Below are 173513 nucleotides of genomic sequence, written 5' to 3'. Positions count from 1 at the left end.
GCTTTCGCAATTCCGCGCCTATCGCGCTTTCCTGCTCAAACTCGAAGCTTTATCCGCCTCAGTCCTGGAGGACTTTAGTGGCTTTCGCTCTAATCACCAATTCGGGAAACCCGCGGTGTTTATCGCTTCAACCGTCCCACTCATGACCTTACCGGCCTGGCCGAACCAGACCCGAGTCTCTGTCGCCGATCCGAAGATCAACATCTAGAACACCCTGGCTCGAGCGATGCTCGAAGAGTGGAGGTGGCCGCTCCGGGGCCGGAAGCCCGCCCGAAGACTCGCGCTTGCTTCCCGCCGCACCCTGGCGACTCGGAGAACACTACACACACCCTGACGCCGTTTCAAATCGCCAGGGCAACTTTTTTCGTGCGGTGTTCCGGCCCCACTCTAGACCCCGGGGCAAGCCCCCGTCTCTCGTTCGCCGCACGAGGCCCCGGGCGCCCTGGCGGCCCCTCCTCAGGCAGGCGTGAACAGCTCGACCGGGTTGCCGGCCGGATCCTCGACCACGGCCTGAGCGCCACCCCGGCCGTCGATCCGGCTGGTGCGTACGCGCGCTCCGGCATCACTCAGGCGCCGGAGCTCCTGGTCGACGTCGGACACCTCGAGCTGGATGCGGTTCCAGCCACCGGGGCTGGGGATCTTGCCGTCGTCGGCCGGCTGCCCGGCGCCCCCTGCGCCAGGGCTGTTGAGCATGAGCCTGAGCCCATGGCCCTCGAGCAGGGCGAATCCGCCGGCCTTGGGTCCGACGTCCTCGAACCCGAGCTCGCGGTAGAACGCGACGGCGGCAGGGATGTCATCGACGATGTAGCGGAATCCGGGAACCATCTGTCTCTCCTTTCTGCAACACTGCTGTTGCATAGTAGGCTCGTGACATGGCTTCTCGTCAAGGGCGAACGGATCCTCGGGTGGTGCGCAGCCGAGAGAAGGTGCTCGAAGCGGCGCTCGCCGAGCTCGCCGAGCGCGGGTACGGCGGATTCAGCATCGACGGTGTGGCAACAAGAGCCGGAGTCGCCCGCAGCACCATCTACCGGCTGGGCCACGACCGGCTCAGTCTGGTCGCAGCGGCGATGGAGACGCTCAACGTGCAGCCTCGTCCGGAGGCCGGTGGGCAGGACCCGCGAGCCGACGTGGTCGCGATCGTCACCCATCTCGCCGCTGCCATGCAGTCGTCACTGATGTCCGACTGCCTTCCCGCGGTGCTCGACGGTGCCGAACGCGACGCCGAGCTCCGGGAGCTGCATCATCGCTACAGCGCGCAGCGACGTACGCGGCTGATCGATGCTCTCACCCGGCTGCGCGATTCCGGTCAGGCTGTCGGCGATCCGGAACGAGCGGCGGAGGCACTCGCGGGCGCTGTGTTCTACCGGCGGCTGATGACGCCGGAGCCGCTGCGTACGGACGAGGTCGAGGGATTGGTGGCGACGGTTCTCGGGGAGCGGTGATCGGCCGGAGGGATCAGCCGACGCCGACGTGCTGGTAGTCGAGGTCGATCAGGGCGATGGCACGGTCGCCGTACGCGTCGACCTCGCGGGGATAAGGAGCGCCGGTGTAGCGGGTGGAGATCTCGTCGATGATCTCCCAGCGGCTCTCGTCCTCGACCCAGCCGACGACGCGGCCGCGGAGGATCACCGGCATGTAGTCGTTCTCCGCCGGCGCCAGGGAGAGCGCGATGCGCGGGTCGGTGTGGAGATTCCGGTATTTGCGGCCGCGGTTGCCGGTGAGGAAGACGACGTGGTCGCCGTGGGTGCCGATCCAGACCGGCGAGGTGCGCGGCGCACCGTCGGGTCCGATGGTGGCGACGTGAGCGAGGTTGGTGGCTTCGAGGAACGGGCGTACGGCGGAGTCGATCATCGGATGTTCTCCCAGCTGTGGCGAACGGATGCGTCGGAGTTTCCTGAAGAGACTCTGCGACCGTAACACCTGGCGTTCCTTCAGGGAACCCCGAATGCTAGATTTCGGATCATGCAGCGTACGAACTTCGGCGACATGGCCTGCTCGATCGCGCGCACGCTGGACGTGATCGGGGAGCCGTGGTCGCCGCTCGTGCTGCGCGACATCTGGGTGGGCATGAACCGCTTCGACCAGATCCAGGCGGACCTCGGGATCTCGAGGAAGGTGCTCACCGAGCGGCTCGGGCACCTGGTCGAGCGCGGGGTGCTGGAGCGACGGGCGTACGACAACCGGCCGCGTTACGAATACGTCCTCACCGAGAAGGGGCGCGAGCTGGTCGACGTCCTGATGGTGATGGCCGGGTGGGGCGACAAGTGGCTCGCGGGCGAGGCCGGGCCGCCCGTGCTCTACCGGCATCACGCCTGCGGGGAGATCGGCCGGGTCGATCTGCGGTGCGCCCACTGCGGGGAGCCCATGCACGCCGGCGACATCGAGGTGCTGGCCGGGCCGGGGGCTGCGCCGGAGCCGGTTTCAGCGGGGTAGCGGGCCGGTGTAAGCCTGCCGCGCCGACTCCACGGCGGGCATGTTGGCCTCGGACCAGGTGCCGACGGCGGCGAACACCGCTTGCAGGCTGCGGCCGAGGTCGGTGATGTCGTATTCCACGCGGGGTGGGACCTCGGCGTAGCAGCGGCGCTCGACGAGGCCGTCGCGCTCGAGCTGGCGCAGACGCTGGGTCAGTACCTTCGACGAGATCGTGCCGAGCCGACGCTCCAGCTCCACGAAGCGCTGGGTGCCGTATTCGTGCAAGGCCCACAGGATCGGTGTCGTCCACCGGCTGAAGATCAGCTCGACCGCCGGCGCGATCGGGCATGCCTCCACGGGCTCTTCGGTGCTCGGGTGCCAGGTCATCTCGCTCCAATACTTACCTTGGGGAACCCACTGTATCGAGGGATCTAACGTCATCGGCACCAAGTTCTCACCCCATGAATGGAGACCTCGATGATCGTCATCACCGGAGCGACCGGAAACGTCGGACAGCCCCTCGTCGAGCTGCTGGCCGAGGCCGGGCACACCGTCACCGCCGTCTCGCGCGGGACGTCGGCGCCGCTGCCGACGCGGCCTGGAGTCACCACCGCGGTCGCTGACCTCTCCGACGTCGCGACCCTGGTCCCGGCCCTGGAAAGCGCCGAGGCGCTCTTCCTGCTGGTCAGCGGCGCCGGCGCTCACGTCGACGGCCCGGCACTGATGAAGCATGCAGAGGCAGCAGGCGTACGCCGGGTCGTGCTGCAGTCGTCACAGGCGGTCGGCACCCGGCCGGGAGCGGTGTCGCACGCGCCGCTCGTCGAGCTCGAGGAGGCGGTGCGGAGCTCGGGGATGGAGTGGACGATCCTGCGTCCGGGCGGCTTCGCGAGCAACGCGCTCGCGTGGGTGCCGATGATCAAGGAGATGGGTGCCGTCCATGCTCCGTACGCGGACGTAGCCCTTCCCGCCGTCGACCCGCTCGACATCGCTGAGGTCGCCGCAGCGGTTCTGACCGAGGACGGTCACGCCGGACGGACCTACGAGATCACCGGGCCGGTCGCGACCACGCCCCGGGAGCGGGTCGCAGCGATCGCTGCCGCGACCGGCCGGCCGATCGAGCTCGTCGAGCTGACTCCCGAGGAAGCTCATCGCCAGATGTCGACGTTCATGCCGCCGGTGGTCGTCGAAGGGACCCTCGCCATCCTCGGGCAGCCGACCGACGCCGAGCGCGCGGTCAGCCCGCACGTCAAGGAGGTCCTGGGTCGGCCCGCCCGTAGGTTCGAGGAGTGGGCGCGGCGGTTCGCCGCTGCGTACGCCTGAGGTCAGAGGCCTCAGGCGGCGCCCAGCTCCTTCAGCTCGGCGCCGTCGATGCGGTGGACCTCCCACTCGTCCTGCGGGACCGAGCCGAGGGAGCGGTAGAAGGCGATCGACGGCGCGTTCCACTTGAGCACCCACCACTCCAGGCGCCGCCAGTCGTTCTCGACGCAGATCTCGGCGAGGCGGGAGAGCAGCGCCTTGCCGGCTCCGGCACCACGCCGCTCCGGGTCGACGAAGAGGTCCTCGAGCCAGATGCCGTTGCGGCCGGTCCAGGTGGAGAAGGTGACGTACCAGACCGCCATGCCGATGACGACGCCATCGTTCTCCGCGATCAGGCAGTGGGTGGTCGCGGTGCCCGACTCGGGGAAGAGCGCCGCGGTGAAGTCGGCCTCGGTGGCCTCGACGGCGTCGGGCTCCTTCTCGTAGACGGCCAGGGCGTGGACGAGGCGGAGGATCTCGGGTACGTCGGCGGGCACTGCATCGCGGATGGTGACGGTCACGGTGCCGATCCTAAGGCTACTGACGAGTTGGAGAACGCGCGTTCTAGCGAGACGAAAACGCAATCGCGGTGCAACAAAGGCTTCCTACGTTTCGGGGCGTCCCCAACAGATTGGAACCCCCACATGACGCAGACCCAGTCACGTCGGAACTTCCTGCGCAACGTCGGCCTCGCCGGTGGCGCGGGTGTCATGTTGCACGGCATGGGTGCTCTCGGGCTCACCTCGGCTCACGCCGCGGAGACTCCCGCCTTCACTCCTCCCAAGCCATCCGATCTCGCCCGCGCCGGCCGCAAGTCGGTCGTCATCCTCGGCGGTGGCATCGCCGGGCTCGCCGCCGCGTACGAGCTGTTGAAGGGTGGCTACCGGGTCACCGTGCTCGAGGGACGCGACCGGCCGGGCGGTCGCAACTTCACCGTGCGCGGCGGGACCCGGGTGACCGACCTGAACGGCGTCACCCAGGTCGCCGGGTTCTCACGGGGCGAGTACATGAACGCAGGCCCGGGGCGGCTTCCGCAGAGCCACATCACGCTCGACTACTGCAAGGAGCTGGGCGTCCCGATCGAGGCCTTCACCAACCAGAACGCCAACGCGCTGCTCTACTACCCGGGCGACCACGGCATCGGGGCGGTCCAGATGCGGCAGGCGAAGGCCGACACGTACGGCTATGTCTCCGAGCTGCTCGCGAAGGCGACCGACAAGGGCGCGCTGGACGCGGAGCTGACCGCCGAGGACAAGGAGGCGCTGATCGCGTTCCTGAGGAGCTTCGGTGACCTCGGTTCCAAGGCGGAGGGATACGCCTACACCGGCTCCAGCCGTGCCGGCTACACCGTCGAGCCAGGTGCGGGTCAGGAGTCCGGCACCGAGGTGGCGCCGCACGCGATGAGCGCAGTCCTGGCATCCGGCCTGGGGCAGTACTTCTCCTTCGAGTTCGGCTACGACCAGGCGATGATGATGTATCAGCCGGTCGGCGGGATGGACGCGATCCCGTACGCCTTCGCCAAGGCCATCGGGGCGGGGAACATCCGCTACGGCGCCGAGGTGGTCGAGTGGAAAAACACCTCGACCGGTGTCTCCGTGGCCTACAAGGCTCGTGGGAAGACCCAGCTGATCGAGGCGGACTTCGCGATCAACTGCATGCCGCCGCACATCGCCGCCAAGATCCCGCACAACCTCGGCGCCGACATCACCGCGAGCCTGAAGTCCTTCGGGCCGTCGAACGCGGGGAAGATCGGGATCGAGTACGACCGGCGCTGGTGGGAGGAGGACTTCCGGATCTACGGCGGGATCACCAACACCCGCCTCGACCTGCGCAACATGTGGCATCCGTCGTACGGGTTCCACGGGGACAAGGGCACCATGATCGGCTACTACAACACCGGCAGCGCGGCGGACGCCTATGGCGTGCTCACGCCCGCCCAGCGGCTCACGCGCGCGGTGGACCGGGGCAAGGAGATCTTCGGGGACGTCTACGGCGAGGGCATCACCGCCTCCTACAGCCAGGACTGGAAGACGCAGAAGTTCTCCGAGGGAGCCTGGGCCTACTCGACGACGGCGGACACCGATCCGCTCTACACACGCCTGTTGGACGCCACCGGCAACACCTACTTCGCCGGGGACCACCTCAGTCACGCGGTCGCCTGGCAGCACGGTGCGATCACCGCCGCCCGCGCCGCCGTCGAGAAGCTGCACGCGCGGGTGACGGCATGATGTCGCCGCGTACGAAGGTGGTGGCCGTGGTCGGGCTGACCGCGGCACTGGTCGCTCCGACGGCAGCGGTCGCGGGAAGCAAGTGGGAGCCTGCTTTTCATGGGCAGAGTCCGCCACGTGGCGGGGAGACGATCTCGGTGCTGCCCGCGGGGCAGGACAACCCGTCGATCGCCAACGGGGTCGCGATCGGGCCGGAGGCCGCGATCTACAAGACCAGTGGGCTCGGACCGTCGCGGCTGAACACCGGGGCGAGCGGGGAGCTGGCCTATATCGACACCGAGGTCTTCGCCGGAGGCCAGCTGCCGGCGGGCGTGACCATCACCGAGGCCCAGGGGATCAACGTGCTGCGCCGGATCGGGGAGAACCTCGAGGCGGCGGGACTCTCCTACGACGACGTGATCACGATGCGCGTCTTCCTGCAGAACCCCGCGGGCGAGGCGAAGATGGACTTCGCCGGCTGGAACCGGGCCTACCGGCAGTTCTTCGCCAACACGTCGGTCTCGACCGGCGAGGCGATCCCGGTGCCGTTGGGATCCGCCGCACCCGCGGCTCCGATGGTGGTGAACCCGGCCCGACCGTCCCGGTTCGCGCTCGAGATCGAGAACCTGCCTGTGGACGGGTGGCTCGTGGAGGTCGAGGTGGATGCGGCCTATCCGGTGAAGAAGAGATAGGTCGCCGGAGACGAGACCGCCCTCCCCGAGTGCTGCTCGGGGAGGGCGGTCTCTTGTCAGCTCAGACGGTGGTCAGAGCTTGGCAAGCTTGGAGAAGGGGCTGGCGATGCGCACCAGTCGGGGACCGAAGTCGACAGTGACTGCGGCCGTTTCTTTGTTGACGACCCGACCCAGGCCGAAGGAGTCGTGGGAGACCAGGTCTCCGGACTCGAACTGCTCAATGACCGGCTCGGGATCTGCCTTGAAAGGACTCGCGGCGAAGTGTCGCCGCCGGGGGGTTGAGGTAGTCATCTCTTCGAGTATGTGGCCTGGGACACCGATAAGGGAATGCACAGGTTGGTCACAATGGCCCATCAGGACAGTTCCTCAGGCGCGCGCGTAGTCCGACTGGTCGAAGCTGGCGCTGCGTCGGTAGTGGGCCGAGATGCTCGGCCAGTTGGTGGTGATCCGGCCGTTCGTCTCGCGATACCAGGAGGTGCACCTGCTCCAGACGCTGTCGGCCAGCCGGCCCTGGATCCGGGCGTCGTAGGCCTCCTCGACCTCCGCCCGCACCTCGAGCGGGCCGGCGACGGCGACGTGGTCGGCGTACCGACCCAGGTAGCGGGCCTGGGTCTCCAAGAAGTAGATGATCGAGCCGCCGCCGGTGTTGGTGTTGGGGCCGTACATGATCAGCAGGTTCGGGAATCCGGGGACGGTCATGCCGTGGTAGGCGTGGGCGCCGTCCTTCCAGTGGGTGTGCAGGTCGCGGCCCTGCGTGCCGGTGATCGTCATCGGGGCGAGGAAGTCGGTGGCCTTGAACCCGGTGCCCCAGATGATCACGTCGACCTCGTGGTGCCTTCCGTCGGCGGTCGTCACCCCGGTCGAGGTGATCTCGGTGATGTCGTCGGTGATCAGGTCGACGTCGGGCTGGGCGAGCGCCGGCAGGTAGTCGTCGGCGAAGAGGACGCGCTTGCAACCGAACGGGTAGTCGGGCCAGACCTTCTCGAAGAGCCCCGGCTTCGCCGCGGTCTGCGCCTTCATGTGGCGCCTCGACCAGGCCCGCATCACCGCGCTGAGCGGCTTGATGTGGAAGGTCGTGGTCAGCCACTCGGCCTGGGTCCAGATCTTCGCCCGGTCGAGGAGCTGCGGGACCGGGTGTGCCGGGTCGGCGCGCTCGAAGTCCTTGCGCGGGACGATGTAGGGCGCCGAGCGCTGGAAGACGAGCACCTGGGCCGCTTCCTTCCGGATCTCCGGCACGAACTGGATCGCGCTCGCTCCGGTGCCGATCACCGCGACCCGCTTCCCGTCGAGCCTGAGGTCGTGGTCCCACTCGGCCGAGTGGAAGGCCTCGCCCCGGAAGGTGTCGGCGCCCGGGATGGCCGGGATCGACGGCCGGGAGAGCTGGCCGACTGCAGGGACGAACAGGTCGACCGTCTCCGTCTCCCCCGTGCTGAGGCCGAGCTGCCAGGTCTTCGACTCCTCGTCCCAGCGGGCGGAGGTCACCTCGGTGTGGAAGCGGATGTGGCGGCGTACGTCGTATTTGTCGACGACCTGGTGGATGTAGTCGAGGATCGCGGGCTGGCGGGCGAACTTGTGGGGCCAGTGCCGGTTGGGCTCGAACGAGTAGGAGTAGAGGCTGGAAGGTACGTCGCAGGCCGCTCCCGGGTAGGTGTTCTCCCGCCAGACGCCGCCGACGTCACCGGCCTTCTCGAAAACCACGATGTCGTCGTGGCCGCGCTTCTTGAGCTCGATCGTGGCGGCCAGACCGCCGAAGCCGGTGCCGATGACTGCGATGCGCAAGGGATCCTCCGAGGGGCCGGGAGCGACGGTGTGACCTGGACCATACCGGGAGAATGTGAGCCGCGGCGCCCCTGGACCGAACAGCAAGAAGTGAGACACCCGCTCGTCAATGCTTATTAGGTTGGGCTAACCTAAGAAGCATGATCGTCTGCCAGTGCCGAGTCGTCACCGACCGTGACGTCGATGCTGCGCTAGCCGACGGGGCTCGTACGGTCAGCGCGATCTGCCGCTCGACGGGCGCCGCTCAGGACTGCGGATCGTGCATCTTCTCGGTGAAGAAGCTGGTCACCCGGCATCTCGAGCACGAGTGCTCGCACCTCGAGGCGGACGGCGCCGCGAGCTGACCTCGACGCAACCGGTCGCAAACTGAGTCTGTCCTCACTCCCGGGGTGGCGTGCGAGTATCGGGAAAGATCCCGTTCCCGGAGGTACGTCATGCAGCCAGTCGATCCGCGCGTCGTCGAGCTCCTCAACGAGGCGCTCACATTCGAGCTCACCGTCACCAACACCTACTTCCTGCACGCCAGGATGCTGGACAACTGGGGACTGCCGAAGCTCGGCAAGGTCTTCTACGACCTGTCCATCGACGAGATGCGCGACGCCGACGACCTGATCAACCGGATCCTCATGTTCGACGGCCACCCCAACGTGCAGCGGCTCAACGCGATCCAGGTCGGCGAGACCGCCGAGGAGATGCTGACCCTCGCGCTCGCCAGCGAGCGAGCCGCGGTCGCCCAGTTCAACGCCGGCGGCGAGGAGTGCCACCAGCTCGGCGATCACGGCACTGCTGCGGTCTTCGAAGAGATGGTTCGTGACGAGGAGAAGCACGCCGACTGGTTCGAGGCACAGCTCGACGCCATCGAACGCGTCGGCCTCCAGGCCTACCTGGCTCAGCACGTGGGTGCGGGCGAGGGACCCGGCTGAGCAACCCGGGCCCGTCGTCCCTCGGTGTCAGGCGGGCACCACGTCGTCGATGCAGAGGATGTTGTCCTCGCTGTCCTTGAACCAGGCGGCATGGCCGGCCCCGCCCATCCCTGCGACGTCACCGTCCCAGGTCACGCCGGGCATGTCGAAGTGCTCGAAGCTGATGCCCTTGGCGCCCAGGTCGTCGACCTCCTTGCGGACGTCAGCCACGTGGAACTGGGCGATCGTGTGCCCGGCCTTGCCCGCCTGGTCCGTCTCGTAGAGATGGAAGGACGTCCCACCGGACGTCGTGTAGACCAGCCCGCCCGGGTTCTCGTCGACCGGCTCGAGGCCGAGCTTGTCGGCGTAGAAACGGCGCGCCCGCTCGAGGTCGGCGGCCGGGATGTTCGCCATCACCGTGCTGTCGGTCAGCATCACGGCCTCCTTCAGGCGCTCTCGAACCAGGGGTGGCGCAGGTCATAGAAGGTGGCGTCCTTCATGGCGTAGTCGAGCTCGCGGCGTACGTCCTCCGGAGGCTCGATCTGCTCACCCTTGCGCGCCGCGGCCTCGCTGGTGAACGCGACGGTGTCGATGAAGCTGCCGTCGGCCTCGATCGCGAGAGTGCCGCCGAGGATGTCCGGGCGCGCCTCGTGCAGTGCGGTCGTGTCGGTCATCATCGCCTTGAGCCGGCTCGGGTCGTCGACGCGGCCACGGATGATCTGCACGAAGCCGGCGTCGTCGGAGCCGCCGTCGAAGAGCAGGGTGACGTCGTCGCAGTCGTGGAACTCCATCGGCCCGTCCATCACCTCGGCCATCTTGGCGGCCCACTCGCCCTGCTCGGGACGGTCCGAGTTGGCCATCGCGGCTTCGCGGGACTCGAAGCGGACCACCCCGATGAGCTGGTCGTCGTCGGTGAACCCATAGGTGCCCCCGAGCCAGCCGGTCGCTCCCGGAGCCAGGTCGCGACGCCACTCGTCGAGCAAACGGTGGGCCTCCTCCTGCCGGGTGCAGGGGCCCTGAATCATCTGGATGAACATTGCTGCCTCCTCGGTCGTCGGTGTGCCAACGGACCGGTCGAGGCAGATCCCGGGCCCCGGCCGGGCCCACTCGCAACGTACGTCCGACCGGGTTCCGGGCGCATACCCCAAACGGGGCTTTTTCGGAGAACTCCGTGAAACGACGCCGTCAGTCGACCTCGACCCAGTCGAGGGTGCGGTCGACGGCCTTGCGCCAGCCGGCGTACCCGGCCTCGCGCTGCTCCTCGCTCCAGGCCGGCTGCCAGCGCTTGGACTCGTTCCAGTTCTGGCGGAGCTCGTCGGTGTCCTTCCAGAACCCGACGGCCAGCCCGGCGGCATAGGCGGCGCCGAGCGCGGTCGTCTCGGCGACCACCGGGCGGCTGACCTCGACGCCGAGGACGTCGGCCTGGATCTGCATGCACAGCTCGTTGACCGTGACGCCGCCATCGACCTTGAGCACCTCGAGACGTACGCCGGAGTCCTTCTCCATCGCGTCGGCGACGTCGCGGCTCTGGTAGCAGATCGACTCCAGGGTCGCCCGGGCGATGTGTCCGGAGGTGTTGAACCGGGAGAGGCCGACGATCACGCCGCGGGCGTCGGAGCGCCAGTAGGGCGCGAAGAGACCGGAGAAGGCGGGGACGAAGTAAACCCCACCGTTGTCCTCGACCTCCTTGGCGAGCGTCTCGGACTGGGCGGCGTTGCTGATCACCCGGAGCTGGTCGCGCAGCCACTGCACCGCGGAGCCGGTGACCGCGATCGATCCCTCGAGCGCATAGGTGGGCGGCTGGTCGCCGAACTGGTAGCAGACCGTGGTGAGGAGGCCGTTCTCGGAGCGGACGAGCTCCTGGCCGGTGTTGAGGAGGAGGAAGTTGCCGGTGCCGTAGGTGTTCTTGGCCTCGCCGGCGTCCAGGCAGACCTGGCCGACCATCGCCGCCTGCTGGTCGCCCAGGATGCCGGTGATCGGGATCTCCCCCTTGAGGGGGCCGTTCGCGAGCGTGGTGCCGTAGGCCTTCGGCTCGGAGGAGGGCCGGATCTCGGGGAGCATCTGCCGTGGGATGTCGAAGAAGCCGAGCAGCTCGTCGTCCCAGTCCAGGGTCTCGAGGTTCATCAGCATGGTGCGGCTGGCGTTGGTGACGTCGGTGACGTGGACGCCGCCGTGGGGACCACCGGTCAGGTTCCAGACGACCCAGCTGTCGGTGGTGCCGAAGATGGCGTCGCCGTTCTCCGCGGCCTCGCGGACGCCGTCGACGTTCTCCAGGATCCACTGGATCTTGCCGCCGGAGAAGTAGGTCGCCGGCGGGAGGCCCGCCTTGCGGCGGATGATGTCGCCTCGCCCGTCCTTGTCGAGCGCCGAGGCGATCCGGTCCGTGCGGGTGTCCTGCCAGACGATCGCGTTGTAGTAGGGCCGCCCGGTCTTCTTGTTCCACACGACCGTGGTCTCGCGCTGGTTGGTGACCCCGAGGGCGGCGATGTCGGTGTGGGTGAGCTTCTTCTTGTTGAGCGCCGTCTGGATCACCGAACTGGTGCGCTCCCAGATCTCCACCGGGTTGTGCTCCACCCAGCCCGCCTTCGGCATGATCTGCTCGTGCTCCAGCTGGTGGCGGGTCACCTCGTTGCCGCCGTGGTCGAAGATCATGCAGCGGGTGCTGGTGGTGCCTTGGTCGACGGCTGCGACGTAGTCGGGCATGTCGGTCCTCTCCGGTGTGCGGGCTCCCTTGCCTTGGGTTCGTTCCTACCGTCTTCGAGGTTCGGAAGACCAGCACGACCGGCCGTACCCGACTATTCGTCCGCCGACTCGGCGAGATCCTTGAGGGCGCGGAGGCGGGTGTCCCAGGCGTTGCCGATGCGGTCGAGCTCGTGGGCGAGGGCGTTGAGACGGGAGCCGAGGGCGGCGTAGACGATCTCGCGGCCGCGGCGCTCGGAGGTGACGAGGCCGGCCTCGGAGAGTACGTCGAGATGCTTGACGATCGCCTGGCGGCTGACGGGAAGCACCCGGGCCAGGGCGGAGGCGGACATGGCCTCCTGCCCCAGCCGGGTGAGGATGTCCCAGCGGGTCTGGTCTCCCAGGGCCGCGCACATCTCGGGGAGAGTGGGGGTCGCGGTCACGCGCGCGCCTCGACGTACGTCTTCGCGGCCTCGAGCTCCATGGCCCAGCCTCCGTCGTTGCCCTCGCGCTCCTTGAGCCAGACCGCGGGGTCCTCGGACAGGGTCGAGAAGCCGCTCTCCAGGACCTCGAGAGTGACGCCGCCCGCATGGTTGTCCTTGATCCAGAACTCCACCAGGGTGCCCTCGGTGATGTCGCGGTAGGGGGTGCCGAGCCAACGGAACGCGGCGTAGCGCGGCTCGTCGAGCTCGACCGTCCGGAACCGGAAGTCGCCCATCGTCGGGTCGGTGACCACGGTGATCTCGGTGCCGTCGTCGGCGGTCTCGACGCGGGTGACCTGGTTGTCGAGAACTGTGCCGTCGTTGATGTACCACCCCGGGCGGGTGATCAGGGACCAGACCTTCTCGGCGCTGGCGGCGATGTCGATCCGGCGGTTGATGCTGTCGAGCTCGGCGAGCTCTTCGGTGGTGTGAACCATGAGTCCTCCTCGGTAGCTGACTTGCAACCTCAGTGTTGCATTTCAGTCCGCTACTTGCAACCGTTTGATTGCAGGTTGGTTCGAGGCTGCGTACGCCTGCTACTTCTCGATCCGCTCGAGCTTCGTCCAGCCGGTGTAGCCGCGCTTCTCGACCAGGCGCATCAGGTCGCGGGCGACGGGGACCTGCTCGACGAACATCGAGTCGAGCAGGGCGACGAGCTCGGGAGGCATCGACGTGTCGTCCTCGACGTAGGCGGCCCAGTCCTCGGGCGAGATCGTCTCGAGCTGGGAGACGATCCGGTCGGCGATGGCCTCCAGGCGAGGGTCTCCGGGCTCCCAGTCGAGGAGCTCCTCCATCTGCTTGTAGGTCTCGACGACGGAGGGGTCTTCGAGCTGGCCGACCTTGCTGCGGATGAAGGCCTCCATGCTCTGCGGCTGCTGGGCGGCGACGAGGATCCAGGCGTCGCGCTCGCCCTCGATGATCCGCTCCGGGATGCCGAGCTCGCGCAGCCGCTCCAGGTAGGAGACCGCCTCGGGCGGGAGCGCGAGGCCGTCACCGTGGGCGAGGCGGGCGATCCGTTCGCGGTGGCTCTGCCGCTCGCGGATCTCGAGACGGAGACGCTTGTCGATCTCGGCGACCGCCTTCTTGAAATCGTCGTCGCCGGCGGCCAGCAGCTCCTTGACACGGGAGAGCGGGACGCCGGCGTCGGCGAGGATGCGGATCTTGATCAGGTCGACAACAGCAGCGGCGTCGTAGCGTCGGTATCCCGAGTGGTCGCGCTCCGGCTCCACCAGCAGCCCTTTGGCGTGGTAGTGGCGAACGGCCCTGACGGTGACACCGGCGTACGACGCCAGCTGGCTGATCGTGAGCATCCCCGAATAGTGGCGGGAACGCCCGGGTTTGTCGCGGGGTTTAGGAGAACTTGCGGCGGTAGGCGGCGGTGGCCAGGACGTAGGCGACGACCAGGAGGCCGATGCACCAGGCCAGGGCGATCCACAGCTCGTTGCCCGGGTCCTCCCCGGCGAAGATCGCCCGGATGGTGTCGACGATCGAGGTGACCGGCTGGTGCTCGGCGAAGGCCTGCACGGGACCGGGCATGGTGTCGGTCGGGACGAATGCCGAGCTGAGGAACGGCAGGAAGATCAGCGGGTAGGAGAACGCGCTGGCCCCCTCGACCGTGCCGGCGGTCAGACCCGGGATCACCGCGAGCCAGGTGAGCGCGAGGGTGAACAGGGCCAGGATCCCGATGACCGAGAGCCAGTCGAGCACGCTCGCACCGGTGCGGAAGCCCATCAGCAGGGCGACGAGCACCACCACGACCAGGGAGATCATGTTGGCCACCACCGAGGTGATCACGTGACCCCACAGCACCGCGGACCGGGCGATCGGCATCGACTGGAACCGGTCGAACATGCCGCTGTTCTTGTCCTGGAACAGACGGTAGGCGGTGTAGGCGATGCCCGAGGCGATGGTGATCAACAGGATGCCGGGTAGCTGATAGCTGACATAGCTCTCATGGGACCCGGTGTCGATCGCGCCGCCGAAGACGTACACGAACATCAGCATCATGGCGATCGGCGTGATCGCGGTGGTGACGATGGTGTCGGGGCTGCGGCCGATGTGTCGCAGGGAACGGCCGGCCAGGACGGCGGTGTCGCCGAAGAATCGGGTGGTCATCTCATGACTCCTTCACGGTGGTGGTGCCGGCGGACGTGCCGTTGGACGTGCTGGTGATGGCGAGGAAGATCTCCTCGAGGGTCGGCTGCTTCTCGACGTACTCCTTCTTGGCGGGCGGGAACATCGCCTTGAGCTCGGCGAGGGTGCCGTTGGCGATGATGCGGCCCTCGTGGAGGATCGCGATCCGGTCGGCGAGCTGCTCGGCCTCTTCGAGGTACTGCGTGGTGAGCAGGACCGTCGTGCCGTTGTCGGCGAGCTCCTTGACCGCCTGCCACACCTCGATCCGGGCCTCCGGGTCGAGACCGGTGGTCGGCTCGTCGAGGAAGATCACCGGCGGGTTGCCGATGAGGCTCATCGCGATGTCGACGCGGCGGCGCATGCCACCGGAGTACGTCGCGACCTTGCGGTTGCCGGCCTCGGTGAGCGAGAACCGGGCGAGGAGATCATCGGCGACCGCGCCCGGGTTCGGCTGACGGAGCAGCTTGGCGACCAGGATGAGGTTCTCCCGGCCGGTCAGGATCTCGTCGACGGCGGCGAACTGGCCGGTGAGGCTGATCGAGCTGCGTACGTCCTGGGCCTGGGTCTGGACGTCGAAGCCGTTGACGCTCGCCGTGCCGCCGTCCGCCTTGAGAAGCGTCGTCAGGATCTTCACGGTCGTGGTCTTGCCGGCGCCGTTGGAGCCGAGGAGGGCGAAGATGCTGCCGCTCTCGACGGTCATGTCGACGCCTTGGAGGACGTGTACGTCGCCGTAGGACTTGGTCAGTCCGGCGATCTGGATGGCTGGTGTCGGGTTCATGTCGAATAGCGTCGAGGGTTGACGCTGGGTCAAGGTCAAGGATTGGTTCTGACCTTTTTTTCGACGGGCCCGATCCAGGCTCAGCCCTTCTGCAGGCGGCGCCACCCACCGGCGCGGTTGTTGGCGACGATCGCGCGCAGCAGCTCGGTCAGCGCGGGGCGGTCGATCGGGTCGTCGCGGTAGATCTGGATGGCTCGTCCGGTGGCGTTGCCGTGCCCCTGGTTGATGATCCCGGCGGGGTCGGGGACGGTCGGGTCGTAGAGGAACAGGTTGACGTGGTCCTTCGTGGCGAGGAGAGCGCACACGTTGCCCTGCAGCACGAAATAGGGCTGGACCGTGCGCTTGATCGTCTCCTCGATCTCCGGGTCGGCGTCGTGGATGATCTCGCGCAGCTCGGCGCAGATCTCGCGCTGCCAGTCGGGCAGGCCGTCGAGATAGCTGTCGACGCCGGCATGGGTGCGGATGGCCATGCTCGCAATGTACGCCCGGCCCGCAGGCACTCGGCAAGGCAAATACACATGTCGATAAATCATCCCTTTGACTTCAAGTACTTGAAGTTCCTAGCGTCTCAGGTGTGACTGCATCGACGACTCGGACCTACACGATCCGGGAGGTGGCGGCGCTGACCGGGCTGCCGGCCAGCACGCTGCGCTACTACGAGACGATCGGGCTGATCGAGCCGGTCAGCCGCGGCGCCAGCAGCGGGCACCGGGTCTACGACGAGTCCGACATGGACCGGCTGACCGGCGTCGCCTGCCTGGCCGCGATCGGCCTCTCGATCGACGACATGCGGGCGTACGTCGCCAACAGCCGTCTCGGCAGCGACGGTGCCCGCGAGCAGATCGAGATGCTCACCGAGCACTCGGCACGCCTCGCCCGGGAGGCCGAGTACCTCGAGCTGCGCCGGACGTACGTCGGTCTCAAGACCGACTACTGGCGTGCCGTCGAAGCCGGTGACCAAGCCCGCGCCGAGGAGATCGGCGAGCAGGCACACGCACTGGCCGAGCGGATCCGTAGCCGCGAGAGCCAGTGACCCACCCATCATCTCGACCCAGGAGAACCTCCATGCGCGTCAACGCGTACGCAGCCCCTGCCGCCGGCGAGCCGCTGGCTCCGACCACCATCGAGCGCCGCGCGGTCGGTGAGAACGACGTCCTCATCGCGATCGAGTACGCCGGCATCTGCCACTCCGACATCCACACCGTCAACGGCGACTGGGGCCCGCAGCCGTTCCCGGTCGTCCCGGGCCACGAGATCGTCGGCCGCGTCACCGAGGTCGGCTCCGCGGTCACCGACCACAAGGTCGGCGACCGGGTCGGCGTCGGCTGCTTCGTGAACTCGTGCCGCGAGTGCGACAACTGCCGCAACGGCGACGAGCAGCACTGCTCGACGCCCGGCGGCGGGGTCGGGACGTACGCCGCGAAGGACCGCGACGGCTCGTTCACCCAGGGCGGCTACTCCACCCACGTCGTCGTCAACGCCCACTTCGCGCTGAAGGTGCCGGAGGGCATGGACCCCGCGGCCGCGACGCCGCTGCTGTGCGCCGGCATCACCACGTACGCACCTCTGAAGAAGTGGGGTGCCGGCCCGGGCAAGAGGGTCGCGATCGTCGGCCTCGGCGGGCTGGGCCACATGGGTGTCAAGATCGCCCACGCGATGGGCGCCGAGGTCACCGTGCTCTCGCAGTCGCTGAAGAAGCAGGAGGACGGGCTCCGGCTCGGCGCCGACCACTACTACGCCACCTCGGACCCGGCGACCTTCTCGACCCTGAAGAACAGCTTCGACCTGATCGTGAACACGGTCAGCGCCGAGATCCCCGTCGACGACTACCTCGGGCTGCTCGACGTGGACGGCACCCTGGTCAACGTCGGCGCCCCACCGGCGCCGCTGAGCGTCAACGTGTTCTCGCTGCTCACCAACCGGCGCAACTTCGCCGGCTCGATGATCGGCGGCATCGCGCTGACCCAGGAGATGCTCGACTTCTGCGCCGAGCACGGCATCGGCTCCGAGATCGAGGTGATCTCCGCGGACCAGATCAACGAGGCGTACGCCCGGGTTCTGGCCTCCGACGTGCGCTACCGCTTCGTGATCGACACGGCCACGCTGGCCTGATCGTCGCGAGTGGGCGAAAGTGGCCGCCGGAACCGGGTCTGGTGCGCCACTTTCGCCCAGTTTCGCGGCGAGCCGGGTCAGGCCCAGTGCACGGGACGGGCGAGGCCCTGGGGCAGCTTGGTCTCGGCGTCGCCGCGCATGGCGTTGACCTGCGGCTGGCCGAGGAAGAGTGCTCGGGACAGGTCCGCGCCGACGACAGCGGCGTCTCGAAGATCGGCGCCGAGCAGGTCGGCGTCGGTCAGGTCCACGTGACGCAGATCGGCCGCCATCAGGAGAGCACCCCGGAGATCGGCGCGGCGCAGGTCCCGGCGCCGCAGATCCTTGCCCACCAGGTCGTTGCCGCTCAGCGATGCGCCGGCGGGGCGGCGTACCTCTGCGCTCACCTGGCGCAGCGCGTTCCCGACGACTGCGCGGAGCGCGGGGACATCGGTCGCGAGGACCTGCTCAGGGGTGCCGGCGGACGCGGCAGAGACCAGGCCGGTCACCTCCGCGAGGTCGGCGGCGGTGCCGCGGGACGCGGCCTCCTCGAGCAGCGCCAGCATCTCGTGCAGCTGCCGCATCACGCCGAACACGTCGAACATCTCCTGCCGGGACGCGGGCTCGGTGCGCCAGTCGGTGCCGCCGAACGTCACCTGGGTGACCTGCTGGCCGGCGCCGAAGCACTCGAACACGGTGCACCCGGCATAGCCGCGATCCCGCAGCCGGTCATGGATGCCGCACCCGAAGTCGTCACCGAGATGACGGCACGGGTCGCCGGCGGCCTTGTCCACCGGAAAGTCCGCGGAGCGCGTGAAGGACAGCGCTACGCAGCACAGGCCGGCGCAGCGGGAGCAGTCGGACCGGTAGGTGCTCATCGGAGGCAGGGTACGCCGCGGGGCCGCCTCTCCTCGTCATCGCGGTCGCAGCTCGCCCCAGGGTCTCGACAGCTTCAGCAGCCGGCGTCGTCGAGCGCCTTGGCCGCCAGCTGCCGGCCGAGCTCGATCATCTCGGTGGCCCGATGGAAATCGAGCGTGCGGGCCGCGTCGACCGGCACGGTGATCAGGACGTCGGGCGGCAGCCCCGCCAGCCGGTAGCGCGCGATCATCTCCTGCATCGCATCCCACGACAGCGTCATCACGTCGGCGACGCGCAGGTCGGGCTGCGCGCGGTTCGACTCCGCCCGCGCCGTGGTCATCTCGCCGCCGACGCCCAGCTTGCCGCGGAGCCGCCGGAAGACCGTCGTGCCGTCATCGTCGGCGGTGACGTCGGCGGAGTTCTCGACCACCGGCGAGTTCGTTCCGCGCTGGGTGCGCCGGCCCTGCAGCGAGACTGCGATGGTCAGGTCGGCCGGCGTGGCGGCGGTCGGAGCCATCGGCAGCGGGTTGAGCAGGCCGCCGTCGACGAGCACCCGGCCGTTCCACATCACCGGGAGGAAGACGCCGGGGATGCCGATCGAGGCCCGGATCGCCTTGACCAGCGGGCCCCGCTGGAACCACACCTCACGGTGCGACTCCAGATCGGTGGCGACCGCAGTGAACGGGATCGGCAGATCCTCGATGAGCTGCTCGCCCAGGAGGGTCTCCAGCTCCGCGACGACGCCGTCGGCATTGAACGCACCGCCCGCCCGCCACTTCGGGTCGAGCAGTCGCAGCACGTCGATCTGACGCAGCGCCGCCGCCCAGCCCGCGAAGTCCTCGTCCTTGCCCGCCGCGACCAGGCCGCCGACCAACGCCCCCATCGAGGTGCCCGCGACCGCCACGATCTCGTGCCCCCGCGCCCGCAGCTCCTGGACGACACCCAGGTGGGCGTAGCCCCGTGCACCGCCTGCCCCCAGGGCGAGAGCGACCCGCTTGCCATTCATCGCCATGCTTCCATGATCACCGATACACCCGCGTCAGCCCCGCACGTCGACTAGGGCATGTCTGGCAAATCCACGCCCGCTACGCGACGTTTCGCATCCGATCTGGCTGCGTTGCCGCCACTCGAAAGCCGTCAGGATGTCTTCGCGGCGGGCGCCTTGCCAGATCGGCCCGAAACGCCGCTCGCGGCCGCCGTGTCTTCACCAGACATGCCCTAACGTGCCGGATATGAGCATCCCGGTAGCGCTGTCCGATCTCGCCGCCACGCTCGAGCGCTTCGGCAGCGGGTTCCTGCTGACCACCGCCGGCGAGCGGATCAAGGTCGTGGTCGTGGACCCGGTCGTCGAAGGCTCGGCGCTGCGGATCTCCGATCCCGGCCGCGGCACGCGCGCGAACCTCGCCACCAACCCGGCCCTCACCTTGACGTACGCACCGCTCACGCCGCGCGACCACGCACTGATCGTCGACGGAACCGGTCGCGTGGAGGGACCGGACGTCCTGGTGACGCCGACCGGTGCAGTGCTGCACCGACCGGCGTCGCACGCCTCAGGGCCGGTCCCCGAGGAAGGCTGCGGCCAGGACTGCCGTCCGGTCTGACGACGTCCGTAGGCTCGACCCATGGAGACCTCGACCACCGTGCTCGTCACCGGCGCGACCGGGTTCATCGGTCGACGACTGGTCGCGGAGCTGACCGGACGCGGCGCCAAGGTACGAGCGCTGACCCGGAGGCCGGACGACTACGACGGCCCCGGGGAACCGGTGGGAGCCGACGTGAACGACCCGGCCTCGCTACCGGCCGCGCTCGAGGGCGCCGACGTCGCGGTCTATCTGGTGCACTCGCTCGACCACGACGACTTCGAGGAGCGTGACGCCCGGGCCGCCCGCGCCTTCGGCGCCGCCGCGGCGCGGGCCGGGGTGCGTCAGATCATCTACCTCGGCGGGCTCGGTGCCGACGACGAGGACCTCTCGCCCCACCTGCGCTCTCGACGCGAGGTCGAGGGGCTGCTCGCCGAGGCCGGCGTCCCGGTCACGGTCCTGCGGGCGGCGATCGTCGTCGGGCACGGCGGCGTCTCCTGGGAGCTGACCCGGCAGCTGGTCAAGCGACTCCCCGCCATGGTGGTCCCGAAGTGGACGGCAACGCGGACTCAGCCCATCGCCGTCGACGACGTGATCCGCTACCTGGCGGGTGTCATCGACAACCAGGACGCCATCGGCGAGGTCCTCGAGATCGGCGGACCGGAAGCGATGACCTACCTCGACATGCTGAGGGTCGCCTCGGAGATCACCAACGGACGGACGATCCCGGTCGTGCCCGTCCCGGTGCTGACCCCGCGGCTGTCGTCCTACTGGCTGGCCCTGGTGACCGACATCGACGTGACCACCGGGCGCAACCTGATCGACTCGATGAGCACCGAGGTCGTGGTCCGGGACCGTCGCATCCTCGAGGTCGTGCCGGGCGATCCGCTCCCCTACCGAGAGGCGGTGCGCCGCGCGCTCGCCGAGCGGCTCGCCGACGGCATGTCGGTCTGAGGGACGTACGCCGGGCTCACCCGAAGAGCAGCGGCAGCGCCAGGAGCATCGACAGCGACCACGTGCAGTGGGTGAGGATCGGGGCGAGGACACCACCGGACGCGCGTCGCTGGAGACCGACCACGACGCCGAGCAGGATCGCCGCGAACGCAAGCATCACGTTGCCGGTCGCGAGCGTCGCGATGACGTACGCGACCGTCGTCCAGACGACCGCGTGCCGTGGGAGGGCCGCATAGACGGCCCCGCGGAAGAACAACTCCTCCGCCACCCCGTTGACCGCCGTCACCACGACGAGGATCGGTAGCGAGCCCTGGTCGGCGAAGTCGGTCACCGACCGCACCTGCTGGTCCAGCCAGGGGATCTCGCGTACGACCAGGCCACCGACGACGAAGATCGCCGCCAGTCCCAGGCCCAGCAGGATCGGGGACAGCACCGGACGGACCAGCCGTTGCTCCCCCGGCTCACCCCGAGCGCCGATCCGGCCCAGATGCAACGGTCCCGACGCGAAGGCGCCGATCGTCCACACACCTGCCAGGGCGAAGGTCGCCGGATAGAACCAGACGCTGCCGGGATCGATACGCAGCGAGACCCCGAGCACGACCGCGCCGAGCAGGCCGAACGCCACCGTGACGAGACGGCGACGGCGCAGGGCAGCCTCGCTCGGACGGTCGTCGCGTGGGACGACGTCCCACAACGACCGGCGCACCCAGCGGCGCACGGCACCCTCCCTCCGATGACGACTGCCTTCGCGTCCAACCTACGGGCCGTCCCGTCGAACCGGCGGCCGACCGGGCCACCCTCGGGCGGGTTTGCTCGCCCGAGGGCGAGGATCCATAGTGCGGACCATGGTGAAGCAGATCAACCGGTTGGCATGGGTGACCGCACGCGAGGCGCGCGGTCGCGACGAGGACGAGCAGCTTGCTCTGACAGCGCTGGCCGAGGCCGGCGTCACCGTCGACGTGGTCGACTGGGACGACCAGGACGTCGACTGGGCAGCGTACGACCGGGTGGTGCTCCGCTCGACCTGGGACTATCCGGAACGGCTGGCCGAGTTCCTGGCCTGGGTCGACGAGGTCGCGCAGCTCACCGAGCTGGTCAACCCACCCGCCCTCGTGCGGTGGAGCCTCGACAAGAGGTATCTGGCCGAGCTCGACGCCGCCGGAGTGCCGATCACGCCCACGGTCTTCGTCGCGCCTGGCACCCAGGCGGACCTCCCGGACGAGGAGTTCCTGGTGAAGCCGGCGGTCGGTGCCGGAAGCCGTGAGGTCGTCGCCTACGGGGCCGAGGATCACGCCGCCGCTGCGGCTCACATCGCGCGCCTGCACGCCGCGGGCAACGTGGCGCTGGTCCAGCCCTTCTTGAAGTCGGTGCCGGTGGACGGCGAATGGCCGATGGTCTTCTTCGAGGGCCGGTTGAGCCACGCCGCGAGCAAGCGGGTCGAGCTGCCGCAGGCCGGCGCCGTCGACAACCTCTTCGCGGTCGAGACCACCGCCGCCCACACCGCCTCGGCGGAGCAGATCGAGGCGGCACAGGCAGCCATGGACCTGGTCGTCGAACGGCTCGGCACCCCGACGTACGCCCGGGTCGACCTGGTCCGCGACAACGACGGCTCCTACTGCGTGCTCGAGCTCGAGCTCGTCGAGCCCTCGCTCTTCCTGCCCGAGGCCGAGCCGGGGGCGGCCGACCGCCTGGCGGCCGCCCTGACGCGTACGGTCTGACCGGTCTGGCCGGTCAGATGATCGCGACGGCGTTGGCCGGGGAACCGGTCGCGCCGGTGATGTTGAGCGGCTTGACGCTGAGGAAAGCCTCCCACCGCTGCAGCTGATCCATGCGGTGGGCCAGCGGGCCGAGGCGCCACAGCTCGCCGAGCGGCATACCGAGCTTGGCCAGGAACTCCTGGTGCATCATGCCGCGATCGTTGGGAGCCGACTGGAGGAAGGGAGAGTCGGGTACGGGCGGCAGGCACTCGACCGCGAACGTGTCCGCGGCGAGCAGGGCCAGGCCGTTGTCCCAGGCCCAGTCGAGGACCTCCTGGCTCTGCGCGATGCCGGTGGCGCGGCCGAGAGCCTGCTGAGCCAGCTTCTGCTCGATGGTGAGACCGAGGAACCATTCGCACCATCCCGTGTGGAGCATGACGATGTCACCTGGTCGAAGCTCGACGGCCTGCGCAGTGAGCGCCTGGTCGATGTAGTCGAAGGGGATCGGCTCGCCCGCCTCGTGGTCGAGCACCTCCTCGCGCCGGGCGAGGAGTCCGGCGATGTCGACCAGGACGCCCCGGGTGACGATCGGCCGGTCGGCCCAGACCTGGATGCCGATCTCCTCGGTCCCGGGGACGACCTGCTCATCAGCGATGCCCGCGTAGAACCCGACGTCGTCCGCGCGCCGGTGGCGCAGGCCGTCGATCTGGCTGGAGGACTGGAGATAGAAGCTGTTGAGGCAGTCGTCGCGGTGCGCCGGGTGGTTGGCGTAGATGACGTGCTCGACCGGCTTCCCAGCAGTGGACATCCCGGGGGTGAACGCGTCGATCGGATAGTCCAACCCGAACGTCTCGCCGAGCTGGACCAGGCCCGCCGCGGCGACGACTGCCTGCTCGTCCGCGAACGACGGGGTCCCTCGCCAGGGATCGTCGAAGAGCTCCCAGGATGTGCCCCGAAGCGGTCCGGGCCTGTCGTGGAGCTCTGCCCGGCTCGGGCGGTCGTGCGTGGTCATCGGGTCGCTCCGGACTGAGCGAGAGGGTCGGATTGAGGGGGAATCGGGTGGGCCATACTCGGTCACTTTCTCGGGGCTTCCGTCAGTGTCTCGCGCTTTACCCTGGCGGGTACTGATCAGGAACGAAGAAGCGTACTGAGCATCGGTGTCCTTAGGCTCGTCTCAACAGACCTGCTCAGGAAGGAAAGACCGATGGCGAAGAGCACCACGTTCACCGAGGAAGAGAAGGCCGCCATGAAGGAGGCCGCCGCAGAGCGCAGGACGGCCGCCAAGCGTGGCACCGGCAGCAAGAAGGCGGAGGCCGATCTCGCGGACTGCCTCGAGAAGATCGAGGCGATGGACGACAACGACCGCGCGATCGGCGAGGCGCTCCACCGGATCGTGACCACGCACGCGCCCGACCTGGCCCCGAAGACCTGGTACGGCATGCCCGCCTACGCCAACTCCGACGGCAAGGTCGTGGTGTTCTACAAGTGCGCCGGGAAGTTCAAGATGCGCTACGCCGAGGTCGGCTTCCAGGAGTGGGCCAACCTCGACGACGGCGACATCTGGCCGACCGTCTTCGCGGTGACCGTGATGAACCCGGCCGTCGAGGAGCGCCTGACCGAGCTGGTGACGCGAGCGGCGAGCTAGAGCCCGAGCGCCCCGGCAAGCCGCTCCACCAGGAACCGGCTCGCCCGGCCGAGGGCCGCATCGGCCTCGTCGAGCGACCCGGCCTGGTTCTGGAAGACGTGCGGAAGGTCGGCGCCGACCTCGAGGGTCACCTCGACGTCCGCCTCCGCGGCCCTGGCAGCGAGCCTCACGGAGTCATCCAGGAGCACCTCGCGGGACCCGACCTGGATCAGGAGCGGCGGCAGCCCGGTGAGGTCCGCGAGCGCCGGGCTGGCCAACGGGTCGACGGGATCGGCACCGCCCAGATATCGGTCGGCGAACCACTCGAGCGCGGTGCGGTCGAAGAGCGGGTCCGCGTCCCGCTTGGTCTCGACCGTCGCGCCGGACAGCGTCAGGTCTGTCCACGGCGAGAACACGACCGCTGCCGCCGGCTGCGGGAGGCCGGCCGCCCTCGCGGCCAGCAGCGTCGCCATCGTCAGGCCGCCGCCCGCGGAGTCGCCGGCCAGCACGAGCCGATGCGGCTCGATGCCGCTCTCGAGCAGTCCCCGGTACGCCGCGAGCCCGTCCTCCACCGCCGCCGGGTAGGGCGCCTCCGGAGCGAGGCGGTAGTCGATCGCGACCGCACGGAGGCCGGCACGGGCGGCCAGCCCGTCGGCCAGCGGCGCGCCGGTGCGGGCCGAACCGAGGACGTACCCGCCGCCGTGGAGGTAGAGGAGCGTCCCCCCGGTGGCCGCGGGATACAGCTCCAGGGCCGGGATCCCGCCGATCGCGACCGGCCTGGCCCCGGACTCGTCGGGCAGCGGCCGGGTCTGACCGGCGTCGAAGCCGGCACGGGCCTCCTCGACGGTCACCGACGGATCGAACGGGAAGTCACGGATGGCGGCGTCCAGTGCGTCGCGCTGCTGCTTGCTCACGGTGAGGCCTCCTGCATGGGACGATGTTGTATCGAAGGGAAGTAGATTCCTTTCGATATAATTCCCTGGAAGCAGGTTTTCGTCATGACCGACGGCTGGCAGCTCTTCTCCGACCTCGTCCGCGCCGAGACGCGGCTCTTCAACCAGCTGGACGCGAGGGTGCGTACCGGGCACGACGGCCTCACCCTCGGGCAGTTCCAGATGCTCGAGCTGATCGCGACGACTCCCGACTGCCGCGTATCCGACATCGTGGCGTCGATGGACATCGGTGTCGGCACGGCGAGCAAGGCCGTCGACCGGCTGGAGGCGGCGGGCCTGTGTCGGCGGGCATCGAACCCCCACGACCGGCGGTCCTCGATCCTGGCGCTGACACCAGACGGTGAGCGCGCCTTCGCCGCGGCGACGCCAACCGTCGACGCAGTGATCGCCGAGCGCGTGCAGGGGATCGCGGCCGACGACCTGGCTACGACCGCGCGGGTCCTGAGCCGGCTCCGGACGGTGCTGGAGGAGCTGTCGCGGTGAGCGACCCCGACCGGTCTTCTACCGGCGGCGACGGAATCTGGGGCGCCGAGCCCGCCGCGGCCCAGCCGATGGAGCGGCCTCGCGGGCCTTGGCCGCTCGCGTCGCCCGGCGCTCCGCCCATGCGGCGACCGTGGCATCGGGGTCACGCGGCATGGTGATCAACGGCGGCCCTGTCGGCAGCTCGTAGCGGGCCCGGATCACGCGCGCATTGAAGTCGTCGATCTCCCGGCGTACGGACCTCTCGTCCGTCAGCTGGTCGAGGCGCTCGTCCAGCGCGGCATCGTCCTTGCGGAGCTGGATGGAGGAGGGCAGCAGCGCGATGTGCTCGCGCTGAATGAGACTGCGGATCCACCACTCCGGGTCGTGCTGGTCCGGCAGGTCGATCGGCTCGCCGGCGCCCGGCAGATCGTCGAACTCGCCGCGCGCGATCGCCTTCCGGACCTGGAGATCGGCGAGCAGGGCGATCGCGACGGAGTCGTCGATCGCGAAGGCGTAGGGGTCATGGGGCGCCGCACTGGACATCTGCCCTCCTTCGTCCACCTCGATGCAAGTCACCTGTATTATGTCACGCGTATTGAAACCAGGACGAGAGGCCGAGCGATGCCGAAGCAGGTCGACCACCGCGAGCGACGCGAAGCGATCGCACACGCACTGTGGCGGGTCGTCGAGCACCAGGGCTGGCCGCGAGCGACCATGCGCGAGGTCGCCCGCGAGGCGGGTGTCTCGCTCGGGCAGCTCCAGCACTACTTCTCCTCCCGCACCGCGATGCTGACCTTCGCGATGGAGTTCGCCGCCGACCAGACCTCCGACCGGGTCGCACGTGGCCTGAACGGGCTCCGTCAGCCTCCGCATCCGCGGGAGGTGCTGCGGGTCGTGCTCACCGAGATGCTCCCCCTGCATGCCGATGCCCGCGCCACCAGCCGGATGAACGCGGCGTACGTCCTCGAGGCCCTGCACGACCCCGACCTGCGCGAGGTGGCACGTGTCGGGCTCCGCGAGGGACGGGATCTCGTCGAGAGCCTCGTTCGACAGGCCATCGCCGATGGTCAGATCCCGTCGGACCGCAACCCGTCGATCGAGACCGACCTCATCCTCTCGCTGACCGGCTTCACGCCCCTCCTCGAGCTCGGCGTGATCGAGCCCCGGGCCGCACTCGCTGCCGTCGACCAGCATCTGGATCGGCTCTTCGGGTCCGTTCCCTGACCCATGGCGCCGGGCCGCCGTCCTCCTGGGTACAGATCTCGTGAGACCGCTGCTCGCGGCTGTGGCTGGCAGCGCGTCCGTCACGAAGAGCGCCGGCTGCCCTAGCATCGTCGCAATGGCAGACAACTGGCTGAACGAGACGCGCGACTCGTACGACACCGACGGCGCCGGCTACGCCGAGAAGGTGCAGGGTCTGCTCGACGAGCATCCTCATCTGCGTGCGAGCCTGACGGTGTTCGCCGAGTCGGTGGGCGGCGCAGGTGGCGGGCCGGTCGCGGATGTGGGCTGCGGACCCGGGTACATCACCCGGCACCTTCAAGACCTCGGGGTCGATGCCTTCGGGATCGACCTCTCGCCCGAGATGATCGCCATCGCGCGGCGCGACCATCCAGATCTCGGGTTCGAGGTCGGCTCGATGACGGATCTCCCGCTCCTCGACCGTTCGGTCGGCGGCGTACTCGCCTTCTGGTCCGTCATCCACATTCCCGACGTCGCCGTGCCCGGCGTGTTCGGGGAGTTCCGGCGCGTGCTCCGCCCCGGCGGCCCGTTGCTCGTCGGATTCCACGTCGGCGACGAGACTCGACATTCGACCATCGGCTACACCGGGCGCCCGATCAGCGTCGACAGTCATCGACGGCGGCCCGAGCAGGTCTCCCGCTGGCTGCGGGAGGCCGGTTTCACGATCGACGCAGAACTCCTCATCCGGCCCGACGAGGAGATCCCGGGAGCGGTCGTCTTCGCTCGGGCCCCACAGGCGTGAGCGGCGCCGGCGAGCCGTCAGACACGCTCACGCGTCACACGATCCACGGTGGCGCGACGGCCTCCCCGCCACCCTGAGTCGCCTTGCCGCTCGCCGGCCCGGACACGATGAAGGTCACCCCGGTGTCGGTGTGAACCCTCCGCGAGATGCCGGCGGGTACGACCAGGGTGTCGCCAACCGCCAAGGTGATGGGCTCGGTGTCCACGACGATCGTCGTCGCGCCTTCGAGCACGTGCCAGACCTGCTCGACGTCGAAGGAGTGCAGCGGTCCGCTCTGCCCCGGGCGCATCGCGGTCCGCCACAGGCTCAGCGTTCCAGTGCCTCCCTGTGTCGGCGAGGCGAGGGTCGTCATCGCCGCATTCGGCGTCTCGGTGTGGCGGGCGTCGGACTGAGCGATCTTGCTGGCAGGCATGGCTGCTCCTGATTTAGACAACATGGTTGTCTAAACCGTAGGCAGCGCACGCGATATCGTCAACCAGGTTGTCGACAGAAAGGAGCGGGCGATGAGTGAACCCGGATGGAGGGTCGTACTCCTGCTGGCCGGCGCGTTCCGCCAAGGCGTCGACGCGCTCCACGACGAGCTGGCCGAGCAGGGCTACCCCGGCGCGCGGCCGCTTCACGGCTTCGCGCTCCAGGCCGTCGGAGACGAGGGATGCACCATCAATCAGCTCGGCCAACGCCTCGGCGTCTCGAAACAGGCCGCCGCCAAGACCGCGACCGTCCTCGAGGAGGCAGGGTATGTCACCCGCGAGCCGGTCCCCGGCGACAGAAGGGCAGTCCTGCTGCGGCGCACGCGTCACGCCGACGAGTTCCTAGGGGCGAGCGCGGCCGGCTTCGAGCGCGTCATCGACCGCTGGCGGCGCCAGCTCGGCCCCGAGCGCTTCGACACGATGGTCGAGGCACTCGCCGAGGTGGCCGACGACAGGCCGATCGGCGACCTTCCAGGCTGGATGACACAGCACCCACGCAAAGCCTGACCGTCACATTTCAAATCTACTTGCGAAAGTTTCACAACTGCTTGACGAAGTTCGTCGGCGGGCCCTAATTTCAGGTGTGACTCACGTCATATCTCTCGCGGAGGCCCCCATGATCCACGTCCCCCCGTCCAGAGCCGTGCTCGGCTCACTCGTCGGCCTGTCAGCTGTGGCCGCGCTACTCGGCGGCTCTCCCGCCACCGCTGCAGCTGCGGATCTACCACCGCAGGAACCGGGCGTCACCCTGCGCACCTACGACATGAGCCGCCCGATCCAGGAGCTGTGCACGCTGCGCGGCGGCCAGACACCCAACGTCGACAAGCTCACCTCGCTCATCGACTACGACTCGCCCGCCGACTTCGGCCTGGCCGACCGGTTCATCTCGCACGCGCTGGCCAACCTGCGGATCGATGCCGCCGGGACGTACGAGTTCCGGTTGATCAGCGACGACGGCTCCCGGCTGGTCATCGACGGCTCGGAGGTCATCGACCACGACGGGCTGCACGGAGAGACCGCCAAGGACGGCTCCGTGTCGCTCAGCGAGGGCATGCACGACCTGCGTGTGGAGCACTTCGAGGACGGTGGCGGCGAGGTGCTGCGCCTGCAGTGGCGCCCGCCGGGCGCCGGCGACTTCTCGCTGGTGCCCACCGACGTCCTGAGCACCGAAGCAGGCGTGGTGCGGGTGACCGCGCCGGGCACGAAGTACTGCGAGGGACAGGACGACACCGCCGGTGACGGGATGCAGCTGGACAGCGTCCACCCCGGGTACGACCTGACCGACCTGCGACCGGACGGCTTCGAGCCGATGGTGTCCGCGCTGGACTGGGCGAAGGACGGTCGGCTCGCCGTGGTGACCTCGGGGTCGGTGAGCCCGGCAGGCTGGGTCGAGGACCCCGAGCCCGGTGAGATCTTCCTCCTCAGCAACCCCGACACCGCCACCGGGCCCGACGACGTCACGGTGGAGAAGGTCGCGACCGACCTGTTCAACCCGATGGGCGTGGCGATCATCGACGACTCGATCTTCGTCTCCGAGCGCGACCAGCTCACCGAGTTGACCGACCCCGACGGCGACGGTTTCTACGACAAGCACCGGAAGGTGGCGGAGTGGCCCTTCGGCGAGAACTTCCACGAGTTCGCCTTCGGCCTGCTCCACGACGAGGAGAGCTTCTACGTCAACCTGTCCGTCGCGATCAACAACGGAGGCGCCACCACCGACCCGCAGCCGGCACGCAACCGCGGCACCACGCTGAAGATCGATCGCGACACCGGTGAGGTCACCTATCTCGCCGGCGGGCTGCGCACGCCGAACGGGATGATGCGCGGACCCGACGGCGACCTGTTCGTGATGGACAACCAGGGTGCCTGGCTGCCGAGCTCGAAGCTGGTGCACGTCAAGCCGGGACGGTTCTTCAACCACTACACCAACCCGTCCGGGCCGTTCGACGACCAGCCGGTCACCGGCCCCGCCCTGTGGGTGCCGCAGAACGAGATCGGCAACTCCCCCAGCAGCCCCATGATGCTGGAGAAGGGTGCGTACGCCGGTCAGATGATCTTCGGCGACGTCACCTACGGCGGCCTGCAGCGCGGGTTCCTGGAGAAGGTCGAGGGTGAGTACCAGGGCGCGGTCTTCCGTTGGTCCGCCGGTCTCGAGGCGGGCGTGAACCGCACCCTGCTCGGCCCGGACGGGTCGATCTACGTCGGCGGCATCGGCGAGGCGGGCAACTGGAGCGAGCCGGGCAAACTCCGCTACGGCCTGCAGCGGATGAGTCCCACCGACGGCAAGGCGTTCGACATGCACCAGATGCGCGCCACCAGCAAGGGCTTCGAGATCCGCTACACCCAGCCGCTGTCGCAGGAGACGATCGACAAGATCGCCGAGGACCCGAACGCCGCCTTCCGGATGACCCACTGGCGCTACGCGCCGCGGCCGACTTATGGCGGGCCGAAGATCGACGAGCGTCCGCTGTTCGTCTCGGGCGCCCAGGTCTCGGCCGACCGCACCTCGGTGAAGCTCACCGTGGACGGCCTGGAGGAGGGCCGGGTCGTGCACTTGCGCTCGCCGCGGCCGTTCACCGGCGCGAACGGTGAAGAGCTGTGGAACACCGAGGCCTGGTACACGCTCAACTCGATCCCCGGCTATGAGTCGCCGGCCGACCGCAACTACCTCGAGGCCGAGCAGGCGACCCTGCGCGGCAGCGCCAACGTCGCCGTCGAGCACAACGGCTACTCCGGCTCCGGGTTCGTGGACGGCTTCGGCAACGTCGGCGCCTCGGTGACCTTCGACGCGGAGGTCGATCGCGCCGGGACGTACCCGGTCCGGTTGCGCTACGCCAACGGCCCCGACCCCGCGCCCGGCACCAAGCGGGTCTCGGTCTACCTCAACGGCACCGAGGTCGCGCCGTGGGCGCTGGAGTCCACGGGCGACTGGCAGACCTGGGCCACGGTCACCCGGCCGATGCGCCTGAAGGCCGGGGTCAACCGGATCACGCTCAGCTACGACCAGGGCGATGACGGGAACGTGAACTTCGACGTTCTCAAGGTCGGCGGCGGCGACGACATCTGCTCACCGAAGCGGCCCGCCGCGGGCTACACCTCGCTGTTCGACGGGACCCTGACCTCCCTGGCCTCGTGGCGGATGGCCGGTGCGGGCTCCTTCGGCCGGCAGGACGACTGCTCGCTGCGTACGACCAACGGCATGGGCCTGCTGTGGTACGCCGAGCAGGAGTTCAGCGACTACAGCCTCAAGCTCGACTGGAAGCTGCTGCGCGACGACAACGGCGGCGTCTTCATCGGCTTCCCCGACCCCGGCAACGACCCGTGGGTCGCGGTCAACCAGGGCTATGAGGTCCAGATCGACGCCAGCGACGCCCCGGACCGCACGACCGGTGCCATCTACACCTTCCAGGGTGCTGACGCCGACGCGGTCGCTGCTTCTCTCAAGCCGGTCGGTTCGTGGAACTCCTACGACATCCGCGTCGAAGGCTCTCGCGTCCGGATCTTCCTCAACGGGACCCTGGTGAACGACTTCACCAGCACCGATCCCGCTCGGGACCTGGCCGGATTCGTCGGCATGCAGAACCACGGCGGGGGTGAGACCGTCGACTATCGCAATGTCCAGGTGAAGGAGCTCACCGACTGACCCGTTGTCGGGCAGCGTGCCGCACCGGCGTCCCGTCGACTCACGACGGGGCGCCGGTGCGGTGTACGACCCACACGTTCGGCTCGACATAGGTGGCGACACCGTGGTCGAGGTCGCAGTGCACCGGAGCCAGGGCGCCCGGCACCAGCACCGGGCCGTTCTTGTCGAACGGCAGCCCGGTCCAGCTCCGCCAATCCGTCAGGGTGCCGGGGATGACCATCGACCGAGCAGCCACCCGCTCGATGTAGCCGCCGGCCCGTACGTGGACCCGCAGCCACGGGTCGACAGGGAGACCGTCCTCGCGGACCCGGGTCACATACGTCGACATCGGCTCGTCGGCGTCGGTCTTGCCGTTCGGTCGTACGGGCGCCAGAAGCTCAGCGAAGCCGTGCCGGGCGGCGTTGTCGCGCATCGCGCCGAGCATCTGGGCCGAGAGGCCCCTCCCCTGGTGATCGGGGTGAACGGCGATCTCGACCGCGGAGATCGCATCGGGCTCCTGACCTCGGATGTTCGCCAGCAGGCCCTCCCGGATGACGAAGTCCCACCCGTTGTCCGGCAGCTCCTCGCGGTTGCCGCGCACGAAGGGGACCGAGTAGCCGCACGCGACGACCTGGCCGGTCTCGTCCTGGGCAACCAGGACGAACGGGCTGAACCGCGTCTCGACGTTGCCGTAGTAGAGGCCACCGATCGGATCCTGGCGCATGAACTCCGGCCAGGAGCTGGGCATGTCCCACATCGCCTCGGCGAGATCTGGTCGGTCGGCGAGCACAGAGATGGTGAGCGACATGCGGTCATCGTTGCCGACGCAGCGGGACACCGGCGACGGGTTTTCTGACCGGTGTCCATCGGTGACCCGGCCGGCTCCCGGCGGCACGGGTCAGGCCCTTGTCACCGGGAATCCCGACCATGAAGAATCCGGTGCACCCGGCACCGTCGGGCCTGACTCGGAAGGACTCCCGATGATTCGACGTACGGCACTCACCATCGCTGCGGCTGCACTCCTGACCACCGCGCTCACCACCGGCGCTGCCGGCATCACGTCCCCCGCCACCGCGTACGCAGCACCGCACTGCGGCACCGTCGCCGAGCCGCAGCTCCGGGTCGAGCACACGCGTCTCGACGACCCCGTGGTCACCGACCTGCTGGCCCGGTCGGGCTTCGACCGGACCGGCACCGCGCTTCGCGCATCTCTGTGTGCCGCTGACAGCAGCCGGGAAGCGATCGGCGCCGCTCGTGCCGCTGGGCGAGCGTTGTGGGCCCGGGCGGTCGACGTGGCACAGGGACGCGTCGACGCCGGCGGGCTCCCGGCGAGCGACGACCGACCGCTCTACTGGGCGCGCCTGCTCGGCCAGGCGGAGATCGCGGCGGTCGAGCCGGGGTTCCCCAGCTGGTCCGAGGATGCCCGAGCCAAGGTGCTCCGGGCGTTCGAGACGGCGTCGCGAGGTGTCGACACCACTGCTTTCGCCGCTACCGAACACCGTGATCAGCGGGTTCTGGTGTCCGGTTTCGACCCCTTCACACTGGACCGCAACATCCGCCAGTCGAACCCGTCCGGAGCGTCCGCGCTCGCCATGGACGGGCGGGTCCTCGAGACGGCCGACGGGCCCGTCGAGATCCAGGCCGTCGTGTTCCCGGTGCTGTGGGATCCGTTCGCCGAGGGCATCGTCGAGCGGGCGTTCATGCCCCACCTGATCCCGGGCAAGCGGGATGTCGACACCGCGATCACGATCAGCCAGGGCCGCGCCGGGAAGTTCGACCTCGAGTACTGGAACGGCGCCAACCGCGGCGGGTTCGGTGACAACGACCGGATCAGCCGAACCGGCATGATCCCGATCCCGTCCGAGGTGCCGCACGAGGAGCAGCAGCCTCAGTGGACGCGTACGTCGCTCCCGACCGAGGCGATGCAGAGCTCGGTCAGCGGGGCTTTCCCCATCAACATCAACCACGTCATCACCGAGATCCCCGCCGGTGGGACGGCCCCCGTCACGCGCGAGGACCCGACCCCCGGCTCGACCGCCGTCTCAGGCGCGGGTGGTGACTACCTGTCCAACGAGTCGGCGTACCGGACCACCGCTCTGCGCGACGCGCTCGGGATCAGGACCAAGCAGGGTCACATCCACGTTCCGGTGCTGAGCGGTGATGCCTCCGGCGAGCCGCTTCCCGACATGCGCGGCGACATCGTGGCCGAGACGATCGACCTGGTCGTCGCCGCGGCCACGAACTGAGGTTCGGTAGCCGCAGCCCCAGCCTCAGCTGGTCAGTGAGCCATGTCGACGAAGCGGCTGTAGTGGCCCTGGAAGGCGACGACGAGGTCGCGGGTGGGGCCGTTACGGTGCTTGGCGATGATCACGTCGGCCTCGCCGGGGCGGGTCGACTCCTTCTCGTAGACATCGTCACGATGGAGGAGGACGACCATGTCCGCATCTTGTTCGAGCGACCCTGATTCGCGGAGGTCGGAGACCGCCGGGCGCTTGTCGGCGCGCTGCTCGGAACCACGGTTGAGCTGGGACAACGCGATGATCGGGACCTCGAGCTCCTTGGCCAGCAGCTTGATCTGGCGGGAGAACTCGGAGACCTCGAGCTGACGGGACTCGACCTTCTTGCCGGAGCTCATCAGCTGGAGGTAGTCGATGACGATGAGCCGGAGGTCGTGACGCTGCTTCAGGCGTCGGGCCTTGCTCCTGATCTCCATCATCGTCATGTTGGGACTGTCGTCGATGAACATCGGCGCGCTGGAGACCTCACCCATCTTGCGGGCGAGCTTGTTCCAGTCGTCGTCGGACATGTTGCCGTTGCGGATGTGGTTGAGCGGCACCTTGGCCTCCGCGGAGAGGAGACGCATGGTGATCTCGGAGCGGCTCATCTCCAGGCTGAAGAAGACGCTGGTCAGGTTGTTGTGGATCGAGGCCGCGCGGCAGAAGTCGAGGGCGAGCGTCGACTTCCCCATCGCAGGACGCGCCGCGACGATGATCATCTGACCGGAGTGGAAACCGTTGGTCAGCTCGTCGAAGTCGGCGAAGCCGGTGGGGACGCCGTAGAGGCCGGCCTCGCGGTTGGAGATCGCCTCGATCTCGTCGAGGACACCGTCCATGATGTCCGCGAGCGGGGAGTAGTCCTCACCGGAGCGCTTGTCGGTGAGCTTGAAGACCTCGGCCTGGGCTTCGTCGACGATGTTGTCGACCTCGCCCTCGCCCGCGTAGCCGATCTGCACGATCTTGGTGCCGGCCTCGACCAAGCGGCGCAGGACGGACTTGTCGCGGACGATCTCGCCGTAATAGGCCGCATTGGCGGCGATCGGGACGTTGGAAGCGAGGGTGTGCAGGTAGGGCGCGCCGCCGATGCGCTCCAGCTCGCCCTTGCGGCGCAGGTCGTCGGCGACGGTGACCATGTCGGCCGGCTCGCCGCGGCTGTAGAGATCGAGGATCGAGTCGTAGATCGACTCGTGGGTCGGTCGGTAGAAGTCGGTGCCGCGCAGCGTCTCGGAGACGTCGGCGATGGCGTCCTTCGAGATCAGCATCGAGCCGAGCACGGCCTGCTCGGCGGCCATGTCCTGCGGCGGGGTGCGGTCGTTGACAGCACGCGGCGCGTTGCCGGGTTCGTAGGCTGCGGGGCCGTCGCCCCACTCCTCGAAGGGCGGCTCCGGGAACTCGCCCGAACCGCCCATCGAGCCGGTCTCGGTGACGCTCATTCCCTTGCCCTCCCTGGTCTGCGGATCGTCGCGGCGTGATCTCGGTCGATTCCGGGCCCACGCTACGGGCGGGCACCGACAGTTCCGCTGAAGCGGAGCGATGGGTGCTGCTCGCGCAGGCTCGGCCGACCCTCGACGACACCTCAAGTCTCCGCGACCCTACGTCGCAGACCACATCGGGGACAGCAAGTTATCCACAGGCCCTGGGGATAACCAGGGGATACCGGTGGACGACACCCTGGTCAATGTGAACAGCCTGGGGACCTGGCTGTGCATAACTAGTGCATCCTGTTCGAGAAAGTGGCTATGACCTGCGGTTTTGCTTTTCATGGGTTGTGGACGGAAGAAAGTGCACCACTCATCCGTGCTCACGGCCACGATCACCGAATCCGCCCGGGCGTTTTGTCGACATAGCGCTGCAAGGATGTTTTCCACAGGTTTTCCACCTGCCCTGGAAAACGCTTCGGACGGGCAGTGTTTAACCTTGAGGCCGTGTGGACCCCGGCGGATGCGAAGACCAGCTCGAAGACCGACCGTCGGGGCCTCGACAAGGAGATCTGGCGACTCGCGATCCCCGCGTTCCTGGCGCTGGTGGCCGAGCCTCTCTTCCTGCTGGCGGACTCCGCGATCGTCGGTCACCTCGGCACCCGCGAGCTCGCAGGCCTCGGGGTCGCAGGTGTCGTGCTCCAGACCATCGTCGGTCTCTGCGTCTTCCTCGCCTACGGCACCACGGCGTCGGTCGCCCGCCGCATCGGTGCCGGCGATACCGCCGGTGCGCTACGACAAGGCATCGACGGGATCTGGCTCGCCGTCATCATCGGCGTCGTCGTCACCATCCCGGTGATGCTTCTGGCCGAACCGCTCAGCCGGGCAGTCGGCGCCGGTGACTCGGTGGTCGGCCCGGCGACGACCTATCTCCGGATCGCCGTCCTCGGCGTGACTCCGCTGCTGATGATGCTCGCGGCCACCGGTGTGCTCCGTGGACTGCAGGACACCCGGACGCCACTGGTCGCGGCGGTCGTCGCCAACGTACTCAACATCGTGCTCAACCTCGCTCTCGTCTACGGAGCGGGGCTCGGGATCGCCGGCTCGGCGATCGGATCGGTGATCGCGCAGGTGCTGGCCGCCGGGATGCTGACGTACGTCGTGGTGCGGGCCGCCCGTCAGGAGGAAGCCCCGTTGCGTCCGGACCTGCCCGGGATCCGGGCCGCCGCGCGGGCCGGCGTGGCTCTCGTCGTGCGCACTCTGACGCTGCGCATGGCGCTGCTGGTCACGACGTACGCGGTCACCCATCTCGCCGTCGGCGACCAGGCCGTCGGACTGGCGACCCACCAGATCGCCTTCACCCTGTGGACGTTCCTGGCGTTCGTGCTCGATGCGATCGCGATCGCCGCCCAGGCACTGACGGGGAGGTCGCTCGGAGCAGGCGACATCCAGGAGACCCGCGCGATCACGGCCCGGATGGTGTGGTGGGGTGTCGTGATCGGGGTCGCGGCCGGGGTGCTCCTGGCTGCGGTCTCACCCTTCCTCGGCGCCCTCTTCACCGGGGATCCCGCGGTGCAGGACCTGCTGGTGCCGGTGGTGATCGTGGCGGCGATCGCACAGCCGATCGCCGGCGTCGTCTTCGTGCTCGACGGCGTGCTCATCGGCGCCGGCGACGGACGCTACCTCGCGTGGGGCGGAATCTGGACCCTGGTCGCGTACGTCCCGCTCGTGGCGACGGCCGTCGCGCTCGGCGGTGGCCTGGTGTGGGTGTGGGTCACCTTCGCGTTCGGTTTCATGGGCGCCCGTTTCGTGGTGCTGACCCTGCGTGCGCGCTCCGACCGCTGGCTGGTCACCGGGGTCTGAGCCCAGACTGAGGCGGACAACCGAGTTGCGCCGAGCCGGGGTTGGCATCAGGGTCAGCACATGCCGTCCGACCCGAAGAGCACACTGAAGACCTACATCGACGCGCGCCGCGAGGCGCTGATCTCCAAGGTCGAGGACCTGTCCGAGCGGGAGGCCCGGTTGCCGCGTACGCCCACCGGCACCAATCTCCTCGGCATCATCAAGCACGTCACCGGCGTCGAGGCCGTCTATCTCGGGTCCACGTTCAGTCGACCGTTCCCGCATCCCGAGGAGCTGATCGCGGACGAGGTCTTCGACGTCGACCCACAGGCGGACTGGTACGCCACCGAGGACGAGACCGCCGCCGGAGTCATCGACCTGTACCGCCGAGTCATCGCCCATGGCAACGAGACGATCGACGCGCTACCGCTGGACGCCATCGGCCACGTACCGCACTGGGGGAACGAGGAGGTCACGCTCCACCAGATCCTGGTGCATCTCTTCGCCGACCTCGCCGGTCACGGCGGCCAGGCCGACATCCTTCGCGAGATGGCGGACGGCGCGACCGGCTGGCGCAGACCCGGCGACAACATCCCCTCGGAGTACGACTGGCCCGCGTACGTCGCCAAGCTGAACGAGATCGCGAACAAGTTCTGAGCCGACGTACCTGACTTCTCGGCGAAAACGAACAGGCCCGCCTCCCGAAGGAGGCGGGCCTGTGTGGAATCCCTAGATCAAGCGGGGACCACGTTGAGGGCCAGCTTGGCGGACACCTCGTCGTGGAGCTTGACGGAGACCTCGTGAGCACCGAGGGCCTTGATCGGGTTGCCCAGCGCGATGGTGCGCTTGTCGATCGACTCGCCGGTGGTCTCGGAGACCGCGGAGGCGATGTCGGCGGCGGTGACGGCGCCGTAGAGGCGGCCGTCCTTGCCGGCGCGGACCTTCACGTTGACCGTGTTGGCCTCGAGCTTGCCCTTGATCTCGGCGGCGTGAGCCTCGTCGCGCACGGAGCGAGCCGCGCGCGCAGCCTTGATCGACTCGGCCTGCGACTCGGCGCCGCGGGACCAGCGGATGGCGTCGCCACGCGGGATCAGGTAGTTGCGGGCGTAGCCGTCCTTGACCTCGACGACGTCACCGGCGGAACCCAGCCCGGTGACCTCCTGCTGAAGGATGATCTTGGTAGCCATGTCGATCCTCCTCAGCGACCGGTGGAGGTGTAGGGCAGCAGAGCAACCTCGCGCGCGTTCTTGACGGCGATGGCCACGTCGCGCTGGTGCTGGACGCAGTTGCCGGTCACGCGACGGGCGCGGATCTTGCCGCGGTCGGAGATGAACTTACGGAGCAGGGTGGCGTCCTTGTAGTCGACACCGGTCGCCTTCTCCTTGCAGAACTGGCAAACCTTCTTCTTAGGCTTGCGAATCACTGCCTTGGCCATTGTGGTGCTTCCTTTCTAGAAGCCCGGCCCCAGCCGCGGAGCGGCATATGGGTTGAGTACCGGAATGGTTGAGGGATTCGGAATGTGGATCTGTTGATCAGAAGGGAGGCTCGTCGTTGCCCACGCCCGGGGTCGCCCACGGGTCGTTGGCCGGCGCGCCGCCGCCCGCGTTGGCGGGCTGCTGCGGAGCCGGCGAGGCCCACGGGTCGTTGCCGGCCGGAGCCTGCTGCTGGCCACCACCCTGGGGGCCGCCGTAGCCGCCACCCTGGTTGTAGCCACCGCCACCGCCCTGGTTGTAACCGCCGCCACCACCCTGGCCGCCGGACTGCCGGCTGGCCTTGGTGACCTTGGCGGTCGCGTAGCGGAGCGAGGGACCGATCTCGTCGCACTCGAGCTCGAAGACAGTGCGCTTCTCGCCCTCACGCGTCTCGTAGGACCTCGACTTCAGGCGGCCCTGAGCGACGACACGCATGCCGCGCTGCAGGGACTCGGCGACGTTCTCAGCAGCCTGGCGCCAGATCGAGCAACGCAGGAACAGGGTCTCCCCGTCCTCCCACGAGTTGGTCTGCCGGTTGAAGGTGCTGGGCGTCGAAGCAATCGTGAAGTTGGCAACGGCTGCACCCGACGGCGTGAAGCGAAGCTCCGGGTCGTCGGTGAGGTTGCCGATCACGGTGATGACGGTGTCGCCTGCCATGAGATCTCCCTTGAGTCTGATCTGGGTGTCGGTGTCGGTTCAGGAGCTGTTCCCTGTGGGCCCAACATAGGACCCGGCGCCGACATTTTCCGACGGTGACATCCGCGTCACTTGGACGGGCGGATGACCTTCGTGCGCAGGATCTGCTCGTTGAGGCCAAGCTGGCGGTCGAGCTCCAGAACGGTCTTGGGCTCGGCGGTCAGGTTGACGACGGCGTAGATGCCCTCGGCGTTCTTGTTGACCTCGTAGGCCAGACGACGACGTCCCCAGACGTCAACGTTCTCGACGGTGCCACCATCGTTGGTGACGACCTTCAGGAACTTGTCAAGGGTCGGGGCGACGGTGCGCTCATCGAGGCTGGGCTCGAGGATCACCATTACTTCATAGGCGCGCATAGCGTTCTCCACCTCCTACGGACTCGGCGGCCATGGTCTCTCCATGGCAGGAGGGCTGATGCGATGTCCCGTCTCCATCTGTGAAGAGGGACGCGTCAGGGTATCAACCAGTGCCTTCCTCACCCGAATCCACAGTCGTGGCCGAATCCACGGCTTCGACCGTGAACGGCACCGTGATCACCTCACCGGTGCCGAGCCGGAACTGTGCCCACAGTCGGTAGAGACCCGCCTTGGGTACGTCGAGGTGCAGCCCGAGCTCAGGGCCGAACGTGGTCCCGGGGACCGCCAGCTCCTCGCCTTCGGCGTGACCGTGCACGAACGTCCCGCCGTCGGCGCTCATGACCACGACGTGGCCGGCCGCACCGAGATAGGGCTGTAGGTCGTCGACGACCTTCCCGGTGGCGTCCTCGAACCCGAAGTGCAGATCGCTCTCCTCGTCGGCGACCAGGTCGCCCTCGAGCGTGACGGTGAGATCGTCGACAGTCGACGACCTCGGGCTCGCCTCCAGCGGGACGGCCGGGGGCTGCGTACCTTCGATCGTGAGCTGCTGCCGGTCGAGCACGTCGGCGATGTCGGCGCGCCGGCGGAACTCGGTGTCGACGCGGTAGGTGCCTCCGGCCGGGAAGGACACGTCGGTCTCGAGCTCGCCCGGGCGGCCGGTCGGCTCGGCGTGCAGGTGGCGGAACCAGGAGAGGTCCTGGCTCGTCACGATGACGTGCATCCAGGCCTGGTGGGTGCGACCGAGGTCGGTCACCGGCTCGCCGGTCTCGGCGTCCGTGACGAGGAATCGCAGCCCGTCCTGCCGCCGCGTGATCGCGACGTCGATGCCCGCGTCGTCGGAGGCCACCGGAGCCACGTCGACCTCGTGCATCTCCGTCATCGATGGCCGCATCGGGCTCATCCCCTGCGCCCACTCCAGGAGTCCGTTCATCCCTCGCTGGGCCGGCTCGGTGCGCGACAGGTAGGTCAGGCCGGCACCGATCGCGAGGGCGACCACGGCGGTGACCAGCAGGTATCCACCGTCGCGGGCCTTGGTGAGGAAGCCACGCCCGGCGTACGCCTCGGGGGTCTCGGGCCGACGGAAGCCGCGCAGCCGCAGCGCGTTGGTGACCACGCTGACCGAGCTCATCGCCATCGCGGCGCCGGCCAGGACCGGGTCGAGGAGAGCGAGGGCGGCGACGGGGATGAGGAGCACGTTGTAGGCGAACGCCCAGAACAGGCCCTGCTTGATCGTCGCGACCGTGCGACGGGAGAGCGCCAGCGCGGTCACCACGCCGCGGAGGTCGCCGCCGACCAAGGTGATGTCGGAGGCGGCGAGGGCGACGTCGGTGCCGGTGCCGATCGCGATCCCGACGTCGGCCTGGGCCAGCGCCGGGGCGTCGTTGATCCCGTCGCCGACCATCGCGACGACCTTGCCGTCGTCCTGGAGCTGCTTGATGCGGGCGAGCTTCTGCTCGGGCAGGAGCCCGCCGGCGGCGTGACGTACGCCGACCTCGTCGGCCACCTTCGCCACCGTCTCAGCGGCGTCGCCGCTGAGGATGTGCACCTCGACGCCCGACTCCTCGAGCAGGCGCACCGTCTCCCTCGCCTCGTCGCGGACCTGGTCCTCGACCCGGATGCTGCCGGCGTACGCACCGTCGACCGCGACCAGCACCGCACCGCTGTCGGTGGCGTCGATCCCCTCCGCGGCCATCATCGCCGCGTTCCCGACGACAACGCGCCGACCGTCCACCACCGCGCTGATCCCGCGCCCGGGATGTGCCTCGAACGCCGAGACGTCAGGCGCGTCGGCCGAGGCGTCACGTACGTCGGCCGAGATGGCACCAAGTGACGCTTCGGACGACCGGAGTGACGCTTCGCGCGACGTATCTGACGTGTCGGACGACGGGAGTGACGCCTCGGGCGACGTACGTGACGCCTCGGCATGGGCTCGAAGGGCGGTGGCGAGGGGGTGGTCGCTGCCGGTCTCGGCTGCGGCGGCGATGGCGACCAGGGCTCGGGAGGTCCAGCCGGGAGCGGGCGCGACCTCGGAGACCTCGGGCTTGCCGTGGGTGATCGTGCCGGTCTTGTCGAAGACGATGGCGGTGACGGAGCGGGCGCGCTCGAGGGTCTCGCCGGAGCCGACGAGCACGCCGAGCTCGGCGGCACGGCCGGCGCCGACCATCACCGCGGCCGGCGTGGCCAGGCCGAGAGCACACGGGCAGGCGATGATGAGGACCGCGATGGCGGCAGTGACGGCGCTGGTGAGGCTCTCGGCGTCGGGGCCGAGGACGAGCCAGCCGACGAAGGTCAGCGCGGCCACGATCAGGACGGCGGGTACGAACACCGCCGACACCCGGTCGGCGAGACGCTGCAGCTTGGTGCCGGAGCCCTGGGCCGACTCGACCATCGCGATGATCTGCGCCAGCGTGGTCTCGGAGCCGACCGCGGTCGCCTCCATCTCGAACGAACCGGTCTGGTTGATCGTCGCGCCGATGACGATGTCGCCCTCGGTCTTCCGCACCGGGTCGCTCTCACCGGTGAGCATGGACTCGTCGACATAGGACGCTCCGGCGACGAGGCGGCCGTCGACCGGGATCTTCTCCCCGGCGCGTACGCGGATCCGGTCGTCGACCTGCAGGTTCGCCACCGGAACGGCGACGTCACGACCGTTGCGGACGACCGTGGCCGTCTCCGGCATGAGGCCGACGAGGGCCTTCACTGCGTCCGCCGTACGCGATTTGGCGCGCGCCTCGAGCCAGCGACCCATCAGCACCAGCGCGATGATGACCAGGGCGGTCTCGAAGTAGAGGTGGAGCGGCAGGCCCCACGCCTCGGCCTGTCCCATCCACAGGGTCACGAAGGCGCTGTAGGCGAAGGCGATGCCGGTGCCGAGCGTGACCAGCGTGTTCATGTCGACGGATCCGTGGCGGATGCCTCGGACCGCCGCGACGTAGACGTCTCGGCCCGCCCACCACTGGGTGATCGCGGCGACCACGAGCACGATCGACATGACCGGCTCCATGGCGTCGGGCGGGAGCGGGACGTACATCAACGCCATCAGGCCGAGCCCCACCGCCAGGGCCGTGATCCATCGCCGCTTGAGCTGGACGAGCTCTGTCTCGCGGCGTACGTCCCGGTCGTCTTCGACTGTCGAGGGCTCCTGCGGGCTCTCGACGGTCGATGATCGCAGGACAGCCTGATAGCCCGCCTTCTCGATGGCGGCGCTGATCTCGGCGAGGTCGGTGCGCGCGGGGTCGAAGTGCACCAGCGCGGTCTCGGTGGCGAGGTTGACGTTGGCGTCCTCGACCCCCTCGACCCGGCTGATGGCCTTGGTGACCCGGCGTACGCAGCTCGCGCAGGTCATGCCCTCGATCTCGAGCTGCTGCTCCGTCGGCGTGGTGGCGGTGGGGCTCATCGCGATCAGGCCAGCGAGTAGCCGGCCTCTTCGACGGCGGCGCGGATGGCGTCGTCGGAGATCGGCTCGGCTGCGGTGACGGTGACGTTGCCCGAGGCCAGGTCGACGTCGACGTTGCTCACGCCGGCGATCTCGGTGACCTCCTCGGTGACAGAGGCGACGCAGTGACCACAGGTCATGCCGACGACGGTGAAGTTCTGGGTGCTCATGAGAATCTCTTCCAGGGTTGTTGGATTGTTGACAATCAGGACCGAACGAGGCGAGCGATGGCGGCGGAGGCCTCGGCGAGCTTCTCGTCCGCCTCGGCGCCACCGTTCTGGACGGCACCGGCGACACAGTGGCCGAGATGCTCGTCGAGCAGCCCCAGCGCGACCGCCTGGAGCGCCTTGGTCGAGGCGGAGACCTGGGTGAGGATGTCGATGCAGTAGGCCTCGTCCTCCACCATCCGCTGCAGCCCGCGCACCTGGCCTTCGATGCGCTTGAGCCGCTTGAGATAGGCCTCCTTGTTCTTGTTGTGGAGGTATCCGTGGTCTGCGTGGTCTTCGTGCCCAGTGTGCTCGTCCATGCCGACTACCATACCCCCGTAAGGTATGAAGTCAACCCCGCGGAATGTCGGTGCGACGTCCTAGACTGGGGTCATGGCTGTTGCGATCGGTGCCCACGTAGACCAGACCGACCCCGTCGCCGAGGCGACCGCGCGCGGCGCGAGCCTGGTGCAGTTCTTCCTGGGCGACCCGCAGTCCTACAAGGGCCCGGTGGTGACGTACGCCGAGGGCGCGGCAGCGCTCAAGGCCCGCGCCGAGGCGGAAGGCGTCGATCTCTACGTCCACGCGCCCTACATCATCAACGTCGCCACGACGAACAACCGGATCCGGATCCCGAGCCGCAAGCTGCTCCAGCAGCACATGGACGTCGCCGCCGAGGTCGGCGCCAAGGGCCTGATCGTGCACGGCGGTCACGTCATCAAGGACGACGACCCGGCGAAGGGCTTCGACAACTGGCGCAAGGCCATCGAGGCGACCGACATCAAGGTCCCGCTCCTGATCGAGAACACCGCCGGCGGCGACAACGCCATGGCGCGTTACCTCGACCGGATCGCCGGGGTCTGGGAGGCGATCAGCAAGGCGGACGGGTTCGAGAACGTCGGCTTCTGCCTCGACACCTGCCACGCCCACGCCGGCGGCAACCCGCTCGAGACGGTCGTCGAGGACGTCCGCAAGATCACCGACCGCATCGACCTGGTCCACTGCAACGACTCCCGCGACGAGTTCGACTCCGGCGCCGACCGCCACGCCAACTTCGGCGCCGGCAAGATCGACCCCGACCTGCTGGCCCAGGTGGTCCGCGACGCCGGCGCCCCGGTCATCTGCGAGACCCCCGGCGGCGCCGCGGAGCACACCAGCGACTTCGCCTGGCTCCGCGAGCGGATCTGAGCCACCGGGGCGGATGAGTCAGCACTGAGAAGTCGCTGAAGAATCCGCGAGAAGGACCACCCAGCGGGACTGTCGACTATGACCCAACCGGGCCATTGACATAGGCTTCTTCGAATGAGTTCGAACTGGCGCGCCGATGTTCAAGGTCTCCGTGCCGTCGCTGTCGGTCTGGTGATCGCAGGACACGCGGGACTCTCCGGGTTCGAGGGTGGGTTCGTCGGAGTGGACGTTTTCTTCGTCCTCTCCGGGTTCCTGATCACCACCCTGCTGCTGCGTGAGACCGACCGCAGCGGGACGGTCAGCATCAGTCAGTTCTACGCCCGCCGCGCCCGCCGGATCCTGCCGGCAGCGACCGCGACGATGCTCGTCGTACTCACCTACAGCGCCATCGTCCTGCCCCAGACCCGCACCGACCAGATCGCCGGTGACGCCGGCTGGGCAGCGGTCTTCCTGGCCAACGTGCACTTCGCCCGGGAGGCCGTCGACTACTTCAACAACGCCGCCCCCTCACCGTTCCAGCACTACTGGTCGCTCTCGGTCGAGGAGCAGTTCTACGTCGTCTGGCCACTGCTGGTGCTCGCCGTCGCGTTCTGGATCCCCAAGCACCACCGCCGCCGTGCGGTCACCGCGCTGGCCGCGCTCGTCGCGGTCGTCAGCTTCGCCTGGTCGCTGCACGCGACCGCCGCCGACCCGACGACCGCCTACTTCTCGACGCCCGCCCGAGCGTTCGAGCTCGCTGCCGGTGCCCTGCTCGCCTGCGTCACGGGTCGCCTGGCGAGCATCAGGCTCGGACGGTTCCACCGGGCGTACGCGGCAGGCCTCGGCATCGCAGGCGTCAGCACCCTCGTCTACGCCACGATGAGCTTCAGCGAGGAGACCCACTTCCCCGGCTGGCACGCGCTGGTCCCGGTGCTCGCCACGGTCGCGCTCCTGGTCGCCGGCCCTGCCACCCCGACCGGCTGGCTGCTCTCCAAGCAGCCGTTCCGCTATCTGGGCGACATCTCGTTCAGCCTCTACCTGTGGCACTGGCCGATCCTGATCCTCGCCCCCGAGGCGATCCCCGGCGGCGGCCTCCGCCAGCTGCTGATCATGCTGGCGCTCATCCTGGCCGCCTCCGCGGCGAGCTACCACTGGATCGAGATGCCCTTCCAGCGTCACAAGATCCCGCATCTCACCAAGGGCCGCCGGGCCCTCGCCCTCTGGCCGGCCGCTGCCGCCCTCGCCCTGGTCGCGGGGACGAGCTCGCAGGCGTACGCGGGCTATCAGGTCGACGTCGCCAAGGCCAACGCGGAGGAGTGGTTCCAGGAGAACCCCGACGTCCTCGAGACCGACGACAAGCCGGTCACCGGCGTGCTGAAGACGACGATCGAGGCCGCCGAGAAGGGTGCGCCGCTGCCGCCCGAGGCCAAGTTCGACGCCAGCGACTCGTGGGCCGAGCGCGGCGGCTACTGCTACGCCGGCTACGGCGAGACCGAGCTCGACGGCGACTGTGTCTACGGCGACGGCAAGGCCGAGCGCACCGTCGCCGTCGTCGGCGACTCCCACATCGGGATGTGGCTGCCCGCCCTCGACACCCTCGCTGAGCGCCAGCACGTCAAGCTGGTCCCGTTCGTGAAGCTCGGCTGTGCCGCGTACGGGGTGAAGCAGAAGTCCTCGAAGATGACCGTCGAGGAGTGCGAGGACTTCCGGAAGTGGACCAACGAGCAGATCGCCGACCTCGACCCGGACACCATCGTCGTCGGCGCCCGCGGGATGCTCGACATGGAGGAGCGCGACGGCGTCTCGACCGAGGAGCAGTGGCGCGAGGGCGTACGCCACGGGGTCCGGTCCTTCGAGAAGATCACTCCCGACGTACGCGTCTTCGCCGATGTCCCCGCCGTCGAGAACGACCCGGGCGAGTGCCTCTCCGACGCCCGCAACCTCCTCGAGGACTGCGTCGTCAAGGCCGACGGCACCGAGGTCGACTCCAACGAGGTGACCCAGGAAGCGCTCGAGGGCACCGAGGCCGCGTACGTCGACATCGTCGACCTGGTCTGCACCGAGCGCTGCCCGCTCGTGGTCGGCGACGTCGTCACCTACTACGACGACTCCCACATCACCGCGACCTGGGTCGACCGGGTCACCCCGGCGCTCGGCAAGCGGCTCGGTCGGCTGGACCGTCCCGCCTGACGTTCTGTTTCATATAGAACACATTTCAGTTCTGCGGCGACCGAACCATTGCCCTCGCGCTGACCGCGCGGGACAATCGAATGTTGCCGGGCGGGGCAGTCATCCCCTCACCGCCTCGCCCGGCCCAGCCGTGCCGTCAGCCCGGCTCGGCCCGCGCGTGGGTTGGGCATCCCCCTAGTGCCCAACCCACGCCGCGGCCCCGAAACCGCCTGCCTCCCCCAAGGCGGCGGCGCCAGCGTCCGAACCGAATTCCCCCGAATCTCGGCCCGGACAGCCCCAAGGAGCAGGCTGCGTACGCCTTGATACGTGCGCATCGAGAAAATCCTGCTCGAGCTCAGGAGCCGTGTGCCGCGGTCTCCCAGAGGGCGCTGATCGGAACGGCCCGAAGCTTGGGTCCGAACGAGATCGTGCGGGGTCCGGTGTGGAGGAGATAGCCGCCGAGGAAGTCGCCGCCGGTGCGTTCCTGGAGGTGCCGGAGACCGCGGAAGTCTTCGGCTCGTGGCGTGGAGGTGGCCTTGATCTCGATGCCGGCGATCTCGAACGCGGGAGTCTCCAGGACGATGTCGACCTCGACGTTGTCCTTGGTGCGGTAGTGGTACATCTCCGCGCCGGAGTCCGACCAGGTCAGCTGGCGGGCGATCTCCATCGCGACGAACCCTTCCAGGAGTCCACCGAGCTCACCGTCCTGGCGGGCGAGCGCATCTGAGTTCTGGCGTAGGACCGCGGCGGCGAGACCGGAGTCGACCACGGCGACCTTCGGGGTGCGTACGGTCCGAGTGGTCGTGTTGCGCGCCCAGGCGGGGATCTGGCGGATGAGGAAGACCTCCTCCATCAGGGCGAGATAGTGCTCCACCGTCGACCGCGAGATCTGGAGCAGAGCGGCGAGCTTGGCGGGCTGGAGGAGCTGCCCAGAGCGCGCCGCGACGAGATTGAGAAGTCGGCGCATCTCCCGGCCGTGCTGGATCTCCGAAAGCTGGACCACGTCGCGGTTGATCAGGTCGGCGACGTACGCATCGTGGAAGCTGCGTCTGCGGCGTCCCTCCCGCGCGACGGCCTCAGGGAAACCGCCGCGTACGACGCGCTCGACGTAGTCACGACGAGTCAGGTCGGAGTCGTGGCGGATCTCGGTGTCAGGGTCGAGGATTGCGTCGACGAAACCGTCGGGGGCGTCATCGATCTCGCCCTGGGACAGCGGCCACAACGTGATCGTCTCCATCCGGCCGACCAGCGTGTCGGGGAGGTTCTGGAGGCCGAGGACACGGGCGGAGCCGGTGAGCAGGAACCGTCCAGGGACGAACTCGCGGTCGACCAACTCCTTGATCGGCAGCAGCACCTCGGGATTGCGCTGGACCTCGTCGATCACCATCCTCGGCGCCAGGTTGACGAACTCGACCGGATCGCGGCGGGCGCCGTTGAGGGTGTCTGGGCTGTCGAACGAATACCACGCCATGTCGCGGTCCCGAGCGACCTGGGCAACGAGCGTGCTCTTGCCTGCTTGGCGGGCGCCGTTGACGAGCACCACCCGGGTATCGGCAAGAGCCTCGACCAGCCTGCCCTCCGCATGACGCGGGACGATGCGTCCGATCGGGGACTGATTCACCTTGGCCATGGCCCCATCATGACCCTGTGACCAGCATTTAGCCAGGGCTTCCACCCGCATCTAGCCGAAGGTCGTACCCGCATATAGCCGCTGCACCCGCCTGCATGTAGCCGCCTCATCCTGCCCGGATGAACGGAACGTGTTCAGCCGAAACCTCTTCCCCGCGTTCAAATCGCCACTACCGTACGGCGGGTGCCAGGCCCAGGAATGCTCACGCTGATGGTGCTGCCTGCGGTCATCGGTCTCATCATCGTCGCCCGCCCCAACGTCGCGACCTCTCTGACGAGCCTGCGCGGGAAATGGCTCATCGTCCTCGTCGCCGCGCTGCAGTTCATGCATGCCGAAGGGCTGTGGCCAGATCAGGTCAAGGACAGCGTCGAGCGTCGCGTCTATGCCGTCCTGGTCGTGGTCATCGCGATCGCCTTCTGTTGGCTGAACCGCTCGCTCTGGTCTCGTCGATCAGGCCGGTGGGCGCTGTCGCTCATTCCGCTCGGAACTGCATCGAACTCACTACCCATCGCCATCCTCGGCACGATGCCGTACAGCACCTCGGGCGCCCGCGCCGCCGGCTACTCCAGCGCCGAGTTGGCGACTAACGCGCCCGGATACATCCGCCTCGATGACGTCTCACCTCTATGGATCCCGCTCGCCGACCTCATCCCGGTCCCGGTTCTGATGAAGGTACTCAGCATCGGAGACCTGCTTCTCTTCCCTGGCCTGGCGTTGCTAACTATCGCCTGTTACAGAACCAACACTCCGGACCGTCCCGCCGGCACGACAATGCGGAACGGGTCCGTCCAGTCATCGGCGTAGCCGCGCCGATTCTCACCTTTACCCCACGAGAGGAGAAGCAGATGAGCACGGACGAACTGAAGGCACGCACGTACCTTGCAGCCACGACCACCGTCACAACGGCGCTGGCGATCTACGCCTTTGCGGCACCATTCAATCGAGGCAATTGAGCCTGGACAGGTGGGGAAGGACCTTTCAGGCCCTCCCCACCCCCGGCATTTGTTCGTACTCCCTCAGGAGAAGCAGACGAAGGGCGCCGGCGGAACGTCTGTGGTCGGCGCGGGAAGGGACTCGGCGAGGGCCTCGGCAGGGGCCAGCCCCTTCGCAAGGGCGCCGTGGAGACGGCTGAAGACCTCGTACGCAGCCTCGTCCGCCACCACGGCAGGAGAGGCGATCACTGCTCGGGCGCCGGCGTGGAGCCAGGCGCCGACCAGGCCGATGAGCTCCTCGCCCCAGCGGATGGTCGACCGTCCGACCTCGCAGGCCGAGAGGAGCACGACGTCGGGGACGGCGGCGAGGCCGTCGATGTCGTAGCCGTACCAGGTGCCGTCGGCGAGCTCGAGCCCGGAGAAGAGAGGGTTGTCGGCGGAGTGGTGGCCGTGGGCGGCCAGATGGAGTACGTCGACCTCGGCTGCCAGCGCCGAAACGGCGGCCGCGGTTGCGTCGCTGCCTGTGAGCAGGTGGGGTCCGGACCAGGCGGTGGCGCTGTGCGCGACCTCGTCGGCGGCTCGCATGACTCGCGGTCCGGCGACGAACCCGGCGGTGGCGGTGCGCAGAGGGGTGTCAGCACGACTCAACCAGGCGGTGGCGCTCTGAGCCACGGTCACGGGTCGGCCGGTGAACCCAGTCAGCAGCGTCCACGGCACCGCCGCCAACACCGCCGAGGGAGTCAGGACGACCGGTCGGTTGCCGATCCGCTCGAGGATCGGCGTCACGAGCAGGTCGGAGAGCTGCTGGAGCCGGACGCTGAGGTCACTGCGTACCGCGACGCCCAGGGGCCCCGGGAGATCGGTCGCGGCGACATCGAGATCCGGCAGCAGACCACCGAGGAGGGATCCGAGCGCGGCCTGATCACCGAGGTCGACCCGGGCGGCCGCATCGTCGGTCGCGACGACGGCGACCAGACGTCCGGCAGCCACGACATAGGCGACGAGCGCATGGCCCCCGATGCGTCCGTGCAGGTCAGGAAGGGAGATCGGGTCCGAGACCTGGCCGGATCCCTTGACCCGCCAGGCCCGCTGGCGGATCTGCTCACGCAGCTCGGCCTCACGCTCCGGGGTCACCTCACCACGGAGCTCGGCCAGGTCGGCAGCGAGCTGCGGATCCGACGGTGGCCGCACCGCCTGGACCCGCGAGGCCAGCATTCGCGAACGCTCCGACCACTCGAAGAGCACGTCGGTCTCACCCGACTCGACGGCCAGCTCCAGGCCGCGTCTGGCGAGAGTCCGGCCGTGGCCGGAGACGTTGGTCTGCAGATCCAGGCTGCCGAACGAGCTCTGCCACAGGTGAAAGTCGTCGAGGCCTGCACGCAGCTCGCGGAGTCCGGCGGCGGATCGGCCGGCGGCCACCGCCAGCTCGGCTCGGAGCTCGCGCTCCACGAGGCGGATGTCGATCGGTGCCTCAGGTGGGACAGGACCTATGACCGGGCCGCTCGCTGGTCTCGACGGAAGGCCTGCGTTTTCGGCCGAACGAATACGCGCCAGCCGAGCCTTCATCCGCACCCGCAGGGCCGGCCAGTTCAGCCCCTGCTCCTCGAGCGGTCCGGCCAGCGCCTCTCCGTCCTCGCTCGGATCGTGACCCGCCGTCACCGCCGCCTCGAAGGCCACCGCCCGGGCACGTAAGGCCAGCCCATGCGCCTTCGCTTCCTCGAACCAGCCATGCGCCGAGCGCGCCACCCGCTCCGCCTCGACCGGATCGGTCGCGAGCAGGTGCGACGCCAGCGCCAGCTCAGCCTCGCCCTGCCGCTGACGCTGCCCCTTCGATCCGTAAGCCTCGGCCGCCTGCCGCAACATCTCCCCACCCTGCCGCGTCAGGCCCGCAGCCATCAGCACCTCGGCGCGATCGGCGTCGCACACCGCCGTCACCAGCGGTCCGGCAGCTGCCTGCAGGTCGTACGACGACTCCATCAATGCCAGCGCCTCAACCAGGTCGCCTGAGAGGAAGAGCGCGTATGCCCGGTTGTGCTCTGCTTGTGCTGCCGAAAGCCCGTCGCCGAGCGCAGAGAAGTGGCCTGCTGCGGCTTCGAAGTCAGATGCCGCCTCCGCCGTCTCGTGCCGGTCGAGGTGGACCGTGCCACGATTCAGGTGAGCCTTCGCCAACACTGCGGGGTCGACCAGCAACGCGATCGCCTCGTCAAAGGCCGCCATCGCCTCGCCCGCCCGCCCAGCGCGCCGCAGCAGCATCGCCCGCTGTTCGAGAATCAGACCCCTTGCCTCGGGCTCCTGCCCCGACTCGGCAAGCACACGGTCAACGATCTCCAGCGCTTGCTCCATACCTCCCTGATCAGCTACGAAGTACGCAGCGGTGATGTCGATCCGGTTCTGCAGAGCTGGATCGGCGGCGCTCAGGCGGGCACTCTGGAGCAACGTCTCGGCCTGAGCGAAGTCTCCCCGGTTGGCCGCGACGACCGCCCGCTGGTGGAGCTCGTCGGCAGAGGCTGCTTCCATATCAGGAACTGCCCACCTCGGCATGTATCGGAGCGATGTCGGCGAGTGCTGAGGCCAACCGGTCGATGTCGTGATGGAGATCCCCCGGGTTCGACCCATGGCTCAGACGCTCGGCGATCTTGCCCGCCAAGAGCGGGGCTGCGAACGACGTCCCGCTCCATGTTCCGAAGCCACCCCGGAAGTCATCCGGGTCGAGGGACGACCTAAGTCGACCATCGAACTCGCTCGCCGCTGAAGCTTGGAGACCACCTTGGAAGGATTGAGGGAAGGTGCTCACCAAACCGGCACCGACCTCAAAGGCTCGAACCCATGGTCCGGCATTGCTGAAGATAGCGTCGGAGACACCGTTGGGGTTGAGCGCCCCGACTGACACGATCGGGAGCATCCCCGGCTCCGCCTGAATCGGCCCCTGTCCATCACTCCACGGTGCAAATGCCGCAGGGAAGAACGGCCGGAACGTGGCATCGTTACCCGCCGAGCAGACAACCAGGGTCCCGTTGGCGGACAGATCGGCGAGGATGTCGTAGAGCGTGCTGTCGAAAAGCCCATCCTCCGGGGTCTCGTGGTAATAGCCCATCGACAAGTTGAGCACGTCGATGCGCCGGCCGCGAGGGTCCCCGGCTCGGTATAGCCGGACCAGTTCCGCGATCTGGGCCAGCGCGGTGATCCAGTCTGCCTCGGCCACCGATCCGCTAGGTGGCACGATCCGCCACGCGAGGATGTCTGCGTCAGGGCACGCCTGGTGGATCAGTCCGGCGATGAAGGTACCGTGACCGGCGACGTCATCGATAACGCCATCCAGCGGACCGATCTGATCGCCGTCACCCTCCGGGTCCGGCGACGTCACGGGCCAGCCGATCGGGTGGCCGTTCAAGCACACATTTCGTTCCACGAAGTCGAGCCACGGGTGCTGACCGCAACCAGTGTCGAGCACGGCGACCACCGGACGTACGTCGTCACCCATCTCGTCGGCCGATCGGCGTCGGGGCTCAGGACCAACGTACGCCACGGGCGTGCGACCACCAGTGCCGAGCGGGTCATATCCATCCGCGGGCACGGTCTGGTTGTGCGGCACCGTCTGGTTGTGTGGCACGGTCTGGTTGTGTGGCACGGTCTGGTTGTGCGGCACCGCCTGGTTGTGCGGCGATGCGCCGATCACAGGCACCGGCACGAGAACATGCTCCAGGCTCACGCCGCGGGCATGATGCATTCCCTCAGCACGTAGAAACTGCAGCACCGTCCAAGCATTCGGTGGCGTAGCAGCCTTGCCGGGGATAACACCCAGTCGGACCCGGCGCACGCCGAACCGAAGGCCGATTGCGCACTCAGGCTCATCCTCGGCGATGGCGCGCCAGCCGAGACCCTTGGCGGCCTTCTCGATGCGCTTGAATGTGTCCTCGAAATCGACCGCCTTGGAAATCAAGAGGGCAGTCGATGAGTAGACAGTCGAGCCCGCCGCCACACCGTCGATGGCAATTGCATTCGTTGGGTCGAGAACTCGCGCCTCAGCCCATCCGTAGGCCATCGACAGCCGGGGCTCATTCTTGGGATGCACTGTGTTACTCCTGGATCAGATCTCGAACGTGGGGGTCAGGAAGGCGGCAGAGCCGTCGGCGGGCTCGAAGCGGAGCCGGATGAGGCCGGCAGGCAACGAGGTGAGCTCGAAGCGGCCCGAGGCGCCGAGGGTGACGGCGACGATCGGCGTACGGACATCGTCAGCGCGGATGGCGCGGACGGTCATGGGTGAACCGGGGACGACCCAGCCGTCGAGGCGGGCCGTGGTGTCGGTGTCGGATGCGACGCGGACCAAGACATCGACACCGGACTGCGCGAAGCGCAGCGTATAAGCGGAGCGGGCGGAGGTGGGAGCGGCAGAACGGACCCCGGCGGCCTCGGCACCAGAGGTGGACTCGACCAGGAGCATCAGCTCCAGGTCGAGACCCAGACCGGATTCGGACGCGGCGCCGGCGGCAGCGACCTGCATCCGGGAGATCAGGCCTCCGGGCACGGGATCCCCGGCCGCATAAGCCTGTCGCACCAGCCCCAGCAGCTCTTCGCGTGTGGGCTCCTCCGAGCTACCCATCACGACACCCCCTCGTCGCGCAGCGCGTCCCGCAGCTTCCCGAGACAGCGGCCGCGGGTGGGGCCGATGCTGCCGATGGGCATCTGAAGCTCTTCGGCGAGGCCGGCGTAGTCGGGCCGGTCGGAGAAGGCGACCACACGCAGCAGCCGTCGGCATCGTTCCGGCAAACCCTCCACGGCCGCCCAGATGAGCGAGTTGCGGTCGCCCTCGACGACCAGCGACTCCGCCGAGCGCTGGGTGGGGACGCGGGACTCGAGCGCCTCGTCCTCCACGGGTACGTCACGACCGGACCGCTTCGCGACCCGCCAGGCCTCACGGCGCGTGGTGAGCGTGAGCCAGGCACCGACGGCCGCAGTGTCGAGGATCGAGGAGTGCTTGCGCACGAAGGTCAGCCAACACGTCTGGACGACGTCCTCGGCCTGCTCCTGGGTGAGCCGGTAGGAGCGAGCGACCTGCCACAGGACCGGGGTCATCGTCGCTACCAGCTCGTCGAGGGCGGCGGAGTCGCCGCTGAGCCAGCGGTCGAACTCGTTCCTGGCCCGGGACCACACGGTTGCGGGCGCGTCGGTCTGACCCGCCCCGCCAAGCTCCCGTGTCACAGTCCCCTCCTCGACCGGCGGCCTCCGGAACGGCGCCGAGCCGGTGGGGGGCCAGACGACGCGTGGACGCGCCATCGTGGTGGTCATCGTTGCTGTCACGACTACCAGGAGGCCCGGGCCCCTGCCGTGATACATCTGGCGCCGACAATAGCGGGTCTCGACGGGCTCGACTACCGGCCGACTCCGCGCATCACCAGAACAGGTAGCCTTCTGCGGGTGAGTCTCACCGTGCGCCCCATCACCGCTGCGGAGCATCTCGCCTACATCGAGAAGCAACCCAGCGTGAGCTTCCTCCAGACCCCATCGTGGGCCCGGGTCAAGACCGAGTGGCGCTCGGAGTCGGTCGGCTGGTTCGACGACCACCAGGGCGGTGCCCTCGTCGGCGCCGCGCTGGTGCTGCACCGGCCGGTGCCGAAGCTGGAGCGGTTCACCCTCGCCTACCTGCCGGAGGGACCGAGCATCGACTGGTCGGGCGACCTCGCCCCGTGGCTGCAGCCGCTGGCGGCCTACCTGAAGAAGAACGGGGCCTTCGGCATCCGGATCGGCCCGCCGGTGACGACGGCCACCTGGAACGCGAGCCAGGTCAAGGACGGGATCGCCGACGACACCGTCCAGCGGCTCAGCCAGCTCACCCCGACCCACCGCGACGCCACCGGCGCACGCGTGGTCAGCCAGCTGCGGGCGGCGGGCTGGCGGCTGCAGTCCCCCGAGGACGGCTTCGGCGCGGGACAGCCGCAATACAACTTCGTCATCCCGCTGGCCCACGAGGACGGCACCCTGAAGACCGAGGACGAGGTCCTCAAGGGGATGAACCAGCTCTGGCGCCGCAACATCAAGAAGTCCGCCAAGATGGGCGTCGAGGTCACCGTCACCTCGCCCGCCCACCCGGCGGCCGGCGACTTCGAGGGCGACCTGAGCGCCTTCCACGACCTCTACGTCCACACCGCCGCGCGCGACCACTTCACGCCCCGCCAGCGCAGCTACTTCAGCACCATGTTCTGGGCGATGTCGTCCGAGGACCCGGAGCGGATCAAGCTCTTCCTGGCCCACCACGAGGGCGACCTGGTCGCTGCCACCATCATGGTCCGCGTCGGCCGGCACGCCTGGTACTCCTACGGTGCCTCCTCGACCGAGAAGCGAGACGTACGTGGCTCCAACGCCCTCCAGTGGGCGATGATCCAGGACGCCATGGCCGCCGGCGCGACCACCTACGACCTGCGCGGCATCACTCCGACGCTCTCCACCGACGACTCCCACGTGGGGCTGATCCAGTTCAAGGTCGGCACCGGTGGCCAGGCGGTGGAGTACGCCGGGGAGTGGGACCTGCCGCTGAACAAGCCGATCTACACGGCCTTCGATGTCTACATGAAGAGGCGCTGATCTCCGTATGCCGCTGAAACTGACCGTTGACGCCGATCGCTGGCGCAAGCACGTCCAGACCTTCGCCGAGGCGACGCCCGGTCTGGTCCCGGTGGCGAAGGGCAACGGCTACGGCCTCACCCTGCGCAAGCTCGCCCACCAGACCGAGTGGCTCGCCGGCCTCGGCACCGGCGTCGACACGCTGGCGGTCGGCACCTACAACGAGGTGTGGGAGGTCGCGACGAGGTTCAGCGGCTCGATCTACGTCCTCACCCCGTGGCGGCCCTACTCCCCCGAGATCAACCCGGAGATCGCCGACCGGATCATCCACACGATCAGCCGCCCCGAGGACCTGCCGCTGCTGCTGGAGCGCCAGCCGAACGCGCGGGTGATCCTCGAGCTGGTCACCTCGATGCGCCGTCACGGGATGACCCCGAGCGACCTGTGGCCGACCGCCGCGATCGCCCACGAGCACGCCCGGTTCGAGGGCATCACCATGCACTTCGGCCTGGATGGCGGGAGCCTCGCCGAGGTGCGCGCCCAGATGGACGCCGTGGTCGGCGCGGAGGCGAAGACGGTGTGGGTCTCCCACCTGAGCCCGAACGAGATGGCCCAGCTGCGCGCCTCCTACGGCGACATCATCTTCCGCCCGCGCGTCGGCACCGGCCTCTGGCTCGGCGACCGCGGCGCGCTCAGCGTGACCGCGACCGTCGAGGACGTACACCCGCTCGAGCGGGGCTACTCCTACGGCTACCGCGGCCGCAGCGCCATGCGCGCCGGTCACCTGGTGGTCGCCTCCGGCGGCACTGCCCACGGGATCGGGCTCGAGGCGCCGCTGGGCGACACCCACCTGCGCTCCCGTGCCCTCGCGGTCGCCCGCGGTGGCCTCGACGCCATGGGACAGTCGCGCTCGCCCTACACGCTCGACGGCAAGGCGCTCTGGTTCGCCGAGCCGCCGCACATGCAGGAGTCGATGCTCATGCTTCCCTCCGGCGCACGCGTGCCGCAGGTCGGCGAGGAGCTCGAGGTGCGCGTGCGCTACACCGCGACCTCGTTCGACGAGATCATCCTGGATTCCTGAGGGTCCGACGTCTCCGCGCGAGCCTCGGTCCAGCGCACCGGGTCGCGCCACGGCTCGTAGATCTCCCGGACGACGACCACGATCAGATAGATCTCGGCCGCCACCCGGGCCAGGATCGCGAACCAGTACGCCGGCTGGTCACCGCCCCCGCTCGCCAGCAGGTCCGCGAGATACCACCAGACCGCGACGAAGTAGACGAGCTCGCCGGCCTGCCAGATGAGCTGGTCACGCCAGCGCGGCACCGCGAGGACCGCCAACGGCAGCAGCCACAGCACGTACTGCGGTGAATACACCTTGTTGACCAGCAGGAACCCGGCGACGATCAGGAAGCCGAGCTGCGCCAGGCGCGGGGTCTCGCGGGCGGTCAGCCCGATGATGAGTACGCCGCTGCACCAGGCGATGAAGAAGGCCCAGGAGACGAGGTTGACAGTCTGTGCCGAGATGGTCGCGTCGGTCGCCTGCTGGGCGACGAGCCACAGCGAGCCGAGGTCGGGGCCGCGCTCGGAGTTGAAGCTCCAGAAGACCTTCCACTGCTCCAGGCCGGTGGCCATCGCCGGAAGGTTGGCCAGCACCCAGGCGAGCACCGTGGCCAGGGCGGCGACCGCGAGGTCGTAGTAGCGGCGGCGCCGGAGGCAGATGACGACCAGCCCGCCGAGCAGGAAGAGCGGGTAGAGCTTGGTCGCACAGCCCAGCCCGATCAGGATGCCGGTCAGCAGCGGCCGGTCCCGCGACCACGCCCACAGCGCGCCGGCCACGAAGACCACCGCCAGCATGTCCCAGTTGATGATCCCGGTCACCGCGAGCACCGGGGCGAGCGCGAACGCGGCCGCGTCCCAGGGCCGTCGGCGATGCGTGCGTGCCAGGAACCAGGCCGAGAGCAGCGCGGCGACCGCGAAGCCGATCGCGTTGACGACGATGAAGACCCGGATCTCGTGGTGCATGCCGAGCAGTCCCCAGAGGCTCGAGGTCTCCTCGAGGTGGCGGTCGTCCTCGCCGGGGGTGTCGGTGAGCCAGTCGGTGATGTGGGCCGTCGCCCAGGCGTAGTAGGAGATGCCGACCGGATACTCCATCACCTGCTGGTAGCGCGCCCTGACCTCAGGATCGGAGGAGTAGGGCCACTCGTGCTCGGCCAGTCCCCGGTCGACGTAGAGATAGGGCAGATCGGAGTAGCAGAACTGGGTGTATCTGCTCTCGCCGTTGGTCCAGGTGGCGTTGTAGCAGGTCTGCTTGGACACCATCCCGACCGCGAAGGTGAGCGCGGTCAGGACCAGCAACAGACCGACGGCGCTGAACCAGCGCCGTCTGCCGTGTGCGAGTCCCCCGAGAGGACCACCCACGGCGGTGGAGGCGGTCCTGACGACCGCGTCCTCCGCCGTCGGGGCGGTCACTGGACCCTCGATCACTGAGTGGTGCCCCCCGCGCCGGTGTCGTTGTTGCCGCCACCATTATTGCCATCCGACGGCGGCGAGGACGACTCACAGTCACCGAACCAGTCGCAGGCGGTCTCGGTGACTTCGGGCTCGGTCGACTCGGACTCGTCCGGCGTGGTGTCCTCACCCGGCCATTCGTCGGTCGGCTCGTCGGTCGGCTTCTGGGTCTCCTCGGGCTCCTCGATCGGGATGCAGAGACCCTTGCGCTCGCGCTTCTTGGAGCAGTTCTCCGACGGCGTCGGGGTCGGCTCCGGGGTCGCGGTCAGCGACGGCTCGTGACCGTCCTGCGGCGCGGTGCCGTCCTTCCACGCAGGCTCCGGGAACTCCTCGATCTCGAGGTCGTCGGTCAGCGGACCCATGATCGCGGCCCACGTCTCGGCCGGGTAGCCGGCTCCGTAGTAGGAGTCCAGCCATTCGTCGAGCTTGCCCGAGCCCTTGCCACGGACGTACATGACGGCCGTCGAGAGCTGGGGCGTGTAGCCGGCGAACCACGCCGAGGAGACGTCGTCGTCCTCGTTGGTCGCGGTGCCGGTCTTTCCTGCGGCCGGCTGGTTGATCACGCCGGCGGTCCGGCCGGTGCCGTTCTTCACGACCTGCTGCAGGGCGTAGGACGTGTCGTCTGCGGTGTCCTCGGACATCGCACGCTCCTCGCCGTCACGCTGGTCCCACTCGTAGCGGACGTTGCCCTTGGAGTCGACGACCTTCGAGACGATGTGCACCGTGTTGCGTACGCCGCCGTTGGCGATGGTCGCGAAGGCGTTGGCCATGTTGATCGGGCTGATCGCCTGCCGGCCCAGCGTGAGCAGATAGTTCTTGGGATCGAAGTCGACCGAGTAGGCCGGGATCGAGCGATAGTCGGCCGGCGCGTCCTCGGCGTGGTCCTTGTCCGGCGGCAGACCGGCCTTGACGGCCATCTCGTAGAGGTCCTCGCTGCCGTTGGGCAGGGCGGCCGACATCTCGACGAACGACGTGTTGACCGACTCCTCCATCGCCTTGATCCCGGTGATGTGCTCGCCGTAGCTGTGACCCTTGGGGTCCGATTCGCTCTGGCCCGAGTTTCGGACCATGCCGCCACCGGCGTACTCCAGACCGGCCTCACCGGTCCAGGTGTCCTTCAACGAGTAACCCGCCTCGAGGGCGGCCGCCAAGGTGAACGGCTTCATCGTCGAGCCGGCCATACCGCCCGAGGCAGCCCAGTTGATCTGGGAGTCGAGGTAGTTCTGGCCGCCGTAGAAGCCCTTGAGCGCGCCGGTCTTCACATCGACCGTGGCGGCACCCACGTGCAGCTCGTCATCGGGGTGCTTGGCGTCGACCGCCTTCTTGTCCTTCGGACGTACGTCCCGGACGGCCTCTTCCGCGGTCTTCATCGCCTTCGCGCTCAGCGTGGTGGTGATCTTCAGCCCCTTGCTGTCGATCTCCTCCTCGGTGAAGAGGGGGTTGCCGTCCTCGTCCTTGAGCGACTTGAGCTCGTTCTTCACCAGCGTGAGCGCGTGGCCCTTCTGGCCACCGAGACGGCTGTCTGCCTTCGGCTTGGGGAACTTCGGCAGCGCCGGCTTGGCCTTCTCCAGCGCGGCCTCGTCGTAGTCGCTGAGTGCCTTGCCCTGCTTCTTGAGCTCGGCCATGCCGTTGAGGACGTATTGGTAGCGGCCGAGCAGCTCGGTGCCGCCGGAGTCCTTACCCGCCTTCTCCGGGTCGAACCCGTTCGGGTTGTTGAGGATCGCAGTCAGCGCGGCGGCTTCCTTGAGGTCGAGATCCTTGGCCTCCTTGCGGAAGTAGGTCTTCGCCGCCGTCTGGATGCCGTAGGCCCCGCGACCGAAGTAGACGGTGTTGAGGTAGCCGGTGAGGATCTCGTCCTTGGACTTCTGCCGGCTGATCTTGAGCGAGACGACCGCTTCCTTGACCTTGCGGGAGTAGGTGCGCTCGCTGCTCAGGTAGAGGTTCTTGACGTACTGCTGGGTGATCGTCGACGCGCCGCCCTGGCTGCCGGTGGTGGCGTTGGAGAAGAGCGTGCGCGCGATGCCCTTGAGGTCGATGCCGTTGTTCTCGTAGAAGCTGCGGTCCTCGGCTGCCACGGCCGCGTCCTTCACCAGCGCAGGCATCTCGTCCGGGCTCAACGCGTCACGGTTCTGGTCGCCGGCCTGGAAACGACCGACCTCCTTCTCGCCGCCGGCGTAGTAGACGAAGCTCGACTCGGCCTCGAAGGCCGCGTTGGCATCGGGGACGGAGATCATCTGATAGGAGACGATCACCGCGCCGCTGCCGATCAGCGCGAGGACGAGTGCACAGATGGCCGCGATCTTCCCGATCCGGGCCGCCAGCGCCTTCTTGTCCAGCTCGCCGTCGTCACCCGCGCCGAAAGCGGACTTGGGGTCGCGCCCCTTGCCGCCACCGCTGCCACCGCCGCGACGCTCGGGACGCTGTCCGAGCCGGTCGACCGGTGGCTCACCGGGACGTCGCGGACCCGGGTAAGGGGGCCGCTGACCGGGGCGAGGACCTCCGGGAGGCATCGGGCGCTGGTCGCCGCGAGGCTGGGGACGACCACCCGGCGGCCGGCCCTGCCCTGCAACCGGCCGTCCATCCTGCGGGCGACGCGGAGCCGGCGGGCGACCGTTCAGGCCACCCTGCGGCGGGCGCGGTCCGCCCTGGGGTCGTCCTTGCGGCCCACCGAGATCGGGTCTACGGGGGCTGGCGTTACGGGGGCTGGGCCTCTGCGAACGGGGTCCGTTCGGAAAGGCGCCGGAAGGGTCGCTCACGGGTGTTGCACTGCTCCTGTGACTGCCCGGCACGTGACCGGACGGGCTGACACTGACAATCCCCCGACGTCGCTGAATCCCCCCGAGGGAATCCCTTCAACCTGACGCGACGCTTGCCGAACGTTCCCCCGGGTGGTTCCTCGGGTAGCTGTACGGCAGCCATCAGCGTACGCAATCGACGCTAGCGCCCATGCATCCACGCCCAGCGCGCCTCAAGTCACCCGACGGCAACAGTTCGGTGACGGTTGCATCGAAGCGGGTCTCTCCCGCGTCATCGACAAATACTTAGGTCGCTGTTCGACGCCGTGGATATATCGGTACGATAGATCGCATGGCACGTCGAGCAGAGACGATCGAGCTCGCAGTCCTCGGGCTGCTGCACGAGTCGCCTATGCATGGCTACGAGCTGCGCAAGCGGCTCAACCTGATGCTCGGCTGGGGACGAGTGCTGTCGTACGGCTCGCTCTACCCGGCCTTGAAGAAGATGCTGCGCAAGCACCTCATCGAGGAGGAGGCGCAGTCCGTCACTCCGGTGACCCGGCGGCCACGGATCGTCTACCAGCTGACGCCTGCCGGCGAGCGTGAGTTCACCCAGCTCATGTCCGAGGTCGGTCCGATGGCCTGGGAAGACGACAACTTCGACATCAGGTTCGCATTCTTCGGTCGCACCGACATGGAGATCAGGCTCCGCGTCCTCGAGGGACGTCGCAGCCGGCTCCAGGAGCGGCTCGACCGGGTGCAACGCGAGCTTGCCATGACCCAGAAAGAGGTCGACTCCTACGCCCGCGAGCTTCAGCGTCACGGTGTCGAGTCGGTCGAGCGGGAGGTCCGTTGGCTCTCCTCGCTGATCGATGCCGAGCGCAACCCGAAGCCTGTGAACGACGAGCAGGCGGCGGGTCGGGGGGACCTGGGGGATGACGACGGCGTACGCGACGAAGCGAACGTCTCGCGCACAGCGCAGAGCAGCCAAGAGAACGAGAAATGACCTCCTTGCCGGTGAGTCGGCCAGGAGTATTGGAAGGAGCCCCGATGGGTTCGGTTCGTGTAGCAATCGCGGGAGTCGGCAACTGCGCCAGCTCCCTGGTCCAGGGCGTGGAGTACTACAAGGACGCCGACCCGGCGGGCAGCGTCCCCGGCCTCATGCACGTCGTGTTCGGTGACTACCACGTCTCTGACGTCGAGTTCGTCGCCGCCTTCGACGTCGACGACAAGAAGGTCGGCAAGGACCTCTCCGAGGCGATCAACGCCTCCGAGAACAACACCATCAAGATCGCGGACGTGCCGTTCACCGGTGTCGAGGTTCAGCGTGGCCCCACGCTCGACGGCCTGGGCAAGTACTACCGCCAGACCATCTCCGAGTCCGGCCTCGACCCGGTCGACGTCGTCTCGGTCCTCCGCGAGAAGGAGGTCGACGTCCTCGTCTCCTACCTCCCCGTCGGCTCGGAGGAGGCGGACAAGTTCTACGCGCAGTGCGCGATCGACGCGGGCGTCGCCTTCGTCAACGCGCTGCCGGTCTTCATCGCCTCCGACCCCGAGTGGGCCGCGAAGTTCGAGGCCGCCGGCGTCCCGATCGTCGGTGACGACATCAAGTCGCAGGTCGGTGCCACCATCACCCACCGCGTCATGGCCAAGCTGTTCGAGGACCGCGGCGTCGCGCTGGACCGTACGTACCAGCTCAACGTCGGCGGCAACATGGACTTCAAGAACATGCTCGAGCGTGAGCGCCTGGAGTCCAAGAAGGTCTCGAAGACGCAGGCCGTCACCTCCAACCTGCACGGCGAGCTGGCGAACAAGATCGACGACCGCAACGTGCACATCGGCCCGTCCGACTACGTGCAGTGGCTCGACGACCGCAAGTGGGCCTACGTCCGGCTCGAGGGCCGCGCGTTCGGTGACGTCCCGCTCAACCTGGAATACAAGCTGGAGGTCTGGGACTCCCCCAACTCCGCCGGCATCATCATCGACGCCGTCCGTGCCGCCAAGATCGCCAAGGACCGCGGCATCGGTGGCCCGATCATCCCGGCCTCGGCCTACCTCATGAAGAGCCCGCCGGTCCAGATCGAGGACTCCGAGGGTCGCGCGCAGCTGGAGGCGTTCATCCGCGGCGAGTGATCCGCTCCTGCCGACCTGCCCCGGGTGCCTGGCACCCGGGGCAGTCGCATGTCCGGGGTCAGAAGCGGATCGCGTCGATGATCTTGACGCGCGCCGCGATCATCGCCGGCAGGATCCCGGCGAGCGCCCCGACGGCGAGCGCGACGACGAGGCCGAGGAACGCTGCCGAGAGCGGGAACGGCGGGACGTCGTCGATGCCCTGAAGGACGTACTTCTCCACCAGCGGGTTCTTCACGACGGCCACCGCCAGGAGTACGCCGATCAGACCCGCCACCACGGTGGCCACGACGCTCTCCATCATCACCGAGAAGAACACCCGGCCCGTCGTCGCGCCGAAGCTGCGCCGGATGCCGATCTCCCGGATCCGCTGCTGGATCGTGACCAGCGCGATGTTGAGCAGGCTGAGGGCGCCGAGCAGCAGGATGATCCCGGCGATGCCGATGATCACCCACTTGATCGGCCCGATCGGGTCCTCGCCGCCCCAGGCCATGTAGTCGTCGCGGTGAGCGTCGACCTGGAGGCCCGGGAGCTCGGCGCGCATCGCCATCCCGATCTCGTTGGCGAGCTGGTCGGCGCCCTCGACCGGCACCCACATCTCATAGCTGGCGTCCGTGGGAGCGCCCGTCTGCCAGTGCGTCATCGAGTCGGCCAGCATGAACGCCCGCGCGGTGCCGTAGCCGCGCATGCTCGTCACGCCGACGATCGTGGCCGTGACCGACATCCCCTGGCCGGTCAGCTCGACCGAGGTCGGCAGGCGCGTGCCCTGCAGACCGAGCTTCTTCAGGAACGTCTCGTCGACCACCAGCGCCGGGGAGAGGCGTTCCTTGTCGGACTCCTCCAACCAACGGCCCTGCGGCACCACGACCCGGTGGATCGCGGCGTACGCAGGATCGACTCCCAGCAGCTCGATCTGCTTGCTGCGGGTCGGGGTGGTCGCCTTGATGTCGTAGGCGAAGATCTTGGCCGACGCGTAGGAGACACCGAACCGCTCCGCGACGGTCTCGAACGCCGGCCGGACCCGCTCGACCGGGAGCGACATGCCGTTGCGGTCGTCGTAGGCCATGATCGAGATGTGGGCCGGTCGTCCCTCGGTGTCGTAGGACTCGGTGAACATCTGCTTCGCGATCTGACCCGCCGCGACGGTCGCGGTGATCGAGGCGACCGCGACCGCCACTCCCACCAGCGACAACAGCACCCGGAGCTTGTGGATGCGCAGCTCCTGCCACGCCTCGACGGTCGATGCGGCCAGGCCGGTCGCCAGACGGGCCAGCGCCGTCCTCACGCGGCCGCCTCCTCGGTGAGCGGGTGCAGCCGGCCCCCGGCGAGCCGGAACCGACGCCGGGCCAGGGCCGCGACGTTCTGGTCGTGGGTGATCGTGATCAGCGCCGCCCCGGAGTCGTACGTCGCCTGGTCGAGCAGCTTCATCACCATCGCACCGGTCTCGACGTCGAGGGCTCCGGTGGGCTCATCGGCCAGGACGACCGAGGGAGTGCGCACCAGCGCTCGGGCGATGGCGATCCGCTGCTGCTCGCCGCCGGAGAGGAACTGCGGCATCGCGTCGAGCCGGTCGCCGAGGCCGACCTGGTCGAGCATCTCGGCCGCCCGCTTCCGCCGCTGCCAGAACTCGCGGCCCGAGGCGTAGAGCAGCGGAGCCATCACGTTCTCCAGCGCCGTCCGCCCCGGCAGCAGGTTGAACTGCTGGAAGACGAACCCGACGTCCCGTCCGCGGATCCGGGCGGCCTGGCGGTTGCTGATGGCGGTCACGTTGCGGCCGGCCCACTCCAGGGTGCCTCCGGTCGGGCGGTCCAGGAGACCGAGCAGGTTCAGCAGGGTCGACTTGCCGGTGCCGGAACGGCCGACGATGCCGACATGGTCGCCGCGGCGTACCTGCAGGTCGACGCCGGTCAGGATGTGAAGATCCTCCCCGTCCGGGAGCTCGACCGTGCGGGCCACGCCGGTGAGGCTCAGGAGCTCCTCCGAGCTCACATCTCCTCCACAGGCATCTTCTCGGCCATCTCGTCGCCCGTGCCGCCGGACTCCTTCGAGCCGGGGACGTACCTCAGCACCGAGTCGCCCGCCTTCAGCCCGCTGGTGACCTCGACGATCTTGCCGTCGGTGACACCGAGCTTGACCGGCTGCTCGGTCGGGGTGCCGTCCTCGCCGACGACCCAGACGCTGCCTTCGCCGACCAGGCCCGTGACGGCGGTGACCGGGATGGTGACGACCTCACCCTCGCTCTCGCCGGCGTCGATGTCCATGGTCATCGTCAAACCGTCGAAGACGGTCACGTTCTGCGGCACCAGGCAGCTGATCCGGGAACCGGCTCCCGACTCGCCCCCGCCGGACTCCTCCTCCATCATCTCGCCCTCGGGCATGTCGCTGGTGATCGTCTCGGTCGCCGCGTCACCGATGCTCAGCCGGGTGCACGTGAACGGCTTCGGGCCGCCCTCGATGGTCACCGTCGCCTCCTCGGGACTGCCGGCCAGCCGGTAGCGGTCGAGCGGCGAGATCGCGCCGACGGCGTGGAACGTGGTGGGCCGGATCGAGACGACCACACCGTCCTCCGCCACCTCACCCATCATCTCGGTGGCGTAGTTCCCGGCGATGCCGGTGGCGGGAGCGACGACCGTGTACCAGTGGTAGACCGGCGTGGGCGTCGTCGGCTCGACAGGCGCATCCTCGCCGTCGCCGTCCCCGCGGGCCTCGTCGGCGGTCCCGGGCTTGTCGGCAGACTCCTCGACAGGCTCCTCGACGGACTCCTCGGCAGGCTGGTCCTCGGTCCGCACCTGGAAGAGCTTCTCGCCCTTCCTCACCTTCGTGCCCGTCTCGGCGTACTTGTGCGCCAGCACGCCGGTGACCGGGCTGGCGGCCGAGACCGGCTTGTCGATCACGATCGTGCCGTCGATGGTGAGGGAGTTGGAGATCGTGCCCTTCTCGGCGACGACCTCCTCCGGCGGGATCTGGCCGGTCGGGGTGAGCGGGGCGCCGTCGGTGTCCTGGGTCGAGCCGGTGAAAGCCAGCTTGAAGAGGCTGACCGCGATGACCAGCCCGATCACGGCCCAGAACGACCTGAAAAGTACGCGGCGCACCGCCGTCTTCGACATGTTCGGACTGTAGCCCCGCGCATGCGGCCGCGGCGGCCGAATTTCGGTCAGGGTTTGGCAACACTCCATCCACGAATCGTTCGAACACGTGTTCCACACCCTAGACTCCAGGGCCCGAACGATCGACCGCCCTCAGGTACGGGAGACCCCCCACGATGCGTCCCGACAACGACACGAACCCTGACCGGAGGACGCCGACAGGCAGCGGCCGCGGCCTCATCCTCCTCGGAGCCGTCACCGTCGCACTGATCTCCACCGCAGCCGCGTACGTCGCGATGGTCGGCTTCGGGCGAGACGTGCTCGCCATGAGCGCGATCAACGCCTACGCCTTCGCCGGCGTCTTCGAGCTCTCCCTGGTCACCGTGGCGCTGATGGCTCGCGAGGCGGCCCAGCAGGACCGGCCGGCGCAGACCCTGCTGACCCTGACCTGGCTGCTGTCGGCCGCGTCCGGCTTCTTCGCTGGCTGGCACGAGATCCACCTCGGCCACGCGGTCACCGCCGCGGCGTTCCGTTTCATCGTGCCGCTGCTGGCCGCCCTGATGTGGCACCTGGCGCTCGTCGGCGACCGCCACCTGGCCATGGAACGCTCCTGGTCCGATCTGCGCACAGGCGCCCGGATGCATGCCCTGCTCGCCACCCGCGTCGAGTGGCGGCGGGCGCGCGACACCGCGCTGCGGAAGCGTACGGCCTCCTCCCGCAGGAAGCTCGAGCGCGCTCAGAAGCGCTACTGGCGTGCTGAAGCGGTCGCGCTGCGGTCGGTCGCGCCGGGGGCGATGCGCGACCAGATCACCCAGTGGATCGACGCCTTCGCCGCCGTCGCAGAAGGCACACGGCAGGCCGACCGGCTGCCGATCACCCTGCCTGCCGCCCACGAGACCGTCAGCCCCGAGGCTCTCGGCCCCTCTGTGGTCGAGCTCGTCGAGACCCGGGAGCGGATCTCCGCACTCGCGACCCCCGACAACCGGCGCCGGATCTCGACGCGGGTCACCGAGGCCGCGCGCACCGCCGCCGAAGCTGCCCCGGGAGCCGTGATGGCGCCGCAGTTCAGCAACAGCCGCAGCGCCGCGGCACAGCCCACGGAGCACCTCGAGGACCGACTCGACCGGATCCCCTTCCCGGAGAACGTCCCCGACCCAGAGCCAGCGATGGACTACCCCGACACGTTCCCTGACGAGGAGGAGGACCTGCTCAGCAACCTTCCCTCCGAACCCCGTGAGGCCGCGCGGATCCTGGTACGTGCCGGCGCACCCGTGTCGAAGGTGGCCGACAGGCTCGGCGTCCACCCCAGCACTATCCGCCGCTGGACCAAGGCCGGCGCCTGAGACTGGATGGTTTCAGGCGTTCCGGCCCGTTACTGGCGGGTAAAGGGGCTGGAACGTCTGCAACTATCTGGCCGCCGCGGGGTCAGCCCTCGAGGTCGGCCTTGAGCTTGGCGAGGGTGGTCGCCATCCCCGTACGCAGCTCCTCGGTGAAGCTCTCCTGGCCGCCGAGCACCGCCTTCGTCAGCGTGCGCGACAGGCCGGAGATGCCGGTCGGCGTCTCGCGGCGGTGGGTCACGACGGTCCCCTCTGGGCTCTCCGCGAGCTGGAACGACCAGACCGTGGTGTTCTCGGCGATCCGGAAGGCGAAGTCGGAGTGCGGGGTGAAGCGCACGACCTTCGCGTTGGTCGGCCAGTGCTTCCAGCCCTGACGGTTGATGTTGAAGAAGCGGGTGCCTTCCTTGACCTGGCCGAACACGACCGTCTTCACCACCTGCGGGCTCCACGAAGCCATCCGCGGAAGGTCCGTGACCGCCGCCCACACCTGGGCCGGCGTCGCGTTGATCGTGGTCGTCGCTTCGAGGTCTGTGATCGTCGTCATGCCCGGAACCGTACCGTCAGTATGGCCCGATGGACAGTAGTCGCCCAGATGTCAACCGGACTGCCATCACTCCCGACTATGCGGAGCGCTCGGCCCACCAGTCGAGGAGCCGCTTGGCGGCCTCGTCCTCGGAGAGGATGCCCTCGTCGAGGCGCAGGTCCATGAGGAATTTGTAGGCGGCGCCGACCTCCCGGCCCGGCGGAATGTCGAGCAGCGACATGATCTGGTTGCCGTCGAGCGCGGGGCGGAGGGCGGCGAGCTCCTCCTCCTCGGAGATCCGCTCGATGCGGGCCTCGAGGGCGTCGTAGGTGCGGGCGAGGCGGTCGGCCTTGCGGCGGTTGCGGGTGGTGCAGTCGGCGCGGGTGAGCACGTGGAGCCGCTCGAGCTGGTCGCCGGCGTCGCGGACGTAGCGCCGCACGGCCGAGTCAGTCCACTCCCCGTCGCCGTAGCCGTGGAAGCGCAGGTGGAGCTCGACCAGCTTCGAGACCGCCTCGATCTCGTCGTTGGAGAAACGCAGCGCCTTCATCCGCTTGCGGGTCATCTTGGCGCCGACCACGTCGTGGTGGTGGAACGAGACGGTGCCGTCGTCATGGAACTTGCGGGTGCGCGGCTTGCCGACGTCGTGCATCAGTGCCGCGAACCGCGAGACGAAGTCGGGACCGCCGCCGAACCGAGCCTCCTGGTCGATGGACTGCTCGAGCACGGTCAGGGTGTGCTCGTAGACGTCCTTGTGACGGTTGTGCTCGTCGCGCTCCATCCGCAGCGCGGTCAGCTCGGGCAGCACCAGGTCGGCCAGCCCGGTCTCGACCAGCAGGGTGAGCCCGCGGCGAGGGTAGGGCGCGCAGATCAGCTTCACCAGCTCGTCGCGGACCCGCTCGGCGGAGATGATCGAGATCCGTGACGCCATGTCGGTCATCGCGGCGACGACCTCGGGCGCGACCTCGAAGCCGAGCTGGGCGGCGAACCGCGCGGCCCGCATCATCCGCAGCGGGTCGTCGGAGAAGGAGTCCTCGGGGGTGCCGGGGGTCCGCAGCACGCGGGTCGCCAGGTCCACGACACCGCCGTAGAGGTCGACGACCTCACGGCCCGGCCCCTCTGGACCAGCTAGGCGCACCGCCATCGCGTTGACGGTGAAGTCGCGACGTACGAGATCGTCGGCCAGCGACGTCCCGTAGGCCACCTCCGGCTTGCGGGAGTCGGCGGAGTAGGCCTCGGAGCGGTAGGTGGTGACCTCGACCTGCCACGGGCCCTTGCGGGTGCCGATGGTGCCGAAGTCGCGGCCCATGTCCCACAGGGCCTCTCCCCACGTACGCAGGATCTTCTCCGTCTCCTCGGGGCGGGCCGAGGTGGTGAAGTCGAGATCGTTGTGGGGGCGTCCGAGCATCGCGTCGCGGACCGGACCGCCGACCAGCGCCAGCTCGAAGCCCTCGCGTGCGAAGGCCTCACCTAGGGAGTCGATGACCGGTGCGATACGGTCCAGTTCAGCTGTCACCGATCGCTGAACATCGGCGACGCTGATCGGGGGAAGCTGGCTGTCGGACACAACGCCGCAGTCTACGAGGACCGCACCCCCGGAAAGATATTCTCGAAGTCATGCCAGTCCGCCAGCACCAGGCGAGGCCGCCGCGGCCGCCCGGGCGAGTCATCGCGACGCTCGTCCTCACGCTGCTGGCACCCCTTCTGCTGACGCTGTCCACGACCACGCTGGCCGCGCCGGCCCAGGCTGTGGACGAGGCCGAGGAGACCGACCCGCTGGCGGTGAGCATCGACCAGCTCGACACCGTCAGCCTCGACGGCCGCACCAAGGGCAGGATCACGGTGAGCGGCAAGGTGCGCAACGACACCGAGGAGGAGTGGAGCGGGGTCCGGGTCTACCCGTTCATCGGCAACGCGCCGATCACCACCTCCGAGGAGCTGGCCGAGGCGGCCGCGCTGCCTGCGGACGCGCTGGTCGGCGAGCGGGTCGTGGCGGAGGGTGCGTACGCGACGATCCCCGACCTGGCACCCGGCGAGACCTACGTGTGGTCGCTCACCGTGCCGCGCAAGCTCCTTCCGGTCACCGAGGCCGGGGTCTACTGGTTCGGGGTCCATGCCCTCGGTGCCACCACGCCCAGCACCGCCGACGGCCGCGCCCGCACCTTCCTCCCGTTGGTCAAGGAGCCCAACAAGAAGGCCAAGGCCGAGAAGGTCTCGCTGGTGATGCCGTTGCGCCGGAGCGTGGTCTACGAAGCCGACGGCAGCGTGAACTACGTCCCCGGCTGGACCCGCGACCTGCGGGCCGGCGGCCGCCTCTACCGGATGCTCGAGACCGGCGCCGAGATGCCCGACCTGACCTGGGCGATCGACCCGGCCCTGATCGATGCCGTACGCAACCTCGCCGAGGGCAACCCCGCGCGCAACCTGGGGCCGACGGACGAGAGCGGCGAGAATCCGGAGGAGAGCGGCAGCCAGAGCGCCTCGCCGTCCGCGTCAGCGCTGATGCCGAGCCCTTCGGCCAGCACCGACGCCGAGGAGCCGATCAGCGAGGAGGCGGAGGCCGCGCAGAAGGCAGCGAAGGGCTGGCTCAGCCGCCTCGAGAAGGCGCTCGCCGGTCATGACCTGCTCGCCCTTCCCTACGCCGACCCCGACCTGTCCGCGCTCGCCACCAGCGACCCCCGCCTGCTGGCGGAGGCACGGAAGCAGACCACCCAGGCGCTCGCCGGGCTCGGCATCAAGGCCACCTCGGGCGTCGCTCCGCCGACCGGCTACCTCGACCGCGCCGCGGTCAACCTGCTCGAGCCTGGGGCGGTCAACCTGGTCAGCGACAAGATGTTCCGCGGGACCACGCCGGTCATCGCCGATCTCGACGGTCACCAGATGATCGTGACGTCCTCCGGCGCCGCGGCCGGCGGGCCCGGACCCAACGGCCCCTTCGACGCGATCTCCGTACGCCAGCGTGTGGTCTCCGAGGCAGCCCTGCTCCGCGGTTCCGGCAAGCCGCTCGTGGCCGTCCTCCCCGACGGCTGGCATCCCCCGCAGGACGCCGACTCGTTCGTCGCCCCGTGGAAGAAGGCCGCCTGGATCTCGTCCTCGACGCTGACCGAGGCCGTCGCCGGGCAGAAGGCGACCGAGATCACCGTCGACAGGCTCCGCTACCCCCGCCGGGAGATGAAGGCCGAGATCTCGGCCGAGCGGATCAAGACCGCCAACGAGCTCATCGACGCCGGCAAGATGCTGCAGCGCGTCCTCACGCATAACGACGAGGTCGCCTCCGACATCGTCAACGAGGCGCTGACCACGACCTCCTACTCCGCCCGTCGAGGCGACACCGACGCGGCCGCCGACGCGCTCAGCTACGTCAGCGCCCAGCTCAGGTCGATCACCGTCAGCGTGCCGCCGAAGGTGATCCTTTCCAGCATGAAGGGCGGCGAGTTCCAGGTCACCCTGAGCAACGAGCTCGACGAGCCGGTGACCGTACGCCTGGACGCGATCACCGACGAATCCCTCCGGGTCGCCACCTCGGAGCCCGTCCAGCTCGACGCCAACTCGAAGGCGAGCTTCAACCTTGCAGCGAGCATGCACGACACCGGCACCCACACCGCCCTCATCGTGGTGACCGACACCAAGGGCAACCCGCTGGGCGGCCATGCCTCCGTACCCATCCGGCCCTCGCAGGTGAGCGGCGTGATCTGGTGGTTCGTCGGCACCGGCTGCGCGCTACTGTTCGCGGCGATCGCGGTCCGGCTCACCCGGCGGATCATGAAGGCCAAGAAAGCACGTACGACGGGATCAATGTGACAGCCACCGAGCAGAAGTCCAGCGGAAGCTCCGTCCTGGCCAACAGCGCGGTGATGGCGGCGGGGACGATGTTCTCGCGGGCCAGCGGGTTCATCCGCTCCGCGCTCCTGGTCGCCGCCCTCGGCTCCGGGTTCCACGCCGACGTCTTCAACATCGCCAACACCGTCCCCAACATGCTCTACATCCTGCTGGCGGGCGGCGTGTTCAACGCGGTGCTCGTGCCACAGCTGGTGAAGGCGCAGAAGAACGATGCTGACGGTGGGGCCGCCTACACCAACCGGATCATCACGCTGGCGGGTCTCTTCCTCGGCGTGGTCACGATCGTCCTGGTGGTGGGCGCTCCGTGGCTGATGCGGCTCTACCTCGGCGCCAACTGGTACGAGCCCGAGAACGCCGCCCAGCTCGAGTCGGCCATCGACTTCGCCCGCTGGTGCCTGCCGCAGGTCTTCTTCTACGGGATGTTCGTGCTGGTCGGGCAGGTGCTCAACTCCCGCGGCAGCTTCGGACCGATGATGTGGGCGCCGATCGCCAACAACATCGTCGCCATCTCGACCCTGGTGCTCTACCTGGTCGTCTTCGGCCCCTCCAGCACCGGCGGCTACTCGCCCGGCGAGGAGACGCTGCTGGGCCTGGGCTCCACCCTCGGCATCGTGCTCCAGTTCCTGCTGCTCCTCCCGGTGCTGCACCGGACCGGTGTACGCTTCCGGCCGCGCTTCGACTTCCGCGGAGCCGGCCTGTCCCACACCGGGCGGCTGGCCGTGTGGACGGTGCTCTTCGTGATCGTGAACCAGGTGGCGTACACGATCGTGGTGAGGCTGGCCGGAAACGGGTCGGAGGCCGAGGGCACCGGTTACACGGTCTACTCCAACAGCTTCCTGGTGACCCAGGTGCCGCACTCGATCATCACGGTGTCGCTGGCGACGGCGATCCTGCCGCTGCTGTCGCGTTACGGCGCCGCGGGCGAGCTGCCCGAGCTGGGACGTACGCTCTCCCACCAGATGCGCAACGCGCTCGCCATCGTGATCCCGATCGCGGCGCTGATGCCGGTGCTCGCCGAGGACATCGCGCACATCCTGTTCAGCTACGGCGCCGGCGCGGACGCCTTCCGTGAGTACGCCCCGACGCTGTCGGTCTTCGCGATCGGGCTGGTCTTCTTCACCATCCACTACCTGCTGCTGCGCGGCTTCTACTCGCTGGAGCAGAACCGCACGGTCTTCTTCATCCAGTGCTCGGTCGCGACGACGAACATCGTCGCGGCGCTCCTGCTGACCCGGGCCGTCTCCGCGGAATACACCGCCCCGGCGCTGGCCGGCGCCTACTCGCTGTCCTACCTGGTCGGCTCCGTCGTCTCGTACGTCGTCCTCAAGCGCACCCTCGGCGACCTGGACGGTCGCGGGCTGATCCGGTTCCTGGTCCGCCTGGTGCTGGTGACGCTCGTCGCCGCGACCGCCGCATGGCTGCTGCGCACCGGGCTGGGCTTGATCAACGACGAGCCCACGATGGTGCTGGCCCTGATCGGTGCGGCTATCGTCGGGGCGCTGTATCTCGGCATGCTGCTCCTCGGGGCGCAGGCTGCCCAGGTCAAGGAGCTGACCACGATGGTGCAACAGGTGGCCCGACGGCTGAGCCGTTAAGGGTCCTTGACCACTCTCGGGTCGATCTCCGTACTGTCTGGCACGGTCTGAAAGAATGGTTCCGATATGGAGTTCACGCAATCAGGCGACGTCCTCGCCGGCAGGTACCAGCTGACGGACCTGCTCAGCGAGTCCCGTGAGGGACGCTTCTGGCGCGCCCACGACGCGATCCTCGGTCGCCCGGTTGCCGTGCACGTCCTCGATGCCCGCGACGAGCGTGCGCCGCGCCTCATGGCTGCTGCCCGCAACTCGGCCGCCGTCGGCGACCCCCGGATGCTGCGCGTCCTCGACGCCGCCCAGACCGACCAGGTCGCCTACGTCGTCAACGAGTGGGGCGAAGGATCCTCGCTGGAGAACGCGCTGGCCGCAGGTGGTCCGCTGTCACCGCAGGAGGCCGCCTGGATCGCCTCGGAGGTCGCTGACCTGCTGGTCCTGGCCCACGACCAGGGCCACGCCCACGGTCGGCTCAACCCCGAGGCGGTGCTGCTCGACGACCTCGGCGCCGTGCGCGTCATCGGCTTCGGTGTCGACGCCGCGCTGCACGGGATCGACCCGGACACCCGGGACTCCCAGCGTCGCGACCGTGTCGACGCGGTCGGTGTCCTCTACGCCGCCCTGACCGGCAAGTGGGCCGGCGAGACCCTGTCCTCGATGCCGCCGGCTCCGCGCGACCACGGCCGGGTGCTCCGCCCCCGGCAGGTACGCGCCGGGGTGCCGCGTCCGCTCGACGACCTGTGCGACCGGGTGCTCGGCAGCGGCGCCGACATGCCTCCGCTGACCGCCGCCGAGCTCCACTCCGCCCTCGCCGGGTTCTCCGGTGAGCCGACCGCGCCGCTCAACCGGCCCTCGTCCATCGACGAGGAGACCCAGGCGATGGCTCCGCCGGTCAAGGCCGAGCCGGCCGAGGCTCCGGTGGCGTCCAATGCCATCGGCGTGGCCCCCGAGGTCGTCCGCCCCCAGCGCCAGCGACCGTCCGCTCCGCCACCGATGCAGGACCCGACCCCGTCGAAGCCGCTCTTCGCCGACGAGACGCCGGGCTACCAGCCGACGCCGCGCCCGCAGCAGCCACCACAGCCCGCCGCCCGGCGGCCGGTGGCGCCGGATGCCTCCTACAACGGCTGGCAGGGACCGTGGACCGGCGCCAACGTGGCGATCGCCGAGGAGCCCGACTACAACCAGAAGCCCGGCACCAGCTGGCTCCGCGTCGCGATGGGCGTCGGCCTCGTGGTGCTGGTCCTCATCGCCGGCACGATCGCCTGGAACATCGTCAACGGCGACCCCACCACGACCGCCGAGAACCCCGGCACGAGTGAGAACGGCGGCGGCGACGACACCGCCGAGGCCAAGCCGACTCCCATCAAGGACATCACCGCGAAGGACCTCGACCCCCACGGTGACCCGCCGACCGAATACCCCGACCTGGTCGCCGGCGTGGTGGACGGCAAGGACGATCCGGCCACCAACTGGCGCACCTCGACCTACAACGACCAGATCGGCGACGGGCCGCGTTCGCTGAAGCCGGGCATCGGCGTGGTGCTCAATCTCAAGGGCGACTACGCCGTCGACTCGCTGAAGTTCCGGATGATCGGCGAGCCGACCGACATCAGCGTCTACGTCGGTGACTCACCCTGGACCGACGACCCCACCGGCAAGCCCGCCGCCAAGGGCAGCGTCGGTACGGAGGGCGAGATCAAGCTCGACGGCGCTCCGGAGGGCAGCTACGTACTCGTCTGGCTCACCGGTCTCCCCACCGGCGACGGCGGCTACCGCGCCGAGATCAAGGAGATCGAGGTTCTCGGCGTTCCCCTCGCCTGAGGCGTCGCCGATCGGCGTTCAGGGTCCTGGAATGTACGTGGCCTACGATCTGTTGTGCAGTTCGCCAGCCACACCTGAGGAGCCATTGATGCCGACCCCGTCGTCCCCGACCGACCCCCGCAACGTGATCGTGGTGGGTTCCGGCCCGTCGGGCTACACCGCAGCGGTCTACAGCGCCCGCGCCGGACTGCAGCCGCTCGTCTTCGAGGGGTCGGTGACCGCCGGCGGTGCGCTGATGAACACCACCGAGGTGGAGAACTTCCCCGGTTTCCGTGACGGCATCATGGGCCCGGAGCTGATGGACAACATGCGTGCCCAGGCGGAGCGCTTCGGTGCCGAGCTCGAGCCCGACGACGTGGTCGAGATGGACCTGACCGGTCCGGTCAAGGTCATCAAGACGGCGACCGACACCCACTACGCGAAGTCCGTCATCCTGGCGACGGGCTCGGGCTACAAGAAGCTCGGCCTGCCCCGCGAGGACGAGCTCTCCGGCAAGGGTGTCTCCTGGTGTGCGACCTGCGACGGCTTCTTCTTCCGGCAGAAGCCCATCGTGGTCGTCGGCGGCGGTGACTCCGCCTTGGAGGAGGCCCTCTTCCTGACCCGTTTCGGCTCCTCGGTCACCCTGCTCGTACGCCGCGACGAGCTGCGCGCCTCCAAGATCATGCAGGAGCGCGCCTTCGCCGACCCGAAGCTCGAGATCGCCTGGAACTCCGTGGTCGAGTCCATCAACGGCGAGCTCTCCGTGGAGAGCATCACCGTCAAGGACACCAAGACCGGCGAGCTGCGCGACCTCGAGTGCGCCGGCCTGTTCATCGCCATCGGCCACATCCCGCGGTCCGAGCTGCTCGTGGGCCAGGTCGACCTCGACGACGAGGGCTACGTCCTGACCAAGGAGGGCTCCACGGCCACCAACATCGAGGGCGTCTTCGCCGCGGGCGACCTGGTCGACCACGTCTACCGCCAGGCGATCACCGCCGCCGGCACCGGCTGCCAGGCGGCGCTCGACGCGGAGAAGTTCCTCGCTCACCAGGCCCACGCCGAGGCGGCTGCGACCGTCTCGGCCTGACGTCTCGTACGTTTGTGGTGGTCTCGACAAGCTCGACCACCGCGTGCTGGGAATGTGCGACGCAAGCCCAGCGTTCTGACCACAGACTTCCCAACCCGTCCCTATCGAGAAGGAACCCATCGTGGCTGACAACATGACCGCCGTGACCGACGCCGAGTTCGACTCGACCGTTCTGAAGTCCGACAAGCCCGTCCTGGTGGACTTCTGGGCCGAGTGGTGCGGCCCGTGCCGCCAGGTGTCCCCGATCCTCGAGGAACTGGCCGGCGAGCACGGCGACAAGGTCACCTTCACCAAGATGAACGTCGACGAGAACCCGGTCACCCCCTCCACCTACCGCGTGACCGGCATCCCGACCATCAACGTCTACCAGGGCGGCGAGGTCGTGAAGTCGATCGTCGGCGCCAAGCCGAAGGCTGCGCTCCTCAAGGAGCTGCAGGAGTTCATCGGCTGACCCGAGCTGACCCATGATGGCGCGCCCCTTGAGGGGTGCGCCATCGTCAGTTTTGCCGAGGCGTCAGGTACGTCGGGCGAGGCGTCACGTGCGTCGGGCGAGTGGTCTCGACAGACTCGACCGCCGGACGCGGCAAGTGGTCTCGACAGGCTCGACCACCGGGGTCGGCGGGGTCGATCACCGTTTCACATGAAACATTCACTCGCCGTCGCGGTGGAGCTCGGTCGAGGCGGGTGAGGGATGGCTGCGTGGACGCACGACTTCCCGGAGCCGCTCCCACGCAGTCTCGAAGTCGTCGATCCAAGTGACGGTCTGTTTCAGGTCCATCCGCATCCGCGGCACGGTGGGGTGGTCGCGGTGGGTCTTGAAGCCCACTCGGCTCAGGAAGTCGGCCGGCGCGGCGCAGCGCCGGCCATGGATCCCACTCAGCGGTCCGACGTCGCCGAAGGCCTCGATCGCCCGGAACTGGCCGCGTTGCACCAGGTCACGGGCCATTCCCTGGACCAGCATCCGGCCGATCCCGCCGCCGGCCCGCCGCGGGTCGATCCACACCGTCGTCATCAGGACGGCGTCGGCGGAGACCGGCCCGGAGGGGAACGAGGCCACCCTCGGGACGAAGACCGGCGGCGCGTAGAGCACGAAGCCTGCCGGCGTACCGTCGATCACGGCCACCCGTCCGCACGATCCCCATTCGCGGAGGACCTCGGAGATCCAGGCTTCCTTGACCCCGATCGCCTGCTCGGCGTCGACGCGGCGATGACCCACCGGGTCGCGCTCCCAGAACAGGCAGGCACGGCAGGGCGCCGGGACCTCGGCGAAGAGATCCAGCGTCAGCGGCAGAACGCGGCGTGCCATGTCTCACCCTTGATCCTGGGTTAAGGGTCTGTCACCAGCGTATGCGATCCTTCATGATGGTGACACCATGACTGATCTTCCCCAGCGCGCAACATCATCCCGCCTCGACCCGTACGCGGACCGCTACGCCGCGCGCACGGCAGGCATGACGGTCTCGGAGGTCCGAGCCCTCTTCGCCGTGGCAGCCCGACCCGAGGTGGTGTCGCTCGCAGGCGGCATGCCCAACATCTCCAGCCTGCCGCTGGACGTCGTGGGCGACTCGATCAAGGACCTCGTCATGAGTCAGGGCCCGACCGCCCTGCAGTACGGCGGCGGCCAGGGCGATCCCAAGCTGCGCGAGCAGATCTGCGAGGTCATGCGCCTGGAGGGCATCGAGGCCCACCCCGACGATGTCGTCGTCACCGTCGGCTCCCAGCAGGCCGTCGACCTGGTCACCCGAGTCTTCTGCGACCCGGGCGACGTGGTGATCTGTGAGGCCCCCTCGTACGTCGGTGCTCTGGGCGTCTTCAAGGGCTATCAGTGCGACGTCGTGCACGCCGAGGTCGACTCCGAGGGACTCATCCCGAACGCGCTGGAGCAGGCGATCGTCTCCACCAAGGCCTCGGGCCGCAAGGTGAAGTTCCTCTACACGATCCCGAACTTCCAGAACCCGACCGGCGTGACCATGACGCCTGCGCGCCGCACCGAGATCCTCGAGATCTGCCGACGCCACGACATCCTGGTGCTCGAGGACAACCCTTACGGCCTGCTCGGCTTCGATGACGAGCCCCGCCCGGCGATGCGCGCCCAGGACCCCGGGGTCATCTACCTCGGCTCGTTCTCCAAGACGTTCTCCCCCGGCCTGCGGGTCGGCTGGGCGCTGGCGCCCTCCGCGATCCGCGAGAAGCTCGTGCTCGCCCAGGAGTCCGCGACGCTCTGTCCGCCGCCGTTCAACCAGATGGCCGTCTCCGCCTACCTCTCCAACCATGACTGGCAGGGCCAGATCAAGGAGATGCGGGAGATGTACCGCGAGCGCCGCGACACCATGCTCGACGCGCTCGAGGACTACATGCCCGCGGCCTGCACCTGGACCAAGCCCGACGGCGGCTTCTTCGTGTGGCTGACGCTTCCTGCCGGCATCGACTGCAAGGCGATGCTCCCCCGTGCGGTCACCGCGCGGGTGGCGTACGTTCCCGGCACCGGCTTCTACGCCGACGGCTTCGGCGCCTCCTCGATGCGGATCTCCTACTGCTATCCCACCCCGGAGCGGATCCGAGAAGGCGTACGCCGCCTGGCCGGCGTCATCGAGGCCGAGATGGAGCTCCTGGAGACGTTCGGCGCGACCGGCCCCATCCCCGGCCTCCCCATCCGCGGCGCCGAGCACCCCTCGACGAACACGCAGTAGCTCCGGTGGTCGAGCTTGTCGAGACCACCCCTGCCCCAGGGTCATCTCGACAAGCTCGATGACCGCACCCGTACTCGATGACGGATCCGGTGGTCGAGCTTGTCGAGACCACCATCCCTACACAGGGTCATCTCGACAAGCTCGATGACCGAGCCCACATTCGGTGACCGATCCGGCCGCTCTAGCAATTTGTCGACAAAGCGTCTTATCGCTTAACAGCTAAACCGATTCGTCCGCAGTCGGCGACATCAGATCGACGATCCGGCGCAGGTCGTCGAGCGTGGCGAACTCGACGGTGATCTTTCCCTTGGAACGCCCCAGATCGACCTTGACGCGGGTGTCGAAGCGATCGGAGAGCCGGTCGGAGATCTCCTTGAGCCCCGGAGCGTTCGGCTTGGCGCGCCTCACCCGCGGGGTGGCGAAGGCGTCGCCGTCGGGGTCGCCCAGAGCGACGATCTCCTCGAGGCCGCGTACGGAGATGCCCTCCGCCACCACCTTCTGAGCCAGCTTGTCCTGCTGTGCCTCACCGTCGACCGCGAGCAGCGCCCGCGCGTGACCGGCCGAGAGCACGCCGGCGGCGACACGGCGCTGCACCGACGGAGACAGCTTCAGCAGGCGAATGGTGTTGGAGATCTGCGGCCGCGAACGGCCGATCCGCTGGGCGAGCTCGTCGTGGGTGCACGCGAAGTCGTTGAGCAGCTGCTGGTAGGCGGCCGCCTCTTCGAGAGGGTTCAGCTGCGAGCGGTGGAGGTTCTCCAGGAGCGCGTCCCGGAGCATGTCGGTGTCGTCGGTCTCCCGGACGATCGCCGGGATGACGTCCAGGCCGGCCTGCTGCGTCGCGCGCCACCGGCGCTCACCCATGACCAGCTCGTAGGAATCGGTCGCCACTTTTCGGACGACGACCGGTTGCAGAAGACCGATCTCACTGATCGAATGGACCAGTTCGGCCATCGCTTCCTCGTCGAAGACCTGACGAGGCTGTACGTGGTTGGGATGGATCTGCTTGACCGGCAGCTCGGCGAAATAGGCGCCGTCGACGGGCGCCAGATCCGATTTTTCGATCTGGCGGCCTTCCGCGGACTCGGTGGACCTGGGCTCCACGGATGGGCCAGAAGTCGCCCCAGCGGCAAGGTCCGAATGGCGGACGTCCGGTTGGACAGGAGCACTGTCTCCCGACTCACTCCCACCACTGGCAGGAGCGGTCGGGATCAGGGATCCCAGACCTCGTCCGAGACCACGCTTCGGCGGCTGCTTGCTCATATTTCCCTGTCCCCCGTATCAGATTCTTGCTGCTTTGCGGGTGGTCATCTCGACAAGCTCGATACAACGCTCGACAAGCTCGACCACCGGTGTTCCACCCGATCTGCCGGTCATCTCGACAAGCTCGATCACCGGTGCGTGCCCTGTTTGGCGAGCTCTTTGGCCGCCTCGAGATAGCTCAGCGCGCCCGGCGACCCCGGGTCGTACGTCATCACCGTCTGCCCGAACGACGGCGCTTCGGAGACGCGCACGGCGCGGGGGATGAAGGTGCGCATGACCGTGTCACCGAAGTGCTCGCGGACCTCCTCGGCGACCTGGGAGGCGAGACGGGTGCGGGCGTCGTACATCGTGATCAGCATCGACGACACCCTCAGGGTCGGGTTCAGCGCGGCACGCACCATCTCGACAGTCTTGAGGAGCTGTCCGAGACCCTCCAGCGCGTAGTACTCCGCCTGGATGGGGATCATCACCTCGGTGCTCGCGACGAGCGCATTCACCGTGAGCAGGCCCAGCGACGGCGGGCAGTCGATGAGGACATAGTCCCAGCGGTTCTCCGCGTCGCCGACACGGGGCGACTTCGCGAGGGCCTCCTTCAGGCGCTGCTCGCGGCCGTCCTCCTCGACGAGCTCGACCTCGGCGCCGGCCAGGTCGATGGTCGCCGGTACGAGCTCGAGACCGTCGAGCTTCGGCACGGGCACGACGACGTCCTCGAGCGCGGCTCCTTCGACCAGCACCTCGTACGTCCCCGGGGTCCCCTGGTAGTGGTCCACGTCGAACGCGGTGCAGGCGTTGCCCTGCGGGTCGAGGTCGATGACCAAGACCTTCTGACCGAGCTGGGCCAGGGCCGCGGCGATGTTCACCGTCGAGGTGGTCTTGCCGACGCCGCCCTTCTGGTTGGCGGAGACGATCACGCGCGTGCTCGCCGGGCGAGGCATCGGCGGGCGGTTGCTCGCGACACCGCGCGCCAGGAGCGTGTGCTCGGCAGCAGCGGCCAGCGGCGTCGTCTCCGCGGTGAAGTCGTTCTCGAAGGATGCGATGTCGCCGGCGGTACGGAGCCTGATGGACACCGGCTCGTCGGTTTCACGTGAAACGGCGTTCTGTGGGCTCTCGTCGTCGTACGGCATGTTTCCTCATCCTCTGTCGTCGGTGGTCGAGCTTGTCGAGACCACCCTTAGCGGCGGCGCTTCTTCTTGCGGGATCCGCCCTTCGGGACCGGCGGCCAATCTACCCGTGCGGGATCCGACCAAACCACCCGAACCGCGACAGTTGTCGTCTCCAAAACGCCTACACCGAGCTCCGAGACGGTCGGCGGAGCACATCCCCACTTCTTCAGCACCGAGCCGGCTTCTTCGATCTCCTCTTCGGCGCTCGACCCCTTCATCGCGACGAGCGCGCCCGTGGGGACGACCAACGGCATCGACCAGTCGAGCAGCTTCCCCAGGCCTGCCACCGCGCGCGACGTCACCACGTCGAACCCGAGCTCTCCATGGAAAGCGTCCGCCCTCCCCCGCAGCACCGTGACGTTCTCCAGCGCGAGGTCTTCGGCGACCTCCTCGAGAAAGGTCGTACGCCGCAGCAGCGGCTCGATCAGCGTGATCTGCAGATCTGGACGGGCGATCGCGAGGACCAGCCCGGGGAGACCCGCACCGGAGCCGATGTCCGCCACCGCGACCCCCTCGGGGATCACCTCCCCCAGCACCGCACAGTTGAGGATGTGCCGGTCCCAGAGTCGGGGAACCTCGCGCGGTCCGATCAGACCACGGACGACCCCGGCATCCGCGAGCCAGGCGGCGTACTTCTCCGCAAGCTCCAGACGATCCGCGGGAAAGACCTTCGCCGCCCGAGGGTCGATCTCCCCCACACCCACGCCCTCACGTTCGTCGCCCACCCTCAAACTGTTTCACGTGAAACCCGCAACCGGGAACTCATCGTGCCCACCCGGTGGTCGAGCCTGTCGAGACCACGACTCTCGTGCACCCCAGTGGTCCCCACAAGCTCCCATCCGAACCTCGGTGGTCGAGCCTGTCGAGACCACAACTCCCATCCGCACCACCGTGGTCTCGACAAGCTCGACCACCAAGCAAAACTGTCGGTGCTCCCGCTCATGATGAGGACATGGCCTACACCTACATCCTTCTCTGCGCAGACCGCACCCTCTATGTTGGCAGCACGACCGACCTCGAACGCCGCATGTCCGAGCACCGCGTCGGCCTCGGTTCCGAATACACCCGCCATCGCCTCCCCGTGGAGCTGGTCTGGTACGAGCAGTACGACAACGTCGAGCACGCGTTCAATCGCGAGAAGCAGATCCAGAACTGGAGTCGCGTCAAACGCCTCGCGCTCATCAGAGGGAACCTCGGAGATCTCCCGCGCCTCGCCAACACCTCGACGACCCCACACCCCTGACCCACCCCGGTGGTCGAGCCTGTCGAGACCACCAGGCCCCCACGCACACCCCCGTGGTCTCGACGAGCTCGACCACCGAACGGAACCCGATCGTAAAGGAGTCCTAGAGGCGTGCGGTGCGCTAGAGTCCGCGGGCGGCCACGCGAGATGCAACCGCGTACGCCGCTCGAACGTCTTAGTCGTAGAACGTCGCACTCGCTGTGCGACCCCGCAGCCCGCCCGACCGGGCTACCATCCTTGACCCCACGGAGCTGATGTGAACGTCCGTAGAACGCCGGTGGCGATCTTTCTCACCACCTTCCTTGCCTTGGGATTCTCCCTGGGCTCGATCGCTGCGACCAGCAGCGCCCAGGCAAGTGCCCCGTCGGCTTCTGTCGGACAGATCAGTCTGCACACCGCCTACACCGTTCTCTATGAGAAGGGCTCGACCGGCCTCGGCGTTCGCAAGCTCCAGGCTCGCCTGAAGGAGCGGAACATCTACACCGGCCGGGTCACCGGCACCTACGGCGACAAGACGACCAGCGCCGTCAAGGTCTTCCAGCGCAACCAGCGCCTGGCCATCACCGGCAAGGTTAACCAGCGGACGCTCGACCGTCTCCGTTCGATGACGAGCACGCCGACCGACGCCGCGATGTACAACCTCGACCGGCGCTGCCTCACCGGCCGTGTGCTCTGCGTCGACAAGACCGACCGCCGGATGCGCTACGTACGTGGCGGCAAGATCGTCAAGGCGATGGACGCCCGCTTCGGCTGCAAGGCCAACCCGACCCGGATGGGCGCGTTCAAGGTCTACCGCAAGAGCCGCAACCACGTGTCGTCGATCTACCACACGCCGATGCCCTACGCGATGTTCTTCTCCGGTGGCCAGGCGGTGCACTACTCGGCAGACTTCGCCGCTCGCGGCTACAACGGCTGCTCCCACGGCTGCGTGAACGTTCGGAAGAAGGCCGCCATCGCGTGGGTCTTCGACCAGATCCGCGTGGGTGACCGGGTCGTCGTCTACCGCTCCTGAGGTCCGGTGGTCGAGCTGGTCGAGACCGTCGCTGTTGCGGAGATCGTGGTCTCGACAGGCTCGACCACCACGGCAGGGCGTGGTCTCGACAAGCTCGACCACCGCCCGTTTCACGTGAAACAGACCCACACAAAGAGATCGCCCCTCGTGCCTGCTGGCACGAGGGGCGATCTCTTGTGTCAGTGTCACTCAGGCAGGACGACCACGTAGCGACGCGGCTCGACACCGGAGGACTCGGACGTGAGGCCGGCGGCGGCGACAGCGTCGTGGACGACCTTCCGCTCGAACGGCGACATCGGCTTCAGCGAGACCGGGGCGCCGGACTCCTTGACCTTCTCGACCGTCTCCTCGGCCAGTGCCATGAGCGTCGAGCGACGGTCCGCGCGGTAGCCACCGACGTCGAGCATCAGCCGGGACCGCTCTCCGGTCTCCCGGTAGACCGCGAGACGGGTCAGCTCCTGGAGCGCGTCCAGGACCTCGCCGTGCCGGCCGACGAGCTGGTCCAGCTCGCCACCCACGATCGAGACGGCAGCGCGGTCACCCTCGACGTCCATGTCGAGGTCGCCATCGAGGTCGGCGATGTCGAGGAGCTCCTCGAGGTAGTCCGCCGCGATGTCACCTTCCTGCTCGAGCTGCTTGAGACGCGTCTCGTCGCTGACCGCCTCGACAGGCTCGGTCACGGTCTCGCTCACATCCTGAGTCGTCACTTGGTTCCCCCGTTCTTCTGGGTCGTGGAGCGACCGGTCGTCGTGCCGGCCTTCTTCCGCTGGCTCCTGGTCTGGTTCTTGGGCTGGGTGCGGGTGGCCGGACGCTTCTCGGCCGCCGCCTCGTTGGCCTCGGCGATGTCCGCCTCGGCGTCGGGAAGACCCTTCTTCTTACGCTTGGCCTTGTCCCGCTCCAGCTTGGCGTCGAACGCCGGCGTCCCCGGTGCGGGGTTGTTGCGGATCACGTAGAACTGCTGGCCCATCGTCCACAGGTTGGAGGAGGTCCAGTAGAGGATCGTTCCGATCGGGAACGCGATACCACCGACGGCGAACACCACGGGCAGCACGTAGAGCAGCAGCTTCTGCTGCTGGGCGTACTGTCCGGTCATCGCGTCGGCCGGCATGTTCTTGGTCATCAGCTGACGCTGGGTCAGGAAGGTCGTGGCGATCATCGCCGCGACCAGGAACCCGGTGAGGAAGTACGTGCTGATGTGGTCGGCCGTCGTGAACTGGTCCGAGAGCAGCGAGCCGAGCCAGGTGGAGTTGGCGAACTCGTGTGCGGCCTCGTCGCTCAGGAAGCCCTTGCCGTCGCCGTTCGAGGCGTGCTCGAGCATCCGGAACAGCACGAAGAAGATCGGCATCTGCAGCAGCAGCGGCAGGCAGGACGCGAACGGGTTGGTGCCCGAGTCCTTGTAGAGCTTCATGGTCTCGTTGGCGAGCTTCTCGCGGTCGTGACCGTACTTCTTCTGCAGCTCCTTGACCTTCGGCTGCAGCAACTGCATGTTGCGGCTGGAGTTGATCTGCTTGACGAACAGCGGGATCAGCAGCGCGCGGATGGTCACGGTCAGGCCGACGATGGCCAGCGCCCACTGCCAACCTTCAGACGGGATGACGTACGAGAACGCCTTCTGCCACACGAGCAGAATGCCCGAGATGGCGTAATACAGCGGTGTTGCGATCCATCCGAACAGATCGCCTATGGCTCCCACGGATCAGGCTCCTCGGTTTGGGGGGTCCGCACTGACACGGACTAGGTCTTCAGGGTCTCTCAGATTCTTCGGTGCAGGCACGGGGTCGGAGCCCCGGGTCTTGGCCCAGGGGACACAGCGGGCCAGACGACGCGCCGTCAGCCAGCTCCCGCGCCACGGGCCGTGCGTCTTGACGGCCTCGAGTCCGTACGCCGAGCACGACGGGTAGTAGCGGCACACATCCCCGTACAGCGGGCTGATCAGGGTCCGCCACACGTGGAGCAGCCCGATCAGGACGGCCGCAACCAGATGCTCGAGCTTGTCGAGACCACCACGCACGACGGACCGTCCGGTCACAGCACTCGCTCCAGGCAGCGACGCAGATCCGCACCGAGCTGCTCGTACGTCGACTCGGCAGCAGCAGGAAGCGCACGGACCACAAGCACAGCAGAGCCCGGGAGTCCGCTCAGGGACTCCCGGGCCTGATGACGCAGTCTGCGCTTCACACGATTCCGGACGACGGCCGGACCGACGGCCTTGCTCACCACGAAGCCCACCTGCGGCTCGCTCTCCCGGTCGGCAGCTGAACCGCTGCCGGGGACGAGCAGGTGGACCACCAGGCTCTTCGAGCCCGCGCGCTTGCCCCGTCGTACCGCTTCTTTGAAGCCCGACGAATCGACCAGTCGGTGGCGACGTGGCAGCACGCGCGTGGTGGCTGAGGCCGGGGCCTCAGACGGTCAGGCTCGCGCGACCCTTGCGGCGGCGCGCCGCGAGGATGGCACGGCCGGCGCGGGTGCGCATGCGCAGGCGGAAACCGTGCGTCTTGTGACGGCGGCGGTTGTTCGGCTGGTAAGTACGCTTGCTCACGGGTGCTTCCTTAGTGGTGTGGTGTGGGCCGGTTGCTCTTCCGGCACGATGGGGTCGCCCTCGGTGGTTCCAGGCGGGCCGTTTCAACAAACACCGCCCATCCGCGCCTCGGCGACCAAGGCGTGGACATGCGGCGTCCGTGGATTCGACGGACCTAGCAACGGTACGTGGACGGCGAAACCACGGTCAAACTCGCGCCTTATCACACCCCTGTGATTCCACCTCCACCTGTGGAGGACGGGTTGCCCGTGACCGCCGCCAGCCGGTAACTTCGTCCTCTACCGAGGTTTCCCTGCACAGCGTCAGGAGCGTCGGCCGCATTCGGGGGGATGCCACGCGGGGATCACTATTTCCCACCTGACCTGCCGATACGGTCGGATTCTCGAGAACGGCGACGTGTCTCGGTTGGTCTCCGATGCCTACATTCGGGGATGCTCCACAGCTTGTGGAAAAGTCTGTGGAGGATGTAGACCAGACCGCTGCATCGATCCAGGCTGCATCAATACGACCACCCACCCGAGCCATCAGGGAAGGCAGGAATCTGTGGAGCACTCCGGCCTCGCGCCAGAACCACAGCCAGATCTCCAGTCCGCATGGACGCGGGTGGTGGCCGAGCTTCCGCCGAACCAGCGCGCATGGCTCCGGGACAGCGAGCCGCTCACGCTGCACGGGTCGACCGCGATCGTCGAGGTCCCCAACGACTTCACCCGCAACCAGATCGAGGGCCGCCTGCGCGGCTCCCTGGAGAAGTCGCTGGGCGAGATCTTCCATCGCGAGATCCGCATCGCCGTCACCGTCAACCCCGACCTCGACGTCACCCCGGACCCCGACACCCAGGCGATCATGATCTCCGAGCGGGAGATCGCCGCGGCAGACGCAGCCGCCGCCGCTGCCCTCCAGCAGCAGAACGCCTTCCCCGGCCAGTCGACCTACCCCAGCCCGGGGGCCTACCCGAGCCAGGCGGCGTTCCCGCACCAGTCGGTCTACCCGCCCAGCTCGCCCGGGCTGATCCCCGGGCCCCCGCCGGCGAACCCTCCGCGGGACGAGCCAGAGGCACCTGCCGCGTACTCGGGTCCGCAGGCGCCGATCGCGCCGCCGCCCGGTCAGCCGGCTCCGACGGCGGGACAGGACGACGTACGTCCTGGTTATGACGACATGTCGACAAATCCCCCGGCTCCTCCGGCGGCTCCCGTCGAGGAGCCGGTGCCGCCGCGGCCGCTCCTCCCTGGGCCGCCGACCCGGCCGAGCGAGCCGAACCACAACGTCCTCGAGACCCGGCTGAACCCGAAGTACACCTTCGAGACGTTCGTCATCGGGTCCTCCAACCGGTTCCCGCACGCGGCCGCCGTCGCGGTCAGCGAGGCGCCGGGCAAGGCCTACAACCCGCTGCTCGTCTACGGGGAGTCCGGGCTGGGCAAGACCCACCTCCTGCACGCGATCGGCCACTACGTCCGGAGTCTCTACTCCGGCGCGAAGGTGCGCTACGTCAGCTCGGAGGAGTTCACCAACGAGTTCATCAACGCGATCCGCGACGACCGGCAGGACCGGTTCAAGCGGCGCTACCGCGATGTCGACGTCCTGCTGATCGACGACATCCAGTTCTTGGAGGGGAAGACCCAGACGCAGGAGGAGTTCTTCCACACCTTCAACACGCTCCACAACGCCAACAAGCAGATCGTGCTCACCTCCGACCGTCCGCCCAAGCGCCTCGAGGCGCTCGAGGACCGACTGCGCAACCGGTTCGAGTGGGGTCTGATCACCGACGTCCAGCCGCCCGACATCGAGACCCGCATCGCGATCCTCCGTAAGAAGGCGGCGATGGAGCGGCTCACCGCGCCGCCGGACGTGCTCGAGTTCATCGCGTCGAAGATCCAGACGAACATCCGTGAGCTCGAGGGTGCCCTCATCCGGGTGACGGCGTTCGCCAACCTCAACCGGCAGGACGTCGACCTGACCTTGGCCGAGATCGTGCTCAAGGACCTGATCCCCGAGGGTGGCGAGCCCGAGATCACCGCCGGCCTGATCATCGCCCAGACCGCCGCCTACTTCGGGCTGTCGATCGACGAGCTCACCGGTCCCTCCCGTGGACGCCACCTCGTGATGGCCCGCCAGATCGCCATGTATCTGTGCCGTGAGCTCACCGAAGACTCCCTGCCCAAGATCGGCAAGCACTTCGGCGGCCGCGACCACACCACGGTGATGTACGCCGAGCGCAAGATCAACCAGCTCCTCGCCGAGCGCCGGGCCGTCTTCAACCAGGTCTCCGAGCTCACCAACCGCGTCAAGATGCAGGCGCGCCAGGCCTAGGCCCAGACGTACGCAAGCAGCGACCCACGGTGGTCGAGCTTGTCGAGACCACCCCGTGAGTCACGGTCGGGTGCTCTCGACAGGCTCGACCACCGCTTCTTTGCGTGGTCTCGAGGGGCTCGACCACCGGCGCTTCGCTGCACCTCCAGAGCGTCGTCCACAGGTGTCTCGTCCGGGTTGTGGGATTTCGAAAACCCACACACCGAGATTTCCCGAGGTTCTCCCAAGGTTCTCCACAGCCCACAGGTTGGGCGGAACCTGTGGAGAACCGACCGTTCAAATGGGATGGAAAAGGGGATGGCCTGTGCACAAAACACGAAGACGTGCCCACAACCGTCCACAGCCCACAGTGACGTGCGTCATTTCAGCAGGACGTCCACACCCCCTGTGGAATCACATTTCATGCGATGACCAGCGCAGACGCCACTCATCCACATTTCCCACAGATGCTGTTACGACGTACGAAACTATTTACTCCACGGATCCTCGGTGAAATTCCACGAACGCCCTTCCCTGGGGACAACCCGCTCGGCACTCGAGAGTGCACGGGACGCCCTGTGCAGAGCCGTCGGGCCCTAGCGCTTACCGGTTGTCGGCGGTCCGTGGCAGGATGCGTACTCCAGGTCATGTCAACGCGGGGGCGTTCCGGAACCGGTGGCGTCTCCCCTCGAGGTTCAAGCAACAGCCCGGACCGCATGTCCTCCAACGCCCCGATGTCGAGTGAGAAGAAGGACAGGTCATCGTGAAGTTCCGCGTCGACCGCGACGTGTTCGCGGATGCCGTCGCCTGGGCTGCCCGCAGCCTCCCGGTTCGGCCCAGCACTCCGGTGCTCTCCGGCCTCCTGATCGAGGCGGGTCACGAGGGCCTCATGCTCTCGACCTTCGACTACGAGACCTCTGCGCGGGCGACGCTCTCGGCAGAGGTCGCCGACGAGGGCAAGGCACTGGTCTCGGGCAAGCTGCTCGCCGACATCTGCCGCAGCCTTCCGGCCAAGCCGGTCGAGATGGTCACCGACGGCTCCCGCGTCTCGCTCACCTGTGGGAGCGCGCGGTTCAGCCTGCAGACCATGCCGGTCGAGGACTACCCGACGCTGCCGGAGATGCCGACCGCCGCCGGCACGGTGAAGTCGGAACTGTTCGCGCACGCCGTCGCCCAGGCTGTGACCGCGGCCGGCCGCGACGACATGCTCCCGGTGCTGACCGGTGTGCGGCTCGAGATCGAGGGCTCCACGATCTCGCTGCTCGCGACCGACCGCTTCCGGCTCTCCCACCGTGAGCTCGAGTGGAACCCGGCGACTCCCGACGAGAGCCTGGCCGCCCTGGTGCCGGCGAAGGTGCTCGGTGACACCGCCAAGTCGCTGACCAGCGGCAGCGAGGTCACCCTCGCGCTGTCCACCACCGGCACCGGCGAAGGCATCATCGGCTTCGAGGGTGCGGCCGCGGGCGGCGTACGTCGCACCACGACACGTCTGCTCGACGGTGAGTTCCCGAAGGTGCGCAGCCTGTTCCCGGCCGAGCACCTCACCACCGCGCTCGTCGACAAGGCCTCCCTGATCGAGTCGGTCAAGCGGGTCGCCCTGGTCGCCGAGCGCAACACCGCGGTCCAGATGGTCTTCGAGGACGGCGTGCTCACCCTCGACGCCGGCTCCGGCGACGAGGCCCAGGCGTCCGAGTCGATCGAGGCCACCATGGAGGGTGAGGGTCTGACCACCGGGTTCAACCCACAGTTCCTCCTCGACGGGCTGCAGGCCATCGACCAGCAGGTCGTCGAACTCGCGTTCACCCAGGCCCCGAAGCCCGTGGTGATCAGCGGCAAGCCCGCCGAGGGTGGCGAAGAACCGGGCTTCCGCTACCTGCTGATGCCGCGGCGACTGCTCTCCTGATTTCTGTCGCTCGTAGGGTGGTCTCAACAAGCTCGACCATCGGATAAGGAACCTTGCATGGACATCGGACTCGTCGGTCTCGGCAAGATGGGTGGCAACATGCGCACCCGCCTGCGGGAGGCCGGTCACACCGTCGTCGGATACGACCGCAATCCTGACCTCGCCGACGTGGCGAGTCTGGCGGAGATGGTCGAGGCGCTGCCCAGCCCGAAGGTTGTCTGGGTGATGGTGCCGGCGGGTGACCCGACCCGCTCCACGATCGCCGAGCTCAAGGAGCTCCTCGGTGAGGGCGACCTCGTCGTCGACGGCGGAAACTCGAAATACACCGACGACGCCAAGAACGCCGAGAGCCTCGCGGAGAAGGGCATCGGCTTCGTCGACTGCGGTGTCTCCGGCGGTGTCTGGGGTCTCCAGAACGGCTACGCCCTGATGTACGGCGGCTCCGTGGAGGACGCCGCCAAGGTGATGCCGGCCTTCGAGGCGCTCAAGCCGTCGGGCACCGAGGACGGCCTGGTCCACTGCGGCACCACCCCCGGCGCCGGCCACTTCTCCAAGATGGTCCACAACGGCATCGAGTACGCGATGATGCAGGCCTACGCCGAGGGCTGGGAGCTCCTCGACAAGGTCGACATCGTCGACAACGTCCCGGAGATCTTCGCGTCGTGGCGCACTGGAACCGTCGTACGTTCCTGGCTGCTGGATCTTCTCGTCGACCAGCTCCGCGCCGACGAGCACCTCGACAAGATCAAGGGCTACGCGGACGACTCGGGCGAGGGTCGGTGGACCGTCGAGGCCGCGATCGAGAACGCCGTCCCGATGCCCGCGATCTCGGCCTCGCTCTTCGCGCGGTTCGTGTCGCGGCAGGAGGACGACCACGCGATGAAGGCGATCGCGGCGATGCGCAACGGGTTCGGTGGGCACGCGGTGATCTCTGAGTCGGAGGCCTGAGCCTCGGAGCGGTGGTCTCGACAAGCTCGACCACCGGCTCGACCACCTAGATGGCGGGGATTGCTCCGATCAGGGTGAGGAGCAGACGGACGGTGCCGTAGGCGAGGAAGAGCGCGAAGGCACCGAGGACGACCCGGTTCCGGACAAGCTTGTCCAGGTCGGTGGGACGCCTGCCGGCGAGCCGGGCGCGGACCGAGACGACGGCCAGGACGATGACGCCCAGGACGAGCAACGGCCCGAACCAGTTGCTTGCCAGCGACGAGCCGAGGTCGCCGTGCATCAGGTAGACCCACGACCGGGTCAAGCCACAGCCGGGACAGGGAAGTCCGGTGAGGAGACGGAACGGGCAGAGCACCGGCCCGTCCTCGATGCCGCCGGCCGGCAGGAGCGTCGCGATCGCGATCCCGCCGAGGCCGATCGCGGCGGTGACCTCCGAGGAGCTCACCGCCGCGAAGCGCTGACGCAGGTCAGGCGAGGGGTTTGCCGTCGACATCCGGGAACTTTCGCACGATGACGAGGATGATGTCGACGATCGTCCAGATCCCGAAGCCGCCACAGGTGATCAGCTTGAGGACGCCGAGGCCGATCTGGCCGACGTAGAACCGGTCGACGCCGAGCGAACCCAGGAAGATCGAGAACAGCAGGGTGAGGAGCCATTCCCGGCTGGAGAAGACGCCCGGGATCTGTTTCACGGGAAACCATTGCTGGTCGGTGCCGAGGCTGGCCGGGGTGTCCGACTTGATCTGGCCGGCAGCTGCCATCTGGGACAGCTGCTGGACCGGGTAGGGCCCGTGGACCTGGCCCATCACCGACAGGTAGAAGGGCCCGGCCGGTGCGCCATGGGCGGGTTGCCCTGGAGGCGGGCCGTACGGGTTGGGAGACTGGGTCATGCAGGCACCCTAACGAGAGAGGAAACTCCATGTACGTCGCACACCTCTCTCTCCACGACTTCCGCTCCTACCCGAACGTCGAGGTCCCGCTCGATGCGGGCGTGACGGCCTTCGTCGGGCGGAACGGCCAGGGCAAGACCAATCTGGTCGAGGCGATCGACTATCTCTCCCGCCTGCAGTCCCACCGGGTCGCCACCGATGCCCCGCTGGTCCGGGCCGGCGCCGAGCAGGCCGTCGTGCGTGCCGCCGTCGTGCGGGACGGCCGTACGGCGACGCTCGAGGTGGAGATCAACGCCGGCCGTGCCAACAAGGCCCGGATCAACAAGAGCCCGCTCCCCCGCACCCGCGACCTGGTCGGTCTGGTCCGCACCGTGGTCTTCTCGCCAGAGGACCTGACCCTCGTCAAGGGCGACCCCTCCGACCGGCGGCGCTTCCTCGACGACCTGATGATCCTGCGTACGCCGCGGCTGGCAGGGGTACGCAGCGACTACGACCGCGTCCTCAAGCAGCGCAACTCGCTGCTCAAGACCGCCGGCCTCGCGCGCGGTTCCGCCCGCGAGGGTGCGCTCGCCACCCTGGCCGTCTGGGACGACCATCTGGCCAGCATCGGAGCCGAGATCCTCGCCCAGCGGCTCGCGCTGGTCGATGCGCTCAAGCCGTACGTCGGCAAGGCCTACGAGACCGTCGCCCGCGGCGCGAGCCGGGATGACGCCGAGATCACCTACAAGTCGGTGGTCGAGCCTGTCGAGACCACCACCCCGAGCGTGGATACCCTCCGCCAGGCAATCCTCGAGGAGCTGGCACGACGCCAGAAGGACGAGCTCGACCGTGGCATCAGCCTCGTCGGCCCCCACCGCGACGACCTGCTCCTCCACATCAGCGCCGGAGCCGAGCGGCTCCCGGTCAAGGGCTACGCCAGCCACGGTGAGTCCTGGTCGTTCGCGCTGGCGCTCCGGTTGGCGGCGTACGACCTGCTGCGGGCCGACGGCGACGACCCGATCCTGATCCTGGACGACGTCTTCGCCGAGCTCGACAGTCAGCGCCGGGTCCAGCTGGCCGAGCTGGTCGCCGACGCGGAGCAGGTCCTGGTCACCGCCGCGGTCCCCGAGGACGTACCCGCCGCTCTCGCCGGCGCCCGCTACCACGTCAAGGCCGGCGAGGTGACCCACGGTGAGTGATCAGGACCCGGTGGTCGAGCCTGTCGAGACCACCTCCGAAGACGACGAGCCAGAAAAGCGCCCCGACGGCCTCGACCTCGCCCGCTCCCTGACCCGGGCGACGGCCAACATGCCTGCACCCAAGGCGACGATGAGAAAGAAGCGGCGTACGCCGGACAGCGCCACCCGCCGCGGCACCGTCTCCGGCGCCCGACCCGACGATCGCGACCCTCAGCTGATCGACTCCGTGGTGAGCAGGATGGTCAACGACCACGGCTGGGACACCTCGCTGCGCGTCCATGGCGTGATGGCCCGCTGGCCCGACATCGTCGGCGAGGAGATCGCGGACCACACCACCCCCGAGTCGTACGCCGACGGCAAGCTGTCCGTACGCACCGACTCGACGGCATGGGCGACCCAGCTCAAGCTGCTGGCGCCGAATCTGGTCAAGCGACTCAACGAGGAGCTGGGTCACGGGACCGTCCTCGTCATCGAGGTCCTCGGACCTCACCTGCCCTCGTGGAAGAAGGGCCCGCGCGGCCTCCGGGACGGCCGCGGACCACGCGACACGTACGGCTGACGACCTGCCATCAGCGGAGCGTGAACATGTGTTCGAGGCTCCGTCCGTGTGTCCCGATCTGCCGCTCTGGGCGCCCCGAGAACGTATAGGGACTCACCCAGCCCCCTGCTGAGCGCGCAGAGACACCATCAGAAGACGCACAGACGCTCATTTCGAGCACAGTTCCCCCTCAGGACTGGCCGCGTGCGTGGAATCCGGGGTTCTACGGGGTAATATAGGGATTGGGTCGATCGTCCTAGGTTTCACCTCCACGGCGCTGATCGACCCGTTGCATGCCCGACCGACACCATGTCCGATTCCGGACCGAAATGACAGGTGGATCGCACCGGTGACCGCTGCCGACCAGACGACTCCCATGCCGGACGACAAGACCGCAGACGGAGTCGAGTACGACGCGTCTGCCATCCAGGTTCTCGAAGGACTCGAAGCGGTCCGCAAACGACCGGGTATGTACATCGGCTCGACGGGAGCCCGTGGCCTGCACCACCTGATCTGGGAGATCGTGGACAACGCGGTCGACGAGGCGCTCGCCGGCTACTGCGACACCATCAAGGTGACGCTGCGCGAGGACGGCTGGGTGAGCGTCGCCGACAACGGCCGAGGCATCCCGACCGACACCGCGGCCGGCCAGGAGATCCCGGCCGCGACCCTGGCGCTGACCGTGCTGCACGCCGGCGGCAAGTTCGGCGGTGGCGGCTACAAGGTCTCCGGCGGTCTGCACGGCGTCGGCTCCTCGGTGGTGAACGCGCTCTCGACCAACCTCCACATGGAGATCAAGAACCGGGGCCGGCTGTGGGAGCAGGAGTTCACCCGCGGCGTACCCGACTACGACCTTCGCGAGGTTCGTGAGCTCGAGGAGGGCGAGCGCACCGGCACCACGATCTCGTGGAACGCCAGCGCCGACATCTTCGAGTCGACCGACTACAACCTCGAGACGATCTCGAGCCACTTCCGTGAGACCGCGTTCCTCAACAAGGGGCTGCGGATCGAGCTGCGCGACGAGCGGCCGCAGGCCTCGGCGATCGCCGAGGCGGTCGAGGACGGCACCGTCGAGCAGGACACCGACGGCGCCGACGAGCTGCACAGCTCCGGCAACGGCGAGCGGGTCCTGGAGCAGTCCTTCTACTACGAGCGCGGCCTGGCCGACTACGTCGACCACCTCAACAAGCGCAAGACCCCGGTCTCCAGCATCATCGCCTTCGAGACCGAGACCGACGACAAGGCGCCCAACCCGATGAGCGTCGAGATCGCGATGCAGTGGCAGGCGTCTTCCTACAACGAGTCGGTCCACACCTTCGCCAACACGGTCAACACCCCGGGCGGCGGCACCCACGAAGAGGGTTTCCGGGCCGCGCTCACCACCCTGATCAACCGCTGGGGCGAGGAGTGGGGTCTGATCAAGAAGAAGGAGGACCGGCTCACCGGTGACGACATCCGTGAGGGTCTCACCGCGATCATCTCGGTGAAGATCGGCGAGCCGCAGTTCGAGGGCCAGACCAAGGACAAGCTCGGCAACACCGAGGTCAAGGGCTTCGTGCAGGGCGCGGTCAACGACCAGCTCGGCGCCTGGCTGGAGCAGAACCCGGCCGAGGGCAAGGAGGTCATCCGCAAGTCGATGGCTGCCGCCTCGGCCCGGATCGCGGCTCGCAAGGCCCGTGACCTCGCCCGCAACCGCAAGGGCATCGGTGGCGGTGGCGGCCTGCCCGGCAAGCTCGCCGACTGCCAGTCGACCAACCCCGAAGAGTGCGAGATCTTCATCGTCGAGGGTGACTCCGCCGGTGGCTCGGCCAAGTCCGGTCGCGACCCGCGCATCCAGGCGATCCTCCCGATCCGAGGCAAGATCCTCAACGTCGAGAAGGCCCGGATCGACAAGGTGCTCGCCAACCAGGAGGTCCAGTCGATCATCTCGGCGCTGGGCACCGGTGTGCACGACGACTTCGACATCAACCGGCTCCGCTACCACAAGATCGTGATGATGGCCGACGCCGACGTCGACGGCCACCACATCAACACGCTGCTGCTGACGCTGCTGTTCCGGTTCATGAAGCCGCTGATCGAGCAGGGCTACGTCTACCTCGCCCAGCCGCCGCTCTACCGGCTGCGCTGGAACAAGCCGGCCGAGCACGAGTTCGTCTACTCCGACGCCGAGCGTGACGCGCTCATGCGCGACGGCCTCGAGCAGGGCAAGAAGCTGCCCAAGGAGAACCCGGTCCAGCGCTACAAGGGTCTGGGCGAGATGAACGCCGACGAGCTGTGGGAGACCACGATGGACCCGTCGCAGCGACTGCTGCTGCAGGTCACCCTCGAGGACGCTGCCCACGCCGACGAGATCTTCTCCATCCTGATGGGTGAGGACGTCGCCGAGCGACGCTCCTTCATCCAGCGCAATGCCAAGGACGTCCGATTCCTCGACATCTGAGGAGTGACGAGCGCAGCGAGGAGCCCCGCAATGATGTCGATATGGCCGAGTTATCTGAGTCTCGCTGAGGCCCTAGATACCGATAGACGCACGCAGAAAGTGAAATCGTGACCGAGACTCCTCCGGAAGGCTCCGGGCAGACCGCTGCCGGTGGCCGGATCGAGACCGTCGAGCTGCAGGCCTCCATGCAGTCGAGCTACATCGACTACGCGATGGCGGTCATCGTCGGCCGCGCGTTGCCTGACGTACGTGACGGCCTCAAGCCCGTCCACCGGCGCGTCCTCTACGCGATGTACGACGGTGGCTACCGCCCCGACCGCGGGTTCTCCAAGTGCGCCCGTGTCGTCGGTGAGGTGATGGGTAACTATCACCCCCACGGTGACACCGCGATCTACGACACCCTGGTCCGGCTGGCGCAGCCGTGGGTGATGCGCAACCCGCTGATCCACGGCCAGGGCAACTTCGGTTCGCCCGGTAACGACCCGGCTGCGGCCATGCGTTACACCGAGTGCCGGATGGCGCCGCTGGCGCTGGAGATGGTCCGCGACATCACCGAGGACACCGTCGACTTCGGCCCCAACTACGACGGCCGCTCCCAGGAGCCGGCCATCCTGCCGGCGCGGTTCCCCAACCTGCTGGTCAACGGCTCGGCCGGCATCGCGGTCGGTATGGCGACCAACATCCCGCCGCACAACCTGCGTGAGGTCGCCTCCGGCGCCAAGTGGGCACTCGAGCACCCCGACGCGACGCGCGAGGAGCTCCAGGACGCGCTGCTCGAGCGGGTCAAGGGCCCCGACTTCCCCAACGGCGCGCTGATCGTCGGCCGCGAGGGCATCGAGCAGGCCTACCGCACCGGCCGCGGCTCGATCACCCAGCGTGCGGTCATTGAGGTCGACGAGGACGCCAAGGGTCGCACCAACCTGGTGATCACCGAGCTCCCCTACATGGTGAACCCGGACAACCTCGCCCAGAAGATCGCCGACCTCGCCGACACCGGCAAGGTGCAGGGCATCGCGGACGTCAAGGACAACACGTCCTCCCGCACCGGTCAGCAGCTCGTGGTCGTGCTCAAGCGCGATGCGGTCGCCCGGGTCGTACTCAACAACCTGCTCAAGCACACCGAGCTGCAGACCAACTTCTCCGCCAACATGCTGGCGCTGGTCGACGGTGTGCCGCGCACGCTCTCGATCGACCAGTTCATCTCCAACTGGGTCGAGCACCAGATCGACGTCATCCGGAGGCGTACGGCATTCCGGCTGCGCAAGGCCGAGGAGGACGCCCACATCTGGCGCGGCCTCGTCAAGGCGCTCGACCAGCTCGACGCCGTCATCGCGCTGATCCGCTCCTCCCCCGAGGTCGACGACGCCCGTCAGGGCCTGATCCGCCTGCTCGACATCGACGAGGTCCAGGCCAACGCGATCCTCGACATGCAGCTGCGTCGCCTGGCGGCGCTGGAGCGGCAGAAGATCGTCGACCGTCTGGCCGAGCTCGAGCGGATCATCGCCGACCTCGAGGACATCCTCGCCAACGTGACGCGCCAGCGGCAGATCGTCATGGACGAGCTCGACGAGATCGTCGAGAAATACGGCGACGACCGCCGCACCCAGATCATCGCGGCCGACGGGGATCTCTCCATGGAGGACCTCATCCCCGACGAGGAGCTGGTCGTCTCGATCACCCGCGGCGGCTACGCCAAGCGCACCCTGGCGAACGAATACCGCACCCAGAAGCGCGGTGGGAAGGGCGTACGCGGCGCCACGCTGCGCGGCGACGACGTGGTCGAGCACTTCATCTCGACCACCAACCACCACTGGCTGCTCTTCTTCACCACCGCCGGCCGGGTCTACCGGATCAAGGCCTACAACCTGCCCGAGGCGGCACGTGACGCCAAGGGCGGTCACGTGGCCGGGCTGCTCTCGTTCCAGCCGGACGAGTCGATCGCCCAGGTGCTCGCGATCCGCGACTACGAGCAGGCGCCCTACCTCGTGCTGGCCACCCGCTCCGGTCTGATCAAGAAGACCCGCCTCGGTGACTACAACTCGCCCCGTCAGGCCGGCGTCATCGCGATCAACTTCCGCGAGGACGACGACGAGCTGATCGGCGCCGAGCTGGTCAACTCCGAGGACGACATCCTGCTGGTCTCCCGCAAGGGCCAGGCGATCCGGTTCCGTGCCGACGACAACCAGCTGCGGCCGATGGGCCGGGCGACCTCGGGCGTCACCGGCATGAAGTTCCGGGAGAACGACTCGCTGCTGTCGATGTCGGTCATCCGGGCCGAGCACGTCGCCGCCGAGATCGCGGCCGGGCTCTCCGAGGCCAACGAGGACACCGCGGACGTGGCCGCTCCGGTCTCCGGCGCCGAGTCGCCGGAGGAGGTCAAGGAGCAGTTCGTCTTCACCATCACGGACGGCGGTTTCGCGAAGCGTACGAAGATCTCCGAATACCGGCTGCAGTCCCGCGGCGGTCTGGGCATCAAGACGATGGCCCTGGCCAACGCCGACCGCGGCGGCCTGGTGGGTGCGTTCATCGTGGTCGACGGCGACGAGATCCTCTCGATCACCGCGACCGGCCAGGTCGTACGCAGCCCGATCAACTCCGACTTCCGGGCGACCGGGCGCTCCACCCAGGGCGTCAAGTTCGTCTCGCCGAAGAAGGGTGACTCGGTCGCCGTCGTGGCCCGTTCCGTCGAGGCCCGCGAGGTCGACGATGAAGCCGTCACCGGGACAGAGGTTGCAGATGATGTAACAATCGGTGCAGACGGCGAGCACGGAGCGTCGTCCGAGTCGACCACGGAAGATGAATCCTGATGACGGACCGCACTACCGACAGCAAGACTGGAGGAGTCGCGATGACCGAGCGGAACGAGACCGCGCAGCCGGTGACCCAACGGATCACGGACACGGTGGCCAACGCGGCCAGTGAGTTCAAGCGTTCGACCTCGGCAGCCGCCTCCGCGGTGGCCTCGACCGCCCGCACCTCCGGCCCGGCAGGCGCGGAGCGGGCGGCGGCCGGCGGGTCGGCGCGTCGGGCTCGGCTGAGCCTCAGCCGCATCGACCCGTGGTCGGTCATGAAGATGGCCTTCCTGCTCTCGATCGCGCTCAGCGTCGTGGTGATCGTCGCCGTCTTCGTCATCTGGTCGGTGCTCGGCGCCGCCGGTGTCTGGGACGCGATCAACCAGGCCGTGCAGGACGTCGTCGGTGACTCCAGCGCCGGCTGGAACGTGCAGGACTACCTCGGCCTCGCCCGTGTCATGGGCTTCACCATGGTCGTCTCGGTAGTCAACATCGTCCTGATGACCGCCGTCGCCACCCTGGCCGCGTTCCTCTACAACATGGCCGCCGCGCTGCTGGGCGGCGTCGAGGTAGAGCTCACCGAGAACTGAGCCACACCCGAATCTGCAACCTGGGGAGGGTTGTCCGAACACTGTTCGGACAACCCTCCCCAGGTTCATTCATCGATGCGGCAATTCTCGCCACAGGTCCGTACTTTCCCGGTCCATCCGTTTCTGGTGAGGATCCTGCCTACGCGGACAGCCGTCAGGCACGGTGTGCCGAAGACCTGATGGAACCGCAGCCGGGCGGTGATCGTGCCCAGATCCGCCAGGTCGTCCAACGAGCGGTCCGCGTCTCGGCCCTGGTCGCGCCAGGAGTCATGGCCGAGCGCACCATCGAGCTCGACCACCAATGCGTACGTCACGTACTCGACGTCGCGGCACTGGCTGCCTGCGACCGTCACCCGCTGTGACTGCCGCCGGCCCGGGGGCAGACCGAGGACGGACGCGACGGAGCTCGTTGCGGCGTACGGCCCTCTCGATGTCGATCCTGCTGAGGCCGCCGGCAACGAGCTGGGTATGGCTCGCAACGCCGTCCTGCATCCGCCTCCGCGCCTCGAGCATCCTCGCCGCGTCCTCGCGCGCAAAGACCGCCCTTGTCACCGTTTTGGTTCCGCGGGCGGCGGCCGGGTAATGTTTCCTCTCGCCTGCTGGTGGGGCTTCCACCCCCAGTTGGCGCCTGCGCTTATAGCTCAGACGGTTAGAGCACCACACTGATAATGTGGGGGTCGGAGGTTCAAGTCCTCCTAAGCGCACAGCACTCGCCCTGGACTCCGGTTCGGGGCGTTTCTGCATGTCAGGCACCCTTTTCCTCCTTGCCGTCCTTGCTGTCTGCAGTCGCCTTCGACTCCCTGTCATGGCGCCTAGAAGCCTTCGAGGTAAGCGAGAGGTAAGCGACCTTCGCCGCAGCGTCCCAGAGGTTCTGGTCGATCAGGTGCCCGTAGAGGTCCATCGTCATGGTCGCGGAGGAGTGCCCAAGGATGCGCTGCACTACCTTCGGGTCGGCACCGGCACCCAGCCAGACCGAGGCGCAGGTGTGCCGGAGATCGTGAACGCGGAAGCCATTACGGCCGATCTTGCGAAGCGCCGCAGACCACCCGATCGACCGCTTCCAGTTGCGCTCATGGAGCGGGCTGCCGCCAGGCCGAGCGAGCGGACCGCTACCCGTACGGGGAGCGGTGAAGATCCAGTCATCCGGCCCCTTCCCCTCGCACCAACGATCAATGATCGGCACGATGTCATCGACCAGGGGAACCGTCCGCGCCCGGTGGCCCTTCAAGGTCTCCTCGTACAACTCGCCGGTGTCGCTGTTCGCCAGGACTGCGCGCTGTAGCCGGAGGCCCCTGCCGGGGACATACACACGGTCGCGGAGCTGGAGCCCTGCCACCTCCCCCCAACGCATGCCGCCGAGAGCAAGCACCTTCACCAGGTCGGCGTATGGGTTCGGGATCGGATCGCCATGCGGGCTGAGTCGGCCCGTCGGCGTGCCCTTGTCATTGGTCGGCACCGCACACTCGGAGACGAGCGCGTCCACCTCCGCGACGGTCAGATACTGGCCCTCGCGCTTAGCCTGTCCAGCGGTCGGAGCTTTGACCTCCTTTGCGACATTGGTAGAAACGCGCCGGTCCTCCTTGGCGTAGTCGAGCAGCGATCGGAAGGTGGCCAACTTCCGGGCAACCGTGGTCGGCTTGAGACCAGAGGCCGCGAGTCCACCGACCCACCGGGACACGTCGGAGGAAGTGATCGAGCCGACCGGGACCTTGCCGAACGTCGGTTCGATGTTCCTCCGCCAATTGCGGGCATCTTCCCGGCCGCTGCTCTGCTTCAACCGGCCCAGCGACTCCAGCCAGTGATCCGCGACGTCACTGAGCGGCACCTGACCCCGGCGAGGGTCGAACCAGTCCCCCAGGCGCAACTTCCGCACCTGCTCGTCGTGCCAGGCCTCGGCATCCTTCTTACGGTCGAAGGTCAGGGACGCGACCTGGCGGCCCTTGTGGAAGACGCGAGCGTTGTACTTCTTCTTGCCCGAGGCGGTCTTACGGGTCTCCACGGTCATCAGGCCGCCGCCTCTCGCTGCGAATCGATCCAAGCGTCGAGGTCGGCCGAATCCCAGACCAGGCGTCGTCCAATCTTGATCGCCGGAGCGAAGCGGCCTTCCTGTCGAAGCCAACGAACGGTCAACACGGTGACTCGGCAGTACTCCGCGACCTCATCGATGGTCAGCAGAGCCCGCCCGCTGCCTACTTCCTTGATCATCACTGCTTTCCTCTCATCGTGTGGTGTTCTTCGTCTGGGCCTTCCACTGGTCGTACTCCCGGGCGCGGGCAGCGGCCGCGAGAGCGAGGGCTTCGTCGCCGGGGGTGGGCCAGCCGATGCCGTCGAAGGTCCAGTTGCCGATGACGAGGGTTGTTTCCTCGTCGGCCAGCAGCCAGGCTTCGAGTTCGCCGAGGTCGAGCAGGGTGGCGCGGGCTTGCTCGTTGTGCTCGGCAGCGGCTCGGAGTTCGGCGTAGCGTGCGCGTGCTCGGCGGAGCCGTCCGAGGCTGATGGAGTAGCGGCGCGACTTTGTGGAGAAGTGGCCCCGGAACCCGAGCATGTGAGCCCACTTGCCGAGCAGGTCATACGGGTTGATCGGGTCCGACTCCTTGGCATCGGCCTTCTTCGCGCCGTTCTTGAGCGCGTAGTGCTTCATGGCACGCATGGCCAGGTGGTGACAGCGAGCGCTCATCGCGGCCAGGTGTGGCCGTTGGGTGTCGGCGGAGCGGATCGAGTTGGCGTCTTTGGTGGCGTACTTGGCCAGGTAGCCCGCGACCTGTTCAGGGACAAGGGGACTGTCGGGGTCGTCGGTGCGGTGCCCGTCGCGGACCACGCGGATATCGAGTTGCTTTCCCCAGCGCAGCAGCCGGGCGACATCGTTGTTGTCGATGGGTGGGGCCTCGAGCTTCGTTGCGACGGCGGCGTGCTCGACGAGGCCGGCCAGTGCGTGACCGTCGAGCGGGGCCGGCGAACCGGGACCATCAGGACCGTCGAGCCGGATGAGGGCGTGGAAGTGGACCAAGCCGCGGGCTTGGTATTCGGCGACCTTGGCGAACTGCACCGCGGCGTGCTTCTTGAGCCGGGACTCTGTGACACCCAGTGCCCGGGCGAGAGCGCGGCGGAGTTCGATGGTCAGGCGTCGCCACAACTCGGGGGCGTGCCACTGCCAGACGATCGCGGAGTCGGTGTCGTGGCACTCGGGGCAGAACGGCGCGCCAACGATCGAGCCGTCTTCGTTGTGGCGTGCCATGCAGGACACGGGCCGACCGTGCTCGCAGCGAGAGCCCCGGTCACGGTTGCGGGGGCGGCAGCGGGTGCCGTTCTTGTGGTGGGAGTGGACCAGGCCGAACCCGGGCGCGGTGAAGGTAGCGAACAGCAGCGGGTTGTCTGCCACGGTGGCCGGGATGGTCTTCCCGCCGACGAGACCAGCGTTGATCATGGCGAAGGTGTCGCGGGCATACGTCCTCGAGCAGGCCGGGCAGACCTCGGCGCGGCGGTTGCCGCAGGGCCGGAACAGGACCCCGAGCGGAGCATTCGCGGACGCGTAGGTGCCGACGAGATCCCCGCTAGCGAGGTCGTAGGTTTCCGAGGATCCGGTCAGCCGGATCGGGTGAGCGCAGTTTCCGACCGAGGCGAGGGACTCGGCGAAGGCGTCGAAGGAGCCCTCACGCCACCGAGCCACCATCGAGGCAGCCTGCTCAGACGTGAGCCCGGACAGATCCAGCGGCGCATCCTCCCCGTACCCAGGGAAGGACCCCCGAGCCGGAGACGATGCGTCACTGTGGATGCCCGGTGCATCCAGGGTCGAGACAGTCACGCGGCACCACCCAGAGCCAGAGCGGTGAGAGTGGGGTTGAGCGTGATGCCACCCCAGCCGGGGCAGCCAGGGGCGCAGCGTCGCCAGTAGTGGCCGCAGTCCAGGAACATCGGGCAGCCGTACTCGTCGAGCAGGCACACCGGCACGGCGTTGGTTGTGGTCTTGGTACTCACGCCGCACCGTCCAGGGCCGGGGCGTCGAGGTCGCCGAAGACTTCCTCGATCACGTCGCCGAGGATGAGCGGGAGTTCGAGCTGCTCCCCCAGGACCGGCTTGGAGCCGTTGATCAGGGGCACGACCTGGTCGCGGTCGGTCCCGGCCCACATGCCACCAGAAACCCGTTCTTCGAGGGCGTAGGAGTTGCAGGCGGAACGGACGGGCACCCGTCGCATGTGGCCCGCATGACCTCGACCACGACCAGCGGAAGATCCACGGTGTCGGTCGTCCAGGGCATGCCCCGGTTCTCCGGTGAGGCGCAGGCCGCTTGGTTCATCCATGTCGAGGTGCTCATCGGTCGCTCCCGTTCAGCGAGAGCGGCATCCCCGAGGCGTCGACGGCATCCGGGATGGTCACCAGGTCAGGGGTCGCGGGGTAGAGCGAGGCCAACTGACGGATGAGTTCATCGGGCCAGTAGTCGGCCCGGATGCGGTCGGTGGAGCCATCCTCGTCGATGATCCAGGCCGTGCCCTGGGCAGCCTTGAGGATGCGGTGTGCGGCTGCCTGGGTGGCCATGCCGTCCCCGAGGACCATGTTGGTCTCCATCGCGGAGCGGACCCTCAGGGCGATGGTCTGCGTGAAGAGACCGCGCATGTCGATGACCTCTTTACGGGGGTCCTGGACGAACGCGCACACCACGACACCCACCGCGCGACCGATCGAGAGAAGCCGTTTGAGGAGCCGCTCGGCCTCCTTCTTGATCTCCGGGTCGGCGTACGCGGTCAGCGACGCGAGTTCGTCGATGACGAGCAGGTAGAGCGGGTCACCCGGGCCCGGTTTGTGGTTGCGAGAGATGCCCTGCAGTGCTTCGGTGCGCTGGTCTGCGATGGAGACGAACTCGCGCAGCATCTCCACGGCCTGCTCACCCTTGACGGCGATCTTGGTGAACAGCGGAGCGCCCATCATCAACTCCATGCCGCCCTTGAGGTCGATCCCGTAGGCCCGCACGGCGTCGACCGCGATAGCTGGGGACAGTGAGCCGACGATGCCCCACAGGAACGAGCCCTTGCCGGCACCCGAGGCACCCACTACGAGGGTGTGTCGCTGCTCGATCTGCAGGTGGAACGGCTTGCCGTTCTGTCGGCGACCGAGCAGGACCGTTTCGGTCTGCATCCGAGGCTCGGGCATCTGAGCAGTAGCCGGCTTGGTGATGAGGTCGCGCATTACGAGCTCGAACATCACCGTCGACCCGGGACGACACTTGGCTGGATAGACCCGGTAGGAGTCGGCCTGATAGGTCGCGGCGAGTTTGGGGGCGAAGGCTTCGAGGTCGGCCAGGGCTTGACCGCGACGAGTCCGGACCTTGAGCGTGACCGAGTGGGTCGAGGTGATGACCCTCTTGAGGCGAGGGTCCCTCCACTTCTCGATGGACTCTTCCCCGACGCCCAGGCGTTTCACACGCTTGGTCCGGCGCTTGGAGAGACCCGCCTCACGGGCCAGGGACTTCCAGGTGAACCGGAAGACCAACCACCACACGGCGCGGCGGGCCACCATGCCCAGCCAGACCAGGGCCGCGAGGGTCGGTTGACGAGTGGCCGGGAGCGCGATCAGGGCCGCGAGGGCCAGGGCGACGAGGCCGCCGAGGCTGTAGATGAGTGTTTCGTTCATGACTTGCTGCCTTTCCAGAGTTGCCGGGCCAGAGTTGCGGGGTTGGAGTCCCGCCAGCCGCCACGCGCTTCCCTTCACGCGACGGCCAGCGGGAGCCTTCGGGGTGTCACGTCGTGTCCTGGGTGGTGCTCAGTCGAAGAGGACGCGGGCGACGAGGTAGAGCAGGCCGAGGACCATGACGACGCCGAGCGCGGTGCCCATCACGCCACCGCAGCGGCCGAAGCGACCGGGGCGGCCGGGACGAACGGCGCATGCTCGGACGGGTCGAAGTCCTCGGCGTCGATGTACTCCGAGCCCTTGACCTGGACGCTGACAGGGACGAGTCCGAATCCATCCGTGACCCAGCCACGCCAGACCCGGTACTGCGAACGCCCGTAGCCGTCGCTGGGATCGCCGTAGATGTAGCCCTCGACCTCACCCAGCCCGAACACCTCGGCGATCTTCTGGGCGTTGACCCAGTTCTTGGCGTGGACCTGGACTGAGGCGACCTCAACGCTGCGAGCGTGGCCGGTCGGGCCGAAGTCGTAGTCACGGCTCAGGTGCACCGAGAGGACGTTGGCCTCGGGCATCCGAGCCAGCACCGCGTAGGCCGCTTGGGTCAGTTCCTGGGCGTTCATCACGCAGCCGCCTTCGAGGTCGTACCGGCAGCGGGCTTACGAGCGCCGGGGGTCTCCATGCCCGTAGCGGTCAGCGACCACATCAGCTTGGGGCGGTTGCCGGAGTCGTCGATCCACGGGACACCGATCAGGCCGGTGAACTCGACCGGGACGAACGGCAGGCCGGTGTCGTTGGCCGGCGGCACCGGCTGGTGCTTGGCAACGATCTTGACGTTGACCGTCTTGTCGTTCTTGCCCGCCTCCGGGTCGGGGTCGAGGACCGGAACGGTCCAGGTCGGCAGGCCGGTCTCCTTGTCGATCTTCTGCGGACGGGTCCCGTCCGGGAGCGGTGCCTGCTCCCAGTCCTGCACCGGCTCGACCGCGCCCACGATGAACGCGCCTGCCGGGAAGACCTGCTCCTTGGTGAGGTTCATCCTCCGCTGAATCGCCATGCCTTGCATCTCCTTCGGTTTAGGGCCCTAAACAGTCTGGCCCAAGAAAATCCCCCATCTGGTTTAGGGGGCTAAACAAGACGGTACGGGATGCGCAGGATGGAGTCAAGGGGTCTAAACTCGTCGGCGTGCCAGAGTCAGATTCAGACGAGTTCGAAGCCGTACGCCGGGACCCCGATCCGCTGCGGCGTGGTCGTCGTGCAACTGAACTTCTGACCATCTATCAGCAGCGGTCGACTGAGCTGGCGCGCCTGCGCAAGGCTGCGATCGACGAAGCACGCCGAGACCAGGACCTCACCTACACCGAGATCGCTGCTGCCCTGGGGATCACGAAGGGCCGCATCACCCAGATCCGCGGGAGCGCACCGAGCGCCGAGCGCGGGTTCTTCGGAGTCGGCCCGGTCGCCGTGGGCGTGCCCTGGCGCTACCAGACGACCGACCGCGAGCGCCCGCTCATCGCCGCAGAGGACGCGAAGTCCGGCGACCTCACCGACCAGGTGCTGACGGACCTCGGATTCACCGTGACGCGCTTCCAGCTCGGACCCGAGACCGACGAACTGCCCGAAGGCGACGCCGTTGTCATCTGTGGGCCGAAGTCCGCCCCGGCTGCCTCGGCGCTTCTTGCCGCTGACCCTCGCCTGGGGTTCGTCGAAGCCGATGGACGTTGGTCACTCCAGGAGACCGGATCGGGCGTACGCCACGACTCGCCCAGCGACAAGGCCAACCCCGAGAGTGTCGATCTGGGCTACCTCGGCCGACACAGGATCGGCAACAACACCGTGGTCCACATCGCAGGGATTCACACCATGGGATCCCTCGGCGTCGTCGACTACCTCGCCAAACACCTCGGAGACCTCTACGCCCAGACCAAGGACCAAGAGTTCTCTTGTGTCATTCGAGCCGAATACGAAGGGCTCGAGGTGACCGGCAGCAGCCTGGCCGCCGGGCCCTTCCTCTGGTAGCCGGCTATGCACGTCACCCTCGCCCAACACCCCGAACCACCCGCCGGGGATGACCGCGCCTTCATCACATCGAACGCCGTAATCATCCTCGACGGAGCCTCAGCATTCGCAGCGCGGGACGTGCCCGCATCGACGTACGCACAACATCTGGGTTCAACCATCGCCGCACTCGTCGACGGCACCGACGAGGCGCTTACCGTGCTCCTGGCCGAGGCGATCAAGACGACAGCGGCCGCGCTCGAGCTGACACCCGGAGGTCGAGCGCCGTCGAGCACGGTTGCCGTTGTCCGCAGGCGCAAGGACGCCTCGGTTGACGTGCTGGTGTTGGGGGACAGCCAGGTTGTGATTCCCGGAGAGATCATTCGAGACGATCGACTCGGACCGCTCGCGACTGAGCAGCGCACCGCCTACCGGGAGCGCCTCGCCAGTGGGCACGGATACGACGACGAGCATCGGCAGATCCTCGCGGCGCTCCAGGCCGAGCAACTCCGACACAGGAACAAGCCCGGCGGATACTGGATCGCGGAGGCAGACCCGGCCGCCGCGGAGCATTCCCTCACCCGTCATCTGCCGCCCGACGAGGTCCCGTGGTGTGTGCTTGCGACAGACGGCGCGTACAAACCGATGGAGCATCTAGGCCTCGACGACTGGTCCGCCGTCGCAGCCGCGAACACGGATGACCTCGCAGCACTTCTTCGGCGATGCCAGGACTGGGAGTCGACCGACGAGCAAGGGCAGCAACTCCCACGAGCGAAGCGTCACGACGACAAGACGCTGGCGGTCTTGCGATCCGTTGGGTAATGGTGACAAGTCGGCCACCTGCGCCATGGACACACGTCCGGCTCAGGCGGGCGACGCCCGATCAACCGGCGAGCAAGAGTCGATTCAGTTCCGCGACCCTGTGGATGGTGATGCCGTCGACCTGCTCACGAACGAGTGGATGATCGATGCTCGGGTCCAACTGGATCAGGGGAACTGTGCCCGGCGCTCGCGTGTGGACGTTCACGGCCAGGTTGGTGGTCGGTGGGTCGTACGGCATCAACCAGTTGGAGAGCCAGCCGAACATGGGCGGGAGGCCAGCCCGCTCCGGGTCCTCCCAATGCTCGACTGTCATCTTCATATTCGGCGCACTTAGCGAGGCCCAGACCGACCAGGCGAAAACGTCGAGGTCGGCATCGATCACCGGGAGTTGGAGTTCGCCTCGGATGAAGTAGTGCGTGGTCTCTCCGTCAGGGAGTACGCACATGTCCCGATTGATTTCGCCTCGCTCCCGCTGACTATCGGTCGCCGACGCCCAGGCATCCGGCTCGAATGGCCCGAACACCGTGGCTAGACCGCCGTGCTCGTCTCCGCAGGTCGCGCATCGCCAAATGTCGGTGTCGGCCATCTCAGTCACGGCCGAGATCATCCCGCATGCCCGCCGGAACCGCCACACTCCCGCGTTCGCTGTTTGGCCGACGGCTTCGTGAGAACTTTCTCTACTGACTCAAGGCGGCCTCCGGCCGCGAGCGCGGCCTCCGGGGGCGTGCGGCCTGGCGGCCGGTCCCCCTACGTGCCGCGCAAAAGAAGAAGAGCGCCCAGTCCGTAGACCAAGCGCTCACTCTCCAGGCGCAGCAGCTCGAAACTCTCAGCCGCAACCAGCCCTCATGCCGATACCCTGCCGCCCGTGGCAACCGCCGTCGACGAGATCGTCAGCTTCCTCCCCATCGCCTCCCCATCGCCGCCCTCGTCGGTCTCGGCTTCGTCGCCTGGCTCATCTGGCACCTCTGGCACGAGGTCGAGGCCATGGACCGCGCTCGCATGGTGGGGCTCGTTGCCGGCGTCGTCTTCCTCATCCTCTACTTGGGACTCGACACACTCGACAAGTTCGGGATCTCCCTTCCACCACCGCCGTGACCGAGTTCTTTGGCTGACGACGAGGGCGGGGCAGCCGTAGCGGCGTACGCTCTCCAGCCCTCGACAAGTCGATCAGGCGAAGGGTTTCGCACGTCAGGGGCAAGCCCCCGAACCCCCGCCGAGGGGGCCACTCTCGGGAAGACGTTGCGCTTACCCCTGCCAACTCGCCCCGAGCCTGCCCGGGAGCACGAATGAGCATGCCGACTGGAGCGCCGCCCGCCAGGTATGCGAGAGGTAAGTGAAGAGCCCACAACAGCCAATAACAGGCGAGGTCGACCATGTGCGTCTAGCGCTCCCCGGCACCGTTGAAATGAGGTCCAAGCGCCACCGGCACGGACTGATAATGTGGGGGTCGGAGGTTCAAGTCCTCCTAAGCGCACAGCACACGCCCTGGACTCCGGTCCGGGGCGTTTCTGCTGTTCAGCAGCCTGGGAGCGACACGCCAACCGGCCGCGCTGGGCACGGCATGCGAACATCACGGTCATGGTGAAGATCGACCTTCCGTTCGACCTCGACACCTTCCCGCGACGTACCCGTCGGTGGGTCAAGGGCGGGGTGCGGCGCACCGAGAGGTGGGGGCAGCGGCTGGGCGGGCGTGTGGGACCGCTCATTCCCAACACCCTGGCGACCGGTGGTGCCGACGACTGGACCCCCCAGGGACTGGGGCACGACCCGGAGACCAACCTGCTCGCGCAGAGCTACTACTCCCACGACAAGGGCTCAGCGCTGGTGCTGGTCGACCTGAAGAGCGGCAAGACCACCGCCGAGGTGCTGCTGGTGGGCTACCGCGGCAAGGCCGGCCCCGGGCATGCCGGCGGAGTCGCCGTCGATGGCGACGACGTGTGGGTATCCAAGGGTTCCGGGGGCGGCACCGGCCGCCTCTACCGCTACTCGCTCTCGGCCGTGCGTGAGTCGGCGAAAGGGGCGGAGATCGAGCCGATCGAGGCGCCGGTGAAGGTGGCTGCCGGCTCCTACTGCCGGATCCGTGGAGACCGTCTCTACGTCGGCGGCTTCGGTCAGCAGACCCTGTTCGCCTATGCGAAGAGCGAGAACGGTGCGTGGGACTTCTCCGAGCCGGTCCTCTCGACCACGACCCCGCCCAAGGTCCAGGGCATCGTCGTACGCCGCGACGAGTACGTCTTCTCCTCGTCCTTCGGCCGTCATCGCTCGAGCACGATCTCCATCTGTGAACGAAAAGCCGACGGCGGCGTCGGCCCGGTCCAGCGGACGTACAAGTTCCCCAACATGGCCGAGGCGATCGTCGAGGTCTCCGGGGAGCTCATCACCACCTACGAGTCCGGCGCATCGCCCTACAGCCGGCCCTCGGCGTACGGGCTCGGGATCCTGATCGGCCGGATGTGGGCGAGCACCCACATGACCTGCACTCCCATCGAGGCCCTCGGGCTCGCACCGGACCCAGGGGTCGGGTGATTTCGTACGCTTCCCGGGTGGCCGGTACGCTTTCCTGGTCTAACGGGCAGCGATGCTCACCACGACCCGCAGGAGAAGACATGAAGAAGATCGTCCTCGTACTGCTGGCCGCGGCTGGCATCATCCTCGCCAAGAAGAAGCTCGACCAGACCAGCTCCGACAAGAGCAACTGGGCCGAGGCGACCGACAAGGTGAGCTGACCGACGGACACCCGTCCGGGGCGTTGGCGCAATTGGTAGCGCACCTGCTTTGCAAGCAGGGGGTTAGGGGTTCGAGTCCCCTACGCTCCACCACATCTGACCAGGAAAAGCGCGAAAGCGACTGAGCCGCGGCCAGCGCCCAAGGGGCCAGAGCCTGGCAAACTGCCTGACTACGCGTCCTTCGGTGTCTTCCAGCGGTCTCGAGGGGAGAGCAGGCTTTCTGTGACGCTGGAGTCACCTGGCACAGCTTGTGGCGGTAGGACGGCTCAGCCGAGGGAGTCGGCGATCTTCAGGCCTGCCGCACATGCTGGACAGGTCGACGTGCCGAAGAACAAGCGCAGGTCTCGGGCCACCGCTTCTCGCCCATGAACCTGCGCCAAGTCCAGGAGGCGGGCTTCGGGTGATCCTGCCGCTGGCTCGGCGCCCTTGACGTCTCGTTCGCCGTCTTCTGTATTCCAGCTGGTAATCCTTGGCGAGCCGTCATCGAAGCGCAGGAGCAGCTCGGTCCCACACGCTCGACACTCGAGCGGCGCCTCGCCCGCTGCGCAGTAGCTGAGGGTCCGCTGCCAGACACCCAAGTCTTCGAGTGCCGCGAGTGTCTCAAGCCCGTAGATGAACTCGGTGTCGTCCTCAGACATCCCTAGCGATGCCTCTGCAACGGCATGAAGTACGGAGATCTCGGGAGCGTAGGCGTCGCGTACGGCGACGGGATTTGTTGGTCCGTCAACGGAGGCAAGGATCGAGCCAGCCAGTTGTAGGCCCGGGATGAAGCCGCGCACCGGTTGCCGTGAACACATATCGGCCAAGAGCGGAATCGCCGCATAGCTCGCGCTGTAAACGGTGCCTTGGTGGCAGAGGTGACTCCAAGCAGCGTCCCACGCCGGTCCGAACTCCGTGCCGGAAAGCTCAGCAGCCTCCAATATGGCAGGAACCTGCTCGGCTGACCCGTACGCGTCACGAAGCCCCGCCCATTCGGTCATGCGCCGATCGAACCACAGTCCACCACCTACCAGGACGGAACCATCCTCACTTGCGGATCGGTAGATGCAACTTGCGGATCGGTAGACGCATGCGATCCGCGCATTGGCGCCGGCCGGTCGACTGGTCCCTATTCCACGGCGCCAGACCACTCCACGTCACCGTCGGCGGAGACACGTACGTTCCAGGCCACGGGCTCCGTGGTCGCCTCGCGAAGCAGCTCCATCGCGGCTTCACCCATCAGGCGCACCACGGATTCGCTGTCGACGGGCCTGTCGAACTCGAAGTCGATGTCCGACATCGATCCGTCCAGGAATCCGCCCCCGCCGGTGGCCTCGCCCCAACCTGGGTATTGCGCGTCGAGCGCCTCCACAATCGCATCCTCAACGACTCCGCGATCCATGGCACTGAGTCCAGGCTTGATCTTCACCGATACGTCCACAACTTCTCCTTCATCGCCGGAACTGAGTACGCGCCGCGGAGAACATAGACCCGATGGTGCGTCCGTACGTGGCGAATGCACAGACCCGGGATCACGAGCGCTGACGCGGGACTGTCGGTTCACGCGATCCTGAAGCGTGAGCGGTACGCACCGGGGGTGATGCCGAGGGCGCGCTTGAATGCCCGGTTCAGGGTGTCCACGGTGCCGAAGCCGCAGGCTGTGGCGATCCTCCCGATGGTGTCATCGCTGGACTCGAGCCTGTTCTTCGCGATCTCGATCCGCGCGGACTCGAGGTAGGCGGCAGGGGTCGTGCCGAGCTCGGTCTTGAAGATGCGTGTGAGGTGGCGGTCGCTGACGTTGAGCTGTTCGGCGAGGTGGGCGACCGTCAGCGGCTCGGCCGCGTGCTCGGCGATGTAGTGCCTCAGCTCGTCTACCCGGCGGGTCGTCGAGGGGCGCTTCATGGGGACGCTGAACTGGCTCTGGCCGCTGGGCCGCTTCAGGTACATCACCAGCTGCCGGGCCACCCGCAGGGCGCGCTCGTGCCCGAAGTCGTCGGCGACGAGCGCGAGCGTCAGGTCGAGGCAAGCGGTCAGGCCGGCGCCGGTCCACACGTCGCCGTCACGGATGAAGATCGGATCGGCGTCGACGGTGACGGCGGGATGTTCTGCGGCCAGCTGAGCGGCCGTCGACCAGTGGGTGGTGGCCCGCTTCCCGTCGAGCAGCTCGGCTGCTGCGAGGACATGGGCGCCGACGCACACCGAGGCGACGCGGCGGGTGCGTGGAGCGAGCGTACGCACCCATTCCACGACGGCCGGGTCGACCAGGGCGGTGACCCGTCGGTCGTCGCCGACCTCGACGGCGCCGGGGACGATGAGGGTGTCGATCGCCCGGTGCGCGACCTCGGCGAACGTCGTGTCGGGCAGGATCCGCACTCCGGCCGAGGTCGTCACCGGGTCCATCGTCTCCGCCGCGAGGACGACCTGGTAGCCCGTGGGCTCGACCGTGTCCCGTTGGAGCAGGGAGAAGACCTCCGGTGGGCCGGTGACGTCGAGCAGGTCGACCTGGTCGAACAACGCGATGACGACGAACCGCTCGATGACGATGATCGCTCCTTGGGATCGGATGTCGGTATCTGCAGGTTATCCGGCATTGCCGACATCCGGCGACCTCCCTAGCGTGGAGAGCGCCCGCCGATCGGCGGGCGTCGAGATTCGAGAGGACCTATTCATGGCACGTACGACCCTGCGCCAGCTCAACGGCTTCGACGACACCCCGGCGAGACTCAGCGATGCCACGGTGGTGCTGGTCGACTACCAGAACACCTACACCCAGGGCGTGATGGAGCTCGACGGCTGGCAGCCCGCGCTGGATGCCGCGGCTGATCTGCTGACTCGCGCACGAGAAGCGGGTGCGACCGTCGTCCACGTCATCAACGACGGTGGCCCGGGGACGCCCTACGACATCCGCGCCGAGATCGGGCAGATCCATCCGAAGGTCGCTCCTGCCGATGGTGAGTCCGTCGTCGTCAAGGGAGTCCCGAACGCCTTCGTCGGCACCGAGCTCGGGGAGCTGGTGGAGAAGGCGGGCAACGACGATGTCGTGGTCGCCGGATTCATGACGAACATGTGCGTCCAGTTCACCGTGGAGGGAGCGTTCCTGGCGGGCAGGAAGCCGACCGTGGTGGCCGACGCCTGTGCGACCCGGCCGCTGGAGACGGCTGTCTCGGCGGTGTCCGCCGAGCAGCTGCATCACAGCGCGCTGGCCACCATCGGCGATCTCTACGGTGTCGTCGTCAGGACCGCCGGCGACCTGTCGTAGGGCGCCGGTCTCAGGACGAGAGGAGGGCGGCGTACGTCGGTCGTAGCTCGTCCGTCCGAGCCTTGACCCGCTGGACGACGAGGGCCGCGGACTCCTCGGTCGGGGTGGTCGCGCCGTCGTCGAGCAGGTCGGCGAGCTGGTCCAGACAGACGTGCCAGCCGACGGCGGTGTCGGTGTTGCCGGTGGGCCCGCCGAGCCAGGTGGTGAAGGTGAGGCGGGTGCCGTCCTCGGTGGGCTCGAGGTCGAAGCGGAGCAGGTCGGTCAGCTCCTCGCGGCCGTCCATGCCCCAGGTGAACTCGAAGGTCCGGGGCGGGTCCCACACCCGCAGCTCCCCCTCCGAGACGTAGTCGCCCGGGTCGACGCCCATGTCCTCGATCGCCTCGGTGGTGCTCGCCAGCTCCAGACCCTCCGGCCAGAACGGGAGGCTCAGGCGCGCACCGACGGTGCGCTCGCCGACGATGTCGGTCGGGAACCAGTGCCGTAGGCCGTCCGGCTCGGTCAGCGCCCGCCAGACCTTCTCCGGTGAGTGGCGCAGCAGGCGTACGTAGCGAAGGCCGGCGCGCTCGCCGTCGCGGAGCACCTCGCCCAACGGTCCGGTGGTCGTCTCGGTCATCTCTCAGTCCTCCTCGTGGTCGTGGTCATCGAGCTGGTCCAGGTGGCGCTCGAGCGCGTCCAGACGGTCGGCCCACATCCGGCGGTACGGAGCCAGCCACTCCTCCAGCTCGCGGAGCCGCTCGGCGCGCAGCCGATAGTGACGACGCGGTCCGTCGATGCGTACGTGAACCAGATCCGCCTCGCCCAGTGTCCGCAGGTGCTTGGACACGTTCGGCTGGGCGAGCCCGAGGGTCTCGACGAGCTCGCCCACCGCCATCTCGCGCTGGCAGAGCAGGTCGAGGATCTGCCGACGGGTCGGGTCGGCGATGGCGCTGAAGACGTCTCGGGTGGGCACGCCTTCAATATGCCTTATTCGGAATATGCCTGTCAAGGCATGTTACAAGAACAGATCGTTGACCACGAGGCCGACAGTCGCGACGGCGGACAGGGCTGCGAGCACCCACAGGACAGTTGCCCCGTGTCCGGACAGCGGAGCGCGACGGGGCGGCCGCGCGGGGGGATCGGGAGGTGAGATCCGGCGTTCCTGCTCGTCGCCCATCCAGTCGATGTCGTTCGGGTCTTCGAGGTCATCGCCCGGGCCCTGGGCGATCGCAGGTGTCCCGGTCGCTCGGGCGTTCTTCCGTCCGGTCAGAGCGAGCAGCTGCTCGGAGTCGGCTGCGAGTGCCGCGTCGAGGTGGGCGCGCGCCGGATGACCGTCGGGGAGATCCTTCAGGACCTGGGTGTATCGCTCGATCCGGCTGAGGAGCCGGGCTCGGCGGCTGCCGTTCTTGAACATCCAGGCCAGGCAGGCGAGCGCCACCGCGAACAGGCCCGAGATGATCGCTGCACCCATGGCTCGGAGCGTAGTGGCCCCGGCGGGTTACCGCCATCAGACCGCGATCGCGATCAGTGCCACCGCAGGCAGGACGGAGGACGCCACGGTGCCCTTGATGCTGCCACCGCGTGGCAACCAGTAGCCGAGCAGGTCGGCCACGCCCATGAACAGCGAGGCGAGCAGCATGTAGACGCAGGTCACGACGACGACGGTGACGCCCGTGGTCTGGTCGCCGAAGTTCACGATCCAGAGGCCGATGAGCGTGCCCACGCCGGCGAGCGCGTTGCGGGCTCCGATGCAGAACGACCACAGGTGGACGTTGCGGATGCCGTGCGACTCGATCCCGAGGAACCGCTGGACCTCGGGGCGGTGGATGAGGAATGCCTCGAAAGGGAAGACGGCGATGAGGATCAGGGCGGAGATGGCGGCGCTGAGCTGTGCGACTGCGTTCATGGTGACCTGCTCGGAACGGGCCTCGGTGAGCGAGGTGGTGGCGATCGTGGAAGCAACGCGCGTCCGGCAGAGCCCCGTGAACAGACGGCCGTCTGGACACCGGAGAGCGGTATGATAGTCAGTATTACTGACTATATTGGCCAGGGTGCCGCCTGCTGTCAAGGAGATCGATGGACGTAGCGACGTTGATGCTCATCGCCTACCGGGCGATGGACGAACGGGTCATCTCGGCCATGCGAGAGGCCGGGTACGACGTGACCGTCGCGCAGGCCAGGATCGCCCAGCGGATCGGTGAGAGCGGCTCGCGCCTGGTCGACTTGGCGGAGCAGGCGCAGGTCACCAAGCAGACTGCCAGCGTGCTGGTCGCGGCGTTGGAGCAGAAGGGGCTCGTCGAGCGGGTTCCGGATCCGGTCGACGGTCGGGCGCGGCTGATCAGGTTCACCGAGCGCGGCGAGGCGGCCGCCGCACATGCCCGCGAGGTGGTGATGGGGGTCGAGCAGGAGTGGAACGAGCATCTCGGCCCCCGCCTCGCGGCAGACCTGCGGGAGGCGCTCACCTCGCTGCGCGAGCTCGTCGACCCCTACCGGTGAACCGCTTGCGACCGCCTGATCAGTGGGTAACTGAGGGGCCGCAACGGAGATACATTCGCTAAACAGGTTCAGGCCGATTGCGCAAGGGGCCTAATACCTATCGTCTCGATATTTGGACCTATCACTCGTTTGAATTCCGTACGGCGGAACAAAGTGGCTCTGAAAGCAACGAAATCCTTTGGCGGGTGCCAGAAAAAGCTCTGACGAAACCCTCCACTGCAAAGTCCGAAAGGTCAATGTTGTGGGCGCAAAGTCCGTAGTCACCCGGGTCGAGATGACCCCCGCAGAATCCCAGGCCGCAGCCGAGCTGGCGGAGTCCTTGCTCGTCAGGTTCGGGAATCCGGTCTCCTCGGAGTTCCTCGAGACCGCGCCGTTCCTCGGCGGCGAGCTTCCCGACGGTGTCGCCCAGGCGATCCGCGCATTCCGCTACGGCGATGCGACCGACGCCCTCGTGATCAGTGGCCTCCCGGTGGTCGCCGGACCGACCCCGCCGCACTGGAACCACCCCGACGCCCAGGCGCCGCACATGGCCGACTTCTGGCTGGCGCTGATCATGGCGCAGCTCGGTGACGCCGTCTCGTGGTCCTCGCTGCAGGGCGGTCAGCTGGTCAACAACATCCTGCCGATCCAGAAGCAGGAGAGCCTGCAGACCGGGCACAGCAGCGATGTCGTGCTCGACCTCCACATCGAGGACGCCTTCAGCAACCTCCGCTGCGACCACCTCGGACTGATCGCGCTGCGCAACGAGGACCTGATTCCGACCACCGCTGTCGGCATCAGCTCGATCGATGTGACCGGCCCTGAATACGCTCCGCTGTTCGAGCCGCGCTATGTGATCCGCCCCGACGACGAGCACCTGCGCAACCTCCGCGAGGCCGGTGTCAGCGAGGGCGAGCTGCTCGCCGCGCCGACTGCGGTTCTCTCGGGCTCCCCGCAGGCTCCCGACGTCCGGCTCGACCCGCCCTACATGTCCGCGCTGCCGGGTGATGTCGAGGCGGACCAGGCGCTGCAGCTGCTCATCATGGAGCTCTCTGCGAACGTCGAGGACGTCGCGCTGGCACCCGGCGAGATCCTCATCGTCGACAATCACCGTGCTCTGCACGGCCGCAAGCCGTTCACGGCTCGCTACGACGGCACCGACCGTTGGCTGCGCCGGCTCACGACCGTCAAGGACCTGCGCCGCAGCCGGGTCGCGCGGTCCGAGGCCTCCTCGCGGATCATCGACCCGGTGCTCGAGCCTCTCCCCGCATCCCTTGAGCTGACAGGCGCTGGTCGCTGACGCTCGGGATCCCGGAGGCCGCAGGCATCGAGCCTGCGGCCTCCTTCCGTCTGGTGCAACGTCGGCCGACGGAGCTGACGTCTCGGCCGACGGGGCTGACGTCTCGGCGAGAGATGTGCCGCCGTACGTGGCAGTGATCGGGGATACTCGTGCGGGTGAACGTGAGGCGATGGGGCATCGGGGTGCTGGCCGGCGGCCTGGCGCTTGCGCTGGTCGGCTGCGGGGACGACAGCGAGCCGAAGAAGCCGGAGGCGGCGGCGAGCGAGGACTCCTACCCCGTGTACGCCGCGACGATGGACCCCGCCGAGGCGGCGATGACGCTCGTGCCGGCGGGCGCGAAGACGCTGGCCGTGACCGACTACGACGAGGTGAAGTCGCTCTTCGGGCTCGATGCCGTCACCAGCAGGTCCAGCGCTGCAGAGCAGCAGGAGCTGTGGCGCCGGGCCGACAAGGAGGCGGCCCAGGTCAGCGGTGGCCTGCTGCGCGGGGTCGACCAGCGACTGCGTGAGGCCTACAAATGGGGTGCGGCCGACGTGGTCTGGGAGGCGAGGTTCACCGGCGGCGAGAAGGACGGGTTCGTCATCAAGGTCGCCGACCGGGTCGACCCGGGACGGGCGATCAAGGACGGGGTCGGCCCGCTGAAGGGCGCGAAGTTCGACCCGAAGACCCACCTGATCACCAAGAACGCCGCGACGCCGGATACCGAGAACTGGGCGGCTCAGGAGGCGATGGTCGCCGTTGCCGGCGGACCCGCGACCTCGACGTACATCGTCAAGGGCTGCGCCGAGGGTGGGCCGAAGGAGAAGACCCGGCTGGCGCCGGTCGAGGCCTATTCGGTCGAGTTCGGCGGAGGGCTGGCCACCGTGCGCCTCGGCGAGGACCGTGATGACCTGTTCGTCCGGCTGAAGCTGGGTGATCAAGCCGCGGCCTACACCAAGGTCTTCACCAACGGTGTCGCCGACCCGTCCTCGGGGCGGATCGGGTTCCGGGTGACGAGCCCGGTGACGGCTGCCACCCTGGTCACCAGCGATCCTGTCCCATTCGCGGTCTGCGACTAAGGGCGAGCCCCTCAATCCGGATGCGCCGGCCGAGCGCCGTCCATCACGCACCCTGGCGGCGTTGTCGTCGGTCGACGGCCAACACCGGGCCGCCTCCCTCCTCCGCCTTGCCAGGCTGCGCACTGGACGACGCTCGACTCGACGCCGGATTGAGGGCCTCGCCCTAGCCCCGTACTCTGGGAGAGCTATGGCCGCCCAGACCCGCCCCCCGCGCAGCATCTTCTCCCCCCGGATGTGGGGTGCGCACGCGCTGGTGGTGATCTTCGTGACTGGCGCGGTGCTGCTCGGCGTGTGGCAGTACGAGTCCAGCCAGCAGGACAAGCAGGACCAGGTCGCCGAGCTGGTGCACGCCAAGCCGAAGCCCTTCACCGACATGATGGGGCCCAACGACGGCTTCCCGTGGGAGCAGATCGGTAGGCCCGTGACCGTCTCCGGGATCTGGCTGCCTGAGGAGACGATCTTCATCGACGGGATGGAGCGCGGCTCTCAGGTGGGTTTCTGGGCCGTCACCCCGGTCCTCGTCGAAGACACCGAGTCGGCCGTCTACGTCGTCCGCGGCTGGACGCCGGAGGTCGGCACCGCGCCGCCCGCCCCGCGCGGTCACGTCACCGTCACAGGGTGGTTGCAGCCCAGCGACTGGACCGACGTCGCCGACGACCGCAAGTCCGACAACGTCTTCCCGCAGCTCGACGTCTCCGACCTGATCTCGCGCACCAGCTATGACCTCTACAGCGCCTACGTGGTGCGCTCACCGGTCGAGGACAACTGGCCCGCCAGCTCGATGCCGGTCAACGACGGCGCCACCGATGTCGCGGACGTACCTGCCCCGCAGCTGCCCGAGCCGGAGGCCACGACCGGGCTGCGCAACCTCCTCTACGCGATCGAGTGGTGGCTCTTCGGGGTGTTCGCGATCTACGTGTGGTGGCGCTACGTGCGCGACACCTTGCGGGGACCCGAGGACGGCGACGACGAGAACGACGACGAGAACGACGACGCGACACCGACCCCTGAGAACGCCCCTCAGGAAAGCCGCGTACCCTCCGAGGCGTGAGTCTTTCCGGCAACCTGCTCGCCTATCGGATCATGGCCACCATCGTGGGTGTGCTGCTCGTGGTGCTGTGCCTCATCGGCCTTCCGCTCCACTACGGCTACCTGGTCAGCGACGCAGCGTGGCTGGCCAAGGACAGCGGTGCCGGCTGGCAGCTGGGTTCGGACATCTCGGAGTACCTCGGCGTCGCCCACGGCTGGCTCTACATGATCTTCCTGCTCACGGCGTTCCTGCTGTCGCGCAAGGCGGCCTGGCCGATGCCCTTCACCATCATCACGGCGCTGTGCGGCACCGTCCCGGTGCTCAGCTTCTGGGCCGAGCACCGCGCCACCAAGCTGACACGGGTTGCCATGGAGGCAGCAGCCGCCTGATCCCCAGACGTCATGTGGGAGGATCGAGGAGCTACATCCCGTACCAATCCCAATGTCGGAAGGGCAGGTCATGGCTGACCAGAAGGCCATCCTCCACACCAACCACGGTGACATCACGATCACCTTGTTCCCCAACCACGCTCCGGAGACGGTCGACAACTTCGTCGGCCTCGCCAAGGGGACCAAGGAGTACACGGACGACGCCGGCCGCTCCGGCGTTCCCTACTACGACGGTCTCGGCTTCCACCGCGTCATCGACGGGTTCATGATCCAGGGCGGTTGTCCCCTGGGGACCGGTACGGGTGGCCCGGGCTACACCTTCAAGGACGAGCCGCACCCCGAGCTCACCTTCGACAAGCCCTACCTGCTCGCGATGGCCAACGCCGGCCCCGGCACCAACGGCTCGCAGTTCTTCATCACCACCGGCCAGGCGCCGTGGCTGAACTTCAAGCACACCATCTTCGGCGAGGTCGCCGACGAGGCGTCCAAGAAGGCCGTCGACTCGATCTCCGGCACCAAGACCGGCGCGATGGACCGCCCGGTCGAGCCGGTCGTCATCGAGACGGTCGAGATCGTCGAGGGCTGATTGTCCGAGACGACCCCGGTCGGGGTGCCGGTCTGCTACCGCCACCCCGACCGTGAGACGCATATCCGCTGTCAGCGCTGCAGCCGCCCGATCTGCCCTGACTGCATGACGGGTGCCTCGGTCGGCTTCCAGTGCCCCGAGTGCGTACGTGAAGGCCAGAAGTCCGTACGCCAGCCCAAGCGCTTCACCGGCGCGCGGGTGAGCTTCCGGGCGCTCCCGGTGACCTTCTCGCTCATCGGCGTCAACGTGCTGGTGTGGCTGAGCATCGTGCTCACCGGTGGGTCCGCGTCGAGGATCGCCGACTTCTTCGCGCTCCGGCTCCAGGGCTACTGCCTCACGCCGGACGGCGGGTTCGCGGTGCCTGCCGAGGTCTGCCGCGCGAGCGGCTACCAGTGGATGCCGGGCGTCGACGACGGCGCCTTCTGGCAGCTGGTGACCTCGATGTTCACCCACGTCTCGATCATCCACCTGGCCGTGAACATGCTGTCGCTCTACATGCTCGGCTCGTTCCTCGAGCCGATCGTGGGTCGGCTGCGGTTCCTGGTCTTCTACCTGATCTCCGGCCTGGCAGGCTCTGCCCTGATCGTCTGGGCGGCGACGCCGGCCGGCTCGACCGTCGGCGCCTCCGGGGCGATCTTCGGCCTCCTGGGGGTCCTGGTCGTGCTCTTCGTACGCGCCGGCCAGTCGCTCGCCCCGCTGCTGCCCGTGCTGCTGATCAACGCCGGCATCACCTTCTTCGGCAACGGCATCTCCTGGCAGGGGCACGTCGGTGGCTTCGTCGGCGGTCTCGTGGTCGCGGGCATCTTCACCCAGTTCCGAGCCGACCGGAAGGCGCCGTTGCAGTGGGCGGCACTAGGTGGCTTCACCGTGGTGCTGCTTGCCCTGGTCGGCGTACGAGTGATGGTGTTCTGACGCCTTCGGGCCTGGTGTTTTCACGGCGTTTTCACGGCGTGGACAAATCCACAGGTGTGGAAGACCCTGTGGAGAACTACACCGGTGTAACGCAAAGCGGCGCAACCTCACGGGTTGCGCCGCTTTCGTGGTCTCGACAGGCTTGACCACCGAGGGATCGCGGGTGTCACTCCCACTTCGTGGCGAAGGTGAAGCCCACCGCCATGAAGCCGATGCCGACCAGGAGATTCTTCTGACCCAGGTCGTTGAAGACCCAGATCTTGTCCAGGTGGTCGTTGGCGAAGACGTAGAAGACACAGATCCAGACCAGGCCGATCAGGAAGCATCCGAGCATGCCGACCACGACGCCGCGGCCGCGGCCCAGCGGGGTGCTCGGGTGGGCGGAGACGGCCAGGCCCACGAAGAGCAGGACGAAGCCGATCAGGTAGTTCCAGTCCTCGAGCTTCTGCATGAACTTCGGACCGGTGAAGTCGCCGCCGACCTCGTTCGGTCGCACGCCGGCGTAGTAGTAGGCGATCCAGCCGATACCGAGGGCGATCAGCAACAGCGCGACCCCGAAGCGCGGAGTGACGATCGGTTCCTTGGGCAGGTCGAGATCACTCTTCTTCGAGAGCTTGAGCTTGGCCACGGGTGATGCTCCTCAGACAAAATGTGATTGCTGCGCATACCCTAATGGTCGTGAGCTCCGGAACCCAGGGTAACCCCACCTCTCGACCAAAGCGCTGGTCACGCGCGACCTCTTGGCGCGTCGGTACGCCCGTCGTGGTGCTGCTCTGCGGCGGCCTGCTGGCGGTGAGCTTCGTCAATGCCGACGGCACCGACCTGCGTCCGGGCCGCTACGAAGACCTGGCGACCCTCGTCGACGGCGAGCGCAGCCGCTACAACCGCCTCGAGGCCCAGCTGACCGATCTGCAGAGCGAGGTCGACCACCTGACCAGCGGCGTCTCCGACAAGGACGTCAAGAAGCTTCAGAAGCAGTCGGCGAAGCTCGCCGATCCGGCCGGCACCTCCGACCACAGCGGCGCAGGCATGCAGATCGTGCTGGGCGACGCCCCGTCAGAGGTCCAGGAGAGCTACACCGGGGACGACCCGAACTCGCTCGTCGTGCACCAGCAGGACATCCAGGCCGTCGTCAACGCGCTGTGGTCCGGTGGCGCCGAGGCGATCACCATCGCCGGCAAGCGCATCATCACCACCACGGGGATCAAGTGCTCCGGCAGCACCGTGCAGCTCGACGGCGTCCCCTACCCGCAGCCGTACGTCATCGAGGCGGTCGGCGACCCGGACCGGCTGCAGGCGGCGATCGACCGCGACGACCACGTACAGAACTATCGGGCGGACGCGCTCGACCCCAAGGTCCAGATCGGCTGGTCCCTCAAGCCGCTGACCTACCTCACCGCTCCTGCCTATGACGGGCTGCTGGACGTGAAATACGCGAAGCCCCTGCCTCAGGACGACTGAGACAGGGGCTCCGGCGGTGCCGTGGTCCTACGGTGCCGCCGGGGTGCTCGGCGGCAGTGCCGGGTCACAGGTCGGCGGGTTGCCCGGGTCGGCGGTCTGGGTGGCCGACGCCGACGGGTTCGCCGGGTCGGTGCCAGGCACCAGCGTCTGACAGCTCGGCAGAGGCTCCTCCTTCGTCGAGACGAAGATGATCACCTCGCCGTCCTGCGCGAGCGGGGTGCCCTTGCCCGGGGACTGCTCGACGACGGTGTCCTTGGGCTTGTCGGTGTCGGGCTCGTTCTTGACGACCGGCGTGAAGCCCGCGGCACGGAGGATCTCCTTCGCCTCCTCAGCCTTCTTCCCGACGACGTCCGGGACCTTCTTCGGACCCTTGGAGACGGTGAGGGTGACCACGGTGGACTGGCCGGTGGTGACGCTCTCGCCGTCGACCGGGTCGGACTCGATCACGGTGCCCTTGGCCTTGTCGGACTCCTCCTGCTCGACCTTCACCGTGAAGTTGTAGGGATCTTCCTCGAGCAGGTCCTTGGCCGTCTTCTGCGGCATCCCGATCACGTTGGGCATCTCCCGGTTGGGTGGCCCGGTGGAGACCTTCAGCGTGATGGTGCTGCCCTCCTCGACGTCCTCGCCCGCAGGCGGGTCCTGAGAGATCACCACACCGACCGCGACCGTATCGCTCGACTCCTGGGTGATCGCACCCTTCAGCTTGGCCGCGCTCAGCTCGGCCATCGCCTTCTCCTGGGTCAAGCCGGTGACGTCGGGCGCGGGTGTGGTCTGCGGGCCGAGGACCGTGGGCAGGAAGTAGGCGCCCACCCCGATCAGACCGATGATGATCAACCCGAGCAGGATCAGCACCCACGGACGCGGGCCGTCGGGACGGTCGTCCTGGGGCGGGTAGTAGCCACCGTTGGCCGGAACGGCCTGGGCGACCTGGGTCTGGTCGGCGCTCGGCGGCACGGTCGCCTGGACCGGACGTCCGGCGAGGTAGCGCTCGATGTCGGTGCGCATCGCCTGCGCGGACTGGTAGCGGTCCTCGACGCGCTTGGCCAGCGACTTCATCACGATCGCGTCGAGCTCACGGGGCAACGACGGGTCGTGGACCGAGGGAGGCTGGGCGTGCTCGCGTACGTGCTGGTAGGCCACCGAGACCGGCGAGTCGCCGACGAACGGCGGACGCCCGGTGAGCAACTCGTAGAGCAGGCAGCCGGCCGAGTAGACGTCGGAGCGGGCGTCGACCTGCTCGCCGCGCGCCTGCTCGGGGCTGAGGTATTGAGCGGTGCCGACGACGGCCGCCGTCTGCGTCATCGTCGACTGGGCGTCGTTGAGCGCCCGGGCGATGCCGAAGTCCATCACCTTGACGTCGCCGGCCGGCGTCAGCATCACGTTGCCCGGCTTGATGTCACGGTGGATGATCCCGTTGCGGTGGCTGTAGTCGAGCGCGTTGAGCACATCGGAGCTGATCTCCAGCGCTCGCTCGGGAAGGATCTTGCGACCCTCACGGAGTACGTCGCGCAGCGTGCGGCCGGCGACGTACTCCATCACGATGTAGGGCTGTGCGACGCCGTCGTCCGACTTCTCCTCGCCGGTGTCGTAGACCGACACGATCGAGGGATGGTTGAGCTTGGCGGAGGACTGCGCCTCACGCCGGAAACGGGCCTGGAAGGTGGCGTCGCTGGCGAGGTCGATGCGCAGTCGCTTGATCGCGACGACCCGGCCGAGCCGATGGTCGGTGCCCTTGCGGACCTCTGCCATGCCGCCTCGGCCGAGCAGTTCTCCGACCTCGTAGCGGCCGGCGAGGAGGGCTCCGTCAGCCATCGTTGCCTCCGTTGCCGTTGCCGTTTCCGCCACCGCCGGGGTTCTCGTCACCGGGAAGCTCCGGGAAGCCCCAGTCGTCAGAAGACTCTTCGTCGGTCGGCTCCTCGTCGCTCGGCTCCTCCTCCTCGGGCTGCTCCGGGGTGGGCGGGGGCTCTACCACCGGACGCTCGCCGTAGTAGCGGACGGTGATCGTGTTGCCCTCGTAGAGGTTGCGCGTCGGGTCGAGACTCGAGACGGTGTCGGGCTCGTGGCTGCCGTCGTTGTCCTGAACGGTCGGATCGACCTTGAGTCCCTTGTCCTGGAGCTCACGGCGCACGTCGTCCACGTTGCGCCCGATGTAGTCGTCCTCGTTGATCTCGACGGCCTTCGGCTCCTCCTCGGGCTCCTCCGACGGGGTGGGCGTGGACGATGCCGACGGAGTGGTGGATGCGTTGTCCGTCGACGGGGTCTTCGGGTCGGCGGCGAGGGTCGAGATGATCCAGATGACCGCGATGATCACGGCCACCAGCAAGACGATCACGACGATGTTGAACGGCTTCTTGTACCAGGGCCGCTGGTCGTCGTCCTCGTCGTAGCGGTCGTAGGGGTCCTGGTAGCGAGGCGGCGGCGGGCCGTCGGGACCGCCCTGCATGCCGACGTAGTTCTGGGTGGGCGAGGGCACCGGGTCCATGACCGACGTCGCGGTCGCGTCAACCGGCGCGGCGGCGACGACGGTGGTGGCATCGGCGTCCGGGTCTGCGGTGGTAGCGCCGTGCCCGACCATCGCGCTGGTGAACGCGGCGGCATCGGCGTAGCGGAGGCTCGGGTCCTTCTGCAGGCTCCGCATCACGATCGCGGCCAGATCGGCCGGGACGTGGTCGGGCAGGGGCGGCACCGGGTCGTGCAGGTGAGCGATCGCGGTCGCGACCGGGGTCTCCTTCTGGAACGGCCGGTAGCCGGCCAGGCACTCGAAGGCGACCACACCGAGGGAGTAGACGTCGGAGGCCGGGGTGGCCTTCTCGCCGCGGGCCTGCTCGGGGCTGAGGTATTGCGGGGTGCCCATCACCTGGCCGGTGCCGGTGATGCCGGTCGACGCCTGGGCGCGGGCGATGCCGAAGTCGGTGACCTTCACCTTCCGTGCCGGGGTGACCAGCAGGTTGGCGGGCTTGACGTCCCGGTGCACGATGCCGGCACGGTGCGCCGCGGCCAGTGCGTCGCCGGCCTGACCGAGCAGGTCGCGTACGACATCGGGGGCCAGTGGACGGCCGTCACGGAGCAGCTCGGAGAGCGGCTTGTGGTCGACCAGCTCCATCACCAGGAACGGCCGCATCAGACCGGACGCGGTCGGCATCTCGCCGACGTCGTAGACGGCCACCACGTTGGGGTGGTGGAGGGCAGCGGCGTGCTTCGCCTCGGACTCGAACCGGGACCGGCCGATCGGGTCCTCGGCGTGCTCCGGCTTGAGGAGCTTGATCGCGACCTCGCGGTTGAGCGTCGTGTCGGTCGCCCGCCACACCTCGCCCATCCCGCCGGTGCCGATGAGCTCGTGGAATACGTAACGACTCATGAGATCGCTGCCTCCATCATGGCCTTCGCGATTGGTCCGCCCAGCCGTCCGCCAGCGATCTCGCTGCGCTCGGTGCCGCTCTTCTGGACCATCACGGCGACCGCGATGGACGGGTTCTCCGCCGGGGCGAACGAGGTGAACCAGGCGTACGGAGGACGATCCGGGGTGGTCTGGGCGGTTCCGGTCTTGCCGGCAACCTTCACCCCGTCGATCGCGGCCGCCGAAGCGGTGCCGTTGTCGACGGTGCTGACCATCATCTCGGTCAGGATCTCGGCGGTGTCCCGCGAGACCGCCGGCTGGTTGTCGATCGTCGTCGGGTTGCCCTGGTCGATGACGTCGAGCGAGGAGGAGGTGACCCGGTTGACGAGGTAGGGCTTCATGACCTCACCGCCGTTGGCGATGCCGGCCGAGACCATCGCCATCTGCAGCGGGGTCGCGATCACGTCCTGCTGGCCGATGGCAGCACGGGCCTGCTTGGCCTTGTCGCCGCCGTTGTCGGGGTACTTGCTGATGGCCAGCGGGCCGATGTCGTCGAGGTAGTCCTGCCCGAACCCGAACCCCTCGGCCTGGTCCTGCATCTGCTCGTCGGTGAGCTCCATCCCGAGCTGACCGAACGCGGTGTTGCACGAGACCTCGAGGGCACGGGTCAGGGTGATCTCCTCACCGCCGCAACTGGTGCCATTGAGGTTGGGCAGGTCGGTGTCGGTGCCCGGGAGATCGAGCGAGGCGCCGCCGTAGACCATGCTGTCCCCGTCCATGCCGAGGTCCTCGATCGCGGCGGCGGCGGTGACCAGCTTGAACGTCGAGCCCGGGGGCAGCGCCGTTTGGATGGAACGGTTGAGCAGCGGCTCGTCCTCGTCCTTCGAGAGCTGGTTGTAAGCCTTCTGAGCCGCGCCGAAGTCGTGGGTCGCCAGCCGTTCGGGGTTGTAGGTCGGTGTCGTCGCCATGGCCAGGATCCGGCCGGACTTCGGGTCGAGGGCCACGGCTGCCGCCTGGACGTCCTCGCCGAGCGCGGTCAGTCCCTCGTACGCCGCGTCCTGGACCTTCGGGTCGATGGTCAGCTCGACGTTGCCGCCGGCCGGCTCGGAGTTGGTGACCAGGTCCACGAGACGGTTGGTGAAGAGCTTGTTGTCCTTACCGGAGAGCACCGAGTCCTGGGAGCGCTCGATCCCGGTCTGACCATAGGAGTAGGACATGAAACCCGTGATCGCGGCGTACTTCTTGCCACCGGGGTAGGTGCGCTGCCACTCGTACTTGTCGTCGCTGGGGACGCTGGTGGCGATCGCCTTCTTGCCGACCAGGATATCGCCGCGCTGCTGCGAGTAGGCGTCCTCGGTCACCCGGCGGTTGTCAGCGCGGTTGTTGTACCAGCTCGCCTTGAAGAACTGGACGTAGGTGACGTTCAGCATCAGCGCCACGAACAGGATCAGGCAGCCGACGCTCAGCGTGCGGATGGGGCGGTTCATTTGTTGAGCGCCCCCTTGTCGAGCTTGACGATCTGGGTCTCCTCAGCGGCGAGGTCTTCATCGGACGGTGCTGTCGGCAGTGGACGGCGGGACTGGTCCGAGACGCGCAACAGCAGGGCCACGATCACCCAGTTGGCGACCAGCGAAGATCCACCATACGAGAGGAACGGTGTGGTCAGACCGGTCAGCGGGATGAGCCCGGTCACGCCACCGACGACCACGAAGGTCTGCAGCGCGATCGAGGTGGCCAGACCGACAGAGAGCAGCTTGCCGAAGTCGTCGCGAGCCACGATCGCCGTGCGCAGGCCGCGCTCGACGATCAGGCCGTAGCAGAGCAGCAGCGCGAGGAGCGCGGTCAGGCCGAGCTCCTCTCCGATCGCCGGGATGATGAAGTCGGAGTTGGCGTAGGGGATCCGCCAGGGCTCGCCGGAGCCGAAGCCGCGGCCGATCATGCCGCCCCAGGCCATCCCGAACATGCCCTCGACCAGCTGCCCCGACGAGGTGCCGTTGACGGCCTCCGGGTAGTACTTGAACGGGTCCAGCCAGGTGAACACCCGGACGCGGACGTGGCTGAACAGGGTCAGCGCAGCGAAGACGCCACCTGCGAAGAGCAGGCCGCCGACGATGATCCAGCCCTTGCGCTCGGTCGCGACGTAGAGCGTCACCACGAAGAGGCCGTAGAAGAGCAGGCTGGAGCCGAGGTCGCGCTGCAGCACCAGGATCGCAAGGCTGATCGCCCACATCATCAGCAACGGGCCGAGGTCGCGGGCGCGGGGCAGGTCGATGCCGGCGAACCGGCGCCCCGCCAGCGCGAGCGCGTCGCGGTGGACGGCCAGGTAGCCGGCGAAGCAGATCACCAGCAGCACCTTGGCGACCTCACCGGGCTGGAAGCTGACCGGCCCCAGGTTGATCCAGATCCTGGCGCCGTTGATCTCCTTGCCGATGAGCGGGAGCATCGGCAGGATCAGCATCACCACAGCGGCGAATCCCGCGGTGTAGGTGAACCGTTGCAGCATCCGGTGGTCCGGGACCACGAAGAGCGTGATCAGGAACAGGACGACACCGATCGTCATCCAGATCAGCTGCTGTCGGGCGAACTTGTCGGCGTCCTCGGCGAGAGCCAGGTCGAGCCGATGGATGACGGCCAGACCGACGCCGTTGAGCATGGCGACCAGCGGAAGCAGCACCGGGTCGGCGTACGGAGCCATCAGGCGTACGCCGATGTGGGCTGCCACCAGGAGCACGACCAGCCACGCGCCGTAGCCGACGAGATCGACGGGGACCTCCCCCTGCACCCCGAGGCCGACGGCGACGTAGGCGCCGATCCCGACCACGAGGGCGAGGATCAGCAGGACCAGCTCCGCCCCGCGGCGTGACCGGTGGACGAAGACCGGCATGGAGGTGGCCGGAGTGAATCCGCTCATGCCGCCACCTCCGTGGCGCAAGCGCCAGAATACGGACGCGGCGGCCTGAGGTTCATTGACGCTCGCTGACGCTCGCTCATGACCCGCTGCCCGCGTCTGCAGCGCTCTGGTCGGCCAGCGACTGCACCTTCTCCTGGGCGCCGGCCAGGTCCTTGCTGTGGATGCCGTCCTCGAGCTGGTTCTGGTAGGTCTCGGCCAGGTCGTCGACCTTCAGGTCGGAGGTCTGGTAGGGCTCGGAGAGGTCGAGGCCGATCATGGTGGTGGGAACGCCACGGAAGATCGTGACGTTGCCGTCCTGCTCGCCGATGTACCACTGGTTCTGCGACCAGACGTACGCGGTCGCGGCGGCGACCCAGACGACGCCGAGCAGCGTCAGCAGCCCGAAGGCCCAGCGCAGCTTCAGGTATTTGGCCGGCGCCTGGAGCGCGTAGCGCATCTCCTCCGGGTCGGCGGCGATCGCGCCGTCGGGGATCTCCTCGTCGATCGGGTCCAGCTCGCCGGTGTCACCCATCCGGTGACCGCGGAACAGGGCGGTCATCTGGCCGGTCTTGGTGGTCCGCCGCTTGAGCTCGGCCGCTGCACCCACCATCTGGGCCTCGAGGCCGGCGGACGGGACGGTGTCGCTGGGCACCACGTCGGCGACCACGCAGGTCACGTTGTCGGTGCTGCCGGAGTCGAGGGATACCCGGACGAGCTCGACCGCTGCGTACTCGGGGGTGCCGGTCGCCAGGATGTCGGCGATCCGGGGGTCGTCCACGTAACCGCAGACACCGTCGCTGCAGAACATCAGCCGGTCACCGGCGGCGAGGTCGACGATGAACAGGTCGGGCTCGAGCTCGCGGGTGCCGTCGAGGGCCTTGAGGATCAGGTTGCGGTGAGGGTGGGTCTTGGCCTCTTCCTCCGTGATCCTCCCCTCGTCGAGGAGCGTCTGGACGAAGGTGTGGTCATGGGTGACCTGGTGGATGGCGCCGTTGCGGAGCAGGTAGGCGCGGCTGTCGCCGACGTGGCCGACGGTCAGCTTGGAGCCGTCGAAGAGGCCGACGGTCGAGGTCGTGCTCGTCCCGTTGAGCGTCGGGTCGTGGTCGACCAGGTGGCCGATCTCGTCGTGGGCCATGTGCAGCGCGTGGGAGACCAGGCCGATCAGGTCGTCGTCGACCAGCCCGAGGGCCGGCTCCTCGTCGAGCTTGCGCAGCTGCTGGACGGCCGTGCTGGAGGCGATGTCACCGCGGGCGGCGCCGCCGACACCGTCGCAGACGGTCAGCAGCCAGGGTCCGGCGTACCCGCTGTCCTGGTTGTCCTTGCGCACCCGGCCGACGTCCGAGACCGCCGCGAACTCGAGGCGAAACGGTCGGCCGTCGGCGGTGCCTGCGTTGGGCGCAGGGCCAGGAGAGGGGTCGGGGGTGGGGTCGGTCGCAGCGGTCACTTGCGCAGCTCCAGGATTGTCTTACCGATCCGCACCTGGGTTCCGAGAGAGATGGCGGTCGGCTGATTGATCCGGACGGACCCGATGTAGGTGCCATTGGTCGATCCGAGGTCCTCCACGAACCACTGGTCGCCGGATACGGCGATCCGGGCATGGCGGGTGGAGGCGTAGTCGTCGTCGAGGATGATCGCGGCATCGCTGCCACGTCCGATGACGATGGGTGCCTGCGAGAGCGGCACGGTCACGCCGGCGTTGGAGCCGGTGGTGACGGCGACATGCGTGGGTACGCCGCGCCGCGGAGTCCTCGCCGCGGCAGCCTTGCCGCGGGCCGGCGCCGCGGGCTGGCCGCCGGCCGAGGCGTTGGTGACGCGCGCACCGAACATGTCGGAGCGGATCACCGACAGCGCGGCCAGCACGAAGATCCACAGGATCGCCAGATAGGCGACCCTGATCAGAAACAGAGTCAGCTCGCTCACGGCGCCACCTCCGTTGCGCAGGCGCCAGAATACGGAAGTGGCGCCGTGAAAATCTTGACAGTCGCTCGCTTACGCTCGCTCAACGGCGCTCCTCCACGATGTGCGCGGTGATGACGGTGGTGCCGATGCGCACCTGAGAGCCGTCGTCCAGGGTGGCACTCGCCATCTTCTGCCCGTTGACCAGCATCCCGTTGGTCGAGCCGAGGTCATAGACCTCGACACGTACGCGGTCGCCGGCCTGCTTCGAGCGGAACTCGATGTGGCGGCGGCTGATGCCCGGGTCGTTGATGCGCAGATCGGCGTCGGTGCCTCGACCCACGACAAGGTTGCCGTGAAGCGGGTGTCGGGTGCCGTTGATCTCCAGGTAGGCCTGCGCGCGGCTGACCTGGGTGTCGCTCATGTCGGCGCCGGAGACGGCGGCCTGGGCGCGGCTGCGCACGCGGAACCGGCCGATGGTCAGGTCCTTCGCCTCGCCGAACTCGATGCTCACCCGGCCCGGGAAGACGAACCCCTGCGCCTCGGCGTGGTCCATGAGCTGACGCTTCAGCTCTTCCTTGAGGTGGGGCCCGTAGGACTCCAGCTTGCCCAGGTCGCTCGAGGACAGCTCCACGAAGAAGTCGTTGGGCACCAGCCGCCGCTGGCGGCTGAGCACCTGGGCGTTGTTGTCGATCTCGCGCTGGAGCGCGGCGACGATCTCCACCGACTTCACCTCGGACCGGAACGCCTTGGCGAAAGCGCCTGAGATGAGCTGCTCCAGCTTCTGCTCGAACTTCTGCAGGCCGCTCACGTCGTTGCGCTCCTCTCGGGTGCCGGGGTGGCCGGTCGGTTGGTCAATGGTCTACGGGCATAGTGGTGCCCCCGGATTCGGCCCGATCGTATCGGTGCACCCTAGGGGATCTGCCACTTCCCGCGATCTACGTGGTTTCGATCCTCCCACGATCCGGTGACCACCAGCGTCAAGGCGGGCGGGGTGCCGTCGTTTTGGGTCGGTGGGTGTGCGTGGGCTAACGTTTCCTCTGCTGCACGCGCGAGTGGCGGAATAGGCAGACGCGCACGGTTCAGGTCCGTGTGTCCGAAAGGACGTGGGGGTTCAACTCCCCCCTCGCGCACCACCACAGACAGAGCCCCGGATCCTCGATCCGGGGCTCTGGTCGTTTCCCGGCGGTGGCCGCGCGCGGCATCCAGCGGCATTCATGAGGGTTCTCCCCCATGGTGGCGGGATCCTCCGCGGGCCGAGACTCCGAAGGATCCCGTGCGGACTACGGAGTCCGCCCCGCTCATGCACTCGGTGGAGGTTCCCCCATGTCCCTGTCCTGTCCCCCCGTCGCGAGACGGTGTCCGGAACCGTCCGGAGCGAGTGATCGCCGATGAGACGAAGAGCTCGTGTGCTGCGCGGTGTCGGTCTGGCGACGGCCGCGCTCCTGACCGCCACTGCGCTGACCGGGTTCGCCCCGGCAGCCCAGGCGGCGACGCCGGTCGGCCTGGCGAACGGTGCGCTCGGCGCGAAGGCCGACCCGGCGCCGGAGACGGCAGCAGAGAAGATCAAGCCGGGTCTGGCGAAACGGCTCGCCAAGACCGGCACCGCGGACTTCTGGGTCCGTTTCGAGCGGGACGTCGACCTGGGTGTCGCCGGCCCCGGCCGCGACTGGGACGAACGCGGCGCGGATGTGGTCGAGAAGCTGAAGAAGAGCGCCGCCGAGCACCAGAAGGAGGTCGTCGCCGCGCTGGAGAAGCGCAAGGTGACGTACCGGACCTTCTGGGCGACCGACGCGGTGTACGTCGAGAACGGGTCGGACGAGCTCGCGGCGACGCTGGCGGCCGTGCCGGCTGTCGACGGATTGTGGCCGACCCAGACGTACAAGCCGGTCGAGCCGGTCGACGTCAAGGCCGACCGGGCGACGACCGCCGCGGCCGTCGAGTGGGGCGTGGCCAACATCAAGGCCGACCAGGTCTGGGCAGACGGTGACACCGGCAAGGGCATCGTGATCGCCAACATCGACAGCGGCGTGCAGTACGACCACCCGGCCCTCGTGAAGCAGTACCGCGGCAACAACGGCGACGGGACCTTCACGCACGACTACAACTGGCTGGACACCAACAGCAGCTGTGACGGCGGCCCGTGTGACAAGGACGGCCACGGCACCCACACGATGGGCACGATGGTGGGCTCCGACGGTGGCACGAACCAGATCGGGGTCGCGCCGGGCGCGACCTGGATCACCGCCAACGGTTGTGCCACCTGCTCCGACGTCGACCTGATCGAGGCCGGGCAGTGGATGCTGGCCCCGACCAAGACGGACGGGACCGGGGCGGACCCCGCGCGGCGGCCGCACATCATCAACAACTCGTGGGGCACCCAGACGCCCTCCAACGATCCGTTCATGGAGGACATCTCGACGGCGTGGGCCGCCTCCGGGATCTTCGCGATCTGGTCCAACGGCAACATCGGTCCGGAGTGCCAGACCGCCGGCTCCCCCGGCTCGCGGACGATCAACTACTCGGTGGGCGCGTACGACGTGAACAACGTGATCGGCTCGTTCTCCTCGCGTGGCTCCGGCCAGGACGGCGGGATCAAGCCGAACATCTCCGCGCCCGGCGTCAACGTGCGCTCCGCCGTCCCCGGTGGGACCTACGGTGTGAAGAGCGGGACCTCGATGGCCGCCCCGCACGTCGCCGGCGCCCTCGGCCTGCTCTGGTCGGCCCACCCCGACCTGATCGGCGATCTCGCCGCCACCGAGGAGATGCTCGACGGCACCGCGATCGACACCGAGGACCTGCAGTGCGGTGGCACCGCTGATGACAACAACGTCTACGGCGAGGGCAGGCTCGACGCGGTGGCGCTGCTCGAGGCCGGTGACCGTGGCCCGATCGGCACCCTGGCCGGCGACGTCACCGAGGACGCCGACGGGTCCCCGCTCGCCGACGCGACGGTGCACGTGACCGGTGGCACCGGTGACGACGCCGTCGAGCGCGACCTCGCGGTGGACGGCGAGGGGCACTTCGCGGCCACCCTGCCGATCGGCGAGTACGACGTGACCGCCTCGTCCTTCGGGTTCGCGGAGGCGGCCGAGACCGTCACCGTGACCGAGGGCAGGACCACCACCCAGGACTTCGCCCTGCGTGCGCTGCCCACCTCGACCGTCACCGGCACGGTCACCGACGGCTCCGGCCAGGGCTGGCCTCTCTACGCGGAGGTGCGCGTGGCCGGTGCACCGAAGCTGACGCAGCACACCGACCCGCGCGACGGGAGCTTCAGCCTCGAGCTGCCCGAGGGCACGACGTACGACCTCTCGGTCGATGTGGACTACCCCGGCTACGAGAAGCTCACCCAGAGCATCGAGGTGTCCGAGGACGCGACCGTGAACCTGGCCGTGCCCGTCCAGCAGCGGCCCTGCGTGGCTCCCGGCTATCACCAGGAGCAGCCCCGGATCGCCGTGGTCACCAACGACCCGGGTTTCGAGGCGCGGGACTTCTTCGGCTCGTACGGCATCGAGTACACCACCTTCACCACCACCCAGCTCGGTCAGATCGACGGGTTCGACCTGGTCGTCTGGATGTCGAACTACAACCTGCCGGACAGTGCGGCCTTCCGCGACCTGCTGGCTCGCACCGACGCCAGCGGCACCGGCATCGTCTTCGCCGACTTCGCCTTCGGCGTCGGCAACGGTGTCGCGGCCCTGTCCGCAGCGACCGGCAACCCCGTCTCGCTGCAGCGTCGCAACGCGAGCGGCTCGGGCACCTACTACGAGGTGACCCAGAAGCACCCGGTCCTCGAGGGTCTCGAGGTCGGCGACCGGATCGACCACCTCGGCGGCGCGCAGACCGCCTGGTTCACCGGCTACACCGGTGATGGCGTCCAGGTGCTCGCCGGCGCCGGCGACAAGACCAGGGGCGTCTCCGGCCCGGGCATCGCGGTCCAGCAGCGGCCCGGCAACCGGCACGTCCTGCTCTCGATGCACGCCCGCGGAGCCGGATCCTGGCTGGACGCGTCCGAGAAGGTCTTCTGGAACGCGATGGGCTGGGCCGACACCTCGGAGCGGTCGTTCGGGTGCGTGCCCGACGAGGACGGCGCGATGCTGGTCGGGTCGGTCACCGACGCGAACACCGGTGACGGTGTCGTCGGAGCGCGCGTATCGATCGGGGATGCCACCACGGAGTCGGCGGCCACCCCCGAGGACGCCGACCTCGCGGACGGCTTCTACTGGCTCTACAGCCCCCGGAGCGGGGACCAGCACGTGACCGTGGCCGCGTCCAAGTACTCCACCTGGACCGACTCGGTTTCCTTGGAAGGTCTGACCGTCAAGGACGTCGAGCTCGCGGCCGGGCGGCTCTCGCTCAGTGCCGACTCGGTCGAGATCACCCGCGGCCTCGGCGACGCCTCCGGGTCCCAGGAGGTCACCATCACCAACACCGGTACGGCGCCTGCCCAGGTCCGGATCGGCGAGCGTGAGCGCGGCTTCGTCCTCCAGACCGCCGACGGCAGCACTGTCTCGCGAGACGCGATCGGCTCTGCCGAGGGCGCTCCGGTCCGTCGCCTGGACGTCCCCGTGTCCGTCGGGGCGGCGACGAAGGCTGCTGAGGCCGAGCTCACGGCTCAGCCCCAGTCGGCACCGTGGACCGGCATCGCCGACTACCCGACGCCCGTCATGGACAACGCGATGGTGCGTCTGGACGGCAAGATCTACTCGATCGCCGGGTACGGCTCCGCCGGGCCGCTCGCTGCGGTCTGGGTCTACGACCCGGCCGACATGACCTGGTCGGAGGCGGCCCCGTTGCCGGCGCCGCGCAGCGGCATGACCGCGGGTGTCATCGACGGCCACATCGTCGCCACCGGCGGCTGGGACGCGGCCAACAAGCCGCAGGGCGACACCTGGGTCTACGACCCGGGCGCGGACGCCTGGTCGCCCGGCGCCACCAACCCGGCGCCGCGGGCCGGGGCGTCCGGCGCAGTCGTCAACGGCCAGCTGTTCGCGATCGGCGGCTGCACCACCGCGGACTGTGCCCCGATGACGGCCGACGTGGTCGCCTACGACCCGGTCGCCGACGCGTGGGAGCCGCGGGCGGACTATCCGCTGGCGCTCGCGTACGCCGCATGCGGCACGATCGACTGGACGATCTACTGCGCAGGCGGGATCGGGTCGAGCACGACGAACAAGACGTTCGCCTACGACCCGGGTGCCGACACCTGGGCGCCGAAGGCCGACGTCCCGGTGGACGTGTGGGGCAGCGGCTACAGCGTCGCCAACGACCAGCTCGTCCTCGTCGGGGGCATCCAGCAGGGCCAGGTCACCAACCAGGCCTTCGGCTACGACCCGGCGACCAACGCCTGGTCCGGGATGCCCAGCGCCAACAACGTCCGCTACCGCGGCGGTGCTGCCTGCGGGTTCTACTCCGTGGGCGGGTCCGCCCAGGGCTACACCCCGGGTACGGCAGCCGAGATGCTGCCCGGTTACGACCAGTGCGACGCCGGCACCGCCGATGTCGGCTGGCTCTCCGTGGACCAGACCTCGGCCACGGTCGAGCCGGGCGAGAGCGTCGAGCTCACGGTGAGCGTCGATCCGACGGTCGACCAGCCCGGCACCTACACCGCCGGTCTGGCGATCCTGGAGAGCACGCCCTACCAGCAGGCGGAGGTGGGGGTCGACATGATCGTCACCCCGCCCAAGACCTGGGGCAAGCTCGTCGGGACCGTCCGGGGCGTCGCGTGTGACGGATCGTCCCGCTCGCTGAGCGGCGCGACCCTGCAGCTGGACGCGCGAGGGATGAGCGGCACGTTCTCCACCGGGCCGGACGGCACCTTCGCCCGCTGGATCGACAAGCAGCACAACCCGCTGACGGTGGCGGCTGCGTATCCGGGGTACTCCATCGAGTCCGAACGGGTCCGGATCCAGGCAGGGAAGACGGTCGAGGCCATGTTGGACCTCGACAAGGCAGGCTGCTGAGTCGACAGCAGCACCCCGCCCCGGGGCGGTCGGACCGATCACGGCCCGGCCGCCCCGGCGGCGTTCTGTCCCCGGACCGCACGTCTCCCGGACCCGCGGTCGCCACGCCGGCCGGGCTCGGCGATAGTAGGGCTCGATGCGAGATCCGGAGCACGACCTGTCGCAGGCAGGCGCAGCACGCGGCGACGAGCGTGCCTCCTCACCGAACCGACGCCCTGGCCCGTCGACACGGCTCTCCTCAGCCACGCTGGTGGGCCGGGAGCGAGAGCTGTCCGATCTGGTGGAAGGCCTCGCCACGACCCCGGCGGTCGCCGTGATCGAGGGTGATCCCGGGATCGGGAAGACCCGGCTCATCGACGAGCTCCGCAGACACCCGGCGTACGCAGGGCGCCGGTTCGCCGTCGGCCGATGCCGCAGCATCGGCGAGCCGTTCCCGCTCGGGCCGGTCGTCGAGAGCCTGCGCCGGCACGGCGACGCCCTGCAGACCGCATCGCTGTCCCCGGTCGCCGGGGCCGTACGGCCGCTGCTGCCGGAGCTGTCGGCGGTCCTGCCGCCGCTGCCCCCAGGGCTCGACGACCACGTCGCCGAACGGCACCGGGTCTTCCGTGGGCTGCTGGAGATCATCGAGGCGCTCGGCGACACGATGCTGGTGCTCGAGGACCTGCACTGGGCGGACGAGCAGACCGTGGAGTTCATCGACTATCTGGTGAGCGACCCGCCGCCTCGGCTCGGCCTGGTGCTCACCTACCGGGGTGCGGAGGTGGCGCCTCCGACGCGGACCGTCCTGGGCCGGGTGCCGGCGGAGGTCGGTCGCGTGCAGGCCGTGCTGGTGCCGTTGACACAGCCGCAGACCCGGCTGCTCGCGTCGGCGATCCTCGACACGGACACCCTGTCGGAGGAGTTCGCGACCTATCTGTGGGAGCGGACGGCGGGGCTGCCGTTCGCGATCGAGGAGCTGCTCGCCCTGCTGCAGGCACGCGGGACCCTGGCCCCGTACGGGACCCAGTGGATCCGCCGGGCGCTCGACGAGCTCGACGTGCCGGACCGCATCCGCGACACCGTCCTGGAACGCGCCGGGCGGCTCTCCCCTGACGCACGCACCGTGGCCGAGGCCGCGGCGGTGCTCCAGACCACCCAGCCCTCGCCGGTGCTCCAGGCGACCGCGGGCTGCACCGACGACGTACTCCTCGACGCTCTGGAGGAGGCGCTCCGGTCCGGTCTGCTCTTCGAGGACGGTGCCAACCTCGGGTTCCGGCACCCGCTGGCCGCGCAGGCGGTCTACGACGCGATCCCGGGACCGCGCCGCCGACAGATCCATGCCCGGGCCGCGGCCGCGCTGCGGGAGCTGGGCGACCCGGCGATCGGCCAGGTCGCGCACCACCTGCGGCAGACCGGGGAGTCGGCGCCGTGGGCCGAGGCCGCCGAACGGGCCGCCGACCAGGCGATGACCCTGCGCAACGACGGCCAGGCCGTCCGGCTGCTCGCCGACGTCCTGCGGGAAGCGAGCCTCGAGTCCGAGGTCCGCGCCCGGCTCGCCGTGAAGCTCGGCCAGGCCGCGGTCGAGGCGATCCATGCCGCGCCCGACGTGACCGGGCTGCTGGCGAGCGTCCTCGAGGAGCCGCTGCCGGCACCCGCGCGGGGCGAGCTCCGGCTCTCGCTCTCGGTGCTGCTCTCCCAGGTCGGCGGCGACCCCGTGCTGCGCCGCCAGCTCTACGCCGACGCGGTCGACGACCTCGACCACCGTCCCGACCTGCAGGCGTGGGCGATGGTCGGGCTCGGGATCCCGACCGTCCCCGGGGTGGAGCCGGCCGAGCTGCTGCACTGGCTCCATCGGTCGCTGGAGATCGTGCCGCGCATCGACGACCCGGTGGATCGGGTCTTCATGTGGGGCAAGGCCGCGATGGTGCTCGTCGCGCTGGGTGACCCGGCGTGGCTCCGCCTGGTCGACCGGATGGACGAGCAGACCGGCGGGTCCCCGCAACGGCGCGGCGAGGTCAACGCCTATGACTCCGTGGGGCTCGAGGCCTGCTACTCCGGTCACCATGCCGCCGCCGACCGGTTGCTGACCGCCGGCCTGCGCGGCGCCACCGAGTGCGAGAGCCACCGCCTCGAGCTCCGGGTGCGCCGTTCGGCGGCACTCCTGGACTACAGCCGCGGACGCTGGGAGGGGCTCGCCGACCAGGCCCGGGTCCTGATCGACGAGCTCGACGGCTACCCCTCCGGCCGGCTGGCGGTCGAGGCCGTCGCCGCCGGCCTCGCCCTGGCCCGCGGCGACCTCGACACCGCGAACGCGGGGCTGACCGACGTCGTACGACGGGCCGAAGAGCTCACCGACATCGACCTGCTGCCGGTCCCGGCGGAGGCCCTGATCCGGCTGCAGATCGCCCGGGGAGAGCTGGCCGAGGCCGCCAGGGTGGGCGAGGACGTGCTCCGCGGCGCGGAGTCGATGGGCATCTGGGTGCCTGCCCTCCGGGTGGTCCCCCCGTACGTGGAGGCGCTCTGTGCCTCGGGCCGGATCGAGGAGGCGCGGGCCGTGACGGCCCGGATCGCCGCCGCGCTCGACGGCCTCGACGGCCCGCTCGCGCCGGCGGTCCTCGCTCGCGCCGGCGGCCACCTCGCGGCCGCGGTTGCCGACCGGTCGGAAGCCGCGCAGCTGTTCGCCGACGCCGCCGACCACTACCGCCGGGTCGACTTCCCCTACGAGGCCGCGCAGGCCGACGAGCAGGCGGCGCGGTGCCGCCATGAGCTCGACGACGACGCGGCCGCGGAGTCGATGCGCGCTGCGCTGGCTGCCTACGAGCGCCTCGGCGCGGAGTGGGACCTGTCGCGGGCCAGCCGACTGGCCCGCCGGATCGGGGTGCCGGTCCCGGGTCGCCACCGAGGAGGACGCTACGGCTACGGGTCCCAGCTCTCGCCGCGCGAGCGGCAGGTGGCCGAGCTGGCCGCGGCGGGCCTGACCGACCAGCAGATCGCGCGGGAGCTCCACCTGTCCGTGAAGACCGTCGAGAAGCACGTCAGCGCGGCCAAGCGCAAGCTCGAGACGCCGACCCGGGTGGCGCTGGCGGTCCGGCTCGCCGAGTTCGACCCGCCGGCCTGAGCGATCCATGGGGGTTTATCCCCATGGTGGCTGCTCCGCGGGGCGGCGCATACTCGCGCAGGCATCTATCGAGGCAGGAGCAGCACTGATGGTACGTCTGAGGCAACCGGTCCGGGTCGCGACCGTGATGGGCCTGGTCGTGGCCGGCGCGATGTCCGCGGTCGGAGCCCAGGCGGCTCCCGCACCCGTAGCCGGCACATCGACGACGATCGCCGGTGCTGACCCGGTCGACCGTGCCGAGGCGATCGAGATCGCCCTCGCCGACGTCAAGGGTCACCCGGGCCGCTACCGGCTCACCGCCGGTGACGTGGCCGACCTCGCCGTGGCCGGCGCCTACGTCAGCGAGGACAGCGGCGTCACCCACGTCACCCTGAGCCAGCGCAAGCGCGGGCTCGAGGTGTTCGGTGCGTACGCGACCGTCAACGTCGCCTCGGACGGTGAGGTCCTGTTCGTCGGCGAGAGCCTCGTCGGCGGTCTGGCCGACTCCTCCGGCCGTGCCGACCTCGGTGCGGCGGAGGCGGCGCGCTCGGCGTCCGAGCGTCTCGATGTGGGCAGCCCGCGCGGCGTACGGGTGACGAGCCAGCCGCGGGGGCAGGCCCGCAAGACCGTGCTGTCCGGCGGCGAGGTGTCCGAGGACCCGATCCCGGCCCGGTTGGGGTGGCAACCGACTGCCGACGGGCTGCGGATGGCGTGGCAGCTGGTCCTGGACGATCCGGACAACGCCAGTCTGTGGAACACGGCGGTCGACGCCGAGACCGGTGGCGTGCTGAAGGTCGAGGACTGGACCTCCCACGACACCATGACAGACCTCAGCCACCGGCTGGGCCGGTCCGCGCGGACCGCCACGACCGCCGCCGGCTCGATCGAAGGATCGCCGGACCCGGTCGAGGACGGTGCGACGTACCGGGTGGTGACGCGCGAGAGCCCGAGCGAGGGGCCGCGGACCCTGGTGTCGAACCCGGCGGACGCGACAGCGTCCCCCCACGGCTGGCACGATCTCGACGGCGCGCCCGGCGCCGAGCACACCACCACCGCGGGCAACAACGTCACCGCCTACCTCGATGAGAACGGCGACGACCGCCCGGACTCGGAGCGGGCCGTGGACGGTGGCGACGACCTCACCTTCGACGCGGACGCCGACCTCGACGGTCACGCCCAGAACTATCGCGACGCCGCGGTGACCAACCTGTTCTACTGGAACAACATCGTCCACGACGTCGCCTACGGCTACGGGTTCGACGAGGCGGCCGGCAACTTCTCGGCCAACACCTACGGCCGCGGCGGTGCCGGCGGGGACGCAGTCCTGGCCGAGGCTGCCGATGGCGGAGGCATCGACAACGCGAACTTCGCCTCGCCGGCGGTCGACGGAAGCCAGCAGCCGCGGATGCAGATGTATCTGTGGCCCGGCGACCAGTTCGGCGCCCAGAACCAGGTCGTCGTCGACGGCGTCGGCTCCTTCGACGCGAGCTGGTCGCGGTTCGCCCCGGCGCCGACCGCCGAGGGCACCCGGGCCGGCACCCTCGTCCACGGCGGCACCGGCTGCGACGCCGGCCAGTACCCGTCGACGCTGCCCTCGCAGCCGTGGACGGCCGTGGTCGACAGCGGCAGCGACCCCGAGAGCATGTGCACCTTCCAGCAGCGCGGGCAGGTCGCGCAGGAGCTCGGCGCCGCTGCTGTCGTCGTCGCGGTGGCCTCCGAAGACCTGGTCGTCGTCGACGGCCCGCTCAGCGGTCCGAGCGTCGAGATCCCGATGGTCAGCGTGACCCGGACCGACGGCGACGCGATCGAGGCGGCCACGGGCGAGGTCGCCGTGACCGTGCGGCAGCACCCCGACCACCCGGGCATCCGGGACGGCGACCTCGACGCCGGCATCATCATCCACGAGTACGCGCACGGGATCTCCACCCGGCTCACCGGTGGTCCGACCGTCAACTGCCTCGGCGGTGACGAGCAGGCCGGTGAGGGCTGGAGCGACTTCCTGGCGATGGCGATGCTGCTCGACCCGGCGGTCGACGATCCCGACGGCCCGCGCGGGATGGGCTCCTACGTGACGTACGGCGCCGACCGGCACAGCGCCGGGATCCGCCCCGCGCCGTACTCGCGCGACATGAGGATCCAGCCGTTCACCTACGACAGCATCAAGACCAAGGGGTGGATCGACGGCACGACACTGAAGGCGCCGCACGGCATCGGCCACGGCTGGGCCGCGGTGCTGTGGGACATGACCTGGGACCTGATCGACAAGCACGGGTTCAACCCGGACGTCTACGACGAGTGGAGCACCGGCGGCAACAACCGGGCGATCCAGTACGTGATCGACGGTCTGAAGTTCCAGGGTTGCTACCCGGGCCTTCTCGACTCGCGCGACGGCATCATCGCGGCCGCCGACGAGCTCAGCGACGGCGAGGACACCTGCACGATCTGGAACGCCTTCGCACGCCGTGGGCTCGGCTACAGCGCGACCCAGGGCAGCAGCTTCGACCGCGACGACAACCGCGAGGCATTCGACACGCACCCCGACTGCCGCACCGGTTTCGAGGGCCTGGCGGCCGAGCCGGCGCTCAACTTGGCCACGGCCGGGTCCGCGCTGTCGGCGGAGTTCGTCCTCGGCGGGGACAAGGGGCTCGACGTTCTCGCCGGCACGCCCTACTCGCGCCAGGTGAACTGCCGCACGCTCGCGGTGGAGGACCCTCGCGCCGAGCAGATCACTCCGCGTCCACTCCCGGAGAAGACCGTCCCGGCCGGTAACGGGCTCTCCTACGACGAGACCACGGGCCGCTACACCTACGGCTGGAAGACCATGAAGGAGTGGGGGCGTACGTGTCGCGAGCTCGTCGTGACGCGCGCCGACGGGGTGCAGCATCGGGCCTTCTTCGAGTTCGCCGCGCAAGGAGCGGCACACCCCGTGTCCGGGCACGTACGTGACGCCGACGGCGCCGCGGTCGCCAATGCCACGGTGAGGATCGACGCGACGAACGTCGCCCCGGTCACCACCGACGCCGAGGGTGCCTACACCTTCGCGAGCGTGCCGAAGGGCACGCACACCGCGACCGCCGTGGCCGCCGGAGGATGCAGCGACCCGCTGTCCCAGCAGGTGAGCGTGGACAAGCCGACGACCCTGGACTTCAGCCTGCCGCGGTGCAAGCTCCGGCGGGTGTCGATGGCGGCGGACGGGACCGAGGGCAACCGGGACTCCTCGGGGCCGTCGGTGAGCTCGGACGGTCGCTACGTGGCCTTCTACAGCCCGTCCTCGGTGCTCGTTCCGGGTGACGGGAACGGCACCCGGGACGTCTTCGTCACCGACCGGACCACCGGCGAGGTCGAGCGGGTCTCGGTCGCCAGCGACGGCACGGAGGGCAACGGCACCTCCACCCTGGTGTCGCTGAGCGCAGACGGACGCTATGCGGCGTACGACAGCCTGGCCTCGAACCTCGTCGCCGGCGACGGCAACGACACGACCGACATCTTCCTCCGGGACCGGGAGGCAGGCACCACCGAGCGAGTCTCGGTCGCCAGCGACGGCACCGAGGGCAACGCCCACTCCGACCGCCCGGTGGTGAGCGCGGACGGCAGGTACGTCGCGTTCGACAGCTCTGCCTCCAACCTCGTTCCCGGTGACGTCAACGGGTTGCCGGACGTGTTCGTCCATGACCGAGTGACCGGAACGACGGAGCTGGTCTCGGCGACCGTCTCCGGAGCCGGCGCCGACAGCCTCTCGTACGCAGCGAGCATCAGCGCGGACGGCCGGTTCGTCGCGTACTACAGCAGTGCGACCAACCTGGTCGCCGGCGACACCAACCGCGCCCAGGACGTGTTCGTCCGCGACCGGCAGACCGGCACGACCGAGCGGGTCTCCCTGGGCAACGGCGGCGTCCAGTCGAACGGCAACTCGATGTTCCCGTCCTTGAGCTCCGACGGCCGGTTCGTGGTGTTTCACAGCATCGCCTCGAACCTGGCGCCCGGTGACAACAACAGGACCTCCGACGTCTTCCTGCACGACCGTCGGTCCCGGACCACCGAGCGGGTCTCGGTCTCCGGCGACGGGACCGAAGGAGACGGCTTCTCCGGCCAGGCGTCGGTCAGCGCGGACGGTCGGCGGGTCGTGTTCGAGAGCCTGGCCGCGAACCTGGTCGCCGGCGACACCAACGATCGTCGCGACGTCTTCGTCCACGACCGGAGCGACGGCACCACCGAGCTGTTGTCGGCCGCCGGGGACGGGACGCTCGGAGACGCCACCTCGGACATGGTGGAGATCAGCGCCGACGGCCGGTACGCGGCCTTCCGCAGCTATGCGGCCAACCTCGTGAGGGACGACACCAACGACCTGGCCGACATCTTCCTCCGTGAGCTGGGCGGGTGATCGCAGATGCGTGAGCTCCGGACTCCGGCGGGGCCCGGCCCCTCGGACGCGCCCGCGGATCGCGACCGGACCGCGCCCGACGCGGCCGCTGCTGACGACGGATCAGCCGCCCCGGATCGTCCCAGCGATCCGGGCGTACCTCCCGAGGGCTGGTTTCTGGCATGAAGGCCGAGTGGTTCGAGAATCTGGACTAGCATTCCATAAATTGGAACGTTAGCCTCCTGGGGTGACCGACATCGACCTCGCACTCCTGACGATCGGTCAGGCGCCTCGACCCGACCTCTCGGCAAGCATCCGTGCCGTGCTGCCGGCCCGCACCAGGGTCGAGGAGTTCGGTGTGCTCGACGGGCTCTCGCGGGCCGAGGCCGAGGAGCACTTCGGGGCGCGCGAGGACGGGGCCGTGCTGATCACCCGGCTCCAGGACGGTGACACGATCACGCTCGATCCCGGGCGCATCGAGGACGGGCTGCAGCGCTGCCTCGAGCGGCTCGAGGCCGAAGGCGTCCGCACCATCGCGGTCCTGTGCACCGGCGAGTTCCCGACGCTGCAGACCCGCGAGGCGTGGCTCATGGAGCCGGACCGGGTGATCACGACGGCGATCCCGACCCTCGTCCGGGACGCCACGGTCGGAGTGCTGGTGCCGTTGGCGGAGCAGATAGCCGAGGCGCGGGAGAAGTGGTCGGTCCTTGCGGGGGAGGTCCACTTCGCGGCCGCCTCGCCGTTCGACGACGGCACCGACGCCCTGGTCGCCGCCGCCGAAGAGCTGGTCGCCCAGGGTGCTCGGGTCCTGGTGCTCGACTGCATGGCCTACGGCGAACGACACCACGCGGCGCTACGTGCCGCGGGCGTCACCGTCGCGGTGCTGGTCTCCGGCCAGGTCTTCGCCCATGCGCTGGCGCCGTTCCTGAGGTGACTCAGGCCGGGTCGACCTGGGGGAAGTCCAGCCAGTAGGGGTCGCCGATGCTCTTGCCCACGCGCATCGCGGCGTCGCGTACCCGCAGGCCGTAGCTGGGGATCACCTCGTCGACGAGCTCGTCGCTCGGCAGGGCGAGGCCGACGCCGAAGAGCTGGCCCGTCGTCGGGTCGAGCACGGCCGCGGCCACGCCGGCGACCTGGGTGACGAACTCGCCGCGGGAGACCGCCCAGCCGTCGGCCCGGACCTGGAGCAGTGCTCGGAGCAGCTCGTCGCGAGATTCGGGGGCGCTTCCGATGTGCGGCAGCTCGGTGCCGACGCGAGCGGCGACCTCGTCGTCGTCGAGGCGCGCCAGCAGCGCCCGGCCGGTGGAGGTGGCGTGGGCGGGGCCGCGGGTGCCGACCGGGGTGTACGCCTGGAGCGTGCCGACCTTCCCGGTGCGCATGGCGATGACGACCGTCTCCGCTCCGTCGAGGAGGTTGACGTAGCCCGCGTAGCCGGTGTCCGCGACCATCGCGGAGAGCTCCTCCTCGAGCAGCGAGAGCGCGTTGCGCGTGGCGCGGAAGTGGAAGGACGCCTCCATGACCAGGGGACCGGGCCGGTAGGCCAGCGACTGGGCGTCGCGCTCGAGGAAGCCGTGGTCGGCCATCATGCTCAGCGTTCGAGACGCCGAGCTCTTCGGGACCGCGAGCTCGGAGGCGACGTCCGTGACGGTCAGATCACGCCGCAGACGTGTCATCAGGCGCAGTACGTCGCGCGCATTGGCCAAGGTGCTCAACGCTTCATTCCCTCTCCATCGCCGGTTCAGCCTAGGCGGTTGCCGGGGCGTCGTGCCCGCCAGCCCTTGACGGCGGCGTGTAACCAGGCACACAATCCATAATGTAGAACCTAGTTCGAGATAATGGAACTGCATAGTCCCCAGGAGAATCCCATGACCGAACGCTCGGCCGAGACGCTGCCGGCGGCGTCCACCCCGCGCCACCCGCGGGCGCTCGCGCCCGCCAATCTCGTCCTCACGGTGCTGCTGAGCGTCCTCGGCGCGATCGTCGGCATCCAGCTGTTGGCGAGTCTCGGGATCACGCCCAGCACCTCCCTGCTCGGCGCCATCGTCGCGATGACCCTCGCGCGGATCCCGCTGGTGGCCTTCCGTGCCTACCGCTCGGTCCACGCGCAGAACCTCGCCCAGACCAGCATCTCCTCGGCGACCTTCGGCGCGGCCAACAGCCTCTTCCTGCCGATCGGGATCCCGTTCGTGTTCGGGCTGCCGAACATGATCGTGCCGATGCTGATCGGCGTCTCTTGCGCCATGCTGCTGGACGCCTGGCTGCTCTTCCGCATGTTCGACACCCCCGCGTTCCCGGCGAAGAACCCCTGGCCCCTCGGTATCGCGGCCGCCGAGACCATCCGTGCCGGTGACGAGGGAGGCCGCCGGGCGGTCGTGCTCGCGGGCGGGTTCGTGACCGGTGTGGTCGGCGCTGTCTTCGCGCTGCCGATGTCCGCCTTCGGGGTCGCCCTGATCGGCGGCCTGGGCGCGATGATCGCCTTCGGCGTCGGGCTGCTCGCCCGGGCGTACTCCGTGGATCTCATCGGCGTCGACCTCTACGCCCACTACATCCCGCACGGCATGATGATCGGCGCTGGCATCGTGGCACTGATCCAGGTCGGGCGCGCGGTCGTCGGCGCCTACCGGTCCGAGGACCGCAAGGGCAACCGCTCCGCGACCGCCGGCACCGCCGGCACCGTCCAGCCCGAGATCCGGTCCGGCCACCGCCTCGGCCGGGCGCTGGCCTCCGGCGGCGTGGCCTACCTCGTCGTCGCGATCGGCCTCGCGTTCGGCACGGGCATCGCCACCGACATGGGTCCGCTCCAGCTGATCGGCTTCATCGTCTTCGCGACCGTGGCGGCGTTCGTCCACGAGCTGATCGTCGGTATCGCCGCCATGCACTCCGGCTGGTTCCCTGCCTTCGCGGTCGCGCTCATCACGCTGCTGATCGGCATCCTGATCGGCTTCCCGCCCGAGGCCCTGGTCGTGATGGCCGGCTTCACCGCGGCCACCGGCCCGGCGTTCGCCGACATGGGATACGACCTCAAGGCGGGGTTCGTCCTGCGTGGCAACGGCGCCGACCCGGCGTTCGAGCTCGAGGGGCGTCGTCAGCAGTTCATCGCCGCGATGATCGGGTTCGTCATCGCGATCGTGGTCGTGGCCGTCTCGTACCAGATGTTCTTCGACCAGGGGAAGACCGCACCCATCAACGCGGCGTACGTCGCCTCGATCCAGGCCGGCGTCTCCGGCGAGACGGCTCGAGCCCTGCTGATCTGGGCGATCCCCGGCGCTCTGCTCCAGCTGATCGGCGGACCGCGCCAGCAGCTCGGCATCCTGCTCGCCACCGGTCTGCTGATCCTCAGCCCCCAGGCCGGCTGGATGGTCGCGGCCGGACTCCTGGTCCGCCTCCTGGTGATGCGGTTCCTCGGCCCCGGCGTCAAGGAGGACCTGGAGGTGTTCGCCGGCGGTGCCATCGCAGGTGACGCCCTCTACTCCTTCGGCAACGGCGCCTACAACGCCGTCCGCAGCTGACCCCTCAGACCATCCCAACACCCCGCAACACCGAAGGAGACGCACCGTGAAGCGTGCACTGACCATGGACGACATCGAAGCCGCTGTGCTGGGCGGCGCCATCCTGGGCGGGGGTGGTGGCGGCTTCGTCGAGAAGGGCCTCCGCACCGCCGAGCTGGCTCTCACGGTCGGCACTCCTCAGCTCTGGACGCTCGACGAGTTCGACGACGACGACCTGGTCGCGACCGTGGCGCTCGTCGGCGCCCCGGCGGCACCGTCGCCGCTCGTCACCCCACGCCACCTGATGCGGGCCCTGGAGCTGCTCAACCGTGAGCTGCCCGGCCGGGAGATCGTCGCCATCAACTCCAACGAGAACGGCGCCGAGACCACCGTCAACGGATGGTTCCAGTCGGCCATGTCCGGGCTGCCCGTCATCGACCTGGCCTGCAACGGCCGCGCTCACCCGTCCAGCGTGATGGGCGCGATGGGCCTGCACCTGCGTGAGGACTACGTCTCCATCCAGGCGTACGCCGGTGGCCACCCGCACCAGTACCTCGAAGGAGCCACCACCGGCAACCTGGACGCGACCTCCGGCGTGGTCCGGCGCGCGTCGATGGACGCCGGCGGCTGGGTCGGCGTCGCGCGCAACCCGGTCAGCGTGGCCTACAGCCGTGACCACGGCGCCCCGGGTGCGATCACCAGCGCCATCGAGCTCGGGCGGACCTACCTCGCGGGCGGCCTGGACGCTGCTGTGGAGCACCTCGATGGCCGGATTGTCACCACCGGCCGGGTACGGGGCTTCGCCTGCCGCCAGGAGGAGGGCCTCGACGTCGGCGTGGTCACGCTCGACGACACGCACCGCACCGCGCTGCACTTCGTCAACGAGTACATGGTGCTCGAGCAGGGAAGCACCCGGATCTCGGCCTTCCCCGACCTGATCATGACCTTCGTCGCCGACGGCGCGAGCGCGGAGTCCGGCCGGCCCCGCCCGGTGCCGTCCGGTGTCGTGGAGGAGGGGATGGAGCTGACCGTGGTGACCGTCCCGGCCGAGAAGCTCATCCTCGCCGAGACGATGTTCATGCCCGAGCTCTACGCTCCGCTCGAGGCCGCGCTCGACCGCAGGTTCGCTCCGGCGGTGCTGGCCGGTGCCTGAGTCCCCGTCCGTGCCGGTGCTCGACGCCGACCGGGTTCTCGACTACTGCCGGGACCGGTGGGAGCGCGATCTGCTCACCGAGCTGGGCGCCTTCATCGAGCTCCGTGCGATCAGTCCGGCGTACGACGCCGACTGGGAGGCGAACGGGCAGCTCGACGTCGCGGCCGAGCGGGCCGCGCAGTGGATCCGTGAGCAGGACCTGACTGGAGCCCATGTCGAGGTGCTCCGCGAGCCGGGCCGGACACCGCTGGTCCTCGTCGACATCCCGGGCACAGCCCCGGGGACGACTCTGTTCTACGGGCATCTCGACAAGCAGCCGGCCGGCGAGGGTTGGTCGGCAGAGCTGGATCCCTGGACGCCGCACTTCGACGGGACCCGGCTCTACGGCCGCGGCGGCGTCGATGACGGCTACGCGCTCTACGCCGCCGTCGCGGCGATCCAGGCCGTCGACGACCAAGGTGTCCCGCGACCGCGCTGCGTGGGGATCTTCGAGACCTCGGAGGAGTCCGGGAGCCCCGACCTGCCGTTCTGGCTCGCCCGGCTGGAGCCGCGGATCGCCGAGGTCGACCTCGTCGTCTGTCTCGACTCCGGTGCCGGTGACTACGACCGGCTCTGGCTGGTGACCTCGCTGCGTGGTCACTGCGGCGGCCGGCTCGACGTGCAGGTGCTCGACCAGGGCGCACACTCCGGTGACGCCGGCGGGGTGGTGCCCTCGACCTTCCGGATCGTGCGCCGACTGCTCGAGCGGGTCGAGTCCGCGGAGACCGGTGAGGTCCTGCTGGACGCCGCCGGGTGCCCGATCCCCGGCGAGCGCGTCGAGCAGGCCCGCGCCGCCGCGCGCGTCCTCGGTCCGGCGGTGGCCGCCCGCTTCGACTGGTTCGGATCGGCCGGCCCGACGACCTCGGACGTCGCCGAGCAGCTGCTCAACCGCGCGTGGCGGCCGAGCCTCGCCGTCACCGGTGCCGACGGGCTCCCGGCCGTCGCGACCGCCGGCAACGTGCTCCGTCCCTCGACGAGTCTCAAGCTGTCCGTACGCCTCGCCCCCGGCGCCGACAGCCGGGCCGCGCAGAGCGCGCTGAAGGAGCTGCTCGAGAAGGACCCGCCGTACGGTGCCCACGTCGTGTTCACCCCGGACACCGTCGTGGCCGACGGCTGGGCCGCCCCGCCCCTCGCGCCCTGGCTGGAGCGGGCGCTGGACGGTGCCAGCCGGGCGTACTTCGACGGTGCCGGCCTCGCCATGCTCGGTCAGGGTGGCACCATCCCCCTGATGGGCATGCTGGCCGACCGGTTCCCCGACGCGCAGTTCTTGGCCTGCGGTGCACAAGGGCCCGGAGCCGGTGCGCACGGCCCGGACGAGTCGCTCCACCTGCCCTACACCCTGCGGCTGACCGCCGGCATCGCGATGGCGCTGGGTGCGTCACGTGATCGGTGACCGGGCCACGGCCGGAGGCCCGTAGGGAGCTGGGCGGTTTACCCGGTAAAGGGGACGACTGACGCCGAATCGTCGTGCGAGGGTCGAAAGAGCCCTCGACGATCGGAGCTCCTGTCGTGTCGAACCGCCCTGACTCTCACGCTCGGACGATGCTGCCGATCCCGGATCGGCCGCCCCCCAGGCATACGACATACGACGCCAAGGACCCGGACACCTCCTATCCGCCGATCGAGCCGCTGCTACCGCCGGACGGCGCGCCGAACGTGCTCGTCGTGCTCCTCGACGACGTCGGTTTCGGAGCCTCGAGCGCGTTCGGCGGGCCGTGTGCGACGCCGGTCGCCGAGCGGCTGGCGGGCAACGGCCTGCGCTACAACCGGTTCCACACCACGGCGCTGTGCGCGCCGACGCGGCAGGCGCTGCTGACCGGCCGCAACCACCACTCGGTCGGGATGGGGAGCATCACCGAGACGGCGACCTCGGCGCCCGGCAACAGCTCGGTGCGCCCCAACACCAAGGCCCCGTTGGCGATGACGCTGAAGCTCAACGGCTACTCGACGGCACAGTTCGGGAAGTGTCACGAGGTCCCCGTCTGGCAGACCTCGCCGCTCGGCCCGTTCGACGCGTGGCCCTCGGCAGGAGGTGGGTTCGAGACGTTCTACGGGTTCATCGGTGGGGAGAACAACCAGTGGGACCCCGCGCTCTACGAAGGCACCACGCCGATCGAGCCTCCGGCGACGGCCGAGGAGGGCTACCACCTCACCGAGGACCTGGCCGACCACGCGTGCGCTTGGATCCGGCAGCAGAAGGCGCTCATGCCCGACCGGCCCTTCTTCGCCTACTTCGCGCCGGGCGCGACGCACGCGCCCCACCACGTACCCCACGAATGGATCGACAAGTACGCCGGGAAGTTCGACGACGGCTGGGACGTCCAGCGGGAGCGCACGTTCGCGCGCCAGAAGGAGCTGGGCATCATCCCCGCCGACACCGAGCTCACCGCGCGTCACGACGAGATCCCGGCGTGGGACGACATGCCCGACGAGCTCAAGCCGGTGCTGGCCCGTCAGATGGAGGTGTACGCCGGCTTCCTCGAGCACACCGACCACCACGTCGGCCGCGTGATCGACACCATCGCGGACCTCGGCGTGCTCGACAACACGATCATCTACTACATCATCGGCGACAACGGTGCCTCTGCCGAGGGCACCGTCAACGGCGCCTTCAACGAGATGGCCAACTTCAACGGCATGGCCGCGTTGGAGACCCCGGAGTTCATGCGGTCGAAGATGGACGAGTTCGGCTCGCCGAGCTCCTACAACCACTACTCGGTCGGCTGGGCGTGGGCGATGAACTCGCCGCTGCAGTGGACCAAGCAGGTCGCCTCGCACTGGGGTGGCACCCGCAACGGCACCATCGTGCACTGGCCGGACGGTATCGACGACCCGGGCTCGCTACGTACGCAGTTCAGCCACGTCATCGACCTGGCACCGACGATCCTCGAAGCAGCGGGGCTGCCCGAACCCACCATGGTGAACGGTGTCCAGCAGTCCCCGATGGAGGGGACGAGCATGCTCTACACCTTCCGCGGCGCCGACGAGCCGGAGCGGCACGACCTGCAGTACTTCGAGATGTTCGCCAACCGCGGCGTCTACTACAAGGGCTGGAGCGCGGTCACCAAGCACCGCACGCCGTGGGTGATGGTCGGCGGCGAGCTGCCCGCGTTCGACGACGACGTGTGGGAGCTGTACGACGGCACCACCGACTTCAGCCAGGCGCGGGATCTCTCCGCGGAGCATCCCGAGAAGCTCGCCGAGCTGCAGCGGCTGTGGCTGATCGAGGCGGTGAAGTACGGGGTGCTGCCGATGGACGACCGCACCGCCGAGCGGATCGAGCCGGCCATGGCCGGCAGGCCGACCCTCGTACGTGGAACGACCCAGCTCTTCTTCCCCGGCATGGGCCGGCTGTCGGAGAACAGCGTGGTCAGCATCAAGAACAAGTCGTTCTCCGTCACCGCCGAGGTGACCGTCCCCGACACCGGTGCCGAGGGCGTCATCATCGCCCAGGGTGGCCGGTTCGGCGGCTGGACGTTCTTCACCCGCGACGGACGGCTCAAGTTCGTCTACAACGTGCTCGGCATCCAGGAGTTCCCCGTCGTGTCGGACTCCCTCCTCGGCGCCGGGACCCGTCAGGTCCGGGTCGAGTTCGCGTACGACGGGGGTGGGCTCGCCAAGGGCGGCGACGTCACGCTCTACGACGACGGCAAACCGATCGGGTCGGGCCGGGTCGAGGCCACCCAGCCGATGGTCTTCTCGGCCGACGAGACCACCGACATCGGCTACGAGTCCGGCACGGCGGTCTCCTCGGACTACACCAGCCGGACCAGCCGGTTCAACGGCAAGATCGCGTGGGTCCAGATCGACCTCGGCGACGACGTCCACGACCACTACATCGATCCGGGCGAGCGATTCAGGATCGCGATGGCACGCCAGTAACCGCGGCGGGAGCCGACCGGCGGCCTTGTGCGTCATGCACTGTGGAAGGCCGTTGGCGGGGCCTCCTGCATGGTGACCTACCTCACGTCGGGCCTCTAGCGTCACGGGAAAGACATTCCCTCTGGAGGTTCCCATGGGATCAACCACCGAGCACGACGACTACGCACTCAGTCGCGTGCCGCAGGACAAGCGTTACCACTGGTTCTCGATCGCAGTTCAGCGGTTCGGGATGCTGAGCTCGCTGGCCAGCTTCCTGATCGGCGCCACTCTCGGTTTCGGCATGAGCTTCTGGGACGCCGTTCTGGCGATCACCCTGGGTGCTGTGATCTTGGAGATCCTCACCATCTTCACCGGCATCGCCGGTCAGCGTGAAGGTCTCTCCACATCCGTGCTGGCCCGTTGGACCGGCTTCGGCCGGGCCGGCTCGTCGGTGATCGGCCTGGCCATCAGCGTGAGCGCGATCGGCTGGTTCGGCATCCAGAACGCCGTCTCCGCACAAGGCCTGAGCAACCTGATCGGGGTGCTCCCCCTGTGGGCGTGGGCCATGGCGTTCGGTCTGGCCGTGACAGCGATCGTGGTGTTCGGCTTCGAGAAGATGGCTTGGACGGCGTACGTCACCGTGCCCGCGTTCCTCCTGCTCGCCGGCTGGTCCATCGTGAGCGAGCTCTCCCGCCACGACGTCGGCGACCTGCTCTCGACGGCCCCCGCCGGTCCGCAGCTGAGTCTCATCCAGGGCACGTCGATCGTCGCCGGCGGGTTCATCGTCGGAGCGGTGATCACCCCGGACATGAGTCGCTTCAACCGCACGTCGGGAGACGTCGTCAAGCAGACCGTCGTCGGTATCTCGGTGGGCGAGTACGTCATCGGCCTCATCGGCGTGCTGCTCGCTCTGGCCCTGCGTACCAACGACGTGATCGCGATCGTCACCTCGACCTCGGGCTTCCTGGGGACGCTGGTGATCATCGCCGCCACCTTGAAGATCAACGACTGGAACCTCTACGCAGCCTCGCTGGGCATCGTGAACTTCCTCGACCAGGCCGTCGGGTGGCGTGTCCATCGAGGCGCGGTGACCCTCTTCGTCGGTATCGCGGGCTCGATCGCCGGTGCCGCGGGCATCCTGAACAGCTTCACCGACTTCCTGATCCTGCTGGGCGTCATCTTCCCGCCGATCGCCGGCATCATGGTCGCGGAGTACTTCATCGCCCGCACCTGGCGCGCCGAGCTCGACACGTCGCGGGCCGCCGGGAACCTGCCGGCGACCGCCCCCACGTGGGTGCCGGCGAGCCTGGTCGTCTGGGCCGCCGCCTCGCTCATCGGTCACTACGTCACTTGGGGCATTCCCTCGATCAACTCGGTGATCGCCGCACTCGTCCTGTACGTCGCCGCCGCGAAGCTCGGCCTCGTTCGCGGGCACGGTGTGTCGCGAACCCACCCGACCGAGCCCACCGCTTCCGTCCCCGCCGGCGCCTGAGCCGGCGGTCCACCTCGAACAAGGAAAGACACCATGTTGAGACTCGGTATCGACGTCGGAGGCACCAACACCGACGCCGTCCTGATCGACGGGCAGCGGGTGCTGGCCGCGACCAAGGCGCCCACCACCTCCGACGTCACGGGCGGCATCGTCACCGCGATCGGTCAGCTGCGAGAGGCGGCCGGGTTCGACCCCGCCGACGTCGCCGCGGTGATGATCGGCACGACCCACTTCATCAACGCTCTGGTGGAGGGCACCCGGCTCGCGCCCACGGCAGCCATCCGCTTCGGGCTGCCGGCCACCAGCGCACTGCCGCCACTGGTCGACTGGCCGGTGGAGCTCGAGAGGACCATCGGCGGACACAGCTACCTGTGCCACGGCGGTCACGAGTACGACGGGTCGCGGATCGCCGACTTCGACGAGCGGGAGTTCCGCGACGTGCTCGACAAGGCCGCACAAGGTGGGGCTCGCTCGTTCGCGATCTCCTCGGTCTTCTCGCCCGTCAACGCGGAGTTCGAGCTGAGGGCCGCCGAGATCATCGCCGAGCAGCTGCCGGGTGCTCCGGTGAGCCTCTCCCACGAGATCGGGCGGATGGGCCTCCTCGGTCGCGAGAACGCCACCATCATCAACGCCGCACTCCGGGAGCTGGCCGAGCACGTGACGACCGGCCTGACCGAGACGGTGCTCGGTGCCGGTATCCAGGCGCCGGTCTTCCTCAGTCAGAACGACGGCACCCTCATGGACGTCGACCACGCCCGCCGCTACCCGGTGGCCACCTTCGCGTCCGGCCCCACCAACTCGATGCGCGGCGCTGCGTTCCTGTCCGAGCAGAGCTCGTGCGCCGTGGTCGACATCGGTGGCACCACCACCGATGTCGGCATCCTGCAGAACGGCTTCCCGCGGGAGGCCTCGACCGACGTCGCCGTCGCCGGCATCCAGACCAACTTCCGGATGCCCGACGTGCTCTCGGTCGGTATCGGCGGTGGCAGCCACGTCGGCTCCGGTCCGACCCCCGAGGTGGGTCCCCAGAGCGTCGGCTACCGACTCACCGAGCAGGCCCTGGTCTTCGGCGGCGACCAGCTCACCGCGACCGACCTGGCGGTCGCAGCGGGTCGCGCCGACATCGGCGACGCGGCCCGGGTCGCCCACCTCGACCCCGCCTTCGTGCGGGCCGCGCTCGACGGGGTCGCGGTCCGGATCGCCGAGGTCGTCGACCGGATGCGGCTGTCGGCGGAACCCATCCCGGTGGTCGCCGTCGGCGGCGGCAGCATCCTGGTGCCCGACGTGATCGACGGCGCCTCGGTCGTCGTACGTCCTGAGCACCATGCGGTCGCCAACGCCATCGGCGCGGCCATCGCCGAGGTCGGTGGCGAGGTCGACCGAGTCTTCTCGGTCGAGCCCGGCAGACGGGACGCGGTCCTGGACGAGGCCCGGCAGGAAGCAGTCGATCGTACGGTCGCGGCCGGTGCCCGGCCCGGATCGGTGCGCGTCGTCGACATCGAGGAAGTACCCCTGGCGTACCTGCCAGGCAACGCCACCCGGATCCGGGTCAAGGCGGTCGGAGAGCTGAGCCTGGGAGGCAACGATGCGTGAGATCACTCCACTGGACCTGCCGGACATGGCGCGCGGCGCCGCGGTCCTCGGCACCGGCGGCGGAGGTGACCCGTACGTCGGTCGCCTCCTCGCCCAGCAGGCGCTGCTGCGCCACGGACCCGTGCAGCTGGTCGACCCGGCGGAGATCGATGACGACGCCGTCGTCATCCCGACCGCGTTCATGGGGGCTCCGACGGTGATGCTGGAGAAGCTGCCCTCGGGGGTCGAGCTGACCGCAGCGCTCCAGGCGCTGGAGCAGCTGATCGGAAAGCGGGCGGCGTACACCGTCTCGATCGAGGCCGGCGGCCTCAACTCGCTGATTCCGTTCGTGGCGGCGGCCGAGCTCGGCCTGCCCCTCATCGATGCCGACGGCATGGGCCGTGCCTTCCCGGAGCTGCAGATGCTGCTCCCGACCCTGGGCGGCGTCGCCGCCACCCCGATGGCGATCGCCGACGAGCGCGGCAACGCCGTCAGCCTCGAGACCGTGTCCAACGGCTGGGCCGAGCGCTTCGCCCGCGGTGTGACCATCGAGATGGGCTGCAGCGCGGCGGTGAGCCTCTACGTGCTGACCGGACGGCAGGTGAAGGAGCACATGGTGCACGGCACCATGACGCTCTGTCAGCGCTTGGGCGCTGCGATCCGCGAAGCCGGCGCGGAGCACCGCGACCCGGTGGCCGCCGCCACCGAGGTGATGGGCGGGCGGGTGATCTTCCGCGGGAAGATCGTCGATGTCCAGCGCGGCACCCAGGGTGGGTTCGCCCGCGGGGAGGCGGTCCTCGAAGGTCTCGCTGACGACCTCGGCTCGCGCATGGAGGTGGCCTTCCAGAACGAGAACCTCGTCGCGACCCGCGACGGCGAGGTCGTCGTGAGCGTGCCGGATCTGATCTGCCTGCTCGACACCGACACCGGTGAGCCGGTGACGACCGAGACGCTGCGCTACGGCCTCCGGGTCAGCGTGGTCGCCGCCCCCTGCGATCCGCGGTGGCGCAGCACCGAGGGACTCGCGCTCGCCGGGCCGGCGTACTTCGGTTACGACCACGAATACGTTCCGGTCTGATCGGACTTGATGCGATCATCGGCTGATGACCGGGATGTCGTACGACGTGCTCCGCGAGATCACCGCGGAGCACGTCGACGCGCTGGCCTCCGGTGCCACCCTGCTGGGATCCGGCGGAGGCGGTGACGTCGCGCTCGGCGCGTTGCTGCTACGGCGGATGCTGCAGGACGGTGACGGGCCGGTGCCGGTGATCGCTCCCGGCGATCTGTCCGCCGACGCACTCGTCGTGCACGCCGGTGTCGGTGGCGCACCGGACGTGCTGACGGAGCGGTTGGTGGATCCCGACGACTGCGCTCGAGCCGTGGAGGCCGTCGTCGCTCAGGTCGGTGGCCGGCTGGAGGCCGTCGGGGTGATCGAGATCGGTGGGCTCAACGCGCTGATGGGTGTGGTCGCCGCCGCTCGTCTCGGCGTACCGGTGATCGACGGCGATCTGATGGGGCGCGCGTTCCCGCGCGTCGACCAGGCGACCCTCGCCGTCGCGGGCCACCCCATCGCACCGATGGCGGTCGTCGGGCCGTTCGGCGACACCGTTCTGGTCACCCGCTCGTCAGCCTCCGCGGCACAAGCGTTGATGGTGTCCTCCGCTGCGGCCTTCGGGGGCGCAGCGACGTTGGCGATGTTCCCCACGACGGCGGGCACCCTGGCCGAGCACGGCGTGCGGCAGAGTCTCAGCGCGTGTGCGGGCCTCGGGCGGGCGTTCCTCACGGTCGACTGCGAGGCACCTGCTGCCGTCGTCGCTGAACGGATCGGCGGCAGGCTGCTCTGTGAGGGGCGGGTCGACCAGGTTCGGCCACGGTCCGGGCGGGTGCCCGGCAGCGTCACCCTCATCGACCGTTGCAGCGGCGGGGTCGTCCGCGTGGACCACCTGGAGGAGTACCTCGCCGTCACGATCGACGGCCGCTCGGTCGTCAGTGCACCCGAGGTCATCGTGGCGCTCGACCATCGGGCACGGTGCCCGATCCGGACCGATGAGATCCGGCTCGGGCAGTCGCTCGCCCTGGCAACCCTGCCTGCCCTGCACATCTGGCCTCCGGAGACCGCCGGGGCCGTCGGTCCGGGCGCTTACGGCCTCCATCTCGAGGGACCGGCCCGATGAACCCGCCACGAGTCGCCGATCTGCTCGCCGAGCCCATCCTCGCCGCCGCCCGTGTGGTCGCGGGTTCCGCAGGACTGGAGCGTGAGGTGGCTGACGTGCGGTGGTGGGTCGGCGAACCGGTCTCGGTCCAGGACCACCTCGTGGTGTGCGGGCCAGAATCCGTCACCCCGTCCTACCGGCTCGACGCCCTGGTGCGGCGCACCGGGGACGCCGGTGCCGCCGGGCTCCTCGTCGTCGGCGCGACCGGGAGGCCGCTGCTGTCGAGCATCCGCCTAGCCGATCGTCTGGAGATCCCGGTGCTCTGGCTCGATGACGCCGAGCCGGTGGTCCTCGTCCAGGAGCTGACTCCCCGGGTCCGGGCTCCTGATCTGGTCCGCGCTCGCACCGTCGAGCGGCTGCTTCGCCAGCTCGCGCCGCGCCACACCGGGCAGGACATCGTGGCAGCGGCCGAAGGGGTCCTGGAAGCGCCGCTCGCACTGGTGACCTCCGACGGCACCAACCTGCTCGGTCCACCCATCGAGCTCGACGACGCCCTGCACCTCGATCGACCGGTGGCGCAGCGCGGCCGCGCCATCCTGGTTCACCCGGTGCTGGACCCGGACGGGAACCGGCCGGCGGCATGGCTCGCCTGCCGCGTCGAGCGCGCGGCCGAGTCGCGGCTGGGCGAGCTGGCAGCCGGGCTCGCCACCACGGAGCCGTTCTTGCGCGCGTGGCTGACCGCGCAGCGGGCTCACGCCGACCGCGACCTCCTCTTCCGTGCCCGGCTGCTGTCGGAGGTGCTCGCCGGTCGTGACTCGGTGAGCCGCGACGTGGTCGAGGGAGCGGTCTCCGTGGGGTGGCAGCTGACCGACTGGCATGTCGGTCTGCACCTCTCGTGCGACGACCGGACGGTGGGGGACCAGCGGACCGGCGTACCCGAGCGGTTGCGCGCAGCGCTCGTCGCGCACGGCATCACCTTGACGGAGGCCGTCGACCGCGGGGACGGCTGGGCACTGTGGAGCAGCACCGAGGCCGAGCCCGGAACGGCGGACGCCCGGGCGCTGCTGCGGGCCGTGCGCCTGGTGACGGCGGCGCTGCCGCGCGAGTGGGGCCTGATCGCCGGCATCGGCCGCCCCCACCGAGGGCCCGGCGGCCTGGCGGAGACGCTTGCCGAGGCCCGCGACGCCGCTCATCTCGCGTCGAGCCACGACTTCCGGCCGGCGGTCGAGCACTCCGACGAGCTCGGCGTCGCCCGCCTGCTCGCGACCTGGCAGCAGTCGGAGGTGACGCGTGCGTTCGCCGAGACAGCACTGGCCCCACTGCGCTCGAACGAGTCGCTGCTGGCCACGCTCCGCGCCTATCTCGAGAGCGGCGGTTCGGTGGTGCTCGTCGCCGAGGCGCTGGGCGTTCACCGCAACACCGTCACGGCGCGCCTGCAGCAGGTGCGAGAGCGGCTCGGTGTCGACCTCGACGACCCGAGCCAGCGGCTGGCGCTCCAGGTCGCGTGCCGGTCGATCATCTGACCGATCGACCGGCCGGCACCGTGCAGTTCGCCCAGGCGGTGGCGTCGAGCCGGGCGGGCCGCACATTCCGGAGCGGTCGCTGCGTCCCTAGCGTCGAGTCAGCCACCGATTCCCGGACCCCTCTCGTCCGGTACGCAGCAGGTGGCACCCAACCCAAGGAGACGAGATGCACATCAGAGTCATCCTCCCGATCATCGGCGACAGCCTGATCGACCATGTCCGCTCCGAGGTCGTCAGCTGGGCCTCTCCCGACACGAAGGTCGACGCGGTCGTGCTGGAGCGCGGCACGGCCAGCATCGAGTCGGAGTACGACGAGGCGCTGGCAGCGCCGGGGATCCTGGACCGGATCACCGAGGCCGCCCAGGACGACGTCGACGCCGTCTTCGTCAGCTGCTTCGGCGACCCCGGGGTGCATGCCGCCCGGGAGATCATCGACGCACCGGTCGTCGGAGGCTTCGAGCCCGCCGTCCTCACCGCGCTCAGCCTCGGTGAGCACGTCGGCATCATCACGGTGCTCCCCAACGTACTGCCGATGTTGCGTTCCCTCGCGCGCCGCTACGCCATCCAGGACCGCATCGGCACCATGCGGGTCATCGACCTGCCCGTCCTCGGGCTCGAGGACCGGGACGTGCTCCTGCAGCGGCTGGAGGAACAGGCCGTCGACGCGATCTCCTCGGGGCAGGCCGACGTCATCGTGCTCGGCTGCACCGGCATGCTCGGCGTCGCCGCCGAGCTGCAGGAGCGGCTGGCCGCGGCCGGGCTGAAGGTCCCCGTCGTCGACCCGACCGGTGCTGCCATAACCTGGCTCGAGAGCTGTGTCCGGCTCGGCGTGACCCCCAGCCGTACGACGTACCTGCCGCCTCCGGCGAAGGACCGGTCGGCGTGAGCGACGCTCCCGGATTCGCCGACAGCCTGCGGTCCGCCGGAGCGTCCGCCACGCTCCGTGGGCTGTGGGTCACCTTCCTGAGCCCGTTCGGCCTCGAGGTCGCCTCCGGCAGCGGGGCGGACTGGATCGGCGTGGATCTCCAGCACGGGGACCTCGACCTGGCCCAGCTCGCCCCGCTGCTGCGGGTGGCCGAGGTGCCGGTGCTCGCCCGGCTGCGCTCCCACGACCCGGCAGAGATCACCCGGGTGATCGACGCCGGCGTGGACGGCGTCATCGTGCCGGCCGTCGAGGACGCGGCGCAGGCCGAGCGCCTCGTCGCCGCAGCCCACCTGCCGCCACGTGGACGACGAAGCGGCGGACTGTCCCGTGCCGGCCTGGTCGGTACGTCGACGCAGCCGTTGCTGCTGCCGATGGTCGAGACCCGGCTCGGTCTGGAGGCGGCCGACGAGATCGCGGCGACGCCCGGGATCGACGGTCTCTTCGTGGGGCCGTACGACCTCGCACTGTCGCTGGAGGAGCCGGTGCGCTCGGAGAAGATGCTCGACGCGATCCGCACGGCGTCGGCGGCCGCCCGCCGTCACGGTCGGCTCACCGGCGCCTTCACCGGGGACCGGGGGCTGGCCGCTGACCTGGCCGAGCGCGGTGTGGTGCTCGACCTGCACGCCGTCGACACCGACGCCGCCGCGCTCCGGTCCGGCCTCACGGCGCTCCTGGAGGCACGATGAGGACACACCAGCTGCGGCGCGACTTCGCGAGCGACAACTGTGCGGCCGCACACCCGAAGGTCCTCGCGGCGCTCGCCGAGGTGGACGGCGGCCACCTGCCGAGCTACGGCGCCGACCCCTATACGTCCCTGCTCGAGGAGCGGGTCCGCGAGCTCTTCGGACAGCAGGCGCGTACGTTCCCGGTGTTCAACGGGACCGGCGCCAACATCCTCGCGCTGCAGGCGGTGACACCACGATGGTCCGCCGTCGTGTGTGCGGATGCCGCCCACCTGCACACCGATGAGTGCGGCGCCCCGGAGCACGCCGGGTTCAAGCTGCTCACCCTGCCGACCACCGACGGGCGGCTCGACGCCACCGACCTGGCGGACATCGCTCGGGACGCCCGCAACCGGCACCGTGCCCAACCGGGAGTGCTGTCGCTGACCCAGAGCACCGAGCTCGGCACGAGCTACGACCCGATTGAGGTCGCTGTTCTCGCCGACGAGGCACACCGGCTCGGCTGGAAGGTCCACGTCGACGGCGCCCGGCTCGCCAACGCCGCCGCCCGGCTGGGGATCGGCCTCGCCGAGGCCGCGGCAGGGGCGGACGTGATCTCCCTGGGCGCCACCAAGAACGGCGGCATGATCGGCGAGGCGGTGATCGTGCTCGACCCGGACGCCGACGGCGTCGGGTTCTTGCAGAAGGCCAGCACCCAGCTGCCGTCGAAGACGAGGTACGTCTCGGCGCAGCTGCTCGCTCTGCTCGACGGCGACCTGTGGCGCAGCAATGCCATCCAGGCGAACGCCATGGCGGACCGGCTCGCCGCCGGCCTTCGTGGGGTGCCAGGGGTGCGGGTCGTCCATCCGGTCGAGGCGAACGCCGTCTTCGCCTCGCTCCCGGCCGGCGTCGCGGAGCAGTTGCGGGCGACGTACTCGTTCAGCGACTGGGGACCCGGGGTCGTGCGGTTGATGACGGCGTGGGACACCCGGCCCGAGGACGTCGACGGTCTGCTCGCCGCCGTGCGTACGCTCTCGCCGGGCGGCGTGCACGACAGCACGGCTCCGGCTGTGCAGGAGGCCTCTTCACCGGAGTCGGCGGGATTCCTAGCGTGACGGCCATGACACCCACGCCATCCCCCGTGCCCACGGCACCCGCCGACCAGCTCGGCTTCGGTCAGACCTTCACCCCGCACATGACGACGATGCGATGGACGCCCGACGGCTGGGAGCGACCTCGGCTGCGCGGGTTCGAGGATCTCGCGCTGAGCCCGGCGACGATGGTCTTCCACTACGGCCAGGCGATCTTCGAGGGTATGAAGGCCTATCGGCACCCGGACGGCACGATCCGGCTCTTCCGGCCCGAGCGCAACGCGGCGCGGCTGGCGACCTCGGCCCGGCGGATGGCGATGCCCGAGCTCCCCGAGGCCGACTTCGTCGAAGCGGTCTCGATGCTCGTCGATGCCGACCGGGAGCACGTGCCCACCGGGCCCGGGCACAGCCTCTACCTGCGGCCGTTCATGATCGCCACGGAGGCCACCTTGGGAACCCGGCCGGCGCGGGAGTACCTCTTCCTGGTCATCGCCTCCCCATCCGGGCCGTACTTCACCGCCGGCTTCGACGCGATCACGGTCTGGGTCTCCGAGGACCATCCCCGTGCCCACCCCGGCGGCACCGGGTACGCCAAGTGCGCGGGCAACTACGCAGCCGGCATGCTGGTGCAGCAGGTCGCGGCCGAGCACGATGCGGAGCAGGTCGTCTTCCTGGACGCGCGCGAGGGACGCTGGCTCGAGGAGCTCGGCGGCATGAACCTCTTCCTCGTCCGCGACGAGGGCGGCCGACGGACGCTGGTCACCCCGCCGGTGTCCGACACCCTTCTCGAGGGCATCACCCGGTCCTCGCTGATCACCCTGGCCGACGACCTCGGTCTGCGCGTCGAGGAGCGGCCGGTCTCGCTCGAGGAGTGGCGCTCCGGAGCGGCGGACGGCACGGTGACGGAGGCCTTCGCCTGCGGCACGGCAGCGGTGGTCACCCCGATCGGCACGGTGCGTACGCGGTCGGCGGAGTTCGTGGTCGGCTCCGGCCGGCCGGGGCCTTGGGTCACCCGTCTGCGCGAAGCGCTGCTCGGCATCCAGGAGGGCACCATGCCCGACCGCCACGACTGGATGAAGACGGTCGGATGACCGCCCGCGACGGTGGCGTTGGGTCCGCTGTCCTCACGACGCTCGCCGCCCGGGTCGACGCAGGCATGCCCGCGCTGGTCGCAGACCTCGAGAGCCTGGTGCGGATCCCGTCGGTGAGCTCCCTCCCCCACCACCATCCCGACGTCGAGCGCAGCGCCACCGAGGTCGCCCGGCTTCTGACGGCCGAAGGCCTCGACGTCGTGGTCGTCCGTGCCGAGGAGGGCCTCCCGTCCGTCATCGGACACCGTCCGGCCCCGCCGGGGGCGCCGACCGTCCTGCTCTACGCCCACCACGACGTCCAGCCGACCGGTGATCCCGACGGCTGGACCGGCGCACCCTTCGAGCCGGTCGAGCGAGACGGACGGCTCTACGGCCGTGGGGCAGCCGACGACAAGGCGGGCCTCGCCGTCCACCTAGCCGCGATCCGCGCACTGGGCCCCGACCTGCCGGTGGGTGTCACCGTGCTCGTCGAAGGCGAGGAGGAGATCGGGTCGCCGACGCTTCCGGCTCTCCTGGCCGAGCACCGTGACCGGTTGGCCGCGGATGTCGTCGTCATCGCCGACGCGCTCAACTGGGAGGTCGGCACCCCGGCGCTCACCGTGTCGCTGCGCGGCTTGGTCGAGGTGATCGTCGAGGTGGCGACCCTGGAGCATCCGCTCCACTCGGGCGCCTTCGGTGGCGTCGTACCGGATGCACTGGCTGTGCTGGTGCGGGTGCTCGCCGGCCTCCACGACGACACCGGGGCGGTCGCCGTTCCGGGCCTGGTGGGCCGCTCAGCGCCCAGCCCGGTCGAGTACGACGAGCAGCAGCTCCGTGCCGACGCCGGACTGCTGCCCGGCGTCGGCCTGACGGGCGCCGGGAGCGTCACCGACCGGCTGTGGCACCAGCCGTCGGTGACGGTGACCGGCATCGACTGCCCTCGCGTCGCCGAGGCGCCCAACGCGCTTGCCGCGACCGCCCGCGCGAAGATCTCGGTGCGTCTCGCTCCGGGCGACGACCCCGACCGCGCGCTGCGCGCCCTGACCGAGCACCTCCACGCCACCGCTCCCCACGGCGCTCATGTGCGAGTGGTGCCGGGCATCAGGGCTCACCCCTTCGCGGCAGACCCCACCTCCCCGGCGCACCGGCTCGCGCTCGATGCGTTCGGAGCAGCCTGGCCGGAGTCGACGCCGGTCGCCATCGGTGTCGGCGGCACGATCCCGCTGGTCCACCTGCTGTCCTCCGTCTTTCCGCACGCAGCGGTTCTCGTCACCGGCGTCGAGGATCCCGACACGCGAGCGCACGGTTACGACGAGAGCCTGCATCTGGGCGACTTCCGCAACGCCTGCTTGGCCGAGGCACTGCTTCTGCAGACGCTCGGCTCGCCGAACCCGACCGACTGAGGGTTCAGACCGTCCGTCGACTGCGTCAGGCCCGTGGCTCGCCCGCCACGGGCCTGTTCGTGGTGCGCGCAGAACTCTCGTCTCATTCCGCAGACCTCCTTGACAGAGCCGGGTGACAGGGATCACTCTGTTCTAAGTCTACACGCAAGCGTGCGTTATTTACACAAGGAGAGATGGATGAACTCGCAGGACCACGTGCTGCTGCTGGGCACCTCCGGCGGGCCGCGGTGGCGACGTACCCGCTCCGGGATCTCCACCGCGGTGGTGATCGGAGGAGGCGTCTACCTCGTCGACTGTGGCTATGGCGCGGGGGCGCAGCTCTCGCGGTCCGGGCACAGCCCGGCGCGGCTGCGGGCGGTGCTCGTCACCCACCTGCACTCCGATCACACCGCGGACCTCGCCAACCTGCTGCTCTACGGCTGGTACGAGGGGCTCGAGGACGTCGCCGCGCCGGTCACCTGCCTCGGCCCGCCCTCGCGCGGCAGCTTCCCCGACGTAGCCGCCGACGGCGGTCCCGTCCCGCGGCTGGTGCGCCCCGAGGAGCCGGCGCCGGGGTTCACTGCGATGGTGCGCCACCTCGAGGCGGCGTACGCCACCGACCTCAACGACCGGATGCGCGACACCCGGCGACGTGACCCGCGCGAGCTGCTCACCGTGGCCGACATCGAGCTTCCCGAGGGTCTGGTCATCGATCCCGACCACGATGCCGCGCCCGACGTCGAGCCGTGGGTCGTGCTCGAGGACGAGCAGGTGCGCGTGACGGCCACGCTGGTGCAGCACGCGCCGATGGCCCCGGCCTTCGCCTTCCGCTTCGACACCGACAGCGGCTCCGTGGTCGTCTCCGGCGACACCGGGCCCTGCGAGAACCTCGTGCGCCTGGCGACCGGTGCCGACGTGCTGGTGCACGAGGTGATCGACGAGGAGTACGTCGCCCGCGCCTACGAGAACGGGCGCACCGCCCAGCAGCGGGCGATGATCGAGCACCACCTCTCCGCGCACACGACGGTTCCGCAGGTCGGCCAGATCGCCGAGCGGGCCGGTGTCCGCACCCTCGTCCTCTCCCACTTCGTGCCGGGCGACATCGATGTGCCGCGCTGGCACGAGGCCGCCAAGCACTTCTCCGGAGAGCTCGTCATCGGCGAGGACCTGCAGCGCGTCCCGATCGCTGCTCCCTGACCCGTCCCGAACCAGCCATCACCCGAACCCGCCCCATCGCCCAGGAGAACCCATGTCCGAGACCACCACCGCCGAGACGCACGGCGACCGCCGCCACATGCGCCGGGTGCTGCTGTCGAGCTATCTCGGCAGCACCGTCGAGTTCTACGACTTCCTGCTCTACGGCATCGCCGCGAGCCTGGTGTTCAACCAGCTGTTCTTCAGCAACCTCGACCCGCTGGTCGGCACCATCGCCTCGTTCGGCACGCTGGCGACCGGTTACCTCGCGCGCCCGATCGGCGGCATCATCTTCGGCCACTTCGGTGACCGGCTGGGCCGCAAGTCGATGCTGGTGGTCACGATGTCGGTCATGGGCGTGGCCAGCGCCCTCGTGGGCGTGCTCCCGACGTACGACCAGATCGGCTCCCTCGCGCCGCTCCTGCTGGTCACGCTGCGGGTGCTGCAGGGCATCGCGGTGGGCGGCGAGTGGGGTGGGGCCGCGCTGATGGCGCTCGAGCACGCCGACCCGGGCAAGCGCGGTTTCGCCGCCAGCGTGGCCAACATGGGTGGCCCCAGCGGTGCGGTCCTCGCGACCGTGGTGCTGACCCTGTTCAGCCTGCTCCCCGAGGACCAGTTCCTCGCCTGGGGCTGGCGGGTGCCGTTCCTGCTGAGCGTGGTGCTGGTCGCCGTCGGGCTGTTCGTGCGGCTCCGGGTGAGCGAGTCGCCGTTGTTCGAGCAGGCACGCAACCGTCCCGCCCCGACCAAGCCGCCGCTGGTCGAGGTCCTGCAGAAGCAGTACCGCCAGGTCATCCTGTCCTGCTTCGGTGGCGCCAGCGCGTTCGTCATCCAGTCGCTCCTCGCCACCTTCGCCCTCTCCCTGGCGATGCAGGCCGGGCACGGTCGGACCACCGTCCTGGTCATGCACGGGCTGGCATCGCTCCTGCACATCGTCACCATCCCGGCGTTCGCCATCCTCTCGGACCGGATCGGTCGCCGCCCGGTGATGATCAGCGGAGCTCTGGCCACGGCCGTGCTCATCTACCCCGTGCTCCTGATGATCGGCAGCGGCTCGATCTGGCTGCTGCTGGCCGGGTTCGTGCTCGGCAACCCGATCCTCCAGGCGTCGATGTACGGCCCGCTCGCCGCGTACATCAGCGAGATGTTCGGCACCAGCTCCCGCTACACCGGTGCCTCGCTGGGCTACCAGATCGCCTCGACCCTGGGCGCCGGCTTCGCGCCGATCATCGGTGCCGCGCTGCTCGGCGCCGCGGGTGGCTCCAATCCCGTGCTGGTGGCGGCCTTCGCCGCCGCGGTCTGCCTCGTCAGCGTGGTCGCCATCTGGTGCTCCGGAGAGTCCCACCGGGCCGACCTGGCCGATCCGTCCGGCCAGGCAGACCCCGCCGACCCCGCAGACCCTGCGGATCCCTCCGGAGCGGCGAAGGACGCCTCCACGCAGCCTGCCGTCTGATCTGCGCACCCGGCACCTCTCGGGTCAGCGCCGCCGCATCGTACGACCGGGTGGACGGCCGGGCGTCGTGGCACAGTGGCGTCGTGATCACCGCTGCCAGCCTGGCCGACTCCCTGCCTCCGGGGTTCGTCGAGGTCGTCGTCCCGGGTGAAGCGCGACCGGTCTTCGGTCTGGAGATCGCCGAGGTGGGCGATCAGACGGCAGCGGGTCGCGGCGAGCTGGTGACGGTGGTCGGCGCCGTGGAGGCCGAACAGGTGCTGGCGATCGTCTCGTCCTGCTCCGAGGCCTCCGGTCTGCTTCTGCGCCGCCGCCTGGCCGACGACGATGCGGTCGCCCGGGTCTGTGCCGAGACCGGTCTACCGCTGCTCGGCATGGTCGAGGGGGCGTCGCTGAGCTCGGTGGTCGCGGTCGTCCGGTCCGCCATCGACGCCGCGGCCGCTCCCGAGCGGGGCTCGGCCGACCATCTCCACGACGACCTCTTCCACGTCGCCGACAGGATCAGCTCACTGCTGAACGCACCCGTGACGATCGAGGACGCGAGCTCGCACGTGCTGGCGTACTCCCGTGGCCAGTCGGACATCGACGCCGCCCGGACGGCCACCATCGTCGGTCGGCGGGTGCCGCGCGAGGTGCGTGACCACTTCCGTTCGCTGGGCGTCTTCCGGCGGATGGCGCGCTCCGACGCGCCCTTCTTCGTGCCCGCGGGCGCCGGCGGCGTCAAGGCGCGCTATGTGATCCCCGTCCGCGCCGGCGGCGAGTGGCTGGGGTCGATCTGGGCGATCGCGGAGAACCCGCTGTCGCTCGGTCACGAGCGCGAGCTGGACGCGGCGACGGAGCTCGTCGCGCTCTCGCTGCTCCGGCTGCGGGCGCAGGAGGAGCTCCATCAGCAGGTCCAGCTCGACCAGGTCCGGTCCGTCGTTCGCGGATCGGTGATCGACCAGCCGGAGTGGCTCGAGGACGGTCCGTGGCGGGTGGCGGTCCTGGCCGGCCCGGCGGACCTGGACGCGGAGGCCCGCTGTCAGCTGTGGCAGGCGCTCTGTCGTCGACGAGGGTGGCGCCGGCCGGTGGTCGCCGACCTCGGTGACCACGTGTACGCCGTCCTCCGGGCCGGGTCCTCAGGGCCCGGCACCGACGGCTGGCTCACGGACCTGGTCCGTGGCGAGGGCCGGACCAACGCGGCCGTACGGATGTACGTCGGCACGGCTGTCGCCGCGCCGCGCGAGCTCGAGGACTCACGGATGACGGCTGCAGAGCTCGCTGCTGCCGGAGGCGCGGGTCCCGTGGTCACCGTCGCCGAGGGCTGGCCGGCGCTCGTCCTGGCGCGTGCACTCCGTGGCCTGGAGAGCCGTCCGGCGGTGTCGCCGCTCAAGGAGCTCCTCGACGACGACGGTGCGACGGTGCTGGTCGACACGTTGGAGGCGCTGATCGATTTCTGGGGCGAGCCGAAGCGGGCCGCCCGGTCGCTCGGGGTGCATCCGAACACGGTCAGGAACCGGGCGGCCCGGCTCCTGTCGCTGTGCCCGATCGACCTCGAGGACCCCGAGCAGCGGCTCGCGCTGCGTCTGGAGATCGCCCGGCTCCGAGCGCGGGACGGCCGCGCCGCCACGTGAGGACGAGGACGGCGCGGCCCGATGACGATCAGCGCAACGGGTCGACGGCCCGGAGCGGCTCGGGACGGGTGCCCGTGACGATCTGCTCGGCGAGCAGCCGTCCGGTCACCGGGCCGAGGGTGATCCCCCACATCCCGTGACCGCCCGCGACGAAGACGCGGGGATCGCGGGTGGCGCCGATCAGCGGCAGCCCGTCGGAGGTGCAGGGCCGGGAGCCGACCCACTCGTCCTCGCGCTGGTCGAGGTGCGCGCCCTTCAGCAGGTCGCGGGCCGCGCCGACCAGGGCGTCGATCCGCCGCGGGTCCCGCGGTGCGTCGGCGTCGCGGAACTCCATCATGCCCGCGATCCGGAGCCGGTCGCCGACCGGCGTACAGGCCAGCCGCTGCGTGGGGAAGTAGACCGGGCCGCGCGGGACGTCGTCGACCTTCACGGTGAAGGAGTAGCCGCGGCCGGCCTGGACGATGCGCCTGACCCCGACCTGCCGACCGTGGGCGCCGATCCAGGCGCCGGTCGCGACGACGACTGCGTCGTAGCGCTCGCCGGCGACCACGACCTCGCCACCCTCCGAGCGGACCTGCTCGACCGCGGTCCCGGTCACCAGGTGACCGCCGCGCTTCTGCACCGACTCCGCGATCGAGTGGACGTACGCCGCGGGGTCGATGAACCGCTCGCCGTGGATGCGGATCGCGGTGGTGATGCTCTCGGAGAGGGCGGGCTCCTCGGCGCGCGCCCGGGCGCCGTCGACCACCTCGAAGTCGACCCGCTGGCCGCTGGCCTCGATGTGCTCGAACTCCTCGAGCAGTGCCCGGCTGTCCTCGACAGTCCGGAACGCGGCGGTGAACGGGCTCGCCGCCTTCGTACGCGCCTCGACCCCGCCCTGCTCGAGCTCGTCGTAGGCGGCCAGCGCGCCGTTGTTGAGCGGGATCAGCGCCTGCATCGCCTGCTGCCATCGTGCCGGGGTGCAGTTGCGGGCGAACTGGGCGAGGAAGCGCAGCAGCCGCGGGTTCGCGGTGGGCGGCACGTAGACCGGTGACGACGGGCTGAGGACGGCGCGCAGGCCGTACTGCAGGACCGACGGCTCGGGGAGCGGCACGGCGATGCTCGGCGTCAGCCAGCCGGCGTTGCCCCAGCTCGACCCGGCGGCGACACCGTCGCGGTCGATGACGGTGACGTCGACACCGGACTCCTGGAGGTACCACGCGGTGGACAGGCCGACCATGCCGGCGCCCACGACCGCGACCCGGCGCGGCGAGGAGGTGCGAGAGGCTGAGTTCATGGCCTCATCGTCGCCTCCCGAGGCGGGCGGCTCGCTGCGCGTTCACGACAACCACTGGCCGATGGATTGTGCTCCCAGCACAACTGCCGAGGCACCGGGAGCCTCGGTGTCACAGATTCGACGGGTCCACCGTCGGAGAGTCTGACCACATCGGAGCAACTGTCTGCACCTTGGGAGACATCATGAACATCGCCCTCTGGATCGTCGCCAGCCTGTTCGGCGTCGCCTACGTCGTCGGCGGCATCTTCAAGCTGGCCATGCCGTACGAGACCTACGCGGCGAAGCTGCACTGGCCCGAGGACTTCACGCCCGGAAACGTGAAGTTCATGGGCGTCCTGGAGATCCTGGGCGGCGTCGGGCTGGTCCTACCGGCCCTGGTCGGGGTGGCGCCGGTCCTGGTGCCCGTGGCGGCGTCGTGCATGGCGCTCTACATGGCCGGCGCGGCGACCGAACGGATCCGGCGGGGCGAGCACCAGGAGCTCCTCGGCGACCTCCTCTTCCTCGCGGCGATGGTCTTCGTCGCCTGGGGACGCTTCGGGCTAGAGCCGTTCTGAGCAACCCACTTGGGTGATGCGCCCGCGGAGCCGAGTGATTAGCCTGACGGCATGGAGCGGCCGTGGCCGCTGACCGGGCGGGACGCCGAGCTGAGCCGGGTGGCGGCGGCGCTCCGGCCCGGGGCGGCGGGCGTCATCGTTGCGGGTCCGGCGGGGGTGGGGAAGACCCGGCTCGCCCGTGAGGCGCTGGCGGGCTCCGTACGCCGCGGGGAGAACGTGGTGTTCGCCCAGGGCAGCGCGGCGGCCCGACCGTTCCCGCTGGGTGCGTTCGCCGGGCTGCTGGACGCGCCGTCGGGGGAGGCGGTCGAGACGATCGGGCGGGCGCTGGCGCAGCTCGCCGATCGGCTGCCGCTGGTCCTCGTGGTCGACGACGCCCACCTGCTCGACGAGCACTCCGCGATCCTGGTGCACCGGGTGGTGGCGCGGCGGCTGGCGCCGGTGCTGATCACGCTGCGTACCGGGGAGCCGGCACCCGACATCGTGACCTCGCTGTGGAAGGACGACCACCTCCCGCGCCTGGATCTGTCCCCGCTGGACGTCAGGGCGAGCACGCGGCTGATCGCCGGGGTGCTGGGCGGCCCGGTGGACACGGCCTCGGCGCACCGGCTGTGGACGCTGACGGAGGGAAGCCCGCTGTTCCTGCGTCATCTGCTGACCGGCGAGGTGGCATCCGGCCGGTTCACCGCCGCGTCCGGGATCTGGTGCTGGACCAGCGAGCCGGCGATCTCGCCGGAGCTCGCCGATCTCCTGGAACGAGAGACGGGTGATCTCCCGGCGGGCGTCCAGGACGTCGTCGACCTGGTCGCCCTCGCCGAGCCGGTGGCGGTCCGGACGCTGGCCGAGCTGACCACGGCCGAGGACGTCGAGGCGGCGGAGGAACGCGGCCTGGTGCGTACGGATGGTCGTGTCGCGCGGCTGACGCACCCCCTCTACGGCGAGGTACGCCGCGCCGCGATGGGCACGCTGCGTGCTCGCCGCCTCCGCGGGCAGGTGGCGCGGACCCTCGAGGCCGAGCCGGACCCGATCCCCCGCGCCGTGCTCACCCTCGACTCCGACCTGCCACCGGAGCCGGCGCTGTTCCTGCGGGCCGCAGAGGCGGCGACCCGGATGTACGACCTGCCGCTGGCCGAGCGGCTGGCACGCGCGGCCGCAGAGACCGGCGGCCTCGCCGCGCGGGTGGTGCACGCCGCCGCGCTCTCCTGGCTCAGCCGCGGGGAGGAGGCCGAGGCGATCCACGTGGACATCGTCGACGGTGCACCGGACCCGGGCACGCTCGCCCTCGTGCAGCTGCATCGGACCGGCAACCTGCTCTTCACGCTGGCCCGTCCCGGTGAGGCCCGGCTCGCGCTGGCCGCGGCGGAGGCGACCGGTGCGGCTCCGGCCCACGCGGCGGCCATGTCGCTCGTCCTGGACGTGGCCGACGGCGACCTCGCGGGCGTCCTGGCCCGCGCTCCGCAGCTGCTGCGGAGCGAGCTCCCTGACGACCTGGCCCGCATCCTGGTCGCCACCTCGGCCTCCGCGGCGGCCGCCGTCACCGGCGAGCACGACCTCCTCGACGAGGCTGCGGTCGTGGGCGGGCTCACCGCCGATCGGGTGCCCACGGTCATCCCCGGGTTCGGGCTCGCCGACTTCCAGGTGCTCGGGCATCGGCTCGCCGGCACCCCGGGCCGGGGCGTCGACCTGGCCCGGAGGATGCGGGACTCCTCGGCCGATCTTCTGGGACCGGCGAGGCTGATGGGTCTCGTCGTGGCAGGTCACGCCGCGCTGGCCGAGGGACGGATACGCGACGCGCTGCTCCCGCTGCAGGAGGCATGGGCAGGGCTGGAGGGATCGGGCCACGAGTTCGGGTTCCGATGCCGTACGTTGCTGGCCACCGCCTGGGCGCAGGCCGGGCGACCTGCGGAGGCTGCTCCGTTCCTGGCCGGCATCGCTGCCGGGCACCACCCGGCGTACCGGCTCTACCTGCCGGACGACCTCCTTGCGCTGGCGTGGGGT

General features: G+C 68.9%; 163 protein-coding genes and 3 tRNA genes (1 of these 166 cut by a window edge). 86 read left to right on the top strand and 80 right to left on the bottom strand.

Annotation, left to right across the window (positions count from 1 at the left end; translation table 11 throughout):
* The coding region (locus WBG06_RS11795) for a hypothetical protein (protein ID WP_336736921.1) at positions 1 to 208 on the top strand (208 nt) is incomplete at its 5' end.
* Between the two features lie 248 nt (positions 209 to 456).
* Here the strand turns inward: WBG06_RS11795 and WBG06_RS11790 are convergent.
* A complete protein-coding gene (locus tag WBG06_RS11790; RefSeq protein WP_336736920.1) occupies positions 457 to 825 on the bottom strand; it encodes a VOC family protein in 369 nt (122 codons plus the stop codon).
* An 83-nt stretch (positions 826 to 908) separates the two neighbouring features.
* Between WBG06_RS11790 and WBG06_RS11785 the strand changes: the two genes are divergently transcribed.
* A complete protein-coding gene (locus WBG06_RS11785) occupies positions 909 to 1442 on the top strand; it encodes a TetR-like C-terminal domain-containing protein (protein WP_336736919.1) in 534 nt (177 codons plus the stop codon).
* Positions 1443 to 1455: 13 nt separating this feature from the next.
* On the opposite strand, the gene WBG06_RS11780 is transcribed toward WBG06_RS11785, so the two are convergent.
* Positions 1456 to 1851: a TIGR03618 family F420-dependent PPOX class oxidoreductase gene (locus WBG06_RS11780; RefSeq protein WP_336736918.1), complete on the bottom strand. Its 396-nt coding sequence runs from the start codon at positions 1849 to 1851 to the stop codon at positions 1456 to 1458.
* Positions 1852 to 1962: 111 nt separating this feature from the next.
* Between WBG06_RS11780 and WBG06_RS11775 the strand changes: the two genes are divergently transcribed.
* A complete protein-coding gene (locus WBG06_RS11775) occupies positions 1963 to 2433 on the top strand; it encodes a winged helix-turn-helix transcriptional regulator (protein WP_336736916.1) in 471 nt (156 codons plus the stop codon).
* On the opposite strand, the gene WBG06_RS11770 is transcribed toward WBG06_RS11775, so the two are convergent.
* Positions 2422 to 2799, bottom strand: coding sequence for a winged helix-turn-helix transcriptional regulator (locus tag WBG06_RS11770; protein ID WP_336736915.1), 378 nt, complete (start codon positions 2797 to 2799; stop codon positions 2422 to 2424). The two genes, WBG06_RS11775 and WBG06_RS11770, sit on opposite strands and share 12 nt — an antisense overlap.
* Before the next feature lie 90 nt (positions 2800 to 2889).
* On the opposite strand from WBG06_RS11770, the gene WBG06_RS11765 reads away from it, so the two are divergent.
* A complete protein-coding gene (locus tag WBG06_RS11765; RefSeq protein WP_336736914.1) occupies positions 2890 to 3732 on the top strand; it encodes an NmrA family NAD(P)-binding protein in 843 nt (280 codons plus the stop codon).
* An 11-nt stretch (positions 3733 to 3743) separates the two neighbouring features.
* Here WBG06_RS11765 and WBG06_RS11760 read toward each other — a convergent pair whose 3' ends face one another.
* Positions 3744 to 4229 carry a GNAT family N-acetyltransferase gene (locus WBG06_RS11760; protein ID WP_336736912.1) on the bottom strand — a complete coding sequence of 162 codons (486 nt, stop codon included), beginning with the start codon at positions 4227 to 4229 and terminating at the stop codon, positions 3744 to 3746.
* Between the two features lie 123 nt (positions 4230 to 4352).
* Here WBG06_RS11760 and WBG06_RS11755 point away from each other — a divergent pair, with 123 nt between their 5' ends.
* Both WBG06_RS11755 and WBG06_RS11750 read left to right on the top strand, forming a co-directional pair.
* Positions 4353 to 5936, top strand: coding sequence for a flavin monoamine oxidase family protein (locus WBG06_RS11755; RefSeq protein ID WP_336736911.1), 1584 nt, complete (start codon positions 4353 to 4355; stop codon positions 5934 to 5936).
* Positions 5933 to 6607, top strand: coding sequence for a Rid family hydrolase (locus tag WBG06_RS11750; RefSeq protein ID WP_336736910.1), 675 nt, complete (start codon positions 5933 to 5935; stop codon positions 6605 to 6607). The genes WBG06_RS11755 and WBG06_RS11750 overlap by 4 nt, the downstream gene beginning before the upstream one ends.
* Positions 6608 to 6679: 72 nt before the next feature.
* Here the strand turns inward: WBG06_RS11750 and WBG06_RS11745 are convergent, their stop codons facing one another.
* Entirely contained in the window at positions 6680 to 6898 is a 219-nt protein-coding gene (locus WBG06_RS11745; RefSeq protein ID WP_336736908.1) for a hypothetical protein, read from the bottom strand.
* Positions 6899 to 6973: 75 nt separating this feature from the next.
* Positions 6974 to 8386: a flavin-containing monooxygenase gene (locus tag WBG06_RS11740; RefSeq protein ID WP_336736907.1), complete on the bottom strand. Its 1413-nt coding sequence runs from the start codon at positions 8384 to 8386 to the stop codon at positions 6974 to 6976.
* Between the two features lie 140 nt (positions 8387 to 8526).
* On the opposite strand from WBG06_RS11740, the gene WBG06_RS11735 reads away from it, so the two are divergent.
* Both WBG06_RS11735 and bfr read left to right on the top strand, forming a co-directional pair.
* Positions 8527 to 8730, top strand: coding sequence for a (2Fe-2S)-binding protein (locus WBG06_RS11735; protein ID WP_336736906.1), 204 nt, complete (start codon positions 8527 to 8529; stop codon positions 8728 to 8730).
* A gap of 90 nt (positions 8731 to 8820) precedes the next feature.
* Positions 8821 to 9309 (top strand): bacterioferritin, encoded by a 489-nt coding sequence (gene bfr / locus WBG06_RS11730; protein WP_336736905.1) that lies wholly within the window; start codon positions 8821 to 8823, stop codon positions 9307 to 9309.
* A 27-nt stretch (positions 9310 to 9336) separates the two neighbouring features.
* Here the strand turns inward: bfr and WBG06_RS11725 are convergent, their stop codons facing one another.
* The 9 genes from WBG06_RS11725 to WBG06_RS11685 all read right to left on the bottom strand — a co-directional run bounded on the left by WBG06_RS11725 (position 9337) and on the right by WBG06_RS11685 (position 15830).
* Positions 9337 to 9723, bottom strand: a complete 387-nt coding sequence (locus tag WBG06_RS11725) for a VOC family protein (protein ID WP_336736904.1) — start codon at positions 9721 to 9723, stop codon at positions 9337 to 9339.
* Between the two features lie 11 nt (positions 9724 to 9734).
* Positions 9735 to 10325: a hypothetical protein gene (locus WBG06_RS11720; RefSeq protein WP_336736903.1), complete on the bottom strand. Its 591-nt coding sequence runs from the start codon at positions 10323 to 10325 to the stop codon at positions 9735 to 9737.
* Between the two features lie 148 nt (positions 10326 to 10473).
* A complete protein-coding gene (gene glpK, locus WBG06_RS11715; RefSeq protein ID WP_336736902.1) occupies positions 10474 to 11991 on the bottom strand; it encodes a glycerol kinase GlpK in 1518 nt (505 codons plus the stop codon).
* Between the two features lie 92 nt (positions 11992 to 12083).
* On the bottom strand, positions 12084 to 12410 hold the full coding sequence (locus WBG06_RS11710; protein WP_336736901.1) for an ArsR/SmtB family transcription factor: 327 nt from the start codon (positions 12408 to 12410) through the stop codon (positions 12084 to 12086).
* Complete coding sequence (locus WBG06_RS11705; RefSeq protein ID WP_336736900.1) at positions 12407 to 12886, bottom strand: ATPase; 480 nt, start codon at positions 12884 to 12886, stop codon at positions 12407 to 12409. The genes WBG06_RS11710 and WBG06_RS11705 overlap by 4 nt, the downstream gene beginning before the upstream one ends.
* A 99-nt stretch (positions 12887 to 12985) precedes the next feature.
* Positions 12986 to 13759, bottom strand: a complete 774-nt coding sequence (locus WBG06_RS11700; RefSeq protein ID WP_336736899.1) for a MerR family transcriptional regulator — start codon at positions 13757 to 13759, stop codon at positions 12986 to 12988.
* Positions 13760 to 13799: 40 nt separating this feature from the next.
* Positions 13800 to 14564 carry an ABC transporter permease gene (locus tag WBG06_RS11695; protein WP_336736898.1) on the bottom strand — a complete coding sequence of 255 codons (765 nt, stop codon included), beginning with the start codon at positions 14562 to 14564 and terminating at the stop codon, positions 13800 to 13802.
* 1 nt (position 14565) lies between these two features.
* On the bottom strand, positions 14566 to 15360 hold the full coding sequence (locus WBG06_RS11690) for an ABC transporter ATP-binding protein (RefSeq protein ID WP_336736897.1): 795 nt from the start codon (positions 15358 to 15360) through the stop codon (positions 14566 to 14568).
* Positions 15361 to 15440: 80 nt separating this feature from the next.
* Complete coding sequence (locus WBG06_RS11685) at positions 15441 to 15830, bottom strand: DUF1801 domain-containing protein (RefSeq protein WP_336736896.1); 390 nt, start codon at positions 15828 to 15830, stop codon at positions 15441 to 15443.
* 104 nt (positions 15831 to 15934) lie between these two features.
* Between WBG06_RS11685 and WBG06_RS11680 the strand changes: the two genes are divergently transcribed.
* A complete protein-coding gene (locus WBG06_RS11680; protein ID WP_336736895.1) occupies positions 15935 to 16393 on the top strand; it encodes a MerR family transcriptional regulator in 459 nt (152 codons plus the stop codon).
* 32 nt (positions 16394 to 16425) lie between these two features.
* Positions 16426 to 17472, top strand: a complete 1047-nt coding sequence (locus WBG06_RS11675; RefSeq protein ID WP_336736894.1) for an NAD(P)-dependent alcohol dehydrogenase — start codon at positions 16426 to 16428, stop codon at positions 17470 to 17472.
* 77 nt (positions 17473 to 17549) lie between these two features.
* On the opposite strand, the gene WBG06_RS11670 is transcribed toward WBG06_RS11675, so the two are convergent.
* Together WBG06_RS11670 and WBG06_RS11665 are read right to left on the bottom strand one after the other, a co-directional pair.
* The gene (locus WBG06_RS11670; RefSeq protein WP_336736893.1) at positions 17550 to 18326 is read right to left on the bottom strand and encodes a pentapeptide repeat-containing protein; all 777 of its coding nucleotides are present in this window, start codon (positions 18324 to 18326) and stop codon (positions 17550 to 17552) included.
* A gap of 74 nt (positions 18327 to 18400) precedes the next feature.
* The gene (locus tag WBG06_RS11665) at positions 18401 to 19318 is read right to left on the bottom strand and encodes a patatin-like phospholipase family protein (RefSeq protein WP_336736891.1); all 918 of its coding nucleotides are present in this window, start codon (positions 19316 to 19318) and stop codon (positions 18401 to 18403) included.
* 220 nt (positions 19319 to 19538) lie between these two features.
* Here WBG06_RS11665 and WBG06_RS11660 point away from each other — a divergent pair, with 220 nt between their 5' ends.
* Both WBG06_RS11660 and WBG06_RS11655 read left to right on the top strand, forming a co-directional pair.
* Positions 19539 to 19907, top strand: a complete 369-nt coding sequence (locus WBG06_RS11660) for a pyridoxamine 5'-phosphate oxidase (protein WP_336736889.1) — start codon at positions 19539 to 19541, stop codon at positions 19905 to 19907.
* A gap of 21 nt (positions 19908 to 19928) precedes the next feature.
* Positions 19929 to 20840, top strand: coding sequence for an NAD(P)H-binding protein (locus WBG06_RS11655; protein ID WP_336736888.1), 912 nt, complete (start codon positions 19929 to 19931; stop codon positions 20838 to 20840).
* 16 nt (positions 20841 to 20856) lie between these two features.
* Here WBG06_RS11655 and WBG06_RS11650 read toward each other — a convergent pair whose 3' ends face one another.
* Positions 20857 to 21558: a CPBP family intramembrane glutamic endopeptidase gene (locus WBG06_RS11650; protein WP_336736887.1), complete on the bottom strand. Its 702-nt coding sequence runs from the start codon at positions 21556 to 21558 to the stop codon at positions 20857 to 20859.
* A gap of 127 nt (positions 21559 to 21685) precedes the next feature.
* Here WBG06_RS11650 and WBG06_RS11645 point away from each other — a divergent pair, with 127 nt between their 5' ends.
* Complete coding sequence (locus tag WBG06_RS11645) at positions 21686 to 22558, top strand: hypothetical protein (RefSeq protein WP_336736886.1); 873 nt, start codon at positions 21686 to 21688, stop codon at positions 22556 to 22558.
* A 13-nt stretch (positions 22559 to 22571) separates the two neighbouring features.
* On the opposite strand, the gene WBG06_RS11640 is transcribed toward WBG06_RS11645, so the two are convergent.
* Positions 22572 to 23549, bottom strand: coding sequence for a cyclase family protein (locus tag WBG06_RS11640; RefSeq protein ID WP_336736885.1), 978 nt, complete (start codon positions 23547 to 23549; stop codon positions 22572 to 22574).
* A 192-nt stretch (positions 23550 to 23741) separates the two neighbouring features.
* On the opposite strand from WBG06_RS11640, the gene WBG06_RS11635 reads away from it, so the two are divergent.
* Entirely contained in the window at positions 23742 to 24182 is a 441-nt protein-coding gene (locus tag WBG06_RS11635; protein WP_336736884.1) for an iron chaperone, read from the top strand.
* Here WBG06_RS11635 and WBG06_RS11630 read toward each other — a convergent pair.
* A complete protein-coding gene (locus WBG06_RS11630; RefSeq protein WP_336736883.1) occupies positions 24179 to 25075 on the bottom strand; it encodes an alpha/beta hydrolase in 897 nt (298 codons plus the stop codon). The genes WBG06_RS11635 and WBG06_RS11630 overlap by 4 nt on opposite strands.
* Before the next feature lie 84 nt (positions 25076 to 25159).
* Here WBG06_RS11630 and WBG06_RS11625 point away from each other — a divergent pair, with 84 nt between their 5' ends.
* The gene (locus WBG06_RS11625) at positions 25160 to 25597 is read left to right on the top strand and encodes a MarR family winged helix-turn-helix transcriptional regulator (RefSeq protein WP_336736882.1); all 438 of its coding nucleotides are present in this window, start codon (positions 25160 to 25162) and stop codon (positions 25595 to 25597) included.
* An 18-nt stretch (positions 25598 to 25615) separates the two neighbouring features.
* Here WBG06_RS11625 and WBG06_RS11620 read toward each other — a convergent pair whose 3' ends face one another.
* Positions 25616 to 26119 carry a J-domain-containing protein gene (locus WBG06_RS11620; protein ID WP_336736881.1) on the bottom strand — a complete coding sequence of 168 codons (504 nt, stop codon included), beginning with the start codon at positions 26117 to 26119 and terminating at the stop codon, positions 25616 to 25618.
* A gap of 78 nt (positions 26120 to 26197) precedes the next feature.
* On the opposite strand from WBG06_RS11620, the gene WBG06_RS11615 reads away from it, so the two are divergent.
* A complete protein-coding gene (locus WBG06_RS11615) occupies positions 26198 to 26800 on the top strand; it encodes a TetR/AcrR family transcriptional regulator (protein ID WP_336736880.1) in 603 nt (200 codons plus the stop codon).
* Between the two features lie 115 nt (positions 26801 to 26915).
* Positions 26916 to 27560 (top strand): class I SAM-dependent methyltransferase, encoded by a 645-nt coding sequence (locus WBG06_RS11610; protein ID WP_336736879.1) that lies wholly within the window; start codon positions 26916 to 26918, stop codon positions 27558 to 27560.
* Between the two features lie 34 nt (positions 27561 to 27594).
* Here the strand turns inward: WBG06_RS11610 and WBG06_RS11605 are convergent, their stop codons facing one another.
* Positions 27595 to 27972 carry a cupin domain-containing protein gene (locus tag WBG06_RS11605; protein WP_336736878.1) on the bottom strand — a complete coding sequence of 126 codons (378 nt, stop codon included), beginning with the start codon at positions 27970 to 27972 and terminating at the stop codon, positions 27595 to 27597.
* Between the two features lie 91 nt (positions 27973 to 28063).
* Here WBG06_RS11605 and WBG06_RS11600 point away from each other — a divergent pair, with 91 nt between their 5' ends.
* Both WBG06_RS11600 and WBG06_RS11595 read left to right on the top strand, forming a co-directional pair.
* Positions 28064 to 28537 carry a MarR family winged helix-turn-helix transcriptional regulator gene (locus WBG06_RS11600; protein WP_336736877.1) on the top strand — a complete coding sequence of 158 codons (474 nt, stop codon included), beginning with the start codon at positions 28064 to 28066 and terminating at the stop codon, positions 28535 to 28537.
* Between the two features lie 109 nt (positions 28538 to 28646).
* The gene (locus WBG06_RS11595) at positions 28647 to 31673 is read left to right on the top strand and encodes a family 16 glycoside hydrolase (RefSeq protein ID WP_336736876.1); all 3027 of its coding nucleotides are present in this window, start codon (positions 28647 to 28649) and stop codon (positions 31671 to 31673) included.
* 40 nt (positions 31674 to 31713) lie between these two features.
* Here WBG06_RS11595 and WBG06_RS11590 read toward each other — a convergent pair whose 3' ends face one another.
* The gene (locus WBG06_RS11590; RefSeq protein WP_336736875.1) at positions 31714 to 32460 is read right to left on the bottom strand and encodes a GNAT family N-acetyltransferase; all 747 of its coding nucleotides are present in this window, start codon (positions 32458 to 32460) and stop codon (positions 31714 to 31716) included.
* 172 nt (positions 32461 to 32632) lie between these two features.
* Here WBG06_RS11590 and WBG06_RS11585 point away from each other — a divergent pair, with 172 nt between their 5' ends.
* Entirely contained in the window at positions 32633 to 33898 is a 1266-nt protein-coding gene (locus tag WBG06_RS11585) for a hypothetical protein (protein WP_336736874.1), read from the top strand.
* Positions 33899 to 33930: 32 nt separating this feature from the next.
* On the opposite strand, the gene dnaB is transcribed toward WBG06_RS11585, so the two are convergent.
* A complete protein-coding gene (dnaB, locus tag WBG06_RS11580) occupies positions 33931 to 35361 on the bottom strand; it encodes a replicative DNA helicase (protein WP_442945454.1) in 1431 nt (476 codons plus the stop codon).
* Between the two features lie 492 nt (positions 35362 to 35853).
* Here dnaB and WBG06_RS11575 point away from each other — a divergent pair, with 492 nt between their 5' ends.
* Positions 35854 to 37209, top strand: a complete 1356-nt coding sequence (locus WBG06_RS11575; protein WP_336736873.1) for an MATE family efflux transporter — start codon at positions 35854 to 35856, stop codon at positions 37207 to 37209.
* A 60-nt stretch (positions 37210 to 37269) separates the two neighbouring features.
* Positions 37270 to 37845 (top strand): DinB family protein, encoded by a 576-nt coding sequence (locus WBG06_RS11570; protein ID WP_336736872.1) that lies wholly within the window; start codon positions 37270 to 37272, stop codon positions 37843 to 37845.
* A 77-nt stretch (positions 37846 to 37922) separates the two neighbouring features.
* On the opposite strand, the gene rplI is transcribed toward WBG06_RS11570, so the two are convergent.
* The 7 genes from rplI to WBG06_RS11535 form a co-directional block, all read right to left on the bottom strand.
* Entirely contained in the window at positions 37923 to 38375 is a 453-nt protein-coding gene (gene rplI / locus WBG06_RS11565) for a 50S ribosomal protein L9 (protein WP_336736871.1), read from the bottom strand.
* 11 nt (positions 38376 to 38386) lie between these two features.
* Positions 38387 to 38623: a 30S ribosomal protein S18 gene (rpsR, locus tag WBG06_RS11560; RefSeq protein ID WP_008355445.1), complete on the bottom strand. Its 237-nt coding sequence runs from the start codon at positions 38621 to 38623 to the stop codon at positions 38387 to 38389.
* Positions 38624 to 38720: 97 nt separating this feature from the next.
* The gene (locus tag WBG06_RS11555) at positions 38721 to 39317 is read right to left on the bottom strand and encodes a single-stranded DNA-binding protein (RefSeq protein WP_336736860.1); all 597 of its coding nucleotides are present in this window, start codon (positions 39315 to 39317) and stop codon (positions 38721 to 38723) included.
* Positions 39318 to 39424: 107 nt separating this feature from the next.
* Positions 39425 to 39712: a 30S ribosomal protein S6 gene (gene rpsF / locus WBG06_RS11550; RefSeq protein WP_008355448.1), complete on the bottom strand. Its 288-nt coding sequence runs from the start codon at positions 39710 to 39712 to the stop codon at positions 39425 to 39427.
* 103 nt (positions 39713 to 39815) lie between these two features.
* On the bottom strand, positions 39816 to 43109 hold the full coding sequence (locus WBG06_RS11545; RefSeq protein WP_336736858.1) for a heavy metal translocating P-type ATPase: 3294 nt from the start codon (positions 43107 to 43109) through the stop codon (positions 39816 to 39818).
* Between the two features lie 5 nt (positions 43110 to 43114).
* Positions 43115 to 43318, bottom strand: coding sequence for a heavy-metal-associated domain-containing protein (locus tag WBG06_RS11540; RefSeq protein WP_008355452.1), 204 nt, complete (start codon positions 43316 to 43318; stop codon positions 43115 to 43117).
* A gap of 35 nt (positions 43319 to 43353) precedes the next feature.
* Complete coding sequence (locus WBG06_RS11535) at positions 43354 to 43674, bottom strand: metal-sensitive transcriptional regulator (protein ID WP_336736855.1); 321 nt, start codon at positions 43672 to 43674, stop codon at positions 43354 to 43356.
* A 73-nt stretch (positions 43675 to 43747) separates the two neighbouring features.
* Here WBG06_RS11535 and WBG06_RS11530 point away from each other — a divergent pair, with 73 nt between their 5' ends.
* The gene (locus WBG06_RS11530; protein ID WP_336736853.1) at positions 43748 to 44542 is read left to right on the top strand and encodes a deoxyribonuclease IV; all 795 of its coding nucleotides are present in this window, start codon (positions 43748 to 43750) and stop codon (positions 44540 to 44542) included.
* A gap of 114 nt (positions 44543 to 44656) precedes the next feature.
* Positions 44657 to 46711 (top strand): acyltransferase family protein, encoded by a 2055-nt coding sequence (locus WBG06_RS11525; protein ID WP_336736851.1) that lies wholly within the window; start codon positions 44657 to 44659, stop codon positions 46709 to 46711.
* A gap of 334 nt (positions 46712 to 47045) precedes the next feature.
* On the opposite strand, the gene WBG06_RS11520 is transcribed toward WBG06_RS11525, so the two are convergent.
* Positions 47046 to 48320 (bottom strand): ATP-binding protein, encoded by a 1275-nt coding sequence (locus WBG06_RS11520; protein ID WP_336736849.1) that lies wholly within the window; start codon positions 48318 to 48320, stop codon positions 47046 to 47048.
* A 198-nt stretch (positions 48321 to 48518) separates the two neighbouring features.
* On the opposite strand from WBG06_RS11520, the gene WBG06_RS11515 reads away from it, so the two are divergent.
* On the top strand, positions 48519 to 49124 hold the full coding sequence (locus WBG06_RS11515) for a DUF5317 family protein (protein ID WP_336736846.1): 606 nt from the start codon (positions 48519 to 48521) through the stop codon (positions 49122 to 49124).
* Positions 49125 to 49336: 212 nt separating this feature from the next.
* Here the strand turns inward: WBG06_RS11515 and WBG06_RS11510 are convergent, their stop codons facing one another.
* From WBG06_RS11510 to WBG06_RS11495, 4 genes are read right to left on the bottom strand one after another with little or no spacing between them, the layout of a single operon-like run.
* Entirely contained in the window at positions 49337 to 51769 is a 2433-nt protein-coding gene (locus WBG06_RS11510; RefSeq protein WP_336736844.1) for a CHAT domain-containing protein, read from the bottom strand.
* A 1-nt stretch (position 51770) separates the two neighbouring features.
* Positions 51771 to 53324 carry a S8 family peptidase gene (locus WBG06_RS11505; protein WP_336736842.1) on the bottom strand — a complete coding sequence of 518 codons (1554 nt, stop codon included), beginning with the start codon at positions 53322 to 53324 and terminating at the stop codon, positions 51771 to 51773.
* A 15-nt stretch (positions 53325 to 53339) separates the two neighbouring features.
* Positions 53340 to 53852 carry a hypothetical protein gene (locus WBG06_RS11500; protein ID WP_336736840.1) on the bottom strand — a complete coding sequence of 171 codons (513 nt, stop codon included), beginning with the start codon at positions 53850 to 53852 and terminating at the stop codon, positions 53340 to 53342.
* On the bottom strand, positions 53852 to 54451 hold the full coding sequence (locus WBG06_RS11495; protein WP_336736837.1) for an RNA polymerase sigma factor: 600 nt from the start codon (positions 54449 to 54451) through the stop codon (positions 53852 to 53854). Before WBG06_RS11495 ends, WBG06_RS11500 begins: the two co-directional genes overlap by 1 nt.
* 216 nt (positions 54452 to 54667) lie before the next feature.
* On the opposite strand from WBG06_RS11495, the gene WBG06_RS11490 reads away from it, so the two are divergent.
* Both WBG06_RS11490 and WBG06_RS11485 read left to right on the top strand, forming a co-directional pair.
* Complete coding sequence (locus tag WBG06_RS11490) at positions 54668 to 55831, top strand: lipid II:glycine glycyltransferase FemX (RefSeq protein WP_336736835.1); 1164 nt, start codon at positions 54668 to 54670, stop codon at positions 55829 to 55831.
* A 7-nt stretch (positions 55832 to 55838) separates the two neighbouring features.
* The gene (locus WBG06_RS11485) at positions 55839 to 56891 is read left to right on the top strand and encodes an alanine racemase (RefSeq protein WP_336736833.1); all 1053 of its coding nucleotides are present in this window, start codon (positions 55839 to 55841) and stop codon (positions 56889 to 56891) included.
* Here WBG06_RS11485 and WBG06_RS11480 read toward each other — a convergent pair.
* Entirely contained in the window at positions 56849 to 58279 is a 1431-nt protein-coding gene (locus WBG06_RS11480; protein ID WP_336736832.1) for a glycosyltransferase family 87 protein, read from the bottom strand. The genes WBG06_RS11485 and WBG06_RS11480 overlap by 43 nt on opposite strands.
* Before the next feature lie 11 nt (positions 58280 to 58290).
* Complete coding sequence (locus tag WBG06_RS11475) at positions 58291 to 60828, bottom strand: transglycosylase domain-containing protein (RefSeq protein WP_336736831.1); 2538 nt, start codon at positions 60826 to 60828, stop codon at positions 58291 to 58293.
* 577 nt (positions 60829 to 61405) lie between these two features.
* Between WBG06_RS11475 and WBG06_RS11470 the strand changes: the two genes are divergently transcribed.
* Both WBG06_RS11470 and WBG06_RS11465 read left to right on the top strand, forming a co-directional pair.
* On the top strand, positions 61406 to 62059 hold the full coding sequence (locus tag WBG06_RS11470; RefSeq protein WP_336736830.1) for a PadR family transcriptional regulator: 654 nt from the start codon (positions 61406 to 61408) through the stop codon (positions 62057 to 62059).
* 44 nt (positions 62060 to 62103) lie between these two features.
* Positions 62104 to 63186, top strand: coding sequence for an inositol-3-phosphate synthase (locus tag WBG06_RS11465; protein ID WP_336736828.1), 1083 nt, complete (start codon positions 62104 to 62106; stop codon positions 63184 to 63186).
* Positions 63187 to 63244: 58 nt separating this feature from the next.
* Here WBG06_RS11465 and WBG06_RS11460 read toward each other — a convergent pair whose 3' ends face one another.
* The 3 genes from WBG06_RS11460 to WBG06_RS11450 are packed head-to-tail and all read right to left on the bottom strand — an operon-like array spanning position 63245 to position 66290.
* A complete protein-coding gene (locus WBG06_RS11460; protein WP_336736826.1) occupies positions 63245 to 64468 on the bottom strand; it encodes an ABC transporter permease in 1224 nt (407 codons plus the stop codon).
* Positions 64465 to 65172 (bottom strand): ABC transporter ATP-binding protein, encoded by a 708-nt coding sequence (locus WBG06_RS11455; RefSeq protein WP_336736824.1) that lies wholly within the window; start codon positions 65170 to 65172, stop codon positions 64465 to 64467. Before WBG06_RS11455 ends, WBG06_RS11460 begins: the two co-directional genes overlap by 4 nt.
* Positions 65169 to 66290: an efflux RND transporter periplasmic adaptor subunit gene (locus WBG06_RS11450; protein WP_336736822.1), complete on the bottom strand. Its 1122-nt coding sequence runs from the start codon at positions 66288 to 66290 to the stop codon at positions 65169 to 65171. Before WBG06_RS11450 ends, WBG06_RS11455 begins: the two co-directional genes overlap by 4 nt.
* Before the next feature lie 155 nt (positions 66291 to 66445).
* Here WBG06_RS11450 and WBG06_RS11445 point away from each other — a divergent pair, with 155 nt between their 5' ends.
* Positions 66446 to 67612: a helix-turn-helix domain-containing protein gene (locus WBG06_RS11445; RefSeq protein WP_336736820.1), complete on the top strand. Its 1167-nt coding sequence runs from the start codon at positions 66446 to 66448 to the stop codon at positions 67610 to 67612.
* An 82-nt stretch (positions 67613 to 67694) separates the two neighbouring features.
* On the opposite strand, the gene WBG06_RS11440 is transcribed toward WBG06_RS11445, so the two are convergent.
* Together WBG06_RS11440 and WBG06_RS11435 are read right to left on the bottom strand one after the other, a co-directional pair.
* Positions 67695 to 68150, bottom strand: a complete 456-nt coding sequence (locus tag WBG06_RS11440; RefSeq protein WP_336736818.1) for an SRPBCC family protein — start codon at positions 68148 to 68150, stop codon at positions 67695 to 67697.
* Between the two features lie 76 nt (positions 68151 to 68226).
* The gene (locus WBG06_RS11435; protein WP_336736945.1) at positions 68227 to 69669 is read right to left on the bottom strand and encodes a CCA tRNA nucleotidyltransferase; all 1443 of its coding nucleotides are present in this window, start codon (positions 69667 to 69669) and stop codon (positions 68227 to 68229) included.
* Between the two features lie 74 nt (positions 69670 to 69743).
* On the opposite strand from WBG06_RS11435, the gene WBG06_RS11430 reads away from it, so the two are divergent.
* From WBG06_RS11430 to trxA, 5 genes are all read left to right on the top strand, one after another.
* On the top strand, positions 69744 to 71927 hold the full coding sequence (locus WBG06_RS11430; protein ID WP_336736816.1) for a DUF6049 family protein: 2184 nt from the start codon (positions 69744 to 69746) through the stop codon (positions 71925 to 71927).
* Positions 71924 to 73561 (top strand): murein biosynthesis integral membrane protein MurJ, encoded by a 1638-nt coding sequence (gene murJ, locus WBG06_RS11425; RefSeq protein ID WP_336736814.1) that lies wholly within the window; start codon positions 71924 to 71926, stop codon positions 73559 to 73561. Before WBG06_RS11430 ends, murJ begins: the two co-directional genes overlap by 4 nt.
* Before the next feature lie 66 nt (positions 73562 to 73627).
* Entirely contained in the window at positions 73628 to 75376 is a 1749-nt protein-coding gene (locus WBG06_RS11420) for a hypothetical protein (RefSeq protein WP_336736812.1), read from the top strand.
* An 88-nt stretch (positions 75377 to 75464) separates the two neighbouring features.
* A complete protein-coding gene (gene trxB / locus WBG06_RS11415; protein ID WP_336736810.1) occupies positions 75465 to 76442 on the top strand; it encodes a thioredoxin-disulfide reductase in 978 nt (325 codons plus the stop codon).
* A gap of 121 nt (positions 76443 to 76563) precedes the next feature.
* Positions 76564 to 76893, top strand: a complete 330-nt coding sequence (trxA, locus tag WBG06_RS11410) for a thioredoxin (RefSeq protein WP_091044069.1) — start codon at positions 76564 to 76566, stop codon at positions 76891 to 76893.
* A 198-nt stretch (positions 76894 to 77091) separates the two neighbouring features.
* Here trxA and WBG06_RS11405 read toward each other — a convergent pair whose 3' ends face one another.
* A complete protein-coding gene (locus WBG06_RS11405; protein WP_336736805.1) occupies positions 77092 to 77748 on the bottom strand; it encodes a GNAT family N-acetyltransferase in 657 nt (218 codons plus the stop codon).
* A 67-nt stretch (positions 77749 to 77815) separates the two neighbouring features.
* On the opposite strand from WBG06_RS11405, the gene WBG06_RS11400 reads away from it, so the two are divergent.
* Complete coding sequence (locus WBG06_RS11400; protein ID WP_336736803.1) at positions 77816 to 79132, top strand: aminotransferase-like domain-containing protein; 1317 nt, start codon at positions 77816 to 77818, stop codon at positions 79130 to 79132.
* A gap of 219 nt (positions 79133 to 79351) precedes the next feature.
* Here the strand turns inward: WBG06_RS11400 and WBG06_RS11395 are convergent, their stop codons facing one another.
* From WBG06_RS11395 to rsmG, 3 genes are all read right to left on the bottom strand, one after another.
* Positions 79352 to 80392: a ParB/RepB/Spo0J family partition protein gene (locus WBG06_RS11395; RefSeq protein ID WP_336736801.1), complete on the bottom strand. Its 1041-nt coding sequence runs from the start codon at positions 80390 to 80392 to the stop codon at positions 79352 to 79354.
* A gap of 128 nt (positions 80393 to 80520) precedes the next feature.
* Entirely contained in the window at positions 80521 to 81327 is an 807-nt protein-coding gene (locus WBG06_RS11390; protein WP_442945457.1) for a ParA family protein, read from the bottom strand.
* Between the two features lie 236 nt (positions 81328 to 81563).
* Positions 81564 to 82280 carry a 16S rRNA (guanine(527)-N(7))-methyltransferase RsmG gene (gene rsmG, locus WBG06_RS11385; protein ID WP_336736797.1) on the bottom strand — a complete coding sequence of 239 codons (717 nt, stop codon included), beginning with the start codon at positions 82278 to 82280 and terminating at the stop codon, positions 81564 to 81566.
* A 227-nt stretch (positions 82281 to 82507) separates the two neighbouring features.
* Between rsmG and WBG06_RS11380 the strand changes: the two genes are divergently transcribed.
* Together WBG06_RS11380 and WBG06_RS11375 are read left to right on the top strand one after the other, a co-directional pair.
* Positions 82508 to 82798 (top strand): GIY-YIG nuclease family protein, encoded by a 291-nt coding sequence (locus WBG06_RS11380; protein WP_336736795.1) that lies wholly within the window; start codon positions 82508 to 82510, stop codon positions 82796 to 82798.
* Positions 82799 to 83054: 256 nt separating this feature from the next.
* Positions 83055 to 83810 carry a L,D-transpeptidase family protein gene (locus tag WBG06_RS11375; protein ID WP_336736794.1) on the top strand — a complete coding sequence of 252 codons (756 nt, stop codon included), beginning with the start codon at positions 83055 to 83057 and terminating at the stop codon, positions 83808 to 83810.
* A gap of 185 nt (positions 83811 to 83995) precedes the next feature.
* Here the strand turns inward: WBG06_RS11375 and WBG06_RS11370 are convergent, their stop codons facing one another.
* Genes WBG06_RS11370 through rpmH form a run of 5 tightly spaced genes read right to left on the bottom strand, consistent with a single transcriptional unit; the run spans position 83996 to position 86349 of the window.
* On the bottom strand, positions 83996 to 84502 hold the full coding sequence (locus WBG06_RS11370) for a Jag family protein (protein ID WP_336736792.1): 507 nt from the start codon (positions 84500 to 84502) through the stop codon (positions 83996 to 83998).
* Between the two features lie 11 nt (positions 84503 to 84513).
* The gene (gene yidC / locus WBG06_RS11365) at positions 84514 to 85503 is read right to left on the bottom strand and encodes a membrane protein insertase YidC (protein ID WP_336736790.1); all 990 of its coding nucleotides are present in this window, start codon (positions 85501 to 85503) and stop codon (positions 84514 to 84516) included.
* 3 nt (positions 85504 to 85506) lie between these two features.
* Positions 85507 to 85821, bottom strand: a complete 315-nt coding sequence (gene yidD / locus WBG06_RS11360) for a membrane protein insertion efficiency factor YidD (protein ID WP_336736944.1) — start codon at positions 85819 to 85821, stop codon at positions 85507 to 85509.
* Between the two features lie 14 nt (positions 85822 to 85835).
* Complete coding sequence (gene rnpA / locus WBG06_RS11355) at positions 85836 to 86186, bottom strand: ribonuclease P protein component (protein WP_336736788.1); 351 nt, start codon at positions 86184 to 86186, stop codon at positions 85836 to 85838.
* A 25-nt stretch (positions 86187 to 86211) separates the two neighbouring features.
* On the bottom strand, positions 86212 to 86349 hold the full coding sequence (gene rpmH, locus WBG06_RS11350) for a 50S ribosomal protein L34 (RefSeq protein ID WP_008355531.1): 138 nt from the start codon (positions 86347 to 86349) through the stop codon (positions 86212 to 86214).
* A gap of 396 nt (positions 86350 to 86745) precedes the next feature.
* Here rpmH and dnaA point away from each other — a divergent pair, with 396 nt between their 5' ends.
* From dnaA to gnd, 3 genes are all read left to right on the top strand, one after another.
* Positions 86746 to 88656 carry a chromosomal replication initiator protein DnaA gene (gene dnaA / locus WBG06_RS11345; protein ID WP_442945453.1) on the top strand — a complete coding sequence of 637 codons (1911 nt, stop codon included), beginning with the start codon at positions 86746 to 86748 and terminating at the stop codon, positions 88654 to 88656.
* A 742-nt stretch (positions 88657 to 89398) separates the two neighbouring features.
* Positions 89399 to 90538: a DNA polymerase III subunit beta gene (dnaN, locus tag WBG06_RS11340; protein ID WP_336736783.1), complete on the top strand. Its 1140-nt coding sequence runs from the start codon at positions 89399 to 89401 to the stop codon at positions 90536 to 90538.
* A gap of 3 nt (positions 90539 to 90541) precedes the next feature.
* Positions 90542 to 91486, top strand: a complete 945-nt coding sequence (gnd, locus tag WBG06_RS11335; protein WP_336736942.1) for a phosphogluconate dehydrogenase (NAD(+)-dependent, decarboxylating) — start codon at positions 90542 to 90544, stop codon at positions 91484 to 91486.
* Positions 91487 to 91532: 46 nt separating this feature from the next.
* On the opposite strand, the gene WBG06_RS11330 is transcribed toward gnd, so the two are convergent.
* A complete protein-coding gene (locus WBG06_RS11330; RefSeq protein WP_336736782.1) occupies positions 91533 to 91979 on the bottom strand; it encodes a DUF2752 domain-containing protein in 447 nt (148 codons plus the stop codon).
* Complete coding sequence (locus WBG06_RS11325) at positions 91954 to 92376, bottom strand: NINE protein (protein WP_336736781.1); 423 nt, start codon at positions 92374 to 92376, stop codon at positions 91954 to 91956. The genes WBG06_RS11330 and WBG06_RS11325 overlap by 26 nt, the downstream gene beginning before the upstream one ends.
* Before the next feature lie 29 nt (positions 92377 to 92405).
* On the opposite strand from WBG06_RS11325, the gene recF reads away from it, so the two are divergent.
* From recF to WBG06_RS11290, 7 genes are all read left to right on the top strand, one after another.
* Entirely contained in the window at positions 92406 to 93554 is a 1149-nt protein-coding gene (gene recF / locus WBG06_RS11320) for a DNA replication/repair protein RecF (protein WP_336736779.1), read from the top strand.
* Positions 93547 to 94113: a DUF721 domain-containing protein gene (locus WBG06_RS11315; protein ID WP_336736777.1), complete on the top strand. Its 567-nt coding sequence runs from the start codon at positions 93547 to 93549 to the stop codon at positions 94111 to 94113. The genes recF and WBG06_RS11315 overlap by 8 nt, the downstream gene beginning before the upstream one ends.
* A 355-nt stretch (positions 94114 to 94468) precedes the next feature.
* Complete coding sequence (gene gyrB / locus WBG06_RS11310; RefSeq protein ID WP_336736941.1) at positions 94469 to 96532, top strand: DNA topoisomerase (ATP-hydrolyzing) subunit B; 2064 nt, start codon at positions 94469 to 94471, stop codon at positions 96530 to 96532.
* A 107-nt stretch (positions 96533 to 96639) separates the two neighbouring features.
* The gene (gene gyrA, locus WBG06_RS11305) at positions 96640 to 99339 is read left to right on the top strand and encodes a DNA gyrase subunit A (protein WP_336736775.1); all 2700 of its coding nucleotides are present in this window, start codon (positions 96640 to 96642) and stop codon (positions 99337 to 99339) included.
* 41 nt (positions 99340 to 99380) lie between these two features.
* Positions 99381 to 99914 carry a DUF3566 domain-containing protein gene (locus WBG06_RS11300; protein ID WP_336736773.1) on the top strand — a complete coding sequence of 178 codons (534 nt, stop codon included), beginning with the start codon at positions 99381 to 99383 and terminating at the stop codon, positions 99912 to 99914.
* 179 nt (positions 99915 to 100093) lie between these two features.
* Positions 100094 to 100276 carry a hypothetical protein gene (locus tag WBG06_RS11295; protein WP_336736771.1) on the top strand — a complete coding sequence of 61 codons (183 nt, stop codon included), beginning with the start codon at positions 100094 to 100096 and terminating at the stop codon, positions 100274 to 100276.
* A 268-nt stretch (positions 100277 to 100544) separates the two neighbouring features.
* Positions 100545 to 100618 (top strand) — tRNA-Ile (locus WBG06_RS11290).
* A gap of 41 nt (positions 100619 to 100659) precedes the next feature.
* Here WBG06_RS11290 and WBG06_RS11285 read toward each other — a convergent pair.
* From WBG06_RS11285 to WBG06_RS11250, 8 genes are all read right to left on the bottom strand, one after another.
* Positions 100660 to 101919, bottom strand: a complete 1260-nt coding sequence (locus tag WBG06_RS11285) for a tyrosine-type recombinase/integrase (protein WP_336736769.1) — start codon at positions 101917 to 101919, stop codon at positions 100660 to 100662.
* Complete coding sequence (locus tag WBG06_RS11280; RefSeq protein WP_336736768.1) at positions 101919 to 102119, bottom strand: helix-turn-helix transcriptional regulator; 201 nt, start codon at positions 102117 to 102119, stop codon at positions 101919 to 101921. The genes WBG06_RS11285 and WBG06_RS11280 overlap by 1 nt, the downstream gene beginning before the upstream one ends.
* Before the next feature lie 13 nt (positions 102120 to 102132).
* Positions 102133 to 103581, bottom strand: a complete 1449-nt coding sequence (locus WBG06_RS11275; protein WP_336736766.1) for a replication initiator — start codon at positions 103579 to 103581, stop codon at positions 102133 to 102135.
* A 128-nt stretch (positions 103582 to 103709) separates the two neighbouring features.
* A complete protein-coding gene (locus WBG06_RS11270) occupies positions 103710 to 103886 on the bottom strand; it encodes a hypothetical protein (RefSeq protein WP_336736764.1) in 177 nt (58 codons plus the stop codon).
* The gene (locus WBG06_RS11265; RefSeq protein ID WP_336736763.1) at positions 103883 to 104104 is read right to left on the bottom strand and encodes a hypothetical protein; all 222 of its coding nucleotides are present in this window, start codon (positions 104102 to 104104) and stop codon (positions 103883 to 103885) included. Before WBG06_RS11265 ends, WBG06_RS11270 begins: the two co-directional genes overlap by 4 nt.
* A 115-nt stretch (positions 104105 to 104219) precedes the next feature.
* Positions 104220 to 105536, bottom strand: a complete 1317-nt coding sequence (locus tag WBG06_RS11260) for an FtsK/SpoIIIE domain-containing protein (RefSeq protein WP_336736761.1) — start codon at positions 105534 to 105536, stop codon at positions 104220 to 104222.
* 200 nt (positions 105537 to 105736) lie between these two features.
* Positions 105737 to 106153 (bottom strand): hypothetical protein, encoded by a 417-nt coding sequence (locus tag WBG06_RS11255; RefSeq protein ID WP_336736759.1) that lies wholly within the window; start codon positions 106151 to 106153, stop codon positions 105737 to 105739.
* Positions 106153 to 106584: a plasmid replication, integration and excision activator gene (locus WBG06_RS11250; protein ID WP_336736758.1), complete on the bottom strand. Its 432-nt coding sequence runs from the start codon at positions 106582 to 106584 to the stop codon at positions 106153 to 106155. Before WBG06_RS11250 ends, WBG06_RS11255 begins: the two co-directional genes overlap by 1 nt.
* A 128-nt stretch (positions 106585 to 106712) precedes the next feature.
* On the opposite strand from WBG06_RS11250, the gene WBG06_RS11245 reads away from it, so the two are divergent.
* Together WBG06_RS11245 and WBG06_RS11240 are read left to right on the top strand one after the other, a co-directional pair.
* Complete coding sequence (locus WBG06_RS11245; protein WP_336736756.1) at positions 106713 to 107546, top strand: hypothetical protein; 834 nt, start codon at positions 106713 to 106715, stop codon at positions 107544 to 107546.
* 6 nt (positions 107547 to 107552) lie between these two features.
* Positions 107553 to 108347 carry a hypothetical protein gene (locus WBG06_RS11240; protein ID WP_336736755.1) on the top strand — a complete coding sequence of 265 codons (795 nt, stop codon included), beginning with the start codon at positions 107553 to 107555 and terminating at the stop codon, positions 108345 to 108347.
* A gap of 61 nt (positions 108348 to 108408) precedes the next feature.
* Here WBG06_RS11240 and WBG06_RS11235 read toward each other — a convergent pair whose 3' ends face one another.
* Complete coding sequence (locus WBG06_RS11235) at positions 108409 to 108933, bottom strand: DUF2199 domain-containing protein (RefSeq protein ID WP_336736940.1); 525 nt, start codon at positions 108931 to 108933, stop codon at positions 108409 to 108411.
* 992 nt (positions 108934 to 109925) lie between these two features.
* Here WBG06_RS11235 and WBG06_RS11230 point away from each other — a divergent pair.
* The 3 genes from WBG06_RS11230 (at position 109926) to WBG06_RS11220 (ending at position 111166) form a co-directional block, all read left to right on the top strand.
* Entirely contained in the window at positions 109926 to 110873 is a 948-nt protein-coding gene (locus WBG06_RS11230; RefSeq protein WP_336736753.1) for a hypothetical protein, read from the top strand.
* Positions 110874 to 110953: 80 nt separating this feature from the next.
* Positions 110954 to 111073, top strand: coding sequence for a DLW-39 family protein (locus tag WBG06_RS11225; protein ID WP_336736752.1), 120 nt, complete (start codon positions 110954 to 110956; stop codon positions 111071 to 111073).
* Positions 111074 to 111090: 17 nt separating this feature from the next.
* Positions 111091 to 111166: transfer RNA gene (locus WBG06_RS11220), tRNA-Ala, on the top strand.
* A gap of 173 nt (positions 111167 to 111339) precedes the next feature.
* On the opposite strand, the gene WBG06_RS11215 is transcribed toward WBG06_RS11220, so the two are convergent.
* The 3 genes from WBG06_RS11215 to WBG06_RS11205 form a co-directional block, all read right to left on the bottom strand.
* Positions 111340 to 112053 carry a hypothetical protein gene (locus WBG06_RS11215; RefSeq protein WP_336736750.1) on the bottom strand — a complete coding sequence of 238 codons (714 nt, stop codon included), beginning with the start codon at positions 112051 to 112053 and terminating at the stop codon, positions 111340 to 111342.
* Positions 112054 to 112181: 128 nt separating this feature from the next.
* The gene (locus tag WBG06_RS11210; protein WP_336736748.1) at positions 112182 to 112493 is read right to left on the bottom strand and encodes a hypothetical protein; all 312 of its coding nucleotides are present in this window, start codon (positions 112491 to 112493) and stop codon (positions 112182 to 112184) included.
* A gap of 119 nt (positions 112494 to 112612) precedes the next feature.
* Positions 112613 to 113566 (bottom strand): GlxA family transcriptional regulator, encoded by a 954-nt coding sequence (locus WBG06_RS11205; protein WP_336736747.1) that lies wholly within the window; start codon positions 113564 to 113566, stop codon positions 112613 to 112615.
* 154 nt (positions 113567 to 113720) lie between these two features.
* Between WBG06_RS11205 and WBG06_RS11200 the strand changes: the two genes are divergently transcribed.
* Positions 113721 to 114311: a cysteine hydrolase family protein gene (locus WBG06_RS11200; protein ID WP_336736745.1), complete on the top strand. Its 591-nt coding sequence runs from the start codon at positions 113721 to 113723 to the stop codon at positions 114309 to 114311.
* 10 nt (positions 114312 to 114321) lie between these two features.
* Here the strand turns inward: WBG06_RS11200 and WBG06_RS11195 are convergent, their stop codons facing one another.
* Genes WBG06_RS11195 through WBG06_RS11180 form a run of 4 tightly spaced genes read right to left on the bottom strand, consistent with a single transcriptional unit; the run spans position 114322 to position 116193 of the window.
* A complete protein-coding gene (locus tag WBG06_RS11195) occupies positions 114322 to 114924 on the bottom strand; it encodes an SRPBCC domain-containing protein (RefSeq protein ID WP_336736743.1) in 603 nt (200 codons plus the stop codon).
* Between the two features lie 3 nt (positions 114925 to 114927).
* Positions 114928 to 115260: an ArsR/SmtB family transcription factor gene (locus WBG06_RS11190; RefSeq protein ID WP_336736742.1), complete on the bottom strand. Its 333-nt coding sequence runs from the start codon at positions 115258 to 115260 to the stop codon at positions 114928 to 114930.
* A gap of 42 nt (positions 115261 to 115302) precedes the next feature.
* Positions 115303 to 115758, bottom strand: a complete 456-nt coding sequence (locus WBG06_RS11185) for a hypothetical protein (RefSeq protein ID WP_336736740.1) — start codon at positions 115756 to 115758, stop codon at positions 115303 to 115305.
* Positions 115759 to 115794: 36 nt separating this feature from the next.
* Positions 115795 to 116193 carry a DUF1304 family protein gene (locus WBG06_RS11180; RefSeq protein WP_336736739.1) on the bottom strand — a complete coding sequence of 133 codons (399 nt, stop codon included), beginning with the start codon at positions 116191 to 116193 and terminating at the stop codon, positions 115795 to 115797.
* A gap of 170 nt (positions 116194 to 116363) precedes the next feature.
* On the opposite strand from WBG06_RS11180, the gene WBG06_RS11175 reads away from it, so the two are divergent.
* The 7 genes from WBG06_RS11175 (at position 116364) to WBG06_RS11145 (ending at position 122037) form a co-directional block, all read left to right on the top strand.
* Positions 116364 to 116783, top strand: a complete 420-nt coding sequence (locus WBG06_RS11175; protein WP_336736737.1) for a MarR family winged helix-turn-helix transcriptional regulator — start codon at positions 116364 to 116366, stop codon at positions 116781 to 116783.
* A gap of 274 nt (positions 116784 to 117057) precedes the next feature.
* Positions 117058 to 118062 (top strand): TauD/TfdA family dioxygenase, encoded by a 1005-nt coding sequence (locus WBG06_RS11170; protein ID WP_336736736.1) that lies wholly within the window; start codon positions 117058 to 117060, stop codon positions 118060 to 118062.
* A gap of 155 nt (positions 118063 to 118217) precedes the next feature.
* Positions 118218 to 119120, top strand: coding sequence for a hypothetical protein (locus WBG06_RS11165; protein ID WP_336736734.1), 903 nt, complete (start codon positions 118218 to 118220; stop codon positions 119118 to 119120).
* A 187-nt stretch (positions 119121 to 119307) separates the two neighbouring features.
* Entirely contained in the window at positions 119308 to 120171 is an 864-nt protein-coding gene (locus WBG06_RS11160; RefSeq protein ID WP_336736733.1) for an SURF1 family protein, read from the top strand.
* A complete protein-coding gene (locus WBG06_RS11155; protein WP_336736731.1) occupies positions 120168 to 120539 on the top strand; it encodes a DUF3817 domain-containing protein in 372 nt (123 codons plus the stop codon). Before WBG06_RS11160 ends, WBG06_RS11155 begins: the two co-directional genes overlap by 4 nt.
* Positions 120540 to 120609: 70 nt before the next feature.
* Positions 120610 to 121125 carry a peptidylprolyl isomerase gene (locus tag WBG06_RS11150; RefSeq protein ID WP_336736729.1) on the top strand — a complete coding sequence of 172 codons (516 nt, stop codon included), beginning with the start codon at positions 120610 to 120612 and terminating at the stop codon, positions 121123 to 121125.
* Between the two features lie 24 nt (positions 121126 to 121149).
* Positions 121150 to 122037 (top strand): rhomboid family intramembrane serine protease, encoded by an 888-nt coding sequence (locus WBG06_RS11145; RefSeq protein ID WP_442945456.1) that lies wholly within the window; start codon positions 121150 to 121152, stop codon positions 122035 to 122037.
* A 166-nt stretch (positions 122038 to 122203) separates the two neighbouring features.
* Here the strand turns inward: WBG06_RS11145 and WBG06_RS11140 are convergent, their stop codons facing one another.
* A complete protein-coding gene (locus WBG06_RS11140; RefSeq protein ID WP_336736726.1) occupies positions 122204 to 122665 on the bottom strand; it encodes a cell division protein CrgA in 462 nt (153 codons plus the stop codon).
* Positions 122666 to 122709: 44 nt separating this feature from the next.
* Between WBG06_RS11140 and WBG06_RS11135 the strand changes: the two genes are divergently transcribed.
* A complete protein-coding gene (locus WBG06_RS11135) occupies positions 122710 to 123498 on the top strand; it encodes a DUF881 domain-containing protein (protein WP_336736724.1) in 789 nt (262 codons plus the stop codon).
* Between the two features lie 27 nt (positions 123499 to 123525).
* Here WBG06_RS11135 and pknB read toward each other — a convergent pair whose 3' ends face one another.
* From pknB to WBG06_RS11100, 7 genes are all read right to left on the bottom strand, one after another.
* Positions 123526 to 125310 carry a Stk1 family PASTA domain-containing Ser/Thr kinase gene (gene pknB / locus WBG06_RS11130; protein ID WP_336736722.1) on the bottom strand — a complete coding sequence of 595 codons (1785 nt, stop codon included), beginning with the start codon at positions 125308 to 125310 and terminating at the stop codon, positions 123526 to 123528.
* Positions 125303 to 126856 (bottom strand): serine/threonine-protein kinase, encoded by a 1554-nt coding sequence (locus tag WBG06_RS11125; RefSeq protein WP_336736720.1) that lies wholly within the window; start codon positions 126854 to 126856, stop codon positions 125303 to 125305. The genes pknB and WBG06_RS11125 overlap by 8 nt, the downstream gene beginning before the upstream one ends.
* Positions 126853 to 128322: a peptidoglycan D,D-transpeptidase FtsI family protein gene (locus WBG06_RS11120; protein ID WP_336736719.1), complete on the bottom strand. Its 1470-nt coding sequence runs from the start codon at positions 128320 to 128322 to the stop codon at positions 126853 to 126855. The genes WBG06_RS11125 and WBG06_RS11120 overlap by 4 nt, the downstream gene beginning before the upstream one ends.
* Positions 128319 to 129746: an FtsW/RodA/SpoVE family cell cycle protein gene (locus WBG06_RS11115; protein ID WP_336736717.1), complete on the bottom strand. Its 1428-nt coding sequence runs from the start codon at positions 129744 to 129746 to the stop codon at positions 128319 to 128321. Before WBG06_RS11115 ends, WBG06_RS11120 begins: the two co-directional genes overlap by 4 nt.
* Before the next feature lie 76 nt (positions 129747 to 129822).
* Positions 129823 to 131169, bottom strand: a complete 1347-nt coding sequence (locus WBG06_RS11110; protein WP_336736716.1) for a PP2C family protein-serine/threonine phosphatase — start codon at positions 131167 to 131169, stop codon at positions 129823 to 129825.
* Positions 131166 to 131645, bottom strand: coding sequence for an FHA domain-containing protein FhaB/FipA (locus tag WBG06_RS11105; protein WP_336736715.1), 480 nt, complete (start codon positions 131643 to 131645; stop codon positions 131166 to 131168). The genes WBG06_RS11110 and WBG06_RS11105 overlap by 4 nt, the downstream gene beginning before the upstream one ends.
* Positions 131646 to 131724: 79 nt before the next feature.
* Positions 131725 to 132432, bottom strand: a complete 708-nt coding sequence (locus tag WBG06_RS11100; protein WP_160026076.1) for an FhaA domain-containing protein — start codon at positions 132430 to 132432, stop codon at positions 131725 to 131727.
* A gap of 238 nt (positions 132433 to 132670) precedes the next feature.
* Here WBG06_RS11100 and WBG06_RS11095 point away from each other — a divergent pair.
* The 5 genes from WBG06_RS11095 to WBG06_RS11075 all read left to right on the top strand — a co-directional run bounded on the left by WBG06_RS11095 (position 132671) and on the right by WBG06_RS11075 (position 145957).
* Positions 132671 to 132757: transfer RNA gene (locus WBG06_RS11095), tRNA-Leu, on the top strand.
* Between the two features lie 255 nt (positions 132758 to 133012).
* Complete coding sequence (locus WBG06_RS11090; protein ID WP_336736711.1) at positions 133013 to 137587, top strand: S8 family serine peptidase; 4575 nt, start codon at positions 133013 to 133015, stop codon at positions 137585 to 137587.
* 136 nt (positions 137588 to 137723) lie between these two features.
* A complete protein-coding gene (locus tag WBG06_RS11085; protein WP_336736709.1) occupies positions 137724 to 140684 on the top strand; it encodes a helix-turn-helix transcriptional regulator in 2961 nt (986 codons plus the stop codon).
* Between the two features lie 88 nt (positions 140685 to 140772).
* Positions 140773 to 145044, top strand: coding sequence for a M36 family metallopeptidase (locus WBG06_RS11080; RefSeq protein ID WP_336736708.1), 4272 nt, complete (start codon positions 140773 to 140775; stop codon positions 145042 to 145044).
* 226 nt (positions 145045 to 145270) lie between these two features.
* Positions 145271 to 145957 carry an AroM family protein gene (locus WBG06_RS11075; RefSeq protein ID WP_336736706.1) on the top strand — a complete coding sequence of 229 codons (687 nt, stop codon included), beginning with the start codon at positions 145271 to 145273 and terminating at the stop codon, positions 145955 to 145957.
* 1 nt (position 145958) lies between these two features.
* Here WBG06_RS11075 and WBG06_RS11070 read toward each other — a convergent pair whose 3' ends face one another.
* Positions 145959 to 146870, bottom strand: a complete 912-nt coding sequence (locus WBG06_RS11070; protein WP_336736705.1) for an IclR family transcriptional regulator — start codon at positions 146868 to 146870, stop codon at positions 145959 to 145961.
* An 18-nt stretch (positions 146871 to 146888) separates the two neighbouring features.
* Here WBG06_RS11070 and WBG06_RS11065 point away from each other — a divergent pair, with 18 nt between their 5' ends.
* The 17 genes from WBG06_RS11065 to WBG06_RS10985 all read left to right on the top strand — a co-directional run bounded on the left by WBG06_RS11065 (position 146889) and on the right by WBG06_RS10985 (position 169688).
* A complete protein-coding gene (locus WBG06_RS11065; RefSeq protein ID WP_336736703.1) occupies positions 146889 to 148532 on the top strand; it encodes an OPT/YSL family transporter in 1644 nt (547 codons plus the stop codon).
* A gap of 46 nt (positions 148533 to 148578) precedes the next feature.
* Entirely contained in the window at positions 148579 to 149664 is a 1086-nt protein-coding gene (locus tag WBG06_RS11060) for an S-methyl thiohydantoin desulfurase domain-containing protein (protein WP_336736701.1), read from the top strand.
* Positions 149657 to 151096, top strand: coding sequence for a M20/M25/M40 family metallo-hydrolase (locus WBG06_RS11055; RefSeq protein ID WP_336736699.1), 1440 nt, complete (start codon positions 149657 to 149659; stop codon positions 151094 to 151096). Before WBG06_RS11060 ends, WBG06_RS11055 begins: the two co-directional genes overlap by 8 nt.
* Before the next feature lie 149 nt (positions 151097 to 151245).
* Positions 151246 to 153585, top strand: coding sequence for an arylsulfatase (locus tag WBG06_RS11050; protein ID WP_336736697.1), 2340 nt, complete (start codon positions 151246 to 151248; stop codon positions 153583 to 153585).
* A 133-nt stretch (positions 153586 to 153718) separates the two neighbouring features.
* Entirely contained in the window at positions 153719 to 155056 is a 1338-nt protein-coding gene (locus tag WBG06_RS11045; RefSeq protein ID WP_336736695.1) for a purine-cytosine permease family protein, read from the top strand.
* A gap of 33 nt (positions 155057 to 155089) precedes the next feature.
* Positions 155090 to 156649 (top strand): hydantoinase/oxoprolinase family protein, encoded by a 1560-nt coding sequence (locus WBG06_RS11040; protein ID WP_336736694.1) that lies wholly within the window; start codon positions 155090 to 155092, stop codon positions 156647 to 156649.
* A complete protein-coding gene (locus WBG06_RS11035; protein WP_336736693.1) occupies positions 156642 to 157706 on the top strand; it encodes a DUF917 domain-containing protein in 1065 nt (354 codons plus the stop codon). Before WBG06_RS11040 ends, WBG06_RS11035 begins: the two co-directional genes overlap by 8 nt.
* A 25-nt stretch (positions 157707 to 157731) precedes the next feature.
* Positions 157732 to 158802 (top strand): DUF917 domain-containing protein, encoded by a 1071-nt coding sequence (locus tag WBG06_RS11030; protein WP_336736691.1) that lies wholly within the window; start codon positions 157732 to 157734, stop codon positions 158800 to 158802.
* On the top strand, positions 158799 to 160304 hold the full coding sequence (locus WBG06_RS11025; RefSeq protein WP_336736690.1) for a helix-turn-helix domain-containing protein: 1506 nt from the start codon (positions 158799 to 158801) through the stop codon (positions 160302 to 160304). The genes WBG06_RS11030 and WBG06_RS11025 overlap by 4 nt, the downstream gene beginning before the upstream one ends.
* A gap of 166 nt (positions 160305 to 160470) precedes the next feature.
* Positions 160471 to 161190: an aspartate/glutamate racemase family protein gene (locus WBG06_RS11020; RefSeq protein ID WP_336736688.1), complete on the top strand. Its 720-nt coding sequence runs from the start codon at positions 160471 to 160473 to the stop codon at positions 161188 to 161190.
* Positions 161187 to 161915 (top strand): HpcH/HpaI aldolase family protein, encoded by a 729-nt coding sequence (locus WBG06_RS11015; RefSeq protein WP_336736687.1) that lies wholly within the window; start codon positions 161187 to 161189, stop codon positions 161913 to 161915. The genes WBG06_RS11020 and WBG06_RS11015 overlap by 4 nt, the downstream gene beginning before the upstream one ends.
* The gene (locus tag WBG06_RS11010; RefSeq protein WP_336736685.1) at positions 161912 to 163006 is read left to right on the top strand and encodes a threonine aldolase family protein; all 1095 of its coding nucleotides are present in this window, start codon (positions 161912 to 161914) and stop codon (positions 163004 to 163006) included. The genes WBG06_RS11015 and WBG06_RS11010 overlap by 4 nt, the downstream gene beginning before the upstream one ends.
* A gap of 5 nt (positions 163007 to 163011) precedes the next feature.
* On the top strand, positions 163012 to 164073 hold the full coding sequence (locus WBG06_RS11005) for a branched-chain amino acid aminotransferase (protein WP_336736683.1): 1062 nt from the start codon (positions 163012 to 163014) through the stop codon (positions 164071 to 164073).
* The gene (locus WBG06_RS11000) at positions 164070 to 165455 is read left to right on the top strand and encodes a dipeptidase (protein WP_336736681.1); all 1386 of its coding nucleotides are present in this window, start codon (positions 164070 to 164072) and stop codon (positions 165453 to 165455) included. Before WBG06_RS11005 ends, WBG06_RS11000 begins: the two co-directional genes overlap by 4 nt.
* Positions 165456 to 165632: 177 nt before the next feature.
* Positions 165633 to 166631, top strand: a complete 999-nt coding sequence (locus WBG06_RS10995; protein ID WP_336736680.1) for an MBL fold metallo-hydrolase — start codon at positions 165633 to 165635, stop codon at positions 166629 to 166631.
* 52 nt (positions 166632 to 166683) lie between these two features.
* A complete protein-coding gene (locus tag WBG06_RS10990) occupies positions 166684 to 168078 on the top strand; it encodes an MFS transporter (RefSeq protein WP_336736679.1) in 1395 nt (464 codons plus the stop codon).
* 83 nt (positions 168079 to 168161) lie between these two features.
* A complete protein-coding gene (locus WBG06_RS10985) occupies positions 168162 to 169688 on the top strand; it encodes a PucR family transcriptional regulator (protein ID WP_336736677.1) in 1527 nt (508 codons plus the stop codon).
* A gap of 28 nt (positions 169689 to 169716) precedes the next feature.
* Here the strand turns inward: WBG06_RS10985 and WBG06_RS10980 are convergent, their stop codons facing one another.
* On the bottom strand, positions 169717 to 170964 hold the full coding sequence (locus tag WBG06_RS10980; protein ID WP_336736676.1) for an NAD(P)/FAD-dependent oxidoreductase: 1248 nt from the start codon (positions 170962 to 170964) through the stop codon (positions 169717 to 169719).
* A gap of 182 nt (positions 170965 to 171146) precedes the next feature.
* Here WBG06_RS10980 and WBG06_RS10975 point away from each other — a divergent pair, with 182 nt between their 5' ends.
* On the top strand, positions 171147 to 171518 hold the full coding sequence (locus tag WBG06_RS10975) for a DoxX family protein (RefSeq protein WP_336736674.1): 372 nt from the start codon (positions 171147 to 171149) through the stop codon (positions 171516 to 171518).
* 51 nt (positions 171519 to 171569) lie between these two features.
* Positions 171570 to 173513, top strand: the 5' portion of a protein-coding gene (locus WBG06_RS10970) for a helix-turn-helix transcriptional regulator (RefSeq protein WP_336736672.1). The gene runs 609 nt beyond the window's last position; the window shows 1944 of its 2553 coding nt (coding positions 1-1944); the start codon lies at positions 171570 to 171572; its stop codon lies off the right edge, out of view.

The sequence above is a fragment of the Nocardioides sp. CCNWLW239 genome (assembly GCF_037137035.1).
Taxonomy (GTDB): Bacteria; Actinomycetota; Actinomycetes; order Propionibacteriales; family Nocardioidaceae; genus Nocardioides.
The sequence above is the reverse complement of the archived record's forward strand: the minus strand, read 5'-3'. Positions and strand labels throughout refer to the sequence as shown.

Coding starts and splice junctions, on each gene's coding strand:
- WBG06_RS11395 (WP_336736801.1), bottom strand. CDS start 80,392: ATGAGCAAGCAGCCGCCGAAGCGTGGTCTCGGACGAGGTCTGGGATCC.
- WBG06_RS11685 (WP_336736896.1), bottom strand. CDS start 15,830: ATGGCCATCCGCACCCATGCCGGCGTCGACAGCTATCTCGACGGCCTG.
- WBG06_RS11045 (WP_336736695.1), top strand. CDS start 153,719: ATGGGATCAACCACCGAGCACGACGACTACGCACTCAGTCGCGTGCCG.
- WBG06_RS11450 (WP_336736822.1), bottom strand. CDS start 66,290: ATGTCGAAGACGGCGGTGCGCCGCGTACTTTTCAGGTCGTTCTGGGCC.
- WBG06_RS11690 (WP_336736897.1), bottom strand. CDS start 15,360: ATGAACCCGACACCAGCCATCCAGATCGCCGGACTGACCAAGTCCTAC.
- WBG06_RS11445 (WP_336736820.1), top strand. CDS start 66,446: ATGCGTCCCGACAACGACACGAACCCTGACCGGAGGACGCCGACAGGC.
- WBG06_RS11590 (WP_336736875.1), bottom strand. CDS start 32,460: ATGTCGCTCACCATCTCTGTGCTCGCCGACCGACCAGATCTCGCCGAG.
- pknB (WP_336736722.1), bottom strand. CDS start 125,310: ATGGCTGACGGAGCCCTCCTCGCCGGCCGCTACGAGGTCGGAGAACTG.
- WBG06_RS11515 (WP_336736846.1), top strand. CDS start 48,519: ATGCTCACGCTGATGGTGCTGCCTGCGGTCATCGGTCTCATCATCGTC.
- WBG06_RS11475 (WP_336736831.1), bottom strand. CDS start 60,828: ATGCCTCCCGGAGGTCCTCGCCCCGGTCAGCGGCCCCCTTACCCGGGT.
- WBG06_RS11510 (WP_336736844.1), bottom strand. CDS start 51,769: ATGGAAGCAGCCTCTGCCGACGAGCTCCACCAGCGGGCGGTCGTCGCG.
- WBG06_RS11300 (WP_336736773.1), top strand. CDS start 99,381: ATGACCGAGCGGAACGAGACCGCGCAGCCGGTGACCCAACGGATCACG.
- WBG06_RS11595 (WP_336736876.1), top strand. CDS start 28,647: ATGATCCACGTCCCCCCGTCCAGAGCCGTGCTCGGCTCACTCGTCGGC.
- WBG06_RS11090 (WP_336736711.1), top strand. CDS start 133,013: ATGAGACGAAGAGCTCGTGTGCTGCGCGGTGTCGGTCTGGCGACGGCC.
- WBG06_RS11465 (WP_336736828.1), top strand. CDS start 62,104: ATGGGTTCGGTTCGTGTAGCAATCGCGGGAGTCGGCAACTGCGCCAGC.
- bfr (WP_336736905.1), top strand. CDS start 8,821: ATGCAGCCAGTCGATCCGCGCGTCGTCGAGCTCCTCAACGAGGCGCTC.
- WBG06_RS11040 (WP_336736694.1), top strand. CDS start 155,090: ATGTTGAGACTCGGTATCGACGTCGGAGGCACCAACACCGACGCCGTC.
- WBG06_RS11735 (WP_336736906.1), top strand. CDS start 8,527: ATGATCGTCTGCCAGTGCCGAGTCGTCACCGACCGTGACGTCGATGCT.
- WBG06_RS11645 (WP_336736886.1), top strand. CDS start 21,686: ATGGTGAAGCAGATCAACCGGTTGGCATGGGTGACCGCACGCGAGGCG.
- WBG06_RS11605 (WP_336736878.1), bottom strand. CDS start 27,972: ATGCCTGCCAGCAAGATCGCTCAGTCCGACGCCCGCCACACCGAGACG.
- WBG06_RS11255 (WP_336736759.1), bottom strand. CDS start 106,153: ATGAACGCCCAGGAACTGACCCAAGCGGCCTACGCGGTGCTGGCTCGG.
- WBG06_RS11085 (WP_336736709.1), top strand. CDS start 137,724: ATGCGAGATCCGGAGCACGACCTGTCGCAGGCAGGCGCAGCACGCGGC.
- WBG06_RS11000 (WP_336736681.1), top strand. CDS start 164,070: ATGACCGCCCGCGACGGTGGCGTTGGGTCCGCTGTCCTCACGACGCTC.
- WBG06_RS11185 (WP_336736740.1), bottom strand. CDS start 115,758: ATGGGTGCAGCGATCATCTCGGGCCTGTTCGCGGTGGCGCTCGCCTGC.
- WBG06_RS11275 (WP_336736766.1), bottom strand. CDS start 103,581: ATGGTGGCTCGGTGGCGTGAGGGCTCCTTCGACGCCTTCGCCGAGTCC.
- rplI (WP_336736871.1), bottom strand. CDS start 38,375: ATGGCTACCAAGATCATCCTTCAGCAGGAGGTCACCGGGCTGGGTTCC.
- WBG06_RS11705 (WP_336736900.1), bottom strand. CDS start 12,886: ATGGTTCACACCACCGAAGAGCTCGCCGAGCTCGACAGCATCAACCGC.
- WBG06_RS11545 (WP_336736858.1), bottom strand. CDS start 43,109: ATGAGCCCCACCGCCACCACGCCGACGGAGCAGCAGCTCGAGATCGAG.
- WBG06_RS11240 (WP_336736755.1), top strand. CDS start 107,553: ATGCACGTCACCCTCGCCCAACACCCCGAACCACCCGCCGGGGATGAC.
- glpK (WP_336736902.1), bottom strand. CDS start 11,991: ATGCCCGACTACGTCGCAGCCGTCGACCAAGGCACCACCAGCACCCGC.
- WBG06_RS11675 (WP_336736894.1), top strand. CDS start 16,426: ATGCGCGTCAACGCGTACGCAGCCCCTGCCGCCGGCGAGCCGCTGGCT.
- WBG06_RS11125 (WP_336736720.1), bottom strand. CDS start 126,856: ATGAGTCGTTACGTATTCCACGAGCTCATCGGCACCGGCGGGATGGGC.
- WBG06_RS11005 (WP_336736683.1), top strand. CDS start 163,012: ATGACACCCACGCCATCCCCCGTGCCCACGGCACCCGCCGACCAGCTC.
- WBG06_RS10980 (WP_336736676.1), bottom strand. CDS start 170,964: ATGAACTCAGCCTCTCGCACCTCCTCGCCGCGCCGGGTCGCGGTCGTG.
- WBG06_RS11035 (WP_336736693.1), top strand. CDS start 156,642: ATGCGTGAGATCACTCCACTGGACCTGCCGGACATGGCGCGCGGCGCC.
- WBG06_RS11780 (WP_336736918.1), bottom strand. CDS start 1,851: ATGATCGACTCCGCCGTACGCCCGTTCCTCGAAGCCACCAACCTCGCT.
- WBG06_RS11175 (WP_336736737.1), top strand. CDS start 116,364: ATGGACGTAGCGACGTTGATGCTCATCGCCTACCGGGCGATGGACGAA.
- WBG06_RS11285 (WP_336736769.1), bottom strand. CDS start 101,919: ATGACCGTGGAGACCCGTAAGACCGCCTCGGGCAAGAAGAAGTACAAC.
- WBG06_RS11610 (WP_336736879.1), top strand. CDS start 26,916: ATGGCAGACAACTGGCTGAACGAGACGCGCGACTCGTACGACACCGAC.
- WBG06_RS11790 (WP_336736920.1), bottom strand. CDS start 825: ATGGTTCCCGGATTCCGCTACATCGTCGATGACATCCCTGCCGCCGTC.
- WBG06_RS11010 (WP_336736685.1), top strand. CDS start 161,912: ATGAGGACACACCAGCTGCGGCGCGACTTCGCGAGCGACAACTGTGCG.
- WBG06_RS11265 (WP_336736763.1), bottom strand. CDS start 104,104: ATGCGACGGGTGCCCGTCCGTTCCGCCTGCAACTCCTACGCCCTCGAA.
- WBG06_RS11080 (WP_336736708.1), top strand. CDS start 140,773: ATGGTACGTCTGAGGCAACCGGTCCGGGTCGCGACCGTGATGGGCCTG.
- WBG06_RS11160 (WP_336736733.1), top strand. CDS start 119,308: ATGGCCGCCCAGACCCGCCCCCCGCGCAGCATCTTCTCCCCCCGGATG.
- WBG06_RS11600 (WP_336736877.1), top strand. CDS start 28,064: ATGAGTGAACCCGGATGGAGGGTCGTACTCCTGCTGGCCGGCGCGTTC.
- WBG06_RS11260 (WP_336736761.1), bottom strand. CDS start 105,536: ATGAACGAAACACTCATCTACAGCCTCGGCGGCCTCGTCGCCCTGGCC.
- WBG06_RS11280 (WP_336736768.1), bottom strand. CDS start 102,119: ATGATCAAGGAAGTAGGCAGCGGGCGGGCTCTGCTGACCATCGATGAG.
- WBG06_RS10990 (WP_336736679.1), top strand. CDS start 166,684: ATGTCCGAGACCACCACCGCCGAGACGCACGGCGACCGCCGCCACATG.
- rpsF (WP_008355448.1), bottom strand. CDS start 39,712: ATGCGCGCCTATGAAGTAATGGTGATCCTCGAGCCCAGCCTCGATGAG.
- WBG06_RS11615 (WP_336736880.1), top strand. CDS start 26,198: ATGCCGAAGCAGGTCGACCACCGCGAGCGACGCGAAGCGATCGCACAC.
- WBG06_RS11120 (WP_336736719.1), bottom strand. CDS start 128,322: ATGAACCGCCCCATCCGCACGCTGAGCGTCGGCTGCCTGATCCTGTTC.
- WBG06_RS11745 (WP_336736908.1), bottom strand. CDS start 6,898: ATGACTACCTCAACCCCCCGGCGGCGACACTTCGCCGCGAGTCCTTTC.
- WBG06_RS11440 (WP_336736818.1), bottom strand. CDS start 68,150: ATGACGACGATCACAGACCTCGAAGCGACGACCACGATCAACGCGACG.
- WBG06_RS10975 (WP_336736674.1), top strand. CDS start 171,147: ATGAACATCGCCCTCTGGATCGTCGCCAGCCTGTTCGGCGTCGCCTAC.
- WBG06_RS11570 (WP_336736872.1), top strand. CDS start 37,270: ATGCCGTCCGACCCGAAGAGCACACTGAAGACCTACATCGACGCGCGC.
- WBG06_RS11530 (WP_336736853.1), top strand. CDS start 43,748: ATGGCTGTTGCGATCGGTGCCCACGTAGACCAGACCGACCCCGTCGCC.
- WBG06_RS11555 (WP_336736860.1), bottom strand. CDS start 39,317: ATGGCAGGCGACACCGTCATCACCGTGATCGGCAACCTCACCGACGAC.
- dnaB (WP_442945454.1), bottom strand. CDS start 35,361: ATGAGCGTCACCGAGACCGGCTCGATGGGCGGTTCGGGCGAGTTCCCG.
- WBG06_RS10995 (WP_336736680.1), top strand. CDS start 165,633: ATGAACTCGCAGGACCACGTGCTGCTGCTGGGCACCTCCGGCGGGCCG.
- WBG06_RS11020 (WP_336736688.1), top strand. CDS start 160,471: ATGCACATCAGAGTCATCCTCCCGATCATCGGCGACAGCCTGATCGAC.
- WBG06_RS11725 (WP_336736904.1), bottom strand. CDS start 9,723: ATGCTGACCGACAGCACGGTGATGGCGAACATCCCGGCCGCCGACCTC.
- WBG06_RS11215 (WP_336736750.1), bottom strand. CDS start 112,053: ATGACCGAATGGGCGGGGCTTCGTGACGCGTACGGGTCAGCCGAGCAG.
- gyrB (WP_336736941.1), top strand. CDS start 94,469: ATGCCGGACGACAAGACCGCAGACGGAGTCGAGTACGACGCGTCTGCC.
- WBG06_RS11065 (WP_336736703.1), top strand. CDS start 146,889: ATGACCGAACGCTCGGCCGAGACGCTGCCGGCGGCGTCCACCCCGCGC.
- WBG06_RS11750 (WP_336736910.1), top strand. CDS start 5,933: ATGATGTCGCCGCGTACGAAGGTGGTGGCCGTGGTCGGGCTGACCGCG.
- WBG06_RS11150 (WP_336736729.1), top strand. CDS start 120,610: ATGGCTGACCAGAAGGCCATCCTCCACACCAACCACGGTGACATCACG.
- WBG06_RS11660 (WP_336736889.1), top strand. CDS start 19,539: ATGAGCATCCCGGTAGCGCTGTCCGATCTCGCCGCCACGCTCGAGCGC.
- trxB (WP_336736810.1), top strand. CDS start 75,465: ATGCCGACCCCGTCGTCCCCGACCGACCCCCGCAACGTGATCGTGGTG.
- WBG06_RS11720 (WP_336736903.1), bottom strand. CDS start 10,325: ATGTTCATCCAGATGATTCAGGGCCCCTGCACCCGGCAGGAGGAGGCC.
- WBG06_RS11540 (WP_008355452.1), bottom strand. CDS start 43,318: ATGAGCACCCAGAACTTCACCGTCGTCGGCATGACCTGTGGTCACTGC.
- WBG06_RS11420 (WP_336736812.1), top strand. CDS start 73,628: ATGGAGTTCACGCAATCAGGCGACGTCCTCGCCGGCAGGTACCAGCTG.
- WBG06_RS11695 (WP_336736898.1), bottom strand. CDS start 14,564: ATGACCACCCGATTCTTCGGCGACACCGCCGTCCTGGCCGGCCGTTCC.
- rpsR (WP_008355445.1), bottom strand. CDS start 38,623: ATGGCCAAGGCAGTGATTCGCAAGCCTAAGAAGAAGGTTTGCCAGTTC.
- WBG06_RS11200 (WP_336736745.1), top strand. CDS start 113,721: ATGGCACGTACGACCCTGCGCCAGCTCAACGGCTTCGACGACACCCCG.
- WBG06_RS11380 (WP_336736795.1), top strand. CDS start 82,508: ATGGCCTACACCTACATCCTTCTCTGCGCAGACCGCACCCTCTATGTT.
- WBG06_RS11500 (WP_336736840.1), bottom strand. CDS start 53,852: ATGGGTAGCTCGGAGGAGCCCACACGCGAAGAGCTGCTGGGGCTGGTG.
- WBG06_RS11295 (WP_336736771.1), top strand. CDS start 100,094: ATGGAACCGCAGCCGGGCGGTGATCGTGCCCAGATCCGCCAGGTCGTC.
- WBG06_RS11135 (WP_336736724.1), top strand. CDS start 122,710: ATGGTCGTGAGCTCCGGAACCCAGGGTAACCCCACCTCTCGACCAAAG.
- WBG06_RS11765 (WP_336736914.1), top strand. CDS start 2,890: ATGATCGTCATCACCGGAGCGACCGGAAACGTCGGACAGCCCCTCGTC.
- WBG06_RS11405 (WP_336736805.1), bottom strand. CDS start 77,748: ATGGCACGCCGCGTTCTGCCGCTGACGCTGGATCTCTTCGCCGAGGTC.
- WBG06_RS11620 (WP_336736881.1), bottom strand. CDS start 26,119: ATGTCCAGTGCGGCGCCCCATGACCCCTACGCCTTCGCGATCGACGAC.
- WBG06_RS11520 (WP_336736849.1), bottom strand. CDS start 48,320: ATGGCCAAGGTGAATCAGTCCCCGATCGGACGCATCGTCCCGCGTCAT.
- WBG06_RS11225 (WP_336736752.1), top strand. CDS start 110,954: ATGAAGAAGATCGTCCTCGTACTGCTGGCCGCGGCTGGCATCATCCTC.
- WBG06_RS11250 (WP_336736758.1), bottom strand. CDS start 106,584: ATGGCGATTCAGCGGAGGATGAACCTCACCAAGGAGCAGGTCTTCCCG.
- WBG06_RS11180 (WP_336736739.1), bottom strand. CDS start 116,193: ATGAACGCAGTCGCACAGCTCAGCGCCGCCATCTCCGCCCTGATCCTC.
- WBG06_RS11485 (WP_336736833.1), top strand. CDS start 55,839: ATGCCGCTGAAACTGACCGTTGACGCCGATCGCTGGCGCAAGCACGTC.
- WBG06_RS11535 (WP_336736855.1), bottom strand. CDS start 43,674: ATGGACGAGCACACTGGGCACGAAGACCACGCAGACCACGGATACCTC.
- WBG06_RS11635 (WP_336736884.1), top strand. CDS start 23,742: ATGGCGAAGAGCACCACGTTCACCGAGGAAGAGAAGGCCGCCATGAAG.
- WBG06_RS11700 (WP_336736899.1), bottom strand. CDS start 13,759: ATGCTCACGATCAGCCAGCTGGCGTCGTACGCCGGTGTCACCGTCAGG.
- WBG06_RS11665 (WP_336736891.1), bottom strand. CDS start 19,318: ATGGCGATGAATGGCAAGCGGGTCGCTCTCGCCCTGGGGGCAGGCGGT.
- WBG06_RS11390 (WP_442945457.1), bottom strand. CDS start 81,327: ATGCCTCGCCCGGCGAGCACGCGCGTGATCGTCTCCGCCAACCAGAAG.
- WBG06_RS11470 (WP_336736830.1), top strand. CDS start 61,406: ATGGCACGTCGAGCAGAGACGATCGAGCTCGCAGTCCTCGGGCTGCTG.
- WBG06_RS11030 (WP_336736691.1), top strand. CDS start 157,732: ATGACCGGGATGTCGTACGACGTGCTCCGCGAGATCACCGCGGAGCAC.
- WBG06_RS11625 (WP_336736882.1), top strand. CDS start 25,160: ATGACCGACGGCTGGCAGCTCTTCTCCGACCTCGTCCGCGCCGAGACG.
- WBG06_RS11170 (WP_336736736.1), top strand. CDS start 117,058: ATGACCCCCGCAGAATCCCAGGCCGCAGCCGAGCTGGCGGAGTCCTTG.
- WBG06_RS11025 (WP_336736690.1), top strand. CDS start 158,799: ATGAACCCGCCACGAGTCGCCGATCTGCTCGCCGAGCCCATCCTCGCC.
- WBG06_RS11525 (WP_336736851.1), top strand. CDS start 44,657: ATGAGTTCGAACTGGCGCGCCGATGTTCAAGGTCTCCGTGCCGTCGCT.
- WBG06_RS11775 (WP_336736916.1), top strand. CDS start 1,963: ATGCAGCGTACGAACTTCGGCGACATGGCCTGCTCGATCGCGCGCACG.
- recF (WP_336736779.1), top strand. CDS start 92,406: ATGTACGTCGCACACCTCTCTCTCCACGACTTCCGCTCCTACCCGAAC.
- WBG06_RS11325 (WP_336736781.1), bottom strand. CDS start 92,376: ATGACCCAGTCTCCCAACCCGTACGGCCCGCCTCCAGGGCAACCCGCC.
- WBG06_RS11430 (WP_336736816.1), top strand. CDS start 69,744: ATGCCAGTCCGCCAGCACCAGGCGAGGCCGCCGCGGCCGCCCGGGCGA.
- WBG06_RS11235 (WP_336736940.1), bottom strand. CDS start 108,933: ATGGCCGACACCGACATTTGGCGATGCGCGACCTGCGGAGACGAGCAC.
- WBG06_RS11050 (WP_336736697.1), top strand. CDS start 151,246: ATGCTGCCGATCCCGGATCGGCCGCCCCCCAGGCATACGACATACGAC.
- WBG06_RS11755 (WP_336736911.1), top strand. CDS start 4,353: ATGACGCAGACCCAGTCACGTCGGAACTTCCTGCGCAACGTCGGCCTC.
- WBG06_RS11585 (WP_336736874.1), top strand. CDS start 32,633: ATGATTCGACGTACGGCACTCACCATCGCTGCGGCTGCACTCCTGACC.
- WBG06_RS11655 (WP_336736888.1), top strand. CDS start 19,929: ATGGAGACCTCGACCACCGTGCTCGTCACCGGCGCGACCGGGTTCATC.
- WBG06_RS11400 (WP_336736803.1), top strand. CDS start 77,816: ATGACTGATCTTCCCCAGCGCGCAACATCATCCCGCCTCGACCCGTAC.
- WBG06_RS11115 (WP_336736717.1), bottom strand. CDS start 129,746: ATGAGCGGATTCACTCCGGCCACCTCCATGCCGGTCTTCGTCCACCGG.
- WBG06_RS11640 (WP_336736885.1), bottom strand. CDS start 23,549: ATGACCACGCACGACCGCCCGAGCCGGGCAGAGCTCCACGACAGGCCC.
- WBG06_RS11670 (WP_336736893.1), bottom strand. CDS start 18,326: ATGAGCACCTACCGGTCCGACTGCTCCCGCTGCGCCGGCCTGTGCTGC.
- WBG06_RS11230 (WP_336736753.1), top strand. CDS start 109,926: ATGGTGAAGATCGACCTTCCGTTCGACCTCGACACCTTCCCGCGACGT.
- WBG06_RS11770 (WP_336736915.1), bottom strand. CDS start 2,799: ATGACCTGGCACCCGAGCACCGAAGAGCCCGTGGAGGCATGCCCGATC.
- WBG06_RS11195 (WP_336736743.1), bottom strand. CDS start 114,924: ATGACCGAGACGACCACCGGACCGTTGGGCGAGGTGCTCCGCGACGGC.
- WBG06_RS11330 (WP_336736782.1), bottom strand. CDS start 91,979: ATGTCGACGGCAAACCCCTCGCCTGACCTGCGTCAGCGCTTCGCGGCG.
- WBG06_RS11070 (WP_336736705.1), bottom strand. CDS start 146,870: ATGCAGTTCCATTATCTCGAACTAGGTTCTACATTATGGATTGTGTGC.